This is a genomic window from Kosakonia sp. CCTCC M2018092 (assembly GCF_003864115.1).
Taxonomy (GTDB): domain Bacteria; phylum Pseudomonadota; class Gammaproteobacteria; order Enterobacterales; family Enterobacteriaceae; genus Kosakonia; species Kosakonia cowanii.
The window spans coordinates 1888617-2119302 of record NZ_CP034225.1; the positions used below are offsets into that span (position 1 = coordinate 1888617).

The window sequence follows — 230686 nt, forward strand, 5'->3', positions numbered from 1 at the left end:
GCCGGACTAACGTCGTGGGCGTTCGCTGATGTGGTCGGCTCTGAAAAGCTGATCCACTCCCTCGATGAGCATGAGCTGGTGGAGCGTTCGGTACCACGTCCGGATCGGGAAGAGCAGGTAAAGCACAACGTCAAAATTCACAACGCGCGCCGCGATACCGGTTTTACCGGCTACGCCCCGTATCGATCGCAACGCAATGTAGTGATCACCACGCTGCTGACCAGCGAGCCAGACCCGCAGCGCGGTACCAGAATGACAGCCACACCTGACCTGCTGACGAAGTGGGCCGGTTCGTTGCGCGGCTGCGGGCGGATTGTGCTGGCTGATGAACTGGCAACCGCGCCGGCTGATGTAGAACTTTGGCGCGTTCCCGCGGTGAAGATGAACTGCTACTTCAGGCGCTGGCTGCATATCTGGCAGCACCTTCGAGATCATCCTGAGTATCATTTCGTCTGGTGTACTGACGGTACCGATGTAGAAATGCTCCGGGAGCCATGGGCAGATATGGTGCCTGGCAAGGTGTATGTCGGCTCTGAACCAAAAACATATGCCGATGCGTGGGCACGCCAGCACCACCCGGAGCGTATCTATCAGGCCTTCCTCGATGAGCATAGCGCTGATGTAATGTTAAATGCCGGGCTGCTTGGCGGCCTGCGCGCTGACGTGATGGAGTTTGCGCACGGCATAGTGCGCCTTTATTACCTGCTGGAGTGTCACCGCTTCTGGAAGACAGAGAAAGCACCGGCAGCTGTCGGCGATATGCTGGCGTTTGGCATTGTGGCTAAACGCTTTGGCGATCGCATCATCACTGGTCCACAAGTACATACTGTTTTCCGCACTAACGGTATCGGCAAAGAAATAGCCTTCTGGCGCCATAAGTAATTTCGCTTAACTTTCTTATTCCTTTTTTATGGGAGGTCTTCTTATGCCTAAAAAAAGGCCGCTTGAAGAACGATTCTGGGAAAAGGTTGATAAATTCGGACAGCAAGATTGCTGGATTTGGCGAGGTGCAACTGCGCAACCTACAAATGGAAACCATGTTAAGCCGCAAATTTACGGAAAGATTGCAGGGCCCAGAACGCCATCAGGAAGGACTATATGGCTCGCCCACCGATTATCTTGGGTCATGAAAAATGGCGAGATTCCTGAGGGTATGTTGGTTGATCATAAGTGTCACAATACCCTATGTGTGAATCCCGCCCATTTGAGGTTAGTAACGCCTAAGCAAAACAGCGAAAACCGATCTGGATCAGCAATCACCCGCAACTCATCTGGTAAGCGCGGAGTGAGATGGAATCCGCAAGCTGGTAAATGGCATGCTTACTATAGCCATAACAGAAGGTCTCACTTCGTTGGTCTGTTTGATGATCTTGATGAGGCAGCAGAAGCCGCACGTCAAGCCCGTAATAAGGTTTTCACTCACAATGATGCAGACAGATATTAGCTTTGTTGTGGTCGGGCACCACGCCCGGCGAGAGCAGGCCGAAAGGCTGGCTGACTCTCTTGGCGCTCACCTGCTGGTTGACGAGCGCGACAGGGGTGCCAACTGGAATCACCGCCGCGCGCTGGTGTGGGCTGGTGAGCAGGCATGCCGTGTGGTCGTTCTGGAAGATGATGCGCTGCCGGTTGCGGGGTTTAAGGAAAAGGTGGCTGACTGGCTGGACTGCTTTCCTGACCAGCTCTGTTCTTTCTACCTTGGCACCGGCCGCCCGCCGCAGTACCAGCTTGAGATAGCGACAAAACTCATTGCTGCTGATCGCATCCGTGCCGATCACATCACTATGCAGCGTCTCATGCATGCTGTCTGCTACAGCGTTCCGCCAGCTCTGTTACCTGACCTCCTGTCACGCTGGGACGCAGGTAAGCCAGCTGACTTCGCCGTGGGCGATGCCTGCGGCGGCCCGGTTGTTTATCCCTGCTGCTCACTGGTGGATCATGCTGACGGTGATCCCGTTGAGAAGCATCCCGATCGTCAGCCCCGCCACGAGCGGCGAAGGGCATGGAGGTTACATGGCTAAGCTAACGACCCTGAAACCCCGGCTTAAGGTCACGGACACTCGACGCATCAAACCCGTTTACGGTGAGCAGCGGCGTATCAGTGGCAGTGTGCGTGTGGGGCTTAAGCGCCGGCTGTGGGTACGCGACGGAGGACATTGCTGTATGTGCGCACGCGCTGTTGATCTGCATGAGAGCGAGCTTGACCACCGCATTGCGCTACAGTTCGGCGGCGACAACACAGAGCGCAACCTCTGGACGCTATGTAAGGAATGCCATGCCGGAAAATCCGCGCGCGAAGCAGCCACGGCCAGTCCGGATGATGAAGCCCTGAAACATGCCGTGCCCGAAGGCGCTGACGGACAGGGAACAGTCATATTTTGATTTAAATGAAAATGATTATCATTTGATTGATGGATTAGTTGCATTTGTAACTATTCCATTTGTAATGATAGTGATTCTCATTGCCGGGGGGGGGAGGGCTCAAAAAAAAGGCTGATCACCCTGTACACCGCCCCCTCCCTCACGCAGAGAAAAAATCCCCTTCTGGAGGGTATAAACATGTTAACAGCGCAGAAGAGAAAATTCGCGGTGGCGCTGATGTCCGGCATGTCTCAGAAAGATGCGGCAGTAAAGGCGGGCTACTCGGAGAAATCCGCGCGGTCAAAGGGGTCGCAGCTTGCAAAAGACCCGGAAGTCACCGCTTTTATTGCCCGTAAAAAGCAAGAAACCGTCACCGTGGATGAGGTGCCGGAATACCGGAAAAATGTTTATACCCCAGCGGTAAACACCCCGGAAAAAATTCCGCAGCCGGAAGTGCCGCCGGCGGCCGGTCAGTATGACGATCCGCTCAAATTTCTTATGGCAGTGATGAACGACTCCACTGAGGACATTGACACCCGGAAGGATGCGGCAAAGGCCATGCTGCCTTATGTTCACCCCAAAAAAGGGGAGACGGGCAAAAAAGAGGCGCGCAACGCTGCGGCAAAAGTGGCCGCGGGCGCGAGCAAGTTCGGATCTATGGCACCGCCAAAGCTGGTGGTGAATAACAAAGAGGGGTAATCCATGGCGCAGTGGTCCACGGCCTGCACCGACTGGGAAAACCGCCTCATCGACGGCGAGTCCATTATTCCGCCGCCCATATTCGCTGACCAGGCTGAACAGGCGCTGAGCATATTCCGCGAACTCCGTGTTTCAGACCTCCCGGGAAAGCCCACATTCGGTGAGTGCTCCGAGGCGTGGGTGTTCGACTTTGTGAAAGTCATCTTCGGCGGGTACGACGCCGAGACCGGTAACCAGCTGATCCGTGAATACGGTCTGCTGATATCGAAGAAGAACACCAAGTCGACGATTGCCGCCGGCATTATGCTGACCGCGCTCATTCTCTGCTGGCGTGAGGACGAGGAGCATCTCATTCTGGCACCGACAAAAGAGGTGGCCGACAACAGCTTCAAACCTGCCGCCGGCATGATCCGTGCGGATGAAGAACTGACAGATATGTTCCAGATTCAGGATCATATCCGCACCATCACCCACCGGGTCACGCGAAACACCCTGAAAGTGGTGGCCGCTGATACCGACACGGTCTCCGGGAAAAAGTCAGGGCGGATCCTCGTCGACGAGCTCTGGCTTTTCGGCAAACGCGCCAACGCAGAGGCGATGTTTATGGAGGCACTCGGCGGACAGGTATCGCGCAATGAAGGCTGGGTGATTTACCTCACCACGCAGAGCGATGACCCGCCGGCGGGCGTGTTTAAGGAACGCCTCGATTACTGGCGCGATGTGCGCGACGGCAAAATCAGCGATTCGAAAACGCTGGGGATCCTCTACGAATTCCCGGACAGCATGATCCAGACCAAGGCCTACCTTCAGCCTGAGAACTTCTATATTACCAACCCGAATATCGGCCTTTCCGTCAGTCCGGAGTGGATCGCCGATAACCTGCGAAAGAACCAGGCGAAAACTGACGGCACGCTGCAACAGTTTCTGGCGAAACATCTCAACATCGAAATCGGTCTCAACCTGCGCAGCGACCGCTGGGCGGGCGTCGATTTCTGGGAGCAGCAGGCGAGGCGGGTGAGTTTTAACGATTTGCTGCAGCGCGCGGAAGTGATCTCGGTCGGCATTGACGGCGGCGGGCTTGATGACCTGCTGGGGTTCAGTGCCGTCGGACGCGATGCCGAGACGCGGGAATGGCTCTGCTGGTGTCATGCCTGGGCACATGAAATAGCAATCCGGCGCCGTAAAAGCGAGGAGTCCCGGTTTAACGACTTTGTGAAAGCCGGTGACCTGACCATTGTGAAGCGTGTCGGGCAGGACACAGAAGAGGTGGCGGAGTACGTCAGCCGCATCCACACCGCCGAGCTGCTCGACAAAATAGGCATTGACCCCTCAGGCGTGGGGCAGATCCTCGACGCACTTATCGAGGCGGAGATCCCCGCTGATGCCGTGGTGGGCGTCAGTCAGGGCTGGCGCCTCGGCGGTGCGATAAAAACGACCGAACGCAAGCTTGCCGAAGGTGTGCTGGTGCATGCCGGGCAGCCCATGATGGCCTGGTGCGTGGGCAATGCCCGCGTCGAGCCAAAAGGCAATGCGATCCTCATTACCAAGCAGGCCAGCGGCAAGGGCAAGATTGACCCGCTCATGGCGTTGTTTAATGCCGTTTCGCTTATGGCGCTGAACCCTGAGGCGAAGAAGCAGGATTATCAGGTGCATTTCATATGACAGCTATGTCAGTCAACAACCCGCTCCGGCGGGTTTTTTCGTTTCAGGAGGCAGCAAAATGACGCTTAAACGCGCATGCACCCTCATGACGGTGAAAGCGGTAAACGAGGATGAGCGGATCATTACCGGCATCGCCTCCACGCCATCGCCGGATCGTGACGGGGACATTATGGAGCCGGAGGGCGCGAAGTTTCGCAGCGACACACCGTTTCTCTGGCAGCACGACCGGTCTCAGCCCATTGGTACCTGTACCCCAAAAATGGTGAAAGAAGGGCTGCAGATCACCGCAAAACTGGTGAAGCCCACCGCGGATATGCCTTCCCAGCTGGTTGCCCGGCTCGATGAGGCCTGGGCATCCATTAAGGCCGGGCTGGTGCGCGGGCTCTCCATCGGCTTCCTCCCCATTGAATATTCGTTCCTGGACGAGGGCGGGATCCGCTTTCTGTCCTGGGACCTTCTTGAAGTTTCAGCTGTGACCATTCCGGCAAACGCCGAATGCTCAATCAATACCGTGAAATCTTATGACCGCCAGTTACTCGCCGCGTCCGGCAATGAGAAACAGGTAGTTAAATCGACCCAGCCCGCTGGCGTTACAGCACCCAAAACCAATACCAAAAAAGGAAACAGTTCGATGAATATCGCAGAACAAATCAAAAGCTTTGAAGCGAAGCGTTCGGCGCTGGCGGCGTCTCTCTCTGAGATTATGGCGAAGGCCGCCGAAGATGGCCGTACGCTGGATGCTGAAGAAGAGGAGGGGTACGACAATACCTCCGCTGAAATTAAATCTGTCGACTCGCACCTGAAGCGACTGCGCGATATGGAATCCAGCATCGCCCAGACTGCCAAACCGGTCAGCAAAGCCGCCGGTGGCGATGTCAATACGGTGACGATCAGCGCGCCGGGCATCATTCGTGTAGAGCAGAAGCTGGAAAAAGGTATCGCCTTTGCACGCTTCGCCAAAGCGCTGGCCGCTGCAAATGGCAGCCGCTCCGAAGCGCTGGAAATTGCCCGCAAGCAGTATCCGGACGATGCGAAGCTGCATCACGTCCTGAAAGCCGCCGTTGGCGCAGGCACGACCACAGACCCGAAATGGGCGGGCGCGCTGGTGGAATACCAGGAATATGCACAGGACTTCGTCGAATTCCTGCGACCACAGACCATTATTGGTCGTTTCGGGCAGGGTAACATCCCGGCGCTGCGGCAGGTGCCGTTCAACATTCGTATTCCGGCACAGACCTCCGGCGGGTCCGCGAACTGGGTGGGCCAGGGTAAGGCGAAACCGCTGACGAAGTTCGACTTTGAGTCGATCACCTTCAGCTTCGCTAAAGTGGCCGCTATCGCGGTGCTGACCGACGAGCTGATCCGTTTCTCCAACCCGGCAGCCGATGCGCTGGTGCGTAACGCCCTGGCTGAAGCGGTTATTGCCCGCCTCGATACCGACTTCATCAACCCGTCCAAGGCAGAAGTAGCCAATGTCTCGCCTGCTTCAGTCACCAACGGTATCGCCGGCATTCCGTCCACCGGTAATCCGGACGATGACGCTGCGGCGGCTTTTGGCGTATTTGTCGCGGCTAACCTGCAGCCGAATGGTGCTGTCTGGCTGATGTCCAGTACCAGCGCGCTGGCGCTCTCGATGCGTAAAAACGCGCTGGGCCAGAAAGAGTATCCGGAAATGACGCTGCTGGGCGGCACATTCCAGGGGCTCCCGGTCATTGTCTCCCAGTACGTCGGCAACCAGCTGGTACTCGTCAACGCACCGGATATCTACCTGGCCGACGACGGCGGTGTTGCCGTGGATATGTCCCGCGAAGCCTCGCTCGAAATGCAGAGCGATCCGACCGGGGATAGCGTGAATGGCACGGGTACCGAGCTGGTGTCTATGTTCCAGACCAACAGCGTGGCTATCCGCGCCGAGCGCTGGATCAACTGGAAGCGTCGCCGCACGGCAGCCGTGGCGGTGATTTCCGGTGTGAACTACGGCACGACCCAGACCAGCTAACCGACTCAGGAGGGCGGGGGAAACCCCGCCATATTGCATGGCAAAAATCAGGTATCTGCAACGCACACATGACTCGCGACCCGGTAACGAAAAGACCGTGGACGATCCGTGTGCAAGGGTGCTGGTGCTGCTGGGCATGGCTGAGTACACCGGCGCGAAGCGCGCGGGGGGCGGGAAAAAGAAAAATAATACGGGGAACGGCTGATGTGGAATCCTTTCCGGAGAAGAGAAAAAGCACTCCAGCAGCCATCAGATCGCGGCGGCTGGATGTCCCTTATCAGTGAGCCTTTTGCGGGGGCCTGGCAGCGTAATCTGGAAATCAACCCGACAACAGTGCTTTCCTTTCACGCTGTGTTTTCCTGCATATCGCTGATCGCAAGCGATATCTCAAAGATGCCCCTGCGGCTGATGCGCCGGGACTCGAACGGCATCTGGAAAGAAAACAATAACGGTACACCGGCGAGGATTTACAAACGCCCGAATGCGTTTCAGAACCGGATGCAGTTTTTCGAGTGCTGGCTCAACTCGAAGCTTTGCCACGGGAATACGGTTGTCCTGAAGATCCGGAATACTCGCGGGGATATAACCGAACTGCGCATCCTGGACTGGAACAAAGTGACGCCGCTGGTGGCGGATGACGGATCTGTTTTCTACCAGATCAACCCCGACAACATGACGGGCGTCGAGGCTTCTGTGACGGTTCCCGCACGCGAGGTGATCCACGATCGCTTCAATTGCCTGTTTCATCCGCTAATCGGTCTCTCACCGATTTATGCGGCTGGCCTGGCTGCGATGCAGGGCCACCATATTCAGGAAAACTCAGCGCACTTTTTCCGCAACGGCAGTAAGCCGAGCGGGGTCATCGAAGTGCCCGGCACCATCACTGATGAAAATGCCCGGAAACTGAAAGCGAACTGGGACACGGGCTATACAGGCGAAAATGCGGGCAAAACGGGGCTGCTGAGCAATGGCGCAAAATACAACCCCATTTCTATGTCTGCTGACGATGCGAAGGTCGTTGAGCAGTTGCAGATGTCAGAAAAAATTGTCTGCTCAACGTTTCACGTCCCGGCCTATAAAGCCGGTGTCGGTGATCTTCCTTCTTACGACAACATCGAGGCGCTGGAGCAGCAGTATTACTCGCAGTGTCTCCAGACGCTGATTGAGTCGATCGAGCTGCTTCTGGATGAGGCCTTCGAACTGGAAGACGATGCCGGTACCGAGTTTGACGTCAGCGCGCTGCTGCGTATGGACAGTGAACGCCGTATCAAAACGCTGGGTGAAGGCGTCAAAAACACTATCCTCACGCCGAATGAGGCGCGGCGCAGTGAAAACCTGCCGCCGGTGACGGGCGGTGATGAACTGTATCTGCAGCAGCAGAATTTCAGCCTGGGTGCGCTGGCGCGACGCGATGCCTCTGACGATCCGTTCGGCAAAAAGAGCGCAGCGGCGCAGCCAGTCAGTGATGAAGGAAAGGCATTGTCTGACGCAGAGCAGGCGGCAGCAAAAGCCATGCTCAGAGGATTGCTTACCAAATGAATGAACGTGAATTAACTCTCATCAAAGTGCTGGGTGAGGAGTTCGGGCTTGTTCTTGATGAAATGCGCGCAGGGTTCAGTAAAAGCATCGAGCAGCAGCGCCTGGCCTTCGACGTAAAACTCACCCGCCTTGAAGAACTCATCGCAGATATCAAAAGCGCAGAACCGCCGGATCTGTCGGCGATGGTAAGGGACGCCGTCTCTCAGCTGCCTGAGCCAGAACTGCCGCAACTGCCGGATATCGCTTCTATGGTCAGTAATGCGGTAGCCGCCATACCACCTGCGCAGGACGGCAAAAGCCTGACACCAGAGGATGTTGCGCCCCTGCTGCAGCAGATGGTGGATCGGGCGGTCAGCGCAATGCCCGTGCCCCGCGATGGCAAGGATTACGATCCGGACATGCTGCAACAGGCCGTGAAAGCGGCAGTGGATGACGCCGTAGCGGCAATCCCGGTACCGCAGGACGGCAGGAGCCTCACGCCTGACGATGTGCAGCCGATGCTCCAGGCGCTTGTTACGGAATCAATGCCGGTTCTGCCTGATGTCAAAACACTGGTCAGCGAAGCTGTTGCCGCACTACCCACACCCGAACCGGCCAGAGATGGCGAGGACGGTCGCGACGCGCTGGCGCTGGAACTGCTTCCCTTTATTGATGAGGGGAAAAGTTACCCGCGAGGATCTTACGCTACCCACAACGGCGGGCTGTGGCGCGCCTATGAAAAAACGCATGGCATGCGCGGCTGGGAATGTGTGGTGGATGGCGTGGCGGGCGTTGACATTGAGCGTTCAGACCAGCGGCGTTTTACCCTGACAATTAACCGCGCGAGCGGTGGCAGCGAAACCAAATCGTTTGACGTTCCGGTCATGATTTACCAGGGCGTTTTCAAATCCGGTCAGGACTATCTGCCCGGCGATACGGTGACATGGGGCGGTTCGCTCTGGCACTGCGACGAACCGACGCAGGATAAACCCGGCGAAACGGGCTCGAAAGGCTGGACACTTGCCACCAAGCGCGGGCGTGACGGGAGGGATAAAACGTGATTGAGCTCGTGACTCTCGAACAGGCAAAGGATCACCTGCGCATAGATGCTGATGCCGGTGATGACGATCTTAAGCTGAAAATTCAGGCCGGTAGCGCCGCCATTCTTGCTTATGTCCAGGGCAGCCGGGAGCGAATCGTTGCCGGTAATGGCGCTCTCATTGAAGGCGAGCCGCTGCGACGCGCACAGACAGCGCTGCTTATGCTGCTGGGCTGGCTCGACCGCAACCGCGGTGGTGAAGAGGAAGAGAAGCTACAACAGGGGGAGCTGCCGTTCTCGGTCACAATGCTTATCTACGATCTTCGCTGCCCCACCATTCTCTGACCGGAGGCGTTATGCATGCTGGGCGCTTGCGCGACCAAATCACCGTTATGAATTCTGTTCCCGTCCGCACCCCCTCCGGTGATGTTAAACCGGAATGGCAGGAGGGTAAGACTGTCTGGGCTGAGGTGAAAGGTATCAGTGGACGGGAAATCATCTCTGCCGGCGCTGAAAAAGCCGAAGCGACTGTCCGGGTCTGGGTCCGGTACCGCAGTGACATTTCAGCCGCATCACGTCTGAGCGTTAAAAGTGGTGCCTTCAAAGGCCTGACGCTGGAAGTGACAGGGCCGCCCATCCCGGACGCCGGGTGCACTCAGCTCGAAATTCTCTGCAAACAGGGGGTAAAACCATGATAGGTACCAGCCTCGATTTCTCCGGTCTGCTCGACTTGTCGGAAGATCTCGCCACGCTCAGCAAAGCGGAAAACCGCAAGGTGATGCGCGATGCCACGCGTGCCGGGGCAACCATTTTCAAAGATGAGGCAGTAAGCCGCGCGCCGGTGAAAACGGGGAAACTCAAAAAGAATATCGTCGTGCTGACGCAGCGTGAGCGCAACGGGGCGATATCTTCCGGTGTTCATATCCGTGGTACCAACCCGCGCACCGGCGCCAGCGACAAGACGATGAAAGCCAGCGATCCGCGTAATGCCTACTACTGGCGCTTTATCGAAATGGGTACCTCGACCATGCCGCCCGTGCCGTTCGTCAGACCTGCCTATGAGGCGCGTGAAGAGGATGCGGTAAACGCCGCGTTCGCCGAAGCCAATGCGGCGATCGACAGGGTGCTTTCAAAATGACCGAGGCCGACGTTTACTCGCTGATCGGCGCGCTGGCCGACGGACAGGTTTACCCCGGCGTGGTGCCGCTTAACACCCAGGGTGAACCGGCAGTTGCGCCGCCGTGGATCACATTCACGCTGGTGGTTCAGACCTATGGCGACACCTTCTGCGGTCCGGCGGAGGAAGACACAGCCCTGCAGGTGGATGTTTACGCGTCTTCAGTGGATGAAGCCCGCGCGTTGCGAGAAGAGGCGATCGCCGCGCTCACGCCGCTGGCATTCACCCGCCTGAGCAAAACCGGCGGTTACGAGCCCGAAACAGGCCTGCGCCGTGCAACGGCAGAAGTCCACGTCCTTCAGTAATCCCTACCCACTTAACCCCAGGCCGCCGCGAGGCGGTTTTTTTATATCCGGAGACAGCTATGTCCGCACTTTATGAAAAATCGCAGTTAACGAAGATCCTGATCTCTTCGCTGCCGGCAACGAAAGATACGATGGCAAGTGCCGACTATCTTGATCTGAGCTGCACGCTCAAAGAGGTCCAGTTCACCGGTGGCCAGAAACAGGACATCGACGTCACCACCCTGTGCTCGACCGAACAGGAGAACATCAACGGCCTGCCCGCTCAGTCGGAGATTTCGCTGTCCGGTAACTTCTTCAAAAATGCGGCGCAGGATGCACTGCGTGACGCATATGACAACGACACCACGTATGCCTTTCAGGTGATCTTCCCGTCCGGTAAAGGCTTCCGTTTCCTGGCTGAAGTGCGTCAGCACACCTGGTCATCCGGTACCAACGGCGTGGTCGCGGCCACCTTCTCTCTGCGCCTGAAAGGCAAACCTGAAAACATCGAACCCGGTTCGTAAGGAAAATCATGTCCATTAAAGAGCTTGCCCTTGCGAAACACTCCGGGTTTCGTCATAAAACCGTCACCGTGCCAGAATGGGGCGGTGTGAATGTTGTTCTGCGCGAGCCATCCGGTGAAGCCTGGCTGCGCTGGCAGGAGATCGCTGGTACCGATATCAAGGCTGAAGAGCTTTCGGTTTCGGAACGCGCGAACCGCAACCTGCGCGCTGATGTCGCACTTTTTCTCGATGTGCTCTGCGACGAGGATAAACAGCCGGTCTTTACCCCGGACGATGAATCGGAAGTGCGTACCATCTATGGCCCCGTGCATTCTCGTCTGCTTAAACAGGCACTCGATCTGATCGCATCCGGGGATGGTGCCCGGGAAAAGTCGCCACCCCCGGCGTTAAATTCCTGATGTCGCTTGCGCTCCGTATGGGGCGCACTCTTTCAGAGCTCAGGCAGAGCATGACCGCCAGTGAAATGTTGATGTGGATTGAATACGACAGGATAAGTCCGGTCGGCGATATCCGCGGCGATATTCAGGCGGCGCAGATCGTCTCTGCCGTATATGGCTCGCAGGGTGCAAAAGTGCCGCTGAGTGATGCCATTCTGCAGTGGGGGGGAGAAGAGCAGCAAACAGACAAGGATCCGTTTGCCGGGCTTGAGGAGGCTCTAATTGAAGCATCATCATAAGGGCGGGAAACCGCCCTATCTTATTTAAGAAACGAGAAAAATAGGATTATGACAAATATAAAAACAATGGCTCCAAGTACTTTACCCATATTTTCGAAGTCTTGAGATTGCTCCTCTATTTTTTGGTTAATTCTCAACGTTTCATCATTAAAGGTTTTTGCTAACGCATCCATTTCTTCAGCTAGAGTGGCATATATACATGCTTGAGCATCTTCTGGCTCATTCTCGAAGAAATTATCTATTTCGTCACCACTTTCTAAAATTGCCAGATGTGTGTTTTCCCCCTCAGAAGATATATAACTAAAATAATCGCTCTGGAGTTTTGCTAGCTCCCTTATTTTAAATCGAATGGGTTTGTAAGATATTAAATCATCGGCTCTTTCTCTTATTTCGTAATAATCATCCGGACTGCCAGGTATTTCGAATTTTAAGCTCAACATCTTTCTCTCTGCGTTAGATATATTCAGACATTCTTAACCATACAGCATGGTAAAGAGCAATGATCAAAATTTCTTCATTGAGGTTCACAATATGGCCACTTTGCGCGAACTTATTATAAAAATTTCAGCTGACTCGAGTTCTTTCCAGACTGAGATCGCACGCGCATCACGAATGGGATCAGAATATTACAGAACCATGCAAAATGGTGGTCGTCAGGCTGCATCTGCCGCAAGAGAGAGCGAAAGGGCATTATCAGATCTTACAAATGGTTTTGCGTCAGCAGGTAAAGCTGCTGCTGCGGCAACTGCTGCTTTTGCTACCGGAAAATTGGTGCAGATTGCGGACGAATGGAACTCAGTGAATGCTCGTCTTCAACAGGCTTCATCTTCTGCAGAAGATTTTTCGACATCGCAACGTCAGCTTATGGAGATCAGTCAGCGAACGGGTACAGCGTTCTCTGATAATGCCAACCTCTTTGCCAGAGCCGCCGCATCGATGCGCGAATACGGCTATAGCTCGGAAGAAGTGCTTAAAATCACCGAAGCCGTTTCTACCGGGCTGAAGCTTTCCGGCGCAAGCACGCAGGAGTCAAGTTCTGTCATTACGCAGTTTAGCCAGGCACTTGCTCAGGGCGTATTGCGTGGCGAAGAGTTTAATGCAGTCAACGAGGCGGGTGATCGTGTGATCCGCGCCCTTGCTACAGGCATGGGCGTTGCGCGTAAAGACCTCAAGAGTATGGCCGACCAGGGAAAACTCACTATCGATAAAGTTGTGCCAGCGCTAATGAGCCAGCTTGGGGCGTTACAGGGTGAGTTTGCAACGATGCCGCAGACTGTATCAGGCTCATTGCAAAAGGTCACAAACTCATTCATGGGGTGGGTTGGTGGTGTTAACCAAGCAACAGGGGCAACTGAAGCACTCTCTGGAGGTCTTGACGGTGTTGCTGCAACTCTGGATTCACTTACCTCATCGGCTGTAACAGGTGCTCTGAGTGATGTAGCAGACAATATGTCAATAATTACTACCGTTGCTGGAGCGCTTGTCGGGGTTGGTCTTGCAAAATATCTCAGTGGTGTAATGGCGAGCGCTACAAGCGCGACAGGAGCGCTGATCTCCGCAGCAAAGGCGGAGGTCGCTCTTGCGGTAGCTCAGGACAGAGCCGCGCAGTCCGCTGTTGCTGCATCACGAGCTGATGTCTATCGTGCCCAGCAGGCACTTCAAAAAGCTAAAAGCGCCGACATACAGGCTGCACAGCAGGAAAAAATAGCAGCTGCAGAATCAAAAGTTACTGCAGCTCAGGCCAAACTCTCAGCCGTCCTTGCAGGTGGTACGGCAACTGAAAAGGTGCGAGCCAGAGCAGCACTTGAGCGAGCTCAGGCTGGACTTGCTGCTGCGAAAAATGCAGATGTGCAGGCAGCTGCAGAAAGAAGACTTGCTCAGGCAGAAGCAGCTCGCGCCAGAAGCATCGCAAACCGAGTAAATGCTCAAAATAATCTGAACAGCGTGACGGCAGTGGGAACGAGGCTCTTAAGCGGGGCATTAGGTGTAATTGGTGGCTTTCCCGGCCTGATTATGCTGGGCGCTGGGGCATGGTATGCAGTTTATCAAAATCAGGAGCAGGCCCGGCGTTCTGCTCAAGAATATGCCAGCCAGATAGACCAAATCAGAGAAAAAACCTCATCAATGTCGCTTCCCGAAGTTGATAATAACCGTAAGTTAACAATAGAGGCTATGCAGGAGCAAAAACGCCTCATTGATGAGCAAGAAAAAAGCGTAAAAAACCTCAATAAACAAATCCAAGATTTAAATGAGAGCAGGGGGAAACCTGGGTTAAATCGTGACAATGATTTAAATATCACAAGAGCTATCGCAATATTGACAGAACAAGTTGTTGTTGAAGAAGATAAACTCAAACAGTTACGTGAAAAATCTGCCGATATTTTAAAAGCTCTTGAGGTCAACGAGAGAAGAAGAAACGATCTTATTAAAGAGCGAGCCTGGCGTCAGAATGCTGAATATCAGTCCCTGCTGATGATGAACGGCCAGCATGAAAAATTTAACCAGTTGCTCGGGCTTGGCAATCAGTTACTGATGGCCCGTCAGGGAATGACCCTGGCACCCCTTCGTGTTCCTCAGGCAGAAGCCTCGCAGAAACAGACTGACGCGCTCGAAAAAAGCCGCCGCGAGCTGGCCCTGTCCCGCCTGAAAGGCGAGGCAAAAGAGCGCGCACGGCTTGGCTATGCTGCTGATGAGCTCGGCCTGACGACTGATCCGCAATTCCAGACCAACCGGCTTGAGTACATCAATAACGGGCTTGAAGAGTGGCGCAATAACGAGGCCAACAAGAAGCAGCCCAAAGGGCCAAAGACGGACGAAGAAAAGGCCGCTGATGCTTATAAAAGGATGATTAAGCAGCAAAAGGAGCAGATCGCCCTGCAGGGCCAGAGCACCGAACTTGCCAGGGTGAAATATCAGGTGGTTGAGGGTGAGTTGTCCACCCTGGACAAGGCGCAGAAGGCTGAACTGATGCGCAACGCTGCCTTAATCGACCAAGTCAAACTGCGTGAGCAGCTGCGTAATTACGAGGCGAATCTGGCTGACAGCAACGCCAGCGCCAGGGCGGCGAATGATGCGCAGCTCATTGGTTACGGTCAGGGCACCAGGTTCCGTGAGCGGATGCAGGAGCAGTTTAATATCCGTAAGGAGTTTGAGCAGAAGAATACCGATTTGCTCCGGCAGCGGCAGGCCGGGGACATTGACGAAACCTTCTACCAGCAGGGGCTGGCACTCAACAAACGCTATCTGGAAGAGCGGCTGCGCGACCAGGAGGGGTATTACACCGCTTCCGATGCGCAGCGCGGTGACTGGTTGACAGGCATGGCTGAGGGCTATGCGAACTGGGTGGACGAGTCAACGGACTATTCCGCGATGGCTGCTGACGGGATGAAGCAGGCCATGGGCGGCGCGGTGACCACCATTACCGACATGCTCAATGGCAACCTCGACAGCTGGAAGGACTGGGGCATGAACGTGCTGAAAATCATCGAGACCGTTCTCGTTAATATGATGGTCGCGAATGCGGCAAGTTCTCTCGGTTCGCTTTTCAGCTTTGGTGCCTCCTCAGCGGCAACGGCCAGCAGCGGGACGGCCATTCAGAGCGCCGCCTCAAACTTCACCTTCAACGCCAAAGGCGGCGTCTACGACTCACCCTCCCTCAGCGCCTACAGCGGTGGTGTCTACCAGACCCCACAGCTCTTTGCCTTTGCGAAAGGGGCCGGGGTGTTTGGCGAAGCAGGTCCGGAGGCGATTATGCCGCTCACGCGCGCGGCGGATGGTTCGCTCGGCGTTCGCGCAGTCGGCGCGCCGCAATTTTCCGGCGGTGGCCCGTCCGTGTCGTTCGGCGATATCAACATCAATGGCGGTGCGCAGTCCACGGCGGGGCAGGGAGCAGCCGCAACTGCCGGCAGGCAACTCAAGGATGCAATCGTGACGGTGATTAATGAGCAGGCCAGCATGCCGGGATCGCCTTTGTGGCGGCTTTTGAAAGGAGCGTAATCATGGCAGTTGAGACCTTCTCCTGGTGCCCGAAGGTGGCGGCGCAGGCTGATACCAGTTTCCGCACCCGTAAAGCGCAGTTCGGGGATAATTATGCACAGGTGGCCGGGGACGGCATCAACCCGGTCACATCGCAATGGAGCGTGAGTTTTACTGGCGATGAAGCGTATGTCCAGGCCATAAAGGCGTTTCTGAAGCGGCACGCCGGCTGGAAGTCCTTCATCTGGAAGCCGCCCCTAGAGCCTGCGGGGCTTTGGCGGTCTGAATCCCTCCAGATAGCCACTCACGGCAACGACAAATACACCCTCAGCACTACATTCATTCAGGCATACCATCCATGAGCATTTCATCTGATGTCCAGAAACTGGAGCCGGGCAGCCGTGTCCGCCTTATCGAGGTTGACGGCGAGGCGTTCGGCGCCGGCATTCTGCGGTTTCATAACGAAACTCTCCCTCACACAGAGGCCGAGATCATTGCTGCGGGCGGCGATGCGTCGAAGCTCCAGCCGAAATCGGTCTGGTGGCAGGGGCTGGAGTACGGTGCGTGGCCCTTTGAACTGACTGGCCTGTCCGTCAGCAGCGACGGGCAGAGCGCCCGCCCGACACTGACCGTGGCAAATATCTCCGGCACGATAGGCGCGCTCTGCCGTCGCTTTCAGGGAATGGCAAAGGCAAAAGTAATTATTCACGAGACCTTCGCTCATTACCTTGATGCCCGTAACTTTGCTGGCGGCAATCCGGGTGCTAATCCGAATGAGGAGCGCAAACAGGTCTATTACATCGACCGTAAATCCAGCTCGGATGATGAAACCGTGGAGTTTGAACTGTCCAGCCCGGCAGATCTTCGTGGACAGCTCATCCCCACGCGGCAGATCCAGCCCATGTGCACCTGGTGCATGCGCGGGTGGTACAAAACCGGCAACGGTTGTACCTATGCCGGGCAGAATGGCTGGTTCGATAAGGACGGCAACCGGGTGGATGATCCTTCGAAGGACGTGTGCTCAGGCCTGTTGTCGACCGGGTGTAAACCCCGGTTCGGCGCCAACAATGAACTCGACTACGGCGGCTTTCCGGGTGCGTCACTTCTGAGGGGGTAACATGCGGGACAAGACAATTAGCGCAATTCTGGCGCATGCGGCGCAGTCGTTCCCGGCTGAATGCTGCGGTGTGGTGATCCAGAAAGGGCGGGTTGAGAAGTATGTCGCCTGCCGGAATCTGGCTACCTCCCCGGAGGAGCAGTTTGAACTGTCACCGGAGGATTACGCGGCAGCCGAAGAGCAGGGCACTGTGGTTGCCGTGGTGCACAGCCACCCCGGCGACGGCGCCACGACGCAGCCGAGTGAACTCGACATGCTGATGTGCGACGCGACCGAAGTGCCGTGGGTGGTCGCGTCATGGCCTGAAGGCGATATCCGCACCATCATGCCGCGCGGCGATCGCCCGCTGACCGGGCGTCAGTTTGTTCTCGGGCATGCTGACTGCTGGTCCCTTATCCGTGATTACTTCCGCACTGAACACGGTATCGCGCTGCCCGACTACAGCGTCGATCGCCACTGGTGGGAGGAGGGCGAAAACCTCTATATGGATAACTGGTACGCATGCGGTTTCAGGGAATTCGACGGTCCATCCCGGCCCGGCGATATGGTCATTATGCAGGTGCAGGCCAGCGTGCCGAATCATGCCGGCGTCCTGCTGGAGGGCAACATGCTGCTGCACCACCTGTACGGGCAGCTCAGCCAGCGCATTCCGTATGGCGGCTATTACCGTGACCGGACCATTAAAGTTTTACGGTACAAGGATCTGATGTGATGGAAAAACGAACCGTTATCAAGCTGAGCGGATCGATGGCGCAGCGCTTCGGGCGCACGCACCGCCGGGCGCTGTCCTGTGCCAGCGAGGTTTTCAGGGCGCTGTCCAGCACGGTGGGCGGCTTTGAGGATTATCTCCGCGAGGCGCGCGCCAGGGGGCTGGATTTCATTATCTTCCGTGATCGCCGCAACATCGGTCAGGAAGAGTTTTCGCTTCTCGGCCCCGGCGATGAGCTGCGCATTATTCCGGTGATCCGCGGCAGCAAGCGTGCCGGCATTTTCCAGGCGGTGCTCGGGGTTGCCCTGATTGCCGGGGGGATCGCCCTTGGTCCTGCCGGGGCAGGGCTTATTGGTAAAGGGGTCGCGCTGAATGTTGCGCTGGTCGGTGCATCGATGGCGCTGGGCGGCGTGGTTCAGTTGCTGTCACCGCAGGTGGCAGGGATGAGGATGCGTCAGGATCCGGACAACAAGCCAAGCTATGCTTTCGGCGGCCCGGTCAACACCACCGCCAGCGGCAATCCCGTACCGCTTCTCTACGGCCAGCGGGAGATCGGGGGTGCCATCATTTCAGCCGGCATTTATGCAGAAGATCAGCAGTAAGGCCCATTTTAAGCAGGCTCAGAGGTATCAAATGGATAACAAGGCAGATTTTTTAAATAGGTACGGCTTCGCCGCTGATCATTTCACTGTTGAGACGTTTTGTGGCTTTTTCAAGGCATTCGAACATAGCAGACAAGGAATCCCATGTATCGCTGATCCCCTTCCCGTAAGCCTGAAAATAAATACAGAAACGATAGCCTGTGAACTTATTCCCGCTAGTATCGATATAGTCCGTTATGAGGGGGCTGATGCGGAAGGAGCCTTTTCTAAAATCGGGCCGTTCTATCTGAAGGTATACAGATAGCTTCTCATAAACCCACATGAAGGTTTTTTTATCTGCATTCAATTCTATTTGCCGAATGAAAAACTCAAGCCTTCCTTTAATGGCATGAGTGCATCTGTACATTATCGCTGCGGGTTGTGGATACGGAGCTCCAGACAGGAGGCAGTCAGTACTTTCCAGTACGCTATCAGGTCCGTTGATCCATTTTATAAATGCGTAAAAATCCTTTATTGCACATTCATCTGAATGCTCAATAAAGTCTTCCAGGTGGGTTTCAATCAGTTCGGGGTTATCGCGAAAGTTATAGTACTTTCCTGGCCGATGTTCATGCCCTTTAGTTCTGTCCCAGGGTTGTGAGCGTCTACCTGAATCAGTAATTTCAAAAGATGAAACGACGATCATTGATATTTCCTTAATAAATCAGTACAGGCGGTAACAAATATCTGCGATTGAAAACTGAAGCATGCAAAGACAACATACCCGGGAATTTCAAACTGCAACATCCTGATATTCGATCAGTTATTTACACAATACCGCCTGTGGGCGGTTTTTTTATGGGCGCGATATGACGAACACAGCGATTAAAGGGCGGAAGGGCGGTAGCACCAAGACCCGCACCCCGGTGGAAGCCCCGGACAGTATTCAGTCCATAGCCAGAGCCAAAATACTTGTCGCGCTCGGCGAAGGTGAATTTGCCGGCGGGCTGGACGGGCGCAGCATTTATCTCGGCGACGCGTCATCGTATACCCCGCTGCAGAATGCAGACGGCAGTTACAACTTCAACAACGTTAAATACGAGTTTCGTTCCGGCACTCAGGACCAGAGCTATATTCAGGGCTTTCCGGGCGTTGAGAATGAGCTGCAGGTCGCCTACGAACTCAAAGCTGCTGTGCCGTATGTCCGTTCCGTCTCCAATACCCAGCTTTCAGCACTGCGCATCCGCCTCGGCTGGCCCTCGCTGCTGAACCAGAAAGACAACGGCGATAAGGTGGGTACGCGCGTTGAGTATGCGATCGAGCTGTCGGTCGACGGTGGTGCATACGCGCCCGTGGTTAAAGGCGCTGTCGATGACAAGACCACCACCCTCTATGAGCGCAGTCACCGTATCGACCTGCCGAAAGCCACAACCGGCTGGCAGCTGCGCGTGCGCCGGATTACACCGGATTCGACGACGGTGAATGTTGTGGACAGTATGCGCGTTGAGGCGGTCACCGAGATCATCGACGCGAAGCTGCGTTACCCCAACACGGCGCTGCTCTACATTGAATTCGATGCGAAGCAGTTCCCGAACGGCATTCCGCAGGTGGTGTGCAATCCGAAGGGGCGCATTATTCGCGTGCCTGATACTTACGACCCTGACACGCGAACCTACTCCGGCACCTGGGAAGGCGGGTTTAAATGGGCATGGACCGATAACCCTGCGTGGATTTATTACGACATCGTGCTGAATGAGCGGTTCGGGCTTGGTCAGAGGATTGATGCGACCCAGATTGATAAATGGGAGCTGTACCGCATCGCGCAGTACTGCGATCAGCCGGTACCGGATGGCAAAGGCGGCAGCGGTAAGGAGCCGCGCTTCCGGTGTAATGTCTACATCCAGGAGCGCAATGACGCCTGGACGGTGCTGCGCGACCTGGCCGGCATTTTCCGTGGTATGACCTACTGGGGCGACAACAAGCTGTATGTGCTGGCCGATATGCCCCGCGATATCTGGCACATCTACAACCACGCCAGTGTGGTCGACGGTAAGTTTACCTTTGCCGATCCCAGCGAAACCACGCGCAACACCGCCGCGCTGGTTAACTGGTCCGATCCGGCGAATCACTACAAAGACACACCGGAAGTCGTTTATGACAAAGATCTGGCGATGCGCTTCGATTACAGCCAGCTCGAAATGACGGCCATCGGCTGCACCCGGCAGTCAGAGGCAAACCGGCGCGGGCGCTGGGCGCTGCTCACGAATGGCATTGGTGAGGTGGTGACCTTCAGCACGGGTATGGATGTTCCCCCTGTCGGTGAGGTGATCGGCGTGGCCGCGAACGAGCTGGCCGGCAGGGTGATTGGCGGCAGGGTAAGCGCGGTAAGCGGTCGTAATATCACGCTTGACCGTGCCGCAGATGTCAAAGCCGGTAACCGGCTTTTCCTCAACCTGCCCTCGGGTGTCGCGCAGGCCCGGACCGTGCAGGCAGTGAAGGGCAATGTTGTCACGGTCACCACGGCCTACAGCGAAACGCCTGAGGCGGAGTGCTGCTGGGGAGTGGATGCTGACGATCTGTTTATCGCGCTCTTTCGTGTAACCGGCACCCGTGACAACGATGACGGAACTTTCGAGGTCACCGGAGCGACGTACAGCCCGGATATTTATGCTGCGGTCGATACCGGCGCGCGGCTCGATGAAAGGCCAGTCAGCGTCATTCCGCCCGGCGTGCAGGCACCGCCGGAAAACATCGTCATCGACAGCTATTCGACGGTCAGCCAGAACATAGCGATCACCACCATGCGTGTTGCCTGGGATTCTGTTAAAGGGGCAATCGCCTACGAAGCCGAGTGGCGGCGCGACAGCGGTAACTGGGTGAGCGTACCCCGCACGTCCTCTCTTGGTTTCGAGGTGCCGGGCATCTACGCCGGGCGTTATCTGGTGCGGGTGCGGGCGGTGAACGCCAGCGATGTTTCGTCCATATGGGCGACATCAGCTGAGGTCACGCTCACCGGGAAAGTGGGTAATCCGCCGAAACCGCTAGGCTTCACCGCCTCGGAAACGGTTGTGTTTGGTATCGAGCTGAACTGGGGCTTCCCGGCAAACACGGACGACACGCTGAAAACGGAGATCCAGTACAGCCTGACCGGAACCGACGACGATGCCATGCTGCTGGCCGACGTGCCTTACCCGCTGCGTAAGTATCAGCAGATGGGGCTCAAGGCCGGGCAGGTTTTCTGGTACCGCGCGCAGCTGGTGGACCGGACCGGCAACGAATCCGGTTACACAGACTGGATCCGCGGTCAGTCCAGCTCCGATGTGACCGATATTACAGAGGCCGTGCTCGCGCAGATCAAGGATACGGAACTTTTCAAAGACCTCATTGAAAACGCCGTGGAGAGCAGCCAGGCAGTCGCGGATCTGGCTGAGGCAGTGAAGCAGAACGCCGACGGCCTGGCTGCGGCGGCAGGCGCAAACCGCCAGACGGCAGAAGCTATCATCGGCAATGCTCTGGCGATCGCCGACGTGGTGGTGCGCCAGTCAGCCCAGCAGGGCGCTAACTCGGCGCGGTTCGAACAGCTGCGCGAGGTGATCGCCACCGAAACAGAGGCGCGCGTTACCGATGTGATCCGCCTGGAGGCGAAGACAGACCAGAACACGGCCGGTATTACCGAGGTGCGACAGGCGCTGGCAAACGAAACCGAGGCACGGGCGACAGCTGTCGATCAGCTTACCGCGCAGACGGAAGAGAACAAGGCCAGTGTTACGGAGCTGACGCAGACCGTGACGGATCTGGACTCATCAACTGCGTCTCGCTTTGATGAGATTTCCGCAGAGATAGCGGGCATTGATGGCAGCGATATCAGAGGGGGAGTACAGAGCAATTCCATCGCGCTGATGACCAACACGCTGGCGCAGGTCAGTCAGTCCACCCGAATGAGCGTGCAGTACGGCGCTAACGCCGCCAGTATCCAGCGCGTTGATACTGTTATGGCGGACGCCAGCCAGGCTGTGGCTGAGTCGCTCAGAACGCTGGATGCCAGCGCCGGCGGCGGCACGGCTACAGCCACTGACTTTGCGAAAACGATGGCGGATTTTTCGCAGGTCTCCGCGACAAAAATCAACTCCCTTTCAGTGACGGTAAACGGTCAGCAGGCGGCAATCGTCCAGAATGCTCAGGTTTCTGCCGACATCAACAATAACCTGAATGCGATGTACAGCATCAAGGTGGGCGTTGATGCCAATGGCCGCCAGTACGCCGCGGGGATGGGGATCGGGGTGCAGAACACCCCGGCGGGCATGCAGTCGCAGATCCTCTTTCTGGCGGATCGGTTCGCTGTCATGACACAGGCAGGCGGAACGGTGAGCCTGCCGTTCGTGGTGCAGAACGGGCAGACCTTCATCAACGAAGCCTTTATCAATTACGCGTCAATCACCCTCGCCCGGGTGGGATCGTGGTATTCCGCCAACTATGTGGCCGGGCAGACCGGCACCATCATGAAGGCGGACGGAACGTTTGAGGTCAACGGCGCGGTATCGGGCCAGGGACGCATGCAGATAACGAACAACCGCATCATCTCTTTCGACTCACAAAACCGGCCGGCAGCTGTTATGGGGCAACGCTTATAATGCAGATGTTTATAGCAGGCACCAGCTTTGACGCCATCAACGCCATGGCGGCCAGTTATGTTCTGGATGTCATTACCATCACCGGTACCGGGAGTAAAACCTACTCCCTGGCCGGGGTGGAACTGACGTATGCCATCGTGAATGACTTTATGGGAGGGCAGTTAACCGGTGCAACCTACAGCGTCAGTGTCAGCGGCTTAACCGTGTCGTGGAACGTCAATAATGCCGTCACCCTGATTGTGTATGGCAGCCCGGTGGCGGGCACACAGAGCGACTACTTTGGCTTTCAGCTCTTCCAGTACCTGAATGGGGTGAGGACGGTCAAACTGGCACCTAATTATGTCCCGTTTTGCCTGCGGGAAATCATCGATGTGCCTGCCGGCGCGCGAACGGTGCAGACGCAGGTTCCGGCGGGTAACCCGATCATGTGCTTTCACAGGCACACCGGGGCGGCAATGGACATTAGCTGGTGGAAGCCCGCCACTGCAAACGGGTATCACGCGCTGCAGTTTCCCACGGATGGCAGCAATCAGACCGGGTGCAGGGTGTATGTGTTTTCGAATATTCTCGCGAACATTCCGGATTACGGGTTCTATCTTTACCGCGACGGGCAGATGGTCTGGCACAGCAACTGCCTTCCCCTTCAGGTTATTCCGCTCACAAACGGGGATATCACCAGTGATACGCCGCTGGCGGTATCGTCTAGTGTCACGGCGCATATCTTCGTGCCGCAGGACCCGGCTTATCCGACGGGGTACAGCAATTTTATGTGTGCATCTGCGGGAAATGACGGGACCCGGTATAAGGTGCAGGTGGGAAAAGTATTCCAGAGCACCTTTATCAGCAGTCCCGACGAGGGCAGGCGAATGAGAGGGTGGGCATGTGGCGGGGTCGGGTATATCGAAACGCAGTTCTATGACCAGTACTACAGATATGCCCTTGGCCTGGCCTGATATTATCACTCCGTCAGCGGCAGCCTGTCGCAGGACGATGTATCCGTAAAAGCACTTCGTTCAACCCACTGATAACCGAAGCTGCTGCCGGAGAGATATTCGGTGGTGCTGACCGGTTTTCTTATGCCGAATACCGGTACCGCCACCCGGCTTTTCATCACCACCGCCCCGTTATAGCACAGCGGCGGCGTGTTGCTGGCGCAGCCTGATGCTATTAACGAAACCAGCATAACCGCCGCAGCGTTAATTATTTTCATCTTTATTCCCTGAACAGTATGGATGTGAATCCATTCTATTGGCCGCCTGGTCAGGCGCTAAATAGATTAAACAGATCAATATTTCCTGATTGATCGACTTTATCGATCGTTTATACGCGCGCCGTTTTCTGGCGCCATGCCCGGAGAAAACATGATTTACACAACTGGCTCCATCGCGGTCAGCGGCAACACCCTGACCGGCACCGGCACGAATTTCACACAGGCAGGCTCTCTTATCCGTTCCGGCTGCACGGTGCTGGCGCTGACCAGCCCGGCGCAGGCCTTCCAGATCACCGCCATCGACAGCGCGACCAGCCTCACGGTGACCCCGGCGGCCAGCCCGGCGGTTCCCGCCGGCACTTCGTTCGCCATTCTGCTGAGCGACAGCCTCAGCGTTGACGGCCTGGCGCAGGATATCGCCGAGACTCTCACCATGTACCAGCGTTATATGGGGGGCTTTGCTGACGTGATGAATGGGGCCGGCGATTTGACCATCACCATCAACGGTCAGCCCGTTACTGTACCTGGTCAGAAGTCGCTGGCAAAGAAAGGGGCTAACAGCGATATCACCTCCCTTAGCGGGCTCACCACTGCGCTCAGTATTGCGCAGGGCGGGACGGGCGCAAAGGATGCTGCCGGGGCGCGTGCAGCGTTTGATCTGGACAATCTGTATCTGCGAGGAGACCGGAACCTGGCGGACGTCAAAAGCAAAAAGACCGCGCGCGATAACCTGGGCGTCAATGCCAGCCCGAATATGTGGTACGTATGGCAAAACCCGAATGTCACCTCGCGGCTGACTTTCCCCTCCTGCAACAGCGCGGAGGGAGAGATCCGGGTCCGCATCGCCAAAGACGGCATCAGGGTGAAGGGCATCCTGCGGTACCCGGCGGGCACGATGACGAACGGCAAGACCATCATCACCTGCCAGCCGATCGACATTGACGGCAACACGCGGACCGGTCTGAACAGTACATTTGCCACGGGCTATGTGCAGTATTCGAACGGGACGATGGGCACGGCCATCTTACAGGCGGTGGATAACAGCGGCGGCATCCCGGTCGTTATTGCCTCCACCGACGGGCTGAATATCAACTGGATAATTCTGGATCTTCATTTCGCGTTCACATCAACATCCGGAGCATAAAATGCCAGACACCTATGTGAAAAAATACACTGTCTCATTCGTTTACGATAATAACGCGCCAGAAATCGCTGAAGCTTTTCCGAGCAAATACATGGTCAATTTTAACGGTGAGTTAGTCGGATATAACGCCGGTTTTTTTGTTATTGAACCGGGTTCGGTCATCGACAGCTACAGGAATGTCATTGCGGGCAGCATGGATGAATTCAGCGCGAAATACACCGTGCTGGAAACGTCGGAGGCGGGAAGCTAAATACCGGCGATGCGCATGAAAAAAGCCCCGGCGACGGGGCAGTTACATTCCGCGCCTGTCTGGTGCAGGCTACGGGGCTTTATTAATTTTAGTCGAAAGATGATTTAACTTAAGAAAAATTCTCGGCGGTTCAAGCCGTTGACAAATCTTCTTGCCGCTTCGCCTTGATAACGCTCTCGCTTATGAATACTGTATATTTAAACAGTAATTAAGCGAGGCTACTATGACACATCCTCTATTTTCCATCAGCGGTCTGTCTCCGCAAGCGCAGTACATTGAAATCGGCTCGGACGTTCTGGCTGTGGAGCAACGTGCCGAAGCCAACGCCGGTTCTATGCTGCTGATAGCTTTCATGGGCCGCCGGCAGATCGCGCGGTTATGCGGAGCGTCGTTGATCACGGAAGAGGGGGAGGCGATTGAGGGCGACGCCCTGGATGACGTGGAAATGCTTGGCGTGGTTACGCACATCATTCGTCCCGCGGCGTTCGACGACTATCCGGTGATGTGAGATGTTCGCCCTCGTCGATGCCAACTCTTTCTATGCTTCATGCGAACAGGCGTTCAGGCCAGAGCTTGACCTCGTGCCTGTAGTTGTGGCTTCGAACAATGACGGCTGCGTGATCGCCCGGTCGGCGCTTGCCAAAAATCTGGGCATCAAAACTGGCGATCCGATCTTCAAAAATACCGAGCTTTTCCGGCGTCATGGCGTGGTCTGTTTCAGCTCTAATTACGAGCTCTATGGCGATATGAGCAACAGGATGATGTCGACGCTGGAAGAGATATGTCCGCGTGTATCGGTTTACAGTATTGACGAGGCATTCTGCGATTTGACCGGCGTGCGTAACTGTCGTGATTTGACCGATTTCGGGCGGGAGATTAAGCAGACGGTTTATCAGCGCACGCTGTTACATGTGGGGGTGGGCATCGCTCCTACAAAGACGCTTGCCAAGCTGGCGAACCACGCCGCGAAGACATGGAAGGCAACCGGCGGCGTGGTGGATTTATCAAACATCTCCCGCCAGCGGAAGCTGATGGCGCTACTTCCCTGTAATGAAGTTTGGGGAATAGGATCGCGGATCAGCAAGAAACTGGCAGCCATGGGGATAAAGACGGCTCTTCAGCTGGCAGATGCTGATATACGCTTTATCCGCAAACACTTCAGCGTGGTGATGGAAAGAACAGTGCGCGAGCTGCGCGGCGAATCTTGTCTGGAGTTCGACGAGTTTCAGCCGGCTAAGCAGGAGATCTGTTGCAGCAGGTCTTTTGGTCAGCGCGTCACCGACTATACGGAAATGCGCCAGGCCATAGTAAGCTATGCCACGCGCGCGGCAGAGAAGCTGCGCGGAGAACATCAGTTCTGCCGGTATGTGTCTGCCTTCGTTAAAACCTCGCCTTTTGCACTCGATGAACCCTATTACGGCAAGCATGCCGGAACAAAGCTCTTAACTCCTACACAGGACACACGCGACATTGTGGCCGCTGCTGTGCGCTGCCTTGATGCGGTCTGGAAAGACGGTCACCGGTACCAGAAAGGCGGCATCCTCCTGGGTGACTTTTTCAGCCAGGGTGTGGCGCAGCTAAACCTATTTGACGACACCGCCCCGCGGGCAAACGCCACGGCGCTGATGGATATCCTCGACTCTGTTAACCAGCGGAACGGCCGGGGCACGCTGTTTTTTGCAGGGCAGGGGATCGAGAAGAAATGGCAGATGAAAAGGGAGATGCTGTCGCCCCGCTGGACTACCCGACTGACGGATGTGCCGCGGGTATTTTAGCTGATGAAATCGCCGCTGAAGCGAGGGAGATCATGACAGGGGTTTTACCTTCATTTTACCTTAGTTTTACCTTAGACAATTTTCGGGCATAAAAAAACCAGCCGTAAGAGGCTGGTTTAATTGGGGAATTTTGGTCGGCACGAGAGGATTTGAACCTCCGACCCCTGACACCCCATGACAGAGGCTCATATCTTAAGAGCCTATAAGTGCCAGAAGCGGACATTACTAAATCCGCACTGCATTAATTTTTTTGCGCAGGCCAACAACATTTCGCAGGTATTCGTGAAATCGAGCTACAGCGTATAAACACAGCGGGTGATAATGCCAAAAAAGTAAACCGGGCAGATAGCAACAACCGAAAGGCTGCCTCTGTGGGGGAGAAACATGCACGACTTGCAGTGGTTAAAACTGCTGAAACAGTTGAATCGGTGATGAAAATCAAAGGTAGCAGCATAACCACCATCATCTTGCCCTTTGTCATGTGAAAACGTTAAAACTCTGTAGACTCAATTCACCGCCGCCTTACCTACACCAGAAAGGTAGTGGTTATTGGCGGATCAAAAAACTTGAATCGCCCGGGTGGCTCCTGCGAATCAATATTCTGACTTCAGGCTGATACTAATCAAAGGCCACTCATTATGGCCTTTTCTCAACTTCAGGGATGCCTATGAAAAATGTTATGGTGTTCTTCAATCGGCAGCAAGTAGTGGTTGTCAGGGTTGAAGATGGCACTACCACAATACTCCGTGAATACCCGAATGGTGAGGAAACTCATCTTAAGATTATGTATGCGGGAGTTCATTCGCTAACTGGCGATCATATTGAGTTTTGTGTAGCCTCAGACAGAGAAATTACATCAAATGAAATCGTCGAAGCTGCAAACAAACTTTTGAAATAGCTCGAGCTTGCTATTTTCTCAAATAAAAAAGCCTTCTGAACAAAGGCAAACTTGAGGTACGGCATTGTTTCTTGTTTTCAGTTCCCTCAATTCTCTCTGAAGGTGTGGCTCATCCATAAGCCATTCCCTGGGTCGGGTTGCGCACCATTTAAGATGCCTGCTAAGTATGGTCTACAAACCATTTACAACAAGCGTAAGCGGAAGACTAATTCAAAAGTTTTTATTAACGGCAGAGGAAAGACTATTACGGCATTACAACAGGCATTCACTGTGTGTCTGTGATAATGCCAGGAAAAAATCGGGCAAGCCTCTGTTCCGGCTTGACACCAGATGTCCTGCGAACGAGGCGACGGCATCGGCAGTGTGCGCATTGCAACCAACTCCCGATTTACCAGTGGTGTGAGGGATTATTCCTGAGCGCACTCATGGAAGATAACCTATGATTTATAAAAGGTTGAGTGTGAAAAAGGAGTATGTATGAAACCTGAAGAACTGGAGCGTAAAGCTGAGCAAGAAATTTCTGCTCTTATTACTAAAAAAATCACTGAGCTACGGAAAAAAACAGGCAAGGAAGTTTCTGAGATCGAGTTTATCCCGAGTGAGACCATGTCCGGTCTTGAGGGGTATAAAGTAAAAATAAAACTTATGTAGAATAAACAGGTCGCTTAGACGGCCTTTTTTATTGATCCCAGTTGACCGGTGCGCCCGGAATGCGCATACAGTTCACTGCATTTAAGGACTGTGAACCGCCGCAGATCTTCATTACCGCAAGTGTTTTGCCCTACGAAGGACGAACTGCCCCTTCACTCAAGGGTATCCAGTTAATCTGCGCCATAACCCCGTGCCGTTCCAGAGAACTCCATCCCGTCACACCATCTGACCAGACCGGGCAGCTCGGTGACTTCAGAATGCGTGTCCGGCGTATCATCCGGCAGGGGTAAACCGGAGGGGTTAAAGAGTTTTACCTCCGCGTCCATCGCCGTCAGCAGGCGACCAGCTTCTTTCGCGGCAAAGTGGCTGCAGGAACGATCTCTTACTGAGCCAGACAGGATCAGAGTCCGGGGCGACTCCTGCATGTAAAGGCGTTCAGCGATGTGGTTATCACAGCATTCAGGGCAGGAAATGGTTCCATTTTTCTCCTCCGGAGAGAGCTGATGATTTCAAAATTAACATATATGATTTAACATATGTGTATTCTAAAGGGAACGGAGTGAAAAATGCTACAGCCTGCTCAGCTTTTCAAAATCCTGTCGGATGAAACACGGCTCGCCATCGTCATGCTTCTCCGGGAGTCAGGAGAACTGTGCGTCTGCGATATCTGCGCGGTCATTTCCGAATCGCAGCCCAAAATCTCGCGACATATGGCCATTCTTCGCGAGGCCGGACTGGTACTGGACCGTCGTGAAGGCAAATGGATCCACTATCGTCTGTCACCCCACATACCGGCATGGGCAGCTGAGACAATCACGACATCCTGGCAGTGTATGCGGGAGGATTTACGTAAATGGCTGGATAAATCAGCCTGCACCTTCTGCTGAGGAAGAAAAACACATTTACATAATCATATATAATGGAGTCTGAGATGCTTTTGGCAGGGAGTATATTTTTACTGACGCTGATACTGGTGATCTGGCAGCCCAGAGGCCTGAGTATTGGATGGAGCGCGAGTATCGGGGCTGTGCTGGCGCTGGTAACCGGTGTCATCCATATCGCTGATATTCCCGTTGTCTGGAATATCATCTGGAACGCGACAGCGGCATTTATTGCGGTCATAATCATCAGCCTGCTGCTCGACGAGTGCGGCTTCTTCCAGTGGGCAGCACTGCACGTCTCACGCTGGGGTAACGGTCGTGGCCGCCTGTTGTTTACCTGGATAGTGTTGCTCGGTGCCGCTGTTGCTGCTTTGTTCGCCAATGACGGTGCCGCGCTGATCCTGACGCCAATTGTGATGGCAATGCTGCTTGCAATGGGATTCAGCAAGGGCACAACGCTGGCCTTTGTGATGGCCGCAGGATTTATAGCAGATACGGCCAGCCTGCCGCTCATTGTTTCTAACCTGGTGAATATCGTCTCGGCGGACTTTTTCGGTCTGAGCTTTACGCAGTATGCCTCCGTTATGATCCCCGTAGATGTGGCAGCAATTGCGGCCACGCTGGTCATGATGCATCTCTTCTTCCGCAGGGACATTCCTGCGACGTATGACGTTTCGCTGCTGAAGAAGCCTGCCAGTGTGATAAAAGATCCGGCAACGTTCAGGGCGGGCTGGATTGTCCTGTTATTGCTGCTTGTCGGTTTCTTTGTTCTGGAGCCTCTGGGGATCCCGGTCAGTGCGATAGCGGCTGCTGGCGCAGCAGTGCTGTTTATAGTGGCGAAAAGAGGTCATGCCATCAACACGGGAAAAGTCCTGCGCGGTGCGCCATGGCAGATCGTTATTTTTTCGCTGGGCATGTACCTGGTGGTCTATGGCCTTCGCAACGCAGGGCTCACGGAGTATCTGTCTGGCATGCTGAACCTGCTGGCAGAAAAGGGGTTATGGGCAGCAACGTTCGGCACCGGCTTCCTGACCGCGTTCCTTTCATCGGTGATGAACAATATGCCGACTGTGCTGATTGGCGCGCTGTCGATTGACGGGAGTACGGCGACTGGCGTCGTTAAAGAGGCAATGATTTATGCCAATGTGATTGGCTGCGATTTAGGCCCGAAAATCACCCCGATTGGCAGTCTGGCAACCCTGCTCTGGCTGCATGTGCTTGCCCAGAAAAATATAACGATTACCTGGGGATATTACTTCCGCACCGGCATTATCATGACTCTGCCCGTGCTCTTTATCACTCTGGCGATGCTGGCGTGGCGACTATCTGTCACTTTGTAGTGAGAAACTGATATGAGCAACATTACTATCTATCACAACCCGGCCTGTGGCACCTCACGCAACACACTGGAGATGATCCGTAACAGCGGCATCGAACCCACCATCGTTTATTATCTCGATACTCCACCGGCACGTGATGAGCTAAAAAAACTCATTTCAGCTATGGGTATGCCGGTACGCGTATTGCTGCGTAAGAACGTAGAACCTTATGAACAATTAGGGCTTGAAGAAGAAAAATTCTCTGATGAGCAGTTAATCGATTTGATGCTTCAGAATCCGATCCTGATCAACCGGCCGATAGTAGTGACCCCGCTTGGCACTCGTCTTTGCCGCCCTTCAGAAATAGTGCTGGATATTCTACCGGAAGGTCAGAAAGGAGCGTTTACCAAAGAGGATGGCGAGAAGGTCATTGACGAAACTGGGAAGCGGATTAATTAATCTGCCCATTTAAAAAGATCGGACGCCTGGCATACGTTATGCGGACGTCCGCTTTTCGCTCATAGCGGACGTTTAAAGACGTTTTTTTACGCTGCTATTTTCATAATATGACTTCAACAGTAACGGTAACTCTTTGAAGGAAAATACGAATAATTTCAGTGAATATTCTGAAAAATTACTCTAACTTTTTGTTTTTTCATAACTACACAACTGATTTAAAATCCCTCGGCGTTCGCGCTGTGCGGGTTCAAGTCCCGCTCCGGGTACCATGGGGAAAAAGCAGAATAATCAAAGCAATAAGCAGTGTCGTGAAACCACCGAAAGGTGGTTTTTTTGTGCCTGAAATCTGGCTTCGTCAGGCTTTCGCCATCTCAAGTCAGGAATATTGCCATCCCGCAACCGTGGCTGACAAAATTCTGCTGTTGTATCTCATTGCATAAGGGGTATTTGGCTGACTCTAATTAGTCCGAGTCGCTAGCTACCTTGATATCGAAGGCGTTATATTTACGCTGTTAGTACAATTAGCCCATTCCTGATACGATCTTACTTCTTCTCTCTGAATGAACGATTTTCGTAGAAATTTGAGTTGCAGGTACCAGATTTTGGAGTTTCACTGATGAATCTTTTTCGCTAATCTATTCATTAATGGATGTGATTTATGGAGGTATCTGTGGTGGCTTTAGGATTGCCTGTGACTATCTTTGCTACAAAACGCCAGATGGATCATAGGTCAGCAGCGGATATGAAATGTGGTGATTTAACCGAAGAACAGTTAAAAAGAGACTTTCGTTTAACAGATGTTTCTACAAAAGTTGATCCATACAAACTTGAGCAGACTCCGACGTTAATAACTCCTCGCCCCGCTTATTACGATGGCCTTCTGAGTGGTGCTTTAAAAAAAGGTAAGACTATATCCCGTCTGGAATGTAGCAATATTATGTTTGATGAAATGCGTTCTCTATCAAGTCAGTTCGCCATGTACGGTGCATACAGGCAGTTGATAACTAAAATGATCACGCATTGGCAAACACAAAATGGTGCTGCTTTTCAGGACGCCGCTTTGAACATGGCCTTAAGAAATCAGATAATAAATGATAGTTCAGAGCAGAGTTCTTTAAAGGCTATAGTAGACGCCATCAACGATAAAGTTAACTATAAAGATAAAACATTGCATGAAAGTTCCCTTTATAGTATTGAATCATCTATTCAGAGCTCTATTTTACCGAAATTCTCACGTTTTAAAGATAATTTGAATGGTTTAGGTATTACTGTGCATGATATTTATGCAGTAAATATCAAATTGATTTCAATGAATGTTTATGAAAATAAATGGCAGGCTATAGTCAAATATACGGCACAAGATCATTTCGGGCTTGATGACGAAGATATAAAGAAAAGCTTATTTTTTGGACATCGCTTTTTCAGGATTTGGTTTGTATTACAGCGCTACAAGGCTTTCGGCTTTAAGCCTTTTTTTACTAACATGGAAACAGTGATCAAGATTCATGGAGGAATGTTTCAATGAGAAGAAAAAAGGTTGTTATAGTAACTATATTATTTTTTATATTTATTTCAGTATATATTTACTTGGATAACCGTCCCGTCAAAATCATTGCCGTTCACCAGGATAAAGCTTATTCAAGCATCATTGTCGATCATATGCCTCTGACAGCCAAAGGAAAAATAGAATGGTGGATGGATCATAAGGATAGGCTTTTCAAGGAGTACAATGTTCCCAAAGTCGATAGCGATGGGTTATTTCGTGTTTACTTTTGGGCTTTTGGTGAAGGTTACAAAGAATTAGGCAAATATGATCGACTCTGCTTTGATGATATGCCTGAGCCTAAGAATTGTATTGATAAAGACAACCTGATGATTGTTGCTAAGACGCGTGAGGGAAACATGCGATACACATTCGATGACTCCGTCTATATCCAAACCCCTGATGGTGCCCTCAAAAAAAGAAAATAATCTTTCTGATCACAAAAATAAGGCGCTCCAGTCAGAGCGCCCTCGTATTAACCCACTTCCGGCAACCATCCTGCCACAATCAAAAACTGAATAGTAATAATGGCGATACCGCAGGCGAAGATCAGGCACAGCGCCGGTTTCCCGCCCAGCACGCGATAACCGCTTTGCGGATGGTATTTGCGGCTCTGCCACGCCAGCATCGACGGCAACAGCAGGGCTAATACCGCAAGCGCAACGCCTGCGTAACCGAGCGCCATCACAAAACCACGCGGGTAGAAGAGGGCAAATGCCAGCGGCGGCAGGAAGGTGATGATGCCCGTTTGCAAGCGGCCGCTGACACTATTGCGGCGACGGAACAGATCGGCGAGGTAATCAAACAAGCCCAGCGAGACGCCGAGGAATGAGGTAGCCAGCGCCAGATCGGCAAAAAGGTGGATCGCCAGTTCAACATGCGCAGAGGCGACGACATCGCGCAGCGCCAGCAACAAGCCATTCAGCCCTGACTGGCTGGCAAGCAGGCCCATAAAGGTATGCGAGTCGATGCTGCCAAGCGTCGCCAGCTGCCAAAAGATATACGCCACCAGCGGAATGGCGCTACCGGTAATAAACACTTTGCGCAGCTGGCGAATGTTGCCGCCCATATAGCTGACAATGCTCGGCACGCTGCCGTGAAAACCGAACGAGGTAAAAATCACCGGCAGCGCTGAGAGCGCCAGCCCTTTTTCCAGCGGCATAGTCAGCAGGTTAGCCTGATGAACATGCGGCATTAACAATGCCAGCATAACCACCAAAAAGAGGATTTTGGCGCTGAAGAGAAAACGGTTGAAGAGATCGACCAGCGAGGTGCCAATGCAGACAACGCCGCCAGCCACCAGCGTAAAGATCAGCACGCCCGCGCTTGAGGAGAGCGAAACGTTAAACCACTCGCTGATACTTGAAGCAAGCAACTCACCAGCACCACTTATATAGGCAGCCGTCAGCGCGTACATCAGAAACATCATACTGAAGCCGGTGATCCACTGACCATAACGACCCAGATAGCGCTGCGCCAGCGAGCCCAGCCCGGTCTCGGCCGGAACATGCTGATAGACTTCAAGCAGCAGTAGGGCGGTATAACACATCACTGCCCATAATATGAAAAGCAGCCCCAGCGTCGTTGCAAATCCTACGCCCGCTGCTGCCAGCGGCATCGCCAGCATGCCCGCACCGATGGTGGTGCCAGCGACAATAAATACACTTCCAAGTGCCCGATTTTTCACACTTTCCTCTATTTCTGAACTCACTGCACACGCAATACGCGGCGCAGAGTAAGATAATTCCACCGTTTCGTCAAATGACCGTTACATCTGTTGTAATATTTTGTTTACGCTTTGTCGGGCGGATGAAAAAGAGCAACCACCGCCGATGTTGAGTGCGGAATCAGGCATTTTGTGACAGAGGGTAATCAGAGAGGAGTGTTGTGAAGCAGAAAGAAAAAAGGCGGTACAGAATTAACTGAACCGCCTTTATTATTAATTTTGTGCGTCGAGGGTCGCCAGCTCTTTATCAATAAAGTAGAGGCCTTCACCACTTTTACCCGCCAGCGTTAATTTATCAATTACCGATTTAAAGAGTTTCTCTTCTTCATGCTGCTCGGCAACATACCACTGCAGGAAATTAAAGGTCGGATAATCCTGTGACATCATTGCAACGTGCGCCAGCTCATTAATTTTTTGCGTAATATGCTGCTCATGTTGGTAAGTCGCGCGGAACAGTTCATCAAGGGAGGCATACTCTGCGACCGGTGAAGCAATATTTGCGATGCGCGGCAGGCTGCCAGTGTCCGTCAGGTAGTCGAACAGGCGCTGCATATGGGTCATCTCTTCCTGCGCGTGGCGGCGCAGAAACGCGGCGGCGCCTTCAAAACTGTGGTAGCTGCACCATGCGCTCATCTGTTGATAGAGCAGGGAAGAGAAGAGTTCCAGATTCATCTGTTCGTTAAGTTTTTCGATCATCTCTGCTTTTAACATCGCACGGCTCCGGAATTAAAAAAATAACAGGGGAAAGTGCCGCCACTATAATTTGTTATTTAATTATTTGCAAAAGGTAAAATAATAAAGCGTTTGATTAATAAAGAGAATGCGAATAACACGCATTGCCGGAGGGATATTTAAATGAATGAGAATTGTTTTGATTATTAATAAAAGAAAAAGCCAGCAATAATAGCTGGCTTCAGAATTTACCAGGCCGCGCGATTGGGGTCGATAGCGATACCGCGACACTGATATTGAATAGTGATTTTGGTGTTCATGCAGCCCGAACCGCTGATCAAACTACAGGTCTGCACCGGCTGACCAAACGCCACGGCGGTAGCGTAACCCAACTGCTGGCACTGTTTGTTGGCGGTGCCCTGGGCGACATACTCATCATAACGCGCGGTCTGCATCATCTGCTGATTAAAGCTCAGACGCACCACGCCGCTGGTGGTGTCCACACTGCTTACTTCTGCTTCTTTGGTGATGGTGCACCCGGCAAGGAGTAACAGCGTGGCGGCAATAACGACTCTCTTCATGACGTTGCTCTGCTTCATTTTTTGCATCTTCTCATCTTAATCGCCCCCTTTGTGCGGCAATCGACGGAATAACCCCCCGAACACCCTCTACTAATCAGGACGGCAGAAGCGGGCCGCTCAAAACTGTGAGGCGGCTTTTGATTTTTAAAACCATTTTTCACTAAATTTGAAAGTATGTTTGTGAGGTAGTAAGGTTTAGGTAACCTTTGCTATCCGAAGCACGTCCACAGGAGATGAAAATGAAAATTGCACTGATGATGGAAAACAGCCAGGCAGCGAAAAACGCCATCATTCTCAAAGAGCTGAAAACCGTAGCCGATGAGAAAGATTTTCCGGTGTATAACGTCGGCATGAGCGACGAAAATGACCATCATCTGACCTATATCCACCTCGGTATTATGGCCAGCATTCTGCTCAACTCTAAAGCGGTGGATTTCGTGGTGACCGGCTGCGGCACCGGGCAGGGCGCGCTGATGTCGCTAAACATCCATCCGGGCGTGGTCTGCGGTTACTGTATCGATCCGGCCGATGCCTTCCTGTTCGCGCAGATCAACAACGGAAACGCGCTGGCGCTGCCGTTTGCTAAGGGCTTTGGCTGGGGCGCAGAGCTGAATGTGCGTTTTATCTTTGAGAAAGCCTTTACCGGCCGCAACGGGGAAGGTTACCCGCCGGAGCGTAAAGAGCCGCAGGTGCGTAACGCCGGGATCCTGAACCAGGTGAAAGCAGCGGTGGTGAAAGAGAACTATCTCGATACGCTGCGCACCATCGATCGCGAACTGGTGAAAACCGCCGTTTCCGGCGAGCGTTTCCAGCAGTGCTTCTTCGAGAACTGCCAGAATAAAGAGATCGAAGCCTTCGTGCGTGAAGTGCTGGCCTGATAACCACCTTGCCTGATGGCGCTGCGCTTATCAGGCCTACGGGTAGGCAGCTTGCCATCGGTGTCTGCTTTGCCGGATGGCGCTACGCTTATCAGGCCTACGGGCAGGCAGCTTGCCATCGGTGTCTGCTTTGCCTGATGGCGCTGCGCTTATCAGGCCTACGGGGAGCGAATTTCTGTTCGTACCCGTAGGCCGGATAAGGCGTAAGCCGCCATCCGGCATCTCTGTTTAACGACTTTTCTGCGACACCGCGCTGCCGGCATCCTTCGTCAAACGCAGCGTATCAATCATTCCCACCAGACAGATCAACGCAATAAAGACAAACGCCAGCCGGAAACTGATCCCTTCCATTGTGCCTATCCCTAACCAGCCGCTGATATGTTCGCCAAGGCGAATACCAATCGCGCCAAGCGTGATACCAAGCCCCACCGCCAGCTGTGTCGCCGTGCTAAACAGCGTATTGGCATAACTCATCTGCGCGCCAGGCACATCGGCAAATGCCAGCGTGCTGACACCGGTAAACTGCACCGAGCGAAAAACGCCGCCAAGGTAGAGGATGGCAAAGATCAGCCACACCGGCGTATCGGCGGTGAGGAACGCGCAGGCCAGCAGGGCTATCACATTTAGCGCGCCGTTAAGCAACAGCAGCTTACGAAAGCCAAGCCAGCGGATAAGCGGCGTGGTCGCCGGTTTAATGGACAAATTCCCGGCAAACACCGCCAGCACCAGCAGCCCGGCGTGGAAAGGATCCATCCCAAACCCGACCTGAAACAGCAGCGGCAGCAGAAACGGCACCGCGCTGATCGAGGCGCGAAACAGCGAACCGCCATACATAGTGACGCGAAAAGTTGGTACCTGCATCGCGTCCAGGCGGATCATTGGCCACGCGTGGCGGCGGAAATGGCGCAGCGTAAAGGCAAACATCACCGCGCCAAGCGCCAACAGTGCCAGCGTCAATCCACCCTGTGGGTGTTGCGAACCGAGCGCTTCCATTGCGTACACCAGGCTCACCATCGCCACGCTGGTGGTGAGAAAGCCGGTTAAGTCGAAGGGACGGCGCTCCTCTTCGCGGATGTTGGGAATAATGCGCAGCGCCAGCGCCATCCCCAGCAGTCCGAGCGGCACATTAATAAAGAAGATCCAGCGCCAGTCCGCGTAGTGGGTAATAAACCCGCCGAGCGGCGGGCCGATAATCGGGGCCACCAGCGCCGGCCATGTCAGCGTAGCGATAGCGGTAATCAGCTGATGTTTGGGCGTAGTACGCAGCACCGCCAGCCGCCCGACCGGCACCATCAGCGCGCCGCCCATCCCCTGCAAAATACGCATCGCCACAAACATCTCGACGCTGGTGGAGAGCCCGCACAGCACCGAGGCGAAGGTGAAGATTGCCAGCGCCAGCGTAAAGACGGTGCGCGCGCCGAAGCGATCGGCGATCCAGCCGCTGGCGGGGATCAGTACAGCAAGCGTAATCAGATAGGCGCTGATACCGATATTGAGCGCCACCGCTTCGACGCCAAAGGTTTTTGCCATATCCGGCAGCGCGGTGGCGATCACCGTGCCATCAATAAACTCCATAAAGAAGGCGCCCGCGACCAGTAATGCAGCGGGAGAAACCGCACCTCGCGTTTGCGCAGGGGAACTTTCGGTCATTGAGAGTCTGCCATCCACAAAAAATAATTGAAGAAGCTAAAAATATTTTTAGCGCGCTAACTGTCGGATTTGTCATCAGATTGCTTATAAAACTACGCCAGTTTCAATTTTTGAAACGTGATTTCGCTCTCAGATAGATTGATTTTTGTGACGAGCGTCATATTATGTCGCCCATTAAGGCTCAACACCTGCCTGACTATTTGCCGGAGTGAAAGATGAAACTGCGTAAAATCCTGAAGCATATGTTTGAAACCTATTGCAAGACCTTCAAAGACGTCCCGCCTGGCGCGATGTTCTGAGAATAAAAAAACCTGCTGCGGCAGGTTTTTTTGTTTCTGCGCAACGCGGCCGCGCGCAAAACTACTCTTGCCCGCCGTTTCCCGCTACTATGGCGCCCTTTCAATAAGGAGCTTCCCATGTCGCAAAACACCCCCGCCGACCAGGAGCTGGTCTCTGACGTTGTCGCCTGCCAGCTGGTCATCAAACAGATCCTTGATGTCATTGACGTGATCGCGCCGGTTGAAGTGCGTGAAAAAATGGCTAACCAGCTTAAAACCATCGACTTCTCAACCCATCCCGCCGCCGCCGATCCGGTGACGCGCCGGGCGATTCAAAAAGCCATTGCGCTGATTGAACTGAAGTTCACCCCGCAGGGCGAAGCGCACTAACGCGCATATTATCGACATCCGGCCACGGGTCTGTGACGCAGCAAGGATTTTGAAACGCTGTTTTGATCAACAATAACGCCACCTGTTTCACCTGACCTCAACGGCAAGGAGTCGGTCATGAAAAAAGTGGCGGTATTGTTAGCGCCGGGTTTTGAAGAAGCGGAAGCGATTATCACGATTGATATTTTGCGCCGCTTAGAGATTGAAGTAGAGACGCTGGCCTGCGCGGATACCCGCGCGGTGGTCAGCTATCACGCCATTCCACTGGTGGCAGACAGCACCTTGTCCGAGCGGCAAGCGACGCTGTTCGATGCCATCGTCCTGCCCGGCGGGCCGCAGGGGAGCGTCAACCTCGCGGCCAGCAGCGATGTCGTGCAATTTGTTAAAGCCCACGATGCGGCAGGGAAACTGATCTGCCCGATCTGCTCCGCCGCTGCACGCGTGCTGGGTGGGAACAATTTGCTCAACGGGCGTCGGTATGTCTGTTCCGGCGATCTCTATCAACAAGTGCAAGACGGCGAGTATGTCGATGCGCCGGTCGTTGAAGATGGCAACCTGATCAGCGGCAAAGGTCTGGGACACGCTTTCGACTTTGCCTTTACGCTTGCCGCGCGCCTGCTGGGCGACGAAAAACCCGTTCGCGATCACGCCGATCACATCTACTACCGCTGGTAATCGTTTCGCCCGGCCGCGCCCTGTGGCCGGGTACAAGGATAAGCTGGCTGACGTTATGGATTATCCTGCTTTCACCCTTGCGATTTGTCTGACAAAAGCCGCCGACTTTATGGCTAAATCCGCTGAATTTATGTACGGAATTACTGTAATTCAGCCGTGTGATGCCGCTCTCCTATGGAGAATCAATTTCCCGCTAAAACTATTTCCAGCACAGATGTCCATCTGATGCATGGGCGCTAATGCCTTGTTTTTTGAACTTTTAGCAATACCAATTATTTCTGTTCCCTACATAAAAGCGTGTTTAAGCCGGAGTTTACCATGCACAAATTCACTAAAGCGTTGGCGGCCATCGGCCTGGCTGCCGTTATGTCACAATCCGCTATCGCTGAAACCATGAAGCTCGGGTTTCTGGTTAAACAGCCGGAAGAACCCTGGTTCCAGACTGAGTGGAAATTCGCTGACAAAGCGGGCAAAGAGTTAGGTTTCGAGGTGATTAAAATCGCCGTCCCGGATGGCGAAAAAACGCTGAACGCCATTGATAGCCTGGCGGCCAGCGGCGCGAAAGGGTTTGTCATCTGTACGCCGGATCCGAAACTGGGCTCCGCTATCATGGCGAAAGCACGCGGTTACGACATGAAAGTGATTGCCGTCGATGACCAGTTCGTCAATGCCAAAGGCAAGCCGATGGATACCGTTCCGCTGGTGATGATGGCGGCCAGTGAAATCGGCGCGCGTCAGGGCGAGGAGCTCTATAAAGAGATGCAGAAACGCGGCTGGGATGTAAAAGAGACCGGCGTGATGGCAATCACCGCTAACGAACTCGACACCGCCCGTCGCCGTACCTCCGGCTCGATGGACGCGCTGAAAAAAGCTGGCTTCCCGGAAAAACAGATCTACCAGGTGCCGACCAAATCTAACGATATCCCCGGCGCATTCGATGCCGGTAACTCCCTGCTGGTACAGCACCCGGAAGTGAAACACTGGCTGGTGCTCGGTATGAACGATAACACCGTGCTGGGCGGCGTGCGCGCCACCGAAGGCCAGGGCTTTAAAGCGGCAGATGTGATTGGCATCGGTATTAACGGTGTCGATGCGGTGAGCGAGCTGTCGAAAGGGCAGGCCACCGGCTTCTATGGCTCACTGCTGCCAAGCCCGGACGTGCATGGCTATAAAACCAGCGAACTGCTCTACAACTGGGTGACCAAAGGCGTTGAGCCGCCGAAATTCACCGCGGTGACCGATGTGGTGCTGATCACCCGCGATAACTTCAAAGAAGAGCTGGCGAAGAAAGGACTGTAAGGCTCTGTCGGTTGCGCTCCCCGTGCAAACGGGGAGCCTGTCGTACCCTCAACTGCTTCACGGAGACGTTATGCAACACTCCACTCCCTATCTCTCGTTTCGCGGCATCAGCAAAACCTTTCCCGGCGTCAAGGCGCTGAGCGATATCACTTTTGACTGTTACGCCGGGCAGGTGCACGCGCTGATGGGCGAAAATGGCGCGGGGAAATCCACCCTGCTGAAGATCCTCAGCGGTAACTACGCGCCCACCGGCGGCACGCTGGCGATCAAAGGCGAAGAGGTGGTGTTTAGCGACACCACTGCGGCGCTGAATGCCGGTGTGGCGATCATCTATCAGGAGCTGCACCTGGTGCCGGAGATGACCGTCGCGGAAAATATCTACCTTGGTCAACTGCCGCAAAAAGGTGGCATTGTGAACCGCTCGCTGCTCAACTACGAAGCGGGCCTGCAATTACAGCATCTTGGGCTGGATATCGATCCCCAGACGCCGCTTAAATATCTCTCTATCGGTCAATGGCAGATGGTGGAGATTGCCAAAGCACTGGCGCGCAACGCCAAAGTGATCGCCTTTGACGAACCGACCAGCTCCCTTTCGGCACGTGAAATCGACAACCTGTTCCGCGTCATCCGCGAACTGCGCAAAGAGGGCAGGGTGATCCTCTATGTTTCCCACCGTATGGAGGAGATTTTTGCTCTCAGCGACGCCATTACCGTCTTTAAAGATGGCCGCTACGTGCGCACCTTCAGCGATATGCAGCAGGTCAACCACGATCAACTGGTGCAGGCGATGGTCGGGCGCGAGCTGGGCGATATCTACGGCTGGCAGCCGCGCCCCTGTGGCGAAGAGCGTCTGCGCCTGGAGCAGGTGAAAGCCCCGGGCGTACGCACGCCCATCAGCTTAAGCGTGCGCAGCGGCGAAATTGTCGGCCTCTTCGGTCTGGTCGGTGCCGGGCGCAGCGAACTGATGAAAGGGCTGTTCGGCGGGACGAAGATCACCGAAGGGCAGGTCTTTATCGATGGCGAAGCGATCAACATTCAGAAACCGGCCCACGCTATTCGCGCAGGGATGATGCTCTGCCCGGAGGATCGTAAAGCCGAAGGGATTATCCCGGTGCACTCGGTGCAGGAGAACATCAATATCAGCGCCCGGCGCAAATACATTCGCGCAGGCTGCCTGATTAACGATGGCTGGGAGAGCGAGAACGCCGCGCACCATATTCGCGCGCTCAATATCAAAACCCCCGGTGCCGAACAGCTGATTATGAATCTCTCTGGCGGCAACCAGCAGAAGGCGATCCTCGGTCGCTGGCTGTCGGAGGAGATGAAAGTGATCCTGCTTGATGAGCCGACGCGCGGTATCGACGTGGGTGCCAAGCATGAGATCTACAACGTGATATACGCGCTGGCCGCGCGTGGCGTCGCGGTGCTCTTTGCTTCAAGTGACTTACCCGAAGTGCTCGGCGTTGCCGACCGCATCGTGGTGATGCGCGAAGGGGAGATTGCCGGTGAGGTGTTACACGGTCAGGGTGATGAACAGCAGGTGTTGAGCCTGGCTATGCCAAAAGTGAGCCAGGCGGTCGCCTGAGTGAGGAGAAAACGATGTCATCTTTAACAACGGCCCGCGCGCCGAAAAAGTCGCCCTTTAGCGTCGGGCGCATCTGGGATCAGTTTGGCATGCTGGTGGTCTTCGCGGTGCTGTTTATCGGCTGCGCGGTGTTTGTGCCAAACTTCGCCTCCTTCGTCAATATGAAGGGGCTGGGGCTGGCGATCTCGATGTCCGGAATGGTCGCCTGCGGCATGCTTTTTTGCCTCGCCTCCGGCGATTTCGATCTCTCAGTCGCCTCGGTGATTGCCTGCGCCGGTGTGACCACGGCGGTGGTGATTAACCTTAGCGAAAGCTTGTGGATTGGCGTCGCCGCCGGTTTGCTGCTCGGTGTGGTCAGCGGCTTTATTAACGGCTTCGTTATTGCCCGCTTAAAGATCAACGCCCTGATCACAACCCTTGCGACTATGCAGATTGTGCGCGGGCTGGCTTATATCATCTCTGATGGTAAAGCGGTCGGCATCGAAGATGAGCGCTTCTTCGAGCTTGGCTACGCTAACTGGCTGGGCTTGCCTGCGCCAATCTGGCTGACGGTTGGCTGCCTGATTATCTTCGGCTTCCTGCTTAATCGCACCACCTTTGGCCGCAATACGCTGGCGATTGGCGGTAATGAAGAGGCCGCGCGGCTGGCGGGTGTGCCGGTGGTGCGTACCAAAATCATCATCTTTGTGCTTTCCGGGCTGGTGTCGGCTGCGGCAGGGATTATTCTCGCTTCGCGCATGACCAGCGGACAGCCGATGACCTCCATCGGTTATGAGCTGATTGTCATCTCTGCCTGCGTATTGGGTGGGGTTTCGCTCAAGGGCGGCATAGGAAAAATCTCGTATGTAGTGGCAGGTATTCTGATTCTTGGCACCGTTGAGAACGCCATGAACCTGCTCAATATCTCTCCCTTCTCGCAGTACGTCGTACGCGGTCTGATCCTACTGGCAGCAGTGATCTTCGACCGTTACAAGCAGAAAGCGAAGCGCACGGTATAACGCTAACTGCTTAAATTATCGACACAACCTTTCAGTGTAATTCCCCCTTTAGCCAGCCGCGAATGCGGCTGGTCTTTCATTGTTAAAATGGCGAGCGGCGTCACACTGTCTATACTTACATAGCTAATGATAATGGGCCGCAGCAAAATATCGGCTCACATGATGAATGTAAGGAGGAAACAAGGGTGGACGACGCGTTATCAAAACCGCCTCTCTTTTCCGGTGATTTTGCCTTTTTTTTCGATTTGGATGGCACCCTCGCTGATATTAAACCGCGCCCGGATGAAGTTTTCATTCCGGAACAGGTGCTGACCAGACTTTCATTGCTTGCAGAGATGAATAACGGCGCGCTGGCGTTAATTTCAGGGCGCTCCATTAGCGAGCTTGATGAGCTCGTTAAACCGTATCGTTTCCCGCTGGCCGGTGTTCACGGGGCAGAGCGTCGCGATATCTCAGGTCAAACGGAACGGGTGACATTACCGAAAGAGGTTCTTATTCCGCTGGAGCAGGCGCTTCGGCAAGGGCTGGCGTCGCTTGACGGCGTCGTGCTGGAAACCAAAGGGATGGCATTCGCACTGCACTATCGCCAGGCACCGCAGTATGAAGATGCGGTTTTTGCCCTGGCCCAACAGATGGTTGATACCTTCCCGCAACTGGCCATGCAGCCAGGCAAATGTGTGGTTGAACTAAAACCGTCCGACATTCATAAGGGCGCGGCCATTGAAGCCTTTCTGCGCACGCCGCCCTTCACCGGCAGGAAACCGGTGTTTCTTGGTGACGATCTTACTGATGAACATGGTTTTGAAACCGTCAATAAACTGGGCGGTATCTCGATTAAAGTCGGTTCAGGCGAAACCCACGCACAGTGGCGGCTGAACGACGTCCGGGATGTTCATCACTGGTTGGAACGTATGTCCGAGTATCAAGAACAAGAAGAAAAGGCGCTAACAAACAGGAGAGATGGCTATGAGTCGCTTAGTCGTAGTATCTAATCGAATTGCACCGCCTGATGATAAAAAAGCCAGTGCTGGCGGACTGGCAGTCGGTATTTTGGGCGCACTGAAAGCCGCAGGCGGCGTCTGGTTTGGCTGGAGCGGCGAAATCGGCGATGAAGATCAACCGTTGAAAGAGGTGAGCAAAGGGAACATTACCTGGGTCTCCTTCAACCTCAGCGAAGAGCATCACGAGCAGTATTACAATCAGTTTTCTAACGCCGTGCTGTGGCCCGCTTTCCACTACCGTCTCGACCTGGTGAAATTCCAGCGCGAAGCGTGGGATGGCTATCAGGAAGTGAACGCCTTACTGGCCGATAAGCTGGTGCCGCTGCTGAAAGAGGATGACATTCTCTGGATCCACGACTATCACCTGCTGCCGTTTGCCAACGAGCTGCGTAAACGCGGCGTGAAAAACCAGATTGGCTTCTTCCTGCATATTCCTTTCCCGACGCCGGAGATCTTCAACGCCCTGCCGCCGCATGCGGAGCTGCTGGAGCAACTGTGCGATTACGATCTGCTCGGCTTCCAGACCGAAAGCGATCGCACCGCGTTCCTCGACAGCGTGTCGATGCAGACGCGTCTCAGCACGCGTAACAGTAAAGAGCATATGGCGTGGGGCAGAAATTTCCGTACCGAAGTCTACCCGATCGGTATTGAGCCGAATGAGATTGCTCAGCAGGCATCCGGTCCGCTGCCGCCTAAGCTGGCGCAGCTGAAAGCCGAGCTGAAGAATGTGAAGAACATCTTCTCCGTTGAGCGTCTGGACTACTCCAAAGGTTTACCGGAGCGTTTCCTCGCTTATGAGACGCTGCTGGAGAAATTCCCCGAGCACCACGGCAAAATCCGCTATACGCAGATTGCGCCGACCTCGCGCGGTGAAGTGCAGGCTTATCAGGATATCCGTCACCAGTTGGAGACGGAAGCGGGGCGCATTAACGGTAAATATGGCCAGCTTGGCTGGACGCCGCTCTACTACCTCAACCAGCATTTCGATCGCAAAGTGCTGATGAAGGTCTTCCGTTACGCCGAAGTGGGTCTGGTAACGCCACTGCGTGACGGGATGAACCTGGTAGCGAAAGAGTATGTGGCGGCGCAGGATCCGGAAAACCCGGGTGTGCTGGTGCTGTCGCAGTTTGCCGGTGCGGCGAACGAGCTGACCTCCGCATTGCTGGTTAACCCTTACGATCGGGACGATGTGGCTGCGGCACTCGACCGTGCGCTGCGCATGCCGCTGGCAGAGCGTATTTCGCGCCATGCGGAGATGCTGAAGATTATTCAGGAGAATGATATCGACCACTGGCAGCAGAGGTTTATCAGCGACCTAAAGCAAATCACGCCACGTAGCGCGCAGAGCGAGCTACAAAACAAAGTGGCGACCTTCCCGAAACTGGCTTAAGCCGTAAAACAGAACGCTCCCGCGAAAACGGGAGCGTTTTTTTTATCCCTCCAGCGACACCAGCAGCACATCTACCTCGCTGTTCTTCACAATACTCTTCGCCGAACAGGCCGCCCGCGAGAAAAAGGTCTGGTTATGGTTGCCGCATATCACCAGATCGACCCCCCTGGTGCGGCAGACATGCGCGATATGCTCACACAATTCGCCCGTGGCGATCAGCGTCTGCTCAATCGGATAAGTTGTACTGGTTACCAATTCGTTAAGAAACTGTTGCAATTCTTCCTGTAAGAGGGTTCGGACACTCTCCATCATCGGCGCAGCAAGCTGATTGTAGAGTTCGGGGTCGGCGGCAAGGGTAATTAATGTGATGCGGGCGTGAGAAGGGCGAGCAATATCAATCGCTTTGGCGAGTAGCTGACGACTTTCCGAGGTCATCGCCACCGCAACCAGAAGATGCGCGTAGGCCATTGCGTTCTCCACGAGGTATTCCAGTTTTTCTCACCATTACTCTGTTTCAGGCTCCAGCGCAAGCCACGAACATTGCCACTCTGTGAAGGTAATCATAAATATTCATTAATTATTCTTACGTAACAGAGCGTACATATAATAAGCAAGTTAACGAAAATTGAATACCTAACTGAAATTTAAAGAATATATCGCTAAATTCCTTCGCAGTTCATCAGGCTCATTAACGAAATCGATATGGTAACTTAAGTCAACTAATTAGCAGCACTAAAATCTTAACTTATTGTTTTGTAAGTATATTTATTTATGTGTCTGCAATAGATACGTTTTGCTGAATCGAGGCTTTCTAGCATGTCATACCTCTGACCAGTAGCGGTTTTTTGCGATTGGTACTGCATTAGTATTCGTACTAGTGGAATAAAAAAGGGTTCAATCGAGCAATAAAACATCAAATCACAAGCGAGACTGATAGATTTCTGATCAATAATCACGTAAATTATGTGACGTGGATCACAAAAATTTCAAATTCCCGCTCTGTTCAGATTGTATGTCTCAGCACCTACGAGTACAGTTGCGTCGAATTAGGAAAAATCTTAGTTCTTTGTAAGAAATGATTAAGAGAGCAGCAAGGCATTAACATCTCAACGAAGCGCCTTGCTCGCGAGATCCTGAGTCAGTTATGCATTTAGCCTTTCTTTTTTATACCGGGTTTTTTCCCGGCGACATCACGGGGTGCGGCTTAGCCGCATAAGATTCAAGTTGGTTATTCTGGATGGGAAAAATGCATACATCCGAGTTGCTGAAACACGTTTACGATATCAATCTGTCATATTTACTCCTTGCTCAGCGTCTGATTAGCCAGGACAAAGCCTCCGCCATGTTCCGTTTAGGGATTAATGAAGAGATGGCAAACACGCTGGGTGAATTAACCCTGCCGCAAATGGTGAAATTGGCTGAAACCAATCAGCTTATTTGTCAGTTCCGTTTTGACAATCATCAGACAATCACTCGTCTGACCCAGGAATCGCGTGTGGATGACTTGCAGCAAGTCCATACCGGTATTTTGCTTTCAACCCGCCTGCTCAACGAATCATCTAAAAACGGCGACGCGGCCAGGAAGAAAAGGGCTTAACTATGAGTGAGAAAAGCATTGTTCAGGAAGCACGCGACATTCAGTTAGCAATGGAACTGATTACGCTGGGTGCGCGTTTACAGATGCTGGAGAGTGAGACGCAGCTTAGCCGCGGTCGTCTTATCAAACTCTATAAAGAGTTGCGTGGTAGCCCGCCGCCAAAAGGCATGCTGCCATTCTCCACCGACTGGTTTATGACCTGGGAACAAAACATCCATGCGTCGATGTTCTGCAACGCCTGGCAGTTTTTGTTAAAAACCGGTCTGTGCAGCGGCGTTGACGCAGTCATTAAAGCTTACCGACTCTACCTCGAACAGTGCCCTCATTCTGATGAAGGCCCGCTGCTGGCGCTGACTCGCGCCTGGACGCTGGTCCGTTTCATGGAAAGCGGAATGCTGGAGTTGTCGCGCTGTAACTGCTGCAACGGTAACTTTGTTACCCATGCTCATCAGCCTGTTGGTAGCTTTGCCTGCAGTTTATGCCAGCCGCCGTCCCGCGCGGTAAAAAGACGTAAACTTTCGCCGGAAGCTGCCGATATTATTCCACAACTGCTGGAAGAACAGATCGATCAGGCTGTTTAACCGAATAAGGTGGAATCAAAACTCCAGCAGCGGTGCTTTAATGCCGCTGCTTTTTTTTGCCCGCCGTTCGTGAAAACCCTGCGAAATGTTTCTCTTAAGCCTTAGTCATTAGCAGAAGGATGATGTCGTGCTTATCGTAATAGGTTACCTGATAGTAGTTGGTGCAGTGTTAGGCGGTTATATGATGACCGGCGGTCACCTTGGGGCACTGTATCAACCCTCTGAACTGATTATTATCGGCGGGGCGGGTGTGGGTGCATTCATTGTGGGCAACAACGGCAAAGCCATCAAAGGCACAATGAAAGCGTTGCCGCTGCTGTTTCGCCGCTCTAAGTACACCAAAAGTATGTATATGGACCTGCTGGCGCTGCTCTATCGCCTGATGGCGAAATCACGTCAGCAGGGGATGTTCTCCCTCGAAAGAGATATTGAGAACCCGAAAGAGAGCGAGATTTTCGCCAGCTACCCGCGCATTCTGGCTGATGCCACCATGCTGGAGTTTATTGTCGATTATCTGCGTCTCATCATCAGCGGCAACATGAACACCTTCGAGATCGAAGCGCTGATGGATGAAGAGATCGAGACCCACGAGAGCGAGGCTGAAGTGCCTGCCAACGCCCTTGCGGCGATCGGCGATTCGCTTCCGGCATTCGGTATCGTTGCGGCGGTAATGGGCGTGGTTCACGCACTCGCTTCGGCGGATCGTCCGGCGGCAGAGCTGGGCGCACTGATTGCCCACGCGATGGTGGGGACGTTCCTCGGCATCCTGCTGGCGTACGGTTTTATCTCGCCGCTGGCAAGCGTGCTGCGCCAGAAAAGTGCGGAAACCGCCAAGATGATGCAGTGCGTGAAGATCACGCTGCTGTCGAACCTGAACGGTTATGCACCGCCGATCGCGGTCGAGTTTGGTCGTAAAACGCTTTACTCAAGCGAGCGTCCATCGTTTGTCGAGCTGGATGAGCACGTACGTGCTGTCCGCAACCCTAACCAACAGACGACAACCGAGGACGCATGAAAAATCAGGCCCATCCTATCGTCGTAGTTAAACGAAAAAAACATAAAGGCCATGGTGGCGGCGGTCATGGCTCGTGGAAAATCGCCTATGCCGACTTTATGACGGCGATGATGGCGTTCTTCCTGGTCATGTGGCTGATCTCCATCTCCAGCCCGAAAGAGTTGATTCAGATTGCGGAGTATTTCCGCACGCCGCTGGCAACAGCGGTCACCGGTGGGCCGCGTATTTCCAATAGCGACAGCCCCATTCCGGGCGGTGGCGATGACTACACACAGCAACAAGGCGAAGTGCAAAAACAGCCGAATATTGATGATTTGAAACGCCGCATGGAGCAGTCGCGCCTGAGCAAACTGCGCGGCGATCTGGACCAGCTGATCGAAGCGGATCCGAAACTGCGCGCACTGCGCCCGCATCTGAAGATCGATCTGGTACAGGAAGGGCTGCGCATTCAGATTATCGACAGCCAGAACCGGCCGATGTTTAAAACCGGCAGCGCCGAAGTCGAGCCTTACATGCGCGATATTTTACGGGCGATTGCCCCGGTGCTTAACGGCATCCCGAATAAAGTGAGTCTTTCCGGTCATACCGATGATGCCCCGTACGCCAACGGCGACAAAGGGTACAGCAACTGGGAGCTCTCAGCCGATCGTGCAAACTCATCGCGCCGCGAGTTGGTTGCCGGTGGGCTGGATGATGGCAAGGTAATGCGTGTTGTCGGCATGGCCGCCACCATGCGCTTGGTCAACCGCGGACCTGATGAAGCCATCAACCGCCGAATAAGTCTTTTGGTGCTCAACAAACAGGCAGAAGCGGCTATTCTGCATGAGAACGCCGAGAGTCAAAGTGCGCCAATAAGCGCCATTACACAGCCTGAGCCCGCAGAGCCGGCAGCCCCCGCGCCAGCACCTGCGTCTCCGGTAGCAGTTCCCACATCGCCACAAGCCAATCCGAGGTGATAGCGTGAGCATGGATATTAGTGATTTTTACCAGACATTCTTTGATGAGGCCGACGAACTGTTGGCCGATATGGAACAACATTTATTGGACCTGGTGCCGGAAGCACCTGATTCAGAACAGCTCAACGCCATCTTCCGCGCCGCTCACTCTATTAAAGGTGGTGCGGGAACGTTTGGCTTTACCATTCTGCAGGAAACCACGCACCTGATGGAGAACCTGCTGGATGAGGCACGGCGTGGCGAAATGCAGCTTAACACCGACATTATCAACCTGTTTTTGGAAACCAAAGATATTATGCAAGAACAGCTCGACGCCTATAAAAGCTCGCAAGAGCCGGATGCTGCCAGCTTCGAATATATCTGCAACGCTCTGCGCCAGCTGGCGCTGGAAGCGAAAGGCGAAGCCGCTCCGGCTGCCGGCAGTGCGAAGCTCTCTGTTGTTGAAAGCACCGCGCAGGCTGTCGACGCTGCCCCGGCTGCGGCGAACGACGGCAAATTGCGCGTCGTGCTTTCGCGCCTGAAGGAGAGCGAAGTTGCCCTGCTGGAAGAGGAGTTGGGTAACCTCGGTACGCTGAGCGATGTGGTCAAAGGCAGTAATAGCCTGAGCGCCACCATCGATGGCGGTCTCGGTGAAGATGACATTATTGCGGTGCTCTGCTTTGTCATCGAAGCGGATCAGATCGCCTTTGAGAAAGCCGCTGCGCCAGCCGCCGTTGACGCGGTTGCCGAAGCTGCTGCGCCAGAAGAAGAGGCCGAAGCCGCTGTTCCTGCCGTTCAGGCAGCTGCCGCACCGGCGCTGAAAGCCGTCGCCAAAGAGCCGCAGCCTGCTGGTCGTGAAAAACCGGCGCGCGCAGCCAGTGAGTCCACCAGCATCCGCGTAGCGGTAGAGAAGGTTGACCAGCTGATTAACCTGGTCGGCGAACTGGTGATCACTCAGTCAATGCTGGCCCAGCGCTCCAACGAGCTGGATCCGGTGACCCATGGCGATCTGATCACCAGCATGAGCCAGCTGCAGCGTAACGCCCGCGATCTGCAAGAGTCGGTAATGTCGATTCGTATGATGCCGATGGAGTATGTCTTCAGCCGCTTCCCGCGTCTGGTACGCGACCTGGCGACCAAGCTGGATAAACAGGTAGAACTGACCCTGCAGGGTAGCTCGACCGAACTCGATAAGAGCCTGATCGAACGTATTATCGATCCGTTAACGCACCTGGTGCGTAACAGCCTCGACCACGGTATCGAAACGCCGGAAAAACGCGTTGAAGCGGGCAAATCGCCGATTGGTAACCTGATCCTCTCCGCAGAGCATCAGGGCGGCAACATCTGCATCGAAGTGACCGATGATGGTGCCGGCCTTAACCGCGACCGTATCCTTGCCAAAGCGCTTTCTCAGGGCATGGCCGTGAGCGAAAGCATGACCGATGAAGAAGTTGGCATGCTGATCTTTGCTCCGGGCTTCTCTACCGCCGAGCAGGTGACAGACGTCTCTGGCCGCGGCGTGGGCATGGACGTGGTGAAACGTAACATCCAGGAGATGGGCGGCCACGTTGAGATCAAATCGAAGCAGGGCACCGGTACTACTATCCGTATCCTGCTGCCGCTAACGCTGGCGATCCTCGACGGCATGTCAGTGAAAGTGAATAACGAAGTCTTTATCCTGCCGCTCAACGCCGTCATGGAGTCGTTGCAGCCGCGCGAAGAAGATCTGCATCCGCTGGCGGGCGGCGAGCGCGTACTGGAAGTACGTGGCGAATACCTGCCGCTGGTTGAGTTGTGGAAAGTGTTTGACGTGGCCGGGGCAAAAACCGAAGCCACGCAGGGAATTGTTGTCATTCTGCAGAGCGCAGGTCGTCGCTATGCGCTGCTGGTCGATCAGCTGATTGGTCAGCACCAGGTGGTGGTGAAAAACCTGGAGAGCAACTATCGCAAAGTGCCGGGGATTTCTGCCGCCACCATCCTTGGTGATGGTAGCGTCGCGCTGATTGTGGACGTCTCAGCGCTGCAGGGATTGAATCGTGAACATCGTATGGCGCACACAGCCGCCTGATTTAGTTAAGAAGGTATAAAACATGACCGGTATGAGTAATGTAGCAAAACTGGCGGGCGAGCCATCAGGTCAGGAGTTCCTGGTCTTCACTTTGGGCGATGAAGAGTACGGCATCGATATTCTCAAAGTGCAGGAGATTCGTGGCTATGATCAGGTTACCCGCATCGCCAACACCCCTGATTTCATCAAGGGCGTCACCAACCTGCGCGGCGTGATCGTGCCCATCGTCGACCTGCGCGTGAAGTTCAGCCAGGGCGAAGTGGAATATAACGAAAACACCGTCGTGATCGTGCTGAATCTTGGTCAGCGTGTGGTCGGTATCGTGGTTGACGGCGTTTCTGATGTGCTGTCCCTCGCCTCGGATCAGATCCGTCCGGCACCGGAATTCGCCGTGACCCTGTCGACCGAATACCTGACCGGCCTCGGCGCGCTCGGCGACCGTATGCTGATCCTGGTAAACATCGAAAAACTGCTCAACAGCGACGAGATGGCGCTGCTGGACATCGCGGCAACCCACGTCGCGTAACGCACCCGGCGGGTGAAGCCTTTCACCCGCCCGTTTCTTCCTCTGCGCTCTCCACGCTCCACTTCAGTTACCCTTAAGTGACTATTTAACCTTTCTAACTGCATGATTTTGCGGTGATATCATATATGGTGATACTTATCACAAATTCAGACATATATTTGTTACATTTCCAGCGCTTTCACCCCGTTTTTGCCATTAACCCTCTGATGCAATTCATTAAAAATGCTTACCTGTCCGTTACATTTTATCGCCCGGATAAAGTGGTTGGTTTTCAGCGCCTCATCTAAATTTCAGTTAAACCGCTTTTTACGACTGATTTTATTGACTCTTTTCCGGCCGCCTCATTGATTGGGCAATGTGGCGCGCGCGGGATCGCTGGAGATGACACATGAACAGAAAACTTCTTTATGTACTGGCTGGCGGCGCGTTAATGGTGGCCGGACAAAGTGCCTGGGCGGTCACCAGTAGCGGGACGATTGGCGCAACATTGACCCTCACGAATGGGTGTCTGATTAACGGCTCGCCGAGCCAGAACGGTATCAACTTCGGTACCCTCGATTTTGGTACCCACCCGGCAACCTTCTCCCAGCTCACCACACAGCTGACCGGCGCCAACGGCGGCAACAGCTTCACGGTGCAGTGCACCACTACCGACTACACCGTGCAGGTCACCGGCAATACTAACTCCACCGCGCCGGGTAACGTCGTCGGTACACCGGGTACACCGGCCCGTTATCTGGTGAATACCGCCGATACCACCCGCGGCGTGGCATACAGTCTCTACAGTGATAGCGGCTTTAGTAACGTTATCGCCAACAACACCAATATTCCTCGTGCCTCTACGTCCGGCGGTGTTGATAACTACACCCTTTACGGCCGTATTACCGGCGGCGGCAACAGCGTCACCGTGGTGCCGGGTACCTACACCGACGTGATCAACGTGAGCGTCACGTACTAGTCCTCCGCCAATGAAAAGGGAGAGCGTGCGAGCCGCCCGCCAGGGTGGCCGGGCAGTGCTGCGCGCATTATCAGGAGGAGTGGTGCTGACCATGCTAGCGCAACCGGCTGCGCTGGCCGTCACCACACAGACTTTTACCGTCGGCGCAACGATTACGCCAGGTTGCGCCGTCGTCACCGGCAGCGGCGCGGCGCTCGGCACGCTCAATTTTGGCACCCGCTCGGGCGTTGAAAAAGGGCAGGTGACCAGCGCCTTTGTTCCTAATGCCTCCCTCTCACTGGGCTGCACGCCCGGCGTGGCGCTCAGTATGAGTATCAGCGGCGGCAACTACTATTCGACGGTGCGCAATATGCAGCGCAGCGGCGGCGTAGAGCGGGTGCCGTACCGCCTCTACACCAGCAGCACGCTGGCACCTAATACGGAAATCGGCGTCAACCAGCCGGTTCCGGTCACCATCACCGATAGCAATAACATTTCGCTCGCCATCTTTGGCGCAGCGCAGCTCACCGGCTTCAGTCCGGCGGGAACCTACAGCGATCAACTCACCGTGACATTGTCATGGTGATAAGGGAGAGGGAATGAATGTCAACCTGGGCCGCCGCGCGGCAGGATGTATGCTGGTGGGGGCGTTGACCCTTGCAGCGGGAAATGCGCAGGCCGCGGCCACCATTCTGATCTGGCCGATCGATCCCTGGCTGGATGCAACCACCAAGGCCACCGAGTTGTGGATCCAGAATCAGGGCGAAGCCCCTACTACCATGCAGGTGCGTATTGTCCGCTGGACGCAGGAGGGCGGGCTTGAGCGTTACCAGCAGCAGGGCGACGTGGTCGCCAGCCCACCGATTGTGCAGATCGCACCCGACAGCAAACAGCTGATCCGCCTGATTAAGCAGGCCGCGATCCCGGCCGGTAAAGAGCAGGCTTACCGCATTATTGTCGATGAGATCCCGCAGCCGGACGATCCGAACAAACCGAAGATTGGCCTCAAGCTACAGATGCGTTACTCCATTCCGCTATTTGTCTATGGGCAGGGGGTTAAGACGGAGGCCGAAGGGGCGCACCACGCCTTTGTACAACCGGCAAAATTACACTGGCGCGTGGTTCGTGAAGGCGGCCAGGCACTGCTGGAAGTGCGCAATGAGGATGATATCCACGTCCGGCTGAGCAAAGTGCGCGTGCGCCAGGGGGGACAGATGCGGCAGGTCGCCGACGGGCTGTTAGGGTATGTGCTGCCGCACAGTGCCCGGCGCTGGCCTCTGCCCGCCGGGGTGAGCAATCCATCGGCGCTGGAAGCATCGATTAACGCACGGGATGAGCAATGGCAGTCGTCAGCAGGAAACTGATTATTGCAGCCGCAATAATGTTACCCGGCGCAGCCGCATGGGGGCAGCCGGGAGATGATGGTTTACCCCCACCGCCGGATGCGCAGAGCATCAACCAGCAGGCGGAGTTTCACCTTGCGCTGGTGATCAACTACTACGATACCCGGCAAGTGGTGCCGGTAACGCGGCGGCTCAACGATTTTTTTCTTAAGCGTGCCGATCTGCTCCACGCCGGGCTGCCGCCGGATCATCTGCCCGAAGGTGAGGTGAATGTTTCTGCACTGCCCAACGTGCGCGTCGAGTATGACAGCGCCGGGCAGCGCCTGCTGCTGTTTGTCCCGCAGGAGTGGGTTCCGGCGCGTTATACCTCATTCAATGAAGGTGGCCGACGCAGCGAGCCAAAATATGGCCGCGGCGCGGTGCTCAACTACGACCTCTATACCAGCACCACCGAACACATTGGCAGCCAGGCGGCGTTATGGAATGAGTTTCGCTTCTTTACCGGCAATGCGGTCTTCTCCTCTACCGGCGCGCTGCGCCAGACGCTTAGCGGCTCGCTGCGTCAGCGGGAGGGCTACATGCGCTATGACACTTCGCTGATGTTTAATAACGAAGAGGATGCCACGCAGTGGGAAGTGGGGGATGTGATCTCGGAAGCCCTCAGCTGGAGCAGCAGCGTACGCGTCGGCGGGATCCGTTACGGGCGCGACTTTACCCTGCGCCCGGATCTCGTCACCTGGCCGCTGCCCTCCTTCTCCGGCGAAGCGGCGGTGCCAACTTCGGTTGACCTGTTTATTAACGGCTACCGCGCCGGTAACCGGCAGCTCCAGCCGGGGCCGTTTACCCTGACCAACATGCCCTATATCAACGGCGCGGGGGATGCGGTGCTGGTCACTACCGATGCCCTTGGGCGGCGCGTCAGCACCACGCTGCCGTTTTATGTCGCCAGCGAGCTGTTAAAGCCGGGGCTGAGCGACGGGGCGATCACCATCGGTTCGTTACGGCGCAACTACGGCATTGAAAATTTTGATTACGGCCCGCTGGTGGGCAGCGGCTCATACCGCCACGGCATCACGGACTGGTTAACGCTGGAGGGGCATGCCGAAGGGGCACAATCGCTGACGCTCGGCGGCGCGGGGGCAGTTGTGCGCCTGGGACGTCTCGGCGTGATGAACGGTGCCTGGACCGAGAGCCGCATGTTCGGCGATGCGGGCAACCAGCTCAACTGGGGTTACCAATACAACACCAGCCTGTTTAGCATCAACACCCAGCACAGCCGCCGCAACCGCGAGTTTGGCAACCTTGCGCTCTACGATCAGCGCGCCAGCTACGATGATATGCGCCAGAACGGGCGCTGGCCGGTTGCCAGCTACAGCCGCAATACCGACCAGTATTCGCTCTCCTTCAATATGGGCGATTATGGCAACATTGGCGCGGCGTGGATCGGCGTGCGCAGTTTTGACAACCAGAAAACCGAACTGCTGAATCTTTCGTGGAGCCGCAATCTGTGGGGCTCCAGCAGCATGAACCTCGCCGCCAGCCGCGATAACCAGCGCGGTGACTGGACCTTTGGCCTCTCGGTGCAGATCCCGATTGGCGAGCGTGACAGCGCCGCCGTCAGTATGGAGAGAACCCCGGATGCAGGCTCCACGCAGCGCGTAAACTACAGCCATGCGATGCCCACCGACGGCGGCCTGAGCTGGAATATGTCGCTGGCGCACCAGTCGCAGGCGAGAAGCTACCAGCAGGGCACGCTTGGCTGGCGCAATAACAACGTCGAATTGCAGGGCGGTGGCTATGGCGAACGCGGCAAGATGACCTGGTGGGGTGAAACGATTGGCGCGGTGGTGCTGATGGACGGTCAGCTGTTTGCCGCTAATCGCATCAATGATGCCTTCGCGGTGATCAGCACCGGCGGCCATGCTGGCGTGCCGGTTAACTATGAAAACCAGCCGGTAGGCGAAACGGATAAGAATGGCTACCTGCTGGTGAGCGGCGTGTCGGCTTACTATCCGGCGAGTTACAGCATCAACACCCTCAATCTTCCCGCCGATACCCAGCTTAAGAATACGGAGCGCAAAATCGCCCTGCGCCGCCAGAGCGGTTATCTGATTGAGTTCCCGATGGTGCAGGAGCGTGTCGCCAGCGTCATCCTCCATGATGAGCAGGGGCTGGCGCTCCCGGTCGGCAGCCAGGTGGAGCGCAGCGGTAAAGCGCCCGCGGTGGTGGGCTATGACGGTATTGCCTGGCTGGAGAATCTTGAGAACGTCAACCCGCTTCTGGTACGCCTGCCGGAAGGGGGGGAGTGTAAAACCGAATTCACCCTTAGCGCCAACCCCGAACATAAATTGCAGACCTACGGGCCGCTTACCTGCCAGAGGAATCCATAATGCGTCGGTTACTTTTCCTGTTTCTACTGCTCTGCGCGGCCCCGGCCTGGTCGGCCTGTACGGTCAGCACCGTCAATGGCGCGTTTGGTACCGTCACCTCATTTGTTCTCAACGCCGGGGCACAAACCACTACCGGCAGATTGCTGGTGCGCTGCGATACGATACTGAACCTGCTGACCAATGACTCCGTCACCTTAACCCTGACGGGGGCGACGGTGACGGCAACCAACCGGGCGGCAATGAAGCGCAGTGATAACGCTACTATCACCGATACCATCCCGGTGCGACTCTGCGGCCAGGCCAACTGCGCAAACAACAGTGAGATGACCATCGGTGGCAACAGCTACACCTGGAGCGGTGCGGCACTGCTTGAGCTGCTCGGCTCGCGCACCTATACCTTACCGCTCTACTTTATGACGGTGCCGGGGCAGCATGTCAGCGCCGGGCCCTACCAGGTGACGCTTAACTTTAGTGTCACCTATAACGTCTGTTCTGCGGGCGCGGTCGGGGTCTGTTTATCCTCGCAGCGGGGCACCGCGCTAACCAGCCTGCAATTAACCGGTACCATCACCAATGATTGCACCACCATCAGCGCGCCAAACGTCAATTTCGGCAGCGCGCCGCTGGTGCGAAATTTCCAAACCGTTTCGCAATCTGTCTCCATTACTTGCACCAAAGGGAGCAGTTACACTGTCGGAATTAATAACGGTCTCTACGCCAACGGCAGCGTGCGTAATATGGCGAGCGGCACCAATCGTCTCAGTTATGAGATTTATAAAGCCGGCACCACCAGCCGCTGGGGCAGTATCGGCGCGGAGCGCTGGGCCAGCGATGCTTCATCGCAGATGAGCGCCGATGGGCTGCTGCGCACCTACAACTACACCGCGCAGGTGCTGACCACGCAGACGACGCCGCCTGGCGGAACCTACAGCGATACCTTAACGGTGGATATTGTGTTTTAAGCGCAAATTTATTTCCTTTTCGCAAATGTAAAGTTCCCAGGCCGGATGCCGATAACACCGTTAATAACTCATCAATAAGGTGTTTGTTGCATGTTGAACCGTATCCGCGTCGTTACTCTGCTTATGAGTGTGCTGGTGGTCTTTGCCCTGTTACAGCTCGTCTCTGGTGGACTCTTTTTTTCGTCGCTCAAACAGAACCAGCAAAGTTTTGCGGTCTCCAACGATCTGCGTATGCAACAAACAGAGCTGGGCAAAGCCTGGGAGCTGATGCTGCAAACGCGTATCAACCTGAGCCGCTCCTCCGCGCGGATGTTGCTCGACCCGAACAACCAGCAGAGCAGCGCCAAGACCGACCTGCTTAACAGCGCGAAAGCGTCGCTGGCCGATGCTGCAAAACATTACGATGCCTTCCGCCAGCTGCCGACCATGCCGGAGATGGAGAGTGCGCGCCAGGCCCTTGATGAGAAATACCAGACTTACCACGCCGCCCTGAGCGAGCTGGTGCAGTTCCTCGAAAGCGGCAATATGAACAGCTTCCTCGCGCAGCCGACCCAGGGGATGCAAAACGCCCTCGGCGCGGCGATGAGCAACTATGCCACCCTGAGCGACAACCTCTATCGCAATGCCTGGGAGCAGAGCGTCAGCGACTACAACTTCGCCAAATGGCAGATGGCGATCCTCGCCCTCGCGCTGGTGATTGTGCTGGCTGGCGTCTGGTATGGCATCCGCCGTATTCTGCTCTCGCCGCTCTCCTCGGTGATTGCCCATATCCGTGAAATTGCTGGCGGTAATCTTGCCCACACGCTGCGCATTGATGGTCGCAGCGAGATGACCGAGCTGGCGCAGAGCGTTGACCATATGCAGACCGCGCTGATCGACACCGTCACCAACGTGCGTCAGGGGTCGGATGCGATCTACTCCGGCACCAGCGAAATCGCCGCCGGTAACAACGATCTCTCCTCGCGTACCGAAGAGCAGGCCTCTGCGCTGGAGCAAACCGCTGCCAGCATGGAAGAGCTGACCGCAACGGTGAAACAGAACGCCGAGAACGCCCGTCAGGCTTCGCTGCTGGCGCAGAGCGCCTCTGAAACCGCCGAGCGCGGCGGCAAAGTGGTCGATGGCGTGGTGAAAACCATGCATGAGATCGCCAACAGTTCGCAGAAAATTGCCGACATTATCAGCGTTATCGACGGCATTGCCTTCCAGACCAACATCCTCGCCCTTAACGCGGCGGTGGAGGCAGCGCGCGCCGGTGAGCAGGGTCGCGGCTTTGCGGTCGTTGCGGGCGAAGTGCGCAATCTGGCCAGCCGAAGTGCGAACGCCGCCAAAGAGATCAAATCTTTAATTGAAGATTCTGTCTCCCGTGTCGATACCGGTTCTGTACTGGTTGGAAGTGCAGGGGAGACGATGCTCGATATCGTCAACGCCGTAACGCGCGTCAATGACATCATGGGCGAGATTGCTTCGGCCTCCGATGAGCAGAGCCGCGGTATCGATCAGGTGGCGCTGGCCGTCTCCGAGATGGACCGCGTGACGCAGCAGAACGCCTCGCTGGTGCAGCAGTCCGCTGCCGCGGCGGCGGCGCTGGAGGAGCAGGCGAGCCGACTGACGCAAGCCGTCTCCGCCTTCCGTCTGACTGCGACAGTGGGCAAAGCGCAGGCCGCACTGCAACCGGCGATGAGCGCGACGCTCGCTCCGGCACGCAGCCGCGCTGTTGCCGCCGGAAAAGAAGAAAACTGGGAAACGTTTTAAGCAGGGTTGCAACGCCGGGCGGCCGCGCCCGGTAGCAGAATAAAGATGAAAAATATGTCACACCACAAAAGTGGCACCGCCAAAAGCCGTGCTCGTTGCATCCTGAACTGAGTTGAGAAGGCGCTATGACAACATCTATCCCTAACGGGCAAACGTCATCAATATTGCAGCAGATGACCCAGCGCCTGGCGCTCTCCGATGCGCATTTCCGTCGGATATGCCAATTGATTTACCAGCGCGCCGGGATCGTCCTTGCCGATCATAAACGCGACATGGTTTACAACCGCCTCGTTCGCCGCTTGCGCACGCTGGGGTTAGATGATTTTGGCCGCTACCTGAGCATGCTGGAAGCAAACCAGAACAGCGCCGAGTGGCAAGCGTTTATCAACTCGCTGACCACCAACCTCACCGCGTTTTTCCGCGAAGCGCACCACTTTCCGGTGCTGGCCGAGCATGCGCGTAAGCGTACCGGTGAGTATCGCATCTGGAGTGCGGCGGCCTCGACCGGTGAAGAGCCCTATTCGTTGGCGATTACCCTCGCCGATGCGCTGGGAATGGCACCTGGCCGCTTCAAAGTCTTTGCCAGCGATATCGACACCGAAGTGCTGGAGAAAGCACGCAGCGGGATCTACCGGCTCGATGAGCTGAAGACCCTGTCGCCGCAGCAGATGCAGCGCTACTTTATGCGCGGCACCGGGCCACACGCGGGTCTGGTGCGTGTACGCCAGGAGCTGGCGAACTATGTTGAGTTCACCACCCTCAACCTGCTGGATAAGCAGTACAACGTTCCGGGACCGTTTGACGCGATATTCTGCCGTAACGTGATGATTTATTTTGATAAAACGACGCAACAGGACATTCTGCATCGTTTCGCTCCGCTGCTTAAACCGGACGGATTACTGTTTGCCGGGCATTCGGAGAATTTCAGCAACCTCGTGCGTGAGTTTAGCCTGCGTGGGCAAACAGTTTATGCGCTGAGTAAGGATAAAGCATGAGTAAAATCAGGGTGTTGTCCGTCGATGATTCCGCATTGATGCGGCAAATCATGACCGAAATTATCAATAGCCACAGCGATATGGAGATGGTGGCAACCGCGCCGGATCCGCTAGTGGCGAGGGATTTGATTAAGAAATTCAATCCGGATGTTTTAACCCTGGACGTGGAAATGCCGCGCATGGATGGGCTGGATTTTCTTGAAAAACTGATGCGTCTGCGTCCGATGCCGGTGGTGATGGTCTCCTCGCTGACCGGTAAAGGTTCAGAAGTGACGCTGCGCGCGCTGGAGCTGGGGGCGATTGATTTCGTCACCAAACCGCAAATCGGCATTCGCGAAGGCATGCTTGCCTACAGCGAAATGATCGCTGAGAAAGTCCGCACCGCATCGCGCGCCCGTATCGCGGCGCACAAACCGATGCCGGCACCGGCAACGTTAAAAGCCGGTCCGCTGCTTAGCTCGGAAAAATTGTTGGTGATTGGCGCGTCAACGGGTGGAACAGAGGCAATTCGCCATGTACTCCAGCCATTGCCGCTCTCAAGTCCGGGTATTCTGATTACGCAGCACATGCCGCCGGGCTTTACCCGCTCGTTCGCTGAACGCCTGAATAAGCTCTGTCAGATCAGCGTGAAAGAGGCAGAAGACGGTGAACGTGTATTGCCAGGGCACGCGTATATTGCGCCCGGTGATAAGCATATGGAGCTGGCCCGCAGCGGAGCCAACTACCAGATTAAGATCCACGATGGCCCGCCGGTAAACCGGCACCGGCCATCGGTAGATGTGTTGTTTCATTCGGTGGCGAAACATGCGGGGCGCAACGCCGTGGGGGTTATTCTCACGGGTATGGGCAACGATGGTGCCGCCGGGATGTTAGCGATGCACCAGGCGGGCGCCTGGACCATCGCACAGAACGAAGCAAGTTGTGTGGTGTTCGGCATGCCGCGTGAGGCCATCAATATGGGTGGCGTCAGCGAAGTGGTCGATCTTAGCCAGGTAAGCCAGCAGATGCTGGCGAAAATCAGTGCCGGACAGGCAATACGTATTTAACGAGGAGTGAAGTTATATGGCGGACAAAGAGCTCAGATTTCTGGTTGTGGACGACTTTTCCACTATGCGTCGAATTGTGCGCAACCTGTTAAAAGAGCTGGGATTCAACAACGTCGAAGAAGCTGAAGACGGCGTTGATGCGCTCAATAAACTCCAGGCCGGTGGTTTTGGTTTCGTCATCTCTGACTGGAACATGCCAAACATGGACGGTCTGGAACTGCTTAAAACCATTCGTGCTGACAGCAACATGGCCTCAATGCCGGTGCTGATGGTCACGGCCGAAGCGAAAAAAGAGAACATCATTGCTGCAGCGCAGGCGGGTGCAAGCGGCTATGTGGTGAAACCGTTCACGGCGGCAACCCTCGAAGAGAAGCTTGGCAAGATCTTCGAGAAACTTGGCATGTGAGGACTGGACAAATGATGCAACCTTCAATTAAACCCACGGAAGAGCATTCACCCAGCGAGATCATTGCCCGCATTGGTAGCCTGACGCGTATGCTGCGCGACAGCCTGCGCGAACTGGGTCTTGACCAGGCGATTGCTGAAGCAGCGGAAGCGATTCCGGATGCCCGTGACCGTCTCGACTATGTGGTGCAGATGACCGCCCAGGCGGCAGAGCGCGCGCTGAACAGCGTTGAAGCCTCACAGCCGCACCAGGATGAGATGGAAAAAGGCTCGAAAGCGCTGACCAAACGTTGGGATGAGTGGTTTGAAAACCCGATCGAGCTGACGGATGCCCGTGAACTGGTTACTGACACGCGTCAGTTCCTCGCAGAAGTACCGGGTCACACCAGCTTTACCAACGCCCAACTGCTCGACATCATGATGGCGCAGGATTTCCAGGATCTGACCGGTCAGGTAATCAAGCGCATGATGGATGTTATCCAGGAGATTGAGCGCCAGCTGTTGATGGTGCTGCTGGAGAACATGCCGGAGCAGTCCGCGCGTCCGAAACGTGAAAACGACAGCCTGCTCAATGGCCCACAACTCGACGTAACAAAAGCGGGTGTTGTGGCAAGCCAGGATCAGGTGGACGATCTGCTGGACAGCCTCGGCTTCTGATTTCGCATCAGCCAAGGCTTTAAAAGCGGGAAGGGGAGAGCCTTCCCGCTTTTTCAAAATCGATCTATTTCCCCCCCTTTACGTGGCCTGCGCGTGAATCATTCCTGCCCAAAAGGCGAAAACCCCCTCTTTTTATGCCTTACTCCGCCCATTAGACCCGCTTGACTCTGGCAATATGACGTCACACCTGTAACCCCGGACGTTGAACGTGGCCTCTGAAGATAACGACGACAAAACAGAATCGCCCACCGCGCAACGATTGCAAAAAGCGCGTGAAGAGGGGCAGATCCCCCGATCCAAAGAGCTGACCTCGGTGCTGATTATGCTCGTCGGCGTCTGTATTCTCTGGTTTGGCGGCGCCTCGTTTGGTCATCGTCTCTCATCGGTGCTCTCATCCGGGTTACGTTTCGATCACAAGATTATTAGTGACCAGAACCTGATCCTCGGCCAAATAATCATCATGCTGAAGACGGCGCTGATCGGCATGTTGCCGCTGCTGGTTGGCGTGGTGATTATCGCGCTGGTCGCACCGGTAATGCTTGGCGGGCTGGTATTCAGCACCAAAACGCTGGCGTTTAAGTTCTCCAAGCTCAACCCGATTAGCGGCATTGGTCGTCTCTTTTCTGCTCAGGTTGGCGCAGAGTTGGTTAAAGCGTTGATGAAAGCCCTGCTGATGGGCGGGGTGGCCGGGCTGTTTCTCTGGCAGCACTGGCCAGAAATGATGCGCCTGATGAGCGAATCGCCGATGACGGCGATGGCCAGCGCCATGAACCTTGCCGGGCTGTGCGCGCTGCTGGTTTCGCTGAGCATCATCCCGATGGTCGGCTTCGACGTTTTCTGGCAGATCTACAGCCACCTGAAAAAATTACGTATGTCACGCCAGGATATTCGTGACGAATTTAAACAGAGCGAAGGCGACCCGCATGTTAAGGGGCGTATTCGCCAGATGCAGCGCTCTGCCGCCCGCCGTCGCATGATGGCGGACGTGCCAAAAGCGGATGTGATTGTCACTAACCCGACGCACTACTCCGTGGCATTGCAGTATGACGAGAACAAAATGAGCGCGCCGAAAGTGGTCGCCAAAGGCGCGGGTGCCGTGGCACTGCGTATTCGTGAAATTGGCACTGAAAACCGCGTGCCGATCCTCGAAGCACCGCCGCTGGCGCGTGCGCTCTATCGTCACGCTGAAATTGGTCAGCAAATCCCGGGCCAGCTCTATGCGGCAGTTGCCGAAGTGCTGGCGTGGGTATGGCAGTTGAAACGCTGGCGTCTGTCCGGCGGACAACGACCTGTTAAACCTGAGAATCTCCCGGTGCCAGAGGCGCTGGACTTTTTGAAAGAGAAGGACACTGATGGCTAATCTGGTGGCAATGCTGCGTCTGCCGAACAATTGGAAATCGACCCAGTGGCAAGTGCTCGCCGGGCCGGTGCTCATTTTGCTTATTTTGTCGATGATGGTGCTGCCGCTGCCGGCGTTTGTCCTCGACCTGCTGTTTACCTTTAACATTGCGCTGTCGATCATGGTGCTGCTGGTGGCAATGTTCACCCAGCGCACGCTTGAATTCGCCGCGTTCCCGACCATTCTGCTCTTCACTACGCTGTTGCGTCTGGCACTGAACGTCGCCTCTACCCGTATCATCCTGATGGAAGGGCATACCGGTGGCGCGGCGGCAGGTCGCGTGGTGGAAGCGTTCGGCCACTTCCTCGTCGGCGGTAACTTCGCCATCGGTATCGTGGTGTTTATCATCCTCGTGATCATCAACTTTATGGTTATCACCAAGGGTGCGGGGCGTATCGCCGAAGTGGGCGCGCGTTTCGTACTTGACGGGATGCCGGGTAAACAGATGGCGATTGATGCCGACCTTAACGCCGGGATTATCGGCGAAGATGAGGCCAAGCGTCGTCGTAGCGAAGTGACCCAGGAGGCGGATTTCTACGGCTCCATGGACGGTGCGAGTAAATTCGTGCGTGGTGATGCCGTCGCCGGGATTCTGATCATGGTGATCAACGTCATCGGCGGCCTGATGGTCGGTGTGATTCAGCACGGCATGTCGATGGGCGATGCGGGCTCAACTTATACCCTGCTGACTATCGGTGATGGCCTGGTCGCGCAGATCCCGGCGCTGGTGATCTCTACCGCTGCGGGCGTTATCGTAACCCGCGTCAGTACCGATCAGGACGTTGGCCAGCAGATGGTCGGCCAGCTCTTCAGCAACCCGCGCGTCATGATGCTGAGCGCCGGTGTACTCGGTCTGCTCGGCATGGTGCCGGGCATGCCAAACTTCGTCTTCTTACTCTTTACCGCCGCGCTGCTGGGGCTTGCCTGGTGGCTGCGTGGCAAAGAGCAGAAAGCGCCGCTGGACGCCGCGCCGGTGAAATTGCCGGAGAACACCCAGGCGGTGGAAGCGACCTGGAGCGATGTGCAGCTGGAAGATAACCTCGGGATGGAAGTGGGCTACCGCCTGATCCCGATGGTCGATTTCCAGCAGGACGGCGAACTGCTCGGACGTATCCGCAGTATTCGTAAGAAATTTGCGCAGGATATGGGCTTCCTGCCGCCGGTGGTGCATATCCGCGACAATATGGATCTGCCGCCTGCGCGCTACCGTATTCTGATGAAAGGTGTAGAAATTGGCAGCGGCGAAGCCTATCCGGGCCGCTGGCTGGCGATTAATCCAGGCACAGCGGCAGGTTCGCTGCCGGGCGAAGCGACCGTCGATCCGGCATTTGGCCTGGCGGCAATCTGGATTGAGAGCGCCCTGAAAGAGCAAGCGCAGATCCAGGGCTTTACCGTAGTGGAAGCGAGTACCGTGGTCGCGACCCACCTCAACCACCTGATTGGGCAGTACGCGCCGGAGCTGTTTGGCCGTCAGGAAGCGCAGCAGTTGCTCGACCGCGTCAGCCAGGAGATGCCGAAGCTGACCGAAGATCTGGTCCCGGGCGTAGTGACGCTGACGACGCTGCATAAAGTGCTGCAAAACCTGCTGGCAGAGCGCGTGCCGATCCGCGATATGCGCACCATTCTGGAAACGCTGGCCGAGCATGCACCGCTGCAAAACGATCCGCACGAACTCACCGCCGTGGTGCGCGTGGCACTGGGCCGCGCCATTACCCAGCAGTGGTTCCCGGGCACCGGTGAAGTGCAGGTGATTGGTCTTGATACGCCGCTTGAGCGCCTGTTATTACAAGCCCTGCAGGGCGGTGGCGGCCTTGAGCCGGGTCTGGCGGATCGTCTGCTGGAACAAACCCAGGAAGCGCTCTCCCGCCAGGAGATGCTCGGCGCGCCGCCGGTGCTGCTGGTCAACCATGCGCTGCGTCCGCTGCTGGCCCGCTTCCTGCGCCGCAGCCTGCCGCAGCTGGTGGTGCTGTCGAATATGGAGATGTCCGACAACCGCAGCATCCGCATGACCGCGACCATCGGAGGCAAATAATGCGTAAGCTCGCTTTGCTGCTTTTGACACTGCCGATGCTGGCGCACGCCATGGGTGAGGGTACCTGGCAGGCGAGCAGTATCGGCATCACGCTCGCCAACCGTGGCGTAGTTGCCTCCTCATCACAGCTCGGCCCGACTGAGCCGGTTAGCGGGCTGATGACCGATGTCTCCTGGCGTTACGAGCTGAATGGCCCGACGCCCGCCGGTCTGATTGTGCGCCTCTGTTCCCAGGCGCGCTGCGTTGCGCTGGATGGACAGAGCGGCACTACCCGTGCGTTTAACGGTGTACCGGCGCTTGAGCCGCTGCGCTATGTCTGGGAAGTGCCGGGAGGTGGGCGCTTATGGCCCGCGCTGACGGTGCGCAGCAACCAGGTTATCGTTAACTATCGCCGTCCTCCGGCGCAGCCCTGAGCTGTAAACTCAATTAGTTAGCTCAATTTTTTACCGACAATCCCGCCGTTCGCGCGGGATTTTGCTATCCGCCCCGCAATTTTGACCTCTCCTTTTGATGCAAGAGAAACGCTGTTTTATAAATCAGTGAAGCGAGTATTGGCACTCTTTGCATTTTTGCCAGATGACGCATGTTGATGGCAGAAACAGAAAGGTTTCCCCTTGCGCATCCCCTTACTTTAGCCGTGTAAGAAATTCCTTTGACTCAGCCGGATCGTCAAAGGTCCCCCAAAATGAACAGGGTTGACGGCAATGAAAACACAAAAAATTGGACTGGCTAATTACCTGGCCTACGGGTCGGGCGATTTTCTGGGTGCAGGCACGACGGCGCTTACCGCCGCATGGTTACTCTACTTCTACACCACCTTTTGCGGCCTGACGCCGATTGAAGCGACCTTTATTTTCGCCGCCGCGAGGGTGCTGGATGCGGTGGTCAGCCCGCTGATGGGCTTCCTCACCGATAACTTCGGCTCGACCCGCTTAGGCAAGCGCTTTGGTCGGCGCAAGTTCTTTATTCTGCTCGGTATTCCCTGCGTATTTAGCTACTCAATCATGTGGGTAGGGGATATGAGTTTCTGGTACTACCTGCTCACCTATCTGCTGTTTGACGTGGTCTACACCATGATCCTTGTGCCCTATGAAACGCTGGTGCCGGAGATGACCGATGATTTCAAACAGAAAACCAAATTCTCCGGTGCGCGCATCTCTATGGCGCAGATGTCGGCGATCCTCGCCTCGTTCCTGCCGGGCGTGCTGCTGACGCACTTTGGTAAAGACAACGCCGTCTCCTTCTTCTATGCCAGCCTGGTCTTCTCGGTGCTGTGCGCCATTATGCTCACTTTTGTCTGGATCTTTACCTGGGAGCGCCCGCGTGAAGAGTGGACAGAAGCGGCGCTGCGCGCTGAAGAGGAGAAGAAGAGTTTGACGCTCGGGCAGAGCCTGCGCCGCCTGGTGGTGGAACTGAGCTCGACGCTGCGTATTAAGATTTTCCGCCAGCACCTTGGCATGTATCTCGGCGGCTATATCGCCCAGGATGTCTTTAACGCTGTCTTCACCTACTACGTGGTGTTTGTGCTGATGCAGGAGGCGTCATTAGCCTCGAACCTGCTCGGCACGATGGCGATTTTCCAGTTCATCGCGGTGATCGCCATGATCCCGCTCTGCATCCGCTTCGGACCGGCACCCTCCTACCGCATGGTGGTGGTGCTGTTTGGCCTCAGTGCGATCTCTTACGCAGTGCTCTACTACGCGGGCTTAAGCGATGTCTACTCGCTGCTCCTGCTGATCTCCGCCGTGGCGGGTCTGGGACGCGGCGGCATCAACTATGTGCCATGGAATACCTACACCTATATTGCCGATATCGATGAAGTGGTCACCGGCCAGCGCCGCGAGGGGATCTTCGCCGGGATCATGACGCTGACGCGTAAAGCGTCTCAGGCAGGTGCGGTGATGCTGGTTGGCATCGTGATGCAGGCCTCCGGTTTTGTCTCCGGGCAGAAAACCCAGTTGCCGGAAGTGAGCCACACCATTTTGATGGTTATGTGTTTCGGCACCGTCGCCGTGCTCTGCTGTGGTTTCCTCGTCTCCCTGCGCTTTAAGCTCAACCTGAAAACCCACAGCGTGCTGCGTGCAGAGACGGCAAAAATGCGCCAGAACGGCCGCGCGATGCCGGAGAACATTACGCCAGAGGCGCGTGAAACGGTCGAGATGCTGGCGGGGATGCCGTATGAGTCCCTGTGGGGTAATAACAACATTGGTTTCCTGAATCGCAATAAACCGGCTGCGCCCACGCTGGAAGAGGCGCATCTGAAATCGACTTATAACTGAGGTTAATACTATGAAGGTTTGGCCTGTCAAACAGAGCCCGTTACTGCGTCAGCCAGAGCGTTTTATCGCCCGTGATGAACTGAAAGCGTTGATCCGCAAGGTGACGCACAATCTCGTCAACATTCACGATGATAGCGGCGAATTTTTACTCCGTCTCGACGATGGTCGTGTGATTGACACTAAAGGCTGGGCCGGATGGGAGTGGACGCACGGTGTCGGGCTGTATGGGATGTATCAGTATTATCGTCAGACCGGCGATGAGTACATTCTTGGCGTGATTGATAGCTGGTTTGCCGATCGCTTTGCCGAAGGGGCAACCACTAAAAACGTCAATACTATGGCGCCGTTCCTGACGCTGGCGTACCGCTATGAAGAGACGCGCAACCCGGCCTTTCTTCCCTGGCTGGAGAGCTGGGCCGAGTGGGCGATGAGTGAGATGCCGCGCACCGATCACGGCGGCATGCAGCACATCACGCTGGCGGAAGAGAATCACCAGCAGATGTGGGACGACACGCTGATGATGACGGTGCTGCCGCTGGCGAAGATCGGCAAATTGCTCAATAAGCCGGAGTATGTGGAAGAGGCGATCTACCAGTTCCTGCTGCATGTGCAAAACCTGATGGATCGCGAAACGGGGCTGTGGTTCCACGGCTGGAACTACGAGGGGATGCACAACTTCGCGAAAGCGCGCTGGGCGCGGGGCAACAGCTGGCTGACAATTGTGATCCCCGATTTTCTCGAGCTGGTGGATCTGCCGGAGAATAACGCCGTGCGCCGTTATCTGGTGCAGGTGCTGAATGCGCAGATAGCGGCGTTGGCGAAATGCCAGCATCAGAGCGGGCTGTGGCATACGCTGCTGGACGATCCCGACTCCTATCTTGAGGCCTCCGCCACCGCCGGGTTTGCCTATGGCATATTGAAGGCGCTGCGCAAGCGGTATATCAGCGCCGATTACGCGCCGGTCGCCGAGCGGGCGGTGAAAGCGATAGTCGAAAATATCTCACCGGAAGGGGAGTTGTTGCAGGTCTCATTCGGTACAGGGATGGGCAGCAATCTTGAGTTTTATCGCCAGATCCCGTTAACCTCCATGCCCTACGGTCAGGCGATGGCGATGCTCTGTTTGACCGAGTATCTGCGCAAATATTTTTGAGTGCATTGCAAAAGAAAACCCCGGCTTGCCGGGGTTTTTTATTTGGAATGTATGGCTCGCCTCATTGCCTGATGGCGCTTCGCTTATCAGGCCTACGGGCTATGAGGTCTGAAAGATCGCGTAGGCCGGATAAGGCGCAGCCGCCATCCGGCGTTGAGGTACATAGCTGGCATCATTGCCTGATGGCGCTTTGCTTATCAGGCCTACGGGCTATGAGGTCTGAAAGATCGCGTAGGCCGGATAAGGCGCAGCCGTCATCCGGCAATTACATACGCTCGACGGTTTCGATGCCCAGCGTCTCCAGACCCAGCTTCAGGGTTTTCGACGTCAGCAGCGCCAGCTTCAGGCGGCTCAGGCGGATCTCATCGCTTTCAGCGGTGAGGATCGGGCAGTGCTCGTAAAAGCCGGAGAAGAGGCCAGCGACATCGTAAAGGTAGGCACACATCACGTGCGGCGTACCTTCACGGGCAACCACGCTCAGGGTCTCTTCAAACTGCAGCAGACGCGCGGCCAGCTGCGCTTCACGCTCTTCGCGGATCGCAACCTGCGCGTTTTCCAGCACCTGCTCTTCAATGCCCGCTTTGCGGAACACCGACAGCACGCGGGTATAGGCGTACTGCATATACGGCGCGGTGTTACCCTCAAACGCCAGCATATTGTCCCAGTCGAAGACGTAATCGGTGGTGCGGTTTTTCGACAGGTCGGCATATTTCACTGCGCCAATACCAACCGCATTCGCCAGCTTCTCCAGCTCATCCGCTGGCATCTCCGGGTTCTTCTCCGCCACCAGGCGACGGGCGCGCTCCAGCGCTTCGTCCAGCAGATCGGAGAGTTTCACCGTCCCGCCTGCGCGGGTTTTAAACGGCTTGCCATCTTTGCCCAGCATCATGCCGAACATGTGGTGCTCCAGCGGCACCGACTCCGGCACATAGCCCGCTTTACGCACAATGGTCCACGCCTGCATCAGATGCTGGTGCTGGCGGGAGTCGATGTAATACAGCACGCGATCGGCATGCAGGGTTTCATAACGGTATTTGGCGCAGGCGATATCCGTGGTGGTGTAGAGGTAGCCGCCATCCTTCTTCTGGATGATGACGCCCATCGGTTCGCCCTCTTTGTTTTTGTATTCGTCGAGGAAGACCACGGTGGCACCTTCGCTCTCAACCGCCAGCCCTTTGGCTTTCAGATCGGCGACGATACCCGGCAGCATCGAGTTGTAGAGGCTTTCACCCATCACATCTTTGCGCGTCAGGGTAACGTTCAGGCGCTCATAGGCCTGCTGGTTCTGGCTCATGGTGATATCGACCAGCTTGCGCCACATTTCGCGGCAGTACTCATCGCCACCCTGCAGCTTAACCACGTAGCTGCGCGCGCGCTCGGCAAAGGCGGCATCTTCGTCGTAGTGCTTTTTCGCTTCGCGGTAGAAACCTTCCAGATCCGCCAGCGCCATTTCGCCTGCGTTCTCCTGCTGCTTAAGCTCAAGGAAGGCGATCAGCATGCCGAACTGGGTGCCCCAGTCGCCGACATGATTTGCGCGGATCACATTGTGACCGAGGAACTCAAGAGTGCGCACCGCGGCGTCGCCGATGATAGTGGAGCGCAGGTGGCCGACGTGCATCTCTTTCGCCACGTTCGGCGCGGAGTAGTCCACGACAATGGTTTGCGGCTGCGGAACAGAGACCCCAAGGCGATCGGATTTCAGCGCCTGGTCAACGTTTTCAGCGAGGAACTCCGGCGCCAGGAAGATATTGATAAAGCCAGGACCAGCGATCTCCACTTTGTGGGCGATGCCGTCGAGGGAGAGGTGAGTCAGAACTTGCTCAGCGAGTTGTCGCGGGGCCATACCCAGTTTTTTGGCAACTGCCATCACGCCGTTAGCCTGATAGTCGCCAAACTGAACTTTTGCTGACTGCCGCACCTGCGCTTCGCACTCTGCGGGGGCGCCTGCCGCAATCATGGCCTGACTGACTTTTTCTGAGAGAAGTGCCTGAATATTCACCGGGATACCTTACATTTGCGACGCCGCGAAAGAGGGCGGCGTCCGGGTGTTTATGAAAGGCGGGAGTATACTGCAAATGCCCGGTGGCGTCAGCACCGCATAACACGGTAGATTATGCGCTTTGTTATGAGTTGCGAGCACTGTTATGCGCCATTGGCAAACTATCGAAGAGTTGCAGGATATCGTGGAAGATCTGCCGCGTTTTACGACGGATCTGCAAAATTTCACTTCCCGTCTTGGGCTGGCTATCGCACCCTTAGATGCCGACCATATCTCCCTGCGTTGTCATCAGAACGCCACGGCGGAGCGCTGGCGGCGCGGGTTTGAGCAGTGCGGCGAACTGCTGTCGGAAAATATCATCAATGGCCGCCCCATCTGCCTGTTTAAATTGCACGAGCCGGTCTGCGTTGCCCACTGGCAGTTCAGCGTGGTGGAGCTGCCCTGGCCGGGTGAGAAGCGTTATCCCCACGAAGGATGGGAGCATATTGAAATCGTCCTGCCGGGCGAGGTGGAAACCCTGAACGCCCGGGCGCTGGCGCTGCTGGCCGATGAAGGGCTGAGCCAGCAGGGGATTGCGGTAAAAACCAGCGCGCCAAAAGGCGAGCGCGAGCGGTTGCCCAACCCGACGCTAGCGGTGACTGACGGCAAAGTGACGGTGAAATTTCACCCGTGGAGCATAGAAGCGATTGTTGCCAGCGAGCAGTAAAAGCACGGCGTGAGGCCAGGCTGCGCGGGTGATAAGAGGAGAAGGAGAAGTGATGACATTACTGGAGATCTGCTGTTACAGCGTTGAGGATGCGCTTATCGCCGAACAGCACGGAGCCGATCGTATTGAGTTTTGCGCCGCGCCGAAAGAGGGCGGTCTGACGCCATCGTTTGGCGCGTTGCAGGCGGTGCGTGAGGCGGTGACCATTCCCGTCCATCCGATTGTGCGGCCGCGCGGCGGCGATTTTTGCTATCGCGATGATGAGTTTCAAGTGCTGCTGGCGGATATCGCGCGGGTGCGCGAACTGGGCTTTCCGGGTGTGGTGACCGGCGTGCTGAATGAGGACGGCGAAGTCGATGTAGCGAGAATGGCGCAGATAATGCGCGCCGCAGAGGGGATGGCGGTGACATTTCATCGCGCCTTTGATATGTGCGCCGATCCGCACCAGGCCGTTGAAATATTGGCACAATCAGGCGTGGCGCGCATCCTGACATCCGGGCAGCAGGCGACGGCGGAAAAAGGAGTTTCACTTATTACGGAACTAAATGCACTTCCCGGTGTTCCAATCATTATGGCTGGCGCAGGCGTGCGTCCTGATAACCTTGAACTCTTTCTTCGCGCGGGATTGAAAGAGGTGCATAGCTCGGCAGGACGCTGGACAGCATCGCCGATGCGCTATCGCAACAGCGGATTATCGATGTCATCCGACGCGAGCGCTGATGAATATGCCCGCTACGGTGTCGACAAAGAGGCCGTAGCAGAGATGAAAGCGCTGATTGTTAACTACCGCCAGTAACCGTTTTTACCGCCGCATCATGTCGCCCAATGTGATGCTTGCTTGTACCAGGCCCCTGCCATTAACAGGGGCCTTTTTTTGTCTACGGTTTACGGGCAATCAGCACCGCGCGCAGCGGCGCAGGGTAGCCTTCCACCGTTTTAGTGCGATCGTTCGGATCGAGGAAATCGGCCAGCGATTCGGTTACCATCCACGACGTGCGGCGCTGCTCATCGCAGCTTGTCACGTTGGCATCGACGATGCGCACATCGACAAAGCCACACTTCTCCAGCCAGTTTTTCAGCGCCAGTGCGGAGGGGATAAAGTAGACGTTGCGCATCTGCGCGTAGCGGTCGCCCGGCACCAGCACGGTGTTTTCGTCACCTTCCACCACCAGCGTTTCCAGCACCAGTTCACCCTCTTTAACCAGCTGATCTTTCAACTGCCAGAGATGCTCCAGCGGCGAGCGGCGATGGTAGAGCACGCCCATGGAAAAGACCGTGTCAAAGGCGTTAAGTGCAGGCAGTTGCTCAATGCCGAGCGGCAGCAGATGCGCACGGCGATCGTCGCCTAATAACTTACGCACCGCTTCAAACTGGCAGAGGAAAAGCTGCGTCGGGTCGATACCGACTGCCAGCTGCGCGCCCGCGCCAATCATGCGCCACAAGTGATACCCGCTACCGCAGCCGACATCCAGAATAGTGCGGCCGCGCAGGTCAGAAAGATGCGGCAAAACGCGATCCCACTTCCAGTCAGAGCGCCATTCGGTGTCGATATCAACACCGTAGAGTGAAAACGGCCCTTTACGCCACGGCATCAGGTTACGCAGCAGCGTCTCCATCCCTTTCAACTGCCCGGCGCTTAACGGTTCGGCACTGCGCGCGGTGACGCCATTGACGAAATCGATCGAGTCCGGCGTCAGGCTGGGCAGGAACTCAACGGCGTTGTTCCACTGCTTGAACTGCCCGTGCAGGGTTTCGCGCTGCCAGGCGGCGATTTGCGCCGGTAAGGTCTCCAGCCAGTGGGCGAGGGGACCGGTGGCGATCTGCTGATAGAAACGGCCAAACTCGATCATGACTGCACCGCCTTCAGTGCCACCAGTGAACCGAAGTTAAAGCACTGGAACCACAATTCGCTGTGCTCAAAACCTGCCGTACGCAGGCGCGCTTTGTGGGCTTCGACGGAGTCCGTCAGCATCACATTTTCCAGCATGCTGCGCTTCTGGCTAATCTCCAGCTCGCTGTAACCATTGGCGCGTTTGAAATCGTGGTGCATGTTGAACAGCAGTTCGCCGACGGTGTGATCTTCAAAACTGAATTTCTCCGACAACACCAGTGCGCCGCCCGGGTTCAGCCCCTGGTAAACTTTTTGCAGCAGCTTCAGACGGTCGTCAGGTTCGAGAAATTGCAGGGTGAAGTTAAGTACCACCAGCGAGGCGTTGTTAATCTCGATATCGCGAATATCGCCCTCAATCACCTCAACCGGCGTTGGCGCTTTATAGGCGTCGATATGACGGCGGCAGCGTTCAACCATCGCGGGTGAGTTGTCGACGGCAATAATTTTGCAATTCTCATGATGAATATTGCGGCGCACCGAGAGCGTGGCGGCGCCCAGCGAGCAGCCGAGATCGTAAACCTGCGTGCCGGGCTGCACAAAGCGCTCCGCCAGCATGCCGATCATCGAAATAATATTGGAGTAACCCGGAACGGAACGCTGGATCATATCCGGGAAGACTTCAGCTACCCGTTCATCGAAGGTCCAGTCGCCGAGGCGGGCGATAGGCGCGGAAAAAAGCGTGTCGCGGTGAGACATAGTGTAAATATCCGGGAAAACAAAGGGGCGTATTGTGCGCTAACGCAGGGAGAAAACCAACTCCCAGGGCATATACCACACATTCGCCAGCACCATCAGCAGCAGGGAGCAGAGCGTTGCGCCCATCCCGTAACGCCGCCAGTAGAGAAGCCGGTGATGCAAACCGTAGTAGTGCATCAGGCGGCCGACAATCAGCATGATGCCGCAGAGATGCACCATCCAGTTTTGCGCGCCGTTCATCTCCATAAACAGCAGCAGGATCATGGCAATGGGAATGTACTCAACGGCGTTGCCGTGAATACGCATCGCGTTCTGCAACTCACTAAACCCGCCGTCGCCAAAGCTCACACGGTACTGCATACGCAGACGAATCACATCAGAAGCAAATTTAACCAGTAATAACGCACCCAGCACGGCATACAACGCGCTTACCATACAAACTCCCTTTAAGGTTACGGCGATGGCTCATCAATGATAGGTGCTGCGCTTAAAAAAGAGAAGATTGTAACGGCAGGGAGGGGGCTTCGCCGACGACCGGCATCGCAGTGCGAAGATCCTGCCACAGCGTTTCGACCAGCTCGGGAGCCTGGGCGATATCGGGCGTATTCAGAAACAGATAGGGCGTGGTGGTCTGCTCCCAGGTCGGCAGCTTGTTTAACCAGACGGCGAAGAGTTCGCGGTTCTGCGCCATATCGTCACTGCCGATAAAGCGCACCATCGGATGCTCAGCGGTAACCAGCGCGTGCACCGGCACTTTTGGCTTCTTGCGCTGGGCTTCACGCACTGCTTCGCTGTGCGGTTTCGCGCTGTGCACCGGGCGGCTGTCGAGCATCACGCGATTGACTTTGCGGGCGTGCAGCCCCTGGTTAAGGGCCTTCTCCTCTTCGCCTTTTTCAAAGAAGGCGGGGTGACGCACCTCGACACCGTAGGTAAAGCCTGCGGGCAGCGCATCAAGAAAAGCCCACAGCGCCGGGAGATCGCGCGGGCCAAAGGTCGCTGGCAGCTGGAGCCAGTATTGGCCAATCCTGCCGGCGAGCGGCGACATGCGGCTAAAGAATTCGTGGGTTAAATCATCACAGTTACGCAGCGCCGCCTGATGGGAAATGGTGGCGGGAAACTTAAAGCAGAAGCGGAAATCATCGCTGGTCTGATCGTGCCAGCGCGCGACAATCTCCGCTTTCGGCAGCGCATAGAGCGTGGTGTTGCCTTCGACACAATTGAAGTGACGGGCATACTCCTCAAGAGAGGTGATCCCAAGGCGCACCCATTTCGGATGCGACCACTGCGGCAGGCCGATATAGATCATAACGCGGCGATAATCTCCTCGCTGCTGCGCACGCGACCGATGCGCGGGAAGATGTTTTTCATGCTGCCCTGATGCTGCTCGGCATCGGCGGCGCTGCAGGCATCTTCAGCGATAACCAGCGAAAAGCCCATCTCCCAGGCGTTGCGGGCGGTGGATTCGACGCCGATATTGGTCGAAATGCCGCACAGCACGATGGTGTCGATACCGCGACGGCGCAGCTGCATTTCCAGATCGGTGCCATAGAAAGCGCCCCACTGGCGTTTTGTTACCTCAATATCGCTCGCCTGTTTGCCAAGCGCTGCCGGGTAATCCCACCAGTTTTCCGGCAGGCCGTGACCGCCCATCGCGGCATCCACCGGCTGTTTCAGCGCTTCGGCAAAATCCGCCGACCAGCCGACACGCACCAGCACCACCGGCGCGCCGTTAGCACGAAACTTCCCGGCCAGCCGTGCCGAGCGCGCTACGACGTCCTGCGCAGTGTGTGGGCCGCCGGCAAAGGGCAGAATGCCTTCCTGAAGATCGATAACCACCAGTGCCGTTTTCGCCGTGTTGAGTTCCAGCATGTTCACTCCTGAAAAAATAATCGCATTGGGGCGTTACCTTACGCGCTCTTTCCGCGCGCCGGGTTTACAATTTTTGTTAAATTTTGTGAGAATGCGCAATAAGCGCGCAGCAAACGTGCGTACAGTCGGTAGCGGGCTTATCGTGGGTCATTATTTCCAGTATAATAGCCCCCTTTTTTCATCCAGATGTGACATACGAAAATAGCTGCCCCCAGCGCGCCTGCGCCGCAGGTGGTGGGTGATGCGCAGCTAATTAAGGGATATCTCATGCGTACAGTATATTGCGGGCAGCTCAATCAGTCCCATGTCGGACAGCAAGTAACGCTTTGTGGGTGGGTCAACCGCCGTCGTGACCTCGGTAGCCTTATCTTTATCGATATGCGCGATCGTGAAGGCATCGTGCAGGTGTTTTTCGACCCGGACCGTCAGGATGTGTTCCAGCTCGCCTCTGAACTGCGTAATGAGTTCTGCATTCAAATTACCGGTACTGTCCGCGCCCGCGAAGGCAAAAATGCCAACAAAGAGATGGCCACCGGTGAAGTGGAAGTTTTCGCCACCGAACTGACCATCATCAACCGCGCCGACGCGCTGCCGCTCGATTCTAACCACGTCAACACCGAAGAAGCGCGTCTGAAGTACCGCTACCTCGACCTGCGCCGCCCTGAGATGGCGCAGCGCCTGAAGACCCGTGCGAAAATCACCAGCTTCGTGCGCCGCTTTATGGATGACCACGGTTTCCTCGACATCGAAACGCCGATGCTGACCAAAGCGACGCCGGAAGGCGCGCGCGATTACCTGGTGCCGAGCCGCGTGCATAAAGGCAAATTCTACGCGCTGCCGCAGTCGCCGCAGCTCTTCAAACAGCTGCTGATGATGTCCGGCTTCGACCGTTACTACCAGATCGTCAAATGCTTCCGCGATGAAGATCTGCGCGCTGACCGCCAGCCGGAATTTACCCAGATCGATGTGGAAACTTCCTTTATGACCGCGCCGCAGGTGCGTGAAGTGATGGAAGCGCTGGTTCGCCAGCTGTGGCAGGAAGTGAAAGGCGTCGATCTCGGTGAGTTCCCGATCATGACCTTTGCCGAAGCCGAGCGTCGTTACGGCTCCGATAAACCGGATCTGCGTAACCCGATGGAGCTGGTGGACGTTGCCGACCTGCTGAAAGCGGTCGAGTTCAAAGTCTTCTCTGGTCCGGCCAACGATGCCAAAGGCCGCGTTGCCGCACTGCGTGTGCCGGGCGGCGCACAGCTTAGCCGTAAGCAGATTGATGACTACGGCAAGTTCGTCGAAATTTACGGCGCGAAAGGTCTGGCCTACATCAAAGTTAACGAAGCGGCGAAAGGCCTCGAAGGCATCACCAGCCCGGTGGCGAAATTCCTCAACGCTGAGATTGTAAGCGAAATTCTGTCGCGCACCGGCGCGCAGGATGGCGACATGATCTTCTTCGGCGCTGACAACAAAAAAGTGGTTGCCGATGCGCTGGGCGCGCTGCGTCTGAAGCTGGGTAAAGACCTGAGCCTGACCGACGAAAACAAATGGGCGCCGCTGTGGGTTATCGACTTCCCGATGTTTGAAGACGACGGCGAAGGCGGCCTGACGGCGATGCACCACCCGTTCACCGCGCCGCGCGACATGAGCCCGGCTGAGCTGAAAGCGGCACCGGAAACGGCGATCGCTAACGCCTACGATATGGTTATCAACGGCTACGAAGTGGGCGGCGGTTCCGTACGTATTCATAACGGCGAAATGCAGCAGACGGTGTTTGGCATTCTCGGCATCAATGAGCAGGAGCAGCGCGAGAAGTTCGGCTTCCTGCTCGACGCCCTGAAATATGGCACGCCGCCGCATGCGGGCCTGGCGTTTGGTCTCGACCGCCTGACCATGCTGCTGACCGGCACCGACAACATCCGTGACGTTATCGCTTTCCCGAAAACCACGGCTGCGGCCTGCCTGATGACCGAAGCGCCGAGCTTTGGCAATCCGACCGCGCTGGCGGAACTCGGTATCTCTGTTATCAAAAAAGAGACGCCGGAGAATAAATAAGATGTCCTTTAAGCATCCCGTTTCTGTGCTGGTGGTGATTTATGCCGAAGAGACAAAACGGGTGCTGATGTTGCAGCGACGCGACGATCCCGAGTTCTGGCAGTCGGTTACCGGCAGCCTCGAGCCGGGTGAAAGCGCGTTGCAGGCCGCCGCGCGCGAAGTCATGGAAGAGGTCAATATCGATGTCGGCGCAGCGCCGCATCGTCTGATTGACTGCCAGCGCACGGTGGAATTTGAAATTTTCAGTCATTTACGTCATCGCTACGCGCCGGGTGTAACTCACAACACCGAATCCTGGTTTTGTTTAGCGCTGCCCCACGAATGCCCGATTGTGTTTACCGAACACCTGGCATACCGCTGGCTTGATGCGCCCGCTGCGGCGGCATTGACCAAGTCGTGGAGCAACCGGCAGGCGATTGAAGAATTTGTTATTAACGCCGCCTGAACGGCGGTTTTTTCTGGAGAATTTTTTATGGCAGGTCACAGTAAATGGGCCAACACCAAACACCGCAAAGCGGCACAGGATGCCAAACGCGGTAAGATCTTCACCAAAATTATTCGTGAGCTGGTGACAGCAGCACGTCTGGGCGGCGGCGATATCGCTTCTAACCCGCGTCTGCGCGCGGCAGTAGATAAAGCGCTCTCCAATAACATGACCCGTGACACCCTGAACCGCGCCATCGCACGCGGCGTCGGCGGCGATGACGACGCGAACATGGAAACCATCATTTATGAAGGTTACGGCCCTGGCGGCACCGCGGTGATGGTCGAGTGTCTGAGTGACAACCGTAACCGTACCGTTGCCGAAGTGCGTCACGCCTTCAGCAAGTGCGGCGGCAACCTGGGTACCGACGGTTCCGTTGCCTACCTGTTCAGCAAGAAAGGGGTGATCTCTTTCGAAGCGGGCGATGAAGACACCATTATGGAAGCGGCGCTGGAAGCCGGTGCGGAAGACGTCGTGACCTACGACGACGGTGCGATTGACGTTTACACCGCCTGGGAAGAGATGGGTGCCGTGCGCGATGCGCTGGAAGCTGCCGGTCTGAAAGCGGACAACGCCGAAGTGTCGATGATCCCGTCGACCAAAGCGGATATGGATGCGGAAACCGCGCCGAAACTGCTGCGCCTGATCGATATGCTGGAAGATTGCGACGATGTGCAGGAGGTTTACCACAACGGTGAGATCTCCGACGAAGTGGCAGCAACCCTGTAATCGCTGGCATCTTACAGCCCGCAGGGCGTTGGCTCGCCTCGCGCCCCGGTCACAAGGTTAACCTGTGTGGCCGGGAACGCACTGAATTGTCTCCTTCCTGCGAACTGTTTTGAGTGTTTGGCATCATCAGGATTATTGCGTTAAGCGGAGAGAAATAATGGCGATTATTCTCGGGATCGACCCGGGTTCACGTATCACCGGTTATGGTGTGATTCGCCAGACAGGCCGCCAGCTGACCTACCTTGGCAGCGGCTGTATCCGCACGAAAGTTGACGATCTGCCGTCGCGCCTGAAGCTGATTTATGCGGGCGTGTCGGAGATCATCACTCAGTTTCAGCCGGACTTTTTCGCTATCGAACAGGTGTTTATGGCGAAAAATGCCGACTCGGCGCTGAAACTGGGGCAGGCGCGCGGCGTGGCGATTGTCGCCGCCGTTAATCAGGACTTACCGGTCTTTGAGTATGCCGCCCGTCAGGTTAAGCAGACGGTGGTCGGCATTGGTAGCGCGGAGAAGAGCCAGGTGCAGCACATGGTGCGCACGCTTCTGAAACTCCCGGCCAACCCGCAGGCAGATGCCGCCGATGCGCTGGCGATCGCCATTACCCACTGTCATGTCAGCCAGAACGCATTACAGGTGAGCAGCACAAGGCTCAACCTTGCGCGCGGTCGGTTACGGTAAACCCGAATAAAACACTGCGAGTGTGATGGGTAATCTCCTCTGTTACTTCAATTCCGGAAGCACGCTCGCGCTTTTTCCTTCATTATCGGCTGGATATCTATCCAGCCTTTTTTTATGATACAGCATTACTTTTTTAGCACTTAGCGCAGGAGCGTCACGTGATAGGCAGACTCAGAGGCATTATTGTCGAAAAACAACCCCCGCTGGTCCTGCTCGAGGTCGGTGGGGTAGGGTATGAAGTTCATATGCCAATGACCTGCTTCTATGAATTGCCGGACGCCGGCAAAGAGGCGACCGTCTTTACGCAGTTTGTGGTGCGCGAAGATGCGCAACTGCTCTACGGCTTTAACAACAAGCAGGAGCGCACCCTGTTTCGTGAGCTGATCAAAACTAACGGCGTTGGGCCGAAGCTGGCGCTGGCGATCCTCTCTGGTATGTCGGCGCAGCAGTTTGTGAATGCCGTTGAGCGTGAAGATCCCGCCGCGCTGGTGAAACTGCCGGGCATTGGCAAGAAAACCGCTGAGCGCCTGATTGTTGAAATGAAAGACCGCTTTAAAGGGCTGCATGGCGATCTCTTTACCCCGGCGGCAGATTTGGTGCTGGCGTCGCCAGCAAGCCCCTCTACGGATGATGCGGAGCAAGAAGCCGTTGCCGCGCTGGTGTCGCTGGGCTATAAACCGCAGGAAGCGAGCCGGATGATCAGCAAGATCGCGCGTCCGGACGCCAACAGTGAAACCCTGATCCGTGAAGCGCTGCGTGCGGCGTTGTGAGGTAGAGGATGATTGAAGCAGACCGCCTGGTTGCCGCCGCCAGCACAATTGTAGAAGAAGTTGCGGATCGGGCGATTCGACCAAAGCTGCTGGATGAGTATATCGGTCAGCCGCAGGTGCGCTCGCAGATGGAGATCTTTATCCAGGCGGCGAAACTGCGCGGCGATGCGCTGGATCATTTGCTGATTTTCGGCCCGCCGGGTCTGGGTAAAACGACGCTGGCAAATATCGTCGCTAACGAGATGGGCGTTAATCTGCGCACCACCTCCGGGCCGGTGCTGGAGAAGGCGGGCGATCTGGCCGCCATGCTCACCAACCTTGAACCCCATGACGTGCTGTTTATCGATGAAATTCATCGCCTGTCGCCGGTGGTGGAAGAGGTGCTCTACCCGGCAATGGAAGATTACCAGCTCGATATCATGATTGGTGAAGGCCCGGCTGCGCGATCTATCAAAATCGATCTGCCGCCCTTTACGCTGATTGGCGCAACGACCCGCGCCGGTTCGCTGACTTCGCCGCTGCGCGATCGCTTTGGCATTGTCCAGCGCCTGGAGTTTTACCAGGTGGCCGACCTGCAACATATCGTCGGGCGCAGCGCGCGTTTTATGGGACTGGAGCTGAGCGAAGAGGGGGCGATGGAAGTGGCGCGTCGCTCCCGTGGCACACCGCGTATCGCCAACCGCCTGCTGCGGCGCGTACGCGATTTCGCAGAAGTGAAGCACGATGGCGATATCAATGCAGAGATTGCCGCCCAGGCGCTCGATATGCTTAATGTCGATGCCCAGGGCTTCGACTATATGGACCGCAAACTGCTGCTGGCGGTGATTGATAAATTCTTTGGCGGTCCGGTCGGGCTGGATAACCTCGCTGCGGCGATTGGTGAAGAGCGCGAAACCATTGAAGATGTGCTGGAGCCTTATCTGATTCAGCAGGGCTTTTTACAGCGTACGCCGCGCGGCCGCATGGCGACGCCGCGCGCCTGGGATCACTTCGGCATTACGCCGCCGGAAATGCCCTGATACGCAGAGCCAGCGCCGGGCGGCGCTGGCAGAGGATAAGAATTTAGCTGGCGCTCTTTTTCAACATGCTGAAGATAAACAGCACCGCGGCGCAGAGCACCACAGAGGGGCCTGCTGGCGTGTCGTAGAAGGCGGAGAAGGTCAGCCCGCCGGTGACGGCAATTATTCCTGCGCCGACAGCCACTGCGGCCATCTGCTCCGGCGTGCGGGCAAAGCGCCGCGCCGTGGCGGCCGGGATGATCAGCAGGGAGGTGATAATCAGCGCACCGACAAACTTCATCGCCACGCCAATGGTCAGGGCGGTGACCAGCATCAGCAGCAGCTTCACGCGCTGTAATTTCACGCCATCGACAAAGGCCAGCTCCGGGCTGATGGTCATCGACAGCAGGTTGCGCCACTGCCAGAGTAAAATCCCCACCACCAGCACCACACCGAGGGCGATAACAATCAGATCCTCGGGCGTAACGGCCAGCAGGTCGCCAAACAGATATGCCATCAAATCCACGCGGATGTTGGACATCAGGCTGACCACCACCAGGCCAAGCGAGAGCGCGCTATGCGCCATAATGCCCAGCAGCGTGTCGATCGCCAGATGGGGACGCTTCTCCAGCCATACCAGGCCTGCGGCCAGCAGTAACGTTACGGCAATAACCGCGTAAAACGGATTAACATCCAGCAGCAAACCAAAGGCGACGCCGAGCAGAGACGCGTGTGCCAGCGTATCGCCGAAGTATGACATGCGTCGCCAGACGACAAAGGAGCCAAGCGGCCCGGCGGCGCAGGCGAGCATAACCCCGGCCAGCCAGCCGGGCAGTAAAAGTTCAATCATGAGTGTCCGTTACCCTGGCGTAAAATAATGCGGCCCTGAAGATCGTGGCGGTGATTGTGGTTGTGGCGGTAAATGCCAAGTTGTTCTGCGCCGCGATGGCCGAACATAGAGATAAATTCGGGATGCATGGAGACCACTTCCGGCGTGCCGGAGCAGCAGATATGGTGGTTAAGACAGAGGACTTCATCGGTCTTTGCCATCACCAGGTGCAGATCGTGCGACACCATCAGCACTGCGCAATCCAGCTCTTTGCGCAACTCGTCGATTAAATTGTAGAGCGAAACCTGACCGTTAACGTCAACGCCCTGGGTCGGCTCGTCCAGCACCAGCAGTTGAGGTTGATTGAGCAGGGCGCGGGCAAGCAGCACGCGCTGCGTTTCGCCGCCGGAGAGTTTCTGCATTGGGGCGTCAATCAGATGTGCGGCCTGCACGCGTTTCAGTGCCGGAATGAGATCGTCTTTACGCGTGCCGGGGCGCAAACGCATAAAGCGGCCTACAGTAAGAGGAAGCGTGGCGTCGAGCTGTAATTTTTGCGGCACATAGCCGATGCGCAACGCTTTGTCGCGCTTGATAACCCCCGCGTCGGGTGCTACCAGGCCAAGCACGACGCGCACCAGCGTCGATTTTCCCGCGCCGTTAGGTCCGAGCAGCGTCAGAATTTTACCTGGACGCAAATTTAAAGAGATGTCAGAGAGCACGCGGCGTTGACCGAAAGCGACGCTGACATTTTCAAGCGTTATAAGATTCGTCATAGCATTTAAGGGGTTGCAGAAGTTGTCGAATGTTATAATATCACATTCCACACACTACTTACGATGAATAGACGCATTATGTTACATAAAAATACGCTTCTTTGCGCAGCGCTTTCCGCTGCGTTTCTCACCCTAACAGCACAATCCGCTAATGCCGCCGTCGTCACTTCTCTTAAGCCGCTGGGCTTTATTGCTTCCGCTATTACAGATGGCGTGACCACCACTGAAGTTATCCTGCCAGACGGTGCCTCCGAGCATGATTATTCTCTGCGTCCATCTGATGTAAAACGCTTGCAAAACGCGGACTTACTTTTTTGGGTTGGGCCGGAAATGGAAGCGTTTATGGTGCGTTCTGCTCAGCAGGTACCTGCGCAAAAACAGGTGGTGATGGCGCAACTCGACGGCGTGAAATCGCAGCTGATGAAAGGCGCGGATGAAGATGAGCATGAGGGTCATGAAGGTCACGATCACGACGAAAATAGTGAGCATCATCACCATCATGGCGAATACAACATGCATTTGTGGTTAAGCCCAGAGATTGCACGGCTTTCGGCGGTTGCAATCCACGATAAATTAGTGGAAGTTATGCCGCAAAGTCGAGCCAAGCTGGACGCCAACCTGAAGGCATTTGAGGCATCATTAGCCCAGGCCAATAAGCAGGTCGGTAACGAGCTGGCACCGCTGAAAGGGAAGGGGTATTTCGTTTTTCATGACGCCTATGGCTACTTTGAAAAACAGTACGGTCTGACTCCGCTGGGTCACTTTACCGTCAACCCTGAAATTCAGCCTGGTGCGCAGCGTTTACATGAAATCAGAACACAGTTGGTTGAGCAAAAAGCGGTCTGCGTTTTTGCTGAGCCACAGTTCAGGCCAGCGGTCGTTGAAGCTGTTGCACGAGGAACCTCCGTTCGCATGGGAACGCTGGATCCACTCGGCATCGGTATCAAGTTGGGTAAAGAGAGCTATCCCCAGTTCCTTACACAACTCTCTTCCCAGTATGCGAGCTGCCTGAAAGGAGAATAACGAGGAAGTGAACACGTGCAACAGATAGCCCGCTCTGTCGCCCTGGCATTTAACAATTTGCCGCGACCCCATCGCGTGATGCTGGGGTCGCTCACCGTACTGACCCTCACGGTCGCCGTCTGGCGGCCCTACGTTTATCACCCCGAAAATAACGCGCCGATTGTCAAAGCCATCGAGCTGCCTAAAAGCGAAATCCGCTCGCTGCTGCCTGAAGCCAGTGAACCTATCGACCAGTCCACGGCGGATGATGTTGATGATATCCCGCAAGATGAGCTGGACGAGAAAACCGCCAACGAAGCTGGTGTTCATGAATATGTTGTCTCAACCGGCGATACGCTCAGCAGCATCCTGAACCAGTACGGCATAGATATGGGCAACATCAGCCAGCTTGCCGCCGCGGATAAAGAGCTGCGTAATCTGAAAATCGGCCAACAGCTCTCCTGGACGCTGACCGCTGATGGTGATTTACAGCGTCTGACGTGGGAGATGTCACGCCGCGAAACCCGCACCTATGACCGCACCGAAAACGGCTTCAAGATGTCCAGCGAGATGCAGCAGGGCGACTGGGTCAACAAGATGATGAACGGCACCGTCGGCGGCAGTTTTGTTGCCAGTGCGAAAGAGGCTGGCATGAGCAGCGGCGAAATCAGCGCCGTTATCAAAGCGATGCAGTGGCAAATGGATTTTCGCAAACTGAAAAAAGGCGATAAGTTCTCAGTATTGATGTCCCGTGAGATGCTTGACGGCAAGCAGGAGCAGAGCCAGTTGCTCGGCGTGCGTTTGCGCTCTGACGGTAAAGATTACTACGCGTTCCGTGCCGAAGATGGCAAATTCTACGATCGTAACGGCACCGGCCTTGCGAAAGGGTTTATGCGTTTCCCGACCGCGAAGCAGTTCCGCGTCTCCTCTAACTTCAACCCGCGTCGCCTTAATCCGGTCACCGGGCGCGTTGCGCCGCACAAAGGCGTCGACTTTGCTCTGCCGCAGGGCACGCCGGTGCTGGCCGTCGGTGACGGTGAAGTGGTGATTGCGAAGCGCAGCGGTGCTGCGGGCAACTACGTTGCTATCCGCCACGGGCGCACCTACACCACGCGTTACATGCACCTGCGTAAGCTGCTGGTGAAACCGGGGCAGAAAGTGAAACGTGGCGATCGTATCGCGCTCTCGGGCAACACCGGGCGCTCCACCGGGCCACATCTGCACTATGAAGTATGGATCAACCAGCAGGCCGTGAACCCGCTGACCGCCAAACTGCCAAGAACGGAAGGGCTGAGCGGTTCGGATCGTAAGGATTACCTGGCGCAGGTGAGAGAGGTATTACCTCAGCTACGACTGGAGTAATTCGCGTAATAATCAGGCGTTCAAAGCCGGTGCTTGCTTAGCATCGGCTTTTACTTTTGTGCGAAAGATAACGCATCGCTACACTATCCCCTTATCTTGTTGAGATTTTTGACCAGCGGACGATGCATGGAAACGAAAAAAAATAACAGTGAATACATTCCTCAGTTTGAGGGCGAGTTTCGCCATCCGCGTCACTGGGGCGCCTGGCTTGGGGTGCTGGCTTTTGCCGGCGTCGCCCTGATCCCGCCCTCTGTTCGCGATCCGCTTCTGGCGAAACTGGGGCGTTTTGCCGGACGACGCGGAAAAAGCGCCCGTCGTCGTGCGCAGATTAACCTCTACTACTGCTTCCCGGAAAAGAGTGAAGCCGAGCGCGAAGCGATCATCGATCATATGTTTGCCACCGCACCGCAGGCGATGGTGCTGATGGCTGAAATGGCGCTGCGCGGTACGGAAAAAGTTGCCTCCCGTATTGAGTGGCAGGGCAAAGAGATTATCGACGAAATGCACCGCAACGATGAGCGCGTCATTTTCCTCGTACCCCATGCCTGGGGTGTTGATATTCCGGCAATGCTGATGTCCTCTCAGGGCAAGCGCATCGCGGCGATGTTCCATAACCAGGGCAACAAAGTTTTCGACTACATGTGGAACAAGGTGCGCCTGCGTTTCGGTGGCCGCTTGCATGCGCGCAATGACGGCATCAAGCCCTTTATCCACTCAATACGCAACGGCTTCTGGGGATACTATCTGCCGGATCAGGATCACGGCCCCGAGCAGAGCGAATTTGTCGACTTCTTCGCCACCTACAAAGCGACGCTGCCGGCGATTGGTCGCCTGATGAAAGTGTGCCGCGCCCGCGTGGTGCCGCTGTTCCCGGTTTACGATGCCGAAACGCACCGCCTGACGATTCTGGTGCGCCCGCCGATGGACGATCTGCTGACGGCGGATGACACCACCATTGCGCGGCGGATGAATGAAGAGGTGGAGAACTTTGTCGGCCCGCATCCGGAGCAGTACACCTGGATCCTGAAGCTGCTGAAAACGCGCAAGCCGGGTGAGATCGAACCCTATAAGCGCAAAGAGCTCTACAAAAAGAAATAGCCAAAAAAAAGGCCTCTCACTGTGAGAGGCCTTTTGCGTTCTGAGCAATCCGTTATTCGACGGTCAGAATGCGCGTGGTGTTAGTGGTACCGATGGTGCTCATCACGTCACCCTGCGTCACAATCACCAGATCGCCGGAGAGCAGGTAGCCTTTATCACGCAGCAGGTTCACTGCGTCGTTAGCCGCAGCAACGCCATCATTATGGCTGTCGAAATAGACCGGCGTCACGCCGCGATAAAGTGCGGTCAGGTTAAGAGTGCGCTCATGGCGGGAGAGGGCAAAAATCGGCAGGCCGGAGCTGATACGCGAGGTCATCAGCGCGGTACGCCCTGATTCAGTCATTGAGATGATCGCCGTAACGCCTTTTAGGTGGTTGGCGGCATACATCGCTGACATGGCAATCGCCTCTTCGACGTTGTCGAACTGAATATCGAGGCGGTGCTTGGAGACGTTAATGCTCGGGATCTTCTCTGCGCCCAGGCAGACACGCGCCATCGCGGCAACGGTTTCAGAAGGGTATTGCCCGGCGGCGGTTTCCGCTGAAAGCATCACCGCATCGGTGCCATCGAGCACGGCGTTCGCCACATCCATCACTTCCGCGCGGGTCGGCATCGGGTTAGTGATCATTGATTCCATCATCTGCGTGGCGGTGATCACCGCGCGGTTCAGCTGGCGCGCGCGGCGAATCAGCGCTTTCTGGATACCGACCAGTTCCGGGTCACCAATTTCAACGCCCAGATCGCCACGGGCAACCATCACCACGTCAGAGGCGAGGATCACATCGTCCATCGCATCCTGGCTACATACCGCTTCTGCACGCTCGACTTTGGCGACAATCTTCGCATCGCAACCTGCATCACGCGCCAGACGACGTGCATAGTTGAGATCTTCACCGCAGCGCGGGAAGGAGACGGCCAGATAATCGACGCCAATCAGCGCGGCGGTCACGATATCCGCTTTATCTTTATCGGTCAGCGCTTCTGCAGAGAGGCCGCCGCCCAGTTTGTTGATGCCTTTGTTGTTAGAGAGCGGGCCACCGACGGTCACTTCGGTGAACACCTTCATGCCCTGAACGTCCAGCACTTTGAGCTGCACGCGACCATCATCCAGCAGCAGGATGTCGCCCGGCACCACGTCAGCAGGCAGGCCTTTATAGTCGATGCCGACTTTCTCTTTATCGCCTTCACCTTTGCCAAGGTTAGCGTCGAGCAGGAATTTGTCGCCGATGTTAAGGAAAACCTTACCTTCCTTAAAGGTGGAGACGCGAATCTTCGGTCCTTGTAGATCGCCAAGGATAGCAACATGACGTCCCAGTTTTGCCGCAATCTCACGCACTTTGTCCGCACGTAATTTATGATCTTCCGGTGTTCCGTGTGAGAAGTTCATCCGCACCACGTTAGCGCCAGCAGCGATAACCTTTTCGAGGTTGTTATCGCGGTCGGTGGCCGGGCCTAAAGTGGTGACGATTTTGGTTCTGCGAAGCCTTCTGGACATGTAATACTCCGTTGACTGAAATAACGAGGTGTTGCGTGAACATGAATTCGGGTTACGCGCGCCGTGACAGGCAGGGCCGCTAACCGAATAGCGTAAGTAACTACCGTTTTTGTTATGGTCTCTTAATGATTATCGTCTTTGATAAGCAGTTCCTTATCAAAGCGCGATTCTTTGAGCGCTTCTTTGACTCGCTTCAAGTTATCCCGGAATTTCGCCCCGCGACGCAAAGTGAATCCGGTCGCCAGCACATCAATGACCGTCAATTGCGCTAGCCGGGACACCATCGGCATATAGATATCTGTATCTTCAGGGACATCCAGCGTGATAGCAAGGGTTGCTTCGCGCGCCAGCGGCGTTCCCGCTGAGGTCAGCGCAATCACCATGGCATCGTTTTCACGCGCCAGATGCGCCAGTTCTACCAGGCTTTTTGTGCGGCCGGTGTGGGAAATCAGCATAACGACGTCATCATCGCTACAATTCATACAGCTCATGCGTTGCAGCACAATGTCATCGGAGTAGACCACCGGCACGTTGAAGCGGAAAAACTTGTTCATCGCATCGTGGGCGACGGCCGCGGAAGAGCCCAGACCGAAGAAGGCGATTTTTTTCGCCTGCGTCAGCAGATCGACGGCGCGATTAACCGCTGCCATATCAAGGGACTGACGCACATGATCGAGGCTTGCCATTGCCGACTCGAAGATTTTGCCGGTATAGGCTTCTACACTGTCATCTTCATCGACATTTCGATTAACATAGGGCGTGCCGTTGGCGAGGCTCTGGGCCAGATGCAGTTTAAAGTCAGGGAAGCCGCGCGTATCGAGGCTGCGGCAAAAGCGGTTTACCGTCGGTTCGCTGACCTCCGCTTGTTGCGCAAGCGCGGCGATGCTGGAGTGGATAGCCAGCTGCGGCGCGGTGAGGATCACTTCCGCGACTTTTCGTTCTGATTTGCTAAGGTGTTCCAGTCGGGACTGGATTTTTTCCAGCATATTCATAGGCGTTAATGCGCTCCTGGTGAAACGATTACACTGATTGCGCGAATCGTTACGCAGTTTGCGTCGATATTACGCCTGCGCAGGGTAGAAAGGTAAGTGATACGCTGAAATGTTGTTGTTTTTTTTCATAACATGATCAGAGTCGGATTTTCGCCAGCGGCTGGTGGGCAAATAAGCCGCGCAAACGGCGCAAATATGCGCATTTTTCATGACAACCCAATAACGCACTTCCTGACAAGGCCTGATAGTTTCAGGAATTACGTAAAAGCAGTACAGTGCAGTGTAATAAAATTACAACTGAAGCGGATGACAGCTTCAGGATAGCTAACTGAGGAGAGTGACATGGCGGTAGTCCAAACAGCCCAGGCGTGTGACCTGGTCATTTTCGGCGCGAAAGGCGATCTCGCACGCCGGAAATTGCTGCCTTCCCTGTACCAGCTGGAAAAAGCCGGTCAAATTCATGATGAGACGCGGATTCTCGGGGTCGGCCGCGCCGACTGGGATAAAGCAGCCTACACCAAAGTGGTCCGTGAAGCGCTCGAAACCTTTATGAAAGAGAAGATCGACGAGAGCTTGTGGGACAAGCTGAGCGGTCGTCTCGATTTCTGCAATCTCGATGTTAACGACACTCCCGCCTTCAAACGCCTCGGCGCGATGCTGGATCAGAAAAACCGCACTACCATCAACTATTTCGCGATGCCGCCGGATACCTTTGGTGCCATCTGTAAAGGGCTGGGCGCCGCGAAACTTAACGCCAAACCGGCTCGCGTCGTGATGGAGAAACCGCTCGGTAACTCCCTTGAGACCTCCCGTCAGATCAACGATCAGGTGGGCGAGTATTTTGAAGAGTGCCAGGTTTACCGTATCGACCACTACCTCGGTAAAGAGACGGTGCTCAACCTGTTGGCGCTGCGTTTTGCCAACTCCCTGTTCGTCAATAACTGGGATAACCGCACCATTGATCACGTCGAAATCACGGTTGCGGAAGAGGTGGGTATCGAAGGGCGCTGGGGCTATTTCGACCAGGCCGGACAGATGCGCGATATGATCCAGAACCACCTGCTGCAGGTGCTCTGCATGATCGCAATGTCACCGCCGTCCGATCTCACTGCTGACAGTATTCGCGACGCGAAAGTGAAGGTGCTGAAATCCCTGCGCCGTATCGATCGTACCAACGTGCGTGAAAAAACCGTACGCGGTCAGTACACCGCCGGTTTCGCCCAGGGCAAGAAAGTGCCGGGCTACCTGGAAGAAGAGGGCGCGAACAAGTCGAGCCATACCGAAACATTTGTCGCGATCCGCGTGGATATCGACGACTGGCGCTGGGCGGGCGTGCCGTTCTACCTGCGCACCGGTAAACGTCTGCCAACCAAGTGTTCAGAAGTGGTGGTCTACTTCAAAAACCCGGAACTCAATCTGTTTAAAGAGTCCTGGCAGGAGCTGCCGCAGAACAAACTGACCATTCGCCTGCAGCCGGACGAAGGGGTGGATATCCAGATCCTCAATAAAGTGCCGGGGCTGGATCATAAACACAATCTGCAGACCACTAAGCTTGATCTGAGCTACTCCGAAACCTTCAACGAGACCCATCTGGCGGATGCTTACGAGCGCCTGCTGCTGGAGTCGATGCGCGGTATTCAGGCGCTGTTTGTACGCCGCGATGAAGTGGAAGAGGCGTGGAAATGGGTCGACTCCATTACCGAAGCCTGGGCTGCTGATAACGACTCACCGAAACCGTATCAGGCCGGCACCTGGGGCCCGGTAGCCTCGGTTGCGATGATCACCCGTGATGGCCGCTCCTGGAACGAGTTCGAGTAATCATCGGGATTCGTGTTGCGCAATTTTACCGGTAACATGATCTAACACAGCTCTGCGAACAATTTTTCTTTTTCAAAGCCCTGCTGGATTCACCAGCGGGGCTTTTTTTATTACACTGGCTGCAGTGATTTTGCCTTTGGGGCGCGGCGCTCGGGTGTTTTCAGCTTGTTACGCATAATGAAAAACACGGTTAGCGCGGTGTACCCGAACAGTTAAATTTCAGGAGCCTCTATGAATCCAGTAATGTTACGCGTAACAAATCGCATTATTGAACGTTCACGCGAAACCCGCTCAGCCTACCTCGCACGCATTGATCAAGCGAAAAGCAACACCGTGCGTCGTTCGACGCTCGCCTGCGGTAACCTGGCGCACGGTTTTGCTGCCTGCCAGCCTGAGGATAAAGCCTCGCTAAAAAGCATGTTGCGCAACAACATCGCCATCATCACCTCCTACAACGACATGCTCTCTGCGCATCAGCCATATGAAGTCTATCCCGACATTATTCGCAAAGCGCTGCACTCGGTGAATGCGGTCGGCCAGGTGGCGGGTGGCGTACCGGCAATGTGCGATGGCGTGACGCAGGGTCAGGATGGGATGGAGCTCTCGCTGCTGAGCCGCGAAGTGATCGCCATGTCCGCGGCGGTGGGGCTGTCACACAATATGTTCGACGGCGCGCTCTATCTTGGCGTTTGCGACAAAATTGTCCCGGGGCTGGCGATGGCGGCGCTGTCGTTTGGTCACTTGCCCGCGCTGTTCGTGCCGTCAGGCCCGATGGCGAGCGGCCTGGCTAACAAAGAGAAGGTGCGTATTCGCCAGCTCTACGCGGAAGGTAAAGTCGATCGCATGGCGCTGCTGGAGTCAGAAGCTGCTTCCTATCATGCCCCAGGCACCTGTACCTTTTACGGCACCGCCAACACCAACCAGATGGTGATTGAGTTTATGGGCATGCAGTTGCCCGGCTCCTCCTTTATTCATCCGGATGCACCGCTGCGTAAAGCGCTGACTGAAGCCGCTGCCCGCCAGGTAACGCGTTTGACCGGTAATGGCAACGAGTGGATGCCGCTCGGCAAAATGATTGATGAAAAAGTGGTAGTTAACGGCATCGTCTCCCTGCTGGCAACCGGCGGCTCTACAAACCACACTATGCACCTGGTGGCGATGGCGCGCGCGGCAGGCATTATCATCAACTGGGATGACTTCTCCGAACTCTCTGAAGTGGTGCCGCTGCTTGCCCGTCTCTACCCGAACGGCCCGGCAGACATCAACCACTTCCAGGCGGCGGGCGGTGTGCCGGTATTGATGCGTGAACTGTTGAAGGGCGGTTTACTGCATGAAGAGGTGAATACGGTGGCCGGTTTCGGTCTGACTCGCTACACCCAGGAACCGTGGCTCAACAATGGCGAACTCGACTGGCGTGAAGGCGCTGCTGCGTCGCTGGATGATTCGATTATCGCCACCATTGATAAACCGTTCTCGCAGCATGGCGGCACCAAAGTGCTGAGCGGCAACCTTGGGCGCGCGGTGATGAAAACCTCCGCCGTGCCGGTAGAGAACCAGGTTATTGAAGCGCCTGCGGTAGTGTTTGAGAGTCAGCATGACGTGTTACCGGCCTTTGAGGCGGGTCTGCTGGATCGTGATTGCGTGGTAGTGGTTCGTCACCAGGGGCCGAAAGCCAATGGCATGCCAGAATTACATAAACTGATGCCGCCACTTGGTGTATTATTGGACCGCCGTTTCAAAATTGCCTTAGTTACCGATGGACGGCTGTCAGGGGCATCAGGTAAAGTGCCGTCGGCAATCCATGTGACACCTGAAGCTTACGACGGTGGGTTGCTGGCAAAAGTGCGTGATGGCGACATTATCCGGGTTAACGGGCAGACAGGTGAGTTGACCCTGCTGGTTGCTGACAACGAACTTGCCGCACGTCAGCCGCATATTCCTGACCTTAGCGCGATGCGCGTGGGCACAGGCCGTGAAATGTTCGGCGCGCTGCGAGAGAAGCTCTCCGGCGCAGAGCAGGGCGCAACCTGTATCACTTTTTAAGACGACAAGATTTTATTCTGGCGAGAGAAAAGATTGATGAAAAACTGGAAAACAAGTGCAGAAGCCATCCTGAAAACCGGCCCGGTTGTACCGGTGATCGTGGTAAACAAACTGGAGCACGCTGTTCCGATGGCGAAAGCGCTGGTTGCAGGTGGCGTTCGCGTACTGGAAGTGACGCTGCGCACCCCATGCGCGATTGACGCTATCCGCGCTATTGCAAAAGAAGTTCCTGACGCCATTATCGGCGCTGGCACCGTGCTGAATCCGCAACAGCTGGCGGACGTTACCGAAGCGGGCGCGCAGTTCGCTATCAGCCCGGGGCTGACCGAGCCGCTGTTGAAAGCCGCCACCGAAGGCACCATTCCGCTGATCCCAGGGATCAGCACCGTTTCTGAACTCATGCTGGGCATGGATTACGGCCTGAAAGAGTTCAAATTCTTCCCGGCGGAAGCGAATGGCGGCACCAAAGCGCTGCAGGCGATTGCGGGCCCCTTCTCCCAGGTGCGTTTCTGCCCGACTGGCGGTATCTCTCCGGCTAACTACCGCGACTACCTGGCGCTGAAAAGCGTGCTCTGCATCGGCGGCTCCTGGCTGGTTCCGGCCGACGCGCTGGAAGCAGGCGATTACGATCGCATCACCAAACTGGCGCGCGAAGCCGTCGAGGGTGCGAAGCAGTAATCAGCAGGCGGGTATGAAACCCGCCTGATAACAAGCCCGGACGCACTGCGCACCGGGCTTTTTTTTATCCGTTGACCTGCACCGCGTTAGCTGAGGTCACCGCGCGGGCGACCGCACTCTCAACATCCTCGGCTATCGCCAGCGCCACGCCCAGACGGCGCGATCCTTCAATCTCCGGCTTGCCGAACAAGCGCAGCTGCACGCCTGCGTCAACGGCGTGGTGCAGATTATCAAAGGTGACGTTCTGGCTATGCAGGCGCGGCAAAATCACCGCAGAGGCGGCCGGGCCGTACTGGCGGATCGCGCCAACCGGCAGGCCTAAAAAGGCGCGTACATGCAGGGCAAACTCGGAGAGATGCTGCGAAATTAGCGTCACCATTCCCGTATCGTGCGGGCGCGGAGAGACTTCGCTGAAGATCACCTCATCGCCGCAGACAAAGAGTTCGACGCCGAACAGGCCATATCCGCCGAGGGCCAGGACTACCTCCCGGGCAATCTGTTGAGCGCGCTCAAGCGCGGTCGCCGACATCTGCTGCGGCTGCCAGGACTCACGATAATCACCATCCTCCTGGCGATGACCCACCGGCGCGCAGAAGTGGACACCATCTACCGCGCTAATGGTCAGCAGGGTGATCTCAAAATCAAACTTCACCACGCCTTCGACAATCACGCGACCAGCACCGGCGCGACCGCCCTGTTGCGCGTAGTTCCACGCGCTTGCCAACTGGTCGGCGGATTTAATAAAGCTCTGTCCTTTACCTGAGGAGCTCATCACTGGCTTCACGATACAGGGCAGGCCAATTTCGCTCACCGCGTGGCGGAAGCTCTCTTCGCTATCGGCAAAACGGTAGCTCGACGTGGGAAGCCGCAACTCCTCAGCCGCGAGGCGACGGATCCCTTCGCGGTTCATGGTCAGTTTTGTGGCGCGCGCGCAGGGAACCACACGCTGACCGGCCGCTTCCAGTTCAATCAGCGCATCGGTGGCGATGGCTTCGATCTCCGGCACGATAAAGTGCGGCTTCTCCTCGGCGACCAGCGCTTTTAGCGCTTCGCCATCCAGCATGTTAATCACATGGGATCGGTGTGCCACCTGCATCGCGGGCGCGTCAGGATAGCGGTCAACCGCAATCACTTCGATACCGAGCCGCTGACATTCGATAGCCACTTCTTTGCCCAGCTCGCCTGAGCCTAATAACATCACACGCGTGGCTGCCGGACGCAGCGCAGTTCCTAAAAGAGTCATAGCGAAGTACCATTAGAAAAAAGTGGGCGCAGTATAACGAAAACGTTTGCGTCTGTCTTTTTCACTTGCGGTGGTTTTTTCATCGCGCTATTATACTGTACAAATACACAGTAAAACGAGGCTGCATCATGGCGGTAGAAGTTAAATACGTAGTCATTCGCGAAGGTGAGGAAAAGATGTCTTTTGCCAGCAAAAAGGAAGCCGATGCTTACGACAAAATGCTCGACCTGGCGGAAGTGCTGGGCGACTGGTTAGGCACTGGTCCGGTAGCTCTGGAAGAGGAGACCCGTGAACGCATGGCGATGTGGCTCGCCGAGCAAAAAGATGCCCTTAACGGCATTCTGAAATCCGGCAAACTGCCCGACACAGAGAGCGAAGAGGGCGCACCCTCGGCAAAATCCGCTGACGATGAATCCTCTGACGCAGTCGATATTAAAAGCGCCAGTAAGCGGGCGAAAGTTGCCTGATCTTGCACCGCCGGCAATTTGTACCATGCTTTGAATGGGTATTAACCAGGAGATAAGCATGAAAATAGCAGGGGTAGTAACCGGTCTGTTTTTGCTGGCGGGCAGCATGGCGGCAGATGCCGCCGCACAGAAGGTGGTGAAGTTTCCTTCCTGTGAAGGACTTAACGCTGAGGGCATTTCCGCCAGCGTTAAGCGCGACTATCTGCAAAACCGCATTGTGCGTTGGGCAGACGATCAGAAAAAAATTGGTCAGGCGGATCCGGTGGTATGGATTAATCCGCAAGAGGTGACTGGCAAAGGTGATAAGTGGACGGTGCCGCTCACCGTGCGCGGTAAAAGCGCGGATATACACTACCGCGTAATGGTCGACTGTCCGGCGGGCAGCGCGGAGTACAAACCGCAGTCGTAGAGCCGAAATTTTCCTGATCTTTCCAGATACAGACACTTCCTGACATCCCCCTCGCTTACTCTTGCCTGACAACAGAGCTTAAGCGAGGGAAAATTATGAACTGGTTAAATCAATTACAGTCGCTGCTGGGTCAGAAAGGCGGTGCGTCGACCTCATCCTCCTCAGAAGGACAGGGGCTAAATAAACTTCTGATGCCGGGAGCGCTGGGCGGCCTTGCCGGTCTGCTGGTTGCCAACAAATCATCACGCAAATTGCTCGCCAAATATGGCACGGGCGCGCTGCTGGTGGGCGGCGGGGCGGTTGCCGGTACGGTGCTGTGGAATAAATATAAAGAACGTATTCGCGAAACCCATCAGGATGAGCCGCAGTTTGGGCAGCAGCAGTCGCCGCTGGATGTGCGCACCGAGCGCCTGATTCTGGCGCTGGTCTTTGCGGCGAAAAGCGACGGTCATATTGATGAGCAGGAGCAGGCGGCAATCGAGTCGCAACTGCGCGAAGCGGGCATTGAAGACCAGGGGCGTGAGCTTGTGGCGAAAGCGCTGGAGCAGCCCCTCGATCCGGCGCGGCTGGCGCAGGGCGTTAAAAATGAGGAGGAGGCGCTGGAGCTCTACTTCCTCAGCTGTGCGGTTATCGACATCGATCACTTTATGGAGCGCAGCTATCTTAACGCGCTGGGCGATGCGCTGAAGGTGCCGCAGGACGTCCGCGAGGGCATCGAACAGGATCTTCAGCAGCAAAAACGCGCCCTTACATCCTGAGGGCGATAACGTTTCGCTTGCAACGCGCGTTTGTTTTGCCACCCTTATAGGTATGGAAAACAGAAAAAAGATAAGTGCTATGTTGCCGAAAGCAAAACAGATCCCCCACGCCATGACCGTTCATGGCGATACCCGCGTCGATAATTACTACTGGCTGCGGGACGACACGCGCTCCCAGTCAGAGGTGCTTGATTACCTGCATCAGGAGAATGACTACGGACGGGAGGTGATGGCCTCCCAGCAAGCCCTGCAGGATGACCTGTTGCAGGAGATCATCTCCCGTATTCCTCAGCGCGAAGTCTCCGCGCCCTATATTCGTAACGGCTATCGTTACCGGCACATTTATGAGCCGGGCAATGAATACGCCATCTATCAGCGCCAGTCGGTGCTCAGCTCTGAATGGGACGACTGGATAACTCTTCTCGATGCCAACCAGCGCGCCTCGCACAGCGAGTTCTACACCATGGGTGGCCTCGACATCTCTCCCGACAACACCATTATGGCGCTGGCGGAGGATTTCCTCTCAAGGCGGCAGTATGGTTTACGTTTTCGCAATCTGGAGACCGGCAACTGGTATCCGGAGGTGCTGGATAACGTCTCGCCAGATTTTGTCTGGGTGAACGACTCCGAGACCGTCTACTACGTGCGTAAACATGCCACGACGCTGCTCCCTTATCAGGTCTGGCGGCACACGGTCGGCTCGCCGATGCAGCAGGATGAACTGGTTTACGAAGAGAAAGATGACACCTTTTATGTGGGGCTGAGCAAAACTACCTCGCAGCACTACATCACCATTCACCTTGCCAGTGCCACCACCAGCGAAGTGTTGCTGCTTGACGCGGAACTGCCGGATGCACAGCCGCTTTGCTTTTTACCGCGGCGCAAAGAGCATGAGTACAGCCTCGATCACTACCAGCACACCTTCTATCTGCGCTCCAACCGCGATGGCAAAAACTTCGGCCTCTATCGCACCAAAGTGCGCGATGAGCGGCGCTGGGAAGCGCTAATCCCTGCCCGCGATCACATTATGCTCGAAGGCTTCACGTTGTTTACCGACTGGCTGGTGGTTGAAGAGCGACAGCGCGGTCTGACAAGCCTGCGGCAGATCAACCGTAAGACGCGGGAAGTGGTCGGCATCGCTTTTGACGATCCGGCTTACGTCACCTGGCTTGCCTACAATCCCGAGCCGGAAACCTCGCGGCTGCGCTACGGTTACTCCTCAATGACCACGCCAGATACCTTGTTCGAGCTGGATATGGACACCGGCGAGCGGCGCGTGCTGAAGCAGACGGAAGTGGCGGGCTTTGATGCGGGCGACTATCGCAGTGAGCATCTTTGGGTGGTGGCACGGGACGGCGTGGAAGTGCCCGTCTCGCTGGTATACAACCACAACCATTTCCGCAAAGGCGAAAACCCACTGCTGGTCTACGGCTACGGCTCCTACGGGGCGAGTATTGATGCCGACTTTAGCAGCAGCCGCCTGAGCTTGCTGGATCGCGGCTTTGTCTGCGCGATAGCGCATATTCGCGGCGGCGGCGAGCTGGGTCATACCTGGTACGAAGAGGGCAAGTTCCTTAAAAAGCAAAATACCTTCAATGACTTTATTGATGTCACCGACAGTTTGCTGGAGCAGGGCTACGGCTCGCCGCAATACTGTTATGCAATGGGCGGCAGCGCGGGCGGCATGCTGATGGGCGCGGTGATCAATATGCGTCCCTCCCTCTATCATGGCGTAATCGCCCAGGTGCCCTTTGTTGATGTGGTGACCACCATGCTCGATGAGTCGATCCCGTTAACGACCGGCGAGTTCGAGGAGTGGGGCAATCCGCAGGATGAGATTTACTATCACTATATGAAGGGTTACAGCCCGTACGACAATATTGGCGCGCACCCCTATCCGCATATGCTGGTGACCACCGGCCTGCATGATTCACAGGTGCAGTACTGGGAGCCAGCAAAATGGGTGGCGAAACTGCGGGAATACAAGACCGACGATAATCTGCTGCTGCTCTGCACTGATATGGATTCCGGGCACGGCGGTAAATCGGGGCGTTTTAAATCCTATGAAGGCGTGGCGCTGGAGTACGCGTTTCTGATCGCGCTGGCGCAGGGGACGCTGCCCGGCAAAGGGTAATTACCCCTCGCCAAGGTAGTGTTTGAGTGTTAAACGCAGCTCCGGGCTCATGCTGTTAAGGTTGTTAAACAGCCAGCGCAAGTAGCCCGGATCGCGGTCAGCGATCTCGGCAACCGGTTTGCCGCGGTATTTACCAAAGGTAAAAGTGGTCATCAGCGCCGGGCGTCCGGTGATGGTGGCCATCTGCTCTGCTGTCCAGCCAGAGACCTGCATAATGTCAATCAGCAGGGCGGCGGTGATATAGCAATCATAGAGCGCGCGGTGGTGATGCAAACCGGCAGGCGTTTCTACGCTGAGCTTGCGCGAGTTATAGAGCGCCATATTGCTGTATTTGATCCCCGGCCATAAACGACGCGCCAGCTTCATGGTGCAGATCCACTCACCGGACATCTCTGGCAGCACGCGGCGGTCAAAGCTGGCATTGTGTGCCACATACCACTCGCTGCCGTGATAATAGGGGACTACCTCTTCGATCCACGGCTGATCCGCCACCATCGCTTCTGTGATGCGGTGGATGGCCATCGCCTGCGGGCTGATGGGGCGATCCGGGCGAACCAGGTGGCTCTGCGGGTTCACGATTTTTCCGTCGACCACGTCCACCGAGGCGATCTCGACGATACCTCCCTGCAAATCGCAGGTTTCTGTATCGATAACACGTAACATAGTCGGCTCCATTATTTCACTTTCGGCTCATAGGGGAGGCGAGAGAGCGAGACGGAGGCCAGCCGGTGGGCAATCAGACGCTCGCGAAACCAGCCGCGCAGATGTTCGGGTTGTTCGCGCTCAACCGCTTCGGCAATCACCGGCATATTGTAGCGCTCTTTGAAGGCAACCCCGGCGGCGGCCAGATCGACATTCACCTTATCCATCTCTTCTTGTTCGAGCTGCGCAAGATTGGTCATTATGATGTTCTCCTCAGTTCAGGCGGCAAAAGTTACTAAGGCTGTCGCAGAAAGACAAGCGTGGCGGCGATGAGACTCGACTCAACTATTGTACAGGTTTATCCTCTATATCGTATGCATAACAAAAAGGAATGATTCTATGCTTATCTCCCCGACGCAGCGCTTACGCGCTTTTGCCCTCATTACCACACTTTTTGTCGCCCCGGCGGTGCTGGCGCATGCCCACCTCAAAGGGCAGTACCCGGCTGCGGATGCCGATGTGACGGCGGCACCGCAGGCATTAACGCTCAACTTTTCAGAAGGGATTGAGCCTGCCTTCAGCGGTATTAAAGTGACAGACGCGCAGCAGAAGCCGATCAAAACCGGGGCGGTAAAGCGCAACGAAAAAGATAAGACCCAGATGATTGTGCCGCTTGAACAGCCCCTGACTTCTGGGAAGTACACCGTCAGCTGGCAGGTGGTCTCGGTCGACGGCCATAAAACTCACGGGCAATACAGTTTTTCTGTGAAGTAACATGCTGTCATCGCTCTTTGTCGGGCTGCGCTTTCTCCACTTCGCCGCCCTGATGCTGTTATTTGGCAGCGCGCTGTTCAGCGCCTGGTTGACCCCGCACGATTTGCGCCGGACACTTACCCAACACTTCCTGCCGCTCCAGCGCGTCTGCCTGATTTTGACAGCATTGAGCGCGCTGTTTCTCTATGCGGTGCAGGGCGGGATGATGGCTGGCGGCTGGCCGGAGGTGTGGCAGCCCGCGATATGGCGCGCGGTTGTTGGTACGCAGGCAGGCTCGCTGCTGGCCTGGCAAATCTTCCTCGCGCTACTGACCCTCTTTGCCGGGCTGTTGCAGCCAGCGCAGCAAAGAAAGCTGCTGCTGTTAACGACGCTGCAGTTTCTGCTGGCGGCGGGCCTCGGTCACGCAGCGATGCGCGAAGGGATTGCCGGTGTACTGCAACACCTCAATCATGCACTGCATCTGCTGTGCGCGGCGATGTGGCTGGGCGGCCTGCTGCCGGTGCTGTTTTGCATGCAGCTGACGCGTGAGGGGAGCCAACCTGCGGCTATCGGCGCGATGATGCGCTTCTCCCGTTATGGTCACCTGGCGGTGGCGGGCGTTATCCTTACCGGCATGGTTAATGCAGTGTTGATTCAGGGGCTGGCGTGGCCGTGGCAGAGCGCCTGGGGGCGCATGCTGTTGCTCAAATGTGCGCTTGTCGCGTTGATGGTGGCAATCGCGCTTGTGAACCGGTATGTTCTGGTGCCACGCTTGAGCCTGGGCGATATAAGTGCGCGGCAGCGCTTTATAACGTTAACGCGGGCAGAATTGATAATCGGTGCGCTGGTGCTGGCGGCGGTAAGCCTGTTTGCCACCTGGGAGCCTTTTTGAATAAATCTGGTGAAAAGAATGAAAAAGAGTGTGATTGCAGTATTAATGCTGACCAGCTCAGCCGCCGCGCTGGCTGCGCCGCAGGTGATAACCGTCAGCCGGTTCGAGGTTGGCAAAGAGAAATGGGCCTTCAATCGCGAAGAGATAATGCTGACCTGCCGACCGGGCAATGCCCTGTTCGCCATCAATCCCAGCACGCTGGTGCAGTATCCGCTCAATGATATCGCGCAGAAGCAGGTCGACAGTGGGAAAAGCACCGGTCAGCCGATCAGCATCATTCAGGTTGACGACCCAGAACACCCCGGCCAGAAAATGAGCCTCGCCCCCTTTATCGAGCGCGCAAAATCCCTCTGCACGGGCTGATGAAAATCGCCTGATACAGCATAAAAAAACGCAGGTCCGGTTAACACCGCCTGCGTTTTTTTATGATAAACGTGACAATTACCGGATTTTTCTGACCACATTTGTCGCGGACTGGAAAAGCTGGTGTCGTCATCTATTCTTAAGATGCAAGGCGACTAAGCCTGCATTAATGCCAACTTTTAGCGCACGGCTCTCTCCCAAGAGCCATTTCCCTGGACCGAATACAGGAATCGTATTCGGTCTTTTTTTATCTCTCTGAAATATGGCGTTTAATCCGTGGGTGTCTAAATGTTTCCTGAAATCTCCTGAAAACGCCATATTCTGTTTGAACCATAACACAATCAGATAAGCAGGCGTCTTGCTAATTACAATGTATTTATGACCAGGTAAAATCTCAATGCTGTATTAATTGCATGTCTCCAGTCTGCTTAACTTGTTGAATTTTACTGTAAATTTCTTTTTTGTATCTTAAAAGATAATAGAATTACAAGATGCTTCGACAAAATCTTTTGTACAGTTACTCGTGTAATGCTTTCATCGGTTTATTATTTTAAATCAAGTTGTTAACTCTAAAACTTTGCCAGCGAAACTTTTTCTTCCATAGCGATTAGAGTATTCTTCTGTCACGTGTCAAATTAAGGAGAATAGAATGAAGGAGTTAAGTGGCGCAGCTTGGGTGAATAAGTTTGAAGGTAGCACCTCGACTCAAACATTAAGCTACCCCTTTCGTACAAATGTTGAGCAGTTTTTGGCGGCTCTTAATGACGCTGGAGCAAGGGTAACGATAGCAGCTACGCTTCGACCGCCTGAAAGAGCTTACCTTATGCACTGGTGCTGGAAAATAAGCCGAGGATTAGTTCGCGCTGCGGACGTGCCAGCGATGGACGGCGTAGAAATTGAATGGGACCATGGAAACGATGCAAAGAGTCTGCGTGAAGCCAATGCAATGGTAGCAGCTTATGGGATGACAGGATTGAACGTTGCTCCGGCATTACGTAGCCGACATACGGAGGGCAGCGCGATAGATATGAATATTTCCTGGACTGGCGATCTGCACATCACTGACAAAAATAATAATGAAGTCATAATTAGAACGCCCCCCAGAGATGGAATGAATACAGAACTTCATCAAATAGGTCGTAGTTATGATGTCATTAAATTTCATGGTGGTGCCAGGGATAAACCTCATTGGTCAACGGACGGGAGATAAAATGAAAAAATTTATGATAGCAGCGGGATTAGTGTTACTCACAGTAAGTTGTACTTCTGCGCAGGCTGATGATATGCAGGCGGATATCAAAGCGTTTCAGGCCAATGCTGAAAACTGTCAGTATCTAGCCGGTGAATGGGATAGCTCATTACCTAAGAGCCGACAAAAAGAGATTGAAGTCGAAGTGGATAAATACTGCAATCTTGCGCGTAAGCAGCAAGAGCAGCTTAAAAAGAAATATAAAAGTAGCAAGCAAGTGGAAGAGGTCATCTCGCAGTACGATCTTTAATGACAGCACATTATCGGTTCTCATTACTGTAACCCCCTGGCGACGATGATAGTTCACGATGTCGCCAGGAAATCAGTTCTTTCATTCAAAAGATATCTTAAAACCCTTCTCCGTTTTTATTATGAGTATGCAGTTCAAATTACGACGGCCTTCCACCGCACGTTATGTTCGAACATTCCCATGACTCGTTACTACTGTCATCTTGTTTAATCCTGCAGATGACAATTTCTTTTTTCGCAACCCTACTCTCAAAACGCTCAATCGTTTAGGGGAAGTATGTCGCCTGTTTTCTATACTGAAAAGGGGGGAGTGATTATGTATCAACGTATCGACGGCGCGCAGTGGCGGCATATCTGGCTGGTCGGCGATCTGCACGGCTGCTATCAACGCTTGATGCATGCGCTGCGGGAGCGTCACTTCGACCCTTATGAGGATCTGCTGATCTGCGTCGGCGACCTGATTGACCGCGGCCCGCAGAGTTTGCAGTGCCTGGCGCTGCTTAATCAGCGCTGGTTTATTACCGTGCGCGGCAATCATGAACAGATGGCCATCGACGCCCTGCGGGAAAACAACCGTGCGCTATGGCAGATGAACGGCGGCGGCTGGTTTGCAAAGCTTAGCGAAGAGGAGCAACAGCAGGCGCTTGATGCCCTGCACAAATGTGCGCAGTTGCCCTATATTCTTGAGCTTCAGACATCCGGCGGGCTGAATGTTATTGCCCACGCCGATTATCCGGCCAGTGAGTATGGCTGGCAAAAAGAGGTGGATAGCGAGTCGGTGCTGTGGCGGCGGGAGCGGCTTAACCAGCTTCTGTACGGGAAAGGGGAACGCATTATGGGGGCGGATGACTTCTGGTTTGGGCATACGCCGCTAAAAACGCGCTTCGATGCCCATAACCAGCACTATATCGACACCGGCGCGGTGTTCGGCGGTGAGTTAACGCTGGTGCAATTGCAGTAGTTAAAAGTCGCTATAGTCGCGCGCCGGATGCCAGAAGCCATCGATAAAATCTTCTACGGGAAAACAACCGCCGTGACGCATACGCTGATCGTCCATCGCAGCCAGGCACTGTTGCTCACTATTAAAGACATCAACCACGATGTCGTCACATCCACCGTCCAGGTAGCAAACAAATAAGACCAGCGCGAACATTCCATCCTCGGTTCTGTACAACGTAACGATAAGTGTAGGGGATGAATGGGGGCAGGGGAAATCAGGCAGGTAAATAACCCGTCTCACGGACGGGTTCCCATAGGATCAGGCAAGGCGCATGATCCAGGTATCAGACTGCTCGTCATAGTGTTCGCGATAAAGGACAGAATGCTCGCCGTTAAGGATCGCAGGAATGCTGGTTTCCGCGTCCCAGGCATCAAGCTGCATACATAAATCGGGGTCTGAACTGCATGGAATATGCAGTTTGCGCTCACCCTGACTCTCTCCCTGCAACTCGGCATCATCGATTTCGAATGCGCCAATGCGCACGCTGGTTTTCGTCATAATGCTCTCCGTCGATCGTTAAAATGTGGTACGACCAGTAAAGCCGCCCACATTTCAGCCTGGTACAACAGCCGGAAAGTCGCCAGTCAAAAAATGCGTTTTTTATGCGCTCCGTCACGCCTTGCCAGCGAAAAGCTGACCGTCGCGAACCAGCTCGCGCGGGTAGCTATTTTTCAGCCGTGAACCCACTTTTTTCGCAAGCCCCAGCGCCTGCCCCTGGAAGGTCACAATCGCTTCATCCCCGGCTGGCAAGGCCTGCGGGTAGATATCGCGGCCCCGATACCACTCTTCCGCTTCCTCTGACGTCAGCTCAAAGGCCAGCGGATTATTATCACCTGCCAGGGCGATCACCGCCTCATGCTGCCAGCGGTAGCCCTTGTTATGGGTCTCCGCGAGGCGCATGCCGAGGCGGGAAAAGCGGACTTTTCCGATCAGATCTTCAATGGCAGCAGGGAATAACCAGATCTCTTTATCACGCTGCCACAGACGCAGAGAGTCGCCCCAGCGTAAGCCGACCTCAGCCGCTGCGGCGGTAACGGCAGCACATTCGCGCGCTTTCAGTGGCGCAAACGGAAATTGACCGACTTTGTAGGTCGGGGCCGGTAAGCGCTCTACCGCTGCGGTTTTACGCAACCGGGCGACGAAGAAACCTTCGCAGTCAAAAATTTGTGGAAAGACATGCAGAAACCCCTCTGCCGTCAGCGCCTGCTCTGCGCCGTCGAACAGCTTGCCGAGCGGTTCGAACTCAACGGCATCAGGATACTGCTGCGCTAACCAGTGGCAGACGGCTTCGTTTTCGTCGCGGTTAAGCGTGCAGGTGGAGTAGACCAGCACGCCGCCGGGACGCAGGGCATGAAAGGCGCTGTCGATAAGCTCGCGCTGGGTGGCGGCAATCTCCAGGTTGCTGGCGTGGGACCAGTTTTTCAGCGCATCGGCATCTTTGCGCACTACCCCTTCGCCGGAGCAGGGCGCATCCAGCAGAATGGCGTCAAACATTTCGGGTAACGCAGCACCAAACACGCGGCCGTCGAAATGGGTCAACGCCACATTCTGGATGCCACAGCGGCTGATATTCGCATGCAGCACTTTTACCCGGCTGGCAGAGAACTCATTCGCAAGGATGGCACCCTGATTCCCCATCCGGGCGGCAATCTGCGTGGTTTTCGAACCCGGCGCAGCGGCGACGTCCATCACGCGTAGCGGCATCGCTTCCCCGGCAAATAGCGCGGCAACGGGCAGCATTGAGCTCGCTTCCTGGATGTAAAACAGGCCGCTCAGATGCTCCGCCGTGCTGCCTAAAGGCAGGCTCTCCTCCTCGTCGCGCTCGATCCAGAAGCCCTCCGCGCACCACGGCACCGGGGTTAACTGCCAGCCATAGGGCGCGACCAGCGAAAGGAAGTCATCGACGGAAATTTTCAGCGTATTGACGCGAATACTGCGGCGCAGCGGGCGCTGGCAGGCGGCAATAAACTCATCAAAATCGAGATGCTCAGGCATCGCCAGGCGCATCTGGGCGAGAAATTCTTCAGGAAGGTAAACAGCGTTTTGAGCCACGGGGCGCCCCAGAAGGAAAAAAAGAGGCGCGCAGTGTAGCATAAAGGCTCCGGCGCGGGCACGCCGGAGCACTCAGGTTAACGTGGTAGCGCGGTACCCCACTGCCGCCACTCTTTTGGTTCGCTCTCCAGCAGCAAGAAGTGTTTGCCCGGCTGCGCTTTCGGTGCCAGCGGCGTTTCCGGTGGCGTCGCGAAGGCGATCCCGCCGCGAATAAACTGATTAAAGGTGCCGGTTTTCACCACCCCGCCGGTCAGGCCAAAGTCCAGCGTATAACCGGAGGCTAACCAGAAGACCGAGTTATTGCGCACCAGATGCTGGTAACGCTTACTGACGCGCATGGCGATCATCACGCGGTCGGAGAGGGTACCCAGCGCAAGGCCGGTCACCGTTCCCACTTCAATACCGCGGAACAGCACCGGTGTGCCGATATTCATTGAACCCACTTCCGGCGCTTCAACCACAATGTTCAACCCATCAAGGTAACGGGAATCAGTAATTGTCGCTTCGGCGAGTTCGAAATCGCGGCGCGCATCGCCATGCCCAGGCTCAACGTTGATATAGGGTTGCAGGATAGTGTCGAGATGCTCAACACCACCGGCGGAGATCTGCGGCGTGATCACCGAGAAGCGCGATCCGGCGCGGGCGAAGTTGCGCACATATTCCGGGTAGAGCACGGCGCTGGCCTGCACTTCGTTTTTATCCGTCAGCAGGCGAAGCTCCTGCACCTGGCCGATATCAATGCCGAGGTAGCGAATTGGCATCCCTTCTGCCAGCTTGCCGGCGTCAAAAGCATGCAGGGTGATCTGGCCGCCGACGGCGCGCGCTTCGGTTTCCGAGGCGTAAAGAATACGCTTATCGCCTTTACGCAAGCGGGCACCCGCACCGCTAAGGTTGTCGAAGCTGATGGCGCCCTTAATCGCGCGCGAAAGCGGTGAAGCCTGCACGGTTAATCCGCTACCATTAAGCTGCACCTTCGCGCCGCCCTCTGCCCAGAAGACGCTGTCGGCGGTAAGCAGGTTGCGATACTCCGGTTTGATATGCAGATCGATATCAAAGGCATTGGCGCGTGGGCGCACGGTGATCACTTCACCCACTTCAAATTTACGATAGAGCACGACCGAACCCGCCTGCACATCCGGCAGCGTATCCGCCGTCAGCGTCAGGGTGGTGGTGGGCAGATCGCTAAGGCTGTTCTCCAGCGCTTTATCAAGGTTGGCGAAGAGCGGGTAGGTGGGTTTCATCTCCCCTTTATCACCCGGAAGAATGCGGATGCCGCCGCTGATCCACTCACTGGCGCTGGCTGCAAGGAACTCAACGCCATCCAGCCCCAGTTTCACATCCACACGGCTGTTGACCACAAACTTGCTGTCACCATGCACCAGATCGCGATATTGCGGATCGATGGCCACGGCAAACGAGACGCCTTTGCTGGTCAGCTTACGCTCCAGCACCTGGCCGACCTGCACACCGTGCAGCACCAGCGGCTGCCCGGCATCAATGCCATAACTCTCCGGCGCGGTGAGCGTCAGGGTGATGACGCCCGGCTCCTGCAGCAGGTTTTTATCCGCGGGCAGCACAACGAACTGATCGCGCGGCTGGCCTTCGCCGGGAATCAGCTCCAGCGTGCTGCCGGTCAGCAGGGAGCTGAGATTGGTATTGCTCAGGGAGACTTTCGGGTTGCGCATCTCAATGCGCGTATTATCACGCAGCAGATTGACCACGCCCGGATCGACGGTCAGCTCACCGGTTACTTTGCCACCCGGATTAAGGGTGATGTCCGTCAGTTCACCCACTTCCAGCCCCTGATACATCAGCGGCGTTGAGCCGGCTTTCAGCCCCTGGCCGCTCGGCAGATCGAGCTTGATGAGCACGCCGCGCTGGCTGTGAGCCAGATCTTTGTATAGCCCAAATTCATCATCGGCTGCTGCGGGTGCCGAGTTATCCGGCGAGTCGAAGGCGATAGCGCCATTAACCAGTGCCGCCAGGCTCTCCAGCTCCACTTTCGCGCCGCTAAGACCGACGTCTGCTTTCATACCGGAGATGTTCCAGAAGCGGCTGCCTTTTTTCACCAGATTGGTAAAGCGGCGCTCAATCAGCACATCCACCGTGACGCCCTGTTTATTTTTGTTGATGGCGTAGTCATATACGCGACCAACCGGGATCTTGCGGAAATAGACCAGCGAGCCGCTGTTGAGCGAACCGAGATCCGGCGCGTGCAGATGAATCATCAAGTCGCCATTATTGAGGCGGTATTTCGGCTGCGTGTCGAGGGCGGTGAAGTGATCCTGCGGTTCACCTTTGCCTGGCATCATACCGATGTAGTTACCGCCGACCAGCGCATCCAGCCCCGAAACGCCCGCCAGCGATGCTTTCGGCGTCACCAGCCAGAACTGCGTCTCGTTGCGTAGCGCATCTTTCATATCGGCTTTGATGCTGGCGCGGACCTGAATCTTCTTCAGATCGTCGCTCAGGCTAATATCCTGCACCGTGCCGACTTCCACCCCCTGATAGCGAATGGGCGTACGTCCGGCGACGATGCCGTCAGCGGACATAAAGTCGATGGTGATTGTGTTGGCGCGATCTTCATAGCTACTCCAGACCAGCCAGCCGGCGATCAGCAAAGCGATCACTGGCAGCAACCAGAACGGTGAAATGCGTCGTTTTGTTTTAATGCGCGCTTCAGTCGGCGAAGCGTGGTTTTCCTGACTCATGTGCATCCCAAAGTAAGCGGCTGTCCAGCCATTCCACAGCAAGAATAGTCAAAATAACCGCCGCGCCGAAATAAAACGCAGCGGGTCCCATAGTAAAGGCGAGGAGCTGGTCGCGATTGATCAGTGACATTGTCAATGAGATGACAAACAGATCGAGCATCGACCAGCGCCCAATCCAGGTCACAAAGCGCAGAAGAAGGATGCGAGTGCGTAGCCCCTGTTCAAATTTGAAATGAATACTGACCAGCAAAGTGAACAGTACGATCACTTTGGTAAACGGCACCAGAATACTGGCGATAAAAACGATCCCCGCCACGGCGATATTGCTGTTACCGAGGGAAATAATGCCCGACATAATGGTATCGGCCTGCCGCGAACCGTTGATGTAGACCACCGAAATCGGCAGCAGGTTAGCGGGCAGCAGAAAAATCATCGAAGCAATCAGCGCCGCCCAGCACTTCTGCAGGCTGTGTCGGCGGCGATATCGCAGCGGAATATGGCAGCGTGGGCATCTGCCGCGGGCATCAGGCAAGCCGGTGAAGTGGCAGCCGAGGCAGGCGCGCAGCTGCGGGTCGGGGCGCTTAGCCGGGCGCTGCGGGTAAAAACGCTCCCACAGTTGCTCGACGTTCAGATGGATAAGCGTCATCACGCTAAGAATGGTTAACGCCACAAAAGCGACAAGCCCGACGCCGGGCTGCAGGTAAGCGTAATCCTGCACTTTGATCGAGGCGACGCCGATACCAACCAGATAGATATCCAGCATCACCCACTCTTTCAGGCGCTCAAGCATCAGCAACACCGGGCGCAGATTCATCCCAAGTCGGTTGCCGAACCATAAATAGGCGATTGCACTGACCAGCACCAGCGGCGCGCCAACGGTACAGAAGAGCACCATCGCCCCGGTAAGCGCATCGCCCTGGGCGGTCATTTGCCAGATCCCCTGCAACAGGTTGGCGTCAATACGCACGCCCAGCAGGTAAAAGTGGAGCAGCGGTTCGCCCCAGGCAAAAGGCATCAGCATCAGCATCGTCACCGCCATAGCAGCGAGACGGGTTAATGACCAGTCGCGTCCATCGCGGATCTTGGCATCGCAGCAGGGACAAAATGCACTTTGGTGCGATTTCATAACCGGTAACGCAAAAAGCGTATCGCATTGCGGGCAGCGCTGATAATGTGCCCGTGGCAAAGCTTCGCCGACATGATGGATCGCAATTTTTTTGTTAAGCGAAATGTGTTGTATCTTTAGTGCCATCGGTCGGATCAGAAAAGGGTTAGATGCATCTATATTAACTCATGATGAGAACATCTTGAGCATCAACGCATTTAATGCTTATTTTATTAGGCTTAGCCGTTTACTCAGTAAGACACCAAAGTGGTTGGATAATGAACAAAGCAGAGTTTTACGCGGACTTAAACCGCGATTTTCAGGCATTAATGGCAGGTGAAACCAGTTTTTTAGCGACGTTGTCTAATACCAGCGCGCTGCTGTTTGAACGTCTGGATGGGGTCAACTGGGCCGGTTTCTATTTACTGGAAGGCGACACGCTGGTGTTAGGGCCGTTCCAGGGCAAAATCGCCTGTGTTCGCATCCCTGTCGGGCGCGGTGTCTGTGGTAGCGCGGTGGCGCAAAACCGTGTGCAGCGGGTTGAAGACGTTCATCAATTTGACGGGCATATCGCCTGCGATGCGGCCAGCAACTCTGAAATTGTGCTGCCGATCACAGTAAGTGGTCAGATCATTGGCGTGCTGGACATCGACAGCGTCGAATTTTCGCGCTTTAGCGAAGAGGATGAAAAGGGCCTGCGCGAGCTGGTTTCTCATCTGGAACAGTGCCTTGCGGCAACCGATTATCAAAAATTCTTTGCGACTGTCGCAGGATAATCAACGGATAACGTAGCATTTACTGTTAGCGTCATTATAATGACGCCTGTTCATGCCTGCGCTTGTTGGCAACGTCCGTTGTAATCAGGAAATTTCATGGAAAATCAACCTAAGTTGAATAGCAGTAAAGAAGTGATCGCTTTTTTGGCCGAACGTTTCCCTCACTGTTTCAGTGCTGAAGGCGAGGCACGCCCCCTGAAAATCGGTATCTTTCAGGATTTAGTGGCGCGTGTTGAGGGTGAGATGAATCTCAGTAAAACCCAGCTTCGTTCCGCTTTACGTCTTTATACTTCGAGCTGGCGTTACCTGTACGGTATCAAAGCTGGCGCGACGCGTGTCGATCTCGACGGCAATGCCTGTGGCGTGCTGGATGAGCAACACGTTGAGCATGCCCGCAAGCAGCTTGAAGAAGCGAAAGCCCGTGTTCAGGCGCAACGCGCTGAACAGCAAGCCAAAAAACGTGAAGCTGCCGCTGCTGCTGGTCAGGAAGACGCACCGCGTCGTGAGCGCAAACCTCGTCCGGCTCCGCGCCGTAAAGAGGGCGCAGAACAACGCAAGCCTCGCGCCGATAAGCCGGCGGCTAAACCGCAGCGCGAACGTGCACCTCAGCAGGAAGAGCGCCATACGCCAGTTTCTGACATCTCCGTGCTGAGCGTGGGTCAGGACCTGAAAGTGAAAGCGGGTAATAACGCGATGAGCGCAACCGTGCTTGAAATCACCAAAGACGGCGTTCGCGTACAGCTTAGCTCGGGTATGTCGATGATTGTACGCGCAGAACATCTCTTGTTCTGAAACGGAGGCCTGGCCTGGCATGAACACTTTGTTTAAGCGCACAGCGTTGGCAGGCCTGTTATTCGTAACAGGCCACGCCCTGGCTGTGGAAGATATTACCCGGGCCGATCAAATCCCGGTGTTAAAAGAAGAGACGCAGCACGCCACGGTGAGCGAGCGCGTCACTTCGCGTTTCACTCGCTCCCACTACCGCCAGTTCGATCTGGACAACGCCTTCTCTGCGAAGATTTTCACCCGCTATCTTAATCTGCTTGATTACAGCCACAACGTCCTGCTGGCCAGCGACGTTGAGCAGTTCTCGCAGAAGAAAAATGAGATTGGTGACGAGCTGCGCAGCGGCAAGCTGGACGTCTTTTACGACCTCTACAATAAAGCGCAGCAGCGCCGTTTTGAGCGCTACCAGTATGCGCTTAAAGTGCTGGAGCGGCCGATGGATTTCACCGGTAACGACTCGTTTAACCTCGATCGCAGCAAAGCACCATGGCCTAAAGATGAGGCCGAGCTGAATGCGCTGTGGGACAGCAAGGTTAAATATGACGAACTGAGCCTTAAGCTCACCGGTAAAGATGAGAAAGAGATCCGCGAGACCCTCTCTCGTCGCTATAAGTTTGCCATTCGCCGTCTGGCGCAAACCAACAGCGAAGATGTATTCTCGCTGGCGATGACCGCCTTTGCGCGTGAAATCGATCCGCACACCAACTACCTGTCGCCGCGCAATACCGAGCAGTTCAACACTGAAATGAGCCTCTCGCTTGAGGGGATTGGTGCGGTGCTGCAGGGCGATGATGACTATACGGTCATCAACTCAATGGTTGCCGGTGGTCCGGCGGCGAAGAGCAAAGCCATTAGCGTCGGCGATCGCATCGTTGGTGTCGGTCAGACCGGGCAGAATATGGTCGATGTGATCGGCTGGCGTCTTGACGACGTCGTTGCGCTGATTAAAGGGCCGAAAGGCAGCAAAGTGCGTCTTGAGATCCTGCCTGCGGGCAAGGGGACGAAAACGCGCATTGTGACGCTGACGCGCGAGCGCATCCGTCTTGAAGATCGCGCAGTGAAAATGTCCGTTAAAACTGTCGGCAAAGAAAAAGTCGGCGTGCTGGATATTCCTGGCTTCTACGTTGGCCTGACCGATGACGTGAAAGTGCAGCTGCAAAAGCTGGAAAAACAGAACGTCAAGAGCGTGATTATCGATCTGCGTGCTAACGGTGGCGGGGCGCTGACGGAAGCCGTTTCGCTCTCCGGCCTGTTTATCCCGTCCGGCCCGGTAGTGCAGGTACGCGATAATAACGGCAAAGTGCGTGAAGATAGCGATACCGACGGCGTGGTCTACTACAAAGGGCCGCTGGTGGTGCTGGTTGACCGCTTCAGCGCCTCGGCATCAGAGATTTTTGCGGCAGCCATGCAGGATTATGGCCGCGCGCTGATTGTCGGCGAACCGACTTTCGGTAAAGGCACCGTGCAGCAGTACCGCTCCCTTAACCGTATCTACGATCAGATGTTGCGCCCGGAATGGCCAGCGCTGGGTTCGGTGCAGTACACCATCCAGAAATTCTATCGTGTGAACGGCGGCAGTACGCAGCGTAAAGGCGTAACGCCGGATATCATCATGCCGACCGGCACGCAGGTGACGGAAACCGGGGAGAAATTCGAGGATAACGCACTGCCGTGGGACAGCATTAATGCTGCCACTTTTGTGCGCGCCGGCGATTTGAAACCTTTCGGTCCTGAGCTGCTGAAAAAGCACGATGAGCGTATCGCCAAAGATCCTGAGTTCCAGTACATCAATAAGGACATTGCGCGTTTTGAAGCCCTGAAAGCGAAACGCGATATGGTCTCGCTGAACCTGGCGCAGCGTGAAAAAGAGAATGCTGAGGATGATGCTATTCGTCTTTCGCGTCTCAACGATCGCTTCAAGCGCGAAGGTAAGCCGCCGCTGAAGAAGCTGGACGATCTGCCCAAGGATTATCAGGAGCCGGATCCCTATCTTGATGAGACGGTGCATATCGCGCTCGATCTCGCGCATCTTGAAAAAGATCAGCCCGCGGAATCAACCGCGTCTGCTAAGTAACTCCTCCCAACAGGCACAAGAAATTGTGCCTGTTTTTTTAACAACCTCCCATCCTCGTAAGCATCCTGCTACAAAGTGTAAAGTTGTGTTTTTCTCGTGACTTACGCAGCATTGTTGCTTGAAAATAGCCCGCACGCCCATACGATGTGGATAACCGCATAGTGCGTTTTGTTAAATCGAGGTTAAAAGAAAATTATGATGCGAATCGCGCTCTTCCTGTTGACTAACCTGGCTGTCATGTTGGTGTTCGGCCTTGTGCTTAGCCTGACGGGCATTCAGTCGAGCAGCGTTCAGGGGTTAATGATTATGGCGCTGCTGTTCGGTTTTGGCGGCTCGTTCATTTCGCTGTTGATGTCGAAATGGATGGCGCTGAAATCCGTAGGTGGTGAAGTCATTGAGCAGCCAGCCAACGATATGCAGCGCTGGCTGATGGAGACCGTTGCACAGCAGTCTCGCCAGGCAGGCATTGCGATGCCGCAGGTGGCGATTTATCACGCGCCGGATATTAACGCCTTCGCCACCGGTGCCCGCCGTGATGCTTCCCTGGTCGCCGTCAGCACCGGCCTGCTGCAAAACATGAGCCGTGATGAGGCCGAAGCGGTCATCGCCCATGAGATCAGCCATATTGCCAACGGTGACATGGTCACCATGACGCTGATTCAGGGCATTGTGAACACCTTCGTTATCTTTATCTCGCGCATTATTGCCCAGATTGCCGCTGGCTTCATGGGCGGAGACCGCGATGAGGGCGAAGAGAGCAACGGTAACCCGCTGGTTTACTTTGCCGTCGCGACGGTGCTGGAATTGGTATTTGGTATTCTGGCGAGCGTTATCACCATGTGGTTCTCCCGCTACCGTGAATTCCATGCCGATGCGGGTTCAGCCCGTCTGGTAGGGCGCGAGAAGATGATCGCTGCACTGCAAAGGCTGAAAACCAGCTATGAGCCGCAGGAAGCGAGCAGCATGATGGCGTTTTGCATCAACGGTAAGTCAAAATCGCTGAGCGAACTCTTTATGACGCACCCGCCGCTGGATAAACGTATTGAAGCGTTACGTTCCGGGGCATACCTGAAGTAATTACCGCCACCAATGATAAAGCGCGTCCACTGACGCGCTTTTTTTATTGTTATAAACAGCGCTGACCGGCAGGAATACCAGGAGTTGTACGCAGTGAATCCAGCAGATTATCGCGTAATACTTTCTGCCAACGTGGTATCAGGCGTAATGTCGCAGATTTGTAACGAACCAGGCATTCGCGCATTGCGGCGGATGGTCGACGAATTTATAATAAAAACCTATTCTGATTTTTATAAAACACAGGCGATGAGGTAATTAATGGCAATCGCGGATTTGGACAAGCAGCCAGATTCTGTCTCTTCTGTACTGAAGGTCTTTGGCATTCTGCAGGCTTTGGGCGAAGAGCGTGAAATCGGCATTACCGAACTTTCACAGCGCGTCATGATGTCAAAAAGCACCGTTTATCGCTTTTTGCAGACCATGAAATCGTTAGGCTATGTGGCACAGGAAGGGGAGTCAGAGAAATATTCCCTGACGCTGAAGTTATTTGAACTTGGCGCGCGTGCGCTGCAAAACGTTGATTTAATCCGCAGCGCGGATATCCAGATGCGTGAACTCTCTCGCCTGACGAAAGAGACCATCCATCTGGGTGCTCTCGATGAAGACAGCATCGTTTATATTCACAAAATCGATTCGATGTATAACCTGCGCATGTATTCGCGTATCGGACGCCGCAATCCGCTCTATAGCACCGCGATTGGTAAAGTGCTTCTGGCATGGCGGGATCGCGATGAAGTGAAACAGATTCTGGAAGGTGTTGAATATAAGCGCAGCACCGAACGCACCATTACCAGCACCGAAGATCTGCTGCCGATGCTGGATATCGTTCGCGAGCAGGGCTACGGCGAAGATAATGAGGAGCAGGAAGAGGGGTTACGCTGCATCGGCGTACCGGTGTTTGACCGTTTTGGCGTGGTTATCGCCGGTCTGAGCATCTCTTTCCCGACCCTGCGTTTCTCCGAAGAGCGTCTGCACGAATACGTTGAAATGCTGCATCAGGCAGCGCGAAAAATTTCTGAACAGATGGGTTATAACGACTATCCGTTCTGATAATTGTCAAAAAAGCCGCCCCAAAGGGCGGCTTTTTCATGGCAAAAATCAGCCGTTATCAATCACGTTTTCGCTTTTACGCATCAGCGGGCAGTTGGCAAGGCCAAAAAATCCGTTATTTGAATGAACATATTGCGCCGTGCTGGTGCCGCGCGCGGTCGCATATTTACACTGTAAACCAAGGCCTGCTGCATTCTCTTTACTGTTAATTAGCACGCCATAACCGCTCAGCAAGAGCCCGATCCACAACAGCGCGATAACGACAACGCCTCGAATAAGTGTACGCATGTTTGCTCCTTGCACATCGATTAAGTCTGGCATTAAGGCTACGTCTTTTATTGGCTGAAACAAGTCACACATTCCTAAAAATACCGAAAGGGGGTACAGTTACCCGCTGTTTAAGGAAGCCGTGTTAGTGTGGTTACACCTTGAAATGTTTCGGAGAGTGGAGTGAGAAAATTTAGATGGCTGTTGCTGATTGCCGTGGTGGTGGTCTGCCTGCTGCTATGGACTCAAATGATCAATGTGATGTGCGATCAGGATGTACAATTTTTCAGCGGCATCTGTGTCATCAATAAATTCATCCCCTGGTAAGCGCATTTCTGCAGTGAAAGATTTCCTTCCTGAGTGCCAGTGGTAAAATGCCGCGTCTACTTTGAGGGTGTGAAATGAACGAAATCTTAAATTCTGGCACGTTAAATTTTGCGTCTATGCTGGTTTCTGTGGTGGTTCTGGTTATTGGTCTGGTGCTGTGGTTCTTTATCAATCGTGCCAGTTCACGTACGAACGAGCAGATTGAACTGCTGGAAGCGCTGCTCGATCAGCAAAAACGGCAAAATGCGCTGCTGCGCCGTCTTTGTGAAGCGAATGAGCCGGAAAAAGCTGCTCTCCCCGATGTCGAAAAAAGTAAGACTAAGGGTGAAGACGAGGAGTTTATCCGGCTGGTGGCTGAACGATAACCTGAAAGGAGGGGAGAGATGGCCTGGAAAAACCCCTGGTATGACCCCGCGCTCTCCCACCATACGCCCGACGGTTTTTGTAACCCGACGGCCGTGGCGCATCAACCCGGCGATGTAAAACGCTGGCGTCAGGAACGCAAAGCTGCCGGGCTTCCCCGTCCACCACTCGCAGGATATGACGCTTTTACTGAAGACTGGTGGCAAAAAGCCGAGATTGCAGCAGGTGACGATGGCCTCTGGTGGCTTGGTCATGCCTCTGTGCTTTTACGCATGCAGGGAAAATATCTGCTCACCGATCCTGTTTTTTCCCGGCGCGCCTCCCCGCTGCGTTTCGCCGGGCCTCAGCGGCGTACGCCGCCGGCATTGTCCATTGACGATCTTCCCGCCCTGGATGCCATACTTATCTCTCACAACCATTACGATCATCTGGACCGCTGGACAATCCGCGCACTGCTTCGCCGGTTTACTGAGGTAAAGCTTTTTGTTCCTCTCGGGTTGGGTGACACGCTTCGTCGTTTCGGCGCGCGTTTTGTCACTGAACTGGACTGGTGGCAGCAAGCCTCGCTTGATGACTTGCATTTAACCGCTGTTCCCGCTCAGCACTGGAGTATGCGCACCCCGTGGGATCGTAACCGCTCGTTATGGTGCGGCTGGGTTGTTGAATCACGCGCATCGCGTTTCTGGTTTGCAGGTGACACCGGCTACAGCACCACGCTTCTGCAGATCCCGCAACGTCTTGGAGAAATTGATGCGATCGCGCTACCCGTTGGTGCTTATGCACCGCGCTGGTTCATGTCGATAAACCATATGGATCCCCAAAGTGCGGTGTCGCTGTGGCAGCAATTAGGTTCACCGCTGGCTTTTCCCATCCACTGGGGCGTATTTGAACTTGCCGATGAATCACTGGACGAGCCGGTGCAGGAGTTACGCCGCGCTTTAAGCGAAGCGGGTGAAGAAAATGATAACTTCAGGATCCTGAAAATTGGTCAATATTTATCCCTGCCGTAATTTAAGCCGAGCGCCATAAAAAGTAAGCCGTATTAAAATTGTGCGCTTTTGTTTTACGCGAAACGTTTTATTGCCTTTAAATGATGCAGTGTCATCATGATTTCATTATTTTGGTGCACGCCTGCGCTTATTCGCTCAGTAATTATTCATAGTTAACCTGAGCAATAGTTTCGTCCCGGCTCATTAATGATTTAAGAATCTTCCTAATCGAATAAACAGCATAACTATTCGCAGAAAGTTCTTAGCATATAAGCGAAATGCATGAGGGTTCCGGCCACCCGGTAAGTGCATGGAACTGCTTGATGAATAGAAAGAAATGGTCTACGTTTATCGGGTAAACCTGCTGGTGCAGCGGCTGCTATAACGGTCATTGAAGTGAATAAATGAACAGTGGTTGTTTCGATACCCGTAGAATTTGTGCGGTGGATCGAGACATATCTAAAAATGGCTTGCCATAGTTTACGTATTATGTGATAACACGTTGTGGGTCAATCGAGGTACAATTCTGTTTATGTGTGGCATTTTCAGTAAAGAAGTCCTGAGTAAAACGTTTCGTTGAATACAGCTTCTCTGCCGAACCTTATATTAGTGCCTCAAGCAGTAATGTCTCAGTTTTCTCAGTCAATGCCTGCGGGCGAAGTATATACATTAAGGAATTTTGCAAATGGCAAAGATTAAAGGTCAAGTTAAGTGGTTCAACGAGTCTAAAGGTTTTGGTTTCATTACTCCGGCTGACGGCAGCAAAGATGTATTCGTACATTTCTCTGCTATCCAGGGTAACGGCTTCAAAACTCTGGCTGAAGGCCAGAACGTTGAGTTTGAAATTCAGGACGGTCAGAAAGGCCCGGCTGCAGTTAACGTAACTGCTATCTGATTTCGACACCTCTGAGCTTGAGACGCGTTTCGCGTATCAATGTCAGTTATCAAGCCTCGCCACTGTGCGGGGCTTTTTATTTTCCCTGCCGCAACATTTGACGGTACACTTCGCCCTTTGAAAAAGTCTGTCTCCCCGGAGTGTTTATGCCATTCAGTTGCCCCCTTTGCCACGCACCGTTAAGCCGCCACGAGCGTGCATTTATCTGTCCGCAGCGGCATCAGTTCGATATCGCCAAAGAGGGTTACGTCAATCTATTACCCGTCCAGCATAAACGCTCGCGCGATCCCGGTGATAACGCTGAAATGATGCAGGCGCGCCGTGCATTTCTTGACGCCGGACACTATCAGCCGCTGCGCGATAAAATATGCAGCCTGTTTGAAGAGACGTTGCCAGCAGAGGCGACAGCGCTGCTTGATATCGGCTGTGGGGAAGGGTACTACACGCAGGCATTTGCCGGGGTAGGCCGCGCGTGCGGCGCGCAAACTGTAGGTCTCGATGTCTCGAAAGCGGCGATTCGCGCAGCAGCAAAACGCTATCCGCAGGTGATGTTTTGTGTCGCCTCCAGCCACCGCTTGCCCTTTGACGATAACAGCATTGATGGGCTGGTGCGCATTTATGCACCCTGTAAAGCGCAGGAACTGGCCCGTGTGATGAAACCGCAGGGCGTGGTGATCACCGCCGCACCCGGGCCGCGCCATTTAATGGAGCTAAAGGGGCTTATTTATGATGAGGTGCAGCTGCACGCGCCAAACAGCGGTGAGATCGAAGGGTTTACGCTTATTTCCGAACAGTCACTCGCTTATGAGATGGAGCTGACCGGCGAAGAGGCGGTTGCGCTCCTGCAAATGACGCCGTTTGCCTGGCGGGCAAAGCCGGAAGTGTGGCAACAGCTGGCAGCGACTAAAACATTTCGCTGCCAGACGGATTTCACCATTCACTGCTTACGCCGGGAAAGCTAGCCGGCAAAGTGGCTGTAGAGGATCTGCACGCCGATACTAATAAGCACGACGCCGCCGAGGATCTCGGCGCGTTTGCCGAGTAGCGGGCCGATAAAACGGCCTACCATCATGCCAAGGGTCGACATGATAAGCGTAGCGCAGCCAATTGCCAGCGCGGTAGTGAGAATATTGACCTGCAGGAATGCGAGCCCGACGCCAACGGCCATTGCATCCAGGCTGGTGGCAATTGCGGTGGTGACCAGCAACCAGAAACCGTGGCGGTGCGGCATTTCCGCGTCGCAATCATCATTACCGCGTACGCCTTCCAGCACCATTCTGCTGCCAAGAAACGCCAGCAGCACGAACGCTATCCAGTGATTCCACTCGAGGACAAATTGTGAGGCGAGCATGCCGAGACCCCAGCCCAGCAAAGGGGTTAAGGTTTCAATCGCGCCAAAGATAAGACCAGTGCGCAGGGCGTCGGAAAATTTAGGATTGCGGAGCGTCGCACCTTTACCGATAGAAGCGGCGAACGCGTCCATCGACATACCAAAGGCGAGAAGCAGGGTGGCGGATAAATTCATCTGTGCGTCCTGACCGGGAGTTCCATATAACACACCACTGCCCCCAGTAAACAGCAGTTGGTGTGTCAATGGTCTCGCCTGACTGAAAATGTTCAGTCCGTACGTGCCACGTTTTGCAACGAGTATGTTGACACGTACATTTCCGCACGGCGGAAATCGGCTACTCCCCAACGACGGACGCACCTTACCATATTTTTAGAATATAAAACAACAGCAGAAGAATATTCATGGCGGAGCCCGCCGATAACGATTGTCATTTAGCTTACGACGTGAAAATAACGTTAATAAACATAGGTAATTTCTTACAGGAAATATAGCAGAGGCTATATTAAAGCCTCTTTTTTGTGCAGGGTAAATCGAGAAGGGTATTGTTTAACTTATTGAGTTTTAACCATTACTCTGTAGATTTTTTCGAGGTCGTCTATATTTCGTACACGGATGAGTAATCGTTGCTGCTCTAATTGCATTACCAGTACGCCATCCTCCGATAAATTCATCTCTTTAATACGGTTATATTCAATCCATGCATTAGCAAAGAAGAAACCCTGTGATTTAAAGATGGCTTTCGGGGCGCGGATCCAAAAAAGGTAAATACCCAGCAGCGCCAGCGCAAATAATAACCACATGGTTAATGATGAACCACCGTTGACGCTGTTGTTATAAATCAGAATAACCAGCAGGCCGACAAAAATGGCACCATCGGTACGGCTTCTGCGCAGCAGCGGAACGGTGAGCAACGTTTCGCCTTTGCGACGGGGCATCACCACCTCGTCATACAGCGCAAAAGCCAGCAGGGCAGCGACAAACAGCAGCAGCACGCTATCCGTAATCGTCATCTCATCTCCTTAAATAAAAAACCGGGGGCAATCACGCCCCCGGTTATGACAACCTCGTTTAAAGACCCAGCAGGCCGATAGCGTAGCCGACAATCCCAATCACAAAGAAGCCGACAATGATCCACAGTGGGTTCACTTTTTTACGCAGCAGCCACATACAGGCGAAGGTCAGCAGCAGCGGCACCAGACCCGGCATCAGCTGGTCGAGGATAGTCTGCACCGTGGTCACCGTGGTTTTCCCGGTCTGGTCGGTAATTTCCGATACCACCAGCGGAATATTGACGTGCGTCCACTTGTTGACCAGCGCCCCCATCACAAACAGGCCGAGAATTGACGCCCCCTCGGTCAGTTTTTGCAGGAAACCACCGCCCATATCTTTAACGATATCGATCCCTTTGCGATAACCGTACGCAACACCGTAATAACGGGTGGCAAGACGCACGATATTAAAGAGGAAGAAGAAGAGCAGTGGGCCGAGCAGGCTGCCGCTCATAGCGATCCCGGCACCGAGGGCTGCAAACACCGGACGTACGGTACCCCAGAAAATCGGGTCGCCAACGCCTGCCAGCGGCCCCATCAGACCCACTTTGATACCGTTAATGGCACCATCGTCAATCTCTGCGCCGTTCGCACGCTGCTCTTCCATTGCCAGCGTCACGCCAAGCACCGGCGCGGCAACGTAAGGATGGGTGTTAAAGAACTCCAGGTGACGTTTAATCGCCTGGCGGCGGGCTTCGTTATTTTCCGGATAGAGGCGTTTAATCGCCGGTACCATCGAGAAGCAGAAGCCGAGTGCCTGCATACGTTCGAAGTTCCACGAGCCCTGGAAGAGGTTAGAACGCAGGAACACGCTGCGAATATCACTCTGGGTGAGCTTTTTCTCAGTCGGAGTTTTCGTCATATCAACCATGTCGTTCACCTGTTAATCCAGTTCGTTATCAAGATCGTTGGCACCAGCCGCTGGTGCAGCGCCGCCTGCAGTGCGGTTATATTTCGGGCTAAGCTGAATGTAGAGAATGGCCATAACGGCACCGATCACACCCAGCGAAACAAGGTTGAAGTTGGTAAAGGCCGCGGTCACGAAGCCGAGGTAGAAGAACGGCATCAGATAGCCTGCGCGCATCATATTGATGACCATCGCATAACCGACCACCACGATCATGCCACCGGCGATATTCAGACCGCTGGTCACCACTTCCGGAATGGCGTTGAGCATGTTCTGCACTTCGCTGGTACCGACAGAGATAGCCACAATCACCGCCGGGATGGCGATACGCATCGCTTGCAGGAACAGGGAGGAGACGTGGATCCAGGAGAGGGCGGTAAGGTTACCGTTATCTGCGGCTTTATCTGCCGCGTGCTGGAAACCAACGGTAATGGTACGCACGATAATGGTCAGCACCTGGCCTGCCGCTGCCAGCGGGATCGCCAGCGCGATACCGGCACCAATACTCTGATGGCCGCCGATAACCAGAATGGTGGAAATAATCGACGCCAGCGCGGCATCCGGCGCGACCGCCGCACCGATATTCATCCAGCCAAGCGCGATCATCTCAAGCGTACCGCCGATGATGATACCGGTTTTCATATCACCCAGAACGATACCGACTAACGTACATGCCACCAACGGACGGTGGAACTGGAACTCGTCAAGTATCGACTCCATACCGGCAATACATGCGACGACGAACACCAGCACAATCTGAAGAGTGGTAATCTCCATTGTACTTCTCCTATAGCTAAATCAGACGTAAGTGTGAAAACTGAGTCAATCAGGTCGTCGCGGTTACTTCGCCACTTTGCTGATCAAATCCATCATTTTCAGTTTCGGATCGTTTGAAACTTTACGGACTTCCAGCTCAATGCCGCGATCGTTGAGTTTGCGAAACGCCTCAATATCTTTCTCATCGACGGAAACAGCATTGTTTACCTGGGTTTTGCCCTGACGATAGGCCATACCGCCAATATTAACCGAGGTAATTTTCACGCCGCCCTCGACGATGCGCTCGACATCGGTAGGGTTGGTGAAGAGCAGCATTACGCGTTCACCGGCATATTTCGGGTTGTTATAAACGCGGATCATTTTTGCGACGTCGACAACGTGAGCCGTTACGCCCGGCGGTGCGACCTGCGTCAGCAGCGTTTTGCGCACGTTATCTGCGGCCACCTCATCGCTGACAACAATAATGCGGTTGACGTTGGTCTCTTTCGTCCAGCGAGTAGCGACCTGGCCGTGGATTAAGCGGTCATCAATACGCGCCAGGCCGATGACCATGTAATCGTTCGGGCCCATCGGTTTCGCGGGGGTAGCGACTTTCGGAGCTGCCGTCGGCTGAACCGCAGCGGGAGCGGGTTTTTCCACCGGCTGCGCTTTCAGCGCCTTCACGCCTTCACGTCCGGTCTCGACGGCCAGCGCTACCAGCTCATCGAAGGTTGGGTTGTCATCACGCGCCATCAGAGTTTCGACCAGCATCGGAATGTTGACGCCGGCGATCACTTCATAATGCTCTTTATCGACGACAATGCGGCTGGCGGCGTTAAACGGGCTGCCACCCCATGTATCAACGAGAAACAGCACGCCCTGATTAGTATCCAGCTTTGCCAGCTGCGCCTGATACTTTTCGATCAGTGTTTCCGCATTCTCGCCGGGAACAAAATCGATCCATCCGACATTCTCCTGCTCGCCGAGCAGCATCTCGGCGGTTTTAAGCAGTTGTTCTGCCGCCCAACCATGTGTGCCTATAACAATAGCAATAGTCACTTGCTACCTCCTTATTCTTGTCGTTAACATCCACGCGATGGATGTATTGTGAATCGGCACCAAAAAAGCGAATCGATTCAGAGATAAACTCAAAGAGAAGTTTAGGAACTTTCGCGAATTATTTTAGAGAGTGAAAAAATAATTTATGTGATGAAGATCCGTAATTTAGGTTTCATGAAAATGAAATTTTGTAGCGCAAAATATCCATACATTTTGCAAAGTCTGGTAAATCTTTGCCAGCTACCCAGGCTCTTTGCTATGTTTAACCTCCGTTTAAGTTACCAGGAGTAAAGGGCAGTAGCCCATCGTATGGATCGTCACCGACGTCAGTTCACTTTTTGGCCGTCCCGCGCCACGCATTCCGGTGAATTTCACCCCCTTTCAAATAGAGTCAATGTCATCACGCCTGCGCATTTTCGCGCGCCGTCTACTGTTTTCCTGAACAGGAGCCTGTCATGGAATTCTTAATGGATCCGCAGATTTGGATCGGTTTGTTGACGCTGGTTGTACTGGAAATCGTGCTGGGTATCGATAACCTGGTCTTTATCGCCATTCTTGCAGATAAACTGCCGCCGAAGCAGCGCGATAAAGCACGTTTGATCGGTCTGTCGCTGGCGCTGGTGATGCGACTTGGCCTGCTGTCGTTGATCTCATGGATGGTCACGCTCACCCAGCCACTCTTCTCTGTGTGGAACCTTACCTTCTCCGGCCGTGATTTAATCATGCTGCTGGGCGGTATTTTCTTACTGTTTAAGGCCACCACGGAGCTTCATGAACGGCTGGAAAACCGCGATCACGATGGCGGGCACGGCAAAGGCTACGCCAGCTTTTGGGTAGTAGTGACGCAGATCGTTATTCTCGATGCGGTCTTCTCACTCGATGCGGTGATCACCGCAGTCGGTATGGTCAATCACCTGCCGGTGATGATGGCGGCGGTAGTGATCGCCATGGCGGTAATGCTGCTGGCCTCGAAGCCGTTGACCAGGTTTGTGAACCAGCATCCGACGGTCGTGGTGCTCTGTCTGAGCTTCCTGCTGATGATTGGTCTGAGCCTGGTCGCAGAGGGCTTTGGCTTCCATATTCCGAAAGGCTACCTCTACGCCGCGATTGGCTTCTCAATCATCATTGAGTTCTTTAACCAGGTTGCGCGCCGTAACTTTCTGCGCAACCAGTCGCGCCTGCCGCTGCGTGCGCGCACCGCAGATGCGATTGTGCGTCTGATGGGCGGTCGTCGTCAGAATACGACGCAAACCGAGACGGACAGCGATGCTTCGGTAACGGTGCCGGAAGGCGCGTTTGCGGAAGAGGAGCGCTATATGATCAACGGCGTGTTGACGCTGGCTTCCCGTTCCCTGCGCAGCATTATGACGCCGCGCGGTGATATCAGCTGGGTGGATGCCAACCTGAGCGTTGATGAGATCCGCCAGCAACTGCTCTCCTCCCCGCACAGCCTTTTCCCGGTCTGCCGTGGTGAACTGGATGAAGTGATCGGTATTGTGCGCGCCAAAGAGCTGCTGGTATCGCTGGAGGAGGGCGTCGATGTTGCCGCGATTGCATCTGAATCCCCGGCGATTGTGGTGCCGGAAACCCTCGATCCGATCAAGCTGCTGGCTGTATTACGCCGCGCGCGCGGCAGCTTCGTGATTGTTACCAATGAGTTTGGTGTCGTGCAGGGGCTGGTGACGCCGCTGGACGTGCTGGAGGCGATTGCCGGTGAGTTCCCTGATGCGGATGAAACCCCGGAGATCATTGCCGACGGCGACGGTTGGCTGGTGAAGGGCACCACCGACCTGCACGCGCTGCAACACACGCTGGATCTCGATAACTTCGTCAATGAAGAGGAAGATATCGCTACCGTTGCAGGCCTTGTCATTGCCGCGCGCGGGCAGATCCCGCCGGTGGGCGAAACTTTTGCCATTGCGCCGCTGCATATCACCGTGATGGAAGCGAACGACTACCGGGTCGATCTGGTGCGTATTGTTAAAGAGCAACCAGCTCACGACGAAGAGGAGTGATCCTCAATCGTCATCAGTGGTGCCAGCCGGTCGTTCTGCGCGGCTGGCGTCGCATTCCCGGCTAACCACGCCGGGAAATTCTCAATAGGCATCGGCTGTGCAAAGAGATATCCCTGCAGTGACTGAACCCCCTGCTGACGCAAATATTGCGCCTGCTGCGGGGTTTCCACCCCTTCCGCCACCAGTTCAATATCCAGCCGCTGCGCGAGCGCGATAATAATATCGGTCACCCTGGAGTTCACCGCATCAGTGCCGATCGCCGCGGTATAGGATTTGTCGATTTTCAGAATGTCCGGTTGCAGCTTCTCCAGCCAGCTCAGCGAGCTATTGCCGGTGCCGAAATCATCAATCGCGATCTTCACGCCGTTATGATGCAGCTCACGCATCATGCGCGGATCCACATCCTGTAGCGCATCACGCTCGGTCAACTCAATGATCAACTGCTGAACCGGATGGTGCACAAACCACAACCGGTGCAGATCTTTCAGTAACTCGCCATCACGCAGATGGCTGGGCGCGGCATTAATGCCGATATGAAAGTGGGCGTCGTCCGGAAAAAGGTGGCGGTGCGCCTGCACCTCAGTCAGCACATAGCGGGTCAGCGGGGCGATCAGGTGCTGCGCCTCGGCGATAGGAATAAACACCTCCGGCGAAATCGCGCCCTGGCGCGGGTTGTGCCAGCGCAGCAGGATCTCCACGCCGACGCACTTCAGGCTCTGGGCATGCAGTACCGGCTGGCAGAAGAGCGCAAATTCGCGGCCAGTTAAGCCAAGGTTAATCTCGCGGGCGAAGCTCATACGGCTGGCGGTGGTAAACCAGGTAATCACGCTGGTTAATAGCGCAATCATCAGCGCCAGCGGCAGCTGTGAAGGCAGGTGTTGCAGTGCCAGCCGCGTTGCACCCGGGCCGCTCACGCTCACTGAAAGAGGGAAGAATTGCGAGGTACGCTGATAGCGCTTCTCATTTTCGGCCAGCGGTAAGCTTTCCAGCAGACCTTTTCCCTGTACCAGATGCCGCCCGGCAACGGAGAGTGCAACGCGGGTGATGAGCGGCGGCTGCGGCTCGAGCATTAAGCGGCTCAGCAGTTCAATATTGACCACTTCCATCACGCCGCTCTGACCGTCAGCGGCGGTGGGGAACCAGACGATCAGCACCGGGCGATCTTTCAGCAGGGATTGGTCCGTGGAGAGGACCAGCAGCGTGGTTTTTGCCGGCAAGCTCGGTTGCAACTGATGGACTGGAACATGACGATCGCCAAAGATGCTCGAGCAGTAGAGGATCCCATCGTGGACCAGCGTAATGGAGCGCACCGTCTGCAGACTGGCGGCGATTTTGCGCAGTTGCAGATGCACCCCGTCACAGGATTTGCCGACCAGCGGCGAAACCATCTTACGGGTCGATTCCAGCGGTAGCAGCAGGCGATCAAAATTTACTACTGCATGATGGGTAAAAGAGGCGACGCGCTGCTGGTTGAGGTTGCGCTCGGAAACAAAGCGAAAGGCGAGGGTCAATATCAGCGCGACAATGCCCGCCAGCACGCAGACCGTCGCGCGCCGCTGTCGATAGCTTTTAATGATCCGCTGAGCCGTTTGCATGCGCCGATCGCCTTTAATATCCCTGGCCTGATTGCCATGCCAGCACAGTTGAAGTGTAGCGGGGAATTGCTCAGCTTATGCACAAACGGCGGGGAATATTCTTGATCTGTGGCGTAGCGGGTAAAAAAAACGCCGTTCGGTTGAACGGCGCTGAGAGCGTTGAGTTTAGTCGCACTGCACTTTGATCGCCAGACCACCGCGCGAGGTTTCACGGTACTTGGCGTTCATATCTTTCCCGGTCTCGTACATGGTTTCGATAACCTTGTCGAGAGAGACGCGCGGCGCGCTGGTGCGGCGCATCGCCATCCGCGCGGCGTTAATCGCTTTTACCGAGGCAATGGCGTTACGCTCAATGCAGGGAACCTGCACCTGGCCGGCAACCGGATCGCAGGTCAGACCGAGGTTGTGCTCCATACCAATCTCTGCGGCAACGCAAACCTGCTCCGGACTTGCACCCAGCAGTTCAGCCAGACCTGCCGCCGCCATCGAGCAGGCAACGCCCACTTCGCCCTGGCAGCCCACTTCCGCACCGGAAATGGAGGCGTTCATTTTATAGAGCGCACCAATCGCCCCGGCAGCGAGGAAGTAGCGAATATAGATATCCGGGCTGACGGACTCAATAAAGTGGTCATAGTAAGCCAGCACCGCCGGCACGATACCGCAGGCACCATTGGTCGGAGCCGTCACAACGCGACCGCCCGCCGCATTCTCTTCGTTAACCGCCAGCGCAAACATGTTCACCCAGTCCACGACGATCATCGGATCGTTGGAGAGCTTATCGCTGGAGACCAGCAAACGGCGCAGGGCTGAAGCACGACGCGGCACGCGCAGCGGACCCGGCAACACGCCTTCGGTGTTCATGCCGCGATCGATACAGGCGCGCATGGTGGTCCAGACGTTGGCGAAGTACTCTTCAATCTCTTTTTTCGAGTGCAGCGCCAGTTCGTTCTGCATCACCATCCCGGAGAGAGAAAGCCCGGTCTGTTTGCAGTACTCCAGCATCTGCGTCGCAGAGTTGAACGGGTAAGGCACAGAAACAGAATCGAGCGTCTCTTTGCCAAAATGCTCTTCATCAACAATAAAGCCGCCGCCGATGGAGTAGTAGGTTTTGCTGTATACGGCGTCATCGCCGTTCAGGGCGGTAATGCGCATGCCGTTTTCGTGCAGCGACAGGTTATCGCTGTGAAAACGCATGCCATCATTCTGCGGGAAGTCGACTTCATGGCGACCCTGTGCCAGCAGCAAGCGCCCACGGTTTTCCACATCGCGGATAAAACCGGGGATCGCATCAATATCGACAGTGGCCGGCTCGTTGCCTGCCAGACCCATAATAATGGCGATATCGGTATGGTGTCCTTTCCCGGTAAGGGAGAGTGAGCCGTAAACATCCACCACAACGCGGGTGGTGTTTTCCAGCAATCCTTTTTCGACCAGATCATCGACGAACTGCTTCCCGGCCTTCATCGGGCCAACAGTGTGGGAAGAGGAGGGACCAATTCCCACTTTGAACATGTCGAATAGACTAATCACATTTACACTCCTGACAGGGTTACTGGGTTTCCAGTAACGATGTAATAACTGCGCATAGTGTAAGAGGGAAGGGTGCCAGCAGGTTAACTATTCACATGAATTAAACTAATCGCTGGCCTCTATTAAACTAATAGCGAGTGCGCCGTCACAAAGTGCGCAAAACAGAGTATAGCGCTTATGGCCGCACGCCGATTTGCAGCGCCAGCGAGCGGATAATTCCCGCCGTCATGCCCCAGACAAAATAATGCTGATACCAGGATAACCATACCCGGTGGGCATTGCCGTGGCGATGCACATCCAGCGGATGATAACGCCCAAGCCGCAACGCTTCGGCAAGCGGCATTTCAAACACCGCCGCCACTTCATCTTCGCTGGCGCGCCAGGGGAGATCCGGCGGAATAATGCCGACCACTGGCGTAACCTGAAAGCCGGTCACGCTATCCACCGGCGGCAGGACGCCAATCACTTCAACCGATTCTGGCGGGATAGCCACCTCTTCCTGCGCTTCACGCAGCGCGGCGGCGATAAGCGAGGCGTCGGTGCTGTCGACCGCGCCGCCGGGAAAGGCGACCTGGCCGGCATGTTTTCGCAACATGGCTGAGCGCTGCGTCAGTAGCAGGCCCGGCTCTTCACGCCGCACAATTGGCACCAGCACCGCTGCCTGGCGCGCATTCAGGGTGGCGGCATTAAGCTGCGGGCGCATCAGTTGAAAGCGCGATAAAAAGTTATCCAGAGTTAACACCGGTTGCTCCACGAATTACCTCTCAAGTTGCCGCAGGATACGGTTAACTTTATCAAAGGTTTCCTGATATTCCGCATCCTCGTCGCTGTCGGCGACAATTCCGCCGCCCGCGGAGCAGTAGAGTTGCCCTTCACAGGCGGTAACGGTACGGATGGTGATGCTGGTGTCCATATTGCCGCAAACGCTGAGGTAGCCAATGCTGCCACACCAGGCATTGCGGCGGTGCGGCTCCAGTTCATCGATAATCGCCATTGCCCGCACTTTCGGCGCACCGGTGATCGACCCGCCGGGAAACGCCGCGCGCAGCAGATCGCTGGCGTGTCGCCCGGGCGGCAGCTTCGCCGTCACGGTGCTCACCAGGTGATGAACCGCCGGGAAGGGTTCCACCACAAACAGCTCCGGCACCCGCACCGAACCCGGCACCGCTACGCGACCGATATCGTTGCGCATCAGATCGACAATCATCACATTCTCGGCGCGATCTTTTGGCGAGGCGGCAAGTCGGGCAGCCTGCTCAGCATCTGCTTGCGGATCCGCAAGACGCGGCAGCGTGCCTTTAATCGGGCGGGTTTCAATCTCATCACCCGTCAGGCGAATAAAACGCTCCGGCGACAGGCTGAGGATCGCCCCCTGCGGCAAACGCAGGAAGGCGCTAAACGGCGCGCGATTCTCACCATTCAGGCGCACAAACGCCTGCCACTCATCGCCGCTATAACTCGCCTGAAAACGTTGTGCGAGGTTGACCTGATAGCAGTCGCCGCTGCGCAGCCACGCCTGAACCTGGCGAAACTTTTCGCCATACTCCGCACGGCTCATATTGGCCTGCCAGGAGGAGGTTAAGCCAAACCCGGGCTGTGGCGGCGCGCTCTGCGCCTCAAGCCAGGCCAGGCGCGCATTGACATCTCCGTGACTCAACAGCGTTACGCGCTGTAATGTGTGGTCAACAATCAGCGCCCAGTCATAGATACCGACCGCCATATCGGGGATGGCAATATCCTTTGCGGCCAGTGAGGGCAGTTTTTCAAAACGGCGGCCTAAATCATAACCAAACAGGCCCAGCGCACCGCCCTGGAAAGGGAGATCATTCGTGGGTTCAGCATGCAGACCGCACGCATCCAGCGCCTGTTGCAAGAGTTCAAGCGGATCGCCTTGCGACGCGCGTCCATCCTGATAAGTGATATCGCCCTGCGTTGTCAGTGTGGTGAGCGGATCGGCGACTAAAATATCAAAACGGTTATGGGGATGATCGGCATGCCCCGAATGGAGCAGCATCGCCCACGGCTGCGCGCTGAGCTGCGCGAAATAGAACTCGGCGGCGTCGCGGCGCCACGGAAGCGAGAGTTGGGCAGGCGTTAACTGTTTCATGATTCCTGGCTCTTGAGCGTCTTCGCTGGCTTAGTGCACAGACGCGTGGAATAATTAGCGCCGATAATTTATCAGGAGTTGACCATGTTTGCAGGATTACCCGCCCTCAGTCACGAACAGCAGCAGAAAGCAGTCGAACGTATTCAGGAACTTATGGCCGGCGGCATGAGCAGCGGCGAGGCCATTACTCTCGTGGCGCAAGAGCTGCGCGCCAGCCATACCGGCGAGCGGATCGTGGCGCGCTTTGAAGATGAGGAAGACGAGGAGGAGTAATTACACCGCCGCGATAATCTTGATCTCAACTTTATAACGCGGATTCATCAGCTTCGCCTGCACGGTGCAGCGCACCGGTGCATGGCCCGCCACCACCCACGCATCCCAGGCCTTATTCATCGCTGCAAAATCATCGCTATCGGCAAGAAAAATAGTGGCGTCGAGGATCCGTGACTTATCGCTGCCCTGTTTTTCAAGCACCGCGTCAATCTGCGCCAGCGTGTTAGCCGTCTGCTCAAAGGCGTCGGCGTCGAGGTTTTCCGGCACGCCAGTGTAGTAAAGCGTCTGGTTATGGATCACCACATCAGACCAGCGGGCTTCCGCGTCAATACGCACAATTGTCATCACCTTTTCCTTCCTGGTTACATAGATTCGCCGGGAAGAGTGCCACAAAAACCTGGCTGGCGTAAATCCGCGCACCCTGACATAATCACTGGCGATTTAACCAGGGGGTAGTGTGACGGACGATTTTGCAACAGACGGCCAGCTTGCCAAAGCGATACCGGGATTTAAACCGCGCGAACCGCAGCGCCAGATGGCTTACGCCGTGACCGAAGCGATTGAAAAAACGCAGCCGCTGGTGGTGGAAGCGGGGACCGGAACCGGTAAAACCTACGCCTACCTTGCGCCCGCGCTGCGCGCCGGGAAAAAAGTGATCATCTCCACCGGTTCGAAAGCCTTGCAGGATCAGCTCTATAGCCGCGATCTGCCCACCGTCTCAAAAGCGCTGGAGTACACCGGGCGCACGGCGCTGCTCAAAGGCCGTTCAAACTACCTCTGTATCGAGCGTCTCGAACAGCAAGCGATTGCCGGTGGCGATCTGCCGGTGCAGACGCTGAGCGATGTCATTCTCCTGCGCTCCTGGTCTAACCAGACCAAAGATGGCGATATCAGCACCTGCGTTAGCGTGGCTGAAGATTCCGCCGCCTGGCCGCTGGTCACCAGCACCAACGATAACTGTCTGGGCAGCGACTGCCCGATGTACAAAGAGTGCTTCGTGGTGAAGGCGCGTAAAAAAGCGATGGAAGCCGACGTTGTCGTCGTCAACCACCACCTTTTTCTCGCCGACATGGTGGTGAAAGAGAGCGGTTTCGGTGAGCTGATCCCGGAAGCTGAGGTGATGATCTTTGACGAAGCGCACCAGCTGCCCGATATCGCCAGCCAATATTTTGGCCAGTCGCTCTCAAGCCGCCAGCTGCTCGATCTGGCAAAAGATTTCACCATCGCCTACCGCACCGATTTACGCGATACCGCGCAGTTGCAGAAGTGCGCCGACCGGCTGGCGCAAAGCGCGCAGGATTTCCGCCTGCAACTGGGCGAGCCGGGCTATCGCGGGAACCTGCGCGAACTGCTGGCCGATGCGCGGATTCAGCGTGCGCTGCTGCTGCTCGATGACGCCCTTGAACTCTGTTATGACGTGGCGAAACTCTCCCTCGGTCGTTCAGCAGTGCTGGACGCCGCCTTCGAGCGCGCCACGGTTTACCGCGCCCGCCTCAAGCGGCTGAAAGAGTTCAACCAGCCCGGCTTCAGCTACTGGTATGAGTGCACCTCGCGCAACTTTACGCTGGCGCTGACGCCGCTGACCGTCGCCGATAAATTCCAGGAAGTGATGAAAGAGAAGAAGGGGAGCTGGATCTTTACCTCCGCGACCCTGTCGGTCAACGACGATCTGCATCACTTCACCGCGCGGTTAGGCATCGACGAAGCCGAATCGCTGCTGCTGCCGAGCCCCTTCGATTACCCGCGCCAGGCGCTGCTCTGCGTACCGCGCAATTTGCCGCAGACCAACCAGCCCGGCTCTGCGCGCCAGCTGGCGGCGATGTTAAGGCCGATGATTGAGGCCAACAACGGGCGCTGCTTTATGCTCTGCACCTCCCACGCCATGATGCGCGATCTTGCGGAACAGTTCCGTGCCACTCTCAGCCTGCCGGTGCTGTTGCAGGGTGAAACCAGTAAAGGGCAGTTGCTGCAACAGTTTGTTGACGCCGGTAACGCACTGCTGGTTGCCACCAGCAGCTTCTGGGAGGGGGTCGACGTGCGCGGCGATACGCTTTCGCTGGTGATCATCGACAAGCTGCCGTTTACCTCGCCGGACGATCCGCTGCTGAAAGCGCGGATGGAAGATTGCCGTCTGCGCGGCGGCGATCCCTTTGATGAAGTGCAACTCCCGGATGCGGTCATTACCCTCAAGCAGGGTGTAGGCCGCCTGATCCGCGATATTGACGATCGCGGCGTGCTGGTGATTTGCGATAACCGGCTGGTGATGCGCCCCTATGGCGCAGTGTTTCTCGCCAGCCTGCCGCCGGCACCGCGCACGCGCGATATTCGCCGCGCGGTGGAGTTTCTTGCCCGGCCCGCAGCGGAGTAATTTTCCGCGAAGTGTGGTAAGATGCGCGCCATTTTGTTGAATCTGGACTGCTATACCCATGCGAATTCTGGCTATTGATACCGCCACAGAAGCCTGTTCTGTCGCCCTGTGGAATGACGGTACGACCTTCGCTCACTTCGAACTTTGCCCTCGTGAACATACACAACGCATTCTGCCGCTGGTCAGAGCCGCCCTTGCAGACGCCGATGTTAAGCTTACCGATCTCGACGCGCTGGCCTTTGGCCGCGGGCCGGGCAGCTTCACCGGCGTGCGTATCGGTATTGGTATCGCTCAGGGCCTGGCGCTCGGCGCGGAGCTGCCGATGATTGGCGTCTCGACGCTGGCGACGATGGCGCAGGGTGCCTGGCGTAAAACCGGCGCGACCCGCGTGCTGGCCGCCATTGATGCCCGCATGGGCGAAGTCTACTGGGCTGAGTATCAGCGCGATGCCGACGGCGTCTGGCACGGTGAAGAGACCGAAGCGGTGCTGAAGCCTGAGGCGGTAAGCGATCGTTTGCAGCAGCTTGATGGCGGCTGGGCAATGGTTGGCACCGGCTGGGGCGCATGGCCTGAATTAGCAGCAAATAGTCCTCTTACGCTGACCGACGGCGAGATGTTACTGCCCACGGCGGAAGATATGTTGCCCATCGCGCGCCAGCTTTTTGCCGCGCAGAAATGGGTTGCCGTTGAACAGGCGGAACCGGTTTATTTGCGTAACGAAGTGGCGTGGAAGAAACTTCCTGGCCGGGAATGAATCTCAGTAGTACTAACTGAGTTAAGGGGTCGCAGATGGCGGGTCAAAAAGGGTTTATGCAGCTGTTACTGGCAGGGCTGGTAACGGTAGCGTTGAGTGGGTGCGTGACGGTGCCCGATGCGATCAAGGGCACCAGCCCGACGCCGCAGCAAGATTTAGTGCGGGTGATGAATGCGCCAACGCTCTATGTCGGCCAGGAGGGGCGTTTCGGCGGGAAAGTGATCAATGTGATCAATCAGCAGGGCAAAACCCGGCTGGAGATCGCCTCTGTCCCGCTGGATGAAGGCGCGCGCCCGGTGCTGGGCGAGCCCTCTGTCGGGCGAATCTATGCCGACATCAAAGGCTTTGTTGACCCGGTCGATTTTCGTAACCAGCTGGTCACCGTGGTTGGACCGATTACCGGCACCGAAGCGGGCAAAGTGGGCAGCGCCTCCTACACCTACATGGTGATGCAGGTTAACGGCTACAAACGCTGGCGCTTGCAGCAGCAAATCATGATGCCGCCGCAGCCGCTCGACCCGTGGTTCTCCGGTCCGGGGGCCTATCCCTGGCGCACAGGTTACGGTCCGTGGGGCTGGTATCCGCCCGAACCCGCTCGTGTACAAACGGTCGTAACAGAATAATTTCTTGTTTTGACAGGAAAAATAAACAGCGGCCCGGCCGCTGTTTTTGTTTCCTGTATTAGATGACAAAAATAATTAGTGACGCGCTTCGCAACCTTCCGTCCGGTTAATTTTCAAACTGGTACGCTGAGTTAATATAATGTTAATTTCTTGTTTATTAACTGGGGCTGCGATGACAACAAACACTCATTTTAGAGGTGATGCATTGAAAAAGGTTTGGTTAAATCGTTATCCCGCCGATGTGCCTGCGGAGATCAACCCTGACCGTTATCAATCCCTGGTTGAATTATTTGAACACTCAGCAGCCCGTTATGCCGACCAGCCGGCGTTTATCAACATGGGCGAGGTGATGACCTTCCGTAAACTGGAGGAGCGCAGCCGGGCATTTGCCGCCTACCTTCAGGAGGGGCTTGGCCTGCAAAAGGGCGATCGCGTGGCGCTGATGATGCCGAACCTGCTGCAGTACCCCGTTGCGCTGTTCGGGATTTTGCGTGCCGGGATGATTGTGGTAAACGTTAACCCGCTCTACACACCGCGCGAGCTTGAGCATCAGCTTAACGACAGCGGCGCGGCGGCAATTGTGATTGTCTCCAACTTCGCCCACACGCTGGAGAAGATTGTCGACAAAACCCAGGTGCGGCACGTCATCCTGACCCGCATGGGCGATCAGCTCTCGACGGCGAAAGGGACGGTGGTCAACTTTGTCGTTAAATATATCAAACGGCTGGTGCCGAAATATCATCTGCCGGATGCCATCTCGTTTCGCCGCGCGCTGCAAAATGGCTACCGCATGCAGTATGTTAAACCAGAGCTGGTACCCGAAGATCTGGCGTTTCTGCAATACACCGGCGGCACAACCGGCGTGGCAAAAGGGGCGATGCTGACCCACCGTAATATGCTGGCTAACCTCGAACAGGTGAACGCCACTTACGGGCCGTTGCTGCATCGCGGCAAAGAGCTGGTGGTCACCGCGCTGCCGCTTTATCACATCTTTGCCTTGACCATGAACTGCCTGCTGTTTATCGAACTGGGCGGGCAGAACCTGCTGATCACCAACCCGCGCGATATTCCGGGGCTGGTGAAAGAGCTGGGCAAATACCCCTTCACCGCTATGACCGGCGTGAACACGCTGTTTAACGCGCTGCTTAATAATGAGGATTTCAGAAAGCTCGACTTCTCTTCACTGCATCTTTCCGCCGGTGGCGGGATGCCGGTGCAGCAGGCAGTAGCGGATCGTTGGGTCAAACTGACCGGGCAGTATCTGCTCGAAGGGTATGGCCTGACCGAATGCTCGCCGTTGGTGAGCGTCAACCCGCACGACATTGACTACCACAGCGGCAGCATTGGCCTGCCGGTGCCGTCGACCGAAGCGAAACTGGTGGATGACGACAACAACGAAGTCGCACCGGGCGAACCGGGCGAGCTCTGCATTAAAGGGCCGCAGGTGATGCTCGGCTACTGGCAGCGTCCTGATTCAACCGATGAGATCCTGCGTGATGGCTGGCTGCACACCGGCGATATTGCAGTGATGGATGACGAGGGCTTCCTGCGCATTGTCGATCGCAAAAAAGATATGATTCTGGTCTCCGGTTTCAACGTCTATCCGAACGAGATCGAAGATGTGGTGATGCAGCACCCCGGCGTGCTTGAAGTGGCTGCCGTTGGCGTGCCGTCCGCGAACAGCGGCGAAGCGGTGAAGCTGTTTGTGGTGAAAAAAGAGGCTTCCGTAACTGAAGAGGCGCTGATCGCTTTCTGCCGCCGACAGCTTACCGGCTATAAGGTGCCGAAGCAGGTGGAGTTCCGCCCGGAGCTGCCGAAATCGAACGTCGGAAAGATTTTGCGACGAGAATTACGTGACGAAGCGCGTGCCAAAGTGGACAATAACGCCTGAGCTATCCGTTAGCCTCCCGAACGCCGGTTAAAGCCGGCGTTTTTTATGGGCGCAAACTGAAGAGAAAATGATTTGAATTACCAGATGATAACGACGAACGACGCGCTGGCAGCGATATGTGAAGCCGCCAGTGCGTTTCCAGCCATTGCCCTCGATACAGAATTTGTCCGCACCCGCACGTACTACCCGCAACTGGGTCTGTTGCAGATGTATGACGGCGAGCGTGTCACGCTTATCGATCCGCTGACCATTACCGACTGGACGCCGTTTCGCGATCTGCTCACCAATACGGCAATCACCAAGTATCTGCATGCGGGAAGCGAAGATCTGGAAGTGTTCCTCAATACGTTTGGCGTGCAGCCGCAGCCGATGATTGATACGCAGATCCTCGCGGCATTCTGCGGACGTCCGATGTCATGGGGCTTTGCCTCGATGGTGGAAGAGTTTACCGGAACGGCGATTGATAAAAGCGAATCCCGCACCGACTGGCTGGCGCGTCCGCTGACCGAACGTCAGTGTGACTATGCGGCGGCAGATGTCTGGTATCTGCTGCCTATCGCCGGAAAACTGCTGGCGGAAACCGAGCAGGCGGGCAGGCTGGCTGCCGCGCTCGATGAGTGTCGTTTAATGATGCAGCGCCGCCAGGAAGTTCTGGCTCCGGACGAGGCATGGCGCGAAATCACCAATGCCTGGCAGCTGCGCCCGCGCCAGCTGGCCTGTTTGCAACTGCTGGCATCCTGGCGTCTGCGCAAGGCGCGCGAACGCGACATGGCGGTGAATTTTGTGGTGCGCGAAGAGCACCTCTGGGCGGTGGCGCGCTATATGCCAGGCAGCCTCGGCGAGCTGGATAGCCTCGGTCTCTCCGGCAGCGAAATCCGTTTTCACGGTAAAACCCTGGTGGCACTGGTCGCGCAGGCGCAGGAGTTGCCGGAAGAATCACTACCTGAACCGCTGCGTAATTTGATGGATATGCCCGGCTATCGCAAAGCGTTTAAAGCGATTAAAGCGCAGGTGCAGGCAATCAGTGAAAGCGAAAATATTAGCGTTGAGCTGCTGGCTTCGCGTCGCCAGATTAATCAGTTATTAAACTGGCACTGGAAATTGAAGACGCAAAATAGCCTGCCGGAATTAATCAGCGGCTGGCGCGGTGAATTGATGGCCGATCGTCTTAATGCTTTATTAGCGGAGTATCCGCAATAAGACTGTAAATAATTACAGTATATTTGAGCGGATAAATAAAAAGGCAGAATCTTATTCTGCCTTTTTTTATTGCCCATATTGCGGAGATTATTTCGTCTCTTCCGCTTCCGGCAACGTGACGTTCAACTCCAGAATAGAAATATCGTCCCCTTTCTGCTCCAGTTGTACCGTGACCATTTCCGGATCGATCTGCACATATTTACAGATGACTTCCAGAATATCGCGCTTCAGCTGCGGCAAATAGTGGGGTTCAGCGTCGCTGCGGCGGCGCTCTGCAACAATAATCTGCAGGCGTTCTTTAGCGATGCTGGCGGTATTCTTTTTTCTGGAGAGAAAAAAGTCGAGTAATGCCATAACTTATCCTCCGAACAGGCGTTTGAGGAAACCTTTCTTCTCTTCTTCAATGAAGCGGAAAGGACGATCTTCTCCCAGCAGACGTTCCACGGCATCGGCGTACGCTTTACCTGCGTCAGCATTGGTATCCAGAATAACCGGCTCGCCCTGGTTGGAGGCCCGCAGAACAGACTGATCTTCCGGGATCACGCCAATCAGTTTGATGCGCAGAATTTCCAGCACATCTTCCATGCTCAACATGTCGCCACGGTTAACGCGGCCTGGGTTGTAGCGGGTGAGCAGCAGATGCTCTTTAATTGGATCTTCACCTCTCTCCGCACGACGTGATTTGGAAGCCAGAATCCCCAGAATACGGTCAGAGTCACGCACGGACGATACTTCGGGGTTAGTGGTGATAATGGCTTCATCGGCGAAGTAGAGCGCCATCAGCGCGCCGGTTTCGATGCCAGCCGGTGAGTCGCAGACGATAAAGTCGAAGTCCATTTTTTTCAGATCTTCTAATACCTTATCGACGCCTTCACGGGTGAGGGCGTCTTTGTCGCGCGTCTGCGATGCCGGGAGAATATAGAGGTTTTCAGTGCGCTTATCTTTAATCAACGCCTGATTCAGCGTTGCGTCGCCCTGGATAACGTTAACGAAATCGTACACAACGCGGCGCTCGCAGCCCATGATCAGGTCAAGGTTACGAAGGCCAATATCGAAGTCGATAACGACCGTTTTCTTGCCCTTCTGGGCTAAACCAGTAGCGATGGCCGCGCTGGAGGTGGTCTTGCCAACGCCCCCTTTACCCGAAGTAACAACAATAATGCGTGCCATAGGAGTTCCTTGTTAAAAGGGCTTAATCTAAGGGTTGAATTGTCAAAGCGTTACCTGCCAGTTGCAGACGCGCCGCTTTGCCATAAAATTCGGCCGGGATTTGATCGCTCAGCCAGTACTCGCCCGCAATGGAGACCAGCTCCGGCGTCAGGTGGGTACAAAATATTTGTGCTTCATCATCACCGCTTGCGCCTGCCAGCGCGCGCCCGCGCATCATGCCGTAGACGTGGATATTGCCATCGGCAATCAACTCCGCGCCTGCGCTCACGTGGCTGGTGACAATCAGGTCGCAGTTCTGCGCATAAATGCGCTGACCGGAGCGCACCGGGGTATCAATCAGCCGTGTTTTAATGGCCGGCGTGGCGACGGATACCGGTTCAGCAACGGGCTCCTGACGCGGCTGCGCTTTCTCTTTGCCTTCCGAGAGGATAGGAAAGCCAGCGCGTTCAATTTCCGCTTTTAGTTCAGCGTCTTTGCAGCCGCTAATACCAACAACATGCAGGCCAGTGGCGGCAATGCTTTTCTGCAATTGCGGCCAGTCAATCGGACCTACCAGTGCTGAGACATTCACCACCACGGGAGCATGCTGCAAAAATGCAGGAGCCTGAGCGATTTTGTCTTCTAACGCCTGACGAATAACCTCGGGTTTTGCATCATGCAAATGAACCACAGATAAGGTAAAACTACTGCCTTTAAGCTCGATGGGCGTGTTTGACATCCTGACCTTACTCATTTTGCTCTAAACACCCGAAATCGGGGTGATATTCTGAAGACTACCGGGCATGTTATAGTCCCTGTTATATTCAGGCAAGTAACCACCTCCTAATTCCGAGTAAAAGTATGTTTTGTGTGATCTATCGAAGTGCCAGGCGTGAACAGACTTATCTCTATGTCGAGAAAAGAGACGATTTTTCCCGCGTGCCGGAAACATTAATGCAAAGTTTCGGCCAACCGCAGTTAGCAATGATTTTACCCCTCGACGGCAGTAAAAAATTAGCCGGCGCGGATCTGGAAAAAGTAAAAACCGCGCTCAGCGAGCAGGGATATTATTTACAGATGCCACCGCCGCCGGAAAATTTACTTAAAGCCCATCTCGCGGCGAACACTAAGCAATAACCCTCTCTAAAGGCGGCGGATTATTCCACCGCCTTTTTTTAACTCACTTAATCCCTCTCATTTTGCGATTTGACAAACCGCCGGGCGGCGCGGATAGTCATTTTTCGCTCATGTTCAACGTGTTACCGGAGAGGCAAAACATGTATCAACATCATAACTGGCAGGGCGCTCTGCTGGATTACCCGGTGAGTAAAGTGGTGTGCGTCGGCAGTAACTATGCCAGGCATATAAAGGAGATGGGCAGCGCGACGCCGGAAGAGCCGGTGCTGTTTATTAAACCTGAATCCGCATTGTGCGACCTTCGCCAGCCGCTGGTGCTGCCGACTGAGCTTGGCTCGGTGCATCATGAAATTGAACTGGCGGTGTTAATTGGTGCAACGCTGCGCCATGCCACCGAAGATCATGTTCAACAAGCGATAGCGGGCTACGGCGTGGCGCTGGATCTGACCGCGCGCGACCTGCAAAGCAAACTGAAGAAAGCAGGGCAGCCGTGGGAGAAAGCGAAAGGGTTTGATAACGCCTGTCCCATCTCGGGTTTTATCCCCGCCGCTCAGTTTGAGGGCGATCCGCAAAACAGCTCGCTGGAGCTGAAAATTAACGGCGAGATCCGCCAGCAGGGCAGCACTTCAGACATGATCCACAAAATCGTGCCGCTGATTGCCTATATGAGTAAATTTTTCACCCTGAAAGCCGGGGATGTGATCCTCACCGGTACGCCGGAAGGCGTCGGGCCGCTCAGCAGTGGTGATGAAATCGAGCTGCGTCTCAACGAACACTCTCTCTCGACCCGCGTGCTTTAATGCTTTTGCCGCTCATTCGGGCGGCAAAACTTGCATCCCTCTGCCAGAGTGGTTATAAGGTGCACCCTGGTTACCAACGGCGGATTTTATCATGAGCGACACTCCTTTCTGGCAAAGCAAAACTCTCGACCAAATGACGGACGCGGAGTGGGAGTCGCTCTGTGACGGCTGCGGGCAGTGCTGCCTGCACAAACTGATGGATGAAGATACCGACGAGATCTACTTCACCAACGTCGCCTGCCGCCAGTTAAATATCAAAACCTGCCAGTGTCGTAACTATGAGCGCCGTTTCGAATATGAACCGGACTGCATCAAGCTGACCCGTGAGAATCTGCCGACCTTCGAATGGCTGCCACCAAGCTGCGCCTACCGCTTGCTGGCTGAGGGGAAAAATTTGCCGGTCTGGCACCCGCTACGTACCGGGTCAAAAGCGGCGATGCACGCTGAACGTATTTCCGTTCGCCACATTGCGGTGAAAGAGTCTGAAGTGCGTGACTGGCAAGCCCATATCCTGAACAAGCCTGATTGGGCGGATTGAGGCTCTGCGTCTCATCACTGCTTTCATCAATAAAAAACGCTCCCGAAGGAGCGTTTTTTTTTACCGGCCAAACAGGTCGCGTTTCTTCGGCTTAAAGAACTGCGCTATCAGCACCAGCAGTGCTACCACAAGATAGGCGACAAAGATCCCCAGCAGCCACTGCGGCATGTCGAGGTTCAGAAATTCCCACTGACGCTGCGCGCAATCGCCGGAGGCGACAAACACCTGCGGCAGCCATTTATCCAGCGGCAACCAGCTCGGGAAGCGCGCGGCGAAATCGCAGGTCATAAAAGGAGAGGGGTGAAGCTGGATCTGCGTGTGCTCCCACGCCAGCTGGATGCCGCGAATGGCGCTATAGATCCAGATGGCAAGGGCGGCAAAGCGAAGCGGCGTTTTTGGCGCAATGGCACCGACAATACCGGCACCCATCACACCAAACAGGGCGCAGCGCTCGTAAATGCATAACACACACGGTTTCAGCAACATGACATGCTGGAACCACAGCGCTGTCATCTCAAGCGCAAAGGCGGTTAACGCCATCAGCAGCCAGGCGCCGCGCCCGTGTGAGCACTTATTTAAATATCGCAACATAATCATTTCCCTGGAGATGCGTAGAGACCGCAGTGTAAACGAAATCAATCCCAAGGCCACTAGCGGGGGCAAAATAATGCGTAATGGAATGTTTAGTCAGCAAAAAGTGAAACATCGCCTACGTCATTTTGCTCGATTTACAGTTAATTATTTGGATTTAAGGCATATTTGCGCGAAATATTCATGTAGCAAATTCGTGAAAATAAAACGTTGATCGCCTTTTTTCTTCCACCCCTACGCTACCTGCTCACTGCATGCTTTGGTATGATGAGTGCTCATTGCTTAGCTGTGTTATGGAAATCTTATATGGTCATTAAGGCGCAGAGCCCGGCGGGTTTCGCGGAAGAGTACATCATTGAAAGTATCTGGAATAGTCGCTTTCCTCCGGGGTCGATTCTTCCTGCTGAACGCGAACTCTCTGAACTGATTGGCGTCACTCGTACCACACTGCGTGAAGTTCTGCAGCGACTTGCCCGGGATGGCTGGCTCACGATCCAGCATGGCAAACCGACAAAAGTGAATAACTTCTGGGAAACCTCAGGTCTGAATATTTTGGAAACGCTGGCACGTCTGGATCACGAAAGCGTACCGCAGTTGATCGATAACTTGCTGTCCGTGCGTACCAACATTTCCACGATTTTCATTCGTACTGCGTTTCGCCAGCATCCTGAAGATGCGTTAAAGGTGCTCGCCACCGCGCGTGAAGTGGAAGATCACGCCGATGCGTTTGCTGAACTGGATTACAACATTTTTCGCGGGCTGGCATTTGCTTCCGGTAACCCGATCTATGGTCTGATCCTCAACGGCATGAAAGGGCTCTATACCCGCATTGGTCGCCACTACTTCTCCAGCCCGGAGGCGCGCAGCCTGGCACTTGGTTTTTATCATCGGTTGGCAGAGATTTGCGAGCATGCCCAGCACGATCAGGTTTACGAACTGGTTCGTCGCTACGGTCATGACAGCGGAGAGATCTGGCATAAGATGCAGAAAACTATGCCTGGCGATCTCGCGCTACAGAGTCGATAGTGACAAAAAACCCCTCATCAAGAGGGGTTTTTTATATCACAGCACGTTGCTTCGCGGCGGACAGCGCTCCAGCAACTCCACGCTGCCATCTTCGTTTTGCTGCTCCAGCAGAACATCAAATCCCCATAAGCGATGCACATGTTTCAGCACTTCGCGGCGTCCTTTATCGAGCGGGGCGCGGTTGTGTGGAATATAGCGCAGCGTCAGCGAACGATCGCCGCGCAGATCGACGTTCCAGACCTGAATATTGGGCTCAAGATTACTCAGGTTGTACTGGGATGAAAGTTTCGAGCGGATCTCGCGGTAGCCCTCTTCGTTATGGATGGCGGCAATCTCCAGGTAGTTATTACGATCGTCATCCAGCACGGTAAAGAAGCGGAAATCACGCATGATCTTCGGCGACATAAACTGGCTGATAAAGCTCTCATCTTTGAAATCACGCATGGCGAAATGGAGCGTCTCCAGCCAGTCGGAACCGGCGATATCCGGGAACCAGTAGCGATCCTCTTCCGTTGGTGACTGGCAGATGCGCTTAATATCCTGGAACATGGCAAAGCCCAGAGCGTAAGGATTAATACCGCTGTACCACGGGCTGTTGTAAGGCGGCTGGAATACCACGTTGGTATGGCTGTGCAGAAACTCCAGCATAAAGCGGTCAGTCACTTTTCCTTCGTCATAGAGATGATTAAGGATGGTGTAGTGCCAGAACGTCGCCCAGCCTTCGTTCATCACCTGGGTCTGCTTCTGCGGATAAAAATATTGGCTCACTTTGCGCACAATACGCAGGATCTCGCGCTGCCACGGCTCCAGCAGCGGCGCATTCTTCTCCATAAAGTAGAGCAAGTTCTCCTGCGGCTCCGCCGGGTAGCGGCGCGCCTGGGCGACGGCCACCTCTTCGTCACGTTTGGGCAAGGTGCGCCACAACATGTTTACCTGGCTTTGCAGATACTCTTCCCGGCTTTTTTGCCGCGCTTTCTCCTCCTGCAAGGAGATTTTCTGCGGACGCTTATAGCGGTCAACGCCGTAATTCATCAGTGCATGGCAGGAGTCGAGCAGTTTTTCCACTTCGACCACGCCATAGCGCTCTTCGCAATCGGTGATGTATTTACGCGCGAAGATCAGGTAATCGACAATCGAGCTGGCATCGGTCCAGCTGCGGAACAGATAGTTATTTTTGAAAAACGAGTTATGCCCGTAACAGGCATGCGCCATCACCAGCGCCTGCATGGTGATGGTGTTCTCCTCCATCAGATAAGCGATGCAGGGATTGGAGTTAATGACAATCTCGTAGGCCAGGCCTTGCTGACCATGCTTATAGAGCCGTTCGGTTTCAATAAACTTCTTGCCAAACGACCAGTGGGGATAATTGATAGGCATGCCAACGCTTGAGTAGGCATCCATCATCTGTTCTGAGGTGATCACTTCGATTTGATGCGGATAGGTATCCAGCCGGTAGAGTTTCGCCACCCGGTCAATCTCTGCCAGGTAATCATCCAGCAGCTCGAATGTCCAGTCGGGTCCATCGCTCAGACGAATAGAATCCTTATTCATTGAGTCAATCGTAGCCATTAGCGCGCCCTCATTGTTCTCGACACTCTCTGTATGGAGCATCTCATTTCAAGCATAGAACACTGATTTAAAAGTGTACGCCAGCCCTCACCAAATCTTCACGATATTCCCGCTCGCTCACCGTGTAAAAAGGCATCATGACAAAATATTGTGCTGCGGCGATAGAGTGCGCAGCAGGAGATGCTGAATATCCGCAGCCCTTAGCTGGCGGCGATGTTGTGAGGAACGTCACCATAAAAAAGCCATATGTTGAATAATATTTTCATCTGAGTTATCAATTTGTAATCAGATGATTGTGCTTTACTCACGGGAGAAGGGATATGCGAGTTGTTGTATTGGGCAGCGGCGTTGTTGGCGTCACCAGCGCCTGGTATTTACGCCAGGCCGGACATGATGTCACCGTAATCGATCGCCAGCCGGGGCCTGCACTGGAGACCAGCGCGGCTAACGCCGGGCAGATCTCACCGGGCTATGCTGCACCGTGGGCTGCGCCCGGCGTGCCGCTGAAAGCGATCAAATGGATGTTTGAGCGTCACGCGCCGCTCGCCATCAAGCTCGACGGCTCCTCATCGCAGCTCAAATGGATGTGGCAAATGCTGCGCAACTGCGACACCCGCCACTATATGGAAAACAAAGGGCGCATGGTGCGTCTGGCTGAATATAGCCGCGATTGTCTGAAACTGCTGCGGGAAACCACTGGCATCCAGTATGAAGGCCGCCAGGGCGGGACGCTGCAACTCTTCCGCACCGCCGAACAGTATGAGAACGCCACCCGTGATATCGCCGTGTTGCAGGAAGCGGGTGTGCCGTATCAGTTGCTGGAGTCCTCGCGTCTGGCCGAGGTGGAACCAGCGCTGGGCGAAGTGGCGCACAAACTGACCGGCGGTCTGCGGCTGCCAAACGATGAAACCGGCGATTGCCAGCTCTTCACTCAACGGCTGGCGCAGATGGCCGAAGCCGCCGGGGTAGTGTTCCGCTTCAACACGCCCGTTGATCGCTTGCTTTACGAAGGCGAAAAGATCTACGGCGTGAAGTGCGGAGAAGAGGTGGTAAAAGCCGATGCTTACGTGATGGCTTTCGGCTCCTGGTCCACCGGCCTGCTGAAAGGGATTGTCGATATTCCTGTTTACCCGCTGAAAGGTTACTCGCTGACCATTCCGGTGGCGCAAGAGGATGGCGCCCCGGTTTCCACCATTCTTGATGAGACCTACAAAATCGCCATTACCCGCTTCGATCAGCGCATCCGCGTCGGCGGCATGGCAGAGATTGTCGGGTTCAATACCGAGCTTTTACAACCGCGGCGCGAAACGCTGGAGATGGTGGTGCGCGATCTCTTCCCGCGCGGCGGCCATGTTGAAGAGGCGACCTTCTGGACCGGCTTACGTCCAATGACGCCAGACGGCACGCCGGTGGTTGGCCGCACGCCGTTTAAAAATCTGTGGCTCAATACCGGACACGGTACGCTCGGCTGGACAATGGCCTGCGGCTCCGGGCAACTGCTCAGCGATCTGATGACCGGTAACACACCGGCTATCGCCGCAGACGATCTGAGCGTGGCGCGTTATCTTCCGGGGTTCACGCCTGCGCGTGCACAACATCTCCACGGCGTACATAGCTGACAGGCGTAAGGAACAGACATGTCTCGTCCGGTTCTGGCGACCCTGGATTTACAGGCGTTAGCCAATAATTTGCAAATAGTACGCCGCGCGGCTCCCGATGCCAAAGTCTGGTCGGTAGTTAAGGCTAATGCCTACGGTCACGGTCTGGAGCGCGTCTGGTCAGCGCTCAATAAAACTGATGGTTTCGCGATGCTCAACCTTGAGGAGGCGATCCTGCTGCGCGAGCGCGGCTGGAAAGGGCCTCTTCTAATGCTGGAGGGTTTTTTTGATGCAGAGGAGCTGGCGCTTTATGACCAGTACCGACTCACCAGTGGGATTCACAGCAACTGGCAGCTTAATCTGCTGAAAAATGCGAAGCTGAAGGCACCCCTTGATGTCTACCTCAAAATCAATAGCGGCATGAACCGCCTCGGCTTTCTGCCGGAGCGCGTGCACAGCGTCTGGCAGCAGTTAAGCAGCTTTGCCAGCGTCGGCAATATCACTTTGATGTCGCACTTTGCTGAAGCGGAGCGTCCGGACGGTATTTCGCAACCGATGCGGCGCATTGAGCAGGCGGCAGAAGGGCTACCGTTACCTCGATCGCTCGCCAACTCTGCCGCGACGTTATGGCACCCGGAAGCGCATTTTGACTGGGTTCGCCCCGGCATTATCCTCTACGGTGCCTCACCATCGGGCAGGTGGCAGGATGTGGCGAACAGCGGTATTCGCCCGGTAATGACGCTGAGCAGTGAGATCATTGCCGTCCAGACGCTGAAGAGCGGCGATGCCGTCGGCTACGGATGCCGTTACCGTGCGCAGACGGAGCAGCGGATCGGCGTGGTGGCGTGCGGTTATGCGGATGGTTATCCACGCCAGGCTCCCACCGGCACGCCGGTGCTGGTGGATGGCATCCGCACCACGGTGGTTGGCGCGGTCTCAATGGATATGCTGACGGTTGATCTCACGCCGTGCCCGCACGCCAGCATCGGCGCGCCGGTGGAGCTGTGGGGCAGGGAGATCAAGATTGATGACGTGGCGGCAGCAGCCAATACGGTCGGATACGAGTTGATGTGCGCGCTGGCACCGCGCGTACCCGTTGTGACAATGTAACTTTTAGCGAGGCGCTTACTCCGCCTCGCTTTCCACCACTTTGACGCCCACTTTTGATACCGAATTCTCACTCTTCTCTGCCACGGTCCAGATCATACCGGCAAACTCAACCTGATCGCCCACCACCGGAGCGGCACCCAGCAGTTGCTGCACAATCTCACCGAGGGTTTGCTGGTTATCGCGATGCTCAAGCCCCTCATCAAGGCCATAAATCATCGCAATGTCGGCAAATTTGGCATTGGCTTCGAGGATAAAGTCACCAAAGAAGCGCTGATCCAGCGACACCGGTGGCGATTCACTGAAGAGCTTCCCGAGAGCAGGCAGATCTTTTTCGCGGCCAATCACGCAGAGCACATCGCCTTCGCGTAACCGGGTGCTACCGGTCGGGTGCAGCAGGCTGTTATCGCGGAACAGTGCCGCAATACGCGTCTCTTCCGGCATGTGCAGGTCGCGCAGCGCCGCGCCAACGCACCACTTGTCGGCACTCAGTTGATAGACGAACTGCTCGAAGGGGTTATCCGGGTGAATATCCAGCCCGACACGCGATACCGGCCAGCCCACCGGCGGCACCACCACTTTGGCTTTTTTCGCCGCCCAGCCCAGAGACGTTCCCTGGAACAGCAGTGAAATCAGCACCACGAAGAAGGCGACATTAAAGAAGAGGCGGGCGTTGTCCAGCCCGGCCATCATCGGGAAGGTGGCAAGAATAATCGGCACCGCGCCGCGCAAACCCACCCAACTGATAAAGACGCGCTCGCGCAGGTTGAAACCGCGAAACGGCAGCAGGCTGGCGAACACGGAAAGCGGACGGGCGATAAAAATCATCCATGCTGAGAGGATCAGCGCAGAGAGTGCAATCGGCATTAAATCAGACGGCGTCACCAGCAGGCCGAGCACGAGGAACATCGCAATTTGCGCCAGCCAGGCGAGACCATCGAAGTTTTGCAGGATGCCGAAGCGATTACGAATCGGGCGATTGCCCAGCACGAATCCGCATAAATAGACCGCCAGGATCCCGCTGCCGTGCAGCGCCGTGGTAACAGAGAAGATCAGAATCCCGCCGCTCAGCGCTAACAGAGGATAGAGCCCAGGCGGCAGGGCAATGCGGTTAATCATCTGTTGCAGTAAGTAGCCGCCCGCGGCGCCAAGCAGAATGCCAAGGCCAAACTCGCGCAGAATGTGCAGGAAGAAGGTGAAATCAATATTGGCGTGGTGGCTCTGGATCATCTCAATCAGCGTGATGGTCAGAAACACCGCCATCGGATCGTTGCTGCCGGACTCAATCTCAAGCGTCGAGCCAACACGCTCGTTCAGCCCTTTACCGCCGAGGAGCGAGAAGACCGCCGCCGCATCGGTTGAACCGACAATCGCGCCAATCAGGAAGCCTTCCATAATATTGAGCTTGAAGAGCCAGGCCGCCATCATGCCGGTCAGACCTGAAGTAATAAGCACTCCAATGGTCGCCAGCGAGAGCGCGGGGCCGAGCGCAACGCGGAAAGAGCTGGCGCGCGTGCGCATACCGCCGTCGAGCAGGATGATCGCCAGCGCCAGGTTACTGACCATATAGGCCAGCGGGTAGTTGTCGAATGGAATGCCGCCGATGCCGTCAACGCCTGCCAACATACCAATCGCCAGAAAAATGACCAGAATCGGAATACCAAGGCGGGATGAGAACGAACTCAATAAAATACTGCAGGTTACCAGTACAGAACCCAGAATAAACAGACTAATTATCGCCCCAGCGTCCAATGGTATGCATCTCCTTCTCTTCTCGGTGAGATCCCGGCACCGACCGGGATTTATTACGGCACATTATAATAACGGCAGAAAAAGCAATTTAATAAGGGCATTAAGGGCTTTTTTTACGCCGAGATTGTGGGATGGCCTGTGAGGGTCAGCGTTGATTTTTCAGCGTGTTGCAAGATGGCGTGCGCACCCAGCGGCAACGTGACGGTTTTCGCTTCGTGTCCGAAGTCCAGCCCGGCGATCACCGGGATTGCCACCCGTGAACGTAACCAGGCCACCATCTTCTCTAAAGTGTAGCCCGCATCGTAATCGTTGGGTTGCGCATGGGAGAAACTGCCGAGGATCAGCGCGCGCTGCTGCGTCAGGATTCCGCTGTAGAGCAGTTGCAGCAGCATGCGTTCGACGCGGTAGGGATGCTCATTGATATCTTCAACCACCAGAATGCCGCCGGGCACCGTCGGCAGCCACGGAGTGCCAATCAGTGAAGTCAGCATGGCCAGGTTTCCGCCCCATAATCTTCCTTCAACATGGCATTGCGGCCCGTCACCGTCCCACTCAACGGTAAAGGTTTTATTGCGTATTGCGCGCCAGAAGTGCTCCTGCGTAAAGGCATTGAGCGGCTCGGCACCAAAATTGCCCGCCAGCATTGGGCCGCTAAAGGTGATGCTGCCGCCCGCCGCCAGTAGGCCGCACTGAATAGCGGTAAAGTCGCTATGGCCGCAAATCACCAGCGGTTGCTGCTGCTGGCGTTTGACCAGCGCCTGCCAGTCAATGTCGGCCAGCAGACGGCTCGCGCCGTAGCCACCGCGCACCGGCATAACGATCAGATTCTCCCCAACCAGGCGGGCGAGGTCATTGATGTCCGCCAGCCTTTCAGCTTCGCTACCGGCAAAACGCTCCTCGCGTCGCGTAATCACCTGTTGATTGTTGACCTGGTGACCCTCGCGGTTGAGCCGTTCAACGGCCAGCGCCGCAGCACGCTGATTAATGCAGTACCCGGAGGGGGCAATTAAATGGAAAGTGGACATGGCATTTCCTTGCTGACATCTCTAAACAAACAGTTATCATGCCGCTAACCCTGGTCATTGTCATCCGCCGTGATGTACAGCTTATATAAGGATTTTCTGGCGTGAAATTAAGATGGTTTGCCTTTTTAGTGGTGCTGCTGGCGGGCTGTAGCTCGACAAAACAGGATTATCGTAATCCCGACTGGAACCCGGAAGTGCCGGTCAAACGGGCGATGCAGTGGATGCCGATTAGTGAAAAAGCTGGCGCGTCGTGGGGCGTAAGCCCGGAACTGATTACGGCTATGATTGCCGTCGAATCCGGGGGCAACCCGGAGCTGGTCAGTAAATCGAATGCGGTAGGTTTGATGCAGCTGAAGGCGTCAACGGCGGGGCGCGAAGTCTATCGTCGTATGGGCTGGAGCGGGCAACCCTCAACGCGCGAGCTGAAAAACCCGGAGCGCAATATCTCAATGGGCGCGGCCTACCTGAGCATCCTTGAACATGGGCCGCTTGCCGGGATCAAAGATCCGCTGGTGATGCAGTATGCGCTGGTGGTCTCGTATGTGAATGGCGCGGGCGCGCTGCTACGCACCTTCTCTTCAGACCGCCAGGAGGCGATTGACGAGATTAACTCGTTAAGTCCGAAGGGCTTTTTGCAGCACGTAGCGGAAAAACACCCCGCGCCGCAAGCCCCGCGTTATATCTGGAAAGTACAAAAAGCGATGGATGCGATGTAATTAGCGCACCCGGCTGGCGCGTTCGCGCGCCTCGCGCTCCAGCGCAAAGATGATGCGCTGGAGTTCGCGCTCGACGCCCGGGCTGACATTTAAAAAGCGGAAGCTCAGTCTCGGCGTGGCGATGGTGTCATTTTTACCATCCACAACTTTGCGCTCGCCCACGGCAATCAGCTGCGCATCAAAGTAGAACTGTCCCCACGAAGCCATATCCAGCTCAACCTGCGAGAAGCGCATGCCCGGCTCGACATTTTCCGGCAATTCACCATCCAGCAGTGCACCCATCCCGCCGAGCGAGAGATCAAACAGACGAAAACGCAACTGGCTCTTATCGGGTAACTTCGCTTTGCAGAAGTAAGCCGGGTGGAGCGGGGCGCTAATGCGGAAATATTCCCGACGTTGAATAAACCACAGCGTTTCCGGGAGCGGTGTGATAAACGCAGGCAGATCCTGATAATCGCCGGTGGTGAGCGCATTAAGCGTGAACTCAACCTTTGCGCCATGGGTTTCAGCGGTAATAGTCACTTTACCGGCACGTTGAACAGCGCTGTTCTCATACTCCTGACTGCCAAAATCCATCACCAGCGCCTCGGGGTTCACCTCAAGGATTTTGCTGATAAATTGACCGCTACCCCAGCTGATGCAAACCGGCACCTGCGTTTTTTGCAGGTCGCGCAAGACGCCCAGCACGGCCAAAGGATTTTGCTTCAGGAACTGCTCACTGTAATTGCTCACGCCGAATGGCTCCTCGATACTGACACAACGTCGATTGTTTATCGGCAATCTATGCCAGAACTTAATACAAATGGTAGAAATTATCTCATTAAATTATGAATTAAATCTGTGAGATGGCAGCGCTTTTGCGCAAGACATCTATACTGTACGCAACGCACTGCAAGGTGGTGTGTTCATTTACACGTCATAAACGAAAGGAGAAAGTGAATATGGGTATTCTCGCGTGGATTTTATTTGGCCTGATTGCGGGCGTAATCGCGAAATTCATTATGCCAGGACGCGACGGCGGTGGCTTTATTCTGACCTGTGTTCTGGGGATTGTCGGGGCAGTGGTCGGTGGCTGGCTGGCGACAATGTTCGGTTATGGCGGCGACATTACGGGCTTTAACATGCACAGTTTTATCGTCGCGGTGATCGGCGCGATTGTCGTGCTGGCGGTTTTCCGCCTTGTACGCCGGTAACGGATCTTCTCTGAAAAAAGGCCGCATATTTATGCGGCCTTTTTTTATACTTTACTGCGCCCCTTTCTGCGCCGTCGGCTCAGCGGCAGGGGTGGCATTTTCCGCAGGCTGTTTTTGCGGCACGCTGTCGCACGGTTTCTCTTTCGGGCAGATGAGATCGAGCATTTTTAGCGTCACGCCGTTAGTCCAGCCAAAGCCATCCTGCAACGGATATTCACCGCCGCCGCCGCCCGTACCGGTGGAGCTGACATCATATTTTTCCACCAGCTTCTGCTCGCGATCGTAAGTGTGCTGAACATTGGTCAGGAAGCGCCAGCTAACACTCATCGCCAGTTTTTGATGGTCATAGTTCTGCAACCCGGCGGCTGCAACCCACTGCAACGGCGCCCAACCGTTCGGTGCATCCCACTGTTGACCACTTTTTACGGTGGTGGTAGTGATGCCGCCCGCTTTTAACAGCCGCGCCTCGGTGATCGCCGCCACTTTGTCGGCGCGATCTTTTGCTGCCGCGTTAACAAACAGCGGATAGAGCGCCGCGGCGGTCAGCTGATTGCGTACCTTTTTGGTTTTCAGATCGTAATCGGCGTACCAGCCCTCTTTCGTATTCCACAGATTGGTCTCAATGGCTTTTTGCCGGGCGGTAGCCAGCGCGTCGTAGTGGCTCGCTTTGGCGCTATCGCCAGAGACCTGATAAGCGCGGGAGAGCATCTTCTCCATCTTAAACATCAGCGCATTGAGATCGACCGGCACAATGGTGGTGGTGCGAATCGTGCCAAGTTGTTCAGGATCGTCCATCCAGCGGGAGCTGAAGTCCCAGCCGGAAGCCGCAGCGGCGCGTAAATCACGGTAGATCTCTGTCGCCGGGCGATTCGGGTTGTTTTTTGCTGTCGTAACATCTGCCAGCCACGACTCCGGTCTCGGCGTTGAGGAATCATCCCAGTAGCGGTTCAGAATGCTGCCATCGCTTAATTTCACCACGCGCTTATTCGCCTCGCCCGGTTGCAGCGTATCGGCACCCTCCATCCAGTACTGATACTCTTTCTCCATCTGCGGTAACCAGGTTTTCAGCACCTCATCACCGTCATGCGTCGCCAGTAGCTCTACCATCAAAGAGAAGAAGGGCGGTTGAGAACGGCTGAGGTAGTAGCTGCGGTTGCCATTGGGGATATGCCCCCAGGTATCAATTTCGTAGCCGAAGTTGGCGACCATATCCTCGATTTTGTCCCAGTGGCCGCTTTCGGCAAGGCCGAGCATGGTGAAGTAGCTGTCCCAGTAATAAACTTCGCGAAAACGCCCGCCGGGCACGACATAGGGTTTAGGCAACGGTAAAAGTGAGTCCCATTTGCCCGCGCTATCGGTGGTGCGCGTCAGTTCTGGCCATAAGCCGTTGATATGCTCACGCAGGTTTTGTCCGGCAGGCGGCACGTAGGGCTTGCCTTTTTCCGGCAGCGTAAAGTTCACCTCGACAAAATGGCGCAGATCAAAGCTGCTCTGGTTCCGCTGCATGCGGTAATCCGCGAGGATCATCAGTGGATCGCTCTTGGGAACCGCGTCGGCAAAGGTTTTTTGATCGGGGAAGAGTTTTGCGCTTTGCACATCACTGAATAACGGACCGAGAAGAATGTCGGGAGTTTGCGGCGGGTTTTGCGCTTCAGCCGCGAATGTTGGGGCATTTGCGGCAAGTAATGTTCCACCCAATGCAAGTTGCATGACCAGAAAGAGGGTGCGCGGCTGGCGCAAAACAGGTTTTATCATTGACGTCTCCTTAGCGAGCAAGCAGCGGACCGCTGCATTCAACCTTGACCAAAACCATAGACGAATCTCAGACAATTCGTGTGCTGTGCCCGGCATTTTGTGTCAATCCGGAGAAATTACCTCGCGCCTCTGAGGGATCCGGCTGTTCGGGGCGTGCCGGGGTAGCGAAGAGCTTTGTCTTACAGGAGAGAAGGCAGGTAGCAAAGAGAAGGTACAGCCGATCGCCTTATTTTTAATCAATGAGCCTTAGCTGAATGGATTCGGTTAAGCGTGCTTTATTAGAGTTTAGTCACACTGAATGAAATAAAGTGCAGCGGTCACCTTGTAAAAGCGATTTACAGCGGTAATAGTTTTGCCTGTAACTATCTTTTTCGAGGAATAACAGAACTAAAAGTCGATATATTTCGCAAAAAATCTGGTTGCAGCGAAGAAAAGTCCCAAATAAACATTCTTAGAGCAAAGGTTAGCCAGTCAATGTGGAATATGGGCTACCAAATATTGTAGTATTCGTTCACTGTTTTTGACTTTTAGGAATTATCCTATCTCATATTTCGGGCTGGATACTACCAGATAATGCATATAAAATTTTTATTATTATTCATTACTTTAGGATTATAATTCATGGTGATGGATTCATGTCAGAACAAAATTTTGCCGTTTTCCTGCTTAAGTGAAATTATTTCTTGAGATTTATCCTAATTTGCAAAAGAATTAAGTAATAGTTTTTCAACGGCTCGGCAATGATATTGAATTGAATTATCCGATCTGTAAAATCATGTCACGATAGTCAATGAAAAGTAATATTGTTGCGGCGGTCCTTGCGGACAGGCTCGTGCGGTAGCTATGCCCTTAATTCATTATCAGGTCGTTTATCGGACAAGGAACTGAGTCACTCATAACGATTTCATTTCCCCCCTCCATAACGATGCACGTCAACACAGTAATATATTTGCAATGGAAAAAACCCTATGAACATGCGAATCGTATTGGCTCTTCTTTTTGTATTTGGCGTCTCTGGCTGTGTAAAACATCCGAAACCCGCGCCTTCCGATGACACGATTGTTACCAGTGAAGTGAATGGCGTAACCCTAACCCACCGTTATGCCGTACTGCCGCCGAAGGAGTTCGAACCGGTTAAACAAGATTACCGCGCGCTCTACCCGGCATCTGTCATGAGCAAACCTGATTTCGGCGGCAAAGTGATTCGCCAGCTGGAAGCGGGCAAAACCTACGTTGTGCTTGGCCAGGTTGAACACTTCTGGATGGCGCTGGCCGATGAAGGTCAGGAAGAGCTGATTGGCTACGTGCCGATGCGTGCGGTCGTTAAAAGCGAACTGTACGAAAAAACCGTACGTAAAGACAGTTACAGAGTTAAGCGTAAAAAAGCGAACTGCGTAACGGTTGACGGCAGCGGTAAGGCTTGCAAAAACGCAAAATCCGGAACCTGGATCATCGATTAATCCAGCCGTGATGAGTACCTGCTATGAATAATAATTCGGTTGTACGCCAGATTAGCCTGGTGTTTTTCTTTGTGCTGGCCACCCTGGCCAGCGGTTGTGGATCGTCTTCACACAGCGTACCTACCAGCTATAACCTTCAGTTCAGGGCTCATCCGCAAATCAATGAGTCCGCTCCCCTTAAAGTCAGGGTGTTGCTGTTGAAATCGGACGCGACATTTATGTCCGCCGATTTCTGGTCGCTGCAAAACAACGCCGATAGCGCACTGGGCGGCAATCTGCTGAACAGTGATGAGTTCTTCCTGATGCCCGGTCAGCTGTCAAAAACGCTGACCGGGAACAGTTCGCCTGAAGCGCGCTACATTGGCGTGATGGCGGAGTATCAGGCGCTGGACGGCAAAAAATGGCGAATCTCCCTGCCGTTACCGGTACAGGGGGAGTCTCACTTCTATGAGTTCTGGAAATCGTCAGAAGATGCGCTGGAAGCCAACATCTTTCTCGACGTTAACGGAATACGCGTGATTTCCAAATAGCGCCATCCTGACAGGAATACAGTATGAATAAAGCAGAAAAGGTCGTCTGGACCGAAGGTATGTTTCTGCGTCCTCACCATTTTCAACGCGCGGAAAGCTATCTTCAGCACCATATTCGCGAGTGGGGAACCCTGCAGCGCCCCTATCTTTGGGGCTACCTTGATATCGAACTCGACGACGCGATGCTTCGCCAGGGGTGCATTGCCGTCAGTTATGCCAGTGGCTTACTGCCAGACGGCACCTTCTTCTCTTTCAACGATGCTCGCCAGGCACCAACCCCGCTGGTGATCCCGGATAACCTCACTAACGAACGTGTCGTGCTGGCGCTGCCAGCCCGTCGCGGCGGTCGCGATGAAGTGATTTTCAGCGAAGAGAAAGATTCGCTGGCTCGCTACGTCACCTGGGAGAGCGAAGTCGATGATGACAACGCCATGTCCGTTGGTCCCGCTGCGGTGCAGTTTGGGCGCCTGCGCCTGAAACTGATGCTGGAGAAGGATCTCAGCGCAGAGTGGACGGCAATCGGCGTGGCGCATGTGCTGGAAAAGCGCAACGACAACCAGGTGCGCATCGACAACCGCTATATTCCGCCCATGTTAAACGCGGTCAATAATCCTTCGCTCTACGCGGTGATGAACGATCTGCAGAGCCTGCTGATGCAGCGTAGCCAGCAGATTGGTCAGCGTCTGCGCCAGCCTGGACGTTTCAACACCTCTGAAATGGTGGAGTTCTCGCTGCTGGCACTGATTAACCATCACGTCGGGCAGATGTCGCACCTGAAATCGCTGCCGATGATCCACCCGGAAGAGTTATGGCGCAGCTGGCTGGCGTTTGCCACCGAGCTCACCACCTGGACCGCGGCACGCTCGCCGGAAGAGACGCTGCCGATTTATGATCATGACGATCTTGCCGGCTGCTTCAGTAAATTGCAGCTGATGCTGCGCCAGGGGCTGTCGCTGGTAATGGAAGAGCATGCCATCCAGCTACCGCTCACTGAGCGCACGCATGGCCTGAACATCGCCACGCTGCCCACCACCACCATGGCGCGCGAGTTTGGTTTTGTGCTGGCGGTGAAGGCCAGCGTTCCGGGCGAAATTCTGCAAACTCACTTCCCGGCGCAGATGAAAGTCGCGCCAGTGACCAAAATCCGCGATCTGGTGCAGCTTCAGCTGCCTGGCATGAAGCTTCGCAGCATGCCTGTTGCACCGCCGCAAATTCCATGGCACGCCGGTTATAACTATTTTGAACTGGAAAAGGGCGGCGAGCTCTGGAACGAAATGGAAAAATCGGGCGCTTTCGCACTGCATCTGGCGGGCGAATTCCCCGGTCTTGATATGGAATTTTGGGCCATCCGTAGCCCGACGGAATAACACAGCGAGCGCACACTATGCAGCAACAACACGCCTCCGGCAGCGATGCCGTCCTGGCAGGAGCAAGTGGTAACAATGCGTTGGTGGCGGCCGCAAATCCGCTGCTCAATGCGATACCGCAGATCCGCTACTCGGTCTCTCATGACGATCAGAGCGGGCTACGTCAGCACCTGATAGATGAAATTCGCCGTTTTGAAGTGCGCTGCCAGCAATCCGGCCTGGCGTACGAAGTCATCGTGGGCGCACGCTACTGTCTTTGCACCGCTCTGGATGAAGCCGCCGCGCTCACACCGTGGGGCAGCCGCGGCGTGTGGTCCGGCAGCGGCCTGCTGGTAACGTTTCATAATGAAACCTGGGGCGGGGAGAAGTTCTTCCAGCTGCTGGCGCGTCTGTCACAAAACCCGCGCGAGCATATCGCGCTGCTGGAGTTAATCAACTTCTGCCTGCTGCTCGGTTTTGAAGGGCGTTACCGCGTGATGGACAACGGCCGTACGCAGCTTGAAACCATCAAACAGCGTTTATGGCAGATGATCCGCGGCGTACGTGGCAACTACCCACCGCCGCTCTCGCCGCATCCGGAAGATCAGCCGGTAATGCGCAAACTGTGGCGTCCGGTGATCCCATTGTGGGCCTGCGCCGGGCTGGCCGGTTTCCTCGCCTGCCTCTTCTATATCGTGCTCAACTGGCGATTGGGCGATAACACCAATCCGGTGCTGGCGAAGATCTACCAGACGCAGCTGCCGGAAGTTTCAGTTCAACAGCCGGTACAGCATGTGCAGCCGGTGCTTAACCTGCGCGAGTTCCTGCGTCCTGAGATCAAGGCCGGACTGGTAGCGGTGCGTGATGAGGCCGATCGCAGCGTCGTGACCCTGAAAGGTGACGGGCTGTTTGCGTCTGCTTCCACGGTTGCGCGCGATAGCTACGAGCCGGTCATCGACCGCGTTGCGCAGGCAATGAACAATGTCAGCGGTAAGATCCTGGTGGTCGGCTTTAGCGATAACGTGCCGATTCGCAGCGCCCGTTTCGCCTCCAACTATGAACTGTCGCTTGAGCGCGCGCGTTCTGTGCAGTCGCTGCTGCAAAAACACCTTTCGCAGCCGGAGCGTGTGAAAGCCGAAGGGCGAGGGGAGATGGATCCCATCGCGCCGAACAACTCGGCCGAAAACCGCGCGCGTAACCGCCGTGTCGAAATTACCTTGCTTGTGTCGCCGGAAAATACGGCCGCCGAGCTGAACGGACTGCCGCAAGGAAACTAATGGATGAACATGTTGCTTTCGTTGCTGACTAACCGCATTTTGTGGGGTTTCCTTGGCGTTACCGGGCTGGCTGCGGTTATCTGGATGATCGGGCCGCTGCTGTCGGTCGTCGACTCCCGACCGCTGGAGTCCGAGCAAAACCGCATGATCGCCATTGCGGTGATGTACCTGATTTGGGTTCACAGCCACATTGTGCCGCGTCTCTATAATGCGTGGCTCAACCGTAAGCTGATGGACAACCTTAAAAGCGAAGAGGCGAAGGATCCTGCTGAGCGTCAACGTCTGACCAGCGACGACCAGGTGCTGAACGACCGTTTCGAAGAGGCGGCACAGGTACTGAAAAAAGCGCACTTTAACCAGCCGGGCCAGCGTGGCCTGTGGACCCAGCGCTTCAGCACTCAGTACCTCTATCAGCTGCCGTGGTATGTCATTATCGGCGCACCAGGCTCCGGTAAAACCACTGCGCTGGTGAACTCGGGCCTGCAATTCCCGCTTGCCGACCGCTTTGGCAAAACCGCGCTGCGCGGTATTGGCGGAACGCGCAACTGCGACTGGTGGTTCACCAATGAAGCCGTCCTGCTGGATACCGCCGGACGCTACACCACGCAGGAGAGTGAGCAGGTTCAGGACGCCAGCGAGTGGAATAAATTCCTCGGCCTGCTGCAGAAATACCGCCGCCGCCAGCCTATCAATGGTGTGATTATTACCATCAGTATCGCCGACCTGCTGACCCAGTCGGCTGAAGCCTCGCGCGAGCAGGCGCTCAATCTGCGTAAACGTCTCACCGAACTGCATGAGCAGCTGGGCATTCGTTTTCCGGTCTATGTGCTGGTAACAAAAGCTGACCTGCTTAAAGGCTTCCGCGCCTATTTCTCCGGCTTTGATAAAGCGCAGCGCGATCAGATTTGGGGCTTCACCTTCCCGTGGGAAAAAGCGAAGCTCGCCGATTTCGATCTGCAGGGCAGTTTTATTCAGGAGTTTGCCCTGCTGCAACAGCGTCTGGACGCCGGTCTGCCGGATACGATGCTGCGTGAGAGCGATCCGCAGGCGCGCGCCGAGTGCTTCCTCTTTCCGCAAGAGTTTGCCGCGCTGCGTCCGCTACTGTCGGACTATCTGGATACGATTTTTGCCCGCTCAAACTTTGAGACCGAGTTCTCGCCGCGCGGTATCTATTTTGCCAGCGGCACGCAGGAAGGTCTGCCATTCGATCGGGTGATGGGTGAGCTTAATCGCGCCCTCTCTCTGCCGCAGGGCAAGTCGGGCGATAACTGGGATTCCGTCAGCAAAGATGAACCGGTGCCGGGTGGTAAAGGGCAGAGCTTCTTTATCAAGCATCTGCTGCAGAACGTTATCTTCCAGGAAGCGGGGATCGCCGGGCAGAACCGCTGGTGGGAACTGCGCAGCCGGGCGGTGATCTGGTCTGGTTATGCCGCGCTGCTGGCGCTGCTGGTTATCCTCAGCGCGCTCTGGTTCACCAGCTACGGCAACAACAAAGATTACCTTGATGAAGTCCAGGCGAAAGTACCGGCGCTCGATCAGGAGATCAAAGCGCTGCGTAACCGCCAGCAGGGCGATCTATTTGCGTTACTGCCGCTGCTGAATGGCCTGGCCGAGCTGCCGCAAAGTGAAGAGTTTGACATCAATCACCCGCCGATCACGCGCCGTATGGGGCTCTATCGCGGTAATGATGTGTCAGATGCCTCGCAGGCGCTGTATCGAAAAGCACTTGAGCAGATGCTGTTGCCAGAAGTGGCCATGCGTGTAACCACCTGGTTGCGTAACGATAACGGCAGTGACGTCGAGTACAGCTATGAAGCGCTGAAAGCGTATCAGATGCTCTACCAGCCGAAACATTACGATGGCAAATTCCTGCACTCATGGGTGATGCTCAACCTGGAGCGCAATCTGCCGCAGAATGTGACCAAAGCGCAGATCCGCCAGCTTGAGTGGCACCTGATGCAGTTGCTGGAGGAGCAGATTGTCGCTTCACCCTATGCAAAAGATGATGCGCTCATCAGCCGCGAGCAGGCGTTGATTAACCAGCAACCACTCTCAACCCGTGTTTATGGACGCCTTAAACGCCTGCTGGAGCGTGATGAAAACCTCAAGCCGGTGTCGCTGGCTACGCTGGGTGGTCCGCAGAGTGAACTGGTCTTCTCGCGTAAAAGCGGCAAGCCGGTAAACGATGGCATTCCTGGGCTCTACACGCCGGACGGTTACTGGAATAGTTTCAATGCGCAGATTGCGCCGGTGACCGCCTCACTGCATGAAGATGACGCCTGGGTATTAGGCTCAACCACGCAGCCGGAAGATAAACAGCAGACCGATAATGCGGTGCGTCAGCTCTATGCTCGCGACTTCATTGCCATCTGGGACAGTTTCTTAAGCGATATTCAGCTGAATAACAGCGCCGATCTCAATCAGCGCATCAATACGGCGCGCGTTCTCTCCAGCAACAACTCACCGCTGCGCCGTCTGGTGGTTAACCTCAGCCAGCAGTTGACGCTGGTGCGCGATGATCCTGCTGCGTCGGAGAAAGAGAAAAGTACAGAAAGTAGCAATCGCGGCACACAGATGCTGGAGTCGCTCTTCAGCAATCGTGAAAACAGCGCTGCGGGCAACGCGGCCGCTAACCAGACGCCTGAACAGCGCGTGACCGAGCACTTTGCACCGATCATTGAGCTGGCGCAGCCGCTGGAGAAGGGCGGTAAAACCATCGTCTTTGATGATTTCCTCAAGCAGGTTGATGAACTCTATCGCTACCTGACGGCGGTGCAGGATGCAGCCAACAGCGGTATGCCAGCGCCGGGTGGAGAGGCGATCAGCCGTCTGCAGGCGAGCGCAGGGCGCTTGCCGGGCGGCCTGCAAACCATGTTCAGCAATATGGCGGTCGGCGCGAGCAGCGATACGCAACGTCGTGATATGGAAAATGTGCGTAAACGTATCAGCGTCGAAGTGGGAAGCTTCTGCCGTCAGGCAATCGCCGGGCGCTACCCGCTGGTGCGTTCTGCCAGCGCTGAAGTGACGCCGGACGATCTGGCGCGCATGTTCGCCCCTGGTACCGGCCTGATGGATGTCTTCTTTCGCGATAATCTGACCAATAAAGTCGATACCACGCAGGCCACATGGCGCTTTATGCCGGGTATCGACGGCAAAACGCTGCCGGGAAGCGAAGGGGTGCTGGTCCCGTTCCAGCAGGCGCAGTCGATTCGCGACGCCTTCTTCGCCAATGGCAGTGCAACACCCTCTTTTCGTACCACGGTGCGTACAGTGCGGATGGATAACACTATCCTCAATATGACGCTGGATGTGGACGGGCAGATCCTGCGCTACAGCCATGGGCCGCAGGCGGTACAAATTGTTAGCTGGCCGGGAACAGGCGGCACCAACCAGGTGCGCATGCAGTTGGGTCTGGCCAATGGTACAACGGCAACACTGGTGACCAACGGCGCCTGGGCGCTGAACCGCTTTTTCGATAAAGCGCGCGTAAGCCCTGGCAGCAGCAGCCTGAGCCGCCAGGCGACATTCACGGTTGACGGGCATCAGGTCACGCTGGAGTTTGCGCCTAACAGTATCCGCAATCCGTTCCAGCTTCCCCGATTCGCATGTCCTTGAACTGCAAAGGAACGCCTAATGACTACGACTTCTGCAATTAGCTGGTATGGAAAATTGCCCAGTGCGGGTGATTTTCTCCAGCGCCGCTTTCCCGACGCTCTGCAGCGTCAATGGTCCCACTGGTTTCAGGTGGGATTGATGAACTGGCAAAAAGAGGAGCAGCGCGGCAGTGAACGGCAGTTCAGCAATGCGCCAATCTGGAACTTCGTTGTGCCACCGATGCTGGGCGGACAGCAGGTTCAGATGGGATGCCTGCTTCCCGGGCGTGACAGCGTTGGCCGCCAGTATCCGCTCTGCGCGCTGATGGCAATTAATCCGCTGGAGTGGTCGCCGCGTCACCTGGCACAAGCGGGTGACTGGTATCAGCAGCTCGGTCGCACCATGCTCCACGCCGTGCGCAACGGCTATTCGCCGGAGCAGCTCGATCAGGCGCTGCTTGCTATCCCGCCGGTGCAGCTGGCGGAGCCGGAAGCGCGGTCGGAAATTCTCGATGTGATTGGTTATGAAGGCGATGGCGAATCATCAATCGGCTGGCAGCAGGCCGCCGAATGCTTTGATCCGCAGCGTCAGATCAGTTTCTGGTGGACCAACCGTAGCGATGGTTATCCGCTCTACACGCATGTGCACAGCGGCAACTTTACCGGTCAACTTTTTACGCTACTGTTTGAACCGGCAGGCGGCGCAAGACCCGGTCGTCACGGTCTTTACCCACCGATGTTTGATGAATAAGCAGGTTGCGGATGACTATTGAAACATTACTGGCTCCGGTTACTGCGGAGCAGCCGTGCGGCGAAAATCTTGAGTACGACGCCGATTTTCAGGCGATGGAGCAGGCGAGCCTGGGCAAAGCTGAGCAGCAGTTTGGCAGCACCATTATTCCGGCTGAACCGGCTGACTGGACGCGCGTGGAAAAACTGGCCACTGGCTTGCTGTCACGCACCAAAGATATCCGCGTGATGATGGCGTTGACCCACGCATGGACACGCCGCCGCGGCCTTGAAGGGTATGCGGATGGCTTGCTGTTGCTGGGCCAGGCGCTCTCGCTGTACTGGGATCAGCTCTGGCCATCCCTGACCGACGGCGGCGAGTTTGATCCCTTCTACCGCATTAACGCGCTGGCCGGGTTAAGCGATAAATCATCGCTGACTACCACGCTGCGCCAGTCCGTATTACTGCGCAGCAACGGCGATGAGATTATCGTGCGTGATGCGCAGTCGCTGCTCGATGGCAGCAAAACCGAGTGTGCAGGCTATCCCGGTGGGCGGGTGCGTCTGATTGATGAGTTGACGCGCGGCGGTCAGCCTGGCATTGAAGCTATCGGGCAAATCGAAGGGCGTCTGCAAACCATCCGTACATGGCTGCTGGAACAACTGGGCGAAAGCGGGGTGCCGGAAATGGAACAGTTACTCAAGACCGTGGGTATGATTGCAGGTGTTAGCCGCGCTTCCCGCTCCGATGAGCTTGTGGAGAGCACATCGGAGCCGCAACCAACGCAGAGCGCTGCGCAACCTGCGGCTGCCGTTCCGTTACCGGCGATGACCGACTGGCGTACCGCGCAGGTCGCCACGCGTGCAGATGCCCAGTTAATGCTGGAGAAGGTAAAACAGTACTTTGCCCAGCATGAGCCGAGCCACCCCGCACCGCTGATGATCGACCGCGTGCAGCGGTTAATCGAGCTGGATTTTATGGAGATCATTCGCGATCTGGCGCCGGACGGCGTCAATCAGCTACAAAATATTTTTGGGCGTCAGGAGTGACGCAAACCGCGTTATGACGGCAGGCGTGTTGCCTGTCATCAAACCTTCACCGCGTATATTCGATGGAGAACATCATGGCAATGAGTAACAGTGGTCAGAAATTTATCGCCCGCAACCGCGCGCCGCGCGTACAGATCGAGTACGACGTGGAAGTTTACGGCGCGGAGCGCAAAATCCAGCTTCCGTTTGTGATGGGCGTAATGGCGGATCTGGTAGGGAAACCGGTGGAGAACTTACCTTCTATTGAAGAGCGTAAATTCCTCGAAATCGACGTCGACAACTTCGATGAACGTATGAAAGCGCTGAAACCGCGCGTCGCGTTCAACGTAGACAACACCCTGACCGGTGATGGCCGTCTCAACGTGGATTTAACCTTCGAAAGCATGGATGACTTCCTGCCGGACGCCGTTGCCCGCAAAGTCGAACCGTTGAATAAGCTGCTGGAAGCACGTACCCAGCTCTCTAACCTGCTGACCTATATGGACGGTAAAAACGGTGCTGAAGAGCTGATTGCAAAAGTGCTGCAGGATCCGACCCTGCTGAAATCACTCAGCCAGATGCCGAACAGTGACGAGAGTGCGCAAGGTAAAGAGGAATAATTGATGAGCAATCCTTCTCAACAACAAGAACTGCAGCAGGGTGCCCAGTCCTTTAGCCAGGACGAGTTCAGCTCTCTGCTCAATAAAGAGTTTCGTCCTAAAACCGACCAGGCGCGCTCCGCGGTCGAAAGCGCGGTGAAAACCCTGGCGCAGCAGGCGCTGGAGAACACCGTTACTTTCTCGTCCGATACCTATCGCACCATTCAGAACCTGATTGCCGGTATTGACGAGAAGCTGTCGCAGCAGATCAACCAGATTATTCACCACGAAGATTTCCAGAAGCTGGAGAGCGCATGGCGCGGCCTGAGCCACCTGGTGAATAACACTGAAACCGATGAGATGCTGAAGATCCGCTTTATGAGCATCTCCAAGCAGGAGCTGGGTCGCAACCTGAAACGCTATAAAGGCGTCGGCTGGGATCAGAGCCCACTGTTCAAAAAAATCTACGAAGAAGAGTATGGTCAGTTCGGTGGCGAACCGTTCGGCTGCCTGGTGGGTGACTACTACTTCGACCACAGCCCGCAGGATGTCGAGCTGCTGGGTGAAATGGCGCGTATTGGCGCGGCCTCACACTGCCCGTTCATTACCGGTACCGCACCAAGCGTGATGCAGATGGAGTCCTGGCAGGAGCTGGCGAACCCGCGCGATTTGACCAAGATCTTCCAGAACACCGAGTACGCCGCATGGCGTTCGCTGCGTGAGTCTGAAGATGCGCGTTACCTGGGCCTGGTTATGCCGCGCTTCCTCGCGCGCCTGCCGTACGGTATTCGTACCAACCCGGTCGACAGCTTCGATTTTGAAGAAGAGACCGATGGCGCTAACCACAACAACTACACCTGGTCGAATGCCGCTTACGCAATGGCGACCAACATCAACCGCTCCTTTAAAGAGTACGGCTGGTGCACCTCTATCCGCGGCGTTGAATCTGGCGGTGCGGTAGAAAACCTGCCTTGCCACACCTTCCCGAGCGATGACGGCGGCGTGGACATGAAGTGTCCGACCGAGATCGCTATCAGCGATCGCCGTGAAGCGGAACTGGCGAAAAACGGCTTTATGCCGCTGATCCACCGCAAAAACTCCGACTTTGCTGCCTTTATTGGCGCGCAGTCGCTGCAAAAACCGATGGAGTATCATGACGCTGATGCCACCGCCAACGCGCGCCTGGCTTCCCGTCTGCCGTATCTCTTCGCCTGCTGCCGTTTCGCGCACTATCTGAAGTGCATCGTGCGTGACAAAATCGGCTCCTTCCGCGAGCGTGATGAGATGGAACGCTGGCTGAACGACTGGGTGATGAACTACGTCGACGGTGACCCGGCAAACTCCTCGCAGGAGACCAAAGCGCGTAAACCGCTGGCTGCTGCAGAAGTGCAGGTCCAGGAGATTGAAGACAACCCGGGCTACTACGCGGCGAAGTTCTTCCTGCGTCCGCACTACCAGCTGGAAGGTCTGACCGTTTCTCTGCGTCTGGTTTCAAAACTGCCGTCGCTGAAAACCAAAGAGGCGTAAGGCTGTAAGACCGTAAGCGCGATGCGCTTACGGTCTATAAAAAAGGAGAGTTGTTATGAAAGGAATCACTGTTATTACGATGGGTTTGCTTCTCTTTTCTTCATTGTCGGTAGCAACGCAAAAAGTCTATCACTATCCTCAGGCGGAAGCGCTACCCGATGATAGTACGACTATATTTCCGAGAGATCCCGCGTTGCTAACTAGTCAAAATGTTAATTTGACGGGGGAACAGTTCCTTGCCTCATGGCATAACTGGGAAAACGAACGTGAACGCATCAAGGCGGATATGTATCTTCTTGGCGTACTGGATGCAACCGAAGGAAAACTGTGGTGTGGTTACCACCGAGTTAAATCTATTTCGATCCATGAATACTTAAATTATTTTTTCGATAAGCTACCAAAAGAACGGCTTAAAAAAGAGCGGGCTTCCGACTTAATTATTGAAGCGATGACTATCAATAATCGTGGTTGCAAAAAATAATTGAAGTGCAGAAAATTAACCGACTTTTTATCTGGCTAAGTACAATCAATAAATACTGGCAGGACTTCTTTCGGCGCACTTTGAATGCGGGAAAAACCGCGCTCCTGGTGTCTCGCTAACAAAGAGCGATAAATGGGTACCGAACACATCTGGGGTGTCAAGGGGGGCATTAAATTTGCAGCATTTATACTATAGGCCGGAACTGGATAGGCTAATAAAAGATGTTAATTAACTATGCGGGTCATACAGAGATTCAGCATTATCCAGGTGAATAATCTTCATAATTAATTAACATCCGAGAATTATTTTTCTTGTAAAAGAGAAAACGAATTTCTGAAGAAACACCTGTTTTTTCGGAATGTAAAGAGGCAGAGGTAAAATATGGACGGTTTTATTCAGCCCCATTCTTACCCATTTGCCATATAAGCGCTTTTTCGAAAGCAATATTTATCATTAACGAAGAGTAAATATTATGGCTATTGATATGTTTCTGAAGGTCGATGGAGTTACGGGCGAGTCTAAAGACTCTAACCACACCGGCTGGACTGATATCACATCTTTCTCCTGGGGTGCTTCACAGCCAGGGAACATGAGTGTTGGCGGTGGCGGCGGTGCCGGTAAAGTGAATTTCAACGACCTGCATGTAAATGCACTCATTGACAAATCTACTACCGCTATCCTGAAGCACTGCTCCAGCGGCAAGCATCTGACCAAAGTTGAACTCTCTGTCTGCAAAGCAGGTGGTCAGCAGGTTGAATATGCTCGCATCACTCTGGAAGACGTGCTGGTGACCTCCGTTCAGTACACCGGTGCTGACAACGGCGACACCGTAGGTGTGACCTATGCGTTCCAGGCTGCGAAAGTGAAACAGCAGTACTGGGAGCAGTCCTCTTCCGGCGGTAAAGGTGCTGAAACCAGCGCTGGCTGGAACATCAAAGAAAACAAAGAAGCGTAATTGCTTCGGTGAGCCCGCAAGGGCTCACCCTGTTTTCGTGCTGATAAACACCACACATTTCCTCTTTAGTTTTGACTTCCTCTTATCAAATAGCGTGTTTCCTGCAACAGAGAGCTATTGCTACTCAAACGCAGCAGCTTTGCTGAAAGCTGTGTCGTTTGAATGCGTATAAATATTAAAGAATATTTTGAGGATGAACGAATGAGTGTTCTGCGCAAGGGTGATCGTGGTACGAATGTCAAAGAGTTACAACAACTGCTGAGTAAAGCAGGGTTTAACGTCGGTGATGATGGTATTTTCGGCTTGAAAACGGAAATGGCTGTCAAACAGTTCCAGGCTAAACAGAATCTCCATGTGGACGGTATTGTCGGGCGTCGTACGCTCGCTGCATTGGGTAAACCCGTGACAACCCGCGCGCCGCAGCCGCCGATTTCCGGCAGCGCAGGGCGTCAGGCGGTTGGCGCAATGGATATTTCCGCCAGCGGTATGAGCTTCATTTTTCATCGTGAAGCCTGGGCGAACAAAAGCTGTTATCTGCACTGGCCAGGCGGCGCAAGCGGCGTTACGCTTGGGCCGGGCTACGATATGAAAGAGCGATCTGAGCAGTCCATCAAAGCTAAAATGATGGAAATTGGTATCGATGCCATTACGGCAGAGAAGATCAGTAAAGCTGCCGGGCTGAAGGACGACAAAGCGAGCCAGTTTGCGAAAGATAACGCCAAACTGGTGCGCCTGACGGATGAGCAGGAGACAAACTTACTGCGTGCAACGGTTCCCCCGTACGTCAACAGTGTCAGAAATGGTATTTTTGTGCCTCTCAAACAGTATGAGTTTGATGCACTGGTCTCCTTCGCTTATAACCCGGGAGGACGACTGAGAAATGTGTTTGGCTTTATCAACCGCGGGCAGATCTCTGACGCGATGACGGAAATTAAACGCGCCGTTACCAGTAATCATAAAGTGGTGAAAGGCTTGATTAATCGTCGCAACTTTGAAGTGAACTTGTACTTAAACGGCGACTATGGGAATAACTGACCGATGAAGACGCATAAAATTGTGATGCTGGCGGCGGCAATCTCCGCCGCGACCCTGTTGCCGTCACTTGCGCTGGCGGGGAATTCGCCGGTTACGGGCGAGTGGCAGGTTAAGCAAGCTTTTATCAATACGGAATCAGAACGTACCCTGAACTATCAGTTCAATGATGATCGCCTGGTGGGACGCTTTCTGAGTGTGACCGATAAAGGGATCTCCACGTCGCTGCCGGGTGGGTCAAACTGCCAGTCACCGACGATAAAAGAGAACGGTTCTACGCTTAACGCCTGGGTTGCGGCAACGCAATCTATTCCGGAGAAAGACGCCGCTAAAACCTATGAGCTGGGCTTAGACGGTAAAGCGAAAGCGCAGGTTGAGAACATTACCTGTGCATCAGGAAACTTTTCTAACGGCGATCCGGGCGCTGATGCCAGTTTCGCAGTGGTTAACAAAAGCGTACTGCTCAACTGGACCGATGGCACCATCCTGTTACTCGCGCCTGTAGATAAAAACAGCAAGCCGAAAGCGTCGTTTGACTGTGCTAAAGCAGCTTCTGCGCCGGAAAAAGCGATCTGTAGCGATCGCGAGCTGGCGTCACTGGACAGCAGCGTCGCGCGTTCCTACCGCTCTTTCCGCCAGGAAGCGGTCAAGGTTGGTAACAAGGACCTCGACAAACAGCTGCAATCGCAGCAGAAAGCGTGGTTAAGCCAGCGCAACAGCTGCAATGCGGACACGCAGTGCCTGAAGAAATCGATGAACGATCGTCTGGAAACCCTGGCACACAGCCTGGATGGCGTCTGAGTCGTTTCACAATAGCGGGGAGGGCGCACTGCCTTCCCCGCAGTGGGCTGAGTAACGCTTTCAGATGCCCGTATTCAAACGCAGCCGCTTTACCCAAAACGGCGCCGTTTGAGTGCACATAACTCCAGCAGGAATACGCGATGCGATTCACTATTATCACCAATAAACCCGGTCATCAGCCGCCGCAAAGCCGCTGCGACTTTTATCCTCCGGGCGGCACCATTGGCCGCGGCACCGACAATAATCTGGTGCTGCCGGATAACGACCGCTCTATTTCCCGTCTGCAGGCCATTGTTCATATCTCCGGCACGGGCGAATGCCGTGTCACCAACCGCGGCAACGTTACGCGCGTTGTGCTCAACGACATTCCGCTGGAGCGCGGCCGCCAGGTCGAGCTTCAGGATGGGGACATTCTCGGTATCGATGAATACCGCATCGAAGTGAGCGATCTCATTCAGGACACGCAGCCGGTAAGCCGCATGGCCGAGGAGATGTATCCGAAGCCGACGCCTGCTCCGGTGGCGAAGCCTGCACCTGCACCGGCCGCTGCGCCAAAAAATGCCGCAGAGAGCGCGCCTGCCTCCGTGCCGACGGAGATCTGGGACAGCCTGATGCAGGAGTTCTCTATCTCCGACAGCATCTCCAGCAGCCGCGCCAAATCCGCCGAGCCGCAAAACCTCAATCCCTTTGCTGAACCGAAAGAGCCGGAGCGCAACCCGGAAGACCCGCTCTCATTGTTGGGCAACCATGAGCCGCTGGTGGCACCAAAATCCCTCGATTCGGACAATCTGTTTAATGACGAACAGCTGTTTAAAAACGACAGCATCTTTAATGACGCCACGCCATCGACCTTAGTCCCGCCGGTTGAACCGGTACAGGCACCGAAAGAGAGTACGTCTGAGAGTGACGAACTCGATCCGCTGGCACTGTTTGGCGGCAGCGGCAGTGCTCCGCAGGCGCGCAGCGACGATCCTCTCGGGCTGCTGAGCGGTGCCGTTCCGCTGGCGAATGCTGATGAGATTACCCCTGCGAAACCGCAGGAGCCGGTGCAGCCAATCATCACCGATCTGCAGGCCAGCGAGCCGCCGGTAGAGCCGCAGCCGATTATTACCGATCTGCATGCAGAAGATTTGAGCGCTACACCGCTCTTCGCCGAAGAGGAGCCGCTGCCGCTGCAGGAAGATGTACAGGAGCCGCAGGATTATGCTGGCATCACGCTGCCAACGCCGCAGGCGGTACAGCGCAGCGCGGCGCAGACGCCGAAAGGGCGCTTGCGTATCGATCCGGTGCAGAGCCCCGGTGCGAAAACGGCGCCTGCCAGCACCTCGGGCGGCAGCGGCGATGTGCTGCAGGGCGAGCTGCTCGAAGCGCTGCTCGAAGGGATGGGGCTTGGCGATATGCAACCCGTTCCGCAGTTTGATAAAGAGAACATGCGCCAGTTTGGCCAGATGTTAAGTATGTTCTCGCAGGGCACCGTGGCCTTGCTCTCCTCGCGTTCAATCTTAAAGCGCGGCGTGAAAGCGGATATGACCATGGTGCTGGATGATGCAAACAACCCGTTCAAACTGCTGCCGTCGGGTAAAACCGTGCTGATGCAGATGTTCGGCAACCGCATGCCGGGCTTTATGCCGCCGAAAAAATCGGTGCGCGATGCGCTGATCGACCTGCAGGCGCACCAGTTGGGGATGATCTCCGGTATCCGCGCCATTATCGCGGCGATGCTGCAATCCTTTAATCCTGAGCAACTGGAAGAAGATGCAAAACGTGACGGCGCGACCTCACGTCTTGGCGTGCTCTCCAACCGCAAGGCCGCGATGTGGGACTACTTTGTGCGCACCTATGCGCAAACCGCCGGTGAGATTGACGATGACTTCCATACCCTGTTCGGTGAAGCGTTCCTCCACGCTTACGACATGGAGGTTAACCAGTACAAAGACTCACAAAGCGGATCGGAAGAATGAATATCAGCACCGCCTCAATATCACGACAAGGCGAGCGTGCCAGTAATCAGGATCAGACCGGAGAAACTATCGGCGAGCGTGCCGCCTGTTTTGTCGTCTGCGATGGCATCGCCGGTTTGCCCGGCGGTGACAAGGCGGCCGAACTGGCGCGCAATGCCATCATCACCGAGTTTGACGGCGATGAGCACCTCAATGCCCAGTACATTCGCAATTACATCAACGGCGCGAATCGTGCAATTCGTAAAGAGCAGCAAGCGGTACGGGATTACAACCGCATGGGCACCACCATGGTCAGCCTGTTTATCGATCGCGATTATGAACTGGCTTACTGGGCACACGCCGGAGACAGCCGTCTCTATCTCTTTCGCCGCGGCTGGCTCTATCATGTGACCACCGATCACAGCCTGGTCCAGCAGATGAAAGACGCCGGACATCAGGTTGAAGGCATTAACGGTAACCTGCTCTATTTCGCGCTTGGCCTCGGCGAAGATGAGCGCGAGCCGAGCTACAGCGATGTGGTGCCGATTGAAGATGGTGACGCTTTCTTATTGTGTACGGATGGTTTCTGGCACGGCGTCACCGAAGAGCAGATGCAGCAGTCGCTGCATATGGTCAATACGCCCGACGAGTGGCTGACATTAATGAACCAAATCCTGCTTAAAAACGGTGCCGGGTCACAAACCCAGCAGGATAACTACAGCGCCGTGGCGGTGTGGATGGGTACGCCTCAGGAGACCACGCTTTTGCATACGATCTCTGAAGCCGCTCAGTTTTTCCCTCTTCGTGATTGATACAGCTTACAAGGACTTTTATGAAACTTTGGCTACCGGGTTTGGCCCTGCTTGCAGCATGTGGCAGCGCGCAGGCAGAAAACTACCGCATCGTGCAATCGCCTTCGCAAAAACTGGATGTCTGGATCGACAATGTTGAGGATAACACCCCCAAAAGCTGGTGCGGCAAGACGCTGCCGCTGCGCATTGTCACCGGCGGCGAGAAAAAGCCTTCCGTTCTGAATAACTTCTTACCGCGCCTTGGCGCGCTGCTGGAAAACCAGTGCGGTGCCCTGACGCAGGTGCACTGGAAGCTGACCGACGCGCAGGGCGCAACGCTGGCTGAAGGTACCGCAGATAAAGCCAAAGAGTGGCAACCCGTCGTCACCACAAACGGCGCGGCACCAGCACAAACTACAACGCTGCAACAGCCGGTTGGTCGGCCTGAAGATCTCTCACCGCCCGCCAACCGTGCGCCGTGGCAGGAGTTCACCTTGCAGGATGGTTGCCACCTGCGCACCTTCTGGCAGGGCGACGCCAGTGCAGCGGCACTCTTCATCCCCGCAAAAGAGGATGGAAAATGCGAGAAGGGCGGCTGGCTGAACGGTCGCAGCGATGTTACCCAGGTCAGCAATGGCGCTGAAAAGAAAATTACCATGACCTTCGTTCACGGTTTCCCGGTGAGCGGCCTGAGCGACAAAGTGGACGCCGACCGCCTGCTGATCACCACCGTCAATAACGAGCGTATGGTGGTGAGCGAAGGTAGCCTGGCGCAAAGCTGGATGATCCTGCCTTACGTCAACAGCCTCAACGGCTGGCAGGCCAACGGCACCGTCGCCGTAGAGATTTCGCGCGAAGTTGCCAGCGATGCCACGCGCTTAAAAGCGCGGCTCGATGAAGTGCGTAAAGTCTGGACGCCGTGGTTCGAGCCGGGCACCCGCCTCAATATTCTGCTGATTGACTCCCTGCATCCGCAGTTGCGCGATCCCGCAGTCGGGACCTACAAAACCGTCAACTAAGGAGCAGTCATGAACACCCTATTTCAGCAACTGGCGGGTGAATCCCTGCAGGATAGCCTCGCGCAGCTCGAAAGCCGTATCCGCAGCCAGCCTGGCGACGCCGACTTGCGCGCCGCCTTCGCGCAACTGCTCTGTCTTGACGGCAACTGGACACGCGCGCAGGCGCAGTTAAAAAGCTGGCAGGGGCTCAAGCCGCAGGCACAGCCGACCGTCACGCTGCTCGAGCAGGCGATTGAAGGTGAGCGTCAGCGTGCCGACGTGATGGCCGGGCGGGCGCGTCCGGTTGCGCCGGTCGAGCAGTATCCGTGGCTGGCAGAGATGATTAGCGCGCTGGATCCGCAAAGCAGTGATGCCGATGCGCTGCGTGATGCGGCGCTGGAGAAGGCCGAAGCTAATCCAGGGCAGCTCGCCATGCAGGATGGGCAGACGGTAGCGTTCGACTGGCTGATGGATGGCGACAGCCGCTTTGGGCCGGTATGCGAAGCGATTGTCAATGGCCGCTACTTCTGGCTGCCGTTTAGCGCCATCTCCGCGATGCAGTTTCAACCGCCCGCCAGCGTCACCGATCTAGTCTGGCGTCACACGCTGGTGCGCCTGCGCGATGGCAGCGAGCAGGTATGCCAGATCCCGGCGCGCTATCCGCTGGATGCTAACGCAGAAGATCGCTTCAAACTCTGTCGCGTTACCGAATGGCAGCAGCTGGCGGGCGAGTCAGCGCACTACCTCGGAATGGGACAAAAAGTGTGGCTCAATGACGGTGCCGAATATTCGCTGCTCGATCTCGCCACAGTGACCTTCGCTGCGGACGCGACGAATGAGTAACTCTGCGCAACATGATGAGGGCGATCTGCTGCGCAGCGGCTGGCGCTCGCGTCGCGGCAAAGAGACCGTCGGCGCGCGCGACAAAATGCAGCCCTCGCTGCTCGATCGCCTGACCGATGACGCACCGGACAAAGCGCAGGAGCCAGCGAATAACAATCTGATCACCCACTCGGCGCTGCGCCGCAACGTGCTGCGCGATCTGCAGTGGCTGTTTAACACCATCAACAATGAAGCGCAGCAGGATCTCTCCGGCTTCGATGAGGTGCGGCGCTCGGTGGTCAACTTCGGTATTTCGCCGCTGGCGGGCCAGCGGATGTCCGATATTGAATGGAATGATATTCAACGCAAGCTCACCGATGCGATCCTGCACTTTGAGCCGCGCATTCTGCCGCAGGGCCTGCAGGTGCGCTGTATCTCCGATACCAAATCGCTGGATCTGCACAATATCCTGTCGATTGAGATCAAAGGTCGTTTGTGGTGTGTGCCCTATCCGCTGGAGTTCCTTTTTCGCACCGATGTGGATCTTGAAAACGGGCATTTCGAGTTGAAAGACGCGGGGTAATTCATGGAAAGCAAATTACTGGAGTACTACAACCGCGAACTCGCCTGGCTGCGTGAGATGGGCCAGGAGTTTGCCGGACGCTACCCAAAAGTGGCCGGACGTCTTGGCATGCGTGGGATGGATGTTTCCGATCCTTATGTCGAGCGACTGATGGAAGGCTTTGCCTTTCTTACCTCCCGCGTACAGTTAAAAATGGACGCCGAGTTTCCGCGCTTCTCCCAGCGTCTGCTGGAGATGGTCGCGCCGAACTACCTGGCACCGACGCCCTCAATGGCAATTGCCGAACTGCAGCCGGACAGCGCCAAAGGCGATCTGAGCAATGGGTTTGTGGTGCCGCGCGGCACCATGATGGACAGCCAGGTGATGAAGAAGAATGGCGTCACCTGTAGCTACACCACCGCTCACGACGTCACGCTGCTGCCGCTGAAAATTAGCCAGGTTGAGCTTGGCGGCGTGCCTGCCGATCTCCCTCTGGCGCAGGTCGGTTTAAGCCAGCGCGGCGCGCAGAGCGCGTTGCGTATTCGCCTGAGCTGCGATGGCCCGGTCAACCTCAGCCATCTCGATTTCGACCGTCTGGAGCTCTTCCTGAGCGGGCCTGACATGCAGGCGCTGCAACTGCTTGAGCTGCTGATGGAGCACCAGGTAGGTATGGTCTGCCAGGCAAACGCGCCGCAGGCGGCACTGCATGTGCTGGCAGATGACGCGCTGCGCCAGGAGGGCTTTGAGGCTAACCAGTCTCTGCTGCCTGACGACCTGCGCAATTTCGACGGTTACCGCCTCCTACAAGAGTATTTTGCTTTCCCGTCGCGTTTTCTCTTTATCAGCCTGCAGGGGCTGCGCACCATGCTGGAGAGCAGCGGCGAAGCCAAATCCTTCGATATCATTATTCTGCTTGATAAAGCGGACGGTCAGCTGGAGCGGGTGGTGGATAAGAGCCATCTGGCGCTGCACTGCACGCCGGTCATTAACCTGTTTCCAAAGATCGCCGAGCGGCAGAAACTGAGCGAAAGCCTGCACGAATACCATCTGGTGGTCGATAACATTCGTCCGCTGGATTATGAGATTTACTCGGTTGGCAAAATCCACGCCAGCGTCGACGGCCAGCGCGATGAGCAGACCTTCCGGCCGTTCTGGAGCAGCTGGAGCCAGGATGAGGGCAATTACGGTGCCTACTTCTCAGTGCGCCGCGAGCAGCGCGCGCTCTCTGAGCATGCCCAGCGCTACGGCACCCGCACCGGCTATATCGGCTCTGAGGTCTTCGCCTCGCTGGTGGATGAGCAGCATGCGCCGTGGCGAGAAGATTTACGCTATATCACTGCAGAAGTGCTGTGCACCAGCCGCGATCTGCCGCTGATGCTGCAGCAGGATATGGGGCAGTTTGTGCTGCCCGATTCGCTGCCGGTGAAATCACTCAAGCTGCGCAAAGGGCCGACGCCGCCGCGCCCGGCGCTGGCGGAAGGGCTCAGTACCTGGCGTTTAATCAGCCAGCTGCAGATGAACTACCTCAGCCTGATGGATGGCGAAAACGGCGAAGGCGCTGCGGCACTGCGCCAGCTCCTGGGACTTTATACCCGGCTGGCGGAAGCGCCGGTGGCGCGCCAGATTGAGGGCGTGCGTCACTGCGTGCTGGAGCCAGTACATCGCCGGGTGCCGGAGCCGGGGCCGATTGTCTTTGCCCGTGGCGTTGGTATTACGCTTACCGTTGATGAGCAGGCCTTCTCCGGCTTCAGCCCGTGGCTTTTCGGCAGCGTGCTGGAGCGCGTCTTTGCCCGGCTGGTGGGAATGAACAGCTTTACGGAGTTTACCCTCAAGAGCCAGCAGCGCGGCGAAGTGGGCTACTGGCCGCCGCGTATGGGCAAGAGGGCGCTGATATGACCGACACGCCCGCGCTCAAGCCTGCGATCGTCCGCCTGAACAGCTTGCCGGATGCCTTCTGGCAGAACGTGATGGCGACGCCGTGGCGTTACGATCTCTTCACTCTGCTGCGTCGCGTGGATGCGCGCGGCGGTGAGCGTTACCCGCTGGGGCGCGCGCCGCTGCCGCGTTTTGAGTCGCTGCGCGTCGGGCAAACGCCATCGCTCAGTTTCGCGCCGGCAACGCTCTCCGGAGTGAAACAGCGCGAAGCATCGCCGCTGTATGATGTGTCGATTTACAGCTTCGGCCTTTTTGGCCCTAACGGCCCGCTGCCCATCCACTTGACGGAGTATGCGCGCGAGCGTATCGACCACCATCAGGATGAGAGCATGAGCGCCTTTGCCGATCTGTTCCATCACCGGCTGACGCTGCTCTTTTATCGTGCGTGGGCGGATGCCCAGCCGACGGTCTCTCTCGATCGCAAAGACAATAATCGCTTCGAGCACTATATCGCGTCGCTGATCGGCATGGGTCAGCCAGGACAGCTGGAGAAGGGGACGCTCAGCCCTCATTCCCGCTTCGCGCTGGCAGGGCACTTAACCCGCAACGGCCGCGATCCCGAGGGACTGGCGAAGATCCTGCGCGGTTATTTCAATGTGCCGGTCCACATTGTGGAGAACGTTCCGCAGTGGATGCCGCTCAGCCCGCGCGAACGCGCGCGTCTGCAGGGTGGGCGGCACGCGCCGCGTCTGGGGCAATCCACCTTTCTTGGTGAGGCGGTGCGCGATGTGTGCCATAAATTTCGCATTGAGATCGGCCCGCTACCGGCTGAAACCTACCGGCGCTTTCTGCCGGGAGAGAAGTATGTCGCCGCGCTTCGTGACTGGGTGCGCCAGTATCTGGGCATTGAGTATCAGTGGGCGGTGAAAATTATCCTGCGCAGCGAAGATGTTGTCGGCGCCGCGCTGGGCGGCGACAGCCGTCTGGGGTATAGCGCCTGGCTTGGTATGCAACCGAGACCAGAAGCGCGTGGAGATTTGGTATTTAGCCCGGAGGGGTAATCCTTCGATTTTGCATCCCTGTCTGACGTCTGCACATAATCATTCGCGTTGCGTTGCACGGTAAGCCGGCGTATCCCGGACGCTTACACCCGTAAGCACAAAGGAGATGGGGCCGCCATCGACGAGACAGCACGAAGGATGAAGTGCTAATTAATTATGAATAATGGAAGAACCCATGTCAGAAATCAGCCGCGCCGTCTTATTCGGCAAACTCGACACACTCTTATTCACCTCGCTGGAGAGCGCCACCGCGTTTTGTAAACTGCGGGGTAACCCATATGTAGAGCTGGTTCACTGGCTGCATCAGTTGATGCAGCAGTCGGATGGCGATCTGCAGCAGGTTATCCGCCACTTTTCACTTGATGAGCAGGCGCTAACGCGCGATATCGTCGCGGCGCTGGATAAACTGCCGCGCGGCGCAAGTTCCGTTTCCGACCTGTCAGAGCATATTGATACAGCGGTTGAGCGCGCATGGGTCTACGGTTCGCTGAAATTTGGCGTCACCCGCATTCGCGGCGGTCATCTGTTAGCGGGGATCCTGAAAACCTGGAGCCTCGCCAACGTACTGAAAGGCATCTCTCCGCAGTTCGATCGCGTCAGCGCCGATGCGCTGCTGGATAATTTCGACACCATTTGTGCCAACAGCAAAGAGACGCAGCAGGCAACGGTTGCCCTGAATGATGAAAGCGGCGTTGCTGCACCGGCTCAGCAGGGAACGCTTGCTCAGTATGGCCAGGATCTCACCGCGCGTGCGCGTGATGGCAAGATCGATCCGGTTGTCGGGCGCGACGAAGAGATCCGCCAGATGGTCGATATCCTGATGCGCCGTCGCCAGAATAACCCATTGCTGACCGGTGAAGCCGGGGTGGGTAAAACCGCCGTGGTGGAAGGCCTGGCGCTGCGTATTGCCAGTGGCGACGTGCCTGAGCCGCTGGTTGACGTTCAGCTGTGGCTGCTTGATATCGGCATGCTGCAAGCGGGCGCGGGGATGAAAGGGGAGTTTGAAGCGCGTCTGCAGGCGCTGATTAACGAAGTGCAGTCCAGCCCGACGCCGATCATTCTCTTTATCGATGAGATCCACACGCTGATTGGCGCAGGCGGCCAGCAGGGCACTGGCGATGCCGCCAACTTGTTGAAACCGGCGCTGGCACGTGGACAGCTGCGCACCATCGGTGCCACGACCTGGGCCGAGTATAAAAAATATATTGAGAAGGATCCGGCGCTGACCCGTCGTTTCCAGACCGTACAGGTCGCCGAGCCAGACGAAGAGAAAGCGGTACTGATGCTGCGCAGCACCGTGTCGGCGCTTGAGAAACATCACCGTGTACTGCTGCTGGATGAAGCCGTAGTTGCTGCCGTGAAGCTGTCGCATCGCTACATTCCGGCGCGACAGCTGCCGGACAAAGCGGTTGCTCTGCTCGATACGGCCTGCGCGCGCGTTGCCGTCAGCCAGAGTTCACCGCCGCCGCAACTGGAAGATTGCCTGCACCGCATCGACGCGCTGGACGTGGAGATCGAGATTGCCAATCGTGAAGCCAAAGTCGCCGTTGGCGACAGCGAGCGCGTGGTGAAACTGCAGGCCGATCTGGAGAAACTGGCCGCGCAGCGCGATGAGCTGACGCAGCGCTGGGAGCAGGAGCAGGCGCTGGTGGACAGCATCATCGCCCAGCGTGCGCAGCTGCATACCGCGCCGGAAGAGGCACTGACCGAGTTACGCGCCACCCTTACCGGGCAGCAAAATGCGCTGCGCGCGTTGCAGGGCGACGAGCCGCTGCTCTTTACCTCCGTGGATGCCAACGTGGTTGCCGCCGTGGTCTCTGACTGGACCGGCATTCCGCTGGGCCGGATGGTGAAAGATGAGATCGACGCGGTGCTGAAACTGGCCGATACCTTAAATGAACGCGTTATTGGTCAGCGTCACGGTCTGGAGCTGATTGCCAAACGTGTTCGCACCTCGCGCGCGCGCCTTGACGATCCGAACAAGCCGGTCGGCGTATTTATGCTCTGCGGCCCGTCTGGTGTCGGTAAAACCGAAACCGCGCTGGCGCTGGCGGAGTCGCTCTACGGCGGCGAGCAGAACATCATCACCATCAATATGAGCGAGTTCCAGGAAGCGCATACGGTCTCTACCCTGAAAGGCGCGCCTCCGGGCTACGTCGGTTATGGTGAAGGCGGCGTGTTAACGGAAGCCGTGCGCCGTCGTCCCTACAGCGTGGTGCTGCTGGATGAGATTGAAAAAGCGCATCCCGATGTGCATGAGATCTTCTTCCAGGTGTTCGATAAAGGGTGGATGGAAGATGGTGAAGGTCGCCATATCGATTTCCGTAACACCATTATCATCCTCACCTCCAACGTTGGTACCGATCTGATCACCGGTATGTGCGCCGACCCGGAGCTGATGCCGGAGCCGGACGCGCTGCGTGACGCTCTGCGCGCGCCATTGCTGCAGGTCTTCCCGCCTGCGCTGCTGGGCCGTCTGCTGGTGGTGCCGTACTACCCGCTGAGCGATGAGATGCTGGCGATGATCGTGCGTCTGCAGCTTAAGCGCATTCAGCGTCGTCTCGAAGAGAACCATGGCATCGTTTCCGAAGTGGATGAGAGCGTGGTTGAACAGATCGTTGCCCGCTGTACGGAAGTGGAATCGGGCGGACGTATGGTTGACTCCATCCTTACCAACACTTTGCTGCCGCTTATGAGCCAGCTATTACTCGACGCCAGCGCGCGAGACGAGCATTATAAGCGTTTACGTGTCACGTTTGAGCAGGGTGAGTTTCACTGTCAGTTTGCGGCGTAACGCCATTATCAAGAGAGTTTTCCAATATGACGGATCACGATAACAACCGGAGTGTACCGAACGCGCTACCACCGGGATATCGCTTCAATGAATTTGAAATTAAAGAAGTGATCGGTGGCGGAGGGTTCGGCATCGTCTATCGCGCCTGGGATCACCAGCTTGAGCGAACCATCGCGATTAAAGAGTTTATGCCCTCTTCGCTGGCAGTGCGTAACGACGACATGACGCTGGTGCTGCGCAGCGAGCGCTTCAGCAAGGCGTTTACCGCCGGTTTGAACAGTTTTATCCAGGAAGCCCGTTTACTGGCCCGTTTTAACCACCCGAACCTGCTGCATGTGCTGCGTTTCTGGGTGCAGAACGACACCGCCTACATGGGGACGGTGTTCTACAGCGGCACGACGCTGTCGCGCCTGCGCGAGAAGAATCCGGCGCTGATCAATGAAGCCTGGATCCGCCGCATGCTGCCGATGCTGCTGGGGGCAATCAAGACCATTCACGATGAGGGTTATCTTCATCGCGATATCTCGCTGGATAATATCCAGATTCAGGAAAACGGCTTGCCGGTGCTGCTTGATTTCGGCTCCGCGCGCCGCAGTATTGGCTCAGTTTCTGATGAAACCGAAACCATGCTGCGCCCGGGCTACGCGCCGATAGAGCAGTATACCGATGACAACGACAGCGAGCAGGGGCCGTGGACTGATATCTACGCCCTGGGTGCCGTGCTGCATACCATGATTATCGGCTCACCGCCGCCGGTCAGCGTAGTGCGCAGCATTCAGGACACCTATGTCCCGCTGACCCAGCGTGGATTGCCGGGCTACTCCCATGCGCTGTTGCAGGCAGTCGATCGCGCGCTGGCGCTGAAGATGGAAGATCGTCCGCAGTCGGTGGATGAGTTTGCCGCGCTGATTGAGATGCCGGTTGCCGGGATCGACGATGTGCTGAACGTGAAGCAGCCGGGCACCATGCTGGTGCCAGTTGAAGAGACACCGGAAAAAGTCGAGGTAGCTGGCTGGCAGCGCTACAAACTGCCTGCGCTGGTCGCGGCAGGGGTGATTGTCGGTGTTGTCGCAGGTGCGCTGCTGTTCAGCAGCAGCTCGGAGCCAGAAAAGGCCGCGACGGAAACCGTAAGCAACACGCAGCCACAGCAGAACAGCACACCTGTTGAGCAGCCGCGCCAGACCGAGCCGACCGCGCAACCTGCGACACCGCCAGCACAGAGCCAGAGCGAAACGCCGAGCGCTGCACCGGTGGCCTCACAGGCACCGATAGCACAACTCTTTGTTCGTATGAACGAAGGCGAGAAACTGACGCTCAACGGCGAAAGCCAGTCCGTTTCGCCGGCCACCAACGGTTTTGCCTCTCTGAAAGTGAAACCGGGCCGTTACGAGCTGGTGCTGGAAGGCAATGGCCAGACTCGTAGCCAGACTGTCGATATTGCTAACCCGGGCACCTGGCTTATCAATCCGCAGCCGCGGTAATCGTTGTTTACCCGGGCACCCTGACCCGGTCACGCGCGGGAGCGTCATCCCGCGCGTATCATTTCACCTTGCTGCAGGGAGCAACGGCTTCTTCTTTTCATCACGACCTTAGTCTCGTCCGACCTATAAAAAAGACAGAACTATGAATTTATTAACACACAGTAATAACGGTGGCAGTGAATTTACGTTTGTTGTCTCTCGCGCCAGCGCCAAAGCCGATGATAAGGTTCATACCGTCGCCGCCAGAAAGATCCGCGAGCTGGAGATGACGCTCACCGATTTTCACCTCGAATCCACCCAAATGTTAGACGTTGATGGCAATCCCGCCGTCGAGCTCTTTTACCAGTTCAGCAATGACAACCGGATCATCTATCAGCGTCAAACCATCATTTTGCTGGCCGATCCCGCTACGGGGCAGAAAATGGTCAGCTATGTGGGGACCTGCCCGGGCGAATTCAGCGAGTCTTATCAGCAGCAATATCAGGAAATTATTCAAAGCCTGAAATTTCATCGCGCCCGCTAACGCTGCACCGCCAGGTTCACCCTTCATCAAAATCAGATGTCACAGAGGACTTCACCATGCAAGACAGGATCACGGTTAAGCTGCCGGTAGACGGCCTGCTTTTCTGGAAGCTCACCGGTCGCGAGGCGCTGTCTGAAGCGTTTGCCTTCTCCCTGACGGTGCTGGGCACCGACGCGCGCATTGACCGCAGCCAGCTGCTCGGCCAGCCGGTGACGGTGAATGTGCCGACACAGGGGATTGCCGGCGGCATGCGCCACTTCAACGGCAAAATCACCCGCGTGGCGGTGAGCGCCACGGAGATGTCCGGGACGCGGTATGCGGTCTACCGCCTGACGGTGGAGCCGGACGTGTGGCCGATGAAGCGCGACCGCAACCTGCGCATCTTCCAGGAGCAGACGGTGCCGCAAATCGTGAAAACCCTGCTTGGTGAATACCAGGTGAACCTTGAGGACCGCCTGACGGGCAGCTACCGGAGCTGGGGCTACTGCGTGCAGTACCAGGAGAGCAGTTTTGACTTCATCAGCCGTCTGATGGAGCTTGAGGGCATTGCCTACCACTTCAGTCACGAAGCCGACCGGCACGTGATGGTGCTGACGGACGCCGCCACCGAACACCAGCCCTTCAGCGGGTACGAAAGCATTCCCTACCACCCGACGCCGTCCGGCGGCAGCACCAGCGAGGAGGGTATCAGCCAGTGGGCGCTGGAGGACAGCGTGACGCCGGGTATCTACAGCCTTGATGACTACGACTTCCGTAAACCAAACGCCTGGCTGTTCCAGGCCCGGCAGAACCCGGCCTCGCCGCAGCCGGGGAGCATTGACGTCTATGACTGGCCCGGGCGCTTTGTCGAGCACGGTCACGGGGAGTATTACGCCCGCATCCGCCAGGAGCGGTGGCAGGTGGAGCACCAGCAGATTCAGGCCACCGCCACGGCAACGGGTATCGCGCCGGGTCACACCTTTGCGCTCTACAACGCGCCCTTTTTCAGCGATAACGGCGAGTACCTGACCACCGAGGCGAACTACTTCCTTGAGGAGAACCGCTACGCCAGCGGGTCAGACGGCGAGACGGTGCACCGCACCGACTTCACCGTCATTCCCTCGTCGGTGGTGTTCCGCCCGGCACCGGTAACGGCGTGGCCGAAGACCCACGGCCCGCAGACGGCAAAAGTGGTGGGCCCGCAGGGCGAGAGTATCTGGACGGACAAATATGGCCGGATAAAGGTGAAGTTCCACTGGGACCGGCAGGCGAAAGGGGATGACACCAGCTCCTGCTGGGTGCGCGTGTCGAGCGCCTGGGCAGGCCAGGGCTTCGGCGGGGTACAAATCCCGCGCGTGGGGGATGAGGTGGTGATTGACTTCATCAACGGCGACCCGGACCGGCCGATTGTGACAGGGCGCGTCTACAACGAAGCAAGCATGCCGCCATGGTCACTGCCCGATGATTCAACGCGTATGGGCTTTATGACGCGCAGTAAGGATGGCAACAAAGACAACGCCAGCTATCTCTTCTTCGAGGATCGCCCCGGCAGCGAAGCCGTTGAATTGCACTCCGAAAAAGACATGAAAGTCTCCGTCGAAAATGACAAGACGGTTAACGTCGATGGCAACCGCACCACTACTATCCTGAAAGAGCAGAAAGACGATGTTACCGGTGATGCGTCGTTTTATTACCGTGCGAAGCGTACGACCACGGTCGATCAAGAGGAAACCACAACCTTTAATAACAGCCAGACGGAAACCATTAAGAATGGACGTAAGCTGAATATCACCAGCGGTGGTGATGTTGTCACGATAAAAGGTGAGCGTAGTACTGATGTTGAAGGGACTGAGTTGCACCATGTAACTGAGTTAGTTACGGAGAATTATGATAGCGGTCAGGTTAAAACGATTGCATCGGGGGGCAAAAAAGAGACGATAGATGGTGGTATAAGCGTCAATGTCAAGAGCGGGGATTGGACGCAGGAAATAAAAGATGGAGCTATTACGATAAGTAGCCCCGGGATAATTAAAATAAGTAGTAAAGAACAAATAGTTATGGATGCTCCAGAGGCCGTTTTTAAACCTAAACTCCATACACTTTCTGTAACAGGATTTAGTGAGAGTTTTGCGGGTACATCCATATCAGGGAATATAGCTTCCCTATCTGTAGTAGGTGTCAGCAATACTGTAAATGGCTTGTCAAATTCATTTAAACTCAAAGAGTTTTCTAAAACTGTTTTTAAAAAGGAATCAAGCGGAGTAGTGATTAATTTCGAAATAACTAATATTAGCAAGAGAACTCTTAACATTACTAATAACAATTTATTCATAATAACGTAAGGCGCGAGGTACGAGTATGGCTCTGGAAGATTACTCCAAATACTTTATGTATGGCGGAATTATTTTAGTGGTGGTTGTTACTGCTGCTTTTTATTTTTTAGAAAAGCAAGATAAAACTGATGTTTCAGGAATTAAAGTTTTCCTGGCAAGCGATCGGTGGCAGGGGGAAATAATAAATACAAAGATACAGGCGTGGAGGCAGTTAAATGCAAGGTATGGCAACGATTATTTTTATGATATTGATTTTTTTCTGCCAAATGATCAAAAGTTATATACAGCTAAAAGCTTAATTGCGCCGAGCCAAATGCATATGTTGAAAAAAGGGCAGGATATAAAAGTAAAAAAAGGAGAGAAAGGAAAAATGGCTGTTATAGAGATAGATTTTAATAGTTAACTCGAAGGTGTGCGCGTCAAGTTAAATATATTATTTTGAGCATGCTAAAGTGTCCTTTTTTATCCAGCCCTCGTGCCACTCTGATTTTTCAAAGGAATTAACAATAAAGCTATTTGTAGTGCCAGGAATCTATCGACATTTCCATGTATAGCATTGACCGATGGGAGCGCCACATTTAGAAACGTCCTAATTTCTATCTTGAGTTGTACGAGGTAGCATTGTGCAATATCTTAAATATTTACATTTTATTTTTCCAGCTATTATTGTTGTCATTGTTTTTTCAATAATTATTCGTAATTATAAAAATGGTCGAAGTAAAAAGGAAATACTTAGTAATCCAGTTTATGTTGAGGCGACCATTACAAAAATAGTCCCCGATACACCTTCAAAGCTTGGTGTTGTTAACATCGAGGTGGACTATGTTTTTAATGGCGAAAATGGTACGACCTACCGAAACAAACATGCACGAACTGTGATCAAAACGAGGGACTTATGTAATTATAAAGTCGGCACGAAGGTCCCGGTTTTTTATTTGAAGACTGATCCTTTCCGTAACATGCTCAATGTGAAGAGTGAAATGGCATAATAATATGGGTTCATATTTTACAATATGTTATTTCTCGGCAACTAATTCTGGTAGAGGCTCGTTTTGCTTGATTCACCCTTCATTACTATTATAGCTCTCGTTATTGCATGCACCGGTGTGATTGCTTATTGCTACCATACTGGCGCAACCTACGATAAGTTCAAAAAAGTGGGAGTGAGAGTTGAAGCTAAAATAATAAGCAAAGAAAAGATAGGTTCCTCAGGCACAGGTAATACAAAGTTCCGTATGGTTGTTGAATTTGCAACCATGGATGGGGTTGTTAAGGAAACACCTAAAAAATACTTTACGCCTGAGGATCTCATTAAAGTAATGATGAACAATACCGTAATTCTTTATTATATGCCTCATGAAATGTTGTGACCGCTGTTAAAACTATAGAAATGACTCAATACAATGTTGGCTCAACGGTTCCGATCGTTTATTTGCGCAGTGATCCCACACAAAATAAACATACTCTTGCGAGCGTACTGACATAACCCTTTGTCTCAGACGCCAACACCACTCTTAATCTTCCAAAGGAAGTTATATGAAGATTATCAAACCGCTGCGGCTAAGCGTGTTAAACCGTCCGTTCCGTTTGCATGGCCAGAACCATCTGGGCGTTGCCGTGATGGCGCTGGCTGATATGAGTGTTGCGCCAAAGCTTCGTCCCGAAGTTGAACTCTGGCAACTGGCGGCCAGCGAGCTGCAAACCAGCGGCGGCGTGCTCGATATGGCGATGCCGAAAGCGCGCGCTGAGTTTCTTGCTACCGGTTATGCGTATACGCAGCACCATCAGGATAAAACAGCCTGTGCGGTTCGCATCGAAGTCGACACGCTGACCAAAACCCTCGCTGTGACCGGCGATCGTTACTGGGTAGGATCAAGGGCGACCGCACCAAAACCGTTTGAACAGATGCGTCTCGACTGGAGTCGCGCATTTGGTGGTGAGGGGTATGAAGAGAACCCGCACGGCATCGGCGCGGTGGTGGAAAACCATAACGGCACACAGTTCCGTCGCCTGCCAAATATCGAAGCGCTTCAACAGCGCGTAGTGTCGCCGCGCATGAAACCGGAGCCGGCAAGCTTCGGGCCGCTGGATCTGACATGGCCGCGCCGTTTCCGCCGCATGGGCAAAAACTACGATGCCCGCTGGCTGCAGAATGATTTCCCCGGTTTCGCCCCGGATATCGACTGGCGCGTGTTTAACGCCGCAAGCCCCGATCAGTGGTGGGAGGAGCGCGACTCGCTGCCGCCGCAGGCCGCATGGCGCATCTGGAACATGCACCCGCAAAAGCCGGTGCAGGAAGGCACTTTACCGCCGTGGCAGGCGCGCTGCTTTATTCAGCGTCAGCGCGGGGAGGAGATCCTGTTTGAGGAGATCGCGCTGCGTGCCACCACCGTCTGGTTCTTCCCCCATCTTGAGCAGATGGTGCTGATTTGGCACGGCAACCAGCGGATCAACGAAGATGATGCTGCCGATGTGCTGCACCTGATGCCGGCGCTGGAAAAAACGGGTGCGACACGCTCCGTTAATCACTACCGCAAGGTTCTCACTCAGCGTCTCGATAAAGAGAAGGGGGCACTGTTTGCCTTCCGCGAAAAAGATTTGGTGCCGGAAGAGGCCATCGGCCCGTGGATCGACAATGAGGTACAGCAAAACCACAGCCCGATGCGCGAGAACCAGAATGCGCGTGCCACACAGCTGCGTGAGCAGCACCGGGCGCGGCTGGAAGCGCAGGGTAGCGATGTCAGCGACCTGATGAAAGCGTTTGAAGAGCCCGAATTGCCCAAACTTGATGAACTGCCTGAGTTTATCGAAGAGATGGAGCGTAAAGCAGCGGAAATGCAGCAGCAGGCCGAGGCACGTAAAGCGGAGATGGAAGCAAAATATCCTGATGCTGCAAGCGATGAAAATCGCCCGCGTGGCCCGGAATCGATGCACCGTATGAATGATATGCTCGAACGTAACGCTTCGCAGATGAGCGAGAAAAAGCTGGCGCAAAGCCGTGAAGCGCTGCATCAGATGTACCTGATGTCCGCTGCGCAACAGCCGCCGGCGATCAAGCTGACCGGCGATATCGCACTCATCATTCGCCAGCGCGCCGAGCGCACTATGGCGCAGGGCGGCGACTTTAGCGGGCTCGATTTAACCGGGGCCGACTTCTCCGGCATGGATCTGAGCGGCGCAAACTTTACTCACACCCTGCTGGAGTGCGCGAATTTAAGCGATTGTAAGCTTGATGGCGCGAACTTTACTCAGGCGATGCTGGCGCGCGCCGATTTACAAAATGCCTCATTGTGCGACTGCTGCCTCGACAAGGCCAGCCTGGCGCTGGCGCAGTGTAAAGGCACCGGCTTTCAGGGCGCGCAGTTCAATGAAACCGAGATGACCGGCGCGTTGTTCGACACGTGTGACTTCAGCCATGCCCGCCTGAATAATCTCTTATTCCGCGAGACAGGCTTTAGTGAGTGCCGCTTTAATTACGCCACTATTGATAGCGGCGTCTTTATGGAGCTGACGCTACCAAAGCCTGATTTCAGCCATGCGGTGATGAATAAAACCAGCTTTATCAAGTGCGAGCTTCAGCATGCCAGCTTCGCTGCGGCTCAACTGGAGAGTTGCTCATGGGTGGAAAGTCAGCTGGAAGAGGCGAATTTCGCGGGCGCCACGCTGGTGACCTGCGCCGTGGCTTCTGGCGGCACGCTTGCCAGAGCAAATTTCAGCGGTGCGCATCTCAAGCAGAGCAACCTGCGCCAGGCAGTGTTAACCGGCGCGCGCTTTACCCGGGCGAGGCTCAATAATAGCGATCTCAGCGAGGCGCAGTGCGAAGCGGCGGATTTTAGCGGCGCAACCCTCACCGGCAGCATGTTTATTCGTACCGACTTTCGCCGCGCACGTCTTAACGAGGCGAATCTGATGGGCGCGATGTTGCAGAAAAGCCGCCTCGAAGGAGCCGATCTCAGCTTTGCCAACCTGTTCCGTGCCGATCTTTCGCAATCTTTTACCAGCGAGACGACGCAGCTCCAGGGTGCTTATACCAAACGGGTTAAAACATTGCCGAAGCGTGACGGGGAGGTGATATGAAGAGATTAACGGCCGCAGAGCTACAGCAGAAAATTAAGGGCGGCGAAGCGATCATGGAACTCAGCCTCGACGACCTCGATCTGCAGGGCTGCGATCTCTCCGGCGCGATTTTCCAGGAGGTGTCATTGCAGGGGGCAAACCTGCAAGGCGCAAACCTTAAAGAGAGCGTTTTTACCGAATGCCAGCTGAGCGGCGCAAACCTTAAAGCCACCCTGCTGGAAGAGACGGTATTTAACCAGTGTGAGATGGCGGGTATTACCGCCAGCGGCGCAAAGCTGACTCGCTGCGTCTTTAATGACTGCAATCTGGCAAAGAGTGATTTTTCGCGCATAAGTAGCGATACCAGCCAGTTTATGCGCTGTGCGCTGGAGCAGAGCCTGTTCAGCGGCTCGACCTTCGATCGCTCTACCTTTTATGAGACCCCGCTTGCTGGAGCGAAGCTCGATAACTGCACTAATCTGATGACCACGCTGTTTGGTATCGATCTGCGTGATGTCGATCTGCAGGCGAGCCAGTTTGAGCGCACCGTCTTTTTTAACTGCGACCAGCGCGGCAAACACTATGCGAAGCATAAATTCACCGGTTGCCAGTTTACCGATAACCAGCTGGATGGCGCTGATTTCAGTGGTGCACAGCTTACTCAGTGTAACTTTAAAGGCGCATCATTAAAGCAGGCACAGCTTCGTGGCGTGAATGCCACCCAGGCACTGTTTATGGAAGCGGACTTAAGCGGAGCGCAGGCGCAGGGCAGCCTGTTCGATCAGGCAATTTTTGTTGGCGCGACGCTCAACAAGGCCAGCTTTAAGCAGAGCCGCTTCTTCCAGAGCATCCTGCAGCAGACGACCGCGCAGGAGACGGAGTTCACCCTGTGTGATTTGACCTATGCGGACTTCTCTGCCGCCGATGTCCGGCTGGCGGATTTTCGCGGTGCGACCTTTTCGCGCACCCGTTTTCATCGCGCCCGGCAGGACAATGCGCGCTTTGCCGATCGTAAAGGCATCCTTGAATATGACGAAGAGTTACTGGCGGCGGAAGCCTGGAGCGCCGAACGCCATAGCAGAATTTACGGAGACTCAGTATGACGAATATTAATCACCAGCTGCTAATGGCGGCGATCCCCAGCGGACAGTTCTCCGCACAGGTCACTCACTGCTTTGAGGATGGCAGCCTGATGGTTGAAAGCGAAGGCCGCGGCTGGCACTGCCGTCGCGCCGTGAGCTGCGTCATCGCTCCGCAAGCGGGCGATACGGTGCTAATCAGCGCCGTCGATAACCAGATGTGGCTGCTTGCTGTGCTGGAGCGCCAGAACCCGACCTCTGCCGCAGAGCTGAGCGTGCAGGGCGATCTGCATATTGCCAGCCAGGGGGCGCTGAGCCTGAGCAGTGAAGCGCTCAATATCAGTGCGGCAAAAGGGGAGTGTCATATCAGCGAGATGAATTACAGCGGCGACAAGATCTCCGCATGGGTATCCCTCTCGCGTATTGTCGGCAAACGAGCGGAATCGGTCTGGCAGACGGTGACGCAAATCAGCCAGCAGCTGTTTCGCACCACGCGCCAGATGGAGCAGGTGCGTGCCGGGCAGCTGGATATGAAAGCAGAAGATTATCTGCGCATGCATGCGCAGAACACGGTAATAACTTCAAAAGCGATCACCAAAGTCGATTCTGAACAGATCCATATGGGTTAAGGAGAGAGTATGTTTGCTAACTGCCAGCTGATGGGCGTTGACCTGGCGTTTCCGGACGTCTGCCTGACGCCAATGCCTGCTCCGACTCCCATTCCCTATCCGGATATTGCGCTTGGGCCAACGGCTATCCCGAATGCGCTGAATATCCTTTTTATGGGGATGCCCGCGCACAATATGGCGACGGTGACGCCGCTTACCAATGGCGATAACCCTGGCGTCGCAACCGGCGTTGCATCCGGTACCGTGATGGGGCCATCACGACACCTGACGGGCGCCTTTACCGTTCTGCTGAAAGGCACACCGGCGACGCGCTTAACCAGCGTAAGCCTGCAAAACTCCACTAATGCAATCGGCATGCGTATCGTGCCGAGCCAGTTCAAGGTATTGATGCTGGCACCTTAATCCAATCATTTAAGCAGAGCATTTTTATTAAAAATAGAGGCGCATCGGTTTCATCTGATGCGCCCTGACTATTTTCGGAAATAGCAATTTATTATAAAAATGCTGAGTTATATTTACCAAACTGGTTGTTTACGCAACCTCAGGCAGTGTTTTTTTAATTTTCAGCTAATCGATTGATTAGGTGGTTAATAATTCACTATCAGATTTCGCATGCTGGGTTTTATTTTTAAGATTCGCCGCAAAGTTTTTTAATATTAAAATGATTTGAAGCAAGACAGGAGAGGGGAATGGAGTCGATACTGGGTCCGCTTATCATTGTTGGCGTCGTTTTTTGGATTGGATGGTTGTTCTATAAAGATTCGCGAATAGAAAAGAATGGTGTTGTTCTCAACGCTAAAATCATTTCTATGCGTGAAACGAGCTCTAATGATGGTGGCAGTTCAAACGTACGTTACTCACTTTTGGTTGATTTTCCTGATGGGCAGAGGCTGGTCGAAGGTAAGAATACCGTTTCTACTTTTTATGGAAGCCAACTTGAGCCGGGAAAAGAGATTAAAATAAAACACCTTGATGATAATAATATTGCATTTATCTTTAATAAATAAACAGGTTAATTATTTTGATTTTTCACTTATAGTGAATGATGGCGTTCAGAAAGTTGTTGGTGAATAAATAATCAATTTCAATAATGCTCAATTAAGTGAGTGTTGTTAATGGCGTACTGGAAATATATAAATTATGTTTTAGGCATGTCCTTTCTGAGTGTTTTTTTATATATGGTGTTAAGATCCATTAAAGATGGCATCCTCGAAAGAAAAATCAGAAAAGACGGCGTCTATGTTGATGGCAAAATTACGGCTGTGATGCCGGGGACGCCCACTACAAACGGGTTAGTGAATATTACTGTGGATTATTTTTTTATTGATCATAATGGCATGACCCTGACAAAAGAGAAAGTCTTAACTGTTATAAAAACAGTGGATTTATGTAATTACCAGGTTGGTGCGCCTGTGCCAGTTATTTATCTTAAGACAGACTCTTCAAAGAATTTTTTGAAGGAGACTAGAGGTCTTTTAGATAAGTGATTAATTTTGAATTACATCATTCTCATAAGGCTGGGTTGAGGAAATTTCCTTGTATTTATCTTGCTTAATAAAGGGTTGCTCGGAACTCATCACTGCCGTGAACTGACTATATAATAAATTCTACTGCTACGTGATAAATCGAATGTGTTATAAATCCTGTAAACAGAAAAGGAAATTGGCCTTTGAGACAAAAGTTACTCATCTATATTATTCCAGCATTAGTATTAACGATGTTCTTTGCCCACGCCTCAACAGATGACAATCTTATAAAAATTAAGGCGTTAAGTGAATTCGCAAGCCAGCTGAAAGAGAGCATCGGTCAGGATGTGAATACCGTTGAGCCGATTGTGGGACATCCGCTTTTTCGTTTGAATCCGGCCAATGAATACTGGCTGACAACCAAACCTTTCACGCTGAATGGCGGGATTACCCTCTCTAATCTCGCTGTGCGACTGGATCATAAGCATCCACCGAAGGTTTTTATCATTCACTATGACGTGAGTGATGGATGTATTTTATTGTCAGACGTTAGAAAGATTTATCCGCAGCTAAAACTATTTAGCGCGCCACACGGGCACTCGGTTAATGAAAATTTTGCCTGGCTCACCCCTTTAGATAAAAACGGTAATGCGACAGCTTTCGCCTTTCCTTATGCCGAACCGGCCTGTCTTAAGGGAATGACGGTGCGAAATTTTGCCGATGACGTGTAACTCCAGTGCGCTTTGTAACACTTAACCGTCGACATTCAATCGCTTTTTATAGATTCATTCACCACCTGTGATGTATTTTGATGCGTGCAATTAAAACATCATAAGAATCAACTTAGGTTGTCAGGGAAAGAGTATGTCATATCACCGTCGCGCCTTTGGCAAAGTGCCATATTACGCTGCTTTATTAACCTGCCTGTTATTTACACTCCCTCATGCTTCAGCCGCGCTTCAGCTTAACCAGTACGATAAGTTAGACACGGTGGAAGGCATTACTGCCGACAAAGCCGTCGTTGCACAGCTTAAAAAGCTGCTGGGGAATGAGTACGACACTTTCATTTCTAATTTCGATGTTTACGGCGAGCCGCACCATACTGCGCAGGGGGGCCTGTTTGTTTCTGGCTGGATGCAACATCTTGCTCAGGAGAACGCCTCGGCGTTTGTTATCTATCCTGATGGCCGTTTGTCGGCAGCATGGGTTTTGCCTGACGATAGTGTTGTGAATTATCGTACTAATCATCCCAATGACGGCATCGACAGGGATATTCAACAGTGGGCAAGCCAGCTTGAGGGAAAAACGCTGCCGGATATGGCGCCTCAGGCCACTGCCATCCCTGGGTCTTAGCAATTATTTTGTTGAAGTGTTTATCGGTTCAGTAATGAAAAACGGATATTTTTCAGCGTTCAGCCAGCACTTTGCTGGTCGAACCTGCTGCGGGTCAAAAATTAGCCAGCTATGTGGTAGGTGCCCGGGCGAATTCAGTTAGTCCTATATAACAGCAATTTCGGAAAATTATTCAAAGCCTGCAATTCCAACTCGTCAGATATTGTGTGTCTGCAGGTAAACATTTTCCGAATAAGATATTTCATCAAGGATAGCATCATGCAAGACAGGATCACGGTCAAGCTGCCGGTAGACGGCCTGCTTTTCTGGAAACTCTCCGGGCGCGAGGCGCTCTCGGAGGCGTTTGCTTTTTCCCTGACGGTGCTGGGCACCGACGCGCGAATCGACCGCAGCCAGCTGCTCGGCCAGCCGGTGACGGTGAATGTGCCGACACAGGGGATTGCCGGCGGCATGCGCCACTTCAACGGCAAAATCACCCGCGTGGCGGTGAGCGCCACGGAGATGTCCGGGACGCGGTATGCGGTCTACCGCCTGACGGTGGAGCCGGACGTGTGGCCGATGAAGCGCGACCGCAACCTGCGCATCTTCCAGGAGCAGACGGTGCCGCAAATCGTGAAAACCCTGCTTGGTGAATACCAGGTGAACCTTGAGGACCGCCTGACGGGCAGCTACCGGAGCTGGGGCTACTGCGTGCAGTACCAGGAGAGCAGTTTTGACTTCATCAGCCGTCTGATGGAGCTTGAGGGCATTGCCTACCACTTCAGTCACGAAGCCGACCGGCACGTGATGGTGCTGACGGACGCCGCCACCGAACACCAGCCCTTCAGCGGGTACGAAAGCATTCCCTACCACCCGACGCCGTCCGGCGGCAGCACCAGCGAGGAGGGTATCAGCCAGTGGGCGCTGGAGGACAGCGTGACGCCGGGTATCTACAGCCTTGATGACTACGACTTCCGTAAACCAAACGCCTGGCTGTTCCAGGCCCGGCAGAACCCGGCCTCGCCGCAGCCGGGGAGCATTGACGTCTATGACTGGCCCGGGCGCTTTGTCGAGCACGGTCACGGGGAGTATTACGCCCGCATCCGCCAGGAGCGGTGGCAGGTGGAGCACCAGCAGATTCAGGCCACCGCCACGGCAACGGGTATCGCGCCGGGTCACACCTTTGCGCTCTACAACGCGCCCTTTTTCAGCGATAACGGCGAGTACCTGACCACCGAGGCGAACTACTTCCTTGAGGAGAACCGCTACGCCAGCGGGTCAGACGGCGAGACGGTGCACCGCACCGACTTCACCGTCATTCCCTCGTCGGTGGTGTTCCGCCCGGCACCGGTAACGGCGTGGCCGAAGACCCACGGCCCGCAGACGGCAAAAGTGGTGGGCCCGCAGGGCGAGAGTATCTGGACGGACAAATATGGCCGGATAAAGGTGAAATTCCACTGGGACCGGCAGGCAAAAGGGGACGACACCAGCTCCTGCTGGGTGCGCGTGTCGAGCGCGTGGGCAGGCCAGGGCTTCGGCGGAGTACAAATCCCGCGCGTGGGTGATGAGGTGGTGATTGACTTCATCAACGGCGACCCGGACCGCCCGATTGTGACAGGACGCGTCTACAACGAAGCAAGCATGCCGCCGTGGTCACTGCCCGCTGCCGCAACACAGATGGGTTTCCTTAGCCGCTCAAAAGATGGCTCGGTGGATAACGCCAACGCCCTGCGCTTTGAAGATAAGGCGGGGGAGGAGCAGGTGTGGTTGCATGCGGAGCGAAATCTGGATGTAGATGTGGAGAATGATGAAACACATACTATAGAAAAAAATCATACGCAATTTGTAGGTGAAAACGAAACACTGCGAGTAATGAAAGATCAAAAGAGCGGCGTAAAAGTAAATACCTTGAATTTAACCGGCAGTGACAGGCACGATAAAGTCGTCAATTCATTCACTTTGTCTGCAGGCAGTTCATTGCGTTTGGAGTGCGGTGAAAGCGCCATCGAATTAACCAACGATGGAAATATTAATATTGTTGGCAATAATTTTAATTTTACCGTCAAACAAACTGCGCAAATAAACACCTTAGGCGGGGAGTTGCACTTAAACCCGGATCAGGGGCAGGCAGCTATAGTCGCACCCGGCTCAGGTCATCAAAGCGCCATACAACAAGAAGTTGAAAATTTTTTTATTACTAACAGCAATCAGTAAAGGGATAGAAGAATGGCTGATTATATTCTCCAGGAGGCGACGCTTGCGCTGCCAGATGTGTTCAAAGATCGCACCATGAATTTATTCACCCTGAATGATAATGGCGCAAATGAGTTTACTTTCGTTGTATCCCGAGCTAGCGCCAAAAAAGAAGAAAATATCCAGGCTGTGGCTGCACGGATTTTACGCGAAATGGAAATTACAGTTCAGGAGTTTCAGCTTAAACTGTCGCAACCCGTCATTATTGATGGTGAACCCGCGATCGAACTTTTTTATCAATTTAAAAACGATGGTACTGTTATTTTTCAGCGTCAGACTGTGGTTTTACTGGATGAGCAACCCGCGGGCAAAAAAATTGTTTGTTATATTGGCACGTGCCCTGATGACTTTAGTGAATATTACCAGCGCCAGTATCAGGATATTATCCACAGCATCAAATTCCATCGTGAGCGAGAAGCAGAGCCAGAGCAAATGTTACTTGCTGACGATCAGCGGATCTTCTTTGCTCTCGATACAGAAACGAAGCAATTAACATCTTTTGACGGTATACAATCTCTCTATCAGCACTTGCCTTTGCAGCGTGCCCGGGAAGGCTTATTTTTGATTTATGCTCAGGATGGGCAGGCATTGAGGATCGCTGCCGTACCGGGAAGTGAGCCGGTACGCTATGCGCTGTGGACACTTCCGCAGACGGGCGGACACCATCTGGCGCAGCAGTTATCTGCGTGTCGAGCTTTTGAGGGTGTTGCCGGGCTGGATTCCTTTGAAGGTGTCCGGCGTTTCCTTGCGCGCGGAAGAGATGATGTGAATCATGGCTGAGTACCAAGCCGCGCGTGTCGATGATCCCATTGCTCATACGGCGTCGAAAGGCTGGATGATTGCAGGTCTTATCGGTGGCGCTTTGCTGGGCGTAGCTGCCGTAGCGGTAACTGGTGGTGCTGCCCTGGTCGTCGTTTCTACCGTTGCGGCCAGTGCTTGTGCAGGGGGCGGACTGGGTGAAGTCCTTGGCAGTATGTCATGGGCACCCAGGCACGTTACCGGGACGCTGAAAGAGGGGTCTCCTGATGTTTTTATCAATAGCCGCAAGGCTATTCGTGCGCATTTATCGCTCGGTGAATGCGATGAACACAGCGGCACACCCCAGCGCGTCGCAGAGGGATCGATAAAGGTCTACATCAATAATTATCCAGCTGCGCGCATCAGCGATCGCTTAACCTGTAGCGCAGAGATCTACCAGGGGTCCGCCAATGTTTTTATTGGTGGTGAAAAGGTACAAACAGATGAAATCAGCCCGGAGATCCCTGAGTGGGTTAACTGGGTGATGCTGGGAGTTGGTGCTGGCGCACTCGCCGTGATTGCCGGGCCAGTTATAGCACTCCTTGGCACCGCAGGGGGGATGACCGGAGGAACGCTCGGTAATTATGTCGGCGGTAAGATCTTTGGTGAGGGCAGCGATGGTCAAAAATGGAGCATGCTGCTTGGTGGTCTCCTTGGCGGCGGTCTGGGCGTCAAAGGTGGGGCGAAATTTAACGCCTGGCGGGCTGGTAAACTTGTTACTGAACCCGTAGCGGTCAAACCTGTTGTGACGGAAAAGCCGCCGATGAGCCTGAAAGAGGCCGTGGGTGAAGCAAGAGCGAGTAGATGGATTGCTCGGGGACGGGATCTGATTGACAGTAAAGCACCACATTTGTCTAAATTATTAACCGATGATCAAGTTGGCGCGCTACATGGTTATACGACCGATCCAGGCTATAAAATGATTAACCCTGCTCTGCGCGGCACCAAACCTCTTACACCAGAACTTGAAGCGTTCGCCCGACATATCAATGAAGGTCTGGATAAGCTTCCGGCTCATAATGGGGTAACATTCCGTGGTATGAATAGCTTGCCTGATGAAGTATTGAGTCAATATAAGCCTGGTAATACTGTTTCTGATCGAGCATTTGTGAGTAGCGATATGGATAACGCTTTTAAAGGGCCAATTCAAATGAAAGTAGAAGGTTATTCAGGTAGGAAAATCGATTTCATATCAGAATTTAGTGCGACGGAGACAGAAGTACTGTTTAAAACTAATACGCAGTTTGAAGTAGTTAGCCATACTAATGAAGCCGGCATCACCCAAATTCACATAAAGGAACTCTAATGATCGATTTGCATGCAGATGACTCAACAATCAGTAATTATGCCGATCGGTATTTTCACTACCTTCCCATTAACGTCCGCAAAATGTTGACTGAAGCTGCCGATCCTGCCGCCGTTAAATATGATGCCTGGGATAAAGGGCGCCCGCTTATCACATCTATTGCAAATGCCCGCGATAAGGCTATCGGTGCGTTAGTTGGGTTGGCGGTTGGTGATGCCGTGGGGACGACGCTGGAATTTCAGCCACGCGATCGTTACAAGGTGAGCGATATGGTAGGAGGTGGGGCCTTCAGGCTAAAGGCTGGCGAATGGACTGATGATACATCCATGGCGCTGTGCCTTGCAGAAACGTATCTGCAAAATAATACATTGGATGTCACCGACTTTCGCAATCGCCTTGTGCGTTGGTATAAGCGGGGGGAGAATAGCAGCAATGGCATCTGCTTTGATATCGGCAACACGACCCGTTTTGCGCTTGAGCAATACCTCATGCATGGTGAAACGTGGATGGGTAATACAGAGAAAAATACTGCAGGTAATGCAGCATTAGTTCGTGAAGCACCGGTGGCTATATTTCGCCGCAAAACTGTACGCGGAATATGGTTTGATTCTCAGGCGCAAAGCCAGGCAACGCACGGTACGACCGAATCCCTTTCAGCCTGTTTTTTTCTTGGTTTGCTGTTGAATCATTTAATCTACGGTTATGACAAAGAAAAAACGTTTTCACCACATGTCGTCCCGCTCGCTTCGCGTGTGCTTATCATTAATGCCGGTGAGTACAAACAAAAAACGCGCGATCAGATTCGTTCCAGTGCTTATGTTATCGACACGCTCGAAGCGGCGATGTGGGCGGTCTGGAATACGGATAATTTCCGTGATGCGATTTTATTAGCGGCTAATCTGGGCGACGATGCCGACAGCGTTGCGGCTACAGCCGGGCAAATTGCCGGGGCATTATACGGCTACGCGGGTATCCCTCAAGAGTGGAAAGACAAACTGGTTCAACATGAACGGATTGCGAGTATTGCGGGTGAGCTATTTGACCGCGCCCCGGATAAAAATTTTCTTTAAGCAGAGTGAAAAGTTTACTCTATTAAATTGCACAGGCGTTTGCAGTATTGCTGCGTCTTTCACTTTTAACGAGAAAATGGTCATGAATCACTTAACCCGTAATGAGGGCGAAGCGCTGCACAATTTCCTCTGCAAAGCACTTAAAAATCCCTCGGATATCGAAGCATTCATGACTATGGCACGGGAACATCCGTCGACCTTTCTTATGAAAGGAATTATCTGTCATTAATATCGCAGGGAAAAAATGCTTTATTGAAAGCCGACCTTGACGACACTGATGTTCTTTTAGTGGCCTTAAGAATCTGGAATGCTGATAAGGATCTAACGCACGCTATGGGTAGACATTCATTTCACTACAGGCTCTACTTTGTTGCCGCGAGCTTTTTGTTCTCCTGCTGCACCAGCGCTGCGTCGGCAACGGATTTTACCGGGCAGTGGCACGGCAGTGAAAGCAGCGAGTCCACATTTACGCTGAAATTATCACAGCAGAGTAACAAAATTACCGGGTCGTATTGTTTCATTACTCAGCGTGGTAACCGCATCGATTGCCCGGACGAACAGCACAATAATCTGCGCGGCGAAGTTGTTAACCACACTGCCATTGTTACGTTTGATTCGAGCTTTGGCGGTAAAAACGGCAAAGCCACGCTGGTTGTTAATGGTGACAAAATGGCGTGGCATCTTACGCAACCGCCCGAACGCGGTGACTATTATGCTCCGGTAAATTACGCCCTGGTTAAAGAGACTGTTCACAATGGCGCGGCCACGAAAATTATCCGCACAGATAATTTTATGATTGCGATCCGTAATAATTGCGGTGAGTTCACCACGCCTTGCGATGATCTGCTATATATCGGCGCACGGAACCGAGACAGCCAGCAGATTAGCCTGCATGGAAAAACGCGGTCGGATGATGCAAAACGCGTGACGGGTGCAGAATTCCATAATGGCGATGTTCTTTACATAGTGGATTATAATCCGCCGAAACTGGTGGTAACTCAGGCGGGTAAAACGCTTGTCAACCAGGCGGGTAGCTGGCTTAAATAGCGGTTCTTTTGACTGATTATGGAAAGGTTAATGCGACGATTAGTTTCCGTTTTTACGCTGCTGTTTGGTTTTTCTGCCCAGGCTGCGCAAACGCCGCTGGCGGAAAATGACTTCACCGTTGAAATTAATAAACAGGTAATTATCCTTGGGCAGGATTGGGATCGTAATCTGCTTGCGGCGTTAGGGAAGCAGGTCAGCGAGGATTTTGTCGGTGAAGTGCCGTTTGGTGATGAAAATTATAAGTTTTATCGCCACGTTTTTGAGGGTTTTGATATCTACAGCGCCAACATCGACTGGCAGCAGCGCGGCAAAAGCATTGACAGTTACGTCATCGGCCAGATAACGCTGCACTCCCCGACATTGCACACCGCGCGCGGTGTTGCGCCTGGTGATGCGAAACAGAGTGTGATTGAGCATTACGGCGCAGGGGAAACCGCTAACAGCGACGGTGAAGAGTGGATTATGTATTCACTGAATAGCAAAAACATCGCTTTCGATGTCACCGGCGGTAAAGTGAAGGTCATTAATATCAGTACAGGAAACGACTGAACGGATTGCCTGAATTATTAACTTGCCGGGCAGGGTGATGAAGATGAACATCGACAAGCTCATCAAGAAACGCGTCATGCTGCACGATGGTGTGGAAACACGTTTTTTCAATCAAGGTGTCGAGCTGCTCTGCCCGCGTTGTCAGCAAGAGATTGAGCCGGATCTCTACCAGAGCCAGGATTTTGCCCGGCTGCCTGAGCAAATCCAGGTTGCTGTGGCAAGCCGAATCAAAGCCATTACCTTCAACCCTGAGGCTATTACCCGCTACTGCACGCCACTGGGTTCGCTTCTGTACTTGACCCACTGTTGTGAGGGCGGGCAAGGGAAAACGCTACTTGTCTTCAGTTATAAAGAGCAGCAGCCCGCCCGCTACATCGCTACACTTTATGCGCTGCTGGTGGTTAGCGATTATTAATAATACATTGCAATACCCCAAAAAAGCACCGCCAGACGCCCGCTGCTATTAACGCAATAAAAAACCCCAGCTCGGAACTTCACCAGGGTTTTTCACATATTACTTACCGCTGTTTACAGCCCGCGCACTGCTTGTTCTGGATCTGCTGGAAGAAGTCATTCCCTTTATCATCCACCAGAATAAACGCCGGGAAGTTCTCCACCTCGATCTTCCAGATCGCCTCCATACCCAGCTCCGGGTACGCAACACACTCCAGGCTCTTAATGCTCTGCTGCGCCAGTACGGCAGCCGGGCCGCCAATACTTCCCAGATAGAAACCGCCATGTCTGGCACAGGCATCGGTGACCTGCTGGCTGCGGTTGCCTTTTGCCAGCATGATCATGCTGGCACCATGCGATTGCAGCAGGTCTACGTAGGAGTCCATCCGCCCTGCGGTAGTTGGGCCAAGCGAACCAGAAGCATAACCTTCTGGCGTTTTTGCCGGACCAGCGTAGTAGATCGGGTGATCTTTCACGTACTGCGGTAGCTCTTCGCCATTATCAATCAGCTCTTTCAGCTTCGCGTGGGCAATATCGCGCGCCACAATAATCGTGCCGTTGAGCGAAACGCGAGTCGATACCGGGAAAGCAGAGAGCTGGGCGAGTATCGCTTTCATCGGCTGGTTGAGATCGATTTTCGCCACATCGCCTTCACCCTGCTGGCGCAGCTCTTCCGGAATATACTGCGCCGGATTCGACTCCATTTTCTCAATCCAGATCCCGTCGCGGTTGATCTTCGCTTTGATATTACGGTCGGCGGAGCAGGAGACGCCCATACCAATAGGGCAGGAGGCACCGTGGCGCGGCAGGCGGATCACACGGATATCATGCGCAAAGTACTTCCCGCCAAACTGCGCGCCAAGTCCGAGGTTTTGCGCCTCTTCCATCAATGCCTGTTCCAGTTCAACGTCACGAAATGCCTGACCGTGCTCATTCCCTTCGGTCGGCAGGCCATCGTAGTAGCGGGTCGACGCCAGTTTCACGGTTTTCAGCGTTGATTCAGCGGAGGTTCCACCAATCACAAAGGCGATATGGTAGGGCGGGCAGGCCGCGGTGCCCAGAGTACGCATCTTCTCGACCAGATAGTTTTTCAGTTTCGCCGGGGTGATCAGCGCCTTGGTCTCCTGATAGAGATAGGTTTTATTCGCCGAACCACCGCCCTTGGCGATGCACAAGAATTTATACTCGTCGCCGTCGACGCTATAGAGATCGATCTGCGCGGGCAGGTTAGTGCCGGTATTGACCTCTTTGTACATATCCAGCGGCGCATTCTGCGAATAGCGCAGGTTATCTTCGGTATAGGTGTTATAAACCCCACGCGCCAGCGCGGCTTCATCGCCACCGCCGGTCCAGACACGCTGACCTTTTTTACCCATGATGATCGCCGTACCGGTATCCTGGCAGGTAGGCAGCACGCCTTTTGCCGCGATTTCGGAATTACGCAGAAATTGCAGGGCGACATACTTGTCGTTCTCACTTGCCTGCGGGTCGGTCAGAATGGCGGCAACCTGTTTCTGATGGGAGGGACGCAGCATAAACGCGGCATCGTGGAAGGCCTGCTGTGCCAGCAGCGTTAACGCCTCTGGCTCGACTTTCAGTACCTGCTCACCTTCAAACTCTGCGACAGAGACATTTTCGCGGCTCAGCAGATAGTATTCCGTCTCATCTTTTGCCAGCGGGAACGGATCCTGATAAACAAACGGTTTGTTCGACATAGCTCATTACTCCACAAAAATAAAACCGCCGGGAAAACCCGACGGTTATGAATCAGAACATCATGGTAATCCACGGATAGCCAATCAACAGCAGGGCGGCGAGGAAGATGGCACCGAAGATGGTACCGAGACGCCAGTAATCTTTAGTCGGCAGGTAGCCGCTGCCGTAGTAAATCGGGCTTGGCCCAGTGCCGTATGGGGTGATGATACCCATGACACCCAGCGAGGTGCAGAGCACCAGCACAACGACTTCCATATTGATGCCAGGAATAGTCGCTGCGATGGTCAGCATCGCCGGCAGCAGCGCGGTGGTGTGTGCCGTGGTGCTGGCGAAGAGATAGTGCAGCAGATAGAACGCCAGCAGCAGAGCGATGGTTGCCATGCCCGGAGAGATGCCGCTCATCAGCAGCCCGCCCTCTTTGCCCAGCCAGGCAATAAAGCCGGTGGATGAGAGGCCATCAGCCAGCGCGACCAGCGTGGCGAACCAGACAAAGGTGTTCCATGCCGGTTTATTGCTGGTGATATCGTTCCAGCTCAGAACCCCGGTCCACAGCATCAGCACCACAACCAGCAGGGCGGCCAGCGCCGGTTCGATAAAGTCGGCGGCGAAAATCCACATCAGCAGCGCACAGCAGACAAAGACCAGCAGCAGAATTTCATTACGGGACATTCTGCCCAGCTTCTCCAGCTCGCGGCTCGCCCACAGCGGGACCTCATCGTTCACTTTCACTTCAGGCGGGTAGAACCAGTACGCCAGCAGCGGCATAGTCAGAATCAGCAGCAGGCCCAGCGGCAGGAAGGCGATAAACCAGGTGCCCCAGGAGATATTAATCCCAACAATGCTTTTCACCAGCGCCAGCGCCAGCAGGTTAGGCGCAAGAGCGGAAAGGAACATAGAGCTGGTGATACAGGCAGCAGTGATCGCTACCCACATGAGGTAAGAACCAATGCGGCGCGCGCTCGGATCGTTCGGTTTTGAACCATACAGAGGCGGTAGATTGGCAATAATCGGATAGATTGTCCCGCCGCTGCGCGCGGTGTTTGATGGGGTAAACGGGGCCAGCAGCAGATCGGCGAAGGTGATGGCATAGCCGAGCGTCAGGCTGCGGCGACCCAGATATTTAACGAGGATCAGCGCCAGGCGGCGACCAAACTGGGTCTTATCGTAACCGGCGGCAAACATAAATGCGCCGAAGATAAGCCAGACGGTGGAGTTGCCGAAACCGCTGACCGCCCATTTAAAGGACTGGCCCGCCAGCTTGAATTTCGGATCCGCCAGCTGTTCCGGACTGAAAAGCACCCACTGACTACAGAGCGCGATTACTACCACGCCGGTCATGCCGATCACAGCACCCGGCAGCGGCTCGAAGATCAGGCCGACAATCACGCCAACGAAGATAGCAAAATAGTGCCATGCGTAGGGCGGTAAGCCTTCCGGCACCGGAACGAACAGTAACAGTATGGCCACGATAATGGGGAGTGCCATCATCACCAGGCGGTTTTTATTACCGGCCTTTGCGCGCTCTGCAGTAGCAGAAGCTGGGGTTGGAGTTTTCTCTTTCATAGTGAGCATCTACAAGTAGTTAAGAATTCGGAGCGATCGCGGAGCAGAGTGTGATTTATTTAGTTTCGAAAGATACTTTAGTTATTAAAATCATCTTCTCTTATTCCGCTGATCTTTATTTATCGCAAAACTGGTTGGCAATAAATAACAAAATAAGTCTATTTCTATATTGCCCCTGATGATGGGATTTCTATTGATTAAGATCAATAAAACGAAAAGAGATGTGCTTTTTTTAATATTTGGAATACCCACTATTAATGATGTGGTTAATTTCCAGAAAACTGAAGAAATGTTAAATGTTTGTATTGATAATCAAGGTTTCTACGCTATCGTTTTTATTAAGTTATTGATAGTAATGGGTTTTTATTGGTGGCGTCTCGTCGTGCAAGATCTCGTAAGGTAATGATTATGTTACCGGTAATTATAAAAATGTGAACGCAATATTTAAAAATGATAATACAGTGGAGGTAGGTCTGTTATTGCAGGGGTTAAATAGTTTAATAACTAACGTAATTAATTTAGTAAATAAAATTCACGGTATATTAATTACACGACACCAGGATTAATAACCAGAACGAAAATAGATCCGTCACCGAATTCAAGATTTATCAATTTTAGATGTGGAGTTTATTATGACCAGCAACGAACGTATTCTCAGCCCGTTTACATTGCCAAACGGCGTAGAACTGAAAAACCGTTTGTTAATGGCGCCAATGACCACCTGCACAGGTTATTTTGACGGTACCGTTACTAGCGAATTAGTGGAGTATTACCGCGCACGTTCAGGGGCTATTGGCACCATTATTGTGGAGTGTTGCTTTGTCGACGATCTCGGTCTCGCTTTTCCAGGGGCGATTGGGATTGATAGCGATGAAAAAATCGCCGGGCTGGCAAAAATTGCCGCCGCCATTCGGGAAAAAGGTTCAAAAGCCATTCTGCAGATTTACCATGGCGGGCGCATGGTGGAGCCGAAATTAATCGGCGGACGCACACCGATTGCGCCAAGCGCGATTGCCGCGCCGCGCGAAGGTGCCGCAACGCCGGTAGCGATGAGCGCTACGGAAGTTGAAAGCATGATTGCCAAATTTGGCGAAGCGGTACGTCGCGCCATCCTGGCAGGCTTCGACGGCGTAGAGATTCATGGCGCTAACACTTATCTCATTCAGCAATTCTTCTCTCCCCACTCCAACCAGCGTGACGATGAGTGGGGCGGCAGCCGCGAAAACCGAGCCAGGTTCCCGCTGGCCGTGCTGGATATTGCTCACAAGATGGCACGGCAGTATGCAGATGATGCGTTTATCATTGGCTACCGCTTCTCACCGGAAGAGCTGGAAGTCCCCGGCATCCGTTTTGATGACACAATGTTCCTGCTGGAGAAGCTGGCCGCTCGCGGTCTCGATTATCTGCACTTCTCCGTGGGTGCAGCGCTGCGCTCCTCCATTAATGAGACGAGCGATCCGACGCCGCTGATCGATAAATATTGCGCGTTGCGCTCCGAAACGCTGGCGCAGATCCCGGTAATGGGCGTTGGCGGCATCGTCAACGCGGCAGATGCGGAAGAGGGGCTGGATCACGGTTACGATCTGATGGCGGTAGGCCGCGCCTGCATCGCCTATCCGGATTGGGCTTCACGCATTGCCAACGGTGAAACCCTTGAGCTCTTTATGGACAGCACCCAGCGTGAAGCCCTGAACATCCCCGAGCCGCTTTGGCGTTTCTCGCTGGTAGAAGCGATGATCCGCGATATGAGCATGGGCGCGGCGAAGTTCAAACCTGGTGTTTTTGCTGAAACCGTGCAGGACGACAGCAACACGCTGGTATTCAACGTCAGTCTTGAAACTGATTGCATTGCGGATATTACGCTGGCGGAAGGCCCGCTTGATGACGTCGAGTTTACCAGCAGCTTTGAAGAGATCCGTAGCCGTATCATCGATGCCAACTCTCCGCACGTGGACGCCATCTCCGGCGCAACCAGCCAGAGCGAGGCGGTGAAAAAAGCGGTGTCGAAAGCGATGGTCAAATCGAGCAAAGCGCGGATCGCGGAAGAGGGCGGTGATGCCAGCGCGCCGAGAAATTACGATGTGGTTGTTATCGGCAGCGGCGGTGCCGGCCTGGCTGCGGCAATTCAGGCGCACGATGAAGGTGCCAGCGTACTGATTGTCGAAAAAATGCCGACTATCGGCGGTAACACCATCAAAGCCTCGGCAGGGATGAATGCGGCGGAAACCCGCTTCCAGCGTGTAAAAGGCATTCAGGACAGTAAGGAGCTGTTCTACGCTGAAAGCCTGAAAGGGGGCGGCGAGAAGAACGATCCTGCGCTGCTGCGCCGCTTTGTGGAACATGCGCCGGAAGCGATTGAGTGGCTGGCGCGTCGCGGCATTATGCTTAACGACATCACCACCACCGGTGGTATGAGTATTGACCGTACGCACCGTCCACGCGACGGATCGGCGGTTGGTGGCTACCTGATCAGCGGCCTGCTGCGCAACGTTACCAAACGCAATATCGACGTCATGCTGGACACCTCCGTCGAAGAGATCCTCTTTGACGCGGGTGAAGTGCGCGGTGTACGCCTGCTGACCGAGGAGCAGGAGACACTGAATGTCGATGCGAAGAGCGTGATTGTTGCCACCGGTGGCTTCAGCGCCAACAGTGCGATGGTCGTGAAATATCGCCCCGATCTGGACGGCTTCGTCACCACCAACCATAAGGGCGCGACCGGTAGCGGGATTTCTCTGCTGGAACGCCTTGGCGCGGCCACCGTGGATATGGGCGAAATCCAGATCCACCCGACGGTTGAGCAAAACACCTCCTATCTGATTTCAGAATCGATTCGCGGCGGCGGGGCAATCCTGGTCAATCAGCAGGGCAACCGCTTCTTCAACGAGATGTCGACCCGCGATAAAGTTTCTGCGGCCATCATCGCGCTGCCGGAGCACTATGCTTACATTGTCTTTGATGAGCACGTCCGCGCGAAAAACAAAGCGGCGGATGAGTACATCGCCCGTGGTTTTGTTACCAGCGCCAGCTCACCACGTGAACTCGCGGATAAGCTGGGCATGGATTATCATGCCTTCCTCGCCACGCTGGAGCGCTACAATGGCTTTGTTGAAAAACAGCATGATGATGATTTCGGGCGCACCACCGCACTGCGCGCACCGATTAACGAAGGCCCGTTCCACGCCATCCAGATAGCGCCAGGTGTGCATCATACTATGGGCGGCGTGACCATCAACACCGACACCCAGGTGCTTAACAGCGAGCAGCAGGTTATTCCGGGGGCTTTCGCGGCGGGTGAAGTGGTAGGTGGCCTGCACGGTGGCAACCGCATCGGCGGCAACGCCGTGGCAGATATTATCGTCTTCGGTTCGCTGGCAGGACATCAGGCTGCGCTGCGCTCAAAACGGTAACGCACTCACGCAAACTGGTTGCGTCTTATCAGGCCTCTTACTCTTCCTGGCCTGATAAGCGTAGTGCCACCAGTACGCAACAGAAGGAGTATGCAATGTCCGCTAACCCGAGCTGGCGCTACTCAGCCGTGCTGATGGGCTCGCCCATCCTGCTCACGCTCTTTGTCCACGATGAGGCGCTTGCCTCCCGCGTATTTGCCCTGATTAAGCGCTACGAAGATCTCTTCACCGTTAACCGCACCCACTCTGAAGTGATGGCAATCAATCACGCCGCAGGACGGCATCCGGTTGCCGTCAGCCGCCCGGTTTTTGAGCTTATCAAATGTGCCAAAGCCGCCAGCATGATGCCGGGCAGCGCCTTTAATCTGGCCATTGGCCCGCTGGTGAAACTGTGGCGAATCGGGTTTAAGGGTGACCGGGTGCCGGAGGCGGATGCGATCGCCGCGCGGCTACGCATCACGCGCGTGCAGGACGTGGTTCTTGATGATGCCGCGGGCAGCGTTTTTCTTGCGCAGGCCGGGATGGAGATCGATCTCGGCGCGATTGCCAAAGGGTTTATTGCCGACAGGGTGCGCGACTTTCTGCACCAGCAGGGGGTGAGCGAAGGGTTAATCAATCTTGGCGGCAACGTGCAGACGCTGGGGACGCCGCAGGGGCGGTGGTCAGTCGGCGTGAAAAAGCCGTTCGCACAGGCGGATGCGCTGATTGGCACGCTTGAAGTTGCCAACCAGTCGGTAGTCACCTCCGGCACCTATGAGCGCTATTTCGAGCAGGATGGTCGACGCTGGCACCATATCCTCGATCCGCGCAGCGGCTACCCACTGGAAAATGAACTCGATAGCGTGACCATCATCTCAAGCGATTCACTTGATGGCGATATCTGGACCACGCTTATCTTCGGCCTCGGCGTCGAGAAAGGGTGTGAGCTTCTGAAGCAGCGCGAGGATATTGAAGCGCTTTTCGTCACTAAAAAACGCGAAGTGATCCTCTCCTCGCAGCGCCAGTTCCGCTACACCCACGCTGACGACAGCTACCGGTTTATTGACTGTACTGTTTGAGCAGGCTGTACTGCTCCGCAATAAGCTGGTAGCGATAAACCGGCCGACCGGTCGCTCCATAGTGGATGGTGGTATAGAGAATATTAATCTGCGCAAGCCAGATCAGGTACTTACGGCAGGAGACGCGGGAGATGTTGACCGCATTTGCCAGTTCATCCGTTGAAAACTCAATTCCCGGATGGGCATCGATCCACTGGCAAATGGTGCGCAGGGTCTGGGCAGTGAGCCCCTTCGGCAGCTTGCGGGTGTCTGCAACTTCCGGCGCGCCGCCGTGCAGCAGGCGATCAACGTCCGACTGCTCATAGTAGGGGTGCGCATCCATCAGCTTGCGCTTCTCGCGCCAGCCGGTGAGCGCCTCTTCAAAACGCGGGAACTGGAACGGCTTAATCAGATAGTCAACTACACCGTAGTGCAGTGACGTCTGAATGGTGGCAGCATCGGCGGAAGAGGTGATCATAATCACGTCTATCGCCCGTCCGCTGGCACGAATAATCGGCAGCAGATCGAGACCGCTGTCCTGCTGCATATAGACATCCAGCAGCACCAGATCGATCTCAAGCAGCGGATTGTTCACCATCTCCTCGGCCTGACGCAGCGTTGACGCCGTGCCGCAGCACTGAAAACCGGCTATCTGCGCCACATACATGCGGTTCAGCTCGGCAACCATGGCATCATCGTCAACAATTAATACATTTATCACGCGTTCTTCCTTTCACTATCCCACGGGAGATGGACAAAAAATTGGGTAAACACACCGGGTTCAGATTCCACGCTCAGGGTACCGCCAAGTTCAGCCAGCTGCTGGCTGGCGAGGAAAAGCCCGACGCCGCGGTTTTCACCCTTGGTGGAGAAGCCTTTGCGAAAGATAGCGTCGATATTGCCCGGCGCAATACCCGGCCCGTCATCGCTTACTTCACCTGCCAGCCAGCCATCCTGGTAATGCAGGAATAGCCCGACCTCACCCTCCTGCTGGCCGCTCATTGCATCCAGCGCATTTTCAATCAGATTACCGAGCACGGTGACCAGCACCGTCACCTGTTTCTCATTCGGATTATCCGGCACGTGGCTCTCATCGGCCAGCGTCAGGGTAAAACCGCACTCCTTGGCGCGGTTAATTTTACCGAGCAGAAAACCGGCCACTACCGGCGACTTGATCTGATGCTGGATCGCGCCGATATCACTCTGGTAGTTCTGGGCCGTTTGCAGCACATACTCCTGCAGCTTGTCATAGCGCTTCATATTTAACAGACCGAGGATGACATGCAACTTGTTCATGAATTCGTGCGAGGTGGTTCGCAAGGCATCGACATAATTGACCATACCATCGAGCCTTTGCATCAACTGGCTCACCTCGGTCTTATCGCGGAAGGTACAAATCGCGCCGATAATACTCTCCTGGCTGCGTACCGGTACGGTATTACTGAGCAGCAGACGACCGTTACACCCCAGCTCGCGATCGAAAATAGGCGTGCCGGTCTGCAACACGCTCAGCAGATCGGCAAGCAGAGGTTGATGCGTGCCCGAGCCCTGCGCCGTACTGCTGAGCAACATCCGTCGCCCGGCATGGTTCAGCAGCGTTACGCGCCCGTCGGCATCCACCGCCATCACCCCCTCTTTAAGGGACTGAAGCATCGCCTGGCGCTGTTTAAACTGGGCTGAAATCTCGTACGGCTCAAGCCCGAGCAGAATGCGCTTTAACACCCGCACCACCTGCCAGACGCCAACAAAACCCACCAGTGCGCTGAATATTAAGATCCACATCGCCGCCTGGCGGCTACGGCTGACCTGCTCATCGACCTCGCTTAACGAAATTCCGACTACCACCACGCCGATCTGCTGGTGGCGCTCATCATAAACCGGGGTAAACACGCGCAGCGCCGGGGCCAGTACGCCGCGGTTAACCGCGGCATTCTCGTGGCCCTTTAATGCAGGCTGCAGATCCTCGCCAATAAAGTTCTGCCCGATCATGCTGGCATTCGGGTGCGCATAGCGAATGCCCTGCATATTGGTCACCACCGCATAGAGCAGATCGTTTCGCGCCGCCACCGCCTGCGCAAGAGGCTGAATAACATTGCTATTAGGCGGCAGTAACAGCCCGCGCCTGATTTCCGGGGCATTGGCAAGGGTACGCGCCACCGCGAAGCCGGTTGCTTTCACGCCGTCGCGCGTGGCGTTGCTGATTTGCCAGAACCAGAGGGCGCAGGCCAGCAGCAGCACGGAACCCGTCACGCTGCACACCATAAGTGTCACCATGGTGCCGAACTTCATTGGCCGTTTGCGCGGGGAGGTCGCCGTGGGCGCTATTTGAGTCATGCCGAACCCGAATCATTTATCTGAGAAAAGTTATTATCGCCGATGGGCGGCAATTCATAAAGCCGTGTGATAAATGAGGAAAAATAGTCGCGCCGGGAAGCGTGACCCCACTCGCAAGCGGGAAGCGCAAATAACCTTATAGTGTGTGGGGAACCTTTAACAAGGAGCAGGGTATGAGCAGTAAGCCAAACAGTTCAATGGAGGCGCGTCGTAATAGCCGCACGGGCGATATCGACCGCCTCGCCACGCTGGATATGCTGACGCTTATCCATCAGGAGAGTGAAGAGGTCACGCAGGCGGTTAGCGCCTGCCAGCCGGCGATCGCCCGGCTGGTTGATAACGCCAGCGCGACGCTTAACCAGGGCGCAAGAGTGGTGCTTGCCGGGGCGGGTGCGTCCGGGCGGGCGGCAGTACAAACCGTCGAGGCGTTCGCGCTGGATAGCCAGCACGGGCTGCTGGCGTTAATAGCCGGTGGCGCACGGGCGGGGAAAACAGAGCAGGATCGCGCCGCGAGCGACTACGCCTGCGGCGGTAACGATCTCAGGGCGCTGGGGCTAACGGCGCGCGATATGCTGGTGGTGCTGTCGTTAAGCGGCAAAACACCGTGGACAAACGGTGCGTTGCAGCAGGCAAGGGCGGCTGGTGCACGCGTGGCGTTGATCACCCGCGCGCAGGCGTGCGAAGCGGCGCAGTACGCCGATATTGTCATTGCGCCCGATACGGGAGCCGAAGCGGTAAGCGGTTTTGGCGAGCCAAAAGCGCAACTGGCACAGCAGCAGATCCTCAGCATGTTTTCTACCGGGCTGGCCATTCGTTGCGGGCGGGTTTACGGCAACCTGCGCGTCGATATAGCACCGGTGAATCTGCACTGGGCCGAGCGGCAAATCGCCGTAGTCATGGCGGCGAGCAACTGCACACGTGAAGAGGCGAAACGTGCGCTGGCACAGGCGAATAATGAGTGTCGCGCCGCCATTTTAATGCTGCTGACCGGGGTGAATGCTTCGCGGGCGCAGATCCTGCTGGCCGAGAATCATCGCCATTTGCGTCTGGCGATCGCCGGTGCAGAAAGTGAAAAAGTCGACGCCTGATAATCGCTATTCGGCCGCTGCGTGCGGCCGTTATTTATTTTCCATTTAATTGAAATACGCTAAATTTTATTTCTCCCCCTAAGATAAATTCCCGCCAAAATAAGTCCACACAGAGTGCGCCACTACTTTTTTTAATTAAAAAAAGCAGAAGGCAAATAAAAACAAAATTATTCTATTTTGTGAATGATATTTTAAATTAACGTAAAAATACGTTAATATGCGTCACCACGAATCACTTGTTGTTATCTAACCGAATAATTATGCCTGCAATGAAAAAAACAATTATTGCCTTCAGCGCCGTCGCGATGCTCGTCAGCTCTGCGACCAGTGCATGGGCGGAAGAGAACCAAAAAACCGACTTCCTGTTGATTGGCGGCGGTATCATGAGCGCCTCTCTGGGCACCTGGCTGCAGACCCTGCAACCTGAGTGGAAACAGGTGATGGTTGAGAAGTTCGACGGCGTTGCGCTTGAGTCCTCCAACGGCTGGAATAATGCCGGTACCGGTCACTCAGCAAATATGGAACTGAACTACACGCCACAGCGTGAAGACGGCTCCATTGATGTCACCAAGGCGCTGGAAATTAATGAACAATTTATGATTTCCCGCCAGTTCTGGTCTACCCAGGTGAAGCGCGGTATTTTAACCAACCCGCACTCCTTTATTAATTCCACGCCGCATATGAGTTTTGTCTGGGGCGATAATGTGGATTATCTGGCGAAGCGTTATGCTGCATTGCAGCAGACCACGTTATTCCAGGGAATGAAATTCTCCACCGATCATCAGCAAATTAAGCAGTGGGCACCGCTGGTGATGGAAGGGCGCGATCCGCAGCAAAAAGTGGCCGCGACCTGGACGCCGGTTGGTACCGATGTGAACTATGGCGAAATCACCCGCCAGCTGATCGGTAGCCTGAAAAAGAGCAAAAATTTCTCGCTGCAAACCTCGTCTGAAGTCACCGATTTCAAACGTAATGCCGATAACTCCTGGCATGTGACGATCAAAGATGTGAAAAACGGCGATGAGCACACCATCGATGCGAAATATGTCTTTATCGGTGCCGGCGGCGGCGCGCTGAAGCTGCTGCAGAAAACTGGTATTCCGGAAGCGGACAACTATGCGGGCTTCCCGGTAGGCGGCTCCTTCCTGATGACCGAAAACCCGGCGGTGACCAACATTCACCGTCAGAAAGTGTATGGTCAGGCTTCCGTGGGCGCACCGCCGATGTCGGTTCCGCATATCGATGCGCGCGTCATTGACGGTAAACGTGTGGTGCTGTTCGGGCCATTCGCGACCTTCTCGACCAAATTCCTGAAAAACGGCTCCTTCTTTGATCTGCTGAGCACCACCACCACCAGCAACTTTATGCCGATGACCCACGTGGGTCTGGATAACTTTGACCTGGTGAAATACCTGATGGGTCAGGTGATGCTGAGCGACGATGACCGCTTTGAAGCGCTGAAAGAGTACTATCCGCAGGCGCGTAAAGAGGACTGGAAACTGATCCAGGCCGGGCAGCGCGTACAGATCATCAAGAAAGATGAAGATAAAGGCGGCGTGCTGAAGCTGGGCACCGAAGTGGTGGTCGATCAGCCGAAAACCCTCTCTGCGCTGTTAGGCGCATCGCCGGGTGCTTCTACCGCAGCGCCAATTGCCCTGAACGTCATTAAGAAGATGTTCCCGGAGCAGTTCAACTCGCCGGAGTGGCAGAGCAAGATCAAAGAGGTTGTGCCGAGCTTTGGTCAGCATCTGAACGGCAACGTGGCCCTGACGCAGCAGGTGTGGGATGACACCGCCGCCGCGCTGGAGCTGACCAAGCCGCCAGTTATCGACATGAAAGACGCGCAGGCGGCAACGCCAGCCGCGCCGAAGAGCGAAAACGCGCCACAGCATGATATGGCGCTGTAAATAAGAGAGGCGCACCGCGGTGCGCCTTTTTTTATGCCCTAAAGATGGCGGGCAAACCACGCGGTTTGCACCTTGCTGACACGCTCAAACGCCTCTCCGCTGTAGATATCGTAATGGCGCGCACCGGCCTCTTCGTGCAGCGCTTTCTCGGCTGCTGCCACCGCTTCAAACAGCGCCCGGCCTTGTGCTGGCGGGTTGACGCTATCTTCCGCCGCAATCACCACCAGCGCTGGACAGGTCACCTTTGCTGCCCACTCAGCGGGGTGGTAATTCACCGTTTCACGGATGGTCAAAAAAGGAATTTTGATATCCATCTGCGGGAAAAGGGTGCGGTTTTCCTCAAAGAACGCTTTCGATTCCGGGTCCGAGAGGACGCGCGTGATCGCCACCATCATCTCTTTGCCGGTCGCACGCTGTTTCTGTGCCATCTTATCCAGTGTGGCGATAAACGCGCTCTTCTCACCGCTATTCATATGCCCGGTCACGACATCTTCACCGTCGGCAAACGCCAGCTGGCTGACCACGCATTTTATCCGCGCATCCTGCGCGGCAGCGGCGAAGACATGACAGCCGCCAAATGAGGTGCCCCATAATCCGATGCGCCCGGTATCCAGCGTGGGCTGCTCGCCGACCCACGCCACTACCGAAAGAATATCCTCAATCTGCATAGCAGGCACCAGCCGTCCACGCTCCCCTTCGCTGTCGCCAAAGCCGCGATAATCGAAGGTTACGGTAGCAAAACCAGCCGCGGTAAAGGCTTCGGCAAAAGCCGGCAGCAGAATCGGCTGGATGCCGCAAAAGCCGTGACACAATACGATGGTGGGGTGGGGGCCTGCCGCGGTGGGTGTGCGCAGAGTAAGGGCGATGCCATTGGCGAGCGAGTAAATTGAAGTATCCATATAACTTATGATTTCCTTTTTATCATTTGTCTGAATAATCAAACGCTTAACGGTCAATGGCTATCTTACTCGCCCGCGTCTGTTATCGCCAGATATCAATCAACAGATAATCCGCTATGCCATGCCAGCCTATTTTTTAATGACGAAGCCGCGATGATAAAGTGTTAAATCATTTCGTAGACCATGTGTGCAGAGTGCGTTGAGAATAATCGCAATAACAGGAAAAGTGTCTCTGTTTACTTCCCGCGCCTCGCTTTATATATTTCACACAGTTTTAAATCGACACTATGGCCCGGTTAATAAAATCACGCTATCTCAAAAAAGGCGGGGTTATTGCCGTCCTGCGTGGTTGCCAGCCTTATTTCGGAGAGGAAAAAGTGATCCCAAAAATTAAAGCGGCGCTTTGCGTTGCTGCCGTGTTTTTGTCCATTAACAGTGTTTCAGCCAGTGACCGCATGGTCAGGATTGTCAACGGTACACCCGCACAACCTAGCGAATTTCCTGAGTTTATCACCATCAATACTAATAATACGCTGGCCGGGCACCGCTGCGGAGGCGTGTTGATTAACTCCCGCTGGGTATTAACCGCTGCCCATTGCGCTACAATATTTGATTTAACCAAAGATAATATTTTAATAGGCGCGGAAAGTTACCAGCCGCTAAAAATAAAAGAGAGCGTGCCGGTAGAGAAAGTAATTGTGCACCCCTCATACGATACGACGACGATGGAGGGAACGGCTAAATATGATATCGCCTTAATTAAACTGGCTCGTGAATCCATCAGTACCAATTTTGCGCTGCTGGCCGGAAATAACACCGGCGATGATCCGTCCCCATTGCTAACCGATATTCCCCTTACCGGTGTTGGTTTTGGTGTCAACGAAAATGGCCTGCAACCCAATGTGCTCTATAAAGGGCACCTGAGCGTGTTGCCAGATAGCCAGTGTATCGATGTCCCGCAGTTCTATCCGCCGACTTATTTCGAGCCGCAGATGCATATCTGTGCTGGTTACGCCACCGCCGGGGGCGATTCAGGCGGCCCGCTGTTTGCTGATTACAACGGCAGCCGTTACGTTGTCGGCATTGTCTCAAGGGATCTTATTCTGCCAGCGCAGCAGTTCACGCGCGTCAGCTACTATGCGGACTGGATCAACGCCACCGTTGCCGGGTAGTGCCTGTCAGGGAAGCCGGGCTGCTGCTTAGCGGCCTGGCTGCTCCTTCTCCAGCCTCCGGTAGAGCGTGCTGCGCGAAATGCCCAGCTTTTTCGCCGCGAGGCTCATGTTGCCCTGCGCATCGGCAATCGCCTGCCGGGCATCGATCTGCCCTGCGGCTTCTGTTTTAACGGCGGTGACCGGTTCGCCCGGAAGATCGCTAAGCGTAATGCGATCGCCATCTTCCGCCAGCGCCATCAGCACACGCAGCTGGCTCAATAACTGGCGCACGTTGCCGGGCCAGGGTCGCTGTGCCAGTGCGTTGAGCACCTCATCGCTTAATGTCAGCCCGCGGCGGGCAGCGCCCAGCTCACGCCACAGTTTTTCAATAAAGCCCGTCAGGTGCGGCCACGCGCGCAGCGGCGGGATCGGCAGGTGAAACTCCTGAATGCGATAGAGCAGATCCTCGCGGAAGCTTCCGGCCTGTACCCGGGCGGCGAGATCCTGGTGGGTGGCGCAAATCAGCGTGAAGTTAACCTCCACGCTGCTGTTGGCTCCGAGCGGCGTCACGCGCTTCTCCTGCAGCACCCGCAACAAGCGGGTTTGCAGCGCTAGCGGCATATCGCCAATCTCATCAAGGAACAGCACGCCGCCATCGGCTTCGCGGCATTTACCGATATAGCCCTTCGGGTTTGCGCCGGTAAACGCGCCGGGCACATAGCCGAAGAGTTCAGACTCAATCAGCGGCTCGGGCAGCGCCGCGCAGTTGATGGCAACAAATTTCCCCTCATGCCACTGGCTGCGCTGAAAAAGCTCACGCGCCAGATGCTCTTTGCCGCAGCCCGTTTCACCGGTAATGCACAGGGCGATCCCGGCATTGACGATGCGCAGCGCTTTCTCCTTCTCGCTCGCCATGTGATCCGGCTGATACACCGTGCGTGGTGCGCTGTAGCGCCGGGCGGGCAGCGTCTGGCGGGCATAATAGTGCCGCGCGTGGCTCGATTCGAGGGCGCAATCACCGGCTTTTGCACTGAATCCCGGAAAGAGGGTGCCAATCTCCATCGCGCCAAAGTGGTTGGCGGTGAGGGAAAACTCCTCCATCGCCAGCCGATTCGCGCCGAGCAGAGTGTTGTCTTCAAAAATAAGCAGCAGCTCCTGAGCGCTGCCGAGCACCGCCCGGTCGTGATGCAGGCTTAATAACCAGCGATTTGCGCCGAGCGCGCTGCTGGCCCAGCTATGTTCAATCTGGCACACCGCGCGGCGGATCAACGCCGAAGCATCGCGGCGCGGGGTTTGCGCCGGGGTGGAGAGATCCAGCACGCCGGCAATCTGCCCATCGGGGCGGAACACCGGCGCGGCGGAGCAGAACAGCCCGGCGTTACGGCTAAGAAAGTGTTCGCTGCCGGAGACTTCGCAGTGGCGCTGTAATGCCAGCGCCGTGCCGATGGCATTGGTGCCGCGCGCGTGTTCGCCCCACAAATGGCCCGGCGAGAGGGCAAAGCGCTGCGCTTTATGCAGAAAGTCGCTATTACCGTAAGTCTCCAGCACCAGGCCGGTGGCATCGGACAATACCAGAATCGACGGATGGCTGGAGAGTTGCGGGCGCAGGCGCGCCAGTAGTGGGGCGACCAGGTGGTTCACCCAGCCATTCTCCGCGCGGGCGTCATTGAGCAGAGAGGAGGCCACCCAGGGCTGCACGTCATCATCCCGGGTTAATCCATAACGTGAACTGCGCTGCCAGGAATCTTCCAGTTGATGCGGCAGGCTGACCTCGTGCGAGGCGGGGGACAACGATCGGGCGCGTGATGGCATGTTACTCTCCGATAATTGAAATGTTGCAATTGTGTATCACATGAGTGTCGCGTATGTAGCGACGTGCAACACACTTCCCGTAATCGCCATCACACTTTTTTGTTACCGCACTTTGCATTTCTGCAACAAAAATTTTATTACTTTTTGATTTTTATAATCTTTTTAGCTTTTTGTTGACAGCGTATAAGCGGTTGGCATAACAACTGCTTATATCCTGCTGTCCACACACGCTGTGAGACGCCTCTTCTGTACCGATAATAACGAGGAACATCTTATGAAATATCTGCACCCTGGCCTTGATGGCGCGAAAGTCTCTTACAAGCCGCGTTATGGCAACTATATTGGCGGCGAATTTGTCGATCCGATTGAGGGCCGCTGGTTTACGAATACCTCGCCGGTGACCGGAGAGGTGATTGCCGAGTTCCCGCGCTCCGGGGCGGAAGATATCGAAAAAGCGCTCGACGCCGCCCATGCCGCTGCCGAGAGCTGGGGCAAAACCAGCGTGCAGGATCGCGCCAATGTGCTGCTGAAAATTGCCGATCGCATCGAAGCCAACCTTGAGCTGCTGGCGTTAACGGAAACCTGGGACAACGGCAAACCGATCCGCGAAACGCTGGGTGCCGATATTCCTCTCGCCGTTGATCACTTCCGCTACTTTGCCGGCTGCGTCCGCGCGCAGGAGGGGACGGCAGCGGAGATCGACAGTAATACCGTCGCCTACCATATCTATGAACCACTCGGCGTGGTCGGGCAGATTATTCCGTGGAACTTCCCGATCCTGATGGCGGCCTGGAAGCTGGCTCCGGCGCTGGCCGCCGGTAACTGCGTGGTGCTGAAACCCGCCGAGCAGACGCCGCTGGGCATCTGCGTGCTGATGGAAGTGATTGGCGATCTGCTGCCGAAAGGGGTGCTGAACGTGGTGCACGGTTTCGGTATGGAAGCGGGTGAGCCGCTGGCGCGCAGCAAGCGCATCGAGAAGATTGCCTTCACCGGCTCAACGCCGATTGGTCGCCACATCCTCGCTTGCGCGGCTGAAAACATCATCCCGAGCACCGTCGAGCTGGGCGGTAAATCCCCCAATATCTACTTTGAAGATGTGCTGAATGGCGATGCCGAGTATATCGACAAAGCGGTTGAGGGCGTGGTGCTCGGCTTCTTCAACCAGGGCGAAGTTTGCACCTGCCCGTCGCGCGTGCTGGTGCAGGAGTCCATCTATCCGCAGTTCGTTGAAAAAGTGATTGCCCGCATGGAGAACATCCGTAAAGGCGACCCGTTCGACACCGAAACCATGATTGGCGCGCAGGCATCTCAGGAGCAGTACGACAAAATCCTCTCCTATATCAACATCGCCCGTGAAGAGGGCGGTGAAGTCATCGCTGGCGGCGCGCACCTTGAGCATGGCGATAAGCTGGAGAAGGGCTACTACATTCAGCCGACGCTGATCAAAGGCCACAATAAAATGCGCTGTTTCCAGGAGGAGATCTTCGGGCCGGTAATCGGTATCACCACCTTTAAAGATGAAGCGGAAGCGCTGCAAATCGCCAACGACACGGAATATGGCCTGGGTGCCGGGCTGTGGACGCTGGATATCAATCGCGCGTGGCGGATGGGGCGTGCGATCAAAGCGGGTCGCGTGTGGACCAACTGCTACCACCTCTATCCGGCGCATGCGGCGTTCGGTGGCTACAAAAACTCGGGCGTGGGGCGTGAAACGCACAAACTGGCGCTCAGTCACTACCAGCAGATCAAAAACCTGCTGGTGAGCTACAGCGGTTCCCCGCTGGGTCTCTATTGATTATCCATCAGGATGAGGGTGAGAAAATGCAACTGAAAAGCATGAAGGCCGCCGTCGTGAAGGCGTTTGGTCAACCGTTGGTGATTGAAGAGGTGATGGTGCCCGCCGTGGCCCCGGGCAAAATTCTGGTCAAAATCGCCGCCACCGGGGTGTGTCATACGGATCTGCACGCCGCAGAAGGTGACTGGCCGGTAAAACCCAACCCGCCGTTTATTCCGGGCCATGAAGGCGTCGGCCACGTGGTTGCGGTGGGCGCGGGCGTGACGCATATCAAAGAGGGCGATCGCGTTGGTGTGCCGTGGCTCTACTCAGCCTGCGGGCATTGCGAACACTGCCTCGGCGGCTGGGAGACGCTGTGCCATGGTCAGCAGAACTCCGGTTATTCGGTCAACGGCAGCTTTGCTGAATATTGCCTGGCCGACGCTAATTATGTCGGCATCCTGCCGGATAACGTCGGTTTTAACGAAATCGCGCCGATTCTCTGCGCCGGAGTGACGGTCTATAAAGGGCTGAAGATGACCGAAGCCCGCGCCGGGCAGTGGGTGGTGATCTCCGGGATTGGCGGGCTGGGGCATCTGGCGATTCAGTACGCAGTGGCGATGGGGATGAATGTCGCAGCGGTCGATATTGATGATGAGAAACTGGAGTTTGCCCGCCGTCTTGGCGCTTCGGTCGTGGTGAATGCCCTGAACGAGGATCCCGGCACCCGTTTTCACGACGAGTTTGGCGGTGCGCACGGCGTGCTGGTCACGGCAGTATCGCCGAAGGCCTTCGCGCAGGCCACCACCATGATGCGCCGTGGCGGCACAATGGTGCTGAACGGTCTGCCGCCGGGGACGTTCGATCTGTCGATCTTTAATATGGTGCTGGATGGCATTACGGTGCGCGGGTCGATTGTCGGTACGCGTAAAGATCTGCAGGAGGCGCTCGATTTCGCCGGGCGCAACAAGGTGCATGCCGAGATCGCCGTGGAGCCGCTGGAGAACATCAACGACATTTTCGATCGCATGCGCGCCGGGAAAATCACCGGCCGTATCGTGGTGGATATGGCGATGTAAAAAATTGCCGGATGGCGCGTAACGCTTATCCGGCCTACTCCGTTTCAGCAACATGGGGTTCGTAGGCCTGATAAGGCGAAGCCGCCATCAGGCAATGAACCTGGCATGCTGCTTCGGTGGAAGGATTCCGTTCACCAGGCGTTCGGGAGTTTCATTAATCTCTTATGCGGTGAACGGGACAAGGGGAGCGGCCGCGCTCCCCTTGTCAATCCCCGCGGCCCCGCGAGGAAATCGGTGCTTCGCACTGCGCTCACCTCCCGCGTGCCTGACTGCGGCCGGCTCGACTCGACTTACTCGTTCCATGCTGGAACTCGGTTTACTCGTCCCATCCATGGGACTCGCCCCTTCGGGGCCAGCGCAAGCGCTGTTCAAAATTGCTCCCGGCAATTTTGTCCTGTCTCGGTTCGCCTCTGTCCGCCATCCATGGCGTCCAGACCTTGTCATTCCCGCTTCGGTTCGCCGATTTCAGCGGGGACACAACACCGTCGCTGTCATATTGCAGATAAAAACAAAGTCGGTGTCGCTGAAAGCGCGTTTTTGTAGGCCGGATAAGGCGAAGCCGCCATCCGGCAAGGGTGCAGCGGAGATAATGCCGGATGGCGCGTTACACGCTTATCCGGCCTACGCGGTTTCAGTGGCTCCGTTTACGTAACCGCCATCCGGCAATCCGCTTACAGCCCGCGCTTCGCCATCAGCGCCGCCACCTCAACCAGCCGGTTGGAGAATCCCCACTCGTTATCGTACCAGGCGAGGATTTTCACCATATTGCCGCCAATCACCAGCGTTGAGAGCCCGTCGATAATCGATGAACGCGCATCGCCCTGATAATCGCTGGAGACCAGCGGCTCATCGCTGTAACCGAGGATCCCTTTAAGCGGCCCGGCGGCTGCCGCTTCGCGGAAGGCGTTATTCACTTCATCTACCGTTACATCGCGCTTCAGGGTGACGGTCAGGTCAACAATCGACACCACCGGAACCGGCACGCGTAACGAATACCCGGTCAGGCGACCTTCCAGTTCCGGGATCACTTTGCCCAGCGCTTTTGCCGCGCCGCTGGAGTAGGGGACAATTGAGAGCGCCGCCGCGCGCGCGCCGCGCAGATCTTTCTCCGGCTGATCGTGCAGCGCCTGGCTGTTGGTATAAGCATGGGTAGTGTTCATCAGGCCATGCTCAATGCCAAAGTGCTGATGCAGCACCTGGGCGGCGGGAGCCAGACCGTTGGTGGTGCAGCTACCGTTGCTCACCACATGGTGTTTTTGCGGATCGTACTGCCCGTCGTTCACGCCCAGCACAATGGTTAAATCGTCGTTTTTACCCGGCGCGGAGATAATCACCCGCTTTGCGCCGCCGCTGCTGATATGTACCGCCGCTTTCTCACGGTCGGTAAAAAAGCCGGTCGCTTCGATGACAATCTCTGCGCCCACGTCGCGCCACGGAATCAGGGCAGGATCGCGCTCGCTAAACACGCGGATCGCTTTGCCATCAACCCTCAGTTCGCCTTCGCCCGCCTCAACCGGCACCGGCAGGGTGCCGGAAAGCGAGTCGTACTTAAGCAGGTGCGCGAGGGTTTTACTGTCAGTGAGATCGTTAATCGCCACAATCTCAACCTCGGCATTGCCCAGCGCTGCGCGTAACACGTTGCGGCCGATGCGGCCAAAACCATTAATGCCAACCTTAACCATGATGCTCTCCTTCCAATCGGGATTTGCATTCACTGTAGGCCCGGCATCTTTTGGCGTAAATGACAAAAAAGGATCACTTTACGCCAAAGTGCGGCGGTGGAAGCGCTGGCGATATTCGCCGGGGGTGAGGTGCAACTGGCGCTCAAAAGTTCGGCGCAGGTTGATGCTGCTGCCAAAGCCGGTTTGCAGAGCGATGCGCTCCAGCGTGTCGCGGCTCTGCTCGAGCCTGTCGCGGGCGGCGGCAAGGCGCGCTTCGGCCACATAGCGCGCCGGAGAGATGCCGGTTTCGCGGGTAAAGACGCGGGTAAAATTGCGCGGGCTCATCGCCACCTGTTCGGCCAGCGCCTCAACGCTTAAATCCGCCGCCAGGTTTTGCACAATCCAGCTTTGCAGAGTGCTGATTGGCCCGCTGTTTTCGGCCTGTTGCAGATGGTAGCGGCTGAACTGCAACTGCCCGCCGGGGCGGCGCAGATACATCACCAGATCCTGCGCCACATCGCGGGCGAGGGTAAACCCGTAATCCTCCTCCACCAGCGCAAGGGTGAGATCGAACCCGGAGCTGACGCCGCCGGAGGTCCAGACCGGGCCATCCTGAATATAGAGCGGGCCACTCTCGACCGTAATCGTGGGATAGCAACGCTGCATCGTCTCCAGCAGCCGCCAGTGGGTTGTCGCGCGGCGGCCATCCAGCAGACCCGCCTGCGCCAGCAGCATCGCACCGCCGCAGATGGAGACCACGCGGCGCGCGTGGGGGGCGGCAAGCCGCAGCCAGTCCACCACCGCCGTGCCTTCCTCTTCGTCGTTACCGCGACCGGTGATCATAATGGTGTCCCAGGGCTTACGCGGATCGATCTCCGGCAGACGATGGTCGGCTAACAGGTTTAAACCGGACTGGCCGTGGATCACCGGGTGAGGTTGGGTGGTGGCAATACGCAGGGTGTAACGGGGTTCGGAGGTGCCGTCCGGGTGCAGGCGATTGGCCTGCATCAGAATGTCGGCGATACCGGCGGATTCAAACAGCATGCCGCCATCGGGCACAATAATCAGGAATGTTTTCATGTCCTGAAAAGTACGCCGATAACAAAATAAGTCAACAAGCGGATATAAAAGCGCCCGGCGCATAAAGGCCGGGCAAGTCAGGCAAGGCACGTAGCGGGAGGGTCTTTACCCTCTGTTACTCATGTTGTTCAGCCAGCTCCTGCACCTGCTGGCGATTCGCCATCCTTGCGACGAGGTATTGCTGGAGTGGATCGAGCTTCGCTTCACGGTGCGTCTGCGGCGCAGTCTCTTCATTGCTGGCCACCTGTACCGGTACGAAGGGTTTTTCCAGGCGAGTACGTTCAAACTCATCCTGCACCTGCCAGCCGAGATCGGCGCTGGTGCGCGAATTAACACGGACATTCCTTACACGTTTCAGGTTCTGTTGCATATCTCGTTCCTCATCGGTGACGGCAGCATATCTCGCGAATCGGCGTGCCGACATTGCCGCAATATGTTCCAGGAGTCGTGGGTCATAGTGACCGCGCCAGTTAAAATTTACGCCGCTGATGCGCACCATGAGCGTTAAATTAGTTTAGTACGGCTAATCAAAGTGTTAAACCAAGGGATTAGGTTATTCTTATAACAATAACCATGCTTGTTATGGCGGCTAATTTGCTGCGTAATAACAAGGAATCGCCCTGCCTGACTTTTGCCGTACCGTTTACCTTGGTGTGCGCATACTATTTCTGGCTGATAACGTCTTTAATTTTACCGGAGATTAACCCGTTGTCATTTAAGGCAATTATCAGCCATAACGAAGCGGGGAATTATTCCACTTCTGCTTTCTGGTTAATTTTGCTGGTGGCGATTTTAGTCAGGAGATTATCAGTATTTTTCTCCTCTTCCAGCGTTTGCGCCAGCAGCTCAGCGGCTTTCTTATAGCCCAACTGTTTTGCCAGCGTGCAGAGCGTGCCGTAAGAGGCAATTTCGTAATGCTCTACTTTTTGCGCCGCGGCAATCAGGCCAGCATCGCGCAGGGTGCCTTTTTCACTCGCTTCGATCACTTCGTTCGCTTCTTCAACCAGACCTTCCATCGCATGACATTTCATACGTTTCAGTTTCACGTTGGCTTCTGCTTCCAGCAGCATATCGATACGTTCAATCTGACCGTGGGTCTCTTCGAGGTGCTGTTTAAAAGCCTGTACCAGCTCAGCGTTAGAGGCTTCACGCGCCATTTTGGTCAGTGCGCGCGCCAGCTGCTTCTCGGCGCTGTAAATGTCAGACAAACCATGAATAAAAAGGTCGTTAAGCGTATTAATCTGCATAATATCCACCCAATAATAGCGTTAAAAATAGCGAGCCATCGCTGGCTCGCCAGTTATTAATCTTTAATTTCAAAGCAGTGATTTTCCATCACAGCAATATTAGTTATTGCCGGACTTACGGCCGCCGCTGTGGCTATTCTGGCCGCCTTTTTTTCCTGCTTCGGAAGCGCGCTGCGGATCGTTTTTGAAATTACCGCCGCTCTGTTGACCGCCTTTGCGGCCTGCTTCTGATGCCTTTTCACGATTCTCGGCGAAATTACCTGAGCCACCACGATGTTCAGCCATAATATTTCTCCTGTTTCGTTGTTTCAGTTTAACGACACTTTATTTCAGCAGTGTCGCAGGCGTTCGTCATTAAATTTAGACTCGCTTGTGGAATAGTCAAACGGCAGGGGGAGGGGGTTAAAAAGGGAAAATAGAATATCTGCAAAGAGGATATATTTTAATTAGACCAAACGGTCATCTGAAAGGCATCTTTAAAATAAACGACTTAGCGATAAATAAAAGACAAAACCAATAATAACCTACGAAACTATCGGCGTTGATTGTCACAAAACATTCTTGCGCTGCGCTTTTTTTGACAAAAATTTACGTTCGAAAGGGGGCGATATATCACTTTTGCTTATGGTTTTGAGAGAAATCTTAGGCTTACGAATAAATATATCGTGGCCGTTTGGCTCAGCGGGGCGGCAGGGTCTACGTTTAAACCTTAATAACCGATACGCCACCCGAACAGGGGCGACGAGGCGCAATGTTACGCGCGGTCGATTGCACCGGGAGTGGACGTACAGCCCTTTATTGGTGAGGAAGTAACATGAGCCTGCAAAAATGTACCGTCATTTATGATGGTAAGCCCCTTATTGGCCCGGCGGACATGCCGCTGATCCCCTTCCTTGAACACTGTAATGTGAAACTGCCCCACGTCTGTTACCACCCGGCCCTCGATCCGCTGCAAACCTGTGATGTCTGCTGGGTGGAGTCGGAAGGGGAGTTGGTGCGCGGCTGTACCTTGCGTAGCCGCGAAGGCATGGTGATTAATTCAGCGAACGAACCCGCCCGCGCGGCGCGCGAAGAGGGGATGGATCGCCTGCTGGCAAAACATGAACTCTACTGCACCGTCTGCGAACACAACACCGGCGACTGCACCCTGCATAACACCGTGGTGGATATGCATATCCCGATTCAGCGCTATGCCTTTGAGCGCAAGCCCTATGTTAAAGATCACTCCAACCCCTTTTACACCTACGATCCCGATCAGTGCATTCTCTGCGGTCGCTGTGTGGATGCCTGCCAGAATGTTGAAGTGAATGAGACACTGAGCATCGATTACACCATGGAGCACCCGCGCGTGTTGTGGGACGGCGGCACGCAAATTGCCGGTTCCAGCTGCGTCAGCTGTGGGCACTGCGTGACGGTCTGCCCCTGTAATGCGCTGATGGAGAAGAGCATGCAGCCCGACGCCGGGCCATTCACCTCAATGCGCCAGTCCCTGAAGCGCCCGCTGATCGACATCATCAAAACCCTCGAGAACTCCACCGGGGCGGAGATTATCTCCGGCGTCTCGGTGATCGACACCCATCTGCGCCAGCAGGAGATTAAACGCACCAAAACCGTCTGCACCTACTGCGGCGTCGGCTGCTCCTTCGAGATGTGGACCCGCGATCGCCATCTGTTAAAGGTGCAGCCGAGCGTTGAAGCGCCGGTCAACAGCATCTCCACCTGCGTGAAGGGCAAATTCGCCTGGGATTTTATCAACAGCCCGGAGCGCATCACCACGCCGCTAATTCGTGAAAACGGGCGCTTCCGCCCGGCAAGCTGGGATGAGGCGCTCGATCTGGTGGCGAAACGCCTGCTCTCCATCCGCGATAACTTTGGCGCAGAGAGCATCGGTTTTATCGGCTCCAGCAAAGGCAGCAACGAAGAGGCTTATCTGACGCAGAAAATCGCCCGCGCCATTATTGGCACCAACAGCGTCGATAACTCCTCCCGCTACTGCCAGAACCCGGCGACCGAAGGGCTGTTCCGCACCGTTGGTTACGGCGGCGATGCCGGTACCATCGAAGATCTTATCAAGGCCGATCTGGTGATCATCGTTGGCAGCAACACCGCCGAAAACCATCCGGTGATCGCCTCGCGACTGAAAGCGGCGAAAAAGCACCACGGCCAGCAGTGGCTGGTGGTCGATCCGCGCCGTCACGAAATGGCCGAGCGCGCCGATCTGCACCTGCGCATTCAGCCCGGAAGCGATCTCGCCTGGGCCAGCGCCATGTCGCGCTACATGTTTGATAACGGCTATGCCGATGAGGCGTTTCTCGCCAGTAGGGTCAACAAGGTGAAGGAGTATCGCCAGTCGCTGGCCCCGTTCACACTTGATTTTGCCACTGAGCAGACCGGCTTATCGCCCGAGCTCCTCACCCGCGCCGCCGAAATGATCGGCAAGGCCGGGCGTGTCTGCATTATGTGGGCGATGGGCATCACGCAGCACAGCCACGGTGCGGATGCCAGCACTGCGCTCTCCAACTTGTTACTGGTGACCGGCAACTACGGGCGGCCGGGCACTGGCGGCTATCCGATGCGCGGACATAATAATGTGCAGGGGGCGAGCGATTTCGGCTGCCTGAAAAACTTCTACCCCGGGTATGAGTCCGTCAGCGATCCCGCCGTGCGTGCGAAATGGGCCAACGCCTGGGGCGTGCCAGCAGAACGGCTCTCGCTGGAGGTGGGGGAGGACAACTTTATGATGGTGAAGATGGCGCGCGAAAAGCAGATCCGCGCCATGTATGTGATCGGCGAAGATACCGCTTTTGCGGATGCCGATGCCCACAGTGTGCATGAAGGTTTCACTGACCTCGACTTCCTGGTGGTGCAGGATCTCTTTCTCAGCCGCACCGCGCAGTTTGCCGACGTGGTGCTGCCCGGCTGCCCGAGCGTGGAAAAAGAGGGCAGTTTTGTCAATACCGAGCGGCGCATCCAGCGCTTCTACCCGGTAATGCCACCGCTCGGCGACAGCCGCCCGGACTGGCAGATCCTCACCCAACTGGCCGCGCGTATGGGCTATGACTGGGGGTATCAACACCCGCAGGAGATTATGCATGAGGCGGCGAGTATTGCGCAGAGCTTCGCGGGCGTCAGCTATCAGCGCCTTGAAGGGTGGAAATCGCAGATCTGGCCGGTGAAGGCGGATGGCAGCAGCACGCCGCTGCTCTATACCGAGCGCTTTAACACGCCGGATGGCCGCGCCAACCTCTACCCGCTAAGCTGGAGCGCGCCGGAAGAGAGTGCCGATGAGGAATACGATCTGCATCTAAACAATGGCCGCATGCTGGAGCATTTCCAGTCCACTAATCAGAGCGGGCAGGGCGGACGTACTACCAGCCTGTCGCCAAACTGGTTTGTTGAGGTCAGCCCGACCCTTGCCGCCGCGCGCGGGTTGCAGGAGGGAAGCTGGGTGAAACTCACCTCTCGCCGCGGCGAGATCGACGTGCCGGTGGTGATCACCGATCGCGTGGCGGGCAACGAACTCTTTATCCCTATTCATCACGGCAAAGAGGGCGTCAACGTCCTTACCGGCGAGCACCACGATCCGCAGGTGAATACCCCGGCCTATAAAGAGCTGGCGGTGCGCCTGACGCTGCTCGATCGCCCGCCGCTGCCGGACCCGCTACCGAAACACAATTTCCGCCACGGCAGCCGCACGCCGATTGATAAGGTGCCTGTCGAAGAGAAGTGGCAGCGCGACGACTACCGCCAGCCCCCCGCAAGCGAACCCCACCCGGAGAAATTTTAATGGCTAAAGCAATTGATTATCAGCCGGAGCCGGCCAAAATCGGCCCCGACGCCCATGAAGAGCTGGAGCGTCTACTCCAGACATTGCACGAACACGGCGTGCTGCGCCTCGCCAACGATGTGGTTGGCGCCAATAACGAAATCGCCGAGGTGTTAGTAAAAGGCTTGCAGCGCGAAGGGACGCTCAACGCCCTGCAAAATATCTCGGTGCTGCTGATGGCGCTCTCCAGCGTCTCGCCGGACAAGATGTACAAGCTGGCCTTTGGCCTGCGCGATATGGCTGAAGCCTTCAGCCAGCCGCCGTCACAGGAGCAGCATAAAGCGCCCGGCGTGCAGGGTGTGTGGAAGATGTTGCAGGACGACGAGTTGTGGGGTGCCGTGCAGCCGCTGTTACAGGGGCTGAAAGCCTTTTCGCGGCGCATGGAGGAGCCGGTGGATAAACCGATCTCCGCCTTCACCGGCAAACCCAGCGACGCGTAATGAGCCAGGAGTTCGCTCTGCTGCTGGCGCGCAGCCAGTTTGCCTTCACCATCGGCTTTCATATTGTGCTGGCGGCCTTCACCCTCGGCCTCGCGCTGTTTCTGATGTTTCTGGAAGGGATGTGGCTGTGGCGCAGGCAGCCAGTGTGGCTCTCGCTCTGGCGCTACTGGAGCAAGATATTCGCCCTTAACGTGGCGGTCGGTGTGGTCACCGGCGTGGTGATGGAGTTTGTTTTTGGCACCAACTGGAGCGCACTCTCCAGTCGCGCCGGGGCAATACTCGGGCCGATGATGTATATGGAGATCCTCGTCGCCTTTTTCCTCGAAGCGGGGTTTATGGGGGTGATGCTCTTCGGCATGGGCCGGGTGCGCCCGTGGGTGCACTTTATGGCTACCACCATTGTCGCCATCGGTACGCTGTTCAGCGCCTTCTGGATCCTCGCGGCCAACTCATGGATGCAGACGCCGGATGGCTACACGCTGGCCGCCGACGGTCGTTTTCTGCCCGTCGACTGGTGGGCGGCTATTTTCAACCCCTCTTTCCCGTGGCGGCTGGCGCATATGACGGTGGCGGCGCTGCTCGGCACCGCCTGCCTGGTGGCGGCCTGCGGCGCATGGCATCTGCTGCGCGACGCACGCGCTCTGCCTGCCCGCAAAATGTTCTCGCTGGCGATGTGGATGCTGGTACTGCTGGCACCTTTGCAGGTGGTGCTGGGCGATCTGCACGGCGAGAACACCCGCGATCATCAACCGATCAAACTGGCGGCAATGGAGGGCGCGTGGGATCCGCCGCCGGCGGGCGAGGGCGAGCCGC

At 55.2% G+C, this 230686-nt stretch carries 221 protein-coding genes, 3 pseudogenes and 1 riboswitch (2 of these 225 only partly in view); of the genes and pseudogenes, 166 read left to right on the forward strand and 58 right to left on the reverse strand.

What is annotated here, in order from left to right; all coding sequences use genetic code 11:
• From EH164_RS08990 to EH164_RS09065, 16 genes and pseudogenes are all read left to right on the forward strand, one after another.
• Window positions 1–882 carry the 3' portion of a glycosyltransferase family 2 protein gene (locus tag EH164_RS08990; protein ID WP_124967989.1) on the forward strand. The gene continues 579 nt to the left of window position 1, outside the view, so 882 of the gene's 1461 nt are visible here — the last part of the coding sequence; its start codon lies off the left edge, out of view; the stop codon is at window positions 880–882.
• 271 nt (window positions 883–1153) lie between these two features.
• Window positions 1154–1444 carry an AP2 domain-containing protein gene (locus EH164_RS22920; protein WP_370277266.1) on the forward strand — a complete coding sequence of 97 codons (291 nt, stop codon included), beginning with the start codon at window positions 1154–1156 and terminating at the stop codon, window positions 1442–1444.
• Window positions 1425–2018 (forward strand): hypothetical protein, encoded by a 594-nt coding sequence (locus EH164_RS22725; RefSeq protein WP_124967991.1) that lies wholly within the window; start codon window positions 1425–1427, stop codon window positions 2016–2018. Before EH164_RS22920 ends, EH164_RS22725 begins: the two co-directional genes overlap by 20 nt.
• Window positions 2011–2379: an HNH endonuclease gene (locus EH164_RS09005; RefSeq protein ID WP_124967992.1), complete on the forward strand. Its 369-nt coding sequence runs from the start codon at window positions 2011–2013 to the stop codon at window positions 2377–2379. Before EH164_RS22725 ends, EH164_RS09005 begins: the two co-directional genes overlap by 8 nt.
• Before the next feature lie 177 nt (window positions 2380–2556).
• On the forward strand, window positions 2557–3057 hold the full coding sequence (locus EH164_RS09010) for a terminase small subunit (RefSeq protein WP_124967993.1): 501 nt from the start codon (window positions 2557–2559) through the stop codon (window positions 3055–3057).
• A 3-nt stretch (window positions 3058–3060) separates the two neighbouring features.
• Entirely contained in the window at window positions 3061–4719 is a 1659-nt protein-coding gene (locus EH164_RS09015) for a terminase large subunit (RefSeq protein ID WP_124967994.1), read from the forward strand.
• Window positions 4720–4777: 58 nt separating this feature from the next.
• Window positions 4778–6718, forward strand: a complete 1941-nt coding sequence (locus EH164_RS09020; RefSeq protein ID WP_124967995.1) for a phage major capsid protein — start codon at window positions 4778–4780, stop codon at window positions 6716–6718.
• A 204-nt stretch (window positions 6719–6922) separates the two neighbouring features.
• Window positions 6923–8257, forward strand: coding sequence for a phage portal protein (locus EH164_RS22735; protein ID WP_124967996.1), 1335 nt, complete (start codon window positions 6923–6925; stop codon window positions 8255–8257).
• Window positions 8254–9297, forward strand: a complete 1044-nt coding sequence (locus EH164_RS22740) for a phage gp6-like head-tail connector protein (protein ID WP_124967997.1) — start codon at window positions 8254–8256, stop codon at window positions 9295–9297. Before EH164_RS22735 ends, EH164_RS22740 begins: the two co-directional genes overlap by 4 nt.
• Window positions 9294–9620 (forward strand): head-tail connector protein, encoded by a 327-nt coding sequence (locus tag EH164_RS09035; protein WP_124967998.1) that lies wholly within the window; start codon window positions 9294–9296, stop codon window positions 9618–9620. The genes EH164_RS22740 and EH164_RS09035 overlap by 4 nt, the downstream gene beginning before the upstream one ends.
• An 11-nt stretch (window positions 9621–9631) precedes the next feature.
• Complete coding sequence (locus EH164_RS09040) at window positions 9632–9970, forward strand: phage head closure protein (protein WP_124967999.1); 339 nt, start codon at window positions 9632–9634, stop codon at window positions 9968–9970.
• A complete protein-coding gene (locus EH164_RS09045) occupies window positions 9967–10413 on the forward strand; it encodes an HK97-gp10 family putative phage morphogenesis protein (RefSeq protein WP_124968000.1) in 447 nt (148 codons plus the stop codon). Before EH164_RS09040 ends, EH164_RS09045 begins: the two co-directional genes overlap by 4 nt.
• Entirely contained in the window at window positions 10410–10757 is a 348-nt protein-coding gene (locus EH164_RS09050) for a DUF3168 domain-containing protein (RefSeq protein ID WP_124968001.1), read from the forward strand. The genes EH164_RS09045 and EH164_RS09050 overlap by 4 nt, the downstream gene beginning before the upstream one ends.
• A gap of 59 nt (window positions 10758–10816) precedes the next feature.
• Window positions 10817–11236 (forward strand): annotated as a pseudogene (locus EH164_RS09055) (hypothetical protein); the annotation flags it as partial.
• 32 nt (window positions 11237–11268) lie between these two features.
• A complete protein-coding gene (locus tag EH164_RS09060; protein WP_124968003.1) occupies window positions 11269–11658 on the forward strand; it encodes a phage tail assembly chaperone in 390 nt (129 codons plus the stop codon).
• On the forward strand, window positions 11658–11936 hold the full coding sequence (locus EH164_RS09065) for a DUF4035 domain-containing protein (RefSeq protein ID WP_124968004.1): 279 nt from the start codon (window positions 11658–11660) through the stop codon (window positions 11934–11936). Before EH164_RS09060 ends, EH164_RS09065 begins: the two co-directional genes overlap by 1 nt.
• A gap of 20 nt (window positions 11937–11956) precedes the next feature.
• On the opposite strand, the gene EH164_RS09070 is transcribed toward EH164_RS09065, so the two are convergent.
• On the reverse strand, window positions 11957–12376 hold the full coding sequence (locus EH164_RS09070; RefSeq protein WP_124968005.1) for a hypothetical protein: 420 nt from the start codon (window positions 12374–12376) through the stop codon (window positions 11957–11959).
• Window positions 12377–12467: 91 nt separating this feature from the next.
• On the opposite strand from EH164_RS09070, the gene EH164_RS09075 reads away from it, so the two are divergent.
• From EH164_RS09075 to EH164_RS09095, 5 genes are read left to right on the forward strand one after another with little or no spacing between them, the layout of a single operon-like run.
• Window positions 12468–15932 carry a phage tail tape measure protein gene (locus EH164_RS09075; RefSeq protein ID WP_124971366.1) on the forward strand — a complete coding sequence of 1155 codons (3465 nt, stop codon included), beginning with the start codon at window positions 12468–12470 and terminating at the stop codon, window positions 15930–15932.
• A 2-nt stretch (window positions 15933–15934) separates the two neighbouring features.
• Entirely contained in the window at window positions 15935–16273 is a 339-nt protein-coding gene (locus EH164_RS09080) for a phage tail protein (protein WP_124968006.1), read from the forward strand.
• Entirely contained in the window at window positions 16270–17028 is a 759-nt protein-coding gene (locus tag EH164_RS09085; RefSeq protein WP_124968007.1) for a phage minor tail protein L, read from the forward strand. Before EH164_RS09080 ends, EH164_RS09085 begins: the two co-directional genes overlap by 4 nt.
• 1 nt (window position 17029) lies before the next feature.
• Window positions 17030–17740 carry a C40 family peptidase gene (locus EH164_RS09090; RefSeq protein ID WP_124968008.1) on the forward strand — a complete coding sequence of 237 codons (711 nt, stop codon included), beginning with the start codon at window positions 17030–17032 and terminating at the stop codon, window positions 17738–17740.
• On the forward strand, window positions 17740–18339 hold the full coding sequence (locus EH164_RS09095) for a tail assembly protein (protein WP_124968009.1): 600 nt from the start codon (window positions 17740–17742) through the stop codon (window positions 18337–18339). Before EH164_RS09090 ends, EH164_RS09095 begins: the two co-directional genes overlap by 1 nt.
• A 52-nt stretch (window positions 18340–18391) precedes the next feature.
• On the opposite strand, the gene EH164_RS22745 is transcribed toward EH164_RS09095, so the two are convergent.
• Entirely contained in the window at window positions 18392–19024 is a 633-nt protein-coding gene (locus EH164_RS22745) for a hypothetical protein (RefSeq protein WP_241175018.1), read from the reverse strand.
• A 163-nt stretch (window positions 19025–19187) separates the two neighbouring features.
• On the opposite strand from EH164_RS22745, the gene EH164_RS09105 reads away from it, so the two are divergent.
• On the forward strand, window positions 19188–22949 hold the full coding sequence (locus EH164_RS09105) for a phage tail protein (RefSeq protein WP_124968010.1): 3762 nt from the start codon (window positions 19188–19190) through the stop codon (window positions 22947–22949).
• Window positions 22949–23902 carry a hypothetical protein gene (locus EH164_RS09110; protein ID WP_124968011.1) on the forward strand — a complete coding sequence of 318 codons (954 nt, stop codon included), beginning with the start codon at window positions 22949–22951 and terminating at the stop codon, window positions 23900–23902. The genes EH164_RS09105 and EH164_RS09110 overlap by 1 nt, the downstream gene beginning before the upstream one ends.
• Before the next feature lie 5 nt (window positions 23903–23907).
• On the opposite strand, the gene EH164_RS09115 is transcribed toward EH164_RS09110, so the two are convergent.
• Window positions 23908–24159 (reverse strand): hypothetical protein, encoded by a 252-nt coding sequence (locus EH164_RS09115; RefSeq protein WP_124968012.1) that lies wholly within the window; start codon window positions 24157–24159, stop codon window positions 23908–23910.
• A 151-nt stretch (window positions 24160–24310) separates the two neighbouring features.
• Here EH164_RS09115 and EH164_RS22750 point away from each other — a divergent pair, with 151 nt between their 5' ends.
• From EH164_RS22750 to EH164_RS09145, 6 genes are all read left to right on the forward strand, one after another.
• Window positions 24311–25303: a hypothetical protein gene (locus tag EH164_RS22750; protein ID WP_241175019.1), complete on the forward strand. Its 993-nt coding sequence runs from the start codon at window positions 24311–24313 to the stop codon at window positions 25301–25303.
• A 1-nt stretch (window position 25304) separates the two neighbouring features.
• The gene (locus EH164_RS09125) at window positions 25305–25553 is read left to right on the forward strand and encodes a hypothetical protein (protein ID WP_124968013.1); all 249 of its coding nucleotides are present in this window, start codon (window positions 25305–25307) and stop codon (window positions 25551–25553) included.
• 223 nt (window positions 25554–25776) lie between these two features.
• Window positions 25777–26061: a hypothetical protein gene (locus EH164_RS09130; protein WP_124968014.1), complete on the forward strand. Its 285-nt coding sequence runs from the start codon at window positions 25777–25779 to the stop codon at window positions 26059–26061.
• A gap of 1 nt (window position 26062) precedes the next feature.
• Window positions 26063–27328 (forward strand): translesion error-prone DNA polymerase V subunit UmuC, encoded by a 1266-nt coding sequence (umuC, locus tag EH164_RS09135; protein WP_124968015.1) that lies wholly within the window; start codon window positions 26063–26065, stop codon window positions 27326–27328.
• A 667-nt stretch (window positions 27329–27995) separates the two neighbouring features.
• The gene (locus EH164_RS09140; RefSeq protein ID WP_124968016.1) at window positions 27996–28226 is read left to right on the forward strand and encodes a hypothetical protein; all 231 of its coding nucleotides are present in this window, start codon (window positions 27996–27998) and stop codon (window positions 28224–28226) included.
• 477 nt (window positions 28227–28703) lie between these two features.
• Window positions 28704–28877 carry a GnsA/GnsB family addiction module toxin gene (locus EH164_RS09145; protein WP_124968017.1) on the forward strand — a complete coding sequence of 58 codons (174 nt, stop codon included), beginning with the start codon at window positions 28704–28706 and terminating at the stop codon, window positions 28875–28877.
• Between the two features lie 52 nt (window positions 28878–28929).
• Here EH164_RS09145 and EH164_RS09150 read toward each other — a convergent pair.
• Window positions 28930–29350: pseudogene (locus tag EH164_RS09150) on the reverse strand (NADPH-dependent FMN reductase); the annotation flags it as partial.
• A gap of 93 nt (window positions 29351–29443) precedes the next feature.
• On the opposite strand from EH164_RS09150, the gene EH164_RS09155 reads away from it, so the two are divergent.
• The 5 genes from EH164_RS09155 (at window position 29444) to EH164_RS09175 (ending at window position 33507) form a co-directional block, all read left to right on the forward strand.
• Window positions 29444–29764: a metalloregulator ArsR/SmtB family transcription factor gene (locus EH164_RS09155; protein WP_124968018.1), complete on the forward strand. Its 321-nt coding sequence runs from the start codon at window positions 29444–29446 to the stop codon at window positions 29762–29764.
• Window positions 29765–29808: 44 nt separating this feature from the next.
• On the forward strand, window positions 29809–31098 hold the full coding sequence (locus EH164_RS09160) for an arsenic transporter (RefSeq protein WP_124968019.1): 1290 nt from the start codon (window positions 29809–29811) through the stop codon (window positions 31096–31098).
• A gap of 12 nt (window positions 31099–31110) precedes the next feature.
• Window positions 31111–31536: a glutaredoxin-dependent arsenate reductase gene (arsC, locus tag EH164_RS09165; RefSeq protein WP_076770364.1), complete on the forward strand. Its 426-nt coding sequence runs from the start codon at window positions 31111–31113 to the stop codon at window positions 31534–31536.
• A 658-nt stretch (window positions 31537–32194) separates the two neighbouring features.
• Window positions 32195–33061 (forward strand): DUF3289 family protein, encoded by an 867-nt coding sequence (locus EH164_RS09170; RefSeq protein WP_124968020.1) that lies wholly within the window; start codon window positions 32195–32197, stop codon window positions 33059–33061.
• A complete protein-coding gene (locus EH164_RS09175; protein WP_124968021.1) occupies window positions 33058–33507 on the forward strand; it encodes a DUF943 family protein in 450 nt (149 codons plus the stop codon). Before EH164_RS09170 ends, EH164_RS09175 begins: the two co-directional genes overlap by 4 nt.
• A 47-nt stretch (window positions 33508–33554) precedes the next feature.
• Here EH164_RS09175 and tyrP read toward each other — a convergent pair whose 3' ends face one another.
• From tyrP to yecR, 3 genes are all read right to left on the reverse strand, one after another.
• The gene (gene tyrP, locus EH164_RS09180; protein ID WP_124968022.1) at window positions 33555–34766 is read right to left on the reverse strand and encodes a tyrosine transporter TyrP; all 1212 of its coding nucleotides are present in this window, start codon (window positions 34764–34766) and stop codon (window positions 33555–33557) included.
• Between the two features lie 252 nt (window positions 34767–35018).
• Window positions 35019–35516, reverse strand: a complete 498-nt coding sequence (gene ftnA / locus EH164_RS09185; RefSeq protein WP_124968023.1) for a non-heme ferritin — start codon at window positions 35514–35516, stop codon at window positions 35019–35021.
• Between the two features lie 209 nt (window positions 35517–35725).
• On the reverse strand, window positions 35726–36058 hold the full coding sequence (yecR, locus tag EH164_RS09190; protein WP_023480136.1) for a YecR family lipoprotein: 333 nt from the start codon (window positions 36056–36058) through the stop codon (window positions 35726–35728).
• A gap of 239 nt (window positions 36059–36297) precedes the next feature.
• Between yecR and EH164_RS09195 the strand changes: the two genes are divergently transcribed.
• Window positions 36298–36936 carry an RpiB/LacA/LacB family sugar-phosphate isomerase gene (locus EH164_RS09195; RefSeq protein WP_042714919.1) on the forward strand — a complete coding sequence of 213 codons (639 nt, stop codon included), beginning with the start codon at window positions 36298–36300 and terminating at the stop codon, window positions 36934–36936.
• 228 nt (window positions 36937–37164) lie between these two features.
• Here the strand turns inward: EH164_RS09195 and EH164_RS09200 are convergent, their stop codons facing one another.
• Window positions 37165–38586 (reverse strand): MFS transporter, encoded by a 1422-nt coding sequence (locus tag EH164_RS09200; protein ID WP_124968024.1) that lies wholly within the window; start codon window positions 38584–38586, stop codon window positions 37165–37167.
• Between the two features lie 215 nt (window positions 38587–38801).
• On the opposite strand from EH164_RS09200, the gene azuC reads away from it, so the two are divergent.
• The 8 genes from azuC (at window position 38802) to otsA (ending at window position 46202) form a co-directional block, all read left to right on the forward strand.
• The gene (gene azuC / locus EH164_RS09205; protein ID WP_017458329.1) at window positions 38802–38885 is read left to right on the forward strand and encodes a stress response protein AzuC; all 84 of its coding nucleotides are present in this window, start codon (window positions 38802–38804) and stop codon (window positions 38883–38885) included.
• Window positions 38886–39002: 117 nt separating this feature from the next.
• On the forward strand, window positions 39003–39254 hold the full coding sequence (locus tag EH164_RS09210; RefSeq protein WP_023480161.1) for a DUF2766 family protein: 252 nt from the start codon (window positions 39003–39005) through the stop codon (window positions 39252–39254).
• A gap of 117 nt (window positions 39255–39371) precedes the next feature.
• A complete protein-coding gene (locus EH164_RS09215; protein ID WP_124968025.1) occupies window positions 39372–39929 on the forward strand; it encodes a DJ-1 family glyoxalase III in 558 nt (185 codons plus the stop codon).
• A 318-nt stretch (window positions 39930–40247) separates the two neighbouring features.
• The gene (locus tag EH164_RS09220; RefSeq protein WP_023480146.1) at window positions 40248–41228 is read left to right on the forward strand and encodes an arabinose ABC transporter substrate-binding protein; all 981 of its coding nucleotides are present in this window, start codon (window positions 40248–40250) and stop codon (window positions 41226–41228) included.
• 70 nt (window positions 41229–41298) lie between these two features.
• Window positions 41299–42813 carry an L-arabinose ABC transporter ATP-binding protein AraG gene (gene araG, locus EH164_RS09225; protein WP_124968026.1) on the forward strand — a complete coding sequence of 505 codons (1515 nt, stop codon included), beginning with the start codon at window positions 41299–41301 and terminating at the stop codon, window positions 42811–42813.
• Between the two features lie 14 nt (window positions 42814–42827).
• Entirely contained in the window at window positions 42828–43811 is a 984-nt protein-coding gene (araH, locus tag EH164_RS09230; protein WP_023480059.1) for an L-arabinose ABC transporter permease AraH, read from the forward strand.
• A gap of 185 nt (window positions 43812–43996) precedes the next feature.
• On the forward strand, window positions 43997–44803 hold the full coding sequence (otsB, locus tag EH164_RS09235) for a trehalose-phosphatase (protein WP_124968027.1): 807 nt from the start codon (window positions 43997–43999) through the stop codon (window positions 44801–44803).
• Window positions 44778–46202, forward strand: coding sequence for an alpha,alpha-trehalose-phosphate synthase (gene otsA / locus EH164_RS09240; protein ID WP_124968028.1), 1425 nt, complete (start codon window positions 44778–44780; stop codon window positions 46200–46202). The genes otsB and otsA overlap by 26 nt, the downstream gene beginning before the upstream one ends.
• 42 nt (window positions 46203–46244) lie before the next feature.
• Here otsA and uspC read toward each other — a convergent pair whose 3' ends face one another.
• Window positions 46245–46670: a universal stress protein UspC gene (gene uspC / locus EH164_RS09245; RefSeq protein ID WP_124968029.1), complete on the reverse strand. Its 426-nt coding sequence runs from the start codon at window positions 46668–46670 to the stop codon at window positions 46245–46247.
• Between the two features lie 778 nt (window positions 46671–47448).
• Here uspC and flhD point away from each other — a divergent pair.
• From flhD to EH164_RS09350, 21 genes are all read left to right on the forward strand, one after another.
• Window positions 47449–47799, forward strand: a complete 351-nt coding sequence (gene flhD / locus EH164_RS09250) for a flagellar transcriptional regulator FlhD (RefSeq protein WP_023480187.1) — start codon at window positions 47449–47451, stop codon at window positions 47797–47799.
• A 2-nt stretch (window positions 47800–47801) separates the two neighbouring features.
• Entirely contained in the window at window positions 47802–48380 is a 579-nt protein-coding gene (gene flhC, locus EH164_RS09255; RefSeq protein WP_023480091.1) for a flagellar transcriptional regulator FlhC, read from the forward strand.
• Between the two features lie 127 nt (window positions 48381–48507).
• Window positions 48508–49395 (forward strand): flagellar motor stator protein MotA, encoded by an 888-nt coding sequence (gene motA, locus EH164_RS09260; RefSeq protein WP_034813190.1) that lies wholly within the window; start codon window positions 48508–48510, stop codon window positions 49393–49395.
• Window positions 49392–50351 (forward strand): flagellar motor protein MotB, encoded by a 960-nt coding sequence (gene motB / locus EH164_RS09265; protein ID WP_023480067.1) that lies wholly within the window; start codon window positions 49392–49394, stop codon window positions 50349–50351. The genes motA and motB overlap by 4 nt, the downstream gene beginning before the upstream one ends.
• A 10-nt stretch (window positions 50352–50361) precedes the next feature.
• Window positions 50362–52398 carry a chemotaxis protein CheA gene (gene cheA, locus EH164_RS09270; protein WP_241175044.1) on the forward strand — a complete coding sequence of 679 codons (2037 nt, stop codon included), beginning with the start codon at window positions 50362–50364 and terminating at the stop codon, window positions 52396–52398.
• A gap of 22 nt (window positions 52399–52420) precedes the next feature.
• Window positions 52421–52924 carry a chemotaxis protein CheW gene (gene cheW, locus EH164_RS09275; RefSeq protein ID WP_023480148.1) on the forward strand — a complete coding sequence of 168 codons (504 nt, stop codon included), beginning with the start codon at window positions 52421–52423 and terminating at the stop codon, window positions 52922–52924.
• A 388-nt stretch (window positions 52925–53312) separates the two neighbouring features.
• A complete protein-coding gene (locus EH164_RS09280) occupies window positions 53313–53882 on the forward strand; it encodes a spore coat protein U domain-containing protein (RefSeq protein ID WP_094420761.1) in 570 nt (189 codons plus the stop codon).
• Between the two features lie 91 nt (window positions 53883–53973).
• Window positions 53974–54447, forward strand: coding sequence for a spore coat U domain-containing protein (locus EH164_RS09285; protein WP_050019360.1), 474 nt, complete (start codon window positions 53974–53976; stop codon window positions 54445–54447).
• Between the two features lie 49 nt (window positions 54448–54496).
• Entirely contained in the window at window positions 54497–55225 is a 729-nt protein-coding gene (locus EH164_RS09290) for a molecular chaperone (RefSeq protein ID WP_370277268.1), read from the forward strand.
• A complete protein-coding gene (locus EH164_RS09295; protein ID WP_124968033.1) occupies window positions 55201–57594 on the forward strand; it encodes a fimbria/pilus outer membrane usher protein in 2394 nt (797 codons plus the stop codon). The genes EH164_RS09290 and EH164_RS09295 overlap by 25 nt, the downstream gene beginning before the upstream one ends.
• Entirely contained in the window at window positions 57594–58556 is a 963-nt protein-coding gene (locus EH164_RS09300) for a spore coat U domain-containing protein (protein WP_124968034.1), read from the forward strand. The genes EH164_RS09295 and EH164_RS09300 overlap by 1 nt, the downstream gene beginning before the upstream one ends.
• Before the next feature lie 90 nt (window positions 58557–58646).
• Window positions 58647–60308 carry a methyl-accepting chemotaxis protein II gene (gene tar, locus EH164_RS09305; protein ID WP_124968035.1) on the forward strand — a complete coding sequence of 554 codons (1662 nt, stop codon included), beginning with the start codon at window positions 58647–58649 and terminating at the stop codon, window positions 60306–60308.
• A 125-nt stretch (window positions 60309–60433) separates the two neighbouring features.
• Complete coding sequence (cheR, locus tag EH164_RS09310) at window positions 60434–61303, forward strand: protein-glutamate O-methyltransferase CheR (protein WP_023480021.1); 870 nt, start codon at window positions 60434–60436, stop codon at window positions 61301–61303.
• The gene (locus EH164_RS09315; protein ID WP_023480154.1) at window positions 61300–62349 is read left to right on the forward strand and encodes a chemotaxis response regulator protein-glutamate methylesterase; all 1050 of its coding nucleotides are present in this window, start codon (window positions 61300–61302) and stop codon (window positions 62347–62349) included. The genes cheR and EH164_RS09315 overlap by 4 nt, the downstream gene beginning before the upstream one ends.
• 16 nt (window positions 62350–62365) lie before the next feature.
• Window positions 62366–62755 (forward strand): chemotaxis response regulator CheY, encoded by a 390-nt coding sequence (cheY, locus tag EH164_RS09320; RefSeq protein WP_023480048.1) that lies wholly within the window; start codon window positions 62366–62368, stop codon window positions 62753–62755.
• Between the two features lie 11 nt (window positions 62756–62766).
• Window positions 62767–63411, forward strand: coding sequence for a protein phosphatase CheZ (gene cheZ / locus EH164_RS09325; RefSeq protein ID WP_054803260.1), 645 nt, complete (start codon window positions 62767–62769; stop codon window positions 63409–63411).
• A gap of 208 nt (window positions 63412–63619) precedes the next feature.
• On the forward strand, window positions 63620–64771 hold the full coding sequence (gene flhB / locus EH164_RS09330; protein WP_124968036.1) for a flagellar biosynthesis protein FlhB: 1152 nt from the start codon (window positions 63620–63622) through the stop codon (window positions 64769–64771).
• The gene (flhA, locus tag EH164_RS09335) at window positions 64764–66842 is read left to right on the forward strand and encodes a flagellar biosynthesis protein FlhA (protein WP_124968037.1); all 2079 of its coding nucleotides are present in this window, start codon (window positions 64764–64766) and stop codon (window positions 66840–66842) included. The genes flhB and flhA overlap by 8 nt, the downstream gene beginning before the upstream one ends.
• Window positions 66842–67255 (forward strand): flagellar protein FlhE, encoded by a 414-nt coding sequence (locus EH164_RS09340; protein ID WP_023480170.1) that lies wholly within the window; start codon window positions 66842–66844, stop codon window positions 67253–67255. The genes flhA and EH164_RS09340 overlap by 1 nt, the downstream gene beginning before the upstream one ends.
• Window positions 67256–67546: 291 nt before the next feature.
• Window positions 67547–69121, forward strand: a complete 1575-nt coding sequence (locus tag EH164_RS09345) for an MFS transporter (RefSeq protein WP_076770063.1) — start codon at window positions 67547–67549, stop codon at window positions 69119–69121.
• 10 nt (window positions 69122–69131) lie between these two features.
• Entirely contained in the window at window positions 69132–70271 is a 1140-nt protein-coding gene (locus tag EH164_RS09350) for a glycoside hydrolase family 105 protein (protein WP_124968038.1), read from the forward strand.
• Between the two features lie 265 nt (window positions 70272–70536).
• Here EH164_RS09350 and argS read toward each other — a convergent pair whose 3' ends face one another.
• Window positions 70537–72270, reverse strand: a complete 1734-nt coding sequence (gene argS, locus EH164_RS09355) for an arginine--tRNA ligase (RefSeq protein WP_124968039.1) — start codon at window positions 72268–72270, stop codon at window positions 70537–70539.
• A 145-nt stretch (window positions 72271–72415) separates the two neighbouring features.
• Between argS and EH164_RS09360 the strand changes: the two genes are divergently transcribed.
• Window positions 72416–72976 carry a VOC family protein gene (locus tag EH164_RS09360; protein WP_124968040.1) on the forward strand — a complete coding sequence of 187 codons (561 nt, stop codon included), beginning with the start codon at window positions 72416–72418 and terminating at the stop codon, window positions 72974–72976.
• Window positions 72977–73028: 52 nt separating this feature from the next.
• Window positions 73029–73772, forward strand: a complete 744-nt coding sequence (cutC, locus tag EH164_RS09365; protein WP_124968041.1) for a copper homeostasis protein CutC — start codon at window positions 73029–73031, stop codon at window positions 73770–73772.
• A gap of 82 nt (window positions 73773–73854) precedes the next feature.
• On the opposite strand, the gene cmoB is transcribed toward cutC, so the two are convergent.
• Genes cmoB through EH164_RS09390 form a run of 5 tightly spaced genes read right to left on the reverse strand, consistent with a single transcriptional unit; the run spans window position 73855 to window position 77432 of the window.
• Window positions 73855–74826: a tRNA 5-methoxyuridine(34)/uridine 5-oxyacetic acid(34) synthase CmoB gene (gene cmoB / locus EH164_RS09370; protein WP_124968042.1), complete on the reverse strand. Its 972-nt coding sequence runs from the start codon at window positions 74824–74826 to the stop codon at window positions 73855–73857.
• Window positions 74823–75563 (reverse strand): carboxy-S-adenosyl-L-methionine synthase CmoA, encoded by a 741-nt coding sequence (gene cmoA / locus EH164_RS09375; RefSeq protein ID WP_094420738.1) that lies wholly within the window; start codon window positions 75561–75563, stop codon window positions 74823–74825. Before cmoA ends, cmoB begins: the two co-directional genes overlap by 4 nt.
• A gap of 39 nt (window positions 75564–75602) precedes the next feature.
• Window positions 75603–75998, reverse strand: coding sequence for an MAPEG family protein (locus EH164_RS09380; RefSeq protein WP_094420736.1), 396 nt, complete (start codon window positions 75996–75998; stop codon window positions 75603–75605).
• Between the two features lie 52 nt (window positions 75999–76050).
• Window positions 76051–76869, reverse strand: a complete 819-nt coding sequence (locus EH164_RS09385) for a DUF72 domain-containing protein (RefSeq protein WP_124968043.1) — start codon at window positions 76867–76869, stop codon at window positions 76051–76053.
• Complete coding sequence (locus tag EH164_RS09390) at window positions 76866–77432, reverse strand: hydrolase (protein WP_094420734.1); 567 nt, start codon at window positions 77430–77432, stop codon at window positions 76866–76868. Before EH164_RS09390 ends, EH164_RS09385 begins: the two co-directional genes overlap by 4 nt.
• A 267-nt stretch (window positions 77433–77699) precedes the next feature.
• Here EH164_RS09390 and aspS point away from each other — a divergent pair, with 267 nt between their 5' ends.
• From aspS to ruvB, 6 genes are all read left to right on the forward strand, one after another.
• The gene (aspS, locus tag EH164_RS09395; protein WP_124968044.1) at window positions 77700–79478 is read left to right on the forward strand and encodes an aspartate--tRNA ligase; all 1779 of its coding nucleotides are present in this window, start codon (window positions 77700–77702) and stop codon (window positions 79476–79478) included.
• Between the two features lies 1 nt (window position 79479).
• On the forward strand, window positions 79480–79923 hold the full coding sequence (gene nudB, locus EH164_RS09400) for a dihydroneopterin triphosphate diphosphatase (protein ID WP_042714264.1): 444 nt from the start codon (window positions 79480–79482) through the stop codon (window positions 79921–79923).
• Between the two features lie 27 nt (window positions 79924–79950).
• The gene (locus EH164_RS09405; RefSeq protein WP_023480072.1) at window positions 79951–80691 is read left to right on the forward strand and encodes a YebC/PmpR family DNA-binding transcriptional regulator; all 741 of its coding nucleotides are present in this window, start codon (window positions 79951–79953) and stop codon (window positions 80689–80691) included.
• 157 nt (window positions 80692–80848) lie between these two features.
• Window positions 80849–81370 carry a crossover junction endodeoxyribonuclease RuvC gene (gene ruvC / locus EH164_RS09410; protein WP_023480016.1) on the forward strand — a complete coding sequence of 174 codons (522 nt, stop codon included), beginning with the start codon at window positions 80849–80851 and terminating at the stop codon, window positions 81368–81370.
• Between the two features lie 158 nt (window positions 81371–81528).
• Window positions 81529–82140 (forward strand): Holliday junction branch migration protein RuvA, encoded by a 612-nt coding sequence (gene ruvA / locus EH164_RS09415; protein WP_023480105.1) that lies wholly within the window; start codon window positions 81529–81531, stop codon window positions 82138–82140.
• An 8-nt stretch (window positions 82141–82148) separates the two neighbouring features.
• Complete coding sequence (gene ruvB, locus EH164_RS09420) at window positions 82149–83159, forward strand: Holliday junction branch migration DNA helicase RuvB (protein ID WP_124968045.1); 1011 nt, start codon at window positions 82149–82151, stop codon at window positions 83157–83159.
• A gap of 43 nt (window positions 83160–83202) precedes the next feature.
• Here ruvB and znuB read toward each other — a convergent pair whose 3' ends face one another.
• A complete protein-coding gene (gene znuB / locus EH164_RS09425) occupies window positions 83203–83988 on the reverse strand; it encodes a zinc ABC transporter permease subunit ZnuB (RefSeq protein ID WP_124968046.1) in 786 nt (261 codons plus the stop codon).
• Window positions 83985–84740: a zinc ABC transporter ATP-binding protein ZnuC gene (gene znuC, locus EH164_RS09430; RefSeq protein WP_023480032.1), complete on the reverse strand. Its 756-nt coding sequence runs from the start codon at window positions 84738–84740 to the stop codon at window positions 83985–83987. The genes znuB and znuC overlap by 4 nt, the downstream gene beginning before the upstream one ends.
• A 78-nt stretch (window positions 84741–84818) precedes the next feature.
• On the opposite strand from znuC, the gene znuA reads away from it, so the two are divergent.
• From znuA to lpxM, 3 genes are all read left to right on the forward strand, one after another.
• The gene (gene znuA / locus EH164_RS09435; protein WP_124968047.1) at window positions 84819–85763 is read left to right on the forward strand and encodes a zinc ABC transporter substrate-binding protein ZnuA; all 945 of its coding nucleotides are present in this window, start codon (window positions 84819–84821) and stop codon (window positions 85761–85763) included.
• A 15-nt stretch (window positions 85764–85778) separates the two neighbouring features.
• Window positions 85779–87104, forward strand: a complete 1326-nt coding sequence (gene mepM / locus EH164_RS09440) for a murein DD-endopeptidase MepM (protein WP_023480075.1) — start codon at window positions 85779–85781, stop codon at window positions 87102–87104.
• A 126-nt stretch (window positions 87105–87230) separates the two neighbouring features.
• Window positions 87231–88202: a lauroyl-Kdo(2)-lipid IV(A) myristoyltransferase gene (gene lpxM, locus EH164_RS09445; RefSeq protein ID WP_023480137.1), complete on the forward strand. Its 972-nt coding sequence runs from the start codon at window positions 87231–87233 to the stop codon at window positions 88200–88202.
• A gap of 52 nt (window positions 88203–88254) precedes the next feature.
• Here the strand turns inward: lpxM and pyk are convergent, their stop codons facing one another.
• Together pyk and EH164_RS09455 are read right to left on the reverse strand one after the other, a co-directional pair.
• On the reverse strand, window positions 88255–89697 hold the full coding sequence (gene pyk, locus EH164_RS09450) for a pyruvate kinase (RefSeq protein ID WP_023480062.1): 1443 nt from the start codon (window positions 89695–89697) through the stop codon (window positions 88255–88257).
• 122 nt (window positions 89698–89819) lie between these two features.
• Window positions 89820–90689 carry a MurR/RpiR family transcriptional regulator gene (locus tag EH164_RS09455; RefSeq protein WP_023480183.1) on the reverse strand — a complete coding sequence of 290 codons (870 nt, stop codon included), beginning with the start codon at window positions 90687–90689 and terminating at the stop codon, window positions 89820–89822.
• Between the two features lie 342 nt (window positions 90690–91031).
• Between EH164_RS09455 and zwf the strand changes: the two genes are divergently transcribed.
• The 3 genes from zwf (at window position 91032) to kdgA (ending at window position 95228) form a co-directional block, all read left to right on the forward strand.
• On the forward strand, window positions 91032–92507 hold the full coding sequence (zwf, locus tag EH164_RS09460) for a glucose-6-phosphate dehydrogenase (protein WP_023480117.1): 1476 nt from the start codon (window positions 91032–91034) through the stop codon (window positions 92505–92507).
• Window positions 92508–92738: 231 nt separating this feature from the next.
• Window positions 92739–94550 (forward strand): phosphogluconate dehydratase, encoded by a 1812-nt coding sequence (gene edd, locus EH164_RS09465; protein ID WP_124968048.1) that lies wholly within the window; start codon window positions 92739–92741, stop codon window positions 94548–94550.
• Between the two features lie 36 nt (window positions 94551–94586).
• Window positions 94587–95228, forward strand: coding sequence for a bifunctional 4-hydroxy-2-oxoglutarate aldolase/2-dehydro-3-deoxy-phosphogluconate aldolase (kdgA, locus tag EH164_RS09470; protein ID WP_124968049.1), 642 nt, complete (start codon window positions 94587–94589; stop codon window positions 95226–95228).
• Between the two features lie 64 nt (window positions 95229–95292).
• Here the strand turns inward: kdgA and purT are convergent, their stop codons facing one another.
• On the reverse strand, window positions 95293–96471 hold the full coding sequence (gene purT / locus EH164_RS09475; protein ID WP_124968050.1) for a formate-dependent phosphoribosylglycinamide formyltransferase: 1179 nt from the start codon (window positions 96469–96471) through the stop codon (window positions 95293–95295).
• A 128-nt stretch (window positions 96472–96599) separates the two neighbouring features.
• Here purT and EH164_RS09480 point away from each other — a divergent pair, with 128 nt between their 5' ends.
• The 4 genes from EH164_RS09480 to ptrB all read left to right on the forward strand — a co-directional run bounded on the left by EH164_RS09480 (window position 96600) and on the right by ptrB (window position 100239).
• Window positions 96600–96938, forward strand: a complete 339-nt coding sequence (locus EH164_RS09480) for a YebG family protein (RefSeq protein ID WP_124968051.1) — start codon at window positions 96600–96602, stop codon at window positions 96936–96938.
• Between the two features lie 58 nt (window positions 96939–96996).
• A complete protein-coding gene (gene yebF / locus EH164_RS09485) occupies window positions 96997–97347 on the forward strand; it encodes a protein YebF (protein WP_124968052.1) in 351 nt (116 codons plus the stop codon).
• Window positions 97348–97439: 92 nt separating this feature from the next.
• On the forward strand, window positions 97440–98105 hold the full coding sequence (locus EH164_RS09490; RefSeq protein WP_124968053.1) for a tellurite resistance TerB family protein: 666 nt from the start codon (window positions 97440–97442) through the stop codon (window positions 98103–98105).
• 79 nt (window positions 98106–98184) lie between these two features.
• Window positions 98185–100239, forward strand: a complete 2055-nt coding sequence (gene ptrB / locus EH164_RS09495) for an oligopeptidase B (RefSeq protein ID WP_124968054.1) — start codon at window positions 98185–98187, stop codon at window positions 100237–100239.
• Here the strand turns inward: ptrB and exoX are convergent, their stop codons facing one another.
• Both exoX and EH164_RS09505 read right to left on the reverse strand, forming a co-directional pair.
• Window positions 100240–100902: an exodeoxyribonuclease X gene (exoX, locus tag EH164_RS09500; RefSeq protein ID WP_023480129.1), complete on the reverse strand. Its 663-nt coding sequence runs from the start codon at window positions 100900–100902 to the stop codon at window positions 100240–100242.
• A gap of 11 nt (window positions 100903–100913) precedes the next feature.
• Complete coding sequence (locus EH164_RS09505; RefSeq protein WP_034813210.1) at window positions 100914–101144, reverse strand: DNA polymerase III subunit theta; 231 nt, start codon at window positions 101142–101144, stop codon at window positions 100914–100916.
• Window positions 101145–101280: 136 nt separating this feature from the next.
• On the opposite strand from EH164_RS09505, the gene yobA reads away from it, so the two are divergent.
• The 6 genes from yobA (at window position 101281) to pphA (ending at window position 105348) form a co-directional block, all read left to right on the forward strand.
• Window positions 101281–101655 carry a CopC domain-containing protein YobA gene (yobA, locus tag EH164_RS09510; protein WP_124968055.1) on the forward strand — a complete coding sequence of 125 codons (375 nt, stop codon included), beginning with the start codon at window positions 101281–101283 and terminating at the stop codon, window positions 101653–101655.
• A 1-nt stretch (window position 101656) separates the two neighbouring features.
• Window positions 101657–102526, forward strand: coding sequence for a copper homeostasis membrane protein CopD (copD, locus tag EH164_RS09515; protein ID WP_124968056.1), 870 nt, complete (start codon window positions 101657–101659; stop codon window positions 102524–102526).
• An 18-nt stretch (window positions 102527–102544) separates the two neighbouring features.
• The gene (locus EH164_RS09520; RefSeq protein WP_124968057.1) at window positions 102545–102889 is read left to right on the forward strand and encodes a YebY family protein; all 345 of its coding nucleotides are present in this window, start codon (window positions 102545–102547) and stop codon (window positions 102887–102889) included.
• A 649-nt stretch (window positions 102890–103538) separates the two neighbouring features.
• The gene (locus EH164_RS22580; protein WP_164483611.1) at window positions 103539–104099 is read left to right on the forward strand and encodes a peptidoglycan-binding domain-containing protein; all 561 of its coding nucleotides are present in this window, start codon (window positions 103539–103541) and stop codon (window positions 104097–104099) included.
• 1 nt (window position 104100) lies between these two features.
• Complete coding sequence (locus EH164_RS09535) at window positions 104101–104388, forward strand: hypothetical protein (protein ID WP_370277169.1); 288 nt, start codon at window positions 104101–104103, stop codon at window positions 104386–104388.
• A 315-nt stretch (window positions 104389–104703) separates the two neighbouring features.
• Window positions 104704–105348 (forward strand): protein-serine/threonine phosphatase, encoded by a 645-nt coding sequence (pphA, locus tag EH164_RS09540; protein WP_124968059.1) that lies wholly within the window; start codon window positions 104704–104706, stop codon window positions 105346–105348.
• Here pphA and EH164_RS09545 read toward each other — a convergent pair whose 3' ends face one another.
• From EH164_RS09545 to yebS, 5 genes are all read right to left on the reverse strand, one after another.
• Window positions 105349–105540: a YebW family protein gene (locus EH164_RS09545; protein WP_023480173.1), complete on the reverse strand. Its 192-nt coding sequence runs from the start codon at window positions 105538–105540 to the stop codon at window positions 105349–105351.
• Between the two features lie 105 nt (window positions 105541–105645).
• A complete protein-coding gene (locus EH164_RS09550; RefSeq protein ID WP_023480127.1) occupies window positions 105646–105885 on the reverse strand; it encodes a YebV family protein in 240 nt (79 codons plus the stop codon).
• A 114-nt stretch (window positions 105886–105999) separates the two neighbouring features.
• Entirely contained in the window at window positions 106000–107439 is a 1440-nt protein-coding gene (rsmF, locus tag EH164_RS09555; RefSeq protein WP_164483612.1) for a 16S rRNA (cytosine(1407)-C(5))-methyltransferase RsmF, read from the reverse strand.
• A gap of 77 nt (window positions 107440–107516) precedes the next feature.
• Window positions 107517–110150: a PqiB family protein gene (locus EH164_RS09560; RefSeq protein WP_164483613.1), complete on the reverse strand. Its 2634-nt coding sequence runs from the start codon at window positions 110148–110150 to the stop codon at window positions 107517–107519.
• The gene (gene yebS / locus EH164_RS09565; protein ID WP_124968062.1) at window positions 110119–111402 is read right to left on the reverse strand and encodes a membrane integrity lipid transport subunit YebS; all 1284 of its coding nucleotides are present in this window, start codon (window positions 111400–111402) and stop codon (window positions 110119–110121) included. The genes EH164_RS09560 and yebS overlap by 32 nt, the downstream gene beginning before the upstream one ends.
• A gap of 131 nt (window positions 111403–111533) precedes the next feature.
• Between yebS and EH164_RS09570 the strand changes: the two genes are divergently transcribed.
• From EH164_RS09570 to kdgR, 5 genes are all read left to right on the forward strand, one after another.
• The gene (locus EH164_RS09570) at window positions 111534–112031 is read left to right on the forward strand and encodes a GAF domain-containing protein (protein ID WP_054803637.1); all 498 of its coding nucleotides are present in this window, start codon (window positions 111534–111536) and stop codon (window positions 112029–112031) included.
• A 96-nt stretch (window positions 112032–112127) separates the two neighbouring features.
• Window positions 112128–112823, forward strand: a complete 696-nt coding sequence (gene proQ / locus EH164_RS09575; protein WP_023480122.1) for an RNA chaperone ProQ — start codon at window positions 112128–112130, stop codon at window positions 112821–112823.
• A 19-nt stretch (window positions 112824–112842) separates the two neighbouring features.
• The gene (prc, locus tag EH164_RS09580; RefSeq protein ID WP_094419639.1) at window positions 112843–114891 is read left to right on the forward strand and encodes a carboxy terminal-processing peptidase; all 2049 of its coding nucleotides are present in this window, start codon (window positions 112843–112845) and stop codon (window positions 114889–114891) included.
• 195 nt (window positions 114892–115086) lie between these two features.
• On the forward strand, window positions 115087–115968 hold the full coding sequence (gene htpX / locus EH164_RS09585; protein WP_124968063.1) for a protease HtpX: 882 nt from the start codon (window positions 115087–115089) through the stop codon (window positions 115966–115968).
• Between the two features lie 258 nt (window positions 115969–116226).
• Entirely contained in the window at window positions 116227–117018 is a 792-nt protein-coding gene (gene kdgR, locus EH164_RS09590; protein ID WP_124968064.1) for a DNA-binding transcriptional regulator KdgR, read from the forward strand.
• A 48-nt stretch (window positions 117019–117066) separates the two neighbouring features.
• On the opposite strand, the gene EH164_RS09595 is transcribed toward kdgR, so the two are convergent.
• Entirely contained in the window at window positions 117067–117306 is a 240-nt protein-coding gene (locus tag EH164_RS09595; RefSeq protein WP_023480149.1) for a YobH family protein, read from the reverse strand.
• Window positions 117307–117468: 162 nt separating this feature from the next.
• Between EH164_RS09595 and mgrB the strand changes: the two genes are divergently transcribed.
• The 6 genes and pseudogenes from mgrB (at window position 117469) to rlmA (ending at window position 120821) form a co-directional block, all read left to right on the forward strand.
• The gene (gene mgrB / locus EH164_RS09600; RefSeq protein WP_023480134.1) at window positions 117469–117612 is read left to right on the forward strand and encodes a PhoP/PhoQ regulator MgrB; all 144 of its coding nucleotides are present in this window, start codon (window positions 117469–117471) and stop codon (window positions 117610–117612) included.
• Between the two features lie 74 nt (window positions 117613–117686).
• Window positions 117687–117977, forward strand: a complete 291-nt coding sequence (locus EH164_RS09605; RefSeq protein ID WP_124968065.1) for a YebO family protein — start codon at window positions 117687–117689, stop codon at window positions 117975–117977.
• Window positions 117978–117995: 18 nt separating this feature from the next.
• The gene (locus EH164_RS09610; protein WP_124968066.1) at window positions 117996–118985 is read left to right on the forward strand and encodes an MBL fold metallo-hydrolase; all 990 of its coding nucleotides are present in this window, start codon (window positions 117996–117998) and stop codon (window positions 118983–118985) included.
• A 511-nt stretch (window positions 118986–119496) separates the two neighbouring features.
• Window positions 119497–119637 (forward strand): annotated as a pseudogene (locus EH164_RS09615) (DUF2627 domain-containing protein).
• A 12-nt stretch (window positions 119638–119649) separates the two neighbouring features.
• Window positions 119650–119859, forward strand: a complete 210-nt coding sequence (gene cspE, locus EH164_RS09620; RefSeq protein WP_001062678.1) for a transcription antiterminator/RNA stability regulator CspE — start codon at window positions 119650–119652, stop codon at window positions 119857–119859.
• Between the two features lie 146 nt (window positions 119860–120005).
• Window positions 120006–120821, forward strand: coding sequence for a 23S rRNA (guanine(745)-N(1))-methyltransferase (gene rlmA, locus EH164_RS09625; protein ID WP_124968067.1), 816 nt, complete (start codon window positions 120006–120008; stop codon window positions 120819–120821).
• Here the strand turns inward: rlmA and mntP are convergent.
• The 5 genes from mntP to manX all read right to left on the reverse strand — a co-directional run bounded on the left by mntP (window position 120818) and on the right by manX (window position 124981).
• On the reverse strand, window positions 120818–121384 hold the full coding sequence (gene mntP / locus EH164_RS09630) for a manganese efflux pump MntP (protein ID WP_124968068.1): 567 nt from the start codon (window positions 121382–121384) through the stop codon (window positions 120818–120820). The two genes, rlmA and mntP, sit on opposite strands and share 4 nt — an antisense overlap.
• Before the next feature lie 6 nt (window positions 121385–121390).
• Window positions 121391–121565: riboswitch (yybP-ykoY riboswitch) on the reverse strand.
• 196 nt (window positions 121566–121761) lie between these two features.
• Complete coding sequence (locus EH164_RS09635) at window positions 121762–122220, reverse strand: DUF986 family protein (RefSeq protein ID WP_124968069.1); 459 nt, start codon at window positions 122218–122220, stop codon at window positions 121762–121764.
• Between the two features lie 58 nt (window positions 122221–122278).
• Window positions 122279–123130: a PTS mannose transporter subunit IID gene (locus EH164_RS09640; protein WP_023480044.1), complete on the reverse strand. Its 852-nt coding sequence runs from the start codon at window positions 123128–123130 to the stop codon at window positions 122279–122281.
• Between the two features lie 12 nt (window positions 123131–123142).
• Window positions 123143–123943, reverse strand: coding sequence for a PTS mannose/fructose/sorbose transporter subunit IIC (locus tag EH164_RS09645; protein WP_054803641.1), 801 nt, complete (start codon window positions 123941–123943; stop codon window positions 123143–123145).
• 63 nt (window positions 123944–124006) lie between these two features.
• On the reverse strand, window positions 124007–124981 hold the full coding sequence (manX, locus tag EH164_RS09650; RefSeq protein ID WP_124968070.1) for a PTS mannose transporter subunit IIAB: 975 nt from the start codon (window positions 124979–124981) through the stop codon (window positions 124007–124009).
• 455 nt (window positions 124982–125436) lie between these two features.
• On the opposite strand from manX, the gene yoaE reads away from it, so the two are divergent.
• Window positions 125437–126996, forward strand: a complete 1560-nt coding sequence (gene yoaE, locus EH164_RS09655) for a CNNM family cation transport protein YoaE (protein WP_023480087.1) — start codon at window positions 125437–125439, stop codon at window positions 126994–126996.
• Here yoaE and EH164_RS09660 read toward each other — a convergent pair.
• From EH164_RS09660 to pabB, 4 genes are all read right to left on the reverse strand, one after another.
• Window positions 126978–128591: an EAL domain-containing protein gene (locus tag EH164_RS09660; RefSeq protein WP_124968071.1), complete on the reverse strand. Its 1614-nt coding sequence runs from the start codon at window positions 128589–128591 to the stop codon at window positions 126978–126980. The genes yoaE and EH164_RS09660 overlap by 19 nt on opposite strands.
• A gap of 165 nt (window positions 128592–128756) precedes the next feature.
• Window positions 128757–130121 (reverse strand): L-serine ammonia-lyase, encoded by a 1365-nt coding sequence (gene sdaA / locus EH164_RS09665; RefSeq protein ID WP_023480167.1) that lies wholly within the window; start codon window positions 130119–130121, stop codon window positions 128757–128759.
• 175 nt (window positions 130122–130296) lie between these two features.
• Window positions 130297–130824, reverse strand: a complete 528-nt coding sequence (locus tag EH164_RS09670) for a CoA pyrophosphatase (RefSeq protein ID WP_370277270.1) — start codon at window positions 130822–130824, stop codon at window positions 130297–130299.
• 54 nt (window positions 130825–130878) lie between these two features.
• Complete coding sequence (pabB, locus tag EH164_RS09675) at window positions 130879–132228, reverse strand: aminodeoxychorismate synthase component 1 (RefSeq protein WP_124968073.1); 1350 nt, start codon at window positions 132226–132228, stop codon at window positions 130879–130881.
• An 84-nt stretch (window positions 132229–132312) separates the two neighbouring features.
• Here pabB and EH164_RS09680 point away from each other — a divergent pair, with 84 nt between their 5' ends.
• Window positions 132313–132501, forward strand: coding sequence for a YoaH family protein (locus EH164_RS09680; RefSeq protein ID WP_023480153.1), 189 nt, complete (start codon window positions 132313–132315; stop codon window positions 132499–132501).
• On the opposite strand, the gene EH164_RS09685 is transcribed toward EH164_RS09680, so the two are convergent.
• Window positions 132502–132846 carry a RidA family protein gene (locus EH164_RS09685; protein WP_023480033.1) on the reverse strand — a complete coding sequence of 115 codons (345 nt, stop codon included), beginning with the start codon at window positions 132844–132846 and terminating at the stop codon, window positions 132502–132504.
• Between the two features lie 112 nt (window positions 132847–132958).
• Here EH164_RS09685 and EH164_RS09690 point away from each other — a divergent pair, with 112 nt between their 5' ends.
• From EH164_RS09690 to rnd, 5 genes are all read left to right on the forward strand, one after another.
• Entirely contained in the window at window positions 132959–134869 is a 1911-nt protein-coding gene (locus EH164_RS09690) for an ATP-dependent DNA helicase (protein WP_023480085.1), read from the forward strand.
• Window positions 134870–134927: 58 nt separating this feature from the next.
• Window positions 134928–135623, forward strand: a complete 696-nt coding sequence (tsaB, locus tag EH164_RS09695) for a tRNA (adenosine(37)-N6)-threonylcarbamoyltransferase complex dimerization subunit type 1 TsaB (protein ID WP_124968074.1) — start codon at window positions 134928–134930, stop codon at window positions 135621–135623.
• A 35-nt stretch (window positions 135624–135658) separates the two neighbouring features.
• Window positions 135659–136246: a Slp family lipoprotein gene (locus EH164_RS09700; protein ID WP_124968075.1), complete on the forward strand. Its 588-nt coding sequence runs from the start codon at window positions 135659–135661 to the stop codon at window positions 136244–136246.
• Between the two features lie 205 nt (window positions 136247–136451).
• The gene (gene fadD, locus EH164_RS09705; protein WP_124968076.1) at window positions 136452–138137 is read left to right on the forward strand and encodes a long-chain-fatty-acid--CoA ligase FadD; all 1686 of its coding nucleotides are present in this window, start codon (window positions 136452–136454) and stop codon (window positions 138135–138137) included.
• Window positions 138138–138209: 72 nt separating this feature from the next.
• Window positions 138210–139337: a ribonuclease D gene (gene rnd, locus EH164_RS09710; RefSeq protein WP_124968077.1), complete on the forward strand. Its 1128-nt coding sequence runs from the start codon at window positions 138210–138212 to the stop codon at window positions 139335–139337.
• 87 nt (window positions 139338–139424) lie between these two features.
• On the opposite strand, the gene minE is transcribed toward rnd, so the two are convergent.
• From minE to minC, 3 genes are read right to left on the reverse strand one after another with little or no spacing between them, the layout of a single operon-like run.
• Entirely contained in the window at window positions 139425–139691 is a 267-nt protein-coding gene (minE, locus tag EH164_RS09715) for a cell division topological specificity factor MinE (protein WP_004384978.1), read from the reverse strand.
• A 3-nt stretch (window positions 139692–139694) separates the two neighbouring features.
• The gene (gene minD / locus EH164_RS09720; protein WP_124968078.1) at window positions 139695–140507 is read right to left on the reverse strand and encodes a septum site-determining protein MinD; all 813 of its coding nucleotides are present in this window, start codon (window positions 140505–140507) and stop codon (window positions 139695–139697) included.
• Between the two features lie 22 nt (window positions 140508–140529).
• On the reverse strand, window positions 140530–141225 hold the full coding sequence (gene minC / locus EH164_RS09725; protein ID WP_124968079.1) for a septum site-determining protein MinC: 696 nt from the start codon (window positions 141223–141225) through the stop codon (window positions 140530–140532).
• A 122-nt stretch (window positions 141226–141347) separates the two neighbouring features.
• Here minC and EH164_RS09730 point away from each other — a divergent pair, with 122 nt between their 5' ends.
• The 3 genes from EH164_RS09730 to EH164_RS09740 all read left to right on the forward strand — a co-directional run bounded on the left by EH164_RS09730 (window position 141348) and on the right by EH164_RS09740 (window position 142961).
• Window positions 141348–141623, forward strand: coding sequence for a YcgL domain-containing protein (locus EH164_RS09730; RefSeq protein WP_023480086.1), 276 nt, complete (start codon window positions 141348–141350; stop codon window positions 141621–141623).
• A gap of 140 nt (window positions 141624–141763) precedes the next feature.
• Window positions 141764–142423, forward strand: coding sequence for a fumarylacetoacetate hydrolase family protein (locus tag EH164_RS09735; protein WP_124968080.1), 660 nt, complete (start codon window positions 141764–141766; stop codon window positions 142421–142423).
• Window positions 142424–142514: 91 nt separating this feature from the next.
• Window positions 142515–142961 carry a YcgN family cysteine cluster protein gene (locus EH164_RS09740; RefSeq protein WP_023480182.1) on the forward strand — a complete coding sequence of 149 codons (447 nt, stop codon included), beginning with the start codon at window positions 142515–142517 and terminating at the stop codon, window positions 142959–142961.
• Between the two features lie 60 nt (window positions 142962–143021).
• On the opposite strand, the gene dsbB is transcribed toward EH164_RS09740, so the two are convergent.
• Complete coding sequence (gene dsbB / locus EH164_RS09745; RefSeq protein WP_124968081.1) at window positions 143022–143552, reverse strand: disulfide bond formation protein DsbB; 531 nt, start codon at window positions 143550–143552, stop codon at window positions 143022–143024.
• 306 nt (window positions 143553–143858) lie between these two features.
• Between dsbB and fadR the strand changes: the two genes are divergently transcribed.
• Window positions 143859–144578, forward strand: a complete 720-nt coding sequence (gene fadR, locus EH164_RS09750; RefSeq protein WP_094419657.1) for a fatty acid metabolism transcriptional regulator FadR — start codon at window positions 143859–143861, stop codon at window positions 144576–144578.
• Window positions 144579–144614: 36 nt separating this feature from the next.
• Here the strand turns inward: fadR and EH164_RS09755 are convergent, their stop codons facing one another.
• A complete protein-coding gene (locus tag EH164_RS09755; RefSeq protein WP_023480055.1) occupies window positions 144615–146147 on the reverse strand; it encodes a SpoVR family protein in 1533 nt (510 codons plus the stop codon).
• A 320-nt stretch (window positions 146148–146467) separates the two neighbouring features.
• Here EH164_RS09755 and EH164_RS09760 point away from each other — a divergent pair, with 320 nt between their 5' ends.
• Together EH164_RS09760 and dadX are read left to right on the forward strand one after the other, a co-directional pair.
• Window positions 146468–147766, forward strand: coding sequence for a D-amino acid dehydrogenase (locus EH164_RS09760; RefSeq protein ID WP_124968082.1), 1299 nt, complete (start codon window positions 146468–146470; stop codon window positions 147764–147766).
• A gap of 18 nt (window positions 147767–147784) precedes the next feature.
• Window positions 147785–148855 (forward strand): catabolic alanine racemase DadX, encoded by a 1071-nt coding sequence (dadX, locus tag EH164_RS09765; protein WP_124968083.1) that lies wholly within the window; start codon window positions 147785–147787, stop codon window positions 148853–148855.
• Window positions 148856–148870: 15 nt separating this feature from the next.
• Here the strand turns inward: dadX and EH164_RS09770 are convergent, their stop codons facing one another.
• The gene (locus EH164_RS09770) at window positions 148871–150604 is read right to left on the reverse strand and encodes a potassium/proton antiporter (RefSeq protein ID WP_124968084.1); all 1734 of its coding nucleotides are present in this window, start codon (window positions 150602–150604) and stop codon (window positions 148871–148873) included.
• 113 nt (window positions 150605–150717) lie between these two features.
• Window positions 150718–151629: a muramoyltetrapeptide carboxypeptidase gene (ldcA, locus tag EH164_RS09775; protein ID WP_124968085.1), complete on the reverse strand. Its 912-nt coding sequence runs from the start codon at window positions 151627–151629 to the stop codon at window positions 150718–150720.
• Window positions 151630–151730: 101 nt separating this feature from the next.
• Between ldcA and emtA the strand changes: the two genes are divergently transcribed.
• The gene (gene emtA, locus EH164_RS09780; RefSeq protein WP_023480169.1) at window positions 151731–152345 is read left to right on the forward strand and encodes a membrane-bound lytic murein transglycosylase EmtA; all 615 of its coding nucleotides are present in this window, start codon (window positions 151731–151733) and stop codon (window positions 152343–152345) included.
• On the opposite strand, the gene EH164_RS09785 is transcribed toward emtA, so the two are convergent.
• Window positions 152346–153077, reverse strand: coding sequence for a flagellar brake protein (locus EH164_RS09785; protein WP_124968086.1), 732 nt, complete (start codon window positions 153075–153077; stop codon window positions 152346–152348).
• A 209-nt stretch (window positions 153078–153286) separates the two neighbouring features.
• Here EH164_RS09785 and EH164_RS09790 point away from each other — a divergent pair, with 209 nt between their 5' ends.
• Entirely contained in the window at window positions 153287–153538 is a 252-nt protein-coding gene (locus EH164_RS09790; RefSeq protein ID WP_042711797.1) for a GlsB/YeaQ/YmgE family stress response membrane protein, read from the forward strand.
• Window positions 153539–153589: 51 nt separating this feature from the next.
• Here EH164_RS09790 and EH164_RS09795 read toward each other — a convergent pair whose 3' ends face one another.
• A complete protein-coding gene (locus tag EH164_RS09795; protein ID WP_124968087.1) occupies window positions 153590–155293 on the reverse strand; it encodes an alpha,alpha-trehalase in 1704 nt (567 codons plus the stop codon).
• 968 nt (window positions 155294–156261) lie between these two features.
• On the opposite strand from EH164_RS09795, the gene EH164_RS09800 reads away from it, so the two are divergent.
• From EH164_RS09800 to EH164_RS10005, 42 genes are all read left to right on the forward strand, one after another.
• Window positions 156262–156753 (forward strand): SH3 domain-containing protein, encoded by a 492-nt coding sequence (locus EH164_RS09800; protein WP_124968088.1) that lies wholly within the window; start codon window positions 156262–156264, stop codon window positions 156751–156753.
• 23 nt (window positions 156754–156776) lie between these two features.
• A complete protein-coding gene (gene tssJ / locus EH164_RS09805; RefSeq protein WP_023480035.1) occupies window positions 156777–157283 on the forward strand; it encodes a type VI secretion system lipoprotein TssJ in 507 nt (168 codons plus the stop codon).
• Between the two features lie 23 nt (window positions 157284–157306).
• Window positions 157307–158650, forward strand: coding sequence for a type VI secretion system baseplate subunit TssK (gene tssK / locus EH164_RS09810; protein WP_023480188.1), 1344 nt, complete (start codon window positions 157307–157309; stop codon window positions 158648–158650).
• 17 nt (window positions 158651–158667) lie between these two features.
• Window positions 158668–159906 carry a DotU family type VI secretion system protein gene (locus EH164_RS09815; RefSeq protein WP_023480133.1) on the forward strand — a complete coding sequence of 413 codons (1239 nt, stop codon included), beginning with the start codon at window positions 158668–158670 and terminating at the stop codon, window positions 159904–159906.
• Between the two features lie 3 nt (window positions 159907–159909).
• On the forward strand, window positions 159910–163521 hold the full coding sequence (tssM, locus tag EH164_RS09820) for a type VI secretion system membrane subunit TssM (protein ID WP_124968089.1): 3612 nt from the start codon (window positions 159910–159912) through the stop codon (window positions 163519–163521).
• Between the two features lie 18 nt (window positions 163522–163539).
• Entirely contained in the window at window positions 163540–164250 is a 711-nt protein-coding gene (gene tagF / locus EH164_RS09825; RefSeq protein ID WP_124968090.1) for a type VI secretion system-associated protein TagF, read from the forward strand.
• 11 nt (window positions 164251–164261) lie between these two features.
• A complete protein-coding gene (tssA, locus tag EH164_RS09830; protein WP_124968091.1) occupies window positions 164262–165278 on the forward strand; it encodes a type VI secretion system protein TssA in 1017 nt (338 codons plus the stop codon).
• Between the two features lie 74 nt (window positions 165279–165352).
• Window positions 165353–165877 carry a type VI secretion system contractile sheath small subunit gene (gene tssB, locus EH164_RS09835; RefSeq protein WP_023480163.1) on the forward strand — a complete coding sequence of 175 codons (525 nt, stop codon included), beginning with the start codon at window positions 165353–165355 and terminating at the stop codon, window positions 165875–165877.
• A 3-nt stretch (window positions 165878–165880) separates the two neighbouring features.
• Window positions 165881–167383 carry a type VI secretion system contractile sheath large subunit gene (gene tssC / locus EH164_RS09840; protein ID WP_023480123.1) on the forward strand — a complete coding sequence of 501 codons (1503 nt, stop codon included), beginning with the start codon at window positions 165881–165883 and terminating at the stop codon, window positions 167381–167383.
• Between the two features lie 55 nt (window positions 167384–167438).
• Window positions 167439–167864 carry a Rap1a/Tai family immunity protein gene (locus EH164_RS09845; protein ID WP_124968092.1) on the forward strand — a complete coding sequence of 142 codons (426 nt, stop codon included), beginning with the start codon at window positions 167439–167441 and terminating at the stop codon, window positions 167862–167864.
• A gap of 472 nt (window positions 167865–168336) precedes the next feature.
• Window positions 168337–168819, forward strand: coding sequence for a type VI secretion system tube protein Hcp (locus EH164_RS09850; protein ID WP_023480099.1), 483 nt, complete (start codon window positions 168337–168339; stop codon window positions 168817–168819).
• Between the two features lie 162 nt (window positions 168820–168981).
• Window positions 168982–169854, forward strand: a complete 873-nt coding sequence (locus EH164_RS09855) for a peptidoglycan-binding protein (protein ID WP_232045424.1) — start codon at window positions 168982–168984, stop codon at window positions 169852–169854.
• A gap of 3 nt (window positions 169855–169857) precedes the next feature.
• Window positions 169858–170652: a lysozyme inhibitor LprI family protein gene (locus tag EH164_RS09860; protein ID WP_124968093.1), complete on the forward strand. Its 795-nt coding sequence runs from the start codon at window positions 169858–169860 to the stop codon at window positions 170650–170652.
• Window positions 170653–170792: 140 nt separating this feature from the next.
• Window positions 170793–172613 (forward strand): type VI secretion system-associated FHA domain protein TagH, encoded by a 1821-nt coding sequence (tagH, locus tag EH164_RS09865; RefSeq protein ID WP_124968094.1) that lies wholly within the window; start codon window positions 170793–170795, stop codon window positions 172611–172613.
• Window positions 172610–173404 carry a PP2C family serine/threonine-protein phosphatase gene (locus EH164_RS09870; protein ID WP_023480106.1) on the forward strand — a complete coding sequence of 265 codons (795 nt, stop codon included), beginning with the start codon at window positions 172610–172612 and terminating at the stop codon, window positions 173402–173404. Before tagH ends, EH164_RS09870 begins: the two co-directional genes overlap by 4 nt.
• Window positions 173405–173424: 20 nt before the next feature.
• Entirely contained in the window at window positions 173425–174402 is a 978-nt protein-coding gene (locus tag EH164_RS09875) for a hypothetical protein (RefSeq protein ID WP_124968095.1), read from the forward strand.
• 9 nt (window positions 174403–174411) lie between these two features.
• Window positions 174412–175224 carry a type VI secretion system accessory protein TagJ gene (locus EH164_RS09880; protein ID WP_124968096.1) on the forward strand — a complete coding sequence of 271 codons (813 nt, stop codon included), beginning with the start codon at window positions 174412–174414 and terminating at the stop codon, window positions 175222–175224.
• Complete coding sequence (gene tssE / locus EH164_RS09885; protein ID WP_124968097.1) at window positions 175217–175786, forward strand: type VI secretion system baseplate subunit TssE; 570 nt, start codon at window positions 175217–175219, stop codon at window positions 175784–175786. Before EH164_RS09880 ends, tssE begins: the two co-directional genes overlap by 8 nt.
• Window positions 175787–175789: 3 nt before the next feature.
• On the forward strand, window positions 175790–177661 hold the full coding sequence (tssF, locus tag EH164_RS09890; RefSeq protein ID WP_023480090.1) for a type VI secretion system baseplate subunit TssF: 1872 nt from the start codon (window positions 175790–175792) through the stop codon (window positions 177659–177661).
• Entirely contained in the window at window positions 177658–178701 is a 1044-nt protein-coding gene (gene tssG / locus EH164_RS09895) for a type VI secretion system baseplate subunit TssG (protein WP_124968098.1), read from the forward strand. The genes tssF and tssG overlap by 4 nt, the downstream gene beginning before the upstream one ends.
• A gap of 175 nt (window positions 178702–178876) precedes the next feature.
• Window positions 178877–181495: a type VI secretion system ATPase TssH gene (gene tssH / locus EH164_RS09900; protein WP_124968099.1), complete on the forward strand. Its 2619-nt coding sequence runs from the start codon at window positions 178877–178879 to the stop codon at window positions 181493–181495.
• Window positions 181496–181521: 26 nt separating this feature from the next.
• Window positions 181522–182976, forward strand: a complete 1455-nt coding sequence (locus tag EH164_RS09905) for a serine/threonine-protein kinase (RefSeq protein ID WP_124968100.1) — start codon at window positions 181522–181524, stop codon at window positions 182974–182976.
• Window positions 182977–183118: 142 nt separating this feature from the next.
• Entirely contained in the window at window positions 183119–183499 is a 381-nt protein-coding gene (locus tag EH164_RS09910) for a DcrB-related protein (RefSeq protein ID WP_054803664.1), read from the forward strand.
• 56 nt (window positions 183500–183555) lie between these two features.
• The gene (locus tag EH164_RS09915; protein WP_124968101.1) at window positions 183556–185820 is read left to right on the forward strand and encodes a type VI secretion system Vgr family protein; all 2265 of its coding nucleotides are present in this window, start codon (window positions 183556–183558) and stop codon (window positions 185818–185820) included.
• Between the two features lie 16 nt (window positions 185821–185836).
• A complete protein-coding gene (locus EH164_RS09920; RefSeq protein WP_124968102.1) occupies window positions 185837–186214 on the forward strand; it encodes a hypothetical protein in 378 nt (125 codons plus the stop codon).
• Window positions 186215–186434: 220 nt separating this feature from the next.
• Window positions 186435–186800 carry a DUF3592 domain-containing protein gene (locus EH164_RS09925; protein WP_124968103.1) on the forward strand — a complete coding sequence of 122 codons (366 nt, stop codon included), beginning with the start codon at window positions 186435–186437 and terminating at the stop codon, window positions 186798–186800.
• A 63-nt stretch (window positions 186801–186863) separates the two neighbouring features.
• Window positions 186864–187181, forward strand: a complete 318-nt coding sequence (locus tag EH164_RS09930) for a hypothetical protein (RefSeq protein ID WP_124968104.1) — start codon at window positions 186864–186866, stop codon at window positions 187179–187181.
• A gap of 166 nt (window positions 187182–187347) precedes the next feature.
• Window positions 187348–189888 carry a DUF2169 domain-containing protein gene (locus EH164_RS09935; RefSeq protein WP_124968105.1) on the forward strand — a complete coding sequence of 847 codons (2541 nt, stop codon included), beginning with the start codon at window positions 187348–187350 and terminating at the stop codon, window positions 189886–189888.
• Complete coding sequence (locus EH164_RS09940) at window positions 189885–190970, forward strand: pentapeptide repeat-containing protein (protein ID WP_124968106.1); 1086 nt, start codon at window positions 189885–189887, stop codon at window positions 190968–190970. The genes EH164_RS09935 and EH164_RS09940 overlap by 4 nt, the downstream gene beginning before the upstream one ends.
• Window positions 190967–191575, forward strand: coding sequence for a DUF3540 domain-containing protein (locus EH164_RS09945; RefSeq protein ID WP_124968107.1), 609 nt, complete (start codon window positions 190967–190969; stop codon window positions 191573–191575). The genes EH164_RS09940 and EH164_RS09945 overlap by 4 nt, the downstream gene beginning before the upstream one ends.
• Before the next feature lie 9 nt (window positions 191576–191584).
• Window positions 191585–191977, forward strand: coding sequence for a DUF4150 domain-containing protein (locus EH164_RS09950; protein ID WP_007371701.1), 393 nt, complete (start codon window positions 191585–191587; stop codon window positions 191975–191977).
• A gap of 287 nt (window positions 191978–192264) precedes the next feature.
• Window positions 192265–192582, forward strand: a complete 318-nt coding sequence (locus EH164_RS09955; protein WP_124968108.1) for a hypothetical protein — start codon at window positions 192265–192267, stop codon at window positions 192580–192582.
• Between the two features lie 108 nt (window positions 192583–192690).
• Entirely contained in the window at window positions 192691–193062 is a 372-nt protein-coding gene (locus EH164_RS09960) for a hypothetical protein (protein ID WP_124968109.1), read from the forward strand.
• A gap of 182 nt (window positions 193063–193244) precedes the next feature.
• Window positions 193245–193772 (forward strand): hypothetical protein, encoded by a 528-nt coding sequence (locus EH164_RS09965; protein ID WP_241175020.1) that lies wholly within the window; start codon window positions 193245–193247, stop codon window positions 193770–193772.
• Between the two features lie 133 nt (window positions 193773–193905).
• Entirely contained in the window at window positions 193906–194394 is a 489-nt protein-coding gene (locus tag EH164_RS09970) for a hypothetical protein (protein ID WP_124968110.1), read from the forward strand.
• 258 nt (window positions 194395–194652) lie between these two features.
• On the forward strand, window positions 194653–196587 hold the full coding sequence (locus tag EH164_RS09975; protein ID WP_124968111.1) for a type VI secretion system Vgr family protein: 1935 nt from the start codon (window positions 194653–194655) through the stop codon (window positions 196585–196587).
• A 12-nt stretch (window positions 196588–196599) separates the two neighbouring features.
• Complete coding sequence (locus tag EH164_RS09980; protein ID WP_124968112.1) at window positions 196600–197406, forward strand: DcrB-related protein; 807 nt, start codon at window positions 196600–196602, stop codon at window positions 197404–197406.
• Window positions 197399–198730, forward strand: a complete 1332-nt coding sequence (locus EH164_RS09985; protein ID WP_124968113.1) for a PAAR domain-containing protein — start codon at window positions 197399–197401, stop codon at window positions 198728–198730. Before EH164_RS09980 ends, EH164_RS09985 begins: the two co-directional genes overlap by 8 nt.
• Complete coding sequence (gene tri1, locus EH164_RS09990) at window positions 198730–199800, forward strand: ADP-ribosylarginine hydrolase Tri1 (protein ID WP_124968114.1); 1071 nt, start codon at window positions 198730–198732, stop codon at window positions 199798–199800. The genes EH164_RS09985 and tri1 overlap by 1 nt, the downstream gene beginning before the upstream one ends.
• A gap of 252 nt (window positions 199801–200052) precedes the next feature.
• Window positions 200053–200847: a hypothetical protein gene (locus tag EH164_RS09995; RefSeq protein ID WP_124968115.1), complete on the forward strand. Its 795-nt coding sequence runs from the start codon at window positions 200053–200055 to the stop codon at window positions 200845–200847.
• A 30-nt stretch (window positions 200848–200877) separates the two neighbouring features.
• On the forward strand, window positions 200878–201396 hold the full coding sequence (locus EH164_RS10000) for a hypothetical protein (protein ID WP_124968116.1): 519 nt from the start codon (window positions 200878–200880) through the stop codon (window positions 201394–201396).
• A 43-nt stretch (window positions 201397–201439) separates the two neighbouring features.
• Complete coding sequence (locus tag EH164_RS10005) at window positions 201440–201811, forward strand: hypothetical protein (RefSeq protein ID WP_124968117.1); 372 nt, start codon at window positions 201440–201442, stop codon at window positions 201809–201811.
• Between the two features lie 103 nt (window positions 201812–201914).
• Here the strand turns inward: EH164_RS10005 and fumA are convergent, their stop codons facing one another.
• Together fumA and EH164_RS10015 are read right to left on the reverse strand one after the other, a co-directional pair.
• Complete coding sequence (fumA, locus tag EH164_RS10010; RefSeq protein WP_124968118.1) at window positions 201915–203564, reverse strand: class I fumarate hydratase FumA; 1650 nt, start codon at window positions 203562–203564, stop codon at window positions 201915–201917.
• A 52-nt stretch (window positions 203565–203616) separates the two neighbouring features.
• Complete coding sequence (locus EH164_RS10015) at window positions 203617–205128, reverse strand: anion permease (protein ID WP_094419682.1); 1512 nt, start codon at window positions 205126–205128, stop codon at window positions 203617–203619.
• A gap of 632 nt (window positions 205129–205760) precedes the next feature.
• Between EH164_RS10015 and EH164_RS10025 the strand changes: the two genes are divergently transcribed.
• Window positions 205761–208538: a flavocytochrome c gene (locus tag EH164_RS10025; protein WP_124968120.1), complete on the forward strand. Its 2778-nt coding sequence runs from the start codon at window positions 205761–205763 to the stop codon at window positions 208536–208538.
• 95 nt (window positions 208539–208633) lie between these two features.
• Complete coding sequence (locus EH164_RS10030) at window positions 208634–209596, forward strand: FAD:protein FMN transferase (RefSeq protein ID WP_124968121.1); 963 nt, start codon at window positions 208634–208636, stop codon at window positions 209594–209596.
• Here the strand turns inward: EH164_RS10030 and dcuR are convergent.
• The gene (gene dcuR / locus EH164_RS10035) at window positions 209577–210296 is read right to left on the reverse strand and encodes a two-component system response regulator DcuR (RefSeq protein ID WP_023478324.1); all 720 of its coding nucleotides are present in this window, start codon (window positions 210294–210296) and stop codon (window positions 209577–209579) included. The genes EH164_RS10030 and dcuR overlap by 20 nt on opposite strands.
• Window positions 210293–211909 (reverse strand): sensor histidine kinase, encoded by a 1617-nt coding sequence (locus EH164_RS10040; RefSeq protein ID WP_124968122.1) that lies wholly within the window; start codon window positions 211907–211909, stop codon window positions 210293–210295. Before EH164_RS10040 ends, dcuR begins: the two co-directional genes overlap by 4 nt.
• 173 nt (window positions 211910–212082) lie before the next feature.
• Here EH164_RS10040 and EH164_RS10045 point away from each other — a divergent pair, with 173 nt between their 5' ends.
• Both EH164_RS10045 and mqo read left to right on the forward strand, forming a co-directional pair.
• Window positions 212083–212997 carry an N-acetylmuramic acid 6-phosphate etherase gene (locus EH164_RS10045; protein ID WP_124968123.1) on the forward strand — a complete coding sequence of 305 codons (915 nt, stop codon included), beginning with the start codon at window positions 212083–212085 and terminating at the stop codon, window positions 212995–212997.
• A 260-nt stretch (window positions 212998–213257) separates the two neighbouring features.
• The gene (gene mqo / locus EH164_RS10050; RefSeq protein WP_124968124.1) at window positions 213258–214904 is read left to right on the forward strand and encodes a malate dehydrogenase (quinone); all 1647 of its coding nucleotides are present in this window, start codon (window positions 213258–213260) and stop codon (window positions 214902–214904) included.
• Between the two features lie 38 nt (window positions 214905–214942).
• Here the strand turns inward: mqo and EH164_RS10055 are convergent, their stop codons facing one another.
• Window positions 214943–215803, reverse strand: coding sequence for an alpha/beta hydrolase (locus EH164_RS10055; protein ID WP_124968125.1), 861 nt, complete (start codon window positions 215801–215803; stop codon window positions 214943–214945).
• A gap of 455 nt (window positions 215804–216258) precedes the next feature.
• Between EH164_RS10055 and EH164_RS10060 the strand changes: the two genes are divergently transcribed.
• The gene (locus tag EH164_RS10060) at window positions 216259–216975 is read left to right on the forward strand and encodes a trypsin-like serine protease (RefSeq protein ID WP_164483614.1); all 717 of its coding nucleotides are present in this window, start codon (window positions 216259–216261) and stop codon (window positions 216973–216975) included.
• A 27-nt stretch (window positions 216976–217002) separates the two neighbouring features.
• Here EH164_RS10060 and EH164_RS10065 read toward each other — a convergent pair whose 3' ends face one another.
• Window positions 217003–218766 (reverse strand): sigma-54-dependent Fis family transcriptional regulator, encoded by a 1764-nt coding sequence (locus EH164_RS10065; protein ID WP_124968127.1) that lies wholly within the window; start codon window positions 218764–218766, stop codon window positions 217003–217005.
• Window positions 218767–219040: 274 nt separating this feature from the next.
• On the opposite strand from EH164_RS10065, the gene EH164_RS10070 reads away from it, so the two are divergent.
• Together EH164_RS10070 and adhP are read left to right on the forward strand one after the other, a co-directional pair.
• Window positions 219041–220561 carry an aldehyde dehydrogenase family protein gene (locus tag EH164_RS10070; protein WP_124968128.1) on the forward strand — a complete coding sequence of 507 codons (1521 nt, stop codon included), beginning with the start codon at window positions 219041–219043 and terminating at the stop codon, window positions 220559–220561.
• A gap of 26 nt (window positions 220562–220587) precedes the next feature.
• On the forward strand, window positions 220588–221619 hold the full coding sequence (adhP, locus tag EH164_RS10075; RefSeq protein WP_124968129.1) for an alcohol dehydrogenase AdhP: 1032 nt from the start codon (window positions 220588–220590) through the stop codon (window positions 221617–221619).
• A 671-nt stretch (window positions 221620–222290) separates the two neighbouring features.
• On the opposite strand, the gene gap is transcribed toward adhP, so the two are convergent.
• The 5 genes from gap to EH164_RS10105 all read right to left on the reverse strand — a co-directional run bounded on the left by gap (window position 222291) and on the right by EH164_RS10105 (window position 225892).
• Entirely contained in the window at window positions 222291–223301 is a 1011-nt protein-coding gene (gap, locus tag EH164_RS10085) for a type I glyceraldehyde-3-phosphate dehydrogenase (RefSeq protein ID WP_124968131.1), read from the reverse strand.
• 78 nt (window positions 223302–223379) lie between these two features.
• Window positions 223380–224360, reverse strand: a complete 981-nt coding sequence (locus EH164_RS10090; RefSeq protein ID WP_124968132.1) for a GlxA family transcriptional regulator — start codon at window positions 224358–224360, stop codon at window positions 223380–223382.
• A 115-nt stretch (window positions 224361–224475) separates the two neighbouring features.
• Window positions 224476–224730, reverse strand: coding sequence for a hypothetical protein (locus EH164_RS10095; RefSeq protein WP_051372091.1), 255 nt, complete (start codon window positions 224728–224730; stop codon window positions 224476–224478).
• Window positions 224731–225109: 379 nt separating this feature from the next.
• Window positions 225110–225607, reverse strand: a complete 498-nt coding sequence (locus EH164_RS10100; RefSeq protein ID WP_034812573.1) for a ferritin-like domain-containing protein — start codon at window positions 225605–225607, stop codon at window positions 225110–225112.
• A gap of 99 nt (window positions 225608–225706) precedes the next feature.
• Window positions 225707–225892, reverse strand: a complete 186-nt coding sequence (locus tag EH164_RS10105) for a general stress protein (RefSeq protein ID WP_034812569.1) — start codon at window positions 225890–225892, stop codon at window positions 225707–225709.
• A gap of 529 nt (window positions 225893–226421) precedes the next feature.
• Between EH164_RS10105 and fdhF the strand changes: the two genes are divergently transcribed.
• The 3 genes in view from fdhF to EH164_RS10120 are tightly spaced (each overlapping or abutting the next) and all read left to right on the forward strand, a layout consistent with a single transcriptional unit that may run on beyond the window.
• Window positions 226422–229394, forward strand: a complete 2973-nt coding sequence (gene fdhF / locus EH164_RS10110; RefSeq protein ID WP_124968133.1) for a formate dehydrogenase subunit alpha — start codon at window positions 226422–226424, stop codon at window positions 229392–229394.
• A complete protein-coding gene (locus tag EH164_RS10115) occupies window positions 229394–229873 on the forward strand; it encodes a DUF1641 domain-containing protein (RefSeq protein WP_124968134.1) in 480 nt (159 codons plus the stop codon). The genes fdhF and EH164_RS10115 overlap by 1 nt, the downstream gene beginning before the upstream one ends.
• Window positions 229873–230686, forward strand: partial view of a cytochrome ubiquinol oxidase subunit I gene (locus EH164_RS10120; RefSeq protein ID WP_124968135.1) — the 5' portion only. It continues 566 nt past the right edge of the window; the window shows 814 of its 1380 coding nt (coding positions 1–814); the start codon lies at window positions 229873–229875; its stop codon lies off the right edge, out of view. The genes EH164_RS10115 and EH164_RS10120 overlap by 1 nt, the downstream gene beginning before the upstream one ends.

Excerpts from the sequence above, each read along its gene's own strand:
- EH164_RS22920 (WP_370277266.1), top strand. The coding sequence starts at position 1,154 with ATGTTGGTTGATCATAAGTGTCACAATACCCTATGTGTGAATCCCGCC.
- EH164_RS22725 (WP_124967991.1), top strand. The coding sequence starts at position 1,425 with ATGATGCAGACAGATATTAGCTTTGTTGTGGTCGGGCACCACGCCCGG.
- EH164_RS09005 (WP_124967992.1), top strand. The coding sequence starts at position 2,011 with ATGGCTAAGCTAACGACCCTGAAACCCCGGCTTAAGGTCACGGACACT.
- EH164_RS09010 (WP_124967993.1), top strand. The coding sequence starts at position 2,557 with ATGTTAACAGCGCAGAAGAGAAAATTCGCGGTGGCGCTGATGTCCGGC.
- EH164_RS09015 (WP_124967994.1), top strand. The coding sequence starts at position 3,061 with ATGGCGCAGTGGTCCACGGCCTGCACCGACTGGGAAAACCGCCTCATC.
- EH164_RS09020 (WP_124967995.1), top strand. The coding sequence starts at position 4,778 with ATGACGCTTAAACGCGCATGCACCCTCATGACGGTGAAAGCGGTAAAC.
- EH164_RS22735 (WP_124967996.1), top strand. The coding sequence starts at position 6,923 with ATGTGGAATCCTTTCCGGAGAAGAGAAAAAGCACTCCAGCAGCCATCA.
- EH164_RS22740 (WP_124967997.1), top strand. The coding sequence starts at position 8,254 with ATGAATGAACGTGAATTAACTCTCATCAAAGTGCTGGGTGAGGAGTTC.
- EH164_RS09040 (WP_124967999.1), top strand. The coding sequence starts at position 9,632 with ATGCATGCTGGGCGCTTGCGCGACCAAATCACCGTTATGAATTCTGTT.
- EH164_RS09045 (WP_124968000.1), top strand. The coding sequence starts at position 9,967 with ATGATAGGTACCAGCCTCGATTTCTCCGGTCTGCTCGACTTGTCGGAA.
- EH164_RS09050 (WP_124968001.1), top strand. The coding sequence starts at position 10,410 with ATGACCGAGGCCGACGTTTACTCGCTGATCGGCGCGCTGGCCGACGGA.
- EH164_RS09060 (WP_124968003.1), top strand. The coding sequence starts at position 11,269 with ATGTCCATTAAAGAGCTTGCCCTTGCGAAACACTCCGGGTTTCGTCAT.
- EH164_RS09065 (WP_124968004.1), top strand. The coding sequence starts at position 11,658 with ATGTCGCTTGCGCTCCGTATGGGGCGCACTCTTTCAGAGCTCAGGCAG.
- EH164_RS09070 (WP_124968005.1), bottom strand. The coding sequence starts at position 12,376 with ATGTTGAGCTTAAAATTCGAAATACCTGGCAGTCCGGATGATTATTAC.
- EH164_RS09075 (WP_124971366.1), top strand. The coding sequence starts at position 12,468 with ATGGCCACTTTGCGCGAACTTATTATAAAAATTTCAGCTGACTCGAGT.
- EH164_RS09080 (WP_124968006.1), top strand. The coding sequence starts at position 15,935 with ATGGCAGTTGAGACCTTCTCCTGGTGCCCGAAGGTGGCGGCGCAGGCT.
- EH164_RS09085 (WP_124968007.1), top strand. The coding sequence starts at position 16,270 with ATGAGCATTTCATCTGATGTCCAGAAACTGGAGCCGGGCAGCCGTGTC.
- EH164_RS09090 (WP_124968008.1), top strand. The coding sequence starts at position 17,030 with ATGCGGGACAAGACAATTAGCGCAATTCTGGCGCATGCGGCGCAGTCG.
- EH164_RS09095 (WP_124968009.1), top strand. The coding sequence starts at position 17,740 with ATGGAAAAACGAACCGTTATCAAGCTGAGCGGATCGATGGCGCAGCGC.
- EH164_RS22745 (WP_241175018.1), bottom strand. The coding sequence starts at position 19,024 with ATGATCGTCGTTTCATCTTTTGAAATTACTGATTCAGGTAGACGCTCA.
- EH164_RS09105 (WP_124968010.1), top strand. The coding sequence starts at position 19,188 with ATGACGAACACAGCGATTAAAGGGCGGAAGGGCGGTAGCACCAAGACC.
- EH164_RS09110 (WP_124968011.1), top strand. The coding sequence starts at position 22,949 with ATGCAGATGTTTATAGCAGGCACCAGCTTTGACGCCATCAACGCCATG.
- EH164_RS09115 (WP_124968012.1), bottom strand. The coding sequence starts at position 24,159 with ATGAAAATAATTAACGCTGCGGCGGTTATGCTGGTTTCGTTAATAGCA.
- EH164_RS22750 (WP_241175019.1), top strand. The coding sequence starts at position 24,311 with ATGATTTACACAACTGGCTCCATCGCGGTCAGCGGCAACACCCTGACC.
- EH164_RS09125 (WP_124968013.1), top strand. The coding sequence starts at position 25,305 with ATGCCAGACACCTATGTGAAAAAATACACTGTCTCATTCGTTTACGAT.
- EH164_RS09130 (WP_124968014.1), top strand. The coding sequence starts at position 25,777 with ATGACACATCCTCTATTTTCCATCAGCGGTCTGTCTCCGCAAGCGCAG.
- umuC (WP_124968015.1), top strand. The coding sequence starts at position 26,063 with ATGTTCGCCCTCGTCGATGCCAACTCTTTCTATGCTTCATGCGAACAG.
- EH164_RS09140 (WP_124968016.1), top strand. The coding sequence starts at position 27,996 with ATGAAAAATGTTATGGTGTTCTTCAATCGGCAGCAAGTAGTGGTTGTC.
- EH164_RS09145 (WP_124968017.1), top strand. The coding sequence starts at position 28,704 with ATGAAACCTGAAGAACTGGAGCGTAAAGCTGAGCAAGAAATTTCTGCT.
- EH164_RS09155 (WP_124968018.1), top strand. The coding sequence starts at position 29,444 with ATGCTACAGCCTGCTCAGCTTTTCAAAATCCTGTCGGATGAAACACGG.
- EH164_RS09160 (WP_124968019.1), top strand. The coding sequence starts at position 29,809 with ATGCTTTTGGCAGGGAGTATATTTTTACTGACGCTGATACTGGTGATC.
- arsC (WP_076770364.1), top strand. The coding sequence starts at position 31,111 with ATGAGCAACATTACTATCTATCACAACCCGGCCTGTGGCACCTCACGC.
- EH164_RS09170 (WP_124968020.1), top strand. The coding sequence starts at position 32,195 with ATGGAGGTATCTGTGGTGGCTTTAGGATTGCCTGTGACTATCTTTGCT.
- EH164_RS09175 (WP_124968021.1), top strand. The coding sequence starts at position 33,058 with ATGAGAAGAAAAAAGGTTGTTATAGTAACTATATTATTTTTTATATTT.
- ftnA (WP_124968023.1), bottom strand. The coding sequence starts at position 35,516 with ATGTTAAAAGCAGAGATGATCGAAAAACTTAACGAACAGATGAATCTG.
- yecR (WP_023480136.1), bottom strand. The coding sequence starts at position 36,058 with ATGAAGAGAGTCGTTATTGCCGCCACGCTGTTACTCCTTGCCGGGTGC.
- EH164_RS09195 (WP_042714919.1), top strand. The coding sequence starts at position 36,298 with ATGAAAATTGCACTGATGATGGAAAACAGCCAGGCAGCGAAAAACGCC.
- EH164_RS09200 (WP_124968024.1), bottom strand. The coding sequence starts at position 38,586 with ATGACCGAAAGTTCCCCTGCGCAAACGCGAGGTGCGGTTTCTCCCGCT.
- azuC (WP_017458329.1), top strand. The coding sequence starts at position 38,802 with ATGAAACTGCGTAAAATCCTGAAGCATATGTTTGAAACCTATTGCAAG.
- EH164_RS09210 (WP_023480161.1), top strand. The coding sequence starts at position 39,003 with ATGTCGCAAAACACCCCCGCCGACCAGGAGCTGGTCTCTGACGTTGTC.
- EH164_RS09215 (WP_124968025.1), top strand. The coding sequence starts at position 39,372 with ATGAAAAAAGTGGCGGTATTGTTAGCGCCGGGTTTTGAAGAAGCGGAA.
- EH164_RS09220 (WP_023480146.1), top strand. The coding sequence starts at position 40,248 with ATGCACAAATTCACTAAAGCGTTGGCGGCCATCGGCCTGGCTGCCGTT.
- araG (WP_124968026.1), top strand. The coding sequence starts at position 41,299 with ATGCAACACTCCACTCCCTATCTCTCGTTTCGCGGCATCAGCAAAACC.
- araH (WP_023480059.1), top strand. The coding sequence starts at position 42,828 with ATGTCATCTTTAACAACGGCCCGCGCGCCGAAAAAGTCGCCCTTTAGC.
- otsA (WP_124968028.1), top strand. The coding sequence starts at position 44,778 with ATGAGTCGCTTAGTCGTAGTATCTAATCGAATTGCACCGCCTGATGAT.
- uspC (WP_124968029.1), bottom strand. The coding sequence starts at position 46,670 with ATGGCCTACGCGCATCTTCTGGTTGCGGTGGCGATGACCTCGGAAAGT.
- flhD (WP_023480187.1), top strand. The coding sequence starts at position 47,449 with ATGCATACATCCGAGTTGCTGAAACACGTTTACGATATCAATCTGTCA.
- flhC (WP_023480091.1), top strand. The coding sequence starts at position 47,802 with ATGAGTGAGAAAAGCATTGTTCAGGAAGCACGCGACATTCAGTTAGCA.
- motB (WP_023480067.1), top strand. The coding sequence starts at position 49,392 with ATGAAAAATCAGGCCCATCCTATCGTCGTAGTTAAACGAAAAAAACAT.
- cheA (WP_241175044.1), top strand. The coding sequence starts at position 50,362 with ATGGATATTAGTGATTTTTACCAGACATTCTTTGATGAGGCCGACGAA.
- cheW (WP_023480148.1), top strand. The coding sequence starts at position 52,421 with ATGACCGGTATGAGTAATGTAGCAAAACTGGCGGGCGAGCCATCAGGT.
- EH164_RS09280 (WP_094420761.1), top strand. The coding sequence starts at position 53,313 with ATGAACAGAAAACTTCTTTATGTACTGGCTGGCGGCGCGTTAATGGTG.
- EH164_RS09285 (WP_050019360.1), top strand. The coding sequence starts at position 53,974 with ATGCTAGCGCAACCGGCTGCGCTGGCCGTCACCACACAGACTTTTACC.
- EH164_RS09290 (WP_370277268.1), top strand. The coding sequence starts at position 54,497 with ATGCTGGTGGGGGCGTTGACCCTTGCAGCGGGAAATGCGCAGGCCGCG.
- EH164_RS09295 (WP_124968033.1), top strand. The coding sequence starts at position 55,201 with ATGGCAGTCGTCAGCAGGAAACTGATTATTGCAGCCGCAATAATGTTA.
- EH164_RS09300 (WP_124968034.1), top strand. The coding sequence starts at position 57,594 with ATGCGTCGGTTACTTTTCCTGTTTCTACTGCTCTGCGCGGCCCCGGCC.
- tar (WP_124968035.1), top strand. The coding sequence starts at position 58,647 with ATGTTGAACCGTATCCGCGTCGTTACTCTGCTTATGAGTGTGCTGGTG.
- cheR (WP_023480021.1), top strand. The coding sequence starts at position 60,434 with ATGACAACATCTATCCCTAACGGGCAAACGTCATCAATATTGCAGCAG.
- EH164_RS09315 (WP_023480154.1), top strand. The coding sequence starts at position 61,300 with ATGAGTAAAATCAGGGTGTTGTCCGTCGATGATTCCGCATTGATGCGG.
- cheY (WP_023480048.1), top strand. The coding sequence starts at position 62,366 with ATGGCGGACAAAGAGCTCAGATTTCTGGTTGTGGACGACTTTTCCACT.
- cheZ (WP_054803260.1), top strand. The coding sequence starts at position 62,767 with ATGATGCAACCTTCAATTAAACCCACGGAAGAGCATTCACCCAGCGAG.
- flhA (WP_124968037.1), top strand. The coding sequence starts at position 64,764 with ATGGCTAATCTGGTGGCAATGCTGCGTCTGCCGAACAATTGGAAATCG.
- EH164_RS09340 (WP_023480170.1), top strand. The coding sequence starts at position 66,842 with ATGCGTAAGCTCGCTTTGCTGCTTTTGACACTGCCGATGCTGGCGCAC.
- EH164_RS09345 (WP_076770063.1), top strand. The coding sequence starts at position 67,547 with ATGAAAACACAAAAAATTGGACTGGCTAATTACCTGGCCTACGGGTCG.
- EH164_RS09350 (WP_124968038.1), top strand. The coding sequence starts at position 69,132 with ATGAAGGTTTGGCCTGTCAAACAGAGCCCGTTACTGCGTCAGCCAGAG.
- EH164_RS09360 (WP_124968040.1), top strand. The coding sequence starts at position 72,416 with ATGCGCCATTGGCAAACTATCGAAGAGTTGCAGGATATCGTGGAAGAT.
- cutC (WP_124968041.1), top strand. The coding sequence starts at position 73,029 with ATGACATTACTGGAGATCTGCTGTTACAGCGTTGAGGATGCGCTTATC.
- cmoB (WP_124968042.1), bottom strand. The coding sequence starts at position 74,826 with ATGATCGAGTTTGGCCGTTTCTATCAGCAGATCGCCACCGGTCCCCTC.
- cmoA (WP_094420738.1), bottom strand. The coding sequence starts at position 75,563 with ATGTCTCACCGCGACACGCTTTTTTCCGCGCCTATCGCCCGCCTCGGC.
- EH164_RS09380 (WP_094420736.1), bottom strand. The coding sequence starts at position 75,998 with ATGGTAAGCGCGTTGTATGCCGTGCTGGGTGCGTTATTACTGGTTAAA.
- EH164_RS09385 (WP_124968043.1), bottom strand. The coding sequence starts at position 76,869 with ATGATCTATATCGGCCTGCCGCAGTGGTCGCATCCGAAATGGGTGCGC.
- EH164_RS09390 (WP_094420734.1), bottom strand. The coding sequence starts at position 77,432 with ATGCTGGAACTCAACACGGCGAAAACGGCACTGGTGGTTATCGATCTT.
- aspS (WP_124968044.1), top strand. The coding sequence starts at position 77,700 with ATGCGTACAGTATATTGCGGGCAGCTCAATCAGTCCCATGTCGGACAG.
- nudB (WP_042714264.1), top strand. The coding sequence starts at position 79,480 with ATGTCCTTTAAGCATCCCGTTTCTGTGCTGGTGGTGATTTATGCCGAA.
- EH164_RS09405 (WP_023480072.1), top strand. The coding sequence starts at position 79,951 with ATGGCAGGTCACAGTAAATGGGCCAACACCAAACACCGCAAAGCGGCA.
- ruvC (WP_023480016.1), top strand. The coding sequence starts at position 80,849 with ATGGCGATTATTCTCGGGATCGACCCGGGTTCACGTATCACCGGTTAT.
- ruvB (WP_124968045.1), top strand. The coding sequence starts at position 82,149 with ATGATTGAAGCAGACCGCCTGGTTGCCGCCGCCAGCACAATTGTAGAA.
- znuB (WP_124968046.1), bottom strand. The coding sequence starts at position 83,988 with ATGATTGAACTTTTACTGCCCGGCTGGCTGGCCGGGGTTATGCTCGCC.
- znuC (WP_023480032.1), bottom strand. The coding sequence starts at position 84,740 with ATGACGAATCTTATAACGCTTGAAAATGTCAGCGTCGCTTTCGGTCAA.
- znuA (WP_124968047.1), top strand. The coding sequence starts at position 84,819 with ATGTTACATAAAAATACGCTTCTTTGCGCAGCGCTTTCCGCTGCGTTT.
- lpxM (WP_023480137.1), top strand. The coding sequence starts at position 87,231 with ATGGAAACGAAAAAAAATAACAGTGAATACATTCCTCAGTTTGAGGGC.
- pyk (WP_023480062.1), bottom strand. The coding sequence starts at position 89,697 with ATGTCCAGAAGGCTTCGCAGAACCAAAATCGTCACCACTTTAGGCCCG.
- EH164_RS09455 (WP_023480183.1), bottom strand. The coding sequence starts at position 90,689 with ATGAATATGCTGGAAAAAATCCAGTCCCGACTGGAACACCTTAGCAAA.
- zwf (WP_023480117.1), top strand. The coding sequence starts at position 91,032 with ATGGCGGTAGTCCAAACAGCCCAGGCGTGTGACCTGGTCATTTTCGGC.
- edd (WP_124968048.1), top strand. The coding sequence starts at position 92,739 with ATGAATCCAGTAATGTTACGCGTAACAAATCGCATTATTGAACGTTCA.
- kdgA (WP_124968049.1), top strand. The coding sequence starts at position 94,587 with ATGAAAAACTGGAAAACAAGTGCAGAAGCCATCCTGAAAACCGGCCCG.
- purT (WP_124968050.1), bottom strand. The coding sequence starts at position 96,471 with ATGACTCTTTTAGGAACTGCGCTGCGTCCGGCAGCCACGCGTGTGATG.
- EH164_RS09480 (WP_124968051.1), top strand. The coding sequence starts at position 96,600 with ATGGCGGTAGAAGTTAAATACGTAGTCATTCGCGAAGGTGAGGAAAAG.
- yebF (WP_124968052.1), top strand. The coding sequence starts at position 96,997 with ATGAAAATAGCAGGGGTAGTAACCGGTCTGTTTTTGCTGGCGGGCAGC.
- ptrB (WP_124968054.1), top strand. The coding sequence starts at position 98,185 with ATGTTGCCGAAAGCAAAACAGATCCCCCACGCCATGACCGTTCATGGC.
- exoX (WP_023480129.1), bottom strand. The coding sequence starts at position 100,902 with ATGTTACGTGTTATCGATACAGAAACCTGCGATTTGCAGGGAGGTATC.
- yobA (WP_124968055.1), top strand. The coding sequence starts at position 101,281 with ATGCTTATCTCCCCGACGCAGCGCTTACGCGCTTTTGCCCTCATTACC.
- copD (WP_124968056.1), top strand. The coding sequence starts at position 101,657 with ATGCTGTCATCGCTCTTTGTCGGGCTGCGCTTTCTCCACTTCGCCGCC.
- EH164_RS09520 (WP_124968057.1), top strand. The coding sequence starts at position 102,545 with ATGAAAAAGAGTGTGATTGCAGTATTAATGCTGACCAGCTCAGCCGCC.
- EH164_RS22580 (WP_164483611.1), top strand. The coding sequence starts at position 103,539 with ATGAAGGAGTTAAGTGGCGCAGCTTGGGTGAATAAGTTTGAAGGTAGC.
- EH164_RS09535 (WP_370277169.1), top strand. The coding sequence starts at position 104,101 with ATGAAAAAATTTATGATAGCAGCGGGATTAGTGTTACTCACAGTAAGT.
- pphA (WP_124968059.1), top strand. The coding sequence starts at position 104,704 with ATGTATCAACGTATCGACGGCGCGCAGTGGCGGCATATCTGGCTGGTC.
- EH164_RS09545 (WP_023480173.1), bottom strand. The coding sequence starts at position 105,540 with ATGTTCGCGCTGGTCTTATTTGTTTGCTACCTGGACGGTGGATGTGAC.
- EH164_RS09550 (WP_023480127.1), bottom strand. The coding sequence starts at position 105,885 with ATGACGAAAACCAGCGTGCGCATTGGCGCATTCGAAATCGATGATGCC.
- EH164_RS09560 (WP_164483613.1), bottom strand. The coding sequence starts at position 110,150 with ATGAGTCAGGAAAACCACGCTTCGCCGACTGAAGCGCGCATTAAAACA.
- yebS (WP_124968062.1), bottom strand. The coding sequence starts at position 111,402 with ATGGCACTAAAGATACAACACATTTCGCTTAACAAAAAAATTGCGATC.
- EH164_RS09570 (WP_054803637.1), top strand. The coding sequence starts at position 111,534 with ATGAACAAAGCAGAGTTTTACGCGGACTTAAACCGCGATTTTCAGGCA.
- proQ (WP_023480122.1), top strand. The coding sequence starts at position 112,128 with ATGGAAAATCAACCTAAGTTGAATAGCAGTAAAGAAGTGATCGCTTTT.
- prc (WP_094419639.1), top strand. The coding sequence starts at position 112,843 with ATGAACACTTTGTTTAAGCGCACAGCGTTGGCAGGCCTGTTATTCGTA.
- htpX (WP_124968063.1), top strand. The coding sequence starts at position 115,087 with ATGATGCGAATCGCGCTCTTCCTGTTGACTAACCTGGCTGTCATGTTG.
- kdgR (WP_124968064.1), top strand. The coding sequence starts at position 116,227 with ATGGCAATCGCGGATTTGGACAAGCAGCCAGATTCTGTCTCTTCTGTA.
- EH164_RS09595 (WP_023480149.1), bottom strand. The coding sequence starts at position 117,306 with ATGCGTACACTTATTCGAGGCGTTGTCGTTATCGCGCTGTTGTGGATC.
- EH164_RS09605 (WP_124968065.1), top strand. The coding sequence starts at position 117,687 with ATGAACGAAATCTTAAATTCTGGCACGTTAAATTTTGCGTCTATGCTG.
- EH164_RS09610 (WP_124968066.1), top strand. The coding sequence starts at position 117,996 with ATGGCCTGGAAAAACCCCTGGTATGACCCCGCGCTCTCCCACCATACG.
- cspE (WP_001062678.1), top strand. The coding sequence starts at position 119,650 with ATGGCAAAGATTAAAGGTCAAGTTAAGTGGTTCAACGAGTCTAAAGGT.
- rlmA (WP_124968067.1), top strand. The coding sequence starts at position 120,006 with ATGCCATTCAGTTGCCCCCTTTGCCACGCACCGTTAAGCCGCCACGAG.
- mntP (WP_124968068.1), bottom strand. The coding sequence starts at position 121,384 with ATGAATTTATCCGCCACCCTGCTTCTCGCCTTTGGTATGTCGATGGAC.
- EH164_RS09635 (WP_124968069.1), bottom strand. The coding sequence starts at position 122,220 with ATGACGATTACGGATAGCGTGCTGCTGCTGTTTGTCGCTGCCCTGCTG.
- EH164_RS09640 (WP_023480044.1), bottom strand. The coding sequence starts at position 123,130 with ATGGTTGATATGACGAAAACTCCGACTGAGAAAAAGCTCACCCAGAGT.
- EH164_RS09645 (WP_054803641.1), bottom strand. The coding sequence starts at position 123,943 with ATGGAGATTACCACTCTTCAGATTGTGCTGGTGTTCGTCGTCGCATGT.
- yoaE (WP_023480087.1), top strand. The coding sequence starts at position 125,437 with ATGGAATTCTTAATGGATCCGCAGATTTGGATCGGTTTGTTGACGCTG.
- EH164_RS09660 (WP_124968071.1), bottom strand. The coding sequence starts at position 128,591 with ATGCAAACGGCTCAGCGGATCATTAAAAGCTATCGACAGCGGCGCGCG.
- EH164_RS09670 (WP_370277270.1), bottom strand. The coding sequence starts at position 130,824 with ATGCGCCCGCAGCTTAATGCCGCCACCCTGAATGCGCGCCAGGCAGCG.
- pabB (WP_124968073.1), bottom strand. The coding sequence starts at position 132,228 with ATGAAACAGTTAACGCCTGCCCAACTCTCGCTTCCGTGGCGCCGCGAC.
- EH164_RS09680 (WP_023480153.1), top strand. The coding sequence starts at position 132,313 with ATGTTTGCAGGATTACCCGCCCTCAGTCACGAACAGCAGCAGAAAGCA.
- EH164_RS09685 (WP_023480033.1), bottom strand. The coding sequence starts at position 132,846 with ATGACAATTGTGCGTATTGACGCGGAAGCCCGCTGGTCTGATGTGGTG.
- tsaB (WP_124968074.1), top strand. The coding sequence starts at position 134,928 with ATGCGAATTCTGGCTATTGATACCGCCACAGAAGCCTGTTCTGTCGCC.
- EH164_RS09700 (WP_124968075.1), top strand. The coding sequence starts at position 135,659 with ATGGCGGGTCAAAAAGGGTTTATGCAGCTGTTACTGGCAGGGCTGGTA.
- minE (WP_004384978.1), bottom strand. The coding sequence starts at position 139,691 with ATGGCATTACTCGACTTTTTTCTCTCCAGAAAAAAGAATACCGCCAGC.
- minD (WP_124968078.1), bottom strand. The coding sequence starts at position 140,507 with ATGGCACGCATTATTGTTGTTACTTCGGGTAAAGGGGGCGTTGGCAAG.
- minC (WP_124968079.1), bottom strand. The coding sequence starts at position 141,225 with ATGTCAAACACGCCCATCGAGCTTAAAGGCAGTAGTTTTACCTTATCT.
- EH164_RS09730 (WP_023480086.1), top strand. The coding sequence starts at position 141,348 with ATGTTTTGTGTGATCTATCGAAGTGCCAGGCGTGAACAGACTTATCTC.
- EH164_RS09735 (WP_124968080.1), top strand. The coding sequence starts at position 141,764 with ATGTATCAACATCATAACTGGCAGGGCGCTCTGCTGGATTACCCGGTG.
- EH164_RS09740 (WP_023480182.1), top strand. The coding sequence starts at position 142,515 with ATGAGCGACACTCCTTTCTGGCAAAGCAAAACTCTCGACCAAATGACG.
- dsbB (WP_124968081.1), bottom strand. The coding sequence starts at position 143,552 with ATGTTGCGATATTTAAATAAGTGCTCACACGGGCGCGGCGCCTGGCTG.
- fadR (WP_094419657.1), top strand. The coding sequence starts at position 143,859 with ATGGTCATTAAGGCGCAGAGCCCGGCGGGTTTCGCGGAAGAGTACATC.
- EH164_RS09755 (WP_023480055.1), bottom strand. The coding sequence starts at position 146,147 with ATGGCTACGATTGACTCAATGAATAAGGATTCTATTCGTCTGAGCGAT.
- EH164_RS09760 (WP_124968082.1), top strand. The coding sequence starts at position 146,468 with ATGCGAGTTGTTGTATTGGGCAGCGGCGTTGTTGGCGTCACCAGCGCC.
- dadX (WP_124968083.1), top strand. The coding sequence starts at position 147,785 with ATGTCTCGTCCGGTTCTGGCGACCCTGGATTTACAGGCGTTAGCCAAT.
- ldcA (WP_124968085.1), bottom strand. The coding sequence starts at position 151,629 with ATGTCCACTTTCCATTTAATTGCCCCCTCCGGGTACTGCATTAATCAG.
- EH164_RS09790 (WP_042711797.1), top strand. The coding sequence starts at position 153,287 with ATGGGTATTCTCGCGTGGATTTTATTTGGCCTGATTGCGGGCGTAATC.
- EH164_RS09795 (WP_124968087.1), bottom strand. The coding sequence starts at position 155,293 with ATGATAAAACCTGTTTTGCGCCAGCCGCGCACCCTCTTTCTGGTCATG.
- EH164_RS09800 (WP_124968088.1), top strand. The coding sequence starts at position 156,262 with ATGAACATGCGAATCGTATTGGCTCTTCTTTTTGTATTTGGCGTCTCT.
- tssJ (WP_023480035.1), top strand. The coding sequence starts at position 156,777 with ATGAATAATAATTCGGTTGTACGCCAGATTAGCCTGGTGTTTTTCTTT.
- tssK (WP_023480188.1), top strand. The coding sequence starts at position 157,307 with ATGAATAAAGCAGAAAAGGTCGTCTGGACCGAAGGTATGTTTCTGCGT.
- EH164_RS09815 (WP_023480133.1), top strand. The coding sequence starts at position 158,668 with ATGCAGCAACAACACGCCTCCGGCAGCGATGCCGTCCTGGCAGGAGCA.
- tssM (WP_124968089.1), top strand. The coding sequence starts at position 159,910 with ATGAACATGTTGCTTTCGTTGCTGACTAACCGCATTTTGTGGGGTTTC.
- tagF (WP_124968090.1), top strand. The coding sequence starts at position 163,540 with ATGACTACGACTTCTGCAATTAGCTGGTATGGAAAATTGCCCAGTGCG.
- tssA (WP_124968091.1), top strand. The coding sequence starts at position 164,262 with ATGACTATTGAAACATTACTGGCTCCGGTTACTGCGGAGCAGCCGTGC.
- tssB (WP_023480163.1), top strand. The coding sequence starts at position 165,353 with ATGGCAATGAGTAACAGTGGTCAGAAATTTATCGCCCGCAACCGCGCG.
- tssC (WP_023480123.1), top strand. The coding sequence starts at position 165,881 with ATGAGCAATCCTTCTCAACAACAAGAACTGCAGCAGGGTGCCCAGTCC.
- EH164_RS09845 (WP_124968092.1), top strand. The coding sequence starts at position 167,439 with ATGAAAGGAATCACTGTTATTACGATGGGTTTGCTTCTCTTTTCTTCA.
- EH164_RS09850 (WP_023480099.1), top strand. The coding sequence starts at position 168,337 with ATGGCTATTGATATGTTTCTGAAGGTCGATGGAGTTACGGGCGAGTCT.
- EH164_RS09855 (WP_232045424.1), top strand. The coding sequence starts at position 168,982 with ATGCGTATAAATATTAAAGAATATTTTGAGGATGAACGAATGAGTGTT.
- EH164_RS09860 (WP_124968093.1), top strand. The coding sequence starts at position 169,858 with ATGAAGACGCATAAAATTGTGATGCTGGCGGCGGCAATCTCCGCCGCG.
- tagH (WP_124968094.1), top strand. The coding sequence starts at position 170,793 with ATGCGATTCACTATTATCACCAATAAACCCGGTCATCAGCCGCCGCAA.
- EH164_RS09870 (WP_023480106.1), top strand. The coding sequence starts at position 172,610 with ATGAATATCAGCACCGCCTCAATATCACGACAAGGCGAGCGTGCCAGT.
- EH164_RS09875 (WP_124968095.1), top strand. The coding sequence starts at position 173,425 with ATGAAACTTTGGCTACCGGGTTTGGCCCTGCTTGCAGCATGTGGCAGC.
- EH164_RS09880 (WP_124968096.1), top strand. The coding sequence starts at position 174,412 with ATGAACACCCTATTTCAGCAACTGGCGGGTGAATCCCTGCAGGATAGC.
- tssE (WP_124968097.1), top strand. The coding sequence starts at position 175,217 with ATGAGTAACTCTGCGCAACATGATGAGGGCGATCTGCTGCGCAGCGGC.
- tssF (WP_023480090.1), top strand. The coding sequence starts at position 175,790 with ATGGAAAGCAAATTACTGGAGTACTACAACCGCGAACTCGCCTGGCTG.
- tssG (WP_124968098.1), top strand. The coding sequence starts at position 177,658 with ATGACCGACACGCCCGCGCTCAAGCCTGCGATCGTCCGCCTGAACAGC.
- tssH (WP_124968099.1), top strand. The coding sequence starts at position 178,877 with ATGTCAGAAATCAGCCGCGCCGTCTTATTCGGCAAACTCGACACACTC.
- EH164_RS09905 (WP_124968100.1), top strand. The coding sequence starts at position 181,522 with ATGACGGATCACGATAACAACCGGAGTGTACCGAACGCGCTACCACCG.
- EH164_RS09910 (WP_054803664.1), top strand. The coding sequence starts at position 183,119 with ATGAATTTATTAACACACAGTAATAACGGTGGCAGTGAATTTACGTTT.
- EH164_RS09915 (WP_124968101.1), top strand. The coding sequence starts at position 183,556 with ATGCAAGACAGGATCACGGTTAAGCTGCCGGTAGACGGCCTGCTTTTC.
- EH164_RS09920 (WP_124968102.1), top strand. The coding sequence starts at position 185,837 with ATGGCTCTGGAAGATTACTCCAAATACTTTATGTATGGCGGAATTATT.
- EH164_RS09935 (WP_124968105.1), top strand. The coding sequence starts at position 187,348 with ATGAAGATTATCAAACCGCTGCGGCTAAGCGTGTTAAACCGTCCGTTC.
- EH164_RS09940 (WP_124968106.1), top strand. The coding sequence starts at position 189,885 with ATGAAGAGATTAACGGCCGCAGAGCTACAGCAGAAAATTAAGGGCGGC.
- EH164_RS09945 (WP_124968107.1), top strand. The coding sequence starts at position 190,967 with ATGACGAATATTAATCACCAGCTGCTAATGGCGGCGATCCCCAGCGGA.
- EH164_RS09950 (WP_007371701.1), top strand. The coding sequence starts at position 191,585 with ATGTTTGCTAACTGCCAGCTGATGGGCGTTGACCTGGCGTTTCCGGAC.
- EH164_RS09955 (WP_124968108.1), top strand. The coding sequence starts at position 192,265 with ATGGAGTCGATACTGGGTCCGCTTATCATTGTTGGCGTCGTTTTTTGG.
- EH164_RS09960 (WP_124968109.1), top strand. The coding sequence starts at position 192,691 with ATGGCGTACTGGAAATATATAAATTATGTTTTAGGCATGTCCTTTCTG.
- EH164_RS09970 (WP_124968110.1), top strand. The coding sequence starts at position 193,906 with ATGTCATATCACCGTCGCGCCTTTGGCAAAGTGCCATATTACGCTGCT.
- EH164_RS09975 (WP_124968111.1), top strand. The coding sequence starts at position 194,653 with ATGCAAGACAGGATCACGGTCAAGCTGCCGGTAGACGGCCTGCTTTTC.
- EH164_RS09980 (WP_124968112.1), top strand. The coding sequence starts at position 196,600 with ATGGCTGATTATATTCTCCAGGAGGCGACGCTTGCGCTGCCAGATGTG.
- EH164_RS09985 (WP_124968113.1), top strand. The coding sequence starts at position 197,399 with ATGGCTGAGTACCAAGCCGCGCGTGTCGATGATCCCATTGCTCATACG.
- tri1 (WP_124968114.1), top strand. The coding sequence starts at position 198,730 with ATGATCGATTTGCATGCAGATGACTCAACAATCAGTAATTATGCCGAT.
- EH164_RS10000 (WP_124968116.1), top strand. The coding sequence starts at position 200,878 with ATGCGACGATTAGTTTCCGTTTTTACGCTGCTGTTTGGTTTTTCTGCC.
- EH164_RS10005 (WP_124968117.1), top strand. The coding sequence starts at position 201,440 with ATGAACATCGACAAGCTCATCAAGAAACGCGTCATGCTGCACGATGGT.
- fumA (WP_124968118.1), bottom strand. The coding sequence starts at position 203,564 with ATGTCGAACAAACCGTTTGTTTATCAGGATCCGTTCCCGCTGGCAAAA.
- EH164_RS10015 (WP_094419682.1), bottom strand. The coding sequence starts at position 205,128 with ATGAAAGAGAAAACTCCAACCCCAGCTTCTGCTACTGCAGAGCGCGCA.
- EH164_RS10025 (WP_124968120.1), top strand. The coding sequence starts at position 205,761 with ATGACCAGCAACGAACGTATTCTCAGCCCGTTTACATTGCCAAACGGC.
- EH164_RS10030 (WP_124968121.1), top strand. The coding sequence starts at position 208,634 with ATGTCCGCTAACCCGAGCTGGCGCTACTCAGCCGTGCTGATGGGCTCG.
- EH164_RS10040 (WP_124968122.1), bottom strand. The coding sequence starts at position 211,909 with ATGACTCAAATAGCGCCCACGGCGACCTCCCCGCGCAAACGGCCAATG.
- EH164_RS10045 (WP_124968123.1), top strand. The coding sequence starts at position 212,083 with ATGAGCAGTAAGCCAAACAGTTCAATGGAGGCGCGTCGTAATAGCCGC.
- mqo (WP_124968124.1), top strand. The coding sequence starts at position 213,258 with ATGCCTGCAATGAAAAAAACAATTATTGCCTTCAGCGCCGTCGCGATG.
- EH164_RS10055 (WP_124968125.1), bottom strand. The coding sequence starts at position 215,803 with ATGGATACTTCAATTTACTCGCTCGCCAATGGCATCGCCCTTACTCTG.
- EH164_RS10060 (WP_164483614.1), top strand. The coding sequence starts at position 216,259 with ATGGTCAGGATTGTCAACGGTACACCCGCACAACCTAGCGAATTTCCT.
- EH164_RS10065 (WP_124968127.1), bottom strand. The coding sequence starts at position 218,766 with ATGCCATCACGCGCCCGATCGTTGTCCCCCGCCTCGCACGAGGTCAGC.
- EH164_RS10070 (WP_124968128.1), top strand. The coding sequence starts at position 219,041 with ATGAAATATCTGCACCCTGGCCTTGATGGCGCGAAAGTCTCTTACAAG.
- adhP (WP_124968129.1), top strand. The coding sequence starts at position 220,588 with ATGCAACTGAAAAGCATGAAGGCCGCCGTCGTGAAGGCGTTTGGTCAA.
- gap (WP_124968131.1), bottom strand. The coding sequence starts at position 223,301 with ATGGTTAAGGTTGGCATTAATGGTTTTGGCCGCATCGGCCGCAACGTG.
- EH164_RS10090 (WP_124968132.1), bottom strand. The coding sequence starts at position 224,360 with ATGAAAACATTCCTGATTATTGTGCCCGATGGCGGCATGCTGTTTGAA.
- EH164_RS10095 (WP_051372091.1), bottom strand. The coding sequence starts at position 224,730 with ATGCAACAGAACCTGAAACGTGTAAGGAATGTCCGTGTTAATTCGCGC.
- EH164_RS10100 (WP_034812573.1), bottom strand. The coding sequence starts at position 225,607 with ATGCAGATTAATACGCTTAACGACCTTTTTATTCATGGTTTGTCTGAC.
- EH164_RS10105 (WP_034812569.1), bottom strand. The coding sequence starts at position 225,892 with ATGGCTGAACATCGTGGTGGCTCAGGTAATTTCGCCGAGAATCGTGAA.
- fdhF (WP_124968133.1), top strand. The coding sequence starts at position 226,422 with ATGAGCCTGCAAAAATGTACCGTCATTTATGATGGTAAGCCCCTTATT.
- EH164_RS10115 (WP_124968134.1), top strand. The coding sequence starts at position 229,394 with ATGGCTAAAGCAATTGATTATCAGCCGGAGCCGGCCAAAATCGGCCCC.